Source organism: Streptomyces sp. NPDC026515 (assembly GCF_055567595.1).
The window spans coordinates 170920-395790 of the sequence record NZ_JBVHQD010000006.1; the positions used below are offsets into that span (position 1 = coordinate 170920).

Below are 224871 nucleotides of genomic sequence, written 5' to 3' on the forward strand. Positions count from 1 at the left end.
CCGGATCGGGCCACCAGAACCTAGCGGAGCGCCGGTCACTCTCCAAAGTGGCACGACTACACACAGTCGCGGCCGGGCCCGAGGTGTGCCGGGTGAGCGTTACACGCCGGTTATGATCTGCGCACCCTCAGTAGTCGAAGGCGCGAGCCGTGTTGGCGCCCAGGGCCGTCGCCAGCGCATCCTCGCCGATGCCCCGCACGGCCGCCATCGCACGCACCGTGACCGGAATGAGATACGGGGCGTTGGGCCGTCCGCGGTACGGCGCCGGGGTCAGGAAGGGGGCGTCGGTCTCCACGAGGACCAGTTCCAGCGGGGCGACGGCGAGCGCGTCCCTGAGGTTCTGGGCGTTCTTGAAGGTGACGTTGCCGGCGAAGGACATGAAGTAGCCCTCGCGGGCGCACACCTCGGCCATCGCCGCGTCCCCGGAGTAGCAGTGGAACACCGTCCGCTCGGGGGCGCCCTCCTCCTTGAGGACCCGCAGCACGTCGGCGTGGGCGTCGCGGTCGTGGATGACGAGGGCCTTGCCGTGCCGCTTGGCGATCTCGATGTGGGCGCGGAACGACCGCTCCTGGGCGCCCTTGCCCTCGGGCCCGGTACGGAAGTGGTCGAGGCCGGTCTCGCCGACGCCCTTGACCTGGGGCAGCCCGGCCAGCCGGTCGATCTCGGCGAGCGCCTCGTCGAGCGCGGCGTCCCCGCCGGCCACCCTCGCCCCCTGCCGGGACCGGCCTCCCCCAGCCCCAGGGGGCTGGGAGGTGCCCCCAGGATCCCCGTGCACGATCCGTGGGGCCTCGTTCGGGTGCAGGGCGACCGTCGCGTGGACGCGCGCGTACGTGGCCGCCGTCTCGGCCGCCCACCGGGAGCCCTTGAGGTCGCAGCCGACCTGGACGACGGTCGTCACGCCCACCGAGGCGGCCTTCGCGAGGCCCTCCTCGACCGTGCCGGACTGCATGTCCAGATGGGTGTGGGAGTCGGCGACCGGCACCCGGAGGGGTTCCGGGAGCGGCGGGGCCGCGTTCTTGTCCGCCGCGGCGGAGGCGTTCGCGGGGACGTTCGCGGAGGCGTTCGAAGGCATGCCCCGATCCTACGAAAGGGGCACGCCCCGCCGGACGCGTGACCGGCTCAGCTCGCCCGGCGCTGGAACGGATGCAGCAGATCGGACAGGTGCCAGCGGTGGGCCGCCCTGACCTGCGCGGAGGCCTCCGTCGCCGCCGTGGGACCGGCCGCGGTCGCCTCGGCCCCGTCGCCCTGCACCGGCCGCTGGGACGTCTGCTGTGCGGCGCTGCGCACGGACGAGACCTGCCCCGCGCGCATGATCCGCAGGACATGGCCGTCGCAGTTCTGGCACGAGGGCCGGCTCAGCGGCGACGGGACGACCTGGCCGTTCGCCACATACATGACGAACTCGTGGTTCTCCGCGTCCGTGTGGTGCTCTATCTCGTACGACTGCTCCCAGCCGTGCCCGCAGCGCATGCAGGCGAAGGAATACGACTCGTGGACGACGGCTGTGGCCGCACCGCGGAGGCCGGTCTGCCCTGCGATCTCACTCATGCCAGCTCCTCTTGTCCGCTGGACAAGCGCCTCCGGCTGCTGGGATTCCCCCCGGAGTCCCATGGAGGCGAGGGACGGGAACGTCCCTGCTGACCAGTGGACGCCTTCACCGGCGCGAATGCGACGGACCTGCCGAGTGTTGGATGCGATTTGGAGCCTGCTTGCCAAATCGGCCCGGTCGGGCAGGGCTGGGCTTTGCGTTTCCCGCCCTTGCTTTACCCCGCCGTGGGGCGCGCGCTCAGAAGAGCCGCGCCCCGCTCAGAGGACACATCATCGCAGGTCAGAGGTGCACGCTCAGAAGAAGAGCGACACGCTCATGGATCACGGTGCGCCCCCCTGGCCGCCTGTGGGTCCCGGAGTTTTCGTCAGGGGTGCGGGAAGCTGCGCTCGGCCCCCGGCGACCCGCACAGGACTGCACAGGAGCAACCAGCAGGGCGTGACCAGAACCGCCCTCATCCGTCCGCGCGCTTGGCCGCCACCACCGCGTCGAAGACGACCCGCTTGGGAATCCCCGCCGCGACCGCCACCGCCGCGATCGCCTCCTTGCGGCGCTCACCGGCCTCCTCCCGCACCCGGACCCGCCGCACGAGTTCCGCCGCGTCGAGTTCCTCCGGGCCGCGCTCGGGCGCGCCCTCGACGACGACGGTGATCTCGCCGCGCACCCCGTCGGCCGCCCACACCGCGAGCTCGGCCAGCGGACCGCGCCGTACCTCCTCGTACGTCTTGGTCAGCTCACGGCAGACGGCGGCCCGGCGCTCGGCGCCGAAGACCTCGGCCATCGCGGCGAGGGTGTCGTCGAGGCGGTGCGGTGCCTCGAAGTAGACAAGGGTGCGGCGTTCCTCGGCTGCCTCCTGGAGCCGGGAGCGGCGTTCGCCCGCCTTGCGCGGCAGGAACCCCTCGAAACAGAACCGGTCGACGGGCAGCCCGGACAGCGCGAGCGCCGTGAGCACGGCGGACGGACCCGGGACGGCGGTGACGCGGATGTCCTTCTCCACCGCCGCCGCGACCAGCCGGTAGCCGGGGTCGGAGACGGAGGGCATCCCGGCGTCGGTGACGAGCAGCACGCGCGCGCCGCCGACGAGTTCCTCGACCAGCTCGGGCGTGCGGGCGGCCTCGTTGCCCTCGAAGTACGACACCACGCGTCCCTTGGGCGACACACCCAGCGCCTGTGTGAGCCACCGCAGCCGCCGGGTGTCCTCGGCCGCGATCACGTCGGCGCCGGTCAGCTCGGCCGCGAGCCGGGGCGGCGCGTCCGCGACGTCGCCGATGGGGGTGCCTGCGAGGACAAGGGTTCCAGTCACCCCTCCATCCTCGCAGCCGCCACCGACAGTGCCGTCCCCGCGGGAGACTCGGCAGCCGGATCGCAAAGGAACCCACCGCTAAGCCCCATTGCACGGGACTCACACAGAACGGTTCCCTACGATGGCGCGGTGACCAGTACCGCGTCCTCCACGGACACCCGGCAGGGCCAGGCAGCGCTCGACGAGCGGCCGGCGTGGCAGCAGCGGCTGCGCCGATTCGGCTACCCGGCGAGCCCGGCGCAGGCCGGGGGTGGCCAAAGCGCCGGCGCGCCCGCCGATGTCGTTGACCGTCTGGTCCCGCCGTACGCCGAGCCCAACCCCCGGCTGTGGCTGAGCCTGGGCGTGCCCTCGGTGCTCGCCGAGCGGATCACGCGGTGGTCGGCCTGGGGCGGCCCGCTCCTGGTGACGCTGGTGGCGGGTGTGCTGCGGTTCTGGAACCTGGGCAGCCCGAAGGCGGTGATATTCGACGAGACGTACTACGCGAAGGACGCGTGGGCGCTCGTCCACCGCGGTTTCGAGGTCAACTGGGACAAGAACGCCAACGATCTGATCCTCCAGGCGAACGGCCACGTCACGGTCCCGGCGGACGCGGCGTACGTCGTGCACCCGCCGGTCGGCAAGTACGTCATCGGGCTCGGGGAGCTGGTCTTCGGCTTCGACCCCTTCGGCTGGCGCTTCATGACGGCGCTGCTCGGCACGCTGAGCGTGCTGCTGCTGTGCCGGATCGGGCGCCGGATGTTCCGTTCCACCTTCCTCGGCTGCCTGGCGGGCGGCCTGATGGCGGTGGACGGGCTGCACTTCGTGATGAGCCGCACCTCGCTGCTCGACGGCGTTCTGATGTTCTTCGTGCTGGCGGCGTTCGGCTGCCTGGTCATCGACCGGGACCGGTCGCGGGAAAAACTCGCGGCCGCGCTGCCGCCCGACGCGGACGGCCGGATCCGCCCCGACGCGCGCGTGGCCGACACCTTCCGCTTCGGCCTGCGGCCGTGGCGCTGGGCGGCGGGTGTGCTGCTGGGCCTGGCGATCGGCACCAAGTGGAACGGCCTCTACATTCTGGCCGCGTTCTGTCTGATGGCCGTGTTGTGGGATGTCGGCGCCCGCAAGGTGGCCGGCGCCCGGCACCCGTACAAGGCGGTCCTGAAGTACGACACGGGATTCACGTTCCTGGCGACGGTCCCGGTGGCGGTCGCCGTCTACCTGACGTCCTGGATCGGCTGGATCCTCTCCCCCACCGACGGCAGCGGCGGCTACTTCCGCAACTGGGCGGCCACCGACGGCAAGGGCGGCGACTGGACGTTCCTGCCGGACTGGCTGCGCAGCCTGTGGCACTACGAGCACGAGGTGTACCTCTTCCACGTCGGCCTGTCGTCGCCGCACACCTACATGTCCAACCCGTGGTCCTGGCTGGTGCTGGGCCGCCCGGTGTCGTACTTCTACGAGTCGCCCTCCCCCGGTGCGGACGGCTGCCCCTCGAACGCTGGGGGGAAGTGCGCGCGCGAGGTCCTGGCGATCGGCACGCCGCTGCTGTGGTGGGCGGCCTGCTTCGCCCTCGTCTACGTCCTGTGGCGCTGGGCATTCCGCCGCGACTGGCGGGCCGGCGCCATCGCCTGCGGCATCGCGGCAGGTTACCTGCCCTGGTTCATGTACCAGGAGCGCACGATCTTCCTCTTCTACGCCGTCGTCTTCGTGCCGTTCCTGTGCCTGGCGGTGGCGATGATGGCCGGCGCGATCATCGGCCCGCCGGGCTCCAGCGACACCCGCCGCCTGGTCGGCGCGGCGGGAGCCGGCGTCCTCGTTCTGCTGATCGCCTGGAACTTCATCTACTTCTGGCCCCTGTACACGGGGACGGCGATCCCGATCGACAGCTGGCGCTCGCGGATGTGGCTGGACACCTGGGTCTAGCCCCAGCCGGGCAGAAACGTCACGCGGGCGCGGCAGTCGGCTGCGCCCTCGTGGTCGTCTGAACCTCCTGCCCCGAAGGGGCTCGAGGAATGCTGTGGATGAGCCGCTGCAGGTGATCCGGGTGGCGGCGGGAACGGCCCGCCGCCACCCGGATCACTGGGAGTCGTACGCCTTGACGCTCACGGCCGGACCGCCGGAATACCTGGCCACGGCAGCGGCGGCGGCACCGGTGACCTTGACGACCGCGCTGCCGCCGCCCGGGACGACGACCAGCCCTCCGAGGGGAGTGACGGACACCGCCTGCTGCGTCTGGCCCTCCGCCGGCTGGTCGTAGACGAGGTAGGCCACCCGCATCGTCACCGGATAAGGGTCGATGTTCGTCAGGCGAACGGCGGTGAAGCGGGAAAACCTGCTCACGGTGTGCCCGGCACTGTCCAGCTCCTGAACCGTCACCGGGTGCGCGGCGGCCCGGCTCTTGGCGGCGACGAGACGCTTGACGGTGACGCGAACGTCGTGGACCTGGTGTTCACCGGCGCCCGAGAAGCGCAGGATGTCGAGACCCGACCCGTACGGAACCACCAGACGGCCACTGTCGCTGCCGTAGACGGTTCGGACACGCACCCTCGGCAGGGGGTCGCCGTTCTGGTCGAGCGCGGTGAACGCCAGTACGGGGACGACCGACTCCTTGTTCGCGTTCTTGATCGCCAATGTCTGGCTGATGTAGTTGTCGCCCCCCTCGCGCTGATATGCGAACGACAGCGCGCTCCTGGCCGGCTTGGACGACCAGTGGGTCACACCCGTCATGATCGCGGACAGCGACACCACGACCACCCAGCCCGCGAGCAGATTCTCTCTTCGTATCACGTTCGCCTCTTCCCAGCGTGCAACTGAGCCCCCACCCCTGGAAGCGCCGTCGGATCCTAGCCCGACCAACTGCGCAATGATCAAGCCGATCAGAGGAGCGGTGACCGCGCGCCCAGCGGCGTGAAGTGCCCATTCAGGTGCCTTGACGACCCCCAAAGCGGTGACCTCACCCCCTCCTGGCCTCTGTACACGGGCACGGCGATCCCGATCGCTCCTGGCGTTCACGGATGTGGCTCGATCCGGGGGTGTGAGTCACGTCCCTGATCTCTGTTCAGCCAACAATGGGTCAACATGTGCCACAGGGCCCTCACGACCGCCTACAGTGCGCTTCACGGCATGCTTTTGAACGCGTTCACAAAATGCGGCAAAAGCTCACGGGGAGGGGATTCGCACCATGCGCAAGGGGGTCAGGGCGGCCATCATCGGCAGCGTCTGCACCGTGATGGTGGGCGGGGCCGGATACGGCGCCTACAACGTGCTGTCGGCGTTGCACGGTGACGACACACCTGCCGTACGGACCGGGCCGCCCACCGTGGACGAGGTCAAGGACACCACGCAGAAGTTCTTCACGGCCTGGGAGAACGGGCGGTCGGCTTCGGCGGCGGCGCTCACGAACGACGCGGCCGACGCCGAACCCGTGCTGACCTCCTTCAGTGACGTCGCGCACATCAAGGACGTGCGCATCACGGCCGGCAGGGCGACCGGAGCCACCGTGCCGTTCAGCGTGAAGGGGACGGTGTCCTACGGCGGGAAGTCCAAGCCGCTCGCCTACCGGAGCACGTTGAAGATCGTGCGCGGCGAGACCACCCACCGCGCGCTCGTCGACTGGGACCCCTCCGTGGTGCACCCGGATCTGAAGCGCGGGGACACCCTGTCCACCGGTGAGGCGGCGAGCCCGCCGATCGAGGCCGTCGACCGCAACGGCACGGTCCTCAGCAAGGACAAGTACCCCTCCCTCGGCCCGATCCTGGACGAGCTGCGCAGCCGCTACGGCGACAAGGCGGGCGGCACCCCCGGCGTGGAGCTGGTCATCCAGCACGCGTCCCAGGAGTCCGCCGACACCACGCTGCTGACCCTCGCGGCGGGCCGGGCGGGCAAGCTGCGCACGACGCTCGACGCGCGCGTGCAGGCCGCCGCCGAGTCCGCGGTGACCAAGTACGCCGAGTCGTCGGTGGTGGCCGTCAAGCCCAGCACCGGCGAGGTGCTCGCGGTCGCCAACCACCGGGAGGACGGCTTCAACGCGGCCTTCCTCGGCGAGCTGGCGCCCGGCTCCACCATGAAGATCATCAGCGCCGCCACCCTCATCGACACCGGGATCACCTCGATGAACGGCCCGGCGCCCTGCCCGCCGACCGCGACCTGGCAGAGCCAGACCTTCAGCAACCTCAAGGGACTCCAGCCGGACCTGAAGGCGAGCCTCTCGGACAGCTTCGCGCGGTCCTGCAACACGGCGTTCGTGAAGTACGCGGACTCCGTCCAGGTCGACTCGCTCACCAAGGAGGCCGAGGACCGTTTCGGACTCGGGCGCAACGACTGGAAGGTCGGCATCCCGAGCTTCGACGGTCGCGTCCCCGCCTCCGGCGGCCCGGACACCGCGGCCAACCTCATCGGCCAGGGCCAGGTGCAGATGAGCCCGCTGAACATGGCGTCGGTGACGGCGACCGCGATGACGGGAACGTTCCGGCAGCCGGTGCTCGTCTCGCAGAAGCTTGACGACCGTGAGCTGGCCACCGCGAAGGGCCTGTCGGGGAACACGGTCGGCCAGCTGCGCGCCATGATGAACCGCACCGCGACCAGCGGCACCGCGGCCGGGGTGATGAGCGGGCTGCGTGGCAGCATCGGCGCCAAGACCGGCTCGGCGGAGGTCGACGGGCAGACCAAGTCGAACAGCTGGTTCGCCGGCTACCGCGACGACGTCGCGGCCGCGGCCATGACGCAGGACGGCGGTCACGGTATCGACGCGGCCGGGCCTATTGTCGCAAGCGTGCTACGGATCGGTGGCTGACGTCACTCCCCCGGTGCGGGACTCTAGGCTGTTGCAGTCGTTGGGGTGCGTGAGGGCTACGGGGCGGCGGGGACCCTGGGGAAGTGCGCGGAGGAACGGAACTGTGGGCAAGAGAAGGCGCGTCGTCGAACGCCGGACGAAGAGACCCGCCGTCATCGGCGGGGTGATCGCCGTCGTCGTCGGCGGTGTCGGCCTCGGCGGCTACGCGCTGTACGGCGGCGGGGCGGCCGACGCGGCGTCGAAGGCCGCTTCCAAGCCCGTCAAGACCGGCCCGCTGTCGGCGACCGAGGTGCAGACGACCGCGCGTACCTTCCTGACCTCCTGGCAGCAGGGCAAGGTCCCGCAGGCCGCCGCCGTCACGGACGACGCCAAGGCCTGCGTCAGGCTGCTCACCGGTTACGCCAAGGACGCCCACATCACCGGCGTCAAGCTCACCGAGGGCACGCGCACCGGCGCCAAGGTCCCGTTCTCGGTGAAGGCGACCGTGTCGTACAAGGGCGTCAGCAAGCCGCTGTCGTACGACTCCTCGTTCAGTGTCGTCCGGCGCACCGGCGACGGCGAGCCGGTGGTGAACTGGCACGCCGCGGTCGTCCACCCCGACCTCGCGGACGGCGACACCCTGGCCACCGGCGAGTCCGGCGCCCCGCCCATCAAGGCCCTGGACCGCGACGGCGGCGAGATCACCACGTCCAAGTACCCGTCGCTGGGCACGGTCCTGGACGGACTGCGGGAGAAGTTCGGCAAGAAGGCCGGCGGCAAGGCGGGCGTCGAACTGCGCGTGGTGCGCGGCGCGGCGTCCGAGAAGGCGAAGCTGTCCGACAAGACCGTCCTGGAGCTCAGCAAGGGCACGCCGGGGACGCTGAAGACGACGCTCAGCCCGACCCTGCAGGCGGCCGCCGAGAAGCAAGTGACCACGCAGAAGAACGCCTCGGTCGTCGTGATGCGCCCGTCGACCGGCGAGATCTACGCCGTGGCCAACTCCAGCCACGGCTTCAACGTGGCCTTCCAGGGTTCGCTGGCCCCCGGCTCCACGATGAAGATCGTCACCTCGACGATGCTGTTCGAGAAGGGGCTCATCACCCCGGACGCCTCCCATCCCTGCCCCAAGACGTACAAGCTGGCCGGGTGGACGTTCCACAACGACGACGACTCGGAGATCAAGAAGGGCACGTTCAAGATGGCCTTCGGGGCGTCCTGCAACAACGCCTTCATCAACTTCGCGCCCAAGCTGTCCAACAGCGACCTGACGACCGAGGCGCAGCAGGTCTACGGCCTCGGCATGAACAACTGGGCCATCGGCGTCCCGACCTTCGACGGCTCGGTCCCGGTGCAGAGCGGCGCGCAGATGGGCGCCTCGCTGATCGGGCAGGGCGGCGTGCGCATGAACCCGCTGAACATGGCGTCGGTGGCGTCCACCGTCGAGGCCGGCACCTTCCACCAGCCCTACCTGGTCTCCCCCACGGTCGACAACCGGACCCTCGCCAAGGCCTCCCGCACCATGTCCGCGAAGACGCAGTCCGAGCTGAAGGAGGTCATGCAGTACACGGCGGCGTACGGCACGGCCGCCAAGGCGATGGCCGGTCTCGGGCCTGACTACGGCGCCAAGACCGGCTCGGCGGAGGTCGACGGACAGAAGAAGCCGAACGGCTGGTTCACCGCGTACAAGGGCGACCTGGTGGGCGCGGGCGTGGTCCAGGCGGGCGGCCACGGCGGCGACACGGCCGGGCCGATCGTGGCGGCGCTGCTGAAACTGGGGTCGTCGCTGTAGGCGGCGCTAGCCGGCCACGGGCGTGGCCAAGTAGGTGCGCCTGAGGAAGCGCAGCAGCGCCTTCGACTCGAACTGCACCACCGACGTGCCGTGGTCGGAGTGGAACTCCACGACGGCCTGCACCCGCCCGAGCGGCCACACCCGTACGTCACCGCTCTCCGCCGGCGCCCTGAGCCCCTGCTCCAGCAGGGCGCGCGAGAACGTCCACTCGTCCGTCCCGGGCAGGTCCACCCGCACCGACCGGGGATCGTCCTCGGGGTCGTAGCGCAGGATGACGGGCACCGCGCCCGGGTCCTCCCGCTCGTCCTCGTCCGTGACGATGTGAACTCGCGCGTACTGCTCGACTACAGACATCGGATTGCCCTTTACGCTCCGTTACCTTCGCGAAAGCTGTGCATCCGCTCCCTCTCCAATGTCCCACATTTCACAGAATGCGCTTGCGGGGCCACTGGGCCCGGGCCGGGGACCGCCTCGATGTGCGATAAACGACTCCCTCGCTCTTGCAAAAGCTTCGCAACAACACATTAAAATCGAACGGTGCATGTACCTGACGGATTCATCGACGCCCCCACCTCGGCGGTCACCGCGGTGGTCGCCGCCGGCGCGCTCGCCATGAGCCTGCGCGGCGCCCGCCGGGAACTCGACGAGCGCACGGCACCGCTCGCCGGCCTGGTGGCGGCGTTCATCTTCGCCGTACAGATGCTCAACTTCCCCGTCGCGGCCGGAACAAGCGGCCATCTGCTGGGCGGCGCGCTGGCCGCGATACTCGTCGGCCCGTACACCGGCGTGCTGTGCGTGTCCGTGGTGCTGCTGATGCAGGGCATCCTGTTCGCGGACGGCGGCCTGACCGCACTCGGCGTGAACATCACCGACATGGCGATCGTGACGACCGTCGTCGCGTACGCCGTCTTCCGGGGCCTGCTGAAGGTCCTGCCGCGCACCCGGCGTTCGGTGACCGCCGCCTCCTTCGTCGCCGCCCTGCTCTCCGTCCCGGCCGCCTCCGTCGCGTTCACCCTCATCTACGCGATCGGCGGCACCACCGACGTGTCCATCGGCAAGGTGGCCACCGCCATGATCGGCGTGCACGTCCTCATCGGCGTCGGCGAGGCCGCGATCACCGCGCTGACGGTCGGTGCGGTCGTCGCCGTGCGTCCGGACCTGGTCCACGGGGCGCGCGAGCTGCGGCAGGGGCTGAAGCTGCGCGTGAACGGCGTGCTGGTGGACGCACCCCCGGCGCGGCCTGTGCCCGCGGCGGCGCGCACCTCGCGGCGCACGCTGTGGATCACGGGACTCGTCACCTCGCTGCTCCTCGCCGGGTTCGTCAGCTTCTACGCCTCGGCGAACCCGGACGGCCTGGAGAAGGTCGCCCATGACAAGGGCATCGACGTGAAGGCCGAGGAGCACGCCTCCGCCGGCTCGCCGCTCGCCGACTACGGCGTCAAGGACGTCTCCGACGCCCGGCTCTCCGGCGGCCTCGCGGGCGTCATCGGCGTCGGCGTGACCGTCGTCGCGGGCAGCGCGGTGTTCTGGGCGGTGCGCAGGCGCCGGGGCGCGGCGGCACAAACGCCGTCCGAGGCACTCTGACATGGGCGCGGGACACGCCCACCGGCTCTACCGGCACGCGCACTCCCCGGTGCACGCGCTTCCCCCGCACACCAAGCTCGCCGCCGCCTTCGCCTTCGTGGTCGTCGTGGTCTCGACACCGCGTACGGCGATGTGGGCGTTCGCCCTGTACGCCGTGCTCCTCGCGGGCGTCGCGGGGCACGCGCGCGTGCCCGCCGCCTTCGTCCTGCGCCGGCTGCTGATCGAGGTGCCCTTCGTCGCCTTCGCGGTGCTGATGCCGTTCGTGGCCGAGGGCGAGCGGGTCGACGTCCTCGGCCTCTCGCTCAGCGTGAACGGCCTGTGGGGCGCCTGGAACGTGCTCGCCAAGGGCACCCTCGGCGTCGCCGCCTCGGTCCTGCTCGCGGCCACCACGGAGCTGCGCGAACTGCTCCTCGGGCTCCAGCGGCTCAGGCTGCCCCCGCTGCTCGTCCAGATCGCCTCCTTCATGATCCGCTACGGCGACGTCATCACCGACGAGATGCGCCGGATGCGGATCGCGCGGGAGTCGCGCGGCTTCGAGGCCCGGGGCGTGCGCCACTGGGGCGTGCTCGCGAAGTCCGCCGGCGCCCTGTTCATCCGCTCCTACGAGCGCGGGGAGCGCGTCCACCTGGCCATGGTGAGCCGCGGGTACGCCGGCTCGATGCCGGTCATCGACGAGGTGACCGCGTCCCGGGCGCAGTGGTCCCACGCCCTCACGCTGCCCCTGTCCGCCCTTGTCGTCTGTGTGTTGGGATGGGCCCTGTGACCGACGTTCCCGCCTCCCTGGAGGTCTCCGGCCTCGCCTTCGCCTATCCCGACGGGCACCAGGCCCTGTTCGGCGTGGACTTCGCCGTCACGCGCGGCGAACGGGTCGCGCTGCTCGGGCCGAACGGTGCCGGCAAGACCACCCTCGTGCTGCACCTCAACGGCATCCTGAGCGGCGGCACGGGCACCGTGACCGTGGCCGGACTGCCGGTCGGCAAGCGGCACATGGCGGAGATCCGGCGCCGGGTCGGGATCGTCTTCCAGGACCCGGACGACCAGTTGTTCATGCCGACCGTGCGCGAGGACGTGGCGTTCGGGCCGGCCGCGGCCGGCCTCAAGGGCGCCGAACTCGAAGCACGCGTGCGTACCGCCCTGGAACGGGTCGGCATGGCCGGCTTCGCCGAACGGCCGCCGCACCACCTCTCCTTCGGCCAGCGCCGCCGGGTCGCCGTCGCCACCGTCCTCGCCATGGAACCGGAGATCCTCGTCCTCGACGAGCCCTCCTCCAACCTCGACCCGGCCTCCCGCCGCGAACTCGCCGACATCCTGCGTTCCCTGGACGTCACGGTCCTCATGGTCACCCACGACCTGCCCTACGCCCTGGAGCTGTGCCCGCGGTCCCTGATCCTGAGCGACGGCACCATCGCCGCCGACGGCCCCACCGGTGAACTCCTGTCCGACGACACCCTGATGCGGGCACACCGGCTGGAACTGCCCTTCGGCTTCGACCCGCGCGCGGCGACGGCCGGCCGCGGCGGTGCGTGACGCGTTTGCGTGACGACCGTCCGGCGCGTCCCCGTCTCCGTGACAATGGGCGGGTGACGCATCAAGAGGACACGGCACCGCCACGACTGGACGACCAGCTGTGCTTCGCGCTGTACGCCGCGCAGCGCGCCGTGACCGCCGCCTACCGTCCGCTCCTCGACGACCTCGGGCTCACCTACCCGCAGTACCTGGTGCTGCTCGTGCTGTGGGAGCGGGGCGAGACCACGGTGAAGGAGCTGGCCGGCGTGCTCCGCCTCGACTACGGCACGGTGTCGCCGCTGCTGAAGCGGCTGGAGGCGGCGGGCCTGGTGCGCCGGGCACGCTCGGAGTCCGACGAGCGCTCGGTGCTCGTCGCGTGCACCGGGCGGGCGGAGGAACTGCGGGAGCGCGCGGCGCGCGTACCCGGCACCCTGCTCGCGACGACGGGGCTCGACGGTGCGGACGTCGCACGGTTGCGTGAGGAGCTGCGGGTGCTCGCGGACCGGGCGAGCGGCACGGCCTCGCGCTCCGCCTAGCGGCGCCCCCGCCTCGCCCCCACCTGGTTAGCCGCTGTTACCCGCGGTTTCCTCCCCCCTGGCGGTCCAAAGCCTTCCTACCGGTCGGTACCTTGTGCACGATGTACTTGCACACCATCGTGTTGCCCACCATTGTCACCGCCCTGGGGGAGGTCCCGCCGTGACCGAAGGCGCCACCGTCGACACCCGTCCGACGAAGATCATGTACGTCGCGGAGGCGACCGCGCACGGTGGCCGGGACGGATATGTCACCAGCCAGGACGGCCAGATCGAGCTCAGGGTCGCGATGCCTCCGGAGCTGGGCGGCGACGGCAACGGCACCAACCCGGAGCAGCTGTTCGCGGCGGGGTACAGCTCCTGCTTCCACAACGCGCTGATCCTGGTCGGCAACCGCGAGGGCTACGACCTGACCGGCTCCGCGGTCGCCGCGAAGGTCGGCATCGGCCCCAACAAGCGGCGCGGCTACGGTCTCGCCGTCGCGCTCAGTGTCTCCCTCCCGGTGCTGGACGCGGACATCGCGGCGAAGCTGGTGGACGCCGCCCACGAGGTCTGCCCGTACTCGAACGCGACCCGCGACAACATCGACGTGACGATCGTGCTCGGCTGACCGCGCGCCCGGCCCGCTCCACTGAGGCACAGCTCACGCCCGTACGACCCCGGTGCCGAGGAATCGCGGGCCCCCCGGGGGCGTTGGTCCGAGCGGTGCAGGCGATCTGGAGGGACGTGGCGGCCGTGGCGGACGTGGACGTGAAGGGCACTGTGGCCGAGGGCTTCGAACCGGTCAGGGACGCGTTCGCGAAGAACTTCGAGCTGCTCGGGGACCGGGGCGCGGCGGTCGCCGTGTACCGGGACGGGCACCGGGTCGTCGACCTGTGGGGCGGCGCCCGGGACGTCGACGGGGACGCCGGTGAGGCGCCCTGGGAGCGCGGCACCGCCCAGATCGTGCGCTCGGCGACCAAGGGCGTCGTGGCCGCCGTCCTGCTGCTTCTGGGGCAGCGCGGGGAACTGGACCTCAACGCCCCGGTGGGCGACCACTGGCCGGAGTTCAAGGCGGCCGGCAAGGAGCGGACCCTGGTACGGCAGCTTCTCGCACACAGCGCGGGCGTACCGGTGCTGGACCGGCCGCTCACGCCCGCGGAGGCCGCCGACCCCGACCTGGGCGCCGCCGCGGTCGCGGCGCAGGCGCCGGTGTGGGAGCCGGGCACCGATCACGGCTACCACGCGCAGACGTACAGCTGGCTCACCGGTGAGCTGGTGCGGCGGGTGACCGGGCGCGGCGTCGGCGAGTGGATCGCGGACGAGATCGCCGGACCGGTCGGTGCCGAGCTGTGGCTCGGGCTGCCGCAGGCGGAACAGGCGCGCGTGGGGCGGGTCGGGCCCGTCGCGGCCCCGGAGGCCGCCGGCGCGCTGCGGACCCGGCCCAAGCGGGCCGTCTCCGAGGCGTACGCCGACCCCGGGTCACTGACCCGCCGGGCGTTCGGCGCGATCAGCCCGCTCCCGGACGAGAACGACCCCGGCTACCGCGCGGCCGCCCTGCCCGCCTCCAACGGCATCGCCACCGCCGACGGCCTGGCCCGCTTCTACGCCTCCCTCATCGGCGAGGTCGACGGCGGCCGGCGGCTGTTCACGCCGGAGACCGTGGAACTGGCGCGCGGCGAGCGGTCGGCGGGGCCGGACCGGGTACTGGTCGTCTCCACCCGCTTCGGGCTCGGCTACATGCTGCACGGCAGCGCGTCCCCCCTGCTCTCCGCCGCCTCCTTCGGCCACCCGGGACGCGGCGGCGCGCTCGGCTTCGCGGACCCCGGGTCGGGCGTCGCCTTCGGCTACGTCACCAACGGCTTCCGCAAGAGCGTGACCGCGGACACGCGGGCGCAGGCGCTGGTACGGGCGGTGCGCACGGCACTGGCGTAGGCACCGCCACCGTCACCACCGCGCCCGCCCCAGCACCCCGGGACCGCGCCCCAGTGCCCCAGGACGCGCGCGGGCACCCCCGTGCGCCCGCGCTCCTCACACGTTGATCGGATGCGAGTGCCGTCCGGAGTCCGCGTCGATCTCGCCGTGCGCCTTGCTCAGCAACTGCATGGCCAGTTCGTTCAGAGCGCGGGCTCCCGCGATCTCCTCCCCGACCCTGGGCTGGTTGCTGTCGGATTCATGACGGCTCGCATGCCCGTGCGCGCGAATCTCGGTGCCGTCGGCCAGACGCACCAGGGCCACCGCGCGCGTGTGCGTGTCGTCCTCCAGGAACTCCAGCTCGACATGCCATCCCACAGCGGTCTGCATCATGGGGACCACCTCCGCAATCGCTGCTTCCAGGGTGCTCCCTCAAGGCCGGGGCCGTCACGTCGGCACCGGCCCGCGCGGGTCACCTGTCGTCGAAGCTGGCGAAGTACGCGGCGACCATGTCCTCGTCGGCGTGGCCCTGCGCGGCGGCGCGGGCGAAGCGTTCGGCCGCCGCCTCGGCGATGTCGAGGCGCACGCCGTGGCTCGCGCCGGCGGCGACGATCAGGCGGGCGTCCTTCCCGGCGGTGTCCACCGCGAAGGACGGCGGGGTCAGCCCGCCGTCGAGGATCAGCGCGGCCTTGGCCCGCAGATAGCCCATGTCGAGCGGGCCGCCCGCGATCAGGTCGAAGAAGCTGTGCGGGTCGACGCCGAGGCCCTGGGCGAGGGCCACCACCTCGCCGGTGGCCGCGGTGGCCGCGAGGACCCAGCTGTTGGCGACCAGCTTGAGCCGGGTGGCGGCGGCCGAGGAGCCGTCGTCGCCGGTCCACAGCGTGCGGGCGCCGATGGCGTCGAAGACCGGCGCGACCGTCTCCCGGCCCTGTTCGGGACCGGCGGCCAGGACGGTCAGCTGCCCGGCCTCGGCGGGCTGGCGGGTGCCGAGGACCGGGGCGTCGTAGAAGACCAGGCCGTGCTCGCGGGCGAAGGCGGCCAGTGCGGGGATCTGGTCGAGTCCCGCGGTGGTGGACTGCACCCAGACGGCTCCGGGCCGCAGCGCGCCGGCCGCCTCGCGGACGACCTCCAGGACGGTGCCGCCGTCGTACAGCATGGTCAGCACGACGTCGGCGCCCTCGACGGCTTCCGAGGGGGTGTCGGTGACCTGCGCGCCGTCGGCGGCGAGGGGTTCGGCCTTGGCTCGGGTGCGGTTCCACGCGCGGACGGTGTGCCCGGCCTTCAGGAGGTTGCGGGCCATCGCGGCGCCCATGATCCCGGTACCCAGAAAGGCCACGGTCGGCTTGTCGGTCATGACGTCTCCCTGTGCTCGTACGTTCCGTACGCCAGCTTGGCGTACCCGAGACCGTCCGGCGCGCGGTCCGGCCCCGTTTCGGACGGTCGCGGCACCCGGTGTCTAACCGGCGTGCAGCATCAGCCCGATCCCGACGACCAGGAGCCCGGCCGCCGCGATCCTGGGTGCCCCGAACCGCTCCTTGAAGAACACCGCCCCGATGGCCGCACCCACGATGATCGACGACTCGCGCAGGGCGGCGACCGGCGCCAGCTCGGCGCGGGTCTGTGCCCACAGCACCAGGCCGTAGGCGAGGACCGACAGCAGGGCGCCCAGCAGCCCGAGGGCGGCGTAGGGGCGGGCGGCGGTGAGCAGTGCGGTGCGCCGGGTGGCCAGGGCGTACGCGGGGATCGCCAGGCCCTGGAGGGCCATCAGCCAGGCGATGTAGCCGAGGGAGGAGCCGGAGGCGCGTACCCCGAGGCCGTCCACGACCGTGTACGCGGCGATCGAGAGGCCGGTGGCGAGGGCGGCGCCGATCGCCGCCCAGTCCGGCTTGCGCCCGCGCAGCCCCCACAGGGCGACGCCGGTCAGCCCCGCACAGGACACGGCGATGCCCGCGGCGGCCGGGGCGTCGGGCACCTCGTGGGCGAACAGCGCGGCGAACAGCGTGACCAGCAGCGGTGCGGTGCCGCGTGCGATCGGGTACGCCTGCCCGAAGTCGCCGAGCCGGAAGGAGAGCATCAGCAGCGCGAAGTAGGCGACATGGACGACCGCGGAGGCGATCAGGTACGGCCGGGCGCCGGCCGCCGGGACCGCCGCGAACGGCATCAGCAGCAGTCCGATCAGCACGCCCCCGCCGGCGATCAGCGCCGCGCCGACGAGCTTGTCGCTGATCCGGTGGGCGATCGCGTTCCAGCTCGCGTGGGTCAGCGCGGCCAGCAGGACGGCGGCGGCGACCTGCAGGGTCACGCGGTGGGCTCCCGCACGTCCACGACGGTCGCGCCGGCGTGCTCGACCAGCGCGGCGGGCGGGATCGGGAAGACGGCGTGGGGGTTGCCGGCGGCCGCCCACACCACGTCGTGCCGCAGCAGGGCCCGGTCGGCGAGCACGCGGGTGCGGGTGCGGTGCCCGAACGGCGGGACGCCTCCGATGGCGTACCCGGTGGTCTCGCGGACGACGTCCGCCTTGGCCCGGGTGACCTTCTCGGCGCCGAGTTCCTTGCGGACCAGCTCCAGGTCGACCCGGGAGGCGCCGTCCATCAGCACCAGGACCGGCACCCCGTCGGCCGCGAAGATCAGCGACTTGCAGATCTCGCTCAGCTCGCAGCCGACCGCCGCGGCGGCCTCGGCGGCGGTCCGGGTCGCGTCCGGGAACCGCCGGACCCGGGCGGTCAGCTCCCCCAGCCCCAGCTCCTCCAGGGCGGCGGCGAAACGGGGATGGGCTCCGGAGCCCCCGGCATCGGCACCGTTGGCGGCTGTCGTCGTCATGGGGGCACGCTAACGAACAGGAGGCGACGGCGGCGAACGGATAAGGCGAACGGACAACCCGGGTGCCGCGCACGACGAAGCCGGTGAGGGCGCCCGTCCCCACGGCCCCTCACCGGCGGCCTGTCCCGAGCGGCGCGTCAGGCGCGTACCAGCTGCCGGTCCTCGTCGTCGTTGTCAGATTTGCCGCCCTCGTCGGCGTTCCGGCCGGACAGGGCGCGCAGGCCCTCCCCCTCGACGTCGACGTTGGGCAGCGCGCGGTCCAGCCACTTCGGCAGCCACCAGGCGCGCTTGCCGAGCAGGGCGAGCACCGCCGGGACGATCGCCATGCGGACGATGAAGGCGTCGAAGAAGACGGCGATCGCGAGGCCGAAGCCGATCATCTTGATCATGGACTCGCTGGAGCCGATGAAGCCGGAGAAGACGGCCATCATGATGACGGCGGCGGCCGTGACGACCCGCGCCCCGTGCTTGAAGCCGGTGACGACGGCCTGGCTCGGCTTCTCGCCGTGGACGTACGCCTCCCGCATACGGGTCACGAGGAACACCTCGTAGTCCATGGCGAGGCCGAAGACGACACCCACCATGAAGATCGGCATCATCGACATGACCGGGCCGGTCTCCTCGACGCCGAGCAGGCCGGACAGCCAGCCCCACTGGAAGACCGCGACCACCGCGCCCAGGGCCGCCATCACGCTGAGCAGGAAGCCGAGGGCCGCCTTCAGCGGCACCAGGACCGAGCGGAAGACCACGATCAGCAGCAGGAAGGCGAGGCCGACGACCAGGACCAGGTAGGGGATCAGCGCGTCGTTGAGCTTCTGCGAGACGTCGATGTTCATCGCCGTCGAACCGGTCACCAGGACCTTGGCGTCCGTGTCGGCGGTGATCTCGGTGCCCTGGTCGCGGATCGCGTGGACCAGGTCCTCGGTGGTGGTCGAGGACGGCTTGGAATTCGGGATGACGGTGATGGTCGCGGTGTCGCCGGCCTTGTTGGGGGCGGCCGGGGTCACCGTGACGACGTCCTTGAGGCCCTTGATCTCGTTGTCGACCTTCTTGAACGCCGACTTCGGGTGGACGCTGTCCTTGGCGTCGACGACGACCATGAGCGGGCCGTTGAAGCCCGGGCCGAAGCCGTCGGAGAGCAGGTCGTAGGCGCGGCGCTGGGTGGTCGAGGCCGGCTGGGAGCCGTCGTCGCCGAGGCCGAGCTGCAGGGAGGTCGCGGGGACCGCCGCCGCGCCGAGCCCGACGACACCGAGCAGCAGGACGGCGACCGGGCGCCGTACGACGAAGCTGGCCCAGCGGGTGCCCATGTTGGGCCGGTCGGCGTGCTTCTTCTTCGGGCGGCCGCCGCCGAGCAGCCTGCTCTTCTCGCCGGTGGGCCTGATCCTGCGGCCCGCGAAGCCGAGCAGCGCCGGGATGAGGGTGAGGGCGATCAGGACGGCCACGACGACCGTGCCCGCGGCGGCCACTCCCATCTTGGTGAGCATCGGGATGTTGACGACGGAGAGTCCGACCAGGGCGATCACGACCGTCAGACCGGCGAAGACGACCGCCGAGCCCGCCGTGCCGACCGCGCGGCCTGCGGCTTCCTCGCGTTCGCGGCCCTCGGAGAGTTCCGCGCGGTAGCGGGAGACGATGAACAGCGCGTAGTCGATGCCGACCGCGAGGCCGATCATCGTGGCCAGGGTCGAGGTGGTGGAGCCCAGGTCGAGGGCGCTGGCCAGGGCCGTGATCGTGGAGACGCCGATGCCGACGCCGATGATCGCGGTGAGCAGCGGGAACCCGGCGGCGAGCAGCGAGCCGAAGGTGACGACCAGGACGACCGCGGCGATCGCGATGCCGATGACCTCGCTGGAGCCGGTCTCGGGCGTGGCGCTGAGCGCGTCACCGCCGATCTCCACGGTCAGCCCGGCGTCCCGCGCGTCCTGCGCGGCCGCCTTCAGGGCGTCCCGTGAGGAGTCCTCCAGCTCCATGCCGGACACCTTGTAGTTGACCGAGGCGTACGCGACCTCGCCGTTCTTGCTGACGGCGTGCCCCTTGTAGGGGTCGGCGACCGAGGCGACCTCGGAGTCCTCGCCGAGTTCCTTCACGGTCTTCTTGACGGTGGCCCTGTTGAGCTTGTCGGTCATCTTCTCGCCGGCCGGCGCCTTGAAGACCACGCGCGCGGTGGCGCCGTCGGAGCTGGTGCCGGGGAAGCGCTGGTCCAGCAGGTCGAAGGCTTTCTGGGCCTCGGTTCCGGGGATGGAGAAGGAGGTGTTGCCGGCGGCGGGGGCACTGGCCGCGCCGACTCCCGCGAGGGTCAGCAGCGCCACCCACAGCAGGGCGACGTAATGCCGTCGCCTGAAGGCGAGCCGGCCCAGTTTGTACAGGAACGTGGCCACGAGGTCGTTCTCCCGGTCAGGTCGTGGGGTATGCAGGGCAGGGGTGATCGACCCCGTGGAGGACAGGGGTGATCGGCCCGACGACGTGAGCGGAGACGTCAGGTGGGCTGGGTGTGGGGAAGGGTCAGCCGGTGATGGGCGCGCGGAGTGCGGGGAGCACCACGGCGTCGATGTACGACAGGAGGAAGGCCTGGCTGGGCGGCTGCTCGTCGATCAGGGAACGGGCGGCGAACCCGCCGATCACCATGTGCATCACGAAGTCGATCGCCGGGTTGTCCGCACGGACCTCGCCCCGGTCGATGGCGCGCCGCAGCACCTGGTTGAACTCGGCCATCTCGGGCCCGATCAGATGCTCCTTGAACGCTTCCAGGAGGTCCGGGTTGCCGTGGACCGCCATGGCGAGACCTCGCATCAGCGCGGAGTTCTGCTCCATCTCGCAGTCGTCCGAGCGCAGGGTCATGGCGTGCAGATCGCCCCGGAGCGAACCGGTGTCGATCTTGCTGAAACCCGCGCCCCCCGGCTTGTTGTGCCGTACCGCCTTGGCCACCAGCTCGGCCTTGCCGCCCCACTGGCGGTAGAGGGTGGCCTTGCTGGACTTGGTGCGGGCGGCGACGGCGTCCATGGTGAGGGCGTCGTAGCCGACCTCACGGAGCAGGTCGAGCACAGCCTCGTACAGCTCGGCCTCACGCTCGGGCGTGATCCGACTGCGACGCGCCGTTGCGACCTCAGCCATGCCACTCACCCTTTCCTGTTCCGTCGGCGGCAGGGTGCGTACATCTTGCACCTCACTGCGTACATGTTGAAGATACCCCGCGATCTACAGAAACGAAACCGTTTCGTACGTGTGCTCTCTCACGTACGGCCGCCAGGCGCGCGCGTCCACGAGTTGCTGGCCTCCTGCACCCGGAAAAGCATGGGGAGGTGAGCTATCTGCGCCTGCCGCACCTCCACGGTGACCTGTTGTGCTTCGTGGCCGAGGACGACCTCTGGCTGACCTCGCTGGGAGCCCCGGGCCGCGCCTGGCGGCTCACCGTCGACCGCACCAAGGTCGGCCATCCGCGCTTCTCGCCGGACGGCCGCCGGATCGCGTACACGAGCTGGCGGAGTCTGGTGCCCGAGATCCACCTGACCGACGTGGACGGCGGGCCGGGACGGCAGCTGACGTACTGGGGCAGCGCCGACACCCGGGTGTGCGGCTGGACGATCCCGGGCCCGGCGGGTGACGCCGACATCCTCGCGGTGGCCTCGCAGGGGCAGCCGTTCTCCTACTTCTCGTGGGCCTACAAGGTGTCCCCCGACGGCGACCCGGGCCGCAAGCTGCCGTGGGGGCCGGTCTCCGATCTCCAGGTCGCCGACATCGGGGGCGACCGCAGGACCCTGCTGCTCACCGGCACCCCGCCGCACGAACCGGCCGGCTGGAAGCGCTACCGGGGCGGCGCCATGGGCCGGCTCTGGCTGCACGGGCAGCGACTGCTCGCCGGCATCGGCGGCCATCTGGACTCCCCGATGTTCGTCGCCGGCCGCATCGCCTTCCTCTCCGACCACGAGGGCGTCGGCAACCTCTACTCCTGCGCCTACGACGGCTCCGACCTGCGCCGGCACACCGATCACGACGCCTTCTACGCCCGGCACGCCGCGAGCGACGGCGACCGGGTGGTGTACCAGTGCGCGGGCGACCTGTGGCTCGTCGACGACCTGGGCCCGGGCTCGGTGCCCCGCAGGCTGGACGTGCGGCTGTCCGGACCGCGCGCCGGGCGACGCCCCTACCAGGTGCCCGCCGCCCAGCACGTCGACGGCGTCTCCGTGGACGAGACGGGACGGGCCAGCGCCGTCGTCGTACGCGGCAGCCTGTACTGGCTCACCCACCGCGACGGGCCGGCCCGCACCATCGCCGACACACCAGGGGTGCGGGTGCGGCTCCCCGAGATGCTCGGCTCGACCGGGCAGATCGCGTACGTCACCGACGCCGACGGCGCGGACGCGGTCGAGATCGCCCACCTGCCCCGGGCCAGCGGCTGCCGCCCGCCGCGCCGGCTGGCCTCCGGCCGACTGGGCCGCGTCCTCGAACTGGTGTCGGACCCGCTGGGCGAGCGGCTCGCGGTGGCGGCCCACGACGGACGGCTGCTGCTGATCGACGTGCCCGAGGAGGTCGCGGGCGCCGAGGGCGCCGAGGAATCCGCCGGTTCCGCCGACGGTGTGGTCTCCGACGCCGTGGTCACCGAGTTGGTCCAGTCGGTCAACGGTCCGGTCCGTGATCTGGCCTTCTCACCGGACGGGTCGTGGCTGACCTGGTCGCATCCTGGCATCGGCCGTTCGCTGCGGCAGATCAAGCTGGCCCGCATCAGCGACCGGCTCGTCATCGACGTCACCGACGGCCGCTTCGAGGACGAGAACCCGGTCTTCACCCGCGACGGCCGCTATCTCGCGTTCCTGTCCTGGCGCGGCTTCGACCCGGTCTACGACGTCCACACCGGCGACCTGTCGTTCCCGCTCGGCTGTCGCCCCTACCTGGTCCCGCTCTCCTCGGCGACCCCCTCCCCCTTCGCCCTCAGCCCCGACGGGCGCCCGGCGGCGGGCGGCCTGGACCCGCTCGAGGACGAGGAGTCCGGTGAGGGCGGCACGGTCACCGTCGAGGTGGAGGGGCTGGAGAGCCGGGTGACCCCGTTCCCGGTGACCGCCTCGAAGTACTCGGCGCTGTACCCGGTCGCGGGCGGCGGTCTGGTCTGGCTGCGCTGGCCGATCTCGGGCGCGCTGGGCGAGACCTTCGTCAATCCCGCCGACACCAGCGGCCGGCCGACCCTGGAGTACTTCAACATCAGCAAGGCGAAGAAGTCCGAACTCGTCGACCACCTGGACTGGTTCACGGTCAGCGGCGACGGCAGCCGCCTGGTCGTGGTCGACGAGGGCGATCTGCGTGCCGTGCCGTCGACCGAGTCCGGCGACGCCGACTCGACCGTCTGGATCGACCTGCGCCGCATCCTGCACACGGTCGACCCGCCCGCCGAGTGGCGGCAGTCCTACGCCGAGGCGGGCCGCCTGATCCGCGACTACTTCTGGGACCCCGGAATGTGCGGCATCGACTGGGACGCGGTGCTCGACCAGTACCGTCCGCTGGTCGAACGGGTCTCCTCCCCCGACGACTTCGCCGACCTGCTGCGCGAGGTCCTCGGCGAACTGGGCACCTCCCACGCCTACGTCACCCCCGCCCGCCGCAACGAGGGCCCGCCGCACTACCAGCGCTACCAGGGCCTGCTCGGCACCGACCTCGTACGCCGGGACGGCGGCTGGACGGTCAAGCGGATCCTGCCCGGCGACTCCTCCGACTCCAAGGCCCGCTCCCCGCTCGCGGGCACCGGGATCCGGGAGGGCGCGGTGCTCACGCACGTGGACGGCAGGCCGGTGGACCCGCTGACCGGCCCGTACCCGCTGCTCGCGGGCGCCGGCGGTACGACGGTGGAGCTGACCTTCGTACCCGGCGACGGCGAGCCGGGGCCCGCGCGCCGGGTCGCCGTCCTCCCGCTGATCAACGAGCGGCCGCTGCGCTACCAGGACTGGGTGGCCAAACGCCGGGCCGTGGTGCGGGAGATGAGCGACGGCAGATGCGGCTACCTGCACATCCCGGACCTGGGCGGCTCGGGCTGGGCCCAGTTCAACCGCGACCTGCGCCGGGAGGTCTCGCTCCCCGCGCTCATCGTCGACGTGCGCGGCAACGCGGGCGGCCACATCAGCGAACTCGTCGTCGAGAAACTCACCCGGACCATCCTGGGCTGGGACCTGACCAGGGACGCGCAGCCGGTGTCGTACGCCTCCAACGCCCCGCGCGGCCCGATCGTCGCGCTCGCCGACGAAGCCACCTCCTCCGACGGCGACATGATCACGGCCGCGATCAAGCTGCTGCGGCTCGGCCCGGTCGTCGGGCAGCGCACCTGGGGCGGAGTCGTCGGCATGACCGGCCGGCACCGCCTGGGCGACGGCACGGTGATCACGGTGCCGATGAACGCGGCCTGGTTCGAGGAGTACGGCTGGTCCGTCGAGAACCACGGCGTCGCCCCCGACGTGGCGGTCCTGCGCACCCCGCTGGACTGGGCGGAGGGCCGCCACGTGGAGATGGACGAAGCGATCCAACTGGCCCTGGACCTCCTGACCGACCACCCGCCGGCCCAGCCACCGGACTACAGCCAGGTCCCGGACCGCTCCCGCCCCCGCCTTCCCCCCAGGTGAGCACCCAAGAGGCGCGGGGGAACTGCGCGACAAACCCCCACCGCCCCGCACCCCTCCCCTGGACGCCACCCCAAAGCCGAACGCAGGGCGCCCTCCTGAGAGAAGGACGCCCCACGTAGGTCGCTCCAGCCAGTGCAACGACTAGGCGTCGTAGTCCTGGTCGAACCGGTCCTGCATCTCCTGCTCGGTGTCGTCCGTGTTCCGACGACCGCGCTCAGGCATCTGCCGGCCACGCTCCTGCGTCGCCTGCTGGCCACGCTGCGGAACCTGCGTCGCCTGCTGGCCGCGCTGCGGAGCCTGCTGGGCCTGCTGGCCCCGCTGCTGCGTGCGCTCCTGGCTTTCGTGCATCTTCTGCTTGGCCTGACCCTGCGTCTTGCCGGCCTTGTCCTTCATACCCATGTGGGTTCACTCCCGTGGAGGGTGAGGGGATCGGCCCTCAGTGGGGCCTCGACCAGATTCACACGGGCCGACCACGCACGCATTTCGATCAATGACGGTGCGTAGCGCGCGCCTCCTCGTCAGCCGCCCCACCTGCGCCGACGAGTCCGGTGCGCATGCCCTGCAGGCGGGGTGCGAACCGCTTCATCTCGCGCTGCCCGACCGTCCCGATCAACGCCGGCAGGTACCCGCGCACGCCCTGCATCCCCCGCAGCCACCACTGCCCGTACACATGCGCCGAGCGCCGCTCGATCCCGGCCACGATCCGGTCCACGGCGGGGCCCAGCGGGTACGTCTTGTTCGACGGCCACGGCAGCCGCTGCCGCAACTCCCGCATCACCTCGTCCTGGTCGGCGCCGCGCACCATGTCGGTGTCCGTCCAGGACAGGTACGCGACCCCGACACGCACGCCCTGGTGCCCGACCTCGGCGCGCAGACTGTGCGCGTACGCCTCCACCCCCGACTTGGACGCGCAGTACGCCGTCATCATGGGCGCCGGCGTGATCGCGGCCAGCGACGCGACCTGCAGCAGATATCCCCGGCTCTCCGTGAGCACGGGCAGGAACGCGCGGGCCGTCATCGCCGAGCCGATCAGGTTGACCTCGATCACCCGCCGCCAGGCCCCGGGATCCGACTCGGCGAACGGACCGCCGTTCGCCACTCCGGCGTTGGCCACCACGATGTCGACCTTCCCGAACCGGTCCTTGACCTCCCGCGCCACCCGGCTCATCGCCTCGTGGTCGGTGACGTCGGCGTACCAGTGGGCGCTGTCGGTGTGCAGCCGCCCGGAGACCTCCTTGAGCGCCTCCTCCTCCAGCCCGACCAGCGCGACCTTCGCCCCGCGCGCGGAGAGCTTGCGGGCGAGCAACTCGCCGACCCCGCGCGCCGCTCCGGTGACGACGGCGACCTGTCCTTCGAGACCGACCCTGCTCATGAGCCCTCCTTGATCCGCTCGGGCGCCTCGGCGCCGGCTCGGCCGGGAACGTCCGTCACGTAGGTGGTGACCAGCTCCCGGATCTTTCCGTTGACCAGTTCCGGCGCCTCGACCGGAGTCATGTGGCCCAGGCCGGGCAGCTCGGTGAGACCGAGGGAGTGCGGCAGCGTCGCGACCAGCGCGCGGGCGTGCATCGGCGGCGTGAGCCGGTCGGACGCGCCGCTGATGACCGCCGTGGGCACCCGCAACTCCCTTACTCCGGCGTCGAGGTCGAGGCCCGCGAGGACGAGCGCCCAGGCGTGGCGGACGGCGCGCGGACAGGCGTGCACGATCCGCGCGCACGCCTCCACCATCTGCGGGGCGGAACCGGGGCCCATGGTGGCGTACTTGAGGATGCTCCGGGCGACGGGCGTGACCGGCCCGAGGGGGGCGCGCGAGGCCAGGACCCGCGCCGTGAGACGGGTGCGCGCGGCCCCGGCGCGCATCGGTATGACACGTGCCTCCGCCACCAGCCGTGAACTGCCGGTGCTGCACAGCAGGACGGCGGCCGCGTGCTCACGGAAGCCCGGGCGGGCGGAGGCCGCCATGACGCTCATGCCGCCCATGGAGTGCCCGACGATCACGGCCTGCTCCCCGGGCGCGAGCGTGTGCGCGAGCACCGCTTCCAGGTCGTCGGCCAGCGCCTGGGTGGTGCACACGGGGCTCGCGGGACTGCGCCCGTGGCCGCGCTGGTCGTACGCGATGACCCGGTGGCCGGCGGCCAGTTCCCTGGTCTGCGCCGCCCAGAAGGCGGTGGAGCAGGTCCAGCCGTGGGCGAGGACGACGGCGGGCGCGTTCTCGGGGCCGTGCACCTCGACATGCAGGCGCGCGCCGTCGGCGGAGACGACGGTGAGTTCACGCGCGGGCACGGGCGGCGCGTACGGCCCGGTCGTCACGTGGGTGAGGCGGCTCACGCGCCCACCTCCGCACCGGACTTGGCGTCCTGCGCGCCGCCCGTACCGGCGGCCAGGGGGGCGCGCACCACCTCGTACTCGGCGAGATCCACCCGCTGCGTCGCACGCCGGAACTCGGTCGTCGTGCCGGGCCAGATGGTCGTGTTGCGGCCGTTCGCGTCCAGGTACCAGCTGGTGCAGCCGCCGGTGTTCCACACGGTGCGCTTCATGCGTTCCTGGACCTTGTGGTTCCAGGCGGCCACGGCGGCGGGGCGCGCGTCGAGGGCCGCACGCCCGCCGAGGACACGGAGCTGGCGCAGGTAGTCGGCCATGTAGTTCAGCTGGGACTCGATCATGAGGATCATGGACGAGTTCCCGAGGCCGGTGTTGGGCCCGATGATCGTCATCCAGTTGGGGAAGCCGGCCGCGGCGGCGCCGCGCAGCGCCGCCATGCCGTCCTTCCAGGTCTCCGCCAGGGTCCGCCCGTCCGCGCCAACGACGCGCTCGGCGATGGGCATGTCCGTGACGTGGAAGCCGGTGCCGAAGATGATCGCGTCCACCTCGGCGCTGCTGCCGTCCGCCGCCACCACCGTCGATCCGCGGATCTCGCCGAGCCCGCTCGCCACCACGTCCACGTTGGGCCGCGTCAGCGCCGGATAGTAGGTGCTGGACAGCAGGATCCGCTTGCAGCCGATGCGGTAGTCCGGGGTGAGCCTGGCGCGCAGCGCGGGGTCCTTGACCGCCCGGGCCATGTTGCGCTTGGCGAGGCTCTCGACCAGGCCGAGTTCGTCGGGGCGCTTGGTGAACGCCTGGACCTGGAGTTCCCGGATGCCCCACAGGAACCCGCGCCGGGCCTGGGTGGTGAAGGGCAGCGCCCGGTGCAGCCGGCGTTCGCCCGCGCTGATGGCGCGGTCCACGCGGGGCATCACCCACGGGGGCGTGCGCTGGAAGACGGTGAGCTGTGCGACCTCGGGCTGGATGGCGGGCACGATCTGGATCGCGGAGGCGCCGGTGCCGACCATGGCGACCCGCTTGCCGCGCAGGTCGTAGTCGTGGTCCCAGCGGGCCGAGTGGAAGACCTTGCCGGGGAAGGAGTCCAGCCCCGGGATCTCGGGGATCTTCGGGTCGGACAGCGGTCCGGTGGCGGAGACGACGACGTCGGCGGAGAGCGAACCGGAGGCGGTCTCGATGTCCCAGCGCAGCTTCTCCGGGTCCCAGGTCATGCGCTTGACCTCGGAGTCGAAACGGAGGTGGGGCCGCAGCCCGAACACGTCGGCGACGTGCTCCAGGTAGGCGCGGATGTGCTCCTGCCCGGAGAAGGTGCGCGGCCAGTCGGGATTGGGCGCGAAGGAGAAGGAGTACAGGTGGGACGGCACGTCGCAGGCGCACCCCGGGTAACTGTTGTCCCGCCAGGTGCCGCCGACGCTGCCGGCCCGTTCCAGGACGACGAAGTCGGTGATCCCCTCCCGGCGCAACCGCACGGCCGCGCCCAGTCCGCCGAACCCGGACCCGATCACCGCCACCCGTACCTGCTCGTGCTGGGCCATCCGGAGCCTCCACGCATCGACCATGATTACGCCAGTGAATACTGGCACGATTGGAGGGTAGAGCAGCTCCGTACTGATGGGTAGGGGGCGCGCACAGGAAAGTTACCGGCGGTACAACATAGGCTTCGCACGTGGCAGACGACGGTGGACAGAGCGACGAGGCGCACGAGTACCGCATGGCGGAACTGGCCGGCCTAGCCGGCATCACCGTGCGCACGCTGCGCTTCTACCGCGAGCGCAAGCTGATCCCGCCACCGCGCCGCGAGGGCCGCATCGCCTGGTACGACGACCATCACCTGGCCCGGCTGCGGACGATCTCGGCACTCCTGGAGCGCGGCCACACCCTGAACGGCATCGCGGAGCTCGCCGAGGCCCTCGACCAGGGCCGCGACGTCGCCGACCTCCTCGGCATCGAACCGACGGAGGAGGAACCGGTCCGCCTCACCCCCGAGGAACTCGCCGCCCGCTTCGAGGGCGAGGCCACCCCGGAGAACCTCGCCGCCGCCCTGGACCTCGGTTACCTCGGCACCGACGGCGGCGACATCGTGCACATCAGCCGCCGCCTGCTGGACGCCTCGGAGGCCCTGGTCCGCGAGGGCTTCCCGCTCGCCGAGGTCCTGGCGGCCGGCCGCGGCGTCCGCGAACACGCCGACGCCCTCGCCGAACTCTTCGCCGAACTCGTCCTGCGCCACGGCCCCCGGGAAGACATGGAACGCCTGCGCCCCCTGGCGCGCAGCGTGGTGGAGGCGGAGGTCTCCCTGGCCCTGGACCGCCGGATGAGCAGACGGGAACAGCCGGTCAGAGGTCGTACACGACCGTGACCGGAGCATGGTCCGACCAGCGCTCCGCATGGGTGGCCGCGCGTTCCACGAAGCCCTTGACCGCCCTGGCCGCGAGCCCCGGCGTGGCCATCTGGTAGTCGATGCGCCAGCCCGAGTCGTTGTCGAAGGCCCGCCCCCGGTACGACCACCAGGTGTACGGCCCCTCGGTCTCCGGGTGCAGCGTGCGGACGACGTCGGCATAGCCGCCGTCGGCCGGGTCCAGGACGGTGGTCAGCCAGTCCCGTTCCTCCGGCAGGAAGCCGGAGTTCTTGGTGTTGCCGCGCCAGTTCTTCAGGTCGGCCCGCTGGTGGGCGATGTTCCAGTCGCCGCAGACGACGACCTCTCGCCCGTCGGCGGCGGCCCGCTCGCGCAGGTCCTTCAGATGGAGGAGGAACTCGTCCATGAACCGGTACTTCTCGTCCTGCCGCTCGGTGCCGACCTCCCCGGAGGGCAGGTAGAGGGAGGCGACCGTGACGCCGGGCAGGTCGGCCTCGACGTAGCGCCCGCTCGCGTCGAACTCGTCCGACCCGAAGCCGACACGCACCCGGTCCGGCTCGCGCCGGGTGTACAGGGAGACACCCGCGCGCCCCTTGGCGGACGCGGGAGCGTGCACGGCATGCCACCCGGCGGGCGCGCGCACCCCCTCCGGGAGCTGCTGCGGTTCCGCGCGCACCTCCTGCAGGCAGAGCACGTCAGCGGAGGTCTCCGCGAGCCACTCCACGAAGCCCTTCTTCGCGGCGGCCCGCAGCCCGTTCACATTCACCGAGGTCACAGTCAGCACCCCGGCACGATACCGGCACACTGGACGGTGCCCCGATGTCCACCGCGCTTCCGCTTGCACGAATATACGATGTCTCACATGATTATACGTTCTGTTGCCTTCGACCACCCCGACGCCGTCAAGCTCAACGACGAGGTCCAGGCCGAGTACCACGTGCGCTACGGCGACGGGGGCGACGCCACGGCCCTCGACGCGGCCGACTTCGCACCGCCCAACGGCGTCTACCTGGTCGCCTACGACGAGTCCGACCGCCCCGTGGCCACCGGCGGCTGGCGCAGGCAGGACGAGAACGGCGAGGGCAACGAGAACGGCGACGCCGAACTCAAGCGCATGTTCGTCGTCGAGGGGATGCGCGGCCGGGGCCTGGCCCGCCGCATGCTCACCGCCCTGGAGGACGACGCCCGCGCGGCCGGCCGCCTCCGCATGGTCCTGGAGACCGGCACCAAGCAGCCGGAGGCCATCGCCCTGTACACCTCCAGCGGCTACGAGCCGTGTGTGAAGTTCGGCTACTACCGCCACTACGAGTTGAGCCGCTGCTACGCCAAGCCCCTGCGGGCGGACTTGTAGTCCGCGTCACATCCGCCCGCCCCAACTCGCCTTCCGGTACCCACCGGGCCTCGGGTCGGGGCACTCCGGAAACGACGAGATCCCGGCGATCGTAATGATCGCCGGGATCTCGTTGTGCAGTGGACCTGTGGGGATTTGAACCCCAGACCCCCTCGATGCGAACGAGGTGCGCTACCAGACTGCGCCACAGGCCCTTGCAACGAGTGAAACTCTAGCATCCCCGTCGGGGTGCTTGGAAATCCGTTCCCTGACTGGTCAGGGACGGGGTCCCGGGAGGGACCCCGCGCCGTCCCCGTGTCACTCGTTGGCCGCCCGCGGGCGCTCGCCGTCCTCGTACTGATCGAACAACGGCGTGCGTCCGCGCTCACGGGCCCGGCGCGCGGAGGCCGCGCGGCGGGCGTCCGTACGGCCGTCCGCCGGCCGGTCGTCGGCCGGCTCCGCCGCCTCCGCCTCGCTCTCCGGCGCGGCCGGCTTGGCCTCCTGCTCCGGCGCGACGGAGCTGGACCGTGCCGAGCTCCAGGCGCCCGGCGCCCCCAGGTCCACGTCGGAGGTGGCGCGGGGCGCGACCGGCGCGGTCACGTACGTCGGCAGGGGCACCGGCACCGGGTCCCAGCTGTCCCCGTGCCCGGGCCGGCGCTGCCGCTCGCGCTGCTGGTCGACCCATTCGGCGTGGTCGGTCTGTTCGACGAGGGCGCGCCGGTCGGCGGCTAGCGCGGACAGCCCGGGGTCGGTCTCGGCCCCTGGTCCCTCGGCCGGTTCGTCGGCCGCCGTGCCCGGGTCGAGGGGCGCGCGCCGCCGCGGCTGACGCTCCCGCAACCGCTGTGCGGCGACCTCGGCCTGACGCCGGTCCATCTGGTAGGCGAAGCGCCGGCGTTCCTGCGCGCGCAGGTAGGCGATGTAGGCGCTGAGCATGACGGCGGGTACGCCCGGCACCCACAGGAACGCCAGCCCCCCGACGGCTGCGACGATCGCGCCCATCGTGAACGCGGCGAAGAGCATCACGGTGGTGCGCCGACGGCGCGCCAGCGCCTTCGTGCGCCGGGCTCGCGCCGCGGCGGCCTGCGCCGAGGACGCACGCTGCGCGTCCGGAACCCGCTTGCGCGCGGGGGCGGATGCCGGGGCGGGCGTGACGCCTGCCTGACGGGCGGGTGCGGAGGGGGACTTGGCCGCCGGTGCGACCACGTGGTCGCGCGCCGGTTCGGGACGCCCGGGTGCCTCCGGCTCCGCCTCGGCCCGGACCTGACGGCGGGTCGGAGGCATGGCGAAGGCCCGGACGTCCACCGAGTCGGTGACGGCGCCCGGATCGTCGGCGCCCTGCTCGCCCTCGGGGGCGGAGCGCGCCCGCAGGTCCTTGGCGTATCGGCGCTCCATTCCCGCCCGTCCGGACAGCAGCCGGATGGCGGTGCTGAAGCGTTCCGTCGGACGGGCCTCGTTCAGCTCGTCCTGCCTACGGAGCCACATCGGCACCAAGTAGGCGGCCCAGGCCCCGACAATGACTGCGTAGATGAGGCCGCTGCTGCTCACGCCTCACACGGTAGAGGGGTTTGCGTGGGGCCATCTGCCAATTGCGTCGGTGTGTCGCACGATCTGGCTGATATTTCGAACTTTTTTTGTGACCGATGCGATCAACGGGCCACCGGAGCCGCGAATTCAATGCCCTGAGACGGTCACCAGTCGATCAATTTCGAACACGTATTCCATTTTCGGGCTAGGTGGGATTCCCTGGGGTGTTCCGCGGATTCCAGGGCACGTCCGGGGTACCCGTCGTGCCCGGTGCCTTCGGCGACCCGCTCCGGGAGCGTTCCCGCCGCCAGCGGCCGAGCAACCCCTCGGGCACCTCTTCCGCCGTGAGGGCGAAGACGAGGTGGTCGCGCCATGCTCCGTCGATGTGGAGATAACGCGGCCGCAGCCCCTCCTCACGGAATCCGAGTTTCTCCACGACCCGGCGGCTGGGCCGGTTCTCGGGGCGAATACAGACTTCGATGCGGTGCAGACCAACCGTGCGGAAACAGTGGTCCACCACGAGCGCGACGGCCGTGGGCATCACCCCGCGGCCGGCCACCGACTGGTCCACCCAGTAGCCGACGTGACCCGAGCACATCGACCCCCAGGTGATCCCGGCGACCGTCAACTGCCCGACCAGGCGCCCCTGGTACTCGATGACGAAGGGCAGCATGCGGCCCGAGTTCGCCTCCGAGCGCAGATGCCGGACCATCTGCCGGTAGGTCGGCCGGTGCGCTATCGGGCCGCTGGGCGTGGGCGGCGGGATGGTCGCCTCCCAGGGGCGCAGCCAGTCGCGGTTGCGCCGGTTGACCTCGCGCCAGGCCCGTTGGTCGCGCACCCTTATGGGCCGGAGGACGACGTCGCCGTCCACCAGCACGACGGGCCAGGATGGGCTGTTCAGCTCGCACCCCCGGTGCTGGATCTGGGGTGGTCGCCGCCCCGGATCTGGTCGACGGCGTGCGCCAGCAGCGGTTCCAGGACGGCCAGGCCGTCCCGTACCCCGCCGGTGGACCCCGGCAGGTTGACGATCAGTGTCCGGCCCGCCACCCCGGCCAGACCACGGGAGAGCGCGGCGGTGGGCACCTTCTCCCGTCCGAACGCGCGAACGGCCTCCGCGATGCCCGGCACCTCGTAGTCGAGCACCGCGCGGGTCGCCTCGGGGGTGCGGTCGGTGGGCGAGACGCCGGTGCCGCCGGTGGTGACGACGACGTCGTACCCGGCCTCGACGGCCGCGCGCAGGGCGGCCGCGACGGGATCCCCGTCGGACACCACCCGCGGCCCGTCCACGGCGAATCCGAAGCCCTCCAGGCCCGCCGCGACCAGCGGTCCACCCCTGTCCTCGTAGACACCGGCGGCGGCACGGTTGGAGGCGGTCACCACCAGCGCGCGGTACGGCGTGCGCGGCGCACCACCGGCGGACGGCCCGGCGTTCACACCCGGCTCCAGTCGCCCGACTTGCCGCCCGTCTTCTCCTCCACGCGTACGTCCGTGATGACCGCTCCCTTGTCGACCGCCTTGACCATGTCGATCACCGTGAGGGCGGCGACGGAGACCGCGGTGAGGGCCTCCATCTCGACGCCCGTACGGTCCGTCGTCTTCACGGTGGCCCGGATCTCCACGGCGTCCTCCGTGACCGACAGATCCAGTTTCACACCGGAGACCGACAACGGGTGGCACAGCGGGATCAGGTCCGGGGTGCGTTTGGCGCCCATGATGCCCGCGATCCGCGCGGTGGCGAGCGCGTCGCCCTTGGGGACGCCCTCGCCGCGCAGAAGGTCGATCACCCGGGGCGAGACGAGGACACGTCCGCTCGCACGGGCGGTGCGCGCGGTCACGTCCTTGCCGGACACGTCGACCATGCGGGCGGCGCCGGCGTCGTCGATGTGCGTCAGGCGGTCTGGCTCAGGGCGTCCGGGGGTCTCCCCCCGGGAAGGCTCAGTCATGCTGTGTGGCGCTCCCGGTCCGGGCCCGTCGCGGTGCGGCGCTCGGGCCTGCTGTGCGCGACACGGTACCGCCAAGCCGGCGCGGACGACCGGGCAGGACCGCCCGGCGGACGGGTGCACGTGGGTCAGCCGAGCAGGACGACCTCGACCTCGCTGCCGGGTTCGACGGACTCCACGTCCTCGGGTACGACGATCAGCGCGTCGGCGTGCGCCAGGGCGGCGACCAGATGCGAGCCGGCGCCGCCCACCGCGGTCACCTCGCCGTCGGCGTACGCCCCGCGCAGGAACTGCCTGCGCCCCTTGGGCGAGCCGAGCGCCCGGTCCCCCTTGAGCGTGGCCCTGGCACGGGGGCGGTGCACGTCCGGAAGGCCCATCAGGGTGCGGATGGCGGGGCGGACGAACAGCTCGAAGGAGACGTACGACGAGACGGGGTTGCCGGGCAGGGCCAGCAGGGGTGTGTGGTCGGGGCCGATGGAGCCGAAGCCCTGGGGCTTGCCGGGCTGCATGGCGAGCTTGCGGAAGTCGATCCCGCCGCCCGCCTCGTCCTCGTCGCCGACGTGCGCCAGCGCCTCCTTGACGACGTCGTACGCCCCGACGCTCACGCCGCCGGTGGTGACCATCAGGTCGGCGCGGACCAGCTGGTCCTCGATGGTGGCGCGCAGGGTGTCGGCGTCGTCTACGACCGCACCCACCCGGTAGGCGATGGCGCCCGCGTCCCGGGCCGCGGCGGTGAGGGCGAAGCTGTTGGAGTCGTAGATCTGGCCGCTGCCGAGTTCCTCGTCGGGCTGGACGAGTTCGCTGCCGGTGGAGACGACGACCACCCGCGGGCGCGGGCGCACACGTGCCGTGCCGCGGCCGATCGCGGCGAGCAGGGCGATCTGCGGCGGGCCGAGGACGGTGCCGGCCGCCAGGGCGAGGTCGCCGGCCTTCACGTCGCTGCCCCGCGCGCGTACGTGGGCGCGGGCCTCGGCCGGCCGGTGCACGCGCACATGACCCGCGGCGCCCTCGGGCGCGTGGCTGCGCGCCCGCATCCCGGCGACCGGGCCTTCGCCGAGTCCGCCGTCGGTCCACTCCACGGGGACGACGGCCTCGGCGCCGGGCGGCAGCGGGGCGCCGGTCATGATGCGGGCCGCCTGGCCGGGGCCCACGGGCGTCAGCTCGGCCGCGCCCGCCGCGACGTCCCCGACGACCTCCAGGACGGCCGGGAACTCCTCGCTCGCGCCCGCCACGTCCGCGACCCGTACCGCGTACCCGTCCATCGAGCTGTTGTCGAAGGGCGGCAGCGACAGCGGCACCATGACGTCGTCGACCAGGACACACCCCTGGGCATCGAGAAGTTGCAGCTCGATGGGTTCCAGGGGGCGGACGGTGGTGAGGACGTCCTCCAGGTGCTCGTCCACCGACCACAGGTGGTCCGGGCCGGCGGGACGGATCGCGGCGCTGCTCAACTCTGCTGCATCTCCTCGGCTACGTAACTGCGAAGCCAGGTCCGGAAGTCCGGGCCCAGGTCTTCACGTTCGCACGCGAGCCTGACAATGGCACGCAGGTAGTCACCGCGGTCGCCGGTGTCATAGCGGCGGCCCTTGAAGACGACACCGTGCACGGGGCCGCCGACCCTCTCCTCCGCGGTGGCCGCCGACGAGTACGTCTGGGCAAGCTTCTGGAGGGCGTCGGTGAGCTGGATCTCACCACCGCGGCCCGGCTCCGTGCGCCGCAGTATGTCGAAGACGTGCGGGTCGAGCACGTAGCGGCCGATGATCGCGTAGCTCGACGGGGCGTCCGCCGCGTCCGGCTTCTCCACCAGGCCGGTCACCCTGACGACGTCGCCGTCGACGGTCGTCTCCACCGCGGCGCAGCCGTAGAGATGGATCTGCTCGGGATCGACCTCCATGAGCGCGATCACGCTGCCGCCGTACTGCTCCTGGACCTCGATCATGCGCTGGAGCAGCGGGTCGCGCGGGTCGATCAGGTCGTCGCCGAGCAGGACGGCGAAGGGCTCGTGGCCCACGTGCGGGGCCGCGCAGAGCACGGCGTGGCCGAGACCCTTGGGGTCACCCTGGCGCACGTAGTGCATCGTGGCCAGGTCGCTGGACTCCTGGACCCTGGCGAGCCGGCCGGCGTCGCCCTTCTTCTGGAGCGCCGATTCCAGCTCGTAGTTGCGGTCGAAGTGGTCTTCCAGGGGACGCTTGTTGCGTCCGGTGATCATGAGGACGTCGTCGAGCCCCGCCGACACGGCCTCCTCGACCACGTACTGGATCGCCGGCTTGTCGACGACCGGCAGCATCTCCTTGGGAGTGGCCTTGGTGGCCGGCAGGAACCGGGTGCCGAGGCCTGCCGCGGGAATGACAGCCTTGCTGATCCTGGGGTGTGACTGAGTCATGTCCGCAACCTTATCCGGTGCCTTTGCGAAGAATCCGAGGCTCCGGTTAATTGGCACTCATATGACCACATTAGAGAGGATGCGGGGATGACCTGTGCAGCACGGTGAACCCGGGGGCGACACTGACAAGCGAACGTTGCGGCGAGAATTCCTGGGGGTGAGGAACAGGTTGACGACGGATGTCGTCAGGGAGTCCGCGGAGGCGCTGGCCGAGCACGCTCTGGAACTTCCCGAGCTGGCGCGTGCACGCACGGTGGCGGCGTACGTCTCCGTCGGGAGCGAGCCCGGCACCCTCACGCTGCTCGACGCGCTGCTCACGCGGGGGGTACGTGTCCTGCTCCCGGCGCTCCTGCCGGACAACGATCTGAGCTGGGGCGCGTACGCCGGGGAGGGCTCCCTCGCGCGGGTCCAACACGGCGGGCGGATGGCACTGTTCGAGCCCTCGGGTGAACTCCTCGGGCCGGACGCCGTGCTCCACGCCGACGTCGTCCTGCTGCCGGGCCTCGCGGTCGACGCGCGCGGGATGCGGCTGGGACGCGGCGGAGGGTCCTACGACCGCGTGCTGGCGCGTCTGGAGCGTGCCGGGGCGCACCCGGCACTCGTCGTGCTGCTGTACGACACGGAGGTCGTCGAGCGCGTGCCCGCGGAGGCGCACGACCGTCCGGTGCAGGCGGTGGTGACGCCTTCGGGCGGGCGCCGGTTCACGGACTCCTGAGGGAGCCGCCGCGTGAACGCGGCCCTCCACGCGCGCGTGGAGGGCCGCGTTCACCGGTGTGCGGTCGGGCACCTCAGGGCTTGAGGACGAGCGTGTCACCGGTACTCTTGTCGACCGCCTTGTCCGAGAACGACCACGGGAGCAGCTCGCCGTCCGCCCACTTGCCCGTCTGGTCGGTGTAGTGGGCGCTGAAGGCGTGGCCCGAGGCTCCGGTGAGGTTGATCCACTTGGATTTGTCGAGGTCGTCGAGGTTGACGACCATCCGCATGGACGGCACCCAGACGACGCCGTAGCCGCCGGCCGCGTTCCAGCCGGTCGCGTCGACCGTGGCCTCGCCGCCGCTGAGCTTCCAGGGGCCGCGGTTGAGGACGTACTGGACGATGGCCGGGCCCTCGGTGCCCAGGGTCTGGTTCTTCAGGAACAGCCGGTGCAGCCGGCCCCAGCTCCAGGTGTCGATGTCCTTGCCGAGCTTGGCGGTCAGCTCCCAGCGGGCGTCGACCATGGCGCGCTCGAACAGCTCGTCCATGTTGTTCGCCTTGTTGCGGTCACCCGCACCGGCCGGCGTCTTCCACCAGTCGCTGTCCGGCTTGTCCATGAGGTTGCGGACCACCTCGAACCAGCGGTCGCCGCCGTCCGGCTGGGCCTGGTCGGCCGCGCGCTCGCCGCATTCGCGGACCTTGGAGTCGTCGTCCACCGGGCCGGTGTTGTCGACCCTGTCGACCCACAGGCACTGACCCTTGACCCGCAGTTCCTTCGGCAGTTTGTTGCCGAAGGCGAGCTTGAGGATGTTGCGCCAGACCGAGTTGAAGTAGGCGGCGGCCGCGGAGTCGGCGTCCTGGGTGTAGTCCCAGCCCTCGAGGAGTTTCTGCGCCTCGCGGACGTCCTTGTCGTCGAGGTTGATCTTCAGCAGCTTGGGCACCAGCAGCTTGGCGATCTCACTGCTGTTGTCCACCTGCATCTGGCGCATGTCGTCGGTGGAGATCTTCCCGCCGTCCTTGATCTTCGACTCGATCAGGTCGGTGATGCGCTGGCTGCGGGTTCCGTAGCCCCAGTCCGTCGTGAGCGTGTAGGGGTACTTGTCGTCGACCACCGCCTGGTTGGCGGTGACGATGTAGCCGCGCTTCGGGTTGTACTCGTAGGGCAGTTCGTCCTGCTTGATGAAGCCGGTCCACTTGTACTTCGAGTCCCATCCCGGCGCCGGGACGGACCCGTCGTGTCCCGACGCGCGCGTGGGGATCTTGCCGGGCAGCGTGTAGCCGATGTTGTTCTTGGTGTCGGCGTAGATCAGGTTCTGCGAGGGCACGTCGAACTGCGCGGCCGCGTCGCGGAAGCTGCTCCAGTCGGACGCCTTGTCGAGCGCGAAGACGGCGTCCATGGTGGTGCCCGGCTGGAGGGCGGTCCACTTCAGGGCGACGCCGTACCCGTCACCCCGGTCGGGTGCGGCGGTGTCGACGGAGGCCTTCTTGCCGACCTGGACGAGTTCGTCGTTGCGGTCGGACAGCAGCGGCATCCCGTCGGCGGTCTGGCGTACGACGATCTTCTTCGAGCTGCCGCCGGCGACCTTGATGATCTCCTCGCGCGAGGTGAACGGCTTGGTCTTGCCGTCGTACAGGTAGCCGTCGCCGGAGAGCTTCTCGAGGTAGAGGTCGGTGACGTCGACACCGGAGTTGGTCATGCCCCAGGCCATGTCGGCGTTGTGGCCGATGATCACACCGGGCATACCGGCGAAGGTGTAGCCGGTGACGTCGTACTGGCACTTGCTGGAGACCGTCGTGCAGTGCAGGCCCATCTGGTACCAGACGGACGGCAGCGAGGCCGAGAGGTGCGGGTCGTTGGCGAGCAGCGGCTTGCCGGTGATGGTGTACTTGCCTCCGACGACCCAGGAGTTGGAGCCGATGCCCTGGCCGTTCACGCCGACGGCGGTGGGGACGTCGTCCAGGACGTCGTAGAGGCCCGCCAGCTGGCTTGTCAGCGCCGAACCGCCTGCCGACGAGGTGGAGGAGCCGCTCGTGCCCGTCGAGGTCCCGGAGCCGTCCGTGGAGCCGCTCTGCTGGAACGTCTTGGTGAGCTCGTCGTACTGGCCCTCCTGGACGATCGTCTTGTTGCGGCCGTACGGGTAGTCCGGGTAGAGGTCCTTGATCTGCTGCGGGCCGAGGCGGCTGGTCATCAGGGCCCGGTCGATCTCGTCGTCCATGTTGCCGCGCAGGTCCCAGGCCATCGCCTTGAGCCAGGAGACCGAGTCGACGGGCGTCCACTGCTCGGGCCTGTAGTCGTTGACGAACCCGAGGGCGGCGTACTCCAGGGAGATGTCCTTGCCGTCCTTGCCCTGGAGGTAGGCGTTGACTCCCTTGGAGTAGGCCTGGAGGTAATTCTTCGTCGAGGCCGACAGCTTGGTGTCGTACTCCTCCTTGGCGACCCGGTCCCAGCCCAGGGTGCGCAGGAACTCGTCGTCCTTCACCTGGCCCTTGCCGAACATCTCGGACAGGCGCCCGGACGTCATGTGGCGGCGCACGTCCATCTCGTAGAACCGGTCCTGCGCCTGGACGTAGCCCTGCGCCATGAACAGGTCGGCGTCGGAGGAGGCGTAGATCTGCGGGATCCCGTACCCGTCCCGCTTCACGGTCACGGGTCCGGACAGGCCCTTGAGCGTGAGCGAACCCTTGGTCTGCGGGAAGGACGCGCGGACCGTGCTGATCGACCAGTACGACCCGTAGGCGATGCCCCCGACGACGGCGAGCACGAGCACCAGAACGAGCAGGCGGGCTCGGCGCCCCTTCTTCCTGCCGGACTTGCCAGGCTTGTCACCCGATGAGGCGGTGGTGTTGGGGGGCATCGCTGTCCTTGCTGTCCTAACGCGAGCGGCAGGCGGTCCTGGAGTGCTGGAGCAACCATAGGCGCAGGGCCTGAGGCGCCTTGACGCGGAGTCGGGTACCGGCGGGCACGGGCGTTCGATCTTCCCTCGCGGAACGTCAAGAAAGCGTCAAGAGTTAGGTAAGGTAACGAAGTACCTGGGTGTGGGGTACCGCAGCCTGGGCCCTGTGTACGTGCGCTTCGCGTCTCCCGCGCGCGAGCCGAGGAAGGGAATCGCCACTGACTGTCGAGCACCTCAACCAGCTCCTGCTCGTCTGCTCCCTGGTCCTGCTGGTCGCCGTCGCGGCGGTCCGGATCTCCTCCCGCAGCGGGCTCCCCAGCCTGCTCGTGTACCTGGGGATCGGCGTCCTCATGGGCCAGGACGGCATCGCCCACATCCGTTTCGACAGCGCCGAACTGACCCAGGTCATCGGGTACGCGGCCCTGGTCGTGATCCTGGCCGAGGGCGGACTCGGCACGAAGTGGAAGGCGGTGCAACCGGTCCTGGCGTCCGCGGCCGTGCTGGCCCTGGTCGGCGTCGGGGTGAGCGTCGGGGTCACCGCCGCGGGCGCCCACTATCTGGTCGGGCTGGAGTGGCGGCAGGCGCTCATCATCGGAGCGGTGGTGTCCTCGACGGACGCGGCGGCGGTCTTCTCCGTGCTCCGGCGCATTCCCCTGCCCGCGCGCGTGACGGGCACGCTGGAGGCCGAGTCCGGCTTCAACGACGCCCCGGTCGTCATCCTGGTCGTAGCCTTCTCCACCGCGGGCCCGGTCGCGCACTGGTACGTCCTGCTGGGCGAGATAGCTCTGGAACTGGCCATCGGCGCGGCCATGGGTCTCGCGGTGGGCTGGCTCGGCTCCTGGGGCCTGCGGCACGTCGCGCTGCCGGCCTCCGGCCTCTACCCGATCGCCGTGATGGCCATCGCGGTCACGGCGTACGCGGCCGGGGCGCTGGCCCACGGCAGCGGCTTCCTCGCCGTCTACCTCGCCTCCATGGTGCTCGGCAACGCGCGGCTGCCGCACTGGCCCGCCACCCGCGGCTTCGCCGAGGGACTCGGCTGGATCGCCCAGATCGGCATGTTCGTGCTGCTCGGCCTGCTGGTCACGCCGCACGAACTCGGTGACGACATCTGGCCGGCCCTGATCATCGGACTCGCGCTCACCATGGTGGCGCGACCCCTGAGCGTGATCGTCAGCCTCGCGCCGTTCCGCGTGCCCTGGGGGGAGCAGACCCTGATGTCCTGGGCCGGCCTGCGCGGCGCCGTCCCCATCATCCTGGCGACGATCCCCATGGTGAACGGCGTCGACACCAGCCATCGGATCTTCAACATCGTCTTCGTCCTGGTCGTCGTCTACACCCTCGTCCAGGGGCCGACACTGCCCTGGCTGGCCCGCAAGTTGCGGCTCGGCGACGGCCAGGAGGCGGCCGACCTCGGCATCGAGTCCGCGCCCCTGGAACGGCTGCGCGGGCACCTGCTCTCCGTCTCGATCCCGGAGGGCTCGCGGATGCAGGGCGTCGAGGTCAACGAGCTGCGGCTGCCCGCGGGGGCGGCCGTCACCCTGGTCGTCCGCGAGGGGAAATCGTTCGTCCCGCTGCCCACGACGGCGCTGCGGCGCGGGGACGAACTCCTGGTGGTCACCACCGATCCGGTACGGGACGCCGCGGAACGCCGGCTGCGCGCCGTCGGGCAGGGCGGCAAGCTGGCGAGCTGGCTGGGCACGAACGGGACGACGGGCGCGGGCACGGGTGCCGGCACGCGTTAAGGACGTGTTTCGGGCGGTTCACACCTCGACCAATCCCAGGTGAAGGACCCCTGGGGTGCCCGCTTTCACAGGTGCACGCGGTGCCGTGCCCTGTACGATGAATGCACCTGATCGAACCAACTCTGCCTGACGCAGAGCTGGCGCGACCGTATGGCGGCCGGATCGCTCCTCGCAGTGGACACCGGTATCTACCGCAGTTCCGCGCAAGAGGACAGCTCTCGGCGACGCCCCCGTCCGAAGGGGCCGCGCTACCAGGCGGCAGAAAGGCACGGGCCGTGGAATCCACGGTCACCACCGAGCCGTCGGAGGTCTCGGTGACGCCACCGCGCCCCGGCTACGGACAGCTGCTGCGCACCCGCGGCGCCTGGACGTTCCTGCTCCCCGGTTTCGCCGCGCGCCAGCCGTTCGCGATGCTCACCATCTCGATCGTGCTCCTCGTGCAGCACACCACCGGGTCCTACGGCGCCGCGGGTGCCGCCGCCGCGGTCACCGGTGTCTCCATGGCGCTGTTCGCGCCCTGCGGCGGCCGCCTCGCCGACCGCTACGGTCAGCGCGCGGTGCTGATCCCCGGTGTGCTGGTCCACACGGTGTCGGGCCTCGCCCTGACGGCGCTCGCGCTGGCGCACGCACCCCTGTGGGCGCTGTTCGCGGCGGCCGTGCCGACCGGTGCATCGGTGCCGCAGGTCGGCCCCATGGTGCGCGCCCGCTGGGGCGTGAAGCTCCAGGACTCGCCCCTCATGGCGACCGCCGCCGCCTTCGAGTCCGTCACGGACGAGCTCACCTTCGTCTTCGGCCCGCTGCTCGCGACCGCCCTGTGCACCGCCGTGACCCCGTCCGCCGGCCTGGTCACGGAGGCCGCGCTGACCCTGGTCGGGGGTCTCCTCTTCGCCGCGCAGAACAGCACCCAGCCGCGGGTGACCGACACCGGCCACGCGCGCGTGCGGCACGTCTCCGCGCTCCGCGTCCCCGGCGTGCGGGTGCTGGTCGTCGCCTTCCTCGGCATCGGATCGGTCTTCGGCGGCATGCAGGTCTCGCTCGCCGCGTTCACCGAGTCGATCGGTGAGCCCGGCCTGAACGGCGTCCTGTACGGCACCTTCGCCGCGGGCAACATGATCTCGGGCGTCGTCTGCGGCGCGATCGCCTGGAAGGCCGCCCCGCACCGGCGCCTGGTCGTCGGTTACGCGGCGCTCGCGCTGACCGCGTCCGCGCTGTGGACGTCCCACTCCGTGCTGCTCCTGGCCGGCCTCGGTCTGCTGGTCGGCATGTGCATCGCGCCCGCGCTGATCACCGGCTACACACTGGTCGAGGGCCTGGTCCCGGCGGGTGCCCGCACGGAGGCGTTCACCTGGCTGACCGGCGCGGTCGCGCTCGGCCAGGCGGCCGCGGTCACCGTCGCCGGACAGCTGGAGGACCGCCTGTGGGGCGGCGCCGGATTCCTGGTGCCGATGGCGGGCACCGCGCTCGCCCTGGTCGCCCTTGTGGCGCTGCGCTCGCGACTCGTCACCCGGTCCCGGAACCGTACGGTCGCACGTGGCGTCGGTCACCGCGTACCGGTGACGGTGGACTGATCCTCGGGAATACGTCACTATGGACCGTCGTTAGCACTCATCGAGTGAGAGTGCCAGGAGGAAGACAGTGCCGACCTACCAGTACCAGTGCACCGAGTGCGGCGAGGGCCTCGAGGCGGTGCAGAAGTTCACCGATGACGCCCTGACCGAGTGCCCCAACTGCGGTGGCCGCCTGAAGAAGGTGTTCTCCGCCGTCGGCATTGTCTTCAAGGGCTCGGGTTTCTACCGCAACGACAGCCGCGGCTCCTCGTCGAGCAGCAGCCCCGCGTCGAAGCCGTCGGGCTCCGGCTCGTCGAGCACGTCGTCCGACTCGAAGCCGTCGTCCTCGACGTCCTCGTCGGGTACGTCCTCCTCGGGCTCGGCGGCCTCCTCGGGCTCCACCAGCAGCTCCGCCGCCTGAGGCGCCTCCCCTCGGACTCCGCTCGGACCCCGCCGTCGTGCGACGGCGGGGTCCGAGGCGTTCCCGGGGACCGGATCCTGGGGCGCTTTCGCGGCCAGCTACTGTGCTGAGCATGGTGAACGCAGAGATCGGCGTAATCGGTGGCTCCGGCTTCTACTCCTTCCTCGACGACGTGACCGAGGTGCAGGTCGACACGCCCTACGGGCCGCCCAGCGACTCCCTCTTCCTCGGCGAGATCGCCGGCCGCCGGGTCGCCTTCCTGCCCCGCCACGGACGCGGCCACCATCTGCCGCCGCACCGGATCAACTACCGGGCCAACCTCTGGGCCCTGCGCTCCGTCGGCGTGCGCCAGGTGCTCGGCCCGTGCGCGGTGGGCGGTCTGCGCCCCGAGTACGGTCCGGGCACGCTCCTCGTGCCCGACCAGATGGTGGACCGTACGAAGTCCCGTGCGCAGTCGTACTTCGACGGGCTGCCGCTGCCCGACGGCACCGTGCCCAACGTGGTGCACGTGTCCCTGGCCGACCCGTACTGCCCCACCGGGCGGGCCGCGGCCCTCAAGGCGGCGCACGGCCGGGAGTGGGAGCCGGTGGACGGGGGCACGCTGGTCGTCGTCGAGGGACCGCGCTTCTCGACCCGCGCGGAGTCGCTGTGGCACCAGGCGCAGGGGTGGTCCGTGGTGGGCATGACCGGCCATCCGGAGGCGGCGCTCGCCCGTGAACTGGAGCTCTGCTACGCGTCGTTGACGCTGGTCACCGATCTCGACGCGGGCGCCGAGAGCGGTGAGGGCGTCTCGCACGACGAGGTGCTGCGGGTCTTCGAGGCGAACGTGGACCGGCTGCGGGGCGTGCTGTTCGACGCGGTGGCGGCGCTGCCGGAGAACGCGGCCCGGGACTGCCTGTGCACGAACGCGCTCGGCGGCATGGACCCGGGGTTCCCGCTGCCGTAACACCGGCGGAACGTCCCGTTCGGGTGGCGGAGTTGTCCACAACCCGTGGATGGTCCACCGGCTCCGACGCGTTTCGGCGCGAGGCCTCATCGTGGCCTCGCAAGCCGATTCCCCGTCGCAGGTGGTGATCCATATGTCCGTTCCCCCGCCCTCCTCCCCCTCGTTCCCCTCAGCCCCCGCATTCCCCCCGCCCCTCCGGGTCCCGCGTCCGCTGGGCACGGACGCTCCCGCCACCTGCGTGGTCCCGCAGTTCGACCCGGTGCGCGTACGCGGCGCGGGCCACCGGCTGGGGCACCTGCTCCGGCATCGCAGGCGGGCCGTCGCGGCCGGCCTCGCCGTCACGGCGGCGGCGCTCGTCGCGGCCGGTCCCCGCGCCGCCACGGATCCGCCGCGCGCCGAGCGGCCCCGGAAGCATCCGGTCACCCGGCCGGCACGGCCGCATACCCCGCCCGTGGACATGGTGTCGGCGCCGGTGCGGATCGCCGACGCCGCCACGGTCCGTCTGCTGCGCCCGGGCGACCGGGTGGACGTCGTGGCCGCCGGGGACCCCGCGACGGGCGGTCAGGCCCGGGTGATCGTCCGCGGGGTCCGTGTGACGGAGCTGCCGGAGCCGGTGGAGGGGACCTCGCAGAGCGGGGCACTGGTCGTGCTCTCGGTTCCGCACGCCGCCGCGGCACGGCTGGTCGGCGCGAGCGCCACGGCCCGGCTGGCGGTGACCTTGTGCTGAACGACCTGGGGAGATTTCCTGGCCGAATTCCGTCAAGTCTCTCGTTCCGGCTACCCGGTTGGGCACGATGGCCGCATGGTGACGTAGGTTGCGGAGCGTTTTGCTCCACACCCCGTACATGCGAGGAGAGTCCCCGAGGTGAGCGAGAAGAAGGAACCTGGCATCTGGCAAGGCTTCAAGTCCTTCCTGATGCGCGGGAACGTCGTCGATCTGGCAGTCGCGGTGGTCATCGGCGCCGCCTTCACGAACATCGTCAACTCGGTGGTGAAGGGGCTCATCAACCCACTGGTCGGCGCGATCGGCACGAAGAACCTCGACAGCTACAGCACGTGTCTGAAGGACCCGTGCGCGCTGAACGCGGACGGCAGCGTGAAGAGCGGCGTCCAGATCATGTGGGGCTCCGTCCTGGGAGCCACGCTGAGCTTCGTGATCACCGCTGCGGTCGTGTACTTCCTGATGGTCCTGCCGATGGCGAAGTACCTGTCCCGGGTGGAGGCCCGCAGGAGGGCGAGGGAGGGCACGCACGAGGTCGTCGAGGTGACCGAGCTGGAGGTGCTGAAGGAGATACGCGACGCCCTGGTCGCGCAGCGCGGGAACGGACAGCACCGGACCGGGCAGAACTGGACCGGGCAGGGCGGGACGGGGCAGCACGGCACCGGACAGGGCACGACCGGGCAGGGCTGGCGTTAGCGAGGCCGCCGCAGACGGTTCAGAGGTGGTGGGGGGGCTTCTCGTCGAGGAAGCGCTTGAGGTCGGCCGCGGAGTCCCCCGCCGGCCGCTCGCCCCAGCCGCCGTCCGTGTCGTCCGAGGACTGCCGGTCCAGCGGATCGTCGAAGATCAGCGCGGCCTTCGGGTCGCGCGGCTCGGGCTCAGGGGCGGCGGTACTCATGGCTCAAGGGTACGGCTGCGGGCCCGCACCCCTCGGTGCCGCCTCTCCTCCCAGCCCGCTCGTGATCACGTCCACAAGCTTTTGGTGGCCGTTTCTGCTGTGCTGGACGCATGATGTCGAGTTCCGCTCCGGCGCCCGCCGCGCAGGGCGCCCCCCAGCACCTGCGGCCACTGCGCCGGCTCACCGCGCGCGGTCGCGACGAGGCCCACCGCGTCGCCTCCCCGCTCGAGCTCCTCTTCGACCTGTGTTTCGTGGTCGCCATCGCGCAGGCGGGTGCGGAGCTGGTGCACGCCGTCGCGGAGGGCCATCCGGGCCAGGGCATCCTGAACTACGCGATGATCTTCTTCGCCATCTGGTGGGCCTGGATGAACTTCACCTGGTTCGCCTCGGCGTACGACAACGACGACGCGCTCTACCGGGTCGTCACCCTGATCCAGATCGCGGGCGTACTGGTACTGGCGGCCGGCATCTCGCAGGGCTTCGCGGACCACGACTACATGGGGGTCTGGCTCGGCTATGTGATCATGCGCGTGGCGATGGCCGCTCAGTGGCTGAGGGCCGCGCGGTCGGCCGAGGGCCCGGAGAGAAGGATGGCGCTGCGGTACGCGGGCGGTGTGCTGCTGTGCCAGGTCGGCTGGGCGGGCCTGGTACTGCTCCCGCAGGACGCGCGCGGCTGGGTGTACCTGGTGATGGTGATCGTCGAGATGTGCGTGCCGCTGTACGCGGAGAGGGAACACACCACCTCGTGGCATCCGCACCACATCGCCGAGCGCTTCGGGCTGTTCACGATCATCGTGCTCGGGGAGACGATCGCGGCGGCGACCGTCGCCATGAAGTCGGCCCTGGCCGAGCACGACGCGCTGACCGGTCTGCTGCCGATCGCCGCGGGCGGTCTGCTGATCGTCTTCTCCGCGTGGTGGATCTACTTCGTGGTGCCCATCCACGGCCATCTGCGCTCCAACAGGCAGTCGTTCCTGTGGGGATACGGCCACTACCTGATCTTCGCGTCGGCGGCCTCGATCGGCGCGGGTCTGGAGGTGGCCGTCGAGCAGGCGGTCGGCTCCTCTCACCTGTCGACGGTGGCGGCCTCGGCGGCCGTGACCCTGCCGACGGCGCTGTACCTGCTGACCGTGTGGGCGCTGCACTCGCGGCACTTCAAGGTCGGCATCGCCCAGCAGCTGGTACTGCCGGTGGCGGCGCTGCTGGTGATCTGCTGCACCTTCCTGGGCCACTGGGCGGTGCCGGCGGCGGGCCTGGTGTGTGCGCTGGCGGTGGCGACCGGGACGACCCTGACGGCGCGCATGGCCGGCCGGGAGCGCTCGGCGAAGGCGGCCGCCGGCGCCGCCTGACCCGCCGGAAGCGGGACGGCCTGGGCCAGACTGGCCGTCATGACGGTTGACGCATTGACGGACGTGGCCGGGCTGCGAGTGGGACACGCGTCCCGCAGCGGCGGCGGCTGGCTCACCGGCACCACGGTGGTCCTCGCTCCCGAGGGCGGCGCGGTCGCCGCGGTGGACGTGCGCGGGGGCGGTCCGGGTACCAAGGAGACGGACGCGCTCGACCCGCGCAACCTGGTGCAGCGGGTGGAGGCGATCGTGCTCACGGGCGGCAGCGCCTACGGGCTCGACGCGGCGTCCGGGGTGATGGCCTGGCTGGAGGAGCGCGGCCGTGGGGTGCGGGTGGGGCCGGATCCCGCCCACGTCGTGCCGGTGGTGCCCGCGGCCTGCGTCTTCGATCTGGGGCGGGGCGGGGACTTCCGGGCCCGTCCCGACGCGGCCACGGGGCGCGCGGCGGTCGAGGAGGCCGCGGCGAGCGGGCCCGGCGCTCCGGTGCGGGAGGGGTGCGTGGGGGCCGGTACGGGCGCCGTGGCCGGGGCGCTGAAGGGCGGGGTGGGCAGCGCGAGCGTGGTGCTGGAGTCGGGGATCACGGTGGCCGCGCTGGTGGTGGCCAATGCGGCCGGCGCGGTGCTGGATCCCGAAACGGGCGTGCTGTACGGGGAGTTGTTCCAGGGGCGCGTGGAGTATCCCGAGGAGCGGGTGCACGAGGCCGCGCGCCGGCGGCTCGCCGAGGCCGCCGCCGGCAACGGGCTCCCGCCGCTCAACACCACCCTCGCGGTGGTGGCGACCGATGCCGACCTCTCCAGGGCGCAGGCACAGAAGCTGGCCGGGACGGCACACGACGGGATCGCGCGCGCCGTGCGGCCGGTGCACCTGCTGCACGACGGGGACACGGTGTTCGCGCTGGCGACGGGGGCCATCCCGCTGGACGGCGGCCCGCTCGCGCTCAACGAGATCCTCGCGGCCGGCGCGGATCTGGTCACGCGCGCCGTCGTGCGCGCCGTGCGGGCGGCCGAGTCCGTGGCCGGGCCGGGCGGCGTGTGGCCGTCGTACGAGGAGTTGTACGGGGTGTGAGGGCGGCGGCGGGCGGCGCGCCGGACGGTCGCGCGCCCTCACCGATTGTCCCGGTTCTGTCACGTGATGGCGTTCGCGACCGCGCGGGGGAACCCGAACCCGCGCCGGCGCCCTCTCTCTCCACGCACTGGAGCGGATCACGCACATCACAAGAACCTGGAGCAGCCCGTGACAAGGCCGGACATTGCAGCGCGGCGCGCACTGGGGGCCTGTGCCGCCCTGATGGTCGGCGCCCTCACCCTGACCGCCTGCGGAGGCGACGCCAACGCCACGAGCAACGACAGCAAGGGCGGGCAGGACAGCGCCGCCAAGACGTCTGCCGCGAAGATCGCGATCTCGGCGAAGGACGGCTCGACCGGCGCGTCCGTCAACACGACCGGCGTGCGGGTCAGCGGCGGCAGGCTGACGGTCGTCAAGATGACCGTGGCAGGGTCGGGACAGGCCGTGGACGGCACCCTCTCGGCGGACGGCAGCACCTGGAAGCCGAAGGAGCAGCTGGAGCGCGGCACGAAGTACGAGATATCGGCGACCGCCAAGGACCCCAAGGGGCTCACGGCGGCGGCCAACTCGATCTTCACCACCGTCAATTCGTCCAACAGCTACATCGGGACGTACACGCCGGACAACGGGACGACGGTCGGCGTGGGGATGCCGGTGTCGTTCACCTTCGACAAGGTCATCAGCGACAGGAAGGCCGTGCAGTCGCACATCACGGTCACGTCCAGCAGCGGCCAGCAGGTGGTGGGGCACTGGTTCGGCTCGCAGCGGCTGGACTTCCGGCCGCAGGACTACTGGAAGGCCGGCTCCAAGGTCACGATGAAGATCGACCTGGACGGGGTCGAGGGCGCGAACGGCGTCTACGGGGTGCAGAAGAAGACGGTGACCTTCACCGTCGGACGAGCGCAGGTCTCCACGGTCGACGTGAACACGCAGACCATGACGGTGGTCCGGGACGGCACGACGCTCAGGTCGGTGCCGGTGTCGACGGGCAGCCCCGAGCACACGACGTACAACGGGCAGATGGTGATCTCCGAGAAGTTCACCCAGACCCGGATGAACAGCCAGACGGTGGGCCTCGGCGGGGAGTACGACATCCCGGACGTGCCGCACGCGATGCGGCTGACGCAGTCGGGGACGTTCATCCACGGCAACTACTGGTACAACAAGGGCAACCCGCCGTTCGGGCGCGAGGGCACCAGCCACGGCTGCGTGGGGCTCGCGGACGCGCAGGGCGCACAGGGCGACACGACGGCCAAGTGGTTCTACGACAACTCCCTCATCGGGGACGTCGTGGTCGTGAAGAACTCCCCCGACAAGACCGTGCAGCCGGACAACGGGCTCAACGGATGGAATCTGTCGTGGAACGAGTGGACCGCCGGAAGCGCCGTCTGACCGGCCACTTTTGACGGATCATCGGGCCGCGCGGGAACTTTTCGCGCGGCCCGGGTGTTTTCCAGGCGTACGTTTTCTCGGTTCCCGGACATGATGTCCGACCGAGGGGCTACGGTATGCACCCACAAGGTGACATGCAGCAACGCCGGGAGAAACCTTGAGCGTTCCGTACGAGACTGCAGCGTACGAACCCGCCGAGTCGCCCGAGTCTCCGGAGGAGCATCTCGCGCGGCTCCTGGGCCGTGCCCTGAACTCCTTCGAACTGCCCGACGAGGCGATCAGGCAGCTGGACTGCGCGCTGGCGCACGACAGTTCGCTGCACTCCGCGCACCACAGCGCGGGGCTGCACCGGGAGACCTACCGGCACACCTGGCTGCTCGCCGACGGGTCGGCGGTCACGCTGTGGGAGCTCGTGCACAACACCGCGCCGGGCAGCGCCCCGCAGGCCGAGGTGTACGTGGACGAGGAGGAGCTGAGGGCCGCGACGGCGCGGCTGCCGTTGCCGCCGGACGCCCCGGACTTCGAGCTGCCGGTGCTGACGACGCTGGCGGCGGTCCCCGAACCCCGGCACGTGTATGCGCCGGACGACTCCGCGGACCACGCGCGCCGGCTGCTGCGCCGCGCGGAGAACGCCGACCGGCCGGGCACGGACACGGCGCACACGCTGGCTACGGCGTCCGCGCACCAGATCACCCAGGCGTTCGGGCGGCCGGGGCGGGCGGGGCGGGCGGGCCGGACCAGACTGAGTTTCTCGCTCTACGAGCACGCGTTCCTGCTGAGCGACGGCCGGGAGCTGTCCCTGTGGGAGGTCGAGCACACGGCGACGCCGGACGGCCGGCACATGTGCGAGGTGTACCCGTCGGAGAACGCGGCCCGGGAGGCCATGGAGCGACGGGCGGCGCGGCGGCCCTGAGCCGGGCCCGGCCGCCCACCGGGCCTCAGCGGCCGCCGAGTCGGCGTACCAGCCCGGCGAAGGCGTCCTGTTCGGCCGGGGTGAGTTCCACGGCCTCCCGTGACGGGCCGGACCGGAGCTGGTGCGGACGGCCGGGAAGCAGCCGGCCCGCGCGCCAGGCGGTGGCCTCGCGGCGGGTGTGACGCAGCACGCGCATCAGGACGGCCACCCAGGCGACGGTCGCCAGGGCGAGGGCGGTCACACCGATCAGCTGGAGGGGCGCGAGATGCTCGGACATGCGTCCCAGTACACATCACGGTCCGGGACTTCGGCCCCGGACCGTGACGTATCTCGCAGGTGCCGTGAACGACTCACAGCACGTCAAAGGGACAAGAGGGTGCGGGCGATCAGGCCGCGACGGGCTGCTTGGCCTCCTTCGCCGCGGCGGCCGGGCCGGCCGCGGAGCCGTCCGCCGGGGTCTGCCGGCCCGGCTTGCGCAGGCCCTTGAGGAGGACGACCAGGGCCGTGGTGACCACGACGCCGGCGGCGATGGCGATCAGGTAGAGGAACGGGTTGCCGATCAGCGGGACCACGAAGATGCCGCCGTGCGGGGCGCGCAGCGTGGCGCCGAAGGTCATCGACAGGGCGCCGGTGATCGCGCCGCCGACCATCGAGGAGGGGATGACGCGCAGCGGGTCGGCGGCGGCGAACGGGATCGCGCCCTCGGAGATGAAGGAGGCGCCGAGAACCCAGGCGGCCTTGCCGTTCTCGCGTTCGGTCTCGGTGAAGAGCTTGCCGCGCACGGTGGTGGCCAGGGCCATCGCGAGCGGCGGGACCATGCCGGCCGCCATGACCGCAGCCATGATCTTCATCGCGGAGTCACTGGGGTCGGAGACCGCGATACCGGCGGTGGCGAAGGTGTACGCGACCTTGTTGACCGGGCCGCCGAGGTCGAAGCACATCATCAGGCCGAGCAGGGCGCCCAGCAGGACGGCGTTGGTGCCGGTGAGGCCGTTCAGCCAGTCCGTCATGCCCTTCTGGGCGGACGCGATGGGCTTGCCGATCACCACGAACATCAGGAAGCCGACGATCGCCGAGGAGATCAGCGGGATCACCACCACCGGCATGATGCCGCGCAGCGCCGCCGGGATGTTGATCTTCTGGATGCCCATCACCACCGCACCGGCGATCAGACCGGCCGCCAGGCCGCCGAGGAAACCGGCGTTGATGGTGAGGGAGATGGAGCCGCCGACGAAGCCGGGGACCAGGCCCGGCCGGTCGGCCATGCCGTAGGCGATGTAGCCGGCCAGGACGGGCACGAGGAAGGCGAAGGCCACGCCGCCGATCTGGAAGAACAGCGCGCCCCAGCTGTCGGCCTGCGTCCACATGAAGTGGTCCATGACCGACGGCGCCTTGTTGATCCTGTATCCGCCGATCGCGAACCCGATGGCGATCAGCAGACCGCCGGCCGCGACGAACGGGACCATGTAGCTCACGCCGGACATGAGCCACTTGCGCAGCTTGGTGCCGTAGCCCTCGCCGGCGTCCCCGGCGCGTTCGACCGGCGTGGCCGGGGCGGAACCGGAGGTCACCTCGCCGCGGGCCGCCCGCTCGCGGACCTCGCCGATCAGCTCGGCGGGCCGGTTGATGCCCGCCTTCACGCCGACGTCGACGGTCGGCTTGCCGGCGAAGCGGTCCTTGTCGCGCACGGGCACGTCGTGGGCGAAGATCACGCCGTCCGCCGCCGCGACGACCTCGGGGTCGAGCCGGGTGAAACCCGCCGAGCCCTGCGTCTCGACGACGAGTTCCACGCCCGCCGCACGGCCCGCGTTCTCCAGGGACTCCGCCGCCATGTAGGTGTGGGCGATGCCGGTGGGGCAGGAGGTGACGGCGACGATGCGGAAGGGGCGCCCGGCCGTCGTGTCCGCGCCGGAACCGGCGGCGGGTGCCTGCGCCGTGGGTGCCGCTGCGGCGCCGGCGGAGGCCGCCGCCGGCGCCGCAGCGGTGCTCTGGGAGTCGCTCGCGTCCTTCGAGCCCGCGGAGGTCTGCGCGGGGGCCTGGGCGGGGGCCCGGTCGCCTCGGATGAGGGCCGCGGCCGCCTCCGCATCGTCCGCCGACCGCAGCGCGTCGGTGAACTCGCTGTTCATCAGCTGGCGGGCCAGTGCGGAGAGGATCGTGAGGTGGGCGTCGTCGGCACCGGCCGGGGCCGCGATCAGGAAGACGAGGTCGGCCGGGCCGTCCGGCGCGCCGAAGTCGATGCCGGCGGCGCTGCGACCGAAGGCGAGCGTCGGCTCGGTGACGTGGGCGCTGCGGCAGTGCGGGATGCCGATGCCGCCGTCGAGGCCGGTCGGCATCTGGGCCTCGCGGGCGGCCACGTCGGCGAGGAAGCCCTCCAGGTCGGTCACCCGGCCCAGGGCCACCATGCGCTCGGCGAGGGCGCGCGCCGCCGCTTCTTTGGAGTCGGCGGACAGGTCGAGATCGACCAGGTCCGCGGTGATCATGTCGCTCATCGCGGGCTCCTATGCACGCGTATCGCCCGGGGTGTGGGGTGGGCGGTTTCGGGGACGGGGGTGCCGTGGGGGGCGGGGTGGGAGGCGGGACCGGGGAAGCCCCGCCTCCCGGGGACGCCGGGGCGGCTCAGGGTGCCCCGTCGGCCTGACGCGGCGGCGAGTAAGGAGGAGGAACCTCGCCGCTCGTGGGCCGGTTGTCGGCGGGCGGCGCCGGGGAGGAGCGCGGCCGCGCGCGGGGTCGTAGAGGCGTTCATGACACCGGCTCGCTCAGTTCGCGGTCGACGGGGACACGGTCGGTGACGGTCACCGCCGTGGGGTCCAGGTCGGCGGGGGTGGGCATCACGCTGCCGGGCAGCTGGACGGCGGCGGCGCCGTGGGCGACGGCGGAGGCGAGGGCCGTCGGGCCGCTGCCGCCGGCGACGAGGAATCCGGCGAGGGAGGAGTCGCCGGCGCCGACGTTGCTGCGGACGGTGTCGACGCGGGCGCTCGCGAACCAGGCGCCGGTGTCCTCCACGAGCAGCTGGCCGTCGGCGCCCAGGCTCGCGAGGACGGCGCGTGCGCCCATGCCGCGCAACTCCTCGGCCGCCTTCAGCGCGTCGCCGACCGTCGCCAGGGGACGCCCGACGGCCTCCGCGAGCTCCTCGGCGTTCGGCTTCACCACGTCCGGGCACGCGCGCAGCGCTTCAAGGAGCGCACGCCCCGACGTGTCCAGCGCGATGCGCGAGCCCCCGGCGTGCGCCCGGGCGACCACATCGGCGTACCAGGACGGCGCGAGACCCCGGGGCAGACTCCCGCAGCACGCGATCCAGTCCGCGTCCCGGGACTGCTCGCGCACCGTCTCCAGGAGCAGTTCCTGCTCCGCCCGCGAGAGTTCCGGACCCGGCGCGTTGATCTTGGTGAGCACCCCGTCGGACTCCGCGAGCGCGATGTTCGAGCGGGTGGCACCGGCGACCGGGACCGGCGCGACCTCGATGCCCTGCGCGTCGAGCAGATCGGCGACGAGCGCGCCGGGCGCGCCACCCAGGGGCAGGACGGCGACCGTGCGCCGGCCGGCGGCCGCGACGGCGCGGGAGACGTTCACACCCTTGCCGCCGGGGTCCATCCGTTCGCCGGTGGCGCGGATGACCTCGCCGCGCTCCAGGGCGGGGACCTCGTAGGTACGGTCGAGGGAGGGGTTGGGGGTGACGGTGAGGATCATGGCGGTACCGCTCGTGCCGTTCGTCGCGTTCGCGCTGTCCGTGGTGCTCATGCTCGTACTACTTCCGTGCCGCCGCGCTCGATGGCGGCGGCGTCCTCGGGGCTCAGCCCGCTGTCCGTGATCAGCAGGTCCACGTCGCTCATGGCGCCGAAGCGGGCGAAGTGTTCCTGGCCGTGCTTGGCGGAGTCGGCGAGCAGGACCACCCGGCGGGCCGCGGCGACCGCCGCCCGCTTGACCGCCGCCTCGGCGAGGTCGGGGGTGGTGAGGCCCTGGCCGGCGGAGAAACCGTTGGCGGCGACGAACAGGACGTCGGCGCGGATCTCGCCGTACGCGCGAAGTGCCCAGGCGTCCACGGCGGCGCGCGTGCGGTGCCGTACCCGCCCTCCGACCAGGTGCAGCTGGATGCCCGGGTGGTCGGCGAGGCGGGCCGCGATCGGCAGGCTGTGCGTGACGACGGTGAGGGACGCCTCCAGCGGGATGGCCCCGGCCAGCCTGGCGACGGTCGTGCCGGCGTCGAGGATCAGGGTGCCCTCGGTGGGCAGTTCCGGCACGGCGGCCCTGGCGATGCGGTCCTTCTCGTCGGCCGACGTGGACTCGCGTTCGGCGAGGTCCGGTTCGAAGTCGAGGCGCCCGGCCGGGATGGCACCGCCGTGCACCCGGCGGACCAGGCCGGCGCGGTCGAGGGCCTTCAGATCGCGGCGGATCGTCTCCGCGGTGACCTGGAACTCCTCGGCGAGCGACACGACGTCCACCCGCCCGCCGTCACGGGCGAGCCGGAGGATCTCCTGCTGCCGCTCCGGTGCGTACATGCCCTGCGCCTCCACTTGAACGTACGTCCGACTCATGTCCGATCGTTTCCGGCTCATGCCCGGACTTGTGGTTTCGCTGGGAGGCTACGCCCGGATTTCCGGAAAGTAAACAGGTTCGGACCTCAACCGGGCACGGTCGGACTTCTCTCGCGCCATCGGACGTCCCCCGCGCACACGGAAGGGCCCGGCACCGAGTCGTGGTGCCGGGCCCCCGGCCACAGGCGCGCCCCGGGGGGCTCGCTCAGTGGACCAGCGCGGGCTCGTCCTCCGGTCGCGCCGGGAGCGGCTCCTGCGCGTCACCGCCCTCCAGGTGCTGCGCCGGGTGCTTCGGCAGCGCGGACATCAGCAGGAACATCACGGCCATGACGGCGGCCACCCAGAACAGCGCGTGCTGGAAGGCGTTCACGAAGGCCGGGCCGATCCTGTCGTCGGTGAGCGGGTCGTCGATGACGCCGAAGAAGACGACGGAGACCAGGCCGAGGCCGAGCGCGTTGCCCATCTGCTGCACGGTGTTGATCAGACCGGAGGCGGACCCGGCGTGCTCGCGCGGCACCTCCGACAGCACCGCGTCGGTCAGCGGGGCGACGATCAGGCCCATGCCCGCGCCCATCACGACCAGCGGCAGGGCCATCTGCCAGGAGGCGATGGCGAGGCCGTAGCGATCGGACTCCGCGACGTAGAGCAGCACGCCGAGCCCCATCACCAGGGCGCCCGCCTGGAGCACCTTGCGGCCGAAGCGCGGCACCAGTTTCTGCACGGACAGGCCGGCCGCGACGGAGACGGCGATCGAGAACGGCACCCCCGTCAGGCCCGCGTGCAGCGGGCTCCAGCCGAGGCCGACCTGCATGTAGAGCGTCCAGACCAGGAAGAAGATGCCGAGGGCGACACCGAAGACGGTCTGCACGGCGATGCCCGCGGCGAAGCTCTTCACCTTGAACAGGGACGGTTCGATGAGCGGGGAACCGTCACGGGCCGCCTTGCGGCGCTCGTACGCCACCAGCGCGCCGAAGACGACCACCGCCCCCGCCATCGACACGTACCCCCACAGCGGCCAGCCCAGCTCCCGGCCGCGGGTCAGCGGGTAGAGCAGCATCAGCAGGCCGAGGGTGACCAGGGCGACGCCGACGAGGTCCAGCTTCAGGGCGTGCGGAGCCTTGGATTCGCCGATGTAACGGCGGCCGAGGAGAAGAGCCGCGATGCCGACCGGGAGGTTGATGAGGAAGATCGGGCGCCATTCGAGGCCGAGGACGTTCCACTCCGTCAAAAGGGCGCCGAGCAGCGGGCCGGAGACCGCGCCCAGGCCGACGATCGCGCCGAACAGGCCGAAGACCTTGCCGCGCTCGTGCGCCGGGAAGGTGGCGTGCACGATCGACAGGACCTGCGGAACCATCAGCGCGGCCATGCCGCCCTGCAGGATGCGGGCGGCGACCAGCATCTCCGGATTGGCGGCGAAGCCGCACAGGGCCGAGGCGAGGGTGAAGCCGGCGACACCGACGAGGAAGATCCGTTTACGGCCGTGAATGTCACCGAGGCGGCCGCCGGTGATCAGACCGGCCGCGAACGCGAGGGCGTAGCCGGCGGTTATCCACTGGATCTGGCTGAAGGAGGCGTGCGCGGTCCGCTGGATGGACGGGATGGCGATGTTGACGATCGTGACGTCGACCAGGTCCATGAAGGCCGCGGTCATGACGATGGCCAGGGCGAACCAGCGGTGCCGTGCGCCGGGGGCGGCCACCGTCCGGGGCGCGGCCGGGGCCGGTGCGGTGTGGTCCGTGGCGGAGCCGCTGATCGATACGGACCCGCGCCCCTTCAGGTTGTCGTTGTCGACGTCGATGGAAGTCATGACCTCAACCTAGGGATCCATTAGGACAGACCACGTCCTACTTCTACGGCATCCTCGGACACATGACGACGGACACCCCGGCTCGGCTCCTCCATCTGCTGTCCCTGCTCCAGACGCCCCGTGAGTGGCCCGGTGGCGAACTCGCCGAACGGCTCCAGGTGTCCCGGCGCACCGTGCGGCGGGACATCGACCGGCTGCGGGAACTGGGCTATCCCGTGGAGGCCAGCAAGGGGGCCGACGGCGGGTACCGGCTGGTCGCCGGGAAGGCGATGCCGCCGCTGCTCCTGGACGACGAGGAGGCGGTGGCCATCGCGGTCGGGCTGCGCGCCGGGGCGGGACACGCCCTGGCGGGGGTGGACGAGGCGTCGGTACGGGCGCTGGCGAAGCTGGAGCAGGTGCTGCCGGCCCGGCTGCGGCACCGGGTGACCACGCTTCAGGCCGCGACCACGCCGTTGACCAGTGGGGACGGGGCGAGCATCGCTCCGGAGACGCTGACCGTGATGGCGTCGGCGGTCGCGGGGCGGGAGCGGCTGCGGTTCGCCTACCGGGCGGCGGACGGCAGCGAGACGCGGCGGCAGGCCGAGCCGTACCGCCTGGTGTCGACGGGGCTGCGGTGGTACCTGGTGGCGTACGACCTCGATCGCGACGACTGGCGGACGTTCCGGGTCGACCGGGTGAGCGAGCCGTTCGCGACCGGCGCGCGGTTCGCGCCCCGGGAGATGCCGACGGGGAGCGCGGCGGAATTCCTGCGCCGGTCGATCCAACGGCAGAAGGAGACCTACGAGTTCACGGTCGCGTTCGCCGGGACGGCGGCGGACGTGGCGGCCCGGTTGCCGGGGTGGCTGGGGACGCCGGTGGACGAGGGCGACGGGTGGTGTGTGGTGCGGGGGGCCACCGGGGATCCGATGGAGTGGCTGGCGGTGCGGCTGGTGATGGCGGGGGGCGAGTTCGTGGTGCGGAAGCCTCAGGAACTCGCGGCGTGCGTGCGGGAGTTGGGGGGACGGCTGGTGCGGGCCGGCAAGGGCGCGTGAGCGGCCGTACCCGCTACGCCCGGTCCGTCCAGGCGAACCCGCGCAGATCGGCCAGGTTCCGCAGCGCGAGCGCCGCCGGTCCCTCCGCGTCCGACGGCGACGCCGTGCCCGCCGCCCAGGACTCCACCGCCACCCGGACCGCCGCGCCGGCCACCGCTGCGGTGAAACGGAGGTGGGGGGTGGGGGCAACGTTGTCGGGCGCGACGCGCTCCGCCAGGATCCTCGCCAGCAGCTCCTCCGAGGACTGGCAGACCTCCGCCCACACCTTGCGCAGGGCCGGACTGGTGTCGGCGAGGTGGATCAGGGTGCGCACCCATTCCCAGGAGGCCGCGGAGACCCCCACGCCGGGGGTCAGCGTGTGATGGACGGCGTGTTCGAGCGCTTCGGGCACCGAGAGGACCGCCGGGGCCGCCCGTACGGCCTCCGCCCAGCACCGGGCGCCCGCCGCGTACAGCGGGGCGACCGCCTCTTCCTTCGTGGCGAAGTAGCGGTAGAAGGTGCGGGGTGCGATACCGGCGGCGTGTGCGATGTCCTCGGCGCGGGTGGCCCGCAGACCCTGCCGTACGAACAGGCCCGCGGCGGCCCGGGCGATCTCCATCCGGGTCTCCGCCTTGCGCCGCTCCGTCAGGGAGGGGCCGGGAGGATCCTGGCGGGGGTGATCCTGCCGGGGGGTGTGGCCGGCGGTGCTGGGGGTGCTCACCTCGGCAGGCTATGCCGCTGTGGCAGAATCTGCCATCCGGTGGTTCACCCCGTGGTTCAGGTACGGGGTGGGCCACCGTTCCGGCATGCCGGGAGGTTCCAGCATGCCTGGCGGGAGACGGGACCGGCGAACGCGCCGGACAAAGGCCGGGCTCCGGCACCCGGGGGGGGTTTGGGCGCCGGAGCCCGGTCTGCGAAGGTCCCGGCGCCGGGGGGATGGCGCGTCGGGACATGGCTCACCGAAGGGGTGTCACACGTCGTCGTGACACATCGTCGTCGTACGTCGTCTCAGGGGTCCGAGTCACCGGCCCCGAATGGTTGTTCCCTACACGCCGGACCTTGAAGCGGCGGTACCGCGCCATGTTTGCGCCGCCTTCCCTCACCCGGCGCACGCACTCGGCCTGAACCGTTCCACGTGCGCCCTCCGGAGCCCCCGCGGACACGGGGGCTCCATGCGCTCGGGTTTCCCACAACTCCCTTACGCCGCCGGCTCGAACCCCGTGCTGCGGGCCAGCTTCTTCAGCTCCAGCAGCGCGTGCTTCTCGATCTGGCGGATGCGCTCACGGGTCAGGCCGTGCTCCTTGCCGACCTCGGTCAGCGTGCGCTCGCGGCCGTCCTCGATGCCGTACCGCATCTTGATGATGGAGGCCGTGCGCTGGTCCAGACGGCCGATCAGGTCGTCCAGTTCCTCGCTGCGCAGCAGGGTCATGACGGACTGCTCGGGGCTGACCGCGGACGTGTCCTCCAGGAGGTCGCCGAACTGGGTGTCGCCGTCGTCGTCCACCGACATGTTCAGGGAGACCGGGTCACGGGCCCAGTCGAGGACGTCGATCACGCGCTCCGCGTTGGAGCCGAGCTCCGCGGCGATCTCGGCGGGCTCCGGGTCACGGCCGTGCTCCCGGTTGAACTCGCGCTGCACACGGCGGATCCGGCCCAGCTCCTCCACCAGGTGGACGGGGAGCCGGATGGTCCGGGACTGGTCGGCGATGGAACGGGTGATCGCCTGACGGATCCACCAGGTCGCGTACGTGGAGAACTTGAAGCCCTTGCGGTAGTCGAACTTCTCGACGGCACGCACCAGGCCGGCGTTGCCCTCCTGGATCAGGTCGAGCAGGGGCAGACCGCTCCTCGGGTACCGGCGGGCGACGGCCACGACCAGGCGGAGGTTGGAGCGGATGAAGACGTCCTTGGCCCGCTCGCCGGCGTCGACGAGCGCCTCCAGCTCCTCGCGGCTGGCGTCCGACGCGGACTCCTCCTCGCCGTCGAGGACCTGCCGCGCGAACACACCCGCCTCGATGGTCTGGGACAGTTCGACTTCCTTGGCGGCGTCGAGGAGCGGTGTGCGCGCGATCTCGTCGAGATACATGCCGACCAGATCGCGGTCGGCGATCTCGCCGCCATGGGCGCGGCGAACACTGCTTGCCGAGTCGGCCGTCTCGCCGGTGGCGGACTGACGACGGGCGACGGCACGGGTTGCCATGCGGTGCTCCCTTGCGATGGTGGGCGGGCGGGGTGGTCCTATCCGGTTTTCTCGGTCATCCGGTGGATGCCCGGCTGTCGGCCGGCTGTGCCGCGGAGCCCGCTTCCGAAGCTCCCGGCGCCCTGGTCGTGTGCCCGGCATCCGAAGGAAACAACGACTGCAATCCGGACAGAATTCCCATGCCGCCCCCCGATTTTTCTGATCATGCAGTACCCTGTGCCGCCAACCGAGGGGACACGATGTCGTCGGAACGTACAGAGGTGCAGGTCAGACCGGGAGTCGAGGCGGATCTCGAAGCCCTCACCGACCTCTACAACCACTACGTACGTGAGACGCCCATCACATTCGACACGGTGGCCTTCACAGCGGAAGAGCGTCGTGCGTGGCTGCTCTCCCACCCGGAAGACGGCCCGTACCGCCTGATGGTTGCCACGTCCGCGGACTCACAGGAGATTCTCGGGTACGCCACATCCAGCCCCTTCCGCGCGAAACCCGCCTACGGGACCTCGGTGGAGACCACGGTCTACGTCGCCCCGGACGCCGGCGGGCGCGGCATCGGCACGCTCCTCTACCAGGCCCTCTTCGAGGCGCTCGCCGACGAGGACCTGCACCGCGCCTACGCGGGCATCGCCCAGCCGAACCAGGCCTCCACCCGGCTGCACGAGCGCCTCGGTTTCCGCTACGTCGGCACCTACCGCGAGGTGGGCCGCAAGTTCGGCCGCTACTGGGACGTGGCCTGGTACGAACGCCCGCTCTAGCCGGCGGCCCGCCCCGCCGGGATTCAGCCGAACTGGACCGACCGCTTGGCCATCCCCATCCAGAACCCGTCGATCACCGATTTCTGCGCGTCCAGCTCACCGCCGGCCTCCGCCGCGCCCATGGTGACGAAGAGCGGGGCGAAGTGCTCGGTGCGCGGGTGGGCGTAGCGGCCGGCCGGCGCCTTGTCGAGGAAGTCCAGCAGGGCGTCCCAGTCACGGTCCTCCAGGGCCCGGTGCCCCCAGTCGTCGAACTCCGAGGACCAGGACGGCACGCCCGCCCCGGCGTGGCGCAGGGCCGCCAGGTTGTGGGTGAAGAAGCCGGAGCCGACGATCAGCACGCCCTCGTCGCGCAGCGGCGCGAGCCGGCGGCCGATCTCCATCAGGCGGACCGGGTCGAGGGTGGGCATGGAAATCTGGAGGACAGGGATGTCCGCGGCCGGGAACATCTCCACGAGGGGCACGTAGGCGCCGTGGTCCAGTCCGCGGTCCGGGATGTCCTGCACGGGGGTGCCGGGGGCGCGCAGCAGCTTGCGTACGGACTCGGCGAGCGCCGGCGCCCCGGGGGCCGCGTACCGCACCTGGTAGTAGTGCTCGGGGAAGCCCCAGAAGTCGTAGACGAGAGGGACGGTCTGTACGGCACCGAGGGCGAGGGGGGCCTCCTCCCAGTGGGCGGACACCATCAGGACGGCCTTGGGGCGGGGCAGGCCGGCGCTCCAGGCGGCGAGTTCGCCGGGCCAGACCGGGTCGTCGGCGAGCGGCGGCGCGCCGTGGCTCAGATAAAGGGCGGGCATGCGCTCCCGGGAAGCGGCGGATCGTTCCTGTGCGACGGCGGCCATGACGGCGGCTCCCTCCACGGACGGGAACCGCCCCGCGGTCCCCACGGTCTGGCACTTATGTTTTAACTCTCAAGCTTTCCGTGGAACACCCTACGCCCCACTTGTTTAACCTTCAAGGAGAGGCCTCGTACAGTGGGATACATGAACACGGCACCCACGTCCGCGACCGCCGCCGGCAACCGCTGGCTCAGCGACGAAGAACAGCGCGTCTGGCGCTCGTATCTGCACGCCACGACCCTCCTGGAGGACCATCTGGACCGTCAGCTCCAGCGGGACGCGGGGATGCCGCACATCTACTACGGCCTGCTGGTCGGGCTCGCCGAGGCGCCCGGACGGCGGCTGCGGATGACCGAGCTGGCCATGGGGGCGAAGATCACCCGGTCCCGGCTCTCGCACGCCGTCGCGCGTCTGGAGAAGAACGGCTGGGTACGGCGGGAGGACTGTCCCGACGACAAGCGGGGCCAGTTCGCCGTCCTGACCGAGGAGGGCTCGGAGGTACTGCGGCGCACCGCACCGGGCCATGTGGCCGCCGTGCGGCAGGCGCTGTTCGAGCGGCTGACCCCCGGACAGCAGCAGGCCCTCGGCGAGATCATGCAGATCGTCGCCGAGGGCCTGCAGCCCGACGAAGCGGGCGCGGACCTGCCCTGGCTCCGCTGAGGAGCTCAGAACAGGCCCGCGTGCGGGTACCCGGGCGGCCGGTGGCCGCTCAGAGGCTCAGTGGGCGACCACCGGGACCGGCAGGTCGTCCTCCGCGCCCTCACCGGAGGCCACCGGAGTGGCGTCCGGCGTACCGGCGTTGACGAGGGTCACCACGATCACCGCGGCCAGCACCAGCATGCCGACGGCGAACCAGATGGCGTTGGTGTAGCCGTGCACCGCGCCCTGCATCTGGACGAGCTGCGCCTGCGACTTGGAGGTCGCACCCGCGATGTGGTCCTTGATGTACGCCGTCGTCGCCGACGCGGCGATGGTGTTCAGCAGCGCGGTGCCGATGGCGCCGCCCACCTGCTGCGAGGTGTTGACCATCGCGGAGGCGACACCGGCGTCCCGGGGCTCGACGCCGAGCGTGGCCAGGGACATGGCCGGCATGAACGCCGTACCCATGCCGAGACCGAGCAGCAGCATCGCGGGCAGGATCGTCGAGGCGTACGACGAGCCGATCTCCAGCTGCGTCATCAGCAGCATGCCGACGGCCGCGACCAGGAAGCCGGGGCCCATCAGCAGCCGGGCCGGGACCCGGGTCATCAGACGGGCGCCGATCTGGGTGGAGCCGATCATCATGCCCGCGATCATCGGCAGGAAGGCGAAGCCGGTCTTGATCGGCGAGAAGCCCTGGATGACCTGGAGGTAGTAGGTCAGGAAGAGGAAGGTGCCGAACATCGCGATGATCGCGATGCCGAGGGAGAGGTAGATACCGCCGCGGTTGCGGTCGGTGACCACACGGAGCGGCAGCAGCGGCGCCTTGACCCGGGTCTCGGTGACCACGAACGCGAGCAGCAGCACCACGGAGGCGACGAACAGGCCGATGGTGGTGGCGTCGCTCCAGCCGTCGGACTCGGCGCGGGTGAAGCCGTACACCAGGGCGACCAGGCCGAGGGTGGACAGCAGCACGCCGGGGATGTCGAGCGGGTTGCGGTTGCGGCCGCCCTCCGGCTCACGGATGACGAAGTACGCGCCGAGCGCGGCGACGATGGCGAACGGGACGTTCACGAAGAACGTCCAGCGCCAGTCCAGGTACTCGGTGAGCACACCGCCGAGGATGAAGCCGACGGCGCCGCCACCACCGGCGATCGCGCCGTAGATGCCGAACGCCTTGGCGCGCTCCTTGGCGTCCGTGAACATCACGGCGAGCAGGGAGAGCGCGGCCGGGGCGAGCATGGCGCCGAAGACGCCCTGCAGGGCGCGCGCGCCGAACATCATCGCGCCGCTGGTCGCGGCGCCACCGAGCGCGGAGGCGGCGGCGAAGCCGGTCAGGCCTATGACGAAGGCCCGCTTGCGGCCCCACAGGTCGGCGATCCGGCCGCCGAAGAGGAGCAGGCCGCCGAAGGCGAGGGCGTAGGCCGTGACGACCCATTGCCGGTTGCCGTCGGAGATGCCCAGGTCGGTCTGGGCGGAGGGCAGTGCGATGTTCACGATGGTGGCGTCGAGGACGACCATCAGCTGGGCGAGCGCGATGAAGACGAGCGCTTTCCAGCGGTTGGCGTCACCGGACTGCGCCGGTGCGCCGGGAGCCTTGGCGGCTGTTTCGGACATGGGGGTACCCACTTCTTGACTTCGTGAATGCGTGACGGAAAGTCAGTACTTCGTTACGGAAGGTCGCCGGAACGGGCCGGAAGGCCGGCGCGCGTGCCGGAAAAGGGATCGGCGAGGAGATCGGACAAGGGATCGTGGAGCGCGGGACGGTGTTCGGTGTGGAGCCGGGGGCGCGCGAGAAGAAGGACCGGCGCTCGGTCCGAAACTGATCTGCCCCCCGTGGGACGGTGCGGTCGCTCTCGGTCGTTCAGGCCTGGCGGAGGTCCTCCATGGTCACGGCCGTGCCCGGCAGGGCGGAGCGGGCCGGTGCCCGCAGTCCGTCCAGGAACAGCTGCAGATGGCGGTGGACGAAGCGGTCGCCGACCAGGCAGTCGGTGCCGAACGGGGGCCGGCTGAGCTGAGCCACGGCGATCATCACGTCGCCGACCCCCACGTCCGGACGAAGCTGCCCGGCCACCTTGGCGCGGTCCATGAGCTGCCCGATGAGCTGCTCACACCGTTCGCGCGCCGCTTCCAGGTCCGGGTGGTTCTTGTCGAAGGTGCTGGAGACCATCGGGCACAGCGCGCTGACCCGCTCGTCGGCGGAGGCGTGCACGAACCGCTCCAGCGCCCCGTATGCGTCCCCGGTCTCCGCGAGCGCGAGCTCGGCCGCTTCCGACGTCCGGTCCATCACGGAGCAGACGACCTCACGGACGAGCGCGTCACGGTCGGGGAAGTTGCGGTACACCGTGGCGTTGCCGACGCCGGCCCGGCGGGCGATCTCGTCGAGCGGCACGTCGGGGCCGTACTCGGTGAACATCTCGCGGGCGGCGGTCACGATCCGCTCCCGGTTGCGCAGGGCGTCGGCGCGCGGCCTGGGCGCCTTGCGCACGGTGGGGGTGGCGGTCGCGGTCTGCACGGCGCACTCCTGGTCTGGTCGGTCTGGGTGTTGCTCTGGACTTCCACGATCCGGGGATCCGTTCCCCGTTTCGCGCGGACACAGGTCTAAACGGGGAACGGGTCCCCGGTTATTTCCACACCCCCTCCTCATTTCATGTGACCCGCATCACATCTTCTGATCCGAGGAATCCCACGATCGGCCCCTCCAACGCGCGCCCACCGCCCCGTGGACACAGGGTGATCGAAAGGGTGCAGTCGGAAACCGGCGGCTGCCGTGGCGCGAAAGGTCCGTGCATGCAGCCGCAGCAGCCCAGCCGCTCCATACCCGCGCACCGTGACACCCCCCGCGCCCCGCGCACGCCGCCCGCCGCGCACGCTCCGCACACTCCCCGCGCGCCCCACGCCACGCCCGCCAACCGCGCGATACGCACGTCACGCGCCCCGCGCACGCCCTCGAACCGCGCGATACGCCACCGCCGTGCGGCCTCCCTCGCCGCCGTGACCGTGCTGGTCCTCGCGGTCGGCACCTCGGCGGGCTCCGGAGACCTCGCGGCGGCGCCCACACCGGCCGGCGCCGGCCCGATCGCGCTGGCCCGCTCCTCGGCCTACGGCCCCTGTCTGATCAGCGGCGCCCACGAGATCCAGATGACCGAGGGCATCCCCACCCCGGGCGGCTACTCCCGCTCCACCGGCACCGTGCACGCCCTGGCCCTCATGGTCGACTTCTCCGACGCGCCCGGCGAGGGAGACCCGCTCGACCGCTACCGCGAGTTCTTCCCGCAGACCCAGGAGTGGTTCCGCACCGCCTCCTACGGCAAACTCGACTACCAGCCCGCGGCCCCCGTCGACCACTGGCTGCGGATGCCCAAGCCGTTCGCGGACTACGGCATAGAGCGCGGCGCCCCCTTCGACCCCGGCTACCGGCAGCTGGTCCAGGACATCGTGGCCGCCGCCGACCCGGACGTGGACTTCCGGTCGTACGACCTCCTGAACGTGCTGATCACCCCGAACGCCGGCCCGTCCGCCCTGGACACCGTGCTGTCGGTGACCTTCGCCGGCAACTCCGACGCCCCGGTCGCCGACGGCGTCCCGGTCGCCAACGCCTCCTTCGTCTACTCCCGCCAGGACGACGGCTCCGGCTCCTACCAGCAGACCGGCTACCGGGTCCTCCCGCACGAGAACGGCCACGTCTTCGGCCTGCCCGACCTCTACACCCAGGAGGGCGGGGGCGCGGTCGGGCACTGGGACATCATGAGCGAGGACTGGGGCGCCGACAACGACCTCCTCGCCTGGCACAAGTGGAAGCTGGGCTGGCTCGACGCCGACCAGGTCAGCTGCGCGGCCGCCCACGGCGGCACCGACTACACGCTGACCCCGCTCTCCCGGGCCGGCGGCCACAAACTGGTCTTCGTCCCCATCGACGCCCGCACCGGCTACGCCCTGGAGGTCCGCACCAAGGGCGGCAACGACGAGGAGGTCTGCCGCCCCGGCGTCCTCGTCTACAAGGTCGACGCCAACATCGACACCGGCCGCGGACCGATCAAGGTGTACGACGCCCACGGCGACACCGGCGGCTGCACCCGGAGCCCCAACGTCCAGGCGGAACTCTCCGACGCCCCGTTCGGCCCGGGCGAGTCCTTCAAGGACCCCGAGCACGGGATCGAGGTACGGGTGGCGGACGTGGACACGGACGGGAACTACCGGGTGCAGGTCACACGGCGCTGACCGGCCCGGCCGGGGTTTACGGTGGGCGTGCCCTGATCGCCGTACCGGAGATCGCGGCCGGGTCCTGAACGCCGTACCGGAGATCACGGAAGCCGCCGACCCAGCAGTCGACGTAGCAGCCGCCGTACCGGAGAGTCCGCACCGGAGAGTCGATGACCACCCCGCTGTCCCCCGCCGCGCCACCCCACGACCCGCCGGCCGAGGCGGTCGCGCCGCTCGTCCGGGGTGTGGCCGTACTGACGGCGCTGACCGAGGCGGGCGGGACACTGAGCGCGAGCGCGCTGGAACGGCGTACGGGGCTGGCCCGTTCCACGGTCGACCGGATCACCGCGACCCTCGCCCGCACGGGATACGTCCGTCAGGACGGCCGGGACGCGGTGCTCACCCCGCGCGTGATGGAACTCGGCAACGCCTACCTGGCCGCCCTCCGCCTGCCCGCCCTCCTCGGCACCCACGCCGACGCCCTCGCCGACGACCTGGACGAGTCCGTCTCGCTCGCGGTCGCCGACCGGGACGGCATCCGTTTCATCCACCAGGCGACCCGCCGCCGCGCGATGTCCGTCAGCTTCCGCATCGGCGACCTGCTGCCGGCCGAACGCACCGCCCCCGGCCCGCTGTTCGCGGTGGAGTGGACGCGCCCGGAGTGGACGCACTGGCGAGCCCGGCGCGCGACGGACCCGACCGACGCGGGTTTCCCGGCCCTCCCGCCGCGCGGCACCACCGCCGACGACGACTTCGAGGCCCGGGCGGAACGGGCCCGCCGGGACGGCTGGGCCCTGGACGACCAGCTGATCGAACCGGGCCTGGTGGCCGTGTCCGTCCCCGTACGCGACCCGCACACCGGCCGGGTGGCCTGCGTGGCCAGCATCGTCAGCCACACCAGTCGCCACACGGCGGCGGACCTGCGCGCCACGCTCCTGCCCCGCCTGCGCGAGGCGGTGACGGCGATGGAGACGGAACTGCGCGAGGCCGCGCCGCCGCGGCCCGGCCCACCGCCCTCCGGCCTGGCCGGCTGGACCACGGCTTCCAAACACGAGCTGGGCCGCGACTTCGTGGAGTCCCTGGCCCGCGGGCTGACGGTCCTCACGGCGTTCGGCGAGGGCCGCGCGGCCCTGACCCTGACGGACGTCGCGAGGGCGACGGGCCTGGCCCGGGCCACGGCCCGACGGGCCCTGATCACGTACGAGCACCTGGGCCTGGTGACCGCGCGGGACCGCACCTTCGCCCTGACCCCCCGGGTGCTGTCCCTCGGTTACCCGCCGCTGTCCCGCACCACCCTCGCCGGCCTGGCGGCCCCGCACCTGCGCGCCCTCACGGACCGGCTGCACGAGCCGACGGCCCTGGCCGCACCGGTGCCGGGGACGGACCCGGCGGAGATCCAGTACCTCGCGGTGGCGACCGCGAGCCGCGTCCTGACCGTGGACATCACGGTCGGCACCCGCCTCCCGGCCGCCCGCACGTCCCTCGGCCGTGCCCTCCTCACCCCCGACGAGCCACCCGGCTACGCCCTCGCCGACGAGGAACTGGAGTCGGGCCTGCGCTCGATCGCGGTACCGGTACGGGACCGGAACGGCCGCCCGGTCGCGGCCCTCAACGTGGCCACGCACGCGGCCCGCCGCACCCTGGCGGAGTGCGTGACGGACGTCCTCCCCCACCTGCGCACCACCGCGGACCACCTCGAGACCGACCTCCGCCTCACCTCCCGCTTCACCCGCGTCCCCCTCACCTGAACCGGCCCGAGGCGCCGCCGAACCGACGGCCAGCCCTCGCCGACTCACATCCGCTACCCTGTCCTTGGTCGGACACCGCCACACCGCGTGGTCCGCCCCGCCTTCGTAGCTCAGGGGATAGAGCACCGCTCTCCTAAAGCGGGTGTCGCAGGTTCGAATCCTGCCGGGGGCACCAGGCAAAAGGCCCCGGACCGATCATGGTCCGGGGTCTTTGACATCCAGTTTTGACATCAACGCGGGCGGTCAGCCGCGACCGGGACGCCGCTTTCGCAGTAGCCGGTCCATGTGGCTCATGGCCTCGCGCTGGGTGTCCTGGACGACGTGGGTGTACACGTCCATGGTGATGCTGATCTGGGAGTGCCCGAGGATCTCCATCACGACGCGGGGCGCGACCCCTGCCGCCGTGAGGAGGGTGGCGGTGCCGTGGCGAGCGTCGTGCAACCGGATGACGCGGAGGCCGGCGGACTCGGCGACGCGGGTGAAGGAGCGGTAGAGGTTGCGCGGCTCGACCGGGCGGCCGGTGCGGGTGGCAAAGACGTAGTCAGACTGCTGCCACCTCTCCCCCGCCTTGGTCCGGGCGGCTGCTTGCCGCATGCGGTGCCAGCGCAGGGGCGCGATGCAGAGGGCGGGCAGCGGGACGGCTCGACGACGGCGGCTCTTCGGGTCGTCGTCGTAGAGGACGCCGCGGCGGCGCTGGACCTGGTGGCGGACGTAGAGAACGCGGTTGTCGAGGTCGAGATCAGACCAGCGGAGGCCCACGATCTCTCCTCGGCGGAGGCCCATGGCGATGGCGAGGACGAAGGCAGCGTAGAGAGGGTCCTTGCGGGAGGCGGCGAGGAAGTCGAGCGTTTCGTCCAGGGTCCAGGGGTGCAGTTCGGGTGTGTCCGTGCGGGGCGGCTCGACGAGCTTGGCGACGTTGCGCGTGATGAGTTCCTCCCGGCAGGCCGAGGACAGCGCCGAGCGCAGAACTCGGTGCGATTCCTTGGCGGTTGCGGCGGTCGTCTCCTTCTCCAGGCGGACGAGGAACCGGCGTACGTCTGCGACACCGAGCGATTCGAGGCGCTTGGAACCGAGGAGCGGTACCAGGTAGAGCCGCACGTGTGCCTCGTACTTGTCGAAGGTGCTGAGCTTCCGTCGGGGCTTGATGACGTTGTCCAGCCAGTACGGCAGCCACTCGGAGAGCTTGGCGGACTTGGTGGGCACGGGGATGCCCTGATCCACCTTGTCGAGCAGCTCACGGCGCTTGGCGTCGCACTCGGCCCACGTCTTGCCGTAGGCGAACTTGCGGGCGCGGGTGCCGTCCGGCTGGAGCACGTAGACCGCGCACTGGAAGCGTCCGTCCTTGCGCTTGGTGATGGTGCCGGCGCCGTTCGGGTTGCGCTTGCGCTGCTGGGCCATCAGGCGGCCGCCTCCAATTCGTTGGTGATGTAGTCGCGGACGGCACGCGCCGGGATGCGGCGGCACCGGCCGATGGTGAGCGAGGGCAGGCGCCGGGAGCGGATCAGGTCATAGACCGTGGAGCGGCCGAGCTTGAGCCGGGCCATGACGTCCGGGACCGTGAGTAGCTCTTCGTCAGCCATGCGTTGGCTCTCCTTCCGTTCCGGGGGCGGGTTCGAGGGATGCGGCAAGCCAGGTCTCGGCGGAGCTGAGGCCGGTGCCGGCGAAGACCCAGTGGGCGAGGACGTACGTGGTGTCCGGGCGAGGGCTGTTGGCCGCTGCCGCTTGTGTTCGGCGCCATTCGGCGCGGGCGTCGCGGAGGGCGCCGAGGGTGGTGGAGTAGCGGCGGGATTTAGTGGAGAAGTGGCCGCGGAAGCCGAGCATGTGGGCCCAAGCGCGCAGGCGGAGGTGTTCGAGGTCCTTGCGGGCGCCGAGGGTCCAGGCGGTTCGGATGAGGCGGCGGGCGTGGTCGCTGATGTCGAGCTGAGCGAGTTCGGCGGCGAACTTCAGCGGCCGGTCGAGGGCGCCCGTGGCTGTCTCTGCGCCCTTGGTGGCGTACTTGGCGATGTAGGCGGCGACGGCGCGTTCGGTGAGTTCCTGGCCGTCGTTGAAGTCGGCGGACCGGATGGTGCGGACGTCGAGTTGGCGGCCGAAGGTGAAGGAGTGGGTACGGCCGTCGAGGGTCGGGCCGTCGACGCGGACCTTGGCGGCAGCAGCACGGATGGCGTCGGTGAGGAGTTCGGCGGTGGCCCAGTGCGGGGGCGGGGTGTCGCCGCCGTTTGGGCCGTCAATGCGGATGACGGCGTGGAAGTGGACGGCACCGCGCTTCTGGTATTCGGCGACCTTGGCGAAGGAGACGCGGGCATGGTCACGCAGGCGGCGCTGGGAGAGACCCGCGCGTTTTGCTACCTCCCGACGGAGATAGATCGAGAAGCGCCGCCACAAGGCGCCCGCGTGGGCGTTCCAGAGCACGGCCGCGTCGTAGTCGTAGGTGTCGGGGTCGAGCGGGGTGCCGAGGGCATCGTCGTCCTGGTCGTGGTGGGTGCCGCAGCGGCAGGGGCGGCTGTCGGTGCGGCGGTTGTGGACGGGACCGCAGCCGGGCGCAGTGAAGGTGGCGAAGACGCGGGGGTGAGCGACGACATCTTCAGGGGTGCCCTTGCCGCCGCGTAGGCCTGCGGTGATCAACTGGAAGGTGTCGCGGCGGTAGACCTCGGCACAGGCCGCGCAGCGGGTCGTACGGCGGTTGTTGCAGCGGACGAGGAGTTGGCCGGCGGGCAGGTCGGTCGAGTTGAGGTGCTGGAGAACCGGCCGATCTCGCCGGTCGTGGTGTCGACGTCGTATTCGGTGCGGTGGCCGTCGAGGCGGATGGGGTTGGTGCAGCCGCCGAGGCCGGAGAGCTGGCGGAGGATACCGGGCAGGGTGCCGCCCGAGGCCAGGTTGGTGAGTTCGCGGAGCGGGGGCGGGGTGGTGCGGGTGAAGATGGCGGGCTCCTTCTGGCTGGCTCGGTCAGGAGTGACGGGCCCCGGGGCGGCCGGATGCCTGGCGGTGTCGTGGCCGCCCCAGGGGTCGGGCAGGGTTCAGCGCCGGTTGTGTTCGCGCAGCAGGGAGCGCAGGACCACGGCGGCGATGGCCACGGAGATGGCCGACACGGCGACGGCGGTCAGGAGCGCGGTGAGGACCACGCCGCCCGTGAGAACTGCGACGACGGCGCCGGTGCTGACGGAGACGGCCGGGAGCGCGGAGCGCCGGGCGGGGTCCGGGTCGGTCGGGGTATGGGTGTGTGCGGGCGGAGGGGTGGGGCTGTCGGGGTACCTGGGCAGGAACACGGCCGATAACTCCTCATCTACTCGTCTAGGCATGTGAGCCGTTTATGACGGTCACGCCAGAACGTGTGCCGGATTCGATGGCGGGGGCCAGGAAGGTGTGGGAGAGCCAGAAGCCGAAGAGCGCGACCAGGACGACGATCCAGGTGCGGACGCCGAGGTATTTGACCGCCGCCCAGGCGAAGAAGCCGAGGACGACGACGAGCGGCAGGTTGAGGGTCACGGGGTGCGGGTCCTTTCAGCGGACGGGGCAGCGGTGGGTGCGGGCGGCGAGTTCGGCGGCGGCTCGGCTGTCGTAGTCGGCGGAGAAGCCGCAGCGCGGGGCGGTACAGGCGGCGGTGTGCTTCTCGCGGCCCCGGTTGTCGTAGGCGGTGCCGACCTGGACGGGGCCGATGCGGGTGAGGTGGCGGAAGCGGCGGTTGGCGGTCATGGGTCCTGGTTCTCCTTTCAGAGCTGGGCGGCGATGGCTTCGGCCATGGGGGCCGGGACGCCGAGGCGGGCGCGGAGAGTCGGGGTGTCGATGGGGTTGCCGGTGCGGGTGTGGTGCTCGGTGGCGACCTTGCGGGCGTGCGCGACGAGAGCGGCCGGGACCGGGACGGTTGGGAGTGCGGGTGGTCGTTCTTCGGTCAGCTGCTCGGGCGTCGGTTCGGTCTCCTGCTCCTGGTCGTCGTCGAACTCTGCGGCGCCCTGCGCGTGGGGTGTCGTGTGGGCGAGGAGGGTGCCGCCGAGGAAGGCGACGGCTGGCCATCCCGCGACAAGGATCCGGAGCCAGGCCGGGACGTTGCCGAGGTCGAGGAGGCCGGCGGTGGCGACGTTCGCGCCGAGGGATGCGACAAGGGCGATGACGAACCAGCACCAGGCGGCGGCTTTGGTGGTGCCTGTGCGGAGTCGGCGCCAGGCGGCGACGAGCAGGAGGTCGACGGAGATGGGGTAGGCCCAGGCTTTCCATCCGTCCTGGCCAGCGGCCGAGGCGACGTCGTGAAGGTGGGCGAAGGATAGTGCGGCAGCGATGAGCGCCTGGACGAGCACCGCGTCGACGCGGGCCAGCTGGGCGCGCATGATGCGGCTCCTTCCGGTTTCGGGCATGGAGGGGTAGGGGCATGGCGCGGAGGGGCCAGGGTGGGTCAGTCGGTAACAGGGTGCGGCTGTACGACCGGGTCCGCGGGTGTGGTGAGTGGTCGTGCGGGGACGTCGGGCCGGAAGGGCTTGAGGGCGGGGACGTCGGGGACCAGGTCGGCCGAGTCGTGGCAGATGGCGGCCGCGTCGGCGAGGGAGAGGTAGGGGGTGCGGATGCGGGACCAGCCGCCGGAGGTGTCGCCCGCGACGGCGAGGCCGGGGGTTTCGGGGGCGATGGAGCAGGCGGCGTTGACGGCTTCGGGGGCGATGTCGCCGAGGGCCATCTTGGCGGAGGCTTCGTCGTTGACGCGGTGGCAGACGCGGCCGGTGAGCTGGGCGCGGAGCATGGTGGCGCCCTTGCCGAGTTCGGCGCCGAAGCGCTGGCCGCAGACTTCGAGGTAGATGCCGGCGGCGCGGCCGAGCTGGGCGAGGCGGATGAGCTGGGTGACCATCTCGTCGCGTCGGTCTTCGTCCTTGCGGGTGGCGGTGAGGAAGAGTTCGGCGACCTCGTCAATGAACAGGACGACGGGGGTGGAGCGTTGGGTATCGGGCAGGCCCCAGATGTCGGAGGTGATCTCCTCGTCGGGGGTGTTCGGGGCGATGCCCTGGCGGGCCTTGATCAGGTCGTATCGGTCCTCCATTTCCTTGATCAGCACGGGCAGCAGTGCGGCGGCTTCGTCGGGGTCGGTGGCGAGGGCGGAGAGGCGGGCGGCGAAGGGTGCCAGTTCGACGCCCCGTTTGCAGTCGATTCCGACGAGTGCGACGCCGTCCTGACGGGCGAGTCCGGAGATGAGGTGGCGCAGGTACATGGACTTGCCGGACAGGGTTGCGCCGAGGGTGAGTTGGTGGGGAACGGTGCGGTAGTCGCGGACGAAGGGCATGGCGTCCTCGCGCAGCGCCACCGGCACCTTGAGGAAGCCGTCGCCGGTCTTGCGGGGCATCCGGACGCGGCGCAGTACGTCGTATCCGACGAGGCGCAGTTCCACGACGCCCGGTTTGACGGTGGTGACGTAGACGGCGTGGACGCCCCAGGCGTGCCGCAGGCGTTCGGCCGAGGCGGCGACGTCGGCGGGTTCCTGCCCGGGAGCGAGCCGCAACCGGAGTCGTAACCCGGTCGAGGTGGGACGGAGGATGCCCCGGCGGGGCGGGACCGGCCGGATCTCCCGCCGGGTGGTGGCCTTGACGGCGAGAACCCGGAGTCGGGGGGGCGCCACGGTCAGGCCGCAGGCTTCCATGACGGATCCGTACGAGCTGAGCAGGCGGACCGTGGATATCGGGCCGCCGACTGCGGACCAGTAGACCGCCGGGTGCTTGGCCCGGGTGTAGGCGGCCCCACCGCCGAGCGCGGCGAGGGGGCCACCCACCTCCAGGAGCGTTGTCAGGTCGGACATCAGGCGGCAGCCCCGGCGCTGGCCGGGAAGGCGGCCGGGGTGACGGCGGCGGCGCGGTAGGCGATGCCGTGGCGCTGCTGGCCGTTGAACACGGACTCCCACGGCCGGGCGATGAGCCCCGGCAGCGAGACGGGCGAGCCCAGGACGAGCCCCTCGGAGACACCGCCCTCGGGAACGGTGACCTTGATGAGGGCGGATTCCCCGTCCTCGATGTAGACGACGCCGATGGTCATCAGCGCCTCCCCGCTCACCGCGTCCTTGGCGATCTCGCCGGTCTGGCGGTCGCGGACCTTCGGCTCGGGGGCCTCGGTCAGCAGGATCGTGGCGGCGGTGGTCTCCACACGGATGGTGCGCACAGCACACTTTCTATCTACTCGTCTATACATGTAGCGATCCGCGAACCCGATCTCCCGGGCTCACGACGATCACCCTGCCACACAACTTGCCCACTCGTCTATACGAGTATGTGTGTTGGGGTGTACGAGTCCGGGAAGCGTGCCCGCGCACCGCCGCAAACCCTGACGATCAGGTCGCAGGAAGCTGGTACGACAGGACGTAGGCGTCCGCTGCCATGACCGTGTCGCACACCTCCACAGCCCGCCCCTCTGTGTCGAAGGCGGTCCGGACCAGATGGATCACGGGCACGCCGGCCGCGAGGTGGAGCGTCTTGACCTCGGAGGGCGAGGGCATCCGGGCACGGATCTCTTCCTCGAAGTGGTCGAGGCGGTGGCCCAGCTCTTCGAGGCGGGCGTAGATGCCGCCGGGGCCGGGGTTGGGTTCGGCGATCTGGGTGCCGCGGGCGATGTCGAGGGGGAGGTAGGAGGTGGCGAACTCCACGGGTCGCCCGTCCAGCAGGTACCGGCGGCGCCGGGCGAGCACGCGCCGTACGGAGCCGAGCCGGGTGGAGACGTCCTGAGTGGCCTTCTCTTCCTTGACCTCAAGGCTGTCGACCTGCGGGTGACTGCCGGCGGCGTCGGCTTCCACGATGAACGCGGACTTGCCCTGCTCGCGGTGGCGCCGGGCGAACCGGTCGGAGGCGAGGCGGCGCACGGGCGGCCGGGGCCGGACGAAGACGCCCTTGCCGTGCTCGGCGTGGACCAGGCCCTCGCCGGTGAGGATTGAGAAGGAGTTGCGGACGGTCATCCGGGAGACCCCGTAGTGCTCGACCAGCTCCGCTTCGGAGGGCAGTTTCTCGCCCTCGCGGAATCGCCCACGGTCGATCGCCTCGCGCAACTGGTCGGCGATCTGCCGGAAGACCGCACGATCGCTCGTGGGGTCGAGATCGCCGAGGAGGCCCGAAGAAAGAGGACTCACTGTGTGTACTCCTTTAGGTATCTAGACGAGTGGGCGAGTGAAGTTGCTACGGTGGAGAGCCTAGCCATCCGGGAGGGCCGAGGAACGTGAGCACAGAACGCCCGCACTCCGTGAGCGTCGCCGGGGTCGTCGTCGACGCCCAGGGCTGTGCCCTCCTGATCCAGCGCCGTGACAACGGCAAGTGGGAGCCGCCGGGCGGTGTCCTCGAACGCGAGGAGACCATCCCCGAGGCCCTGCAACGCGAAGTCCTCGAAGAGACCGGCATCAAGATCGCCCTTCCGGCGACCTTGACCGGCGTCTACAAGAACATGACGGGCCTGATCGTCTCCCTGGTCTTCCGCTGCGAGGCCGCCGACGGCACGCCCACGACCGGCGACGAGACCCGCGCCCTGCGCTGGGCCACCCGCGAAGAAGTCTCTGAGCTTGCCGACGAGGCCTACGCGATTCGCGTCCTGGATGCGCTCGACGCCATGACCCCGCCGGCAATCCGCGCCCACGACGGCGTGAAACTCGTCTAGCCCGAACCCGCTGCACATGGCGGCCTACCAGCACGAAGGAACTTGTATGCACGAGTATACGAGTCGAGTCCGAGTCTGGGGACTGACTTGCCCAGGATTTCCGGAAGAGGTCAGCCGGGCCCGCCGCTGGACGAGAGACATCCTGCGCGGATCGCCCCTGGCGGACGACGCGGCCCTGATCGTGAGCGAACTGAGCACGAACGCGCTCCTGCACACGAGCAGCGGCGGGGAACGCGGGAGTTTCCACCTGGCCTTAGCGGTGGCACCACAGGTCATCGCACTGTCGGTCACCGACAACGGAGGAGGCGGCAGCGCCCCGAAGGCCGAGCACCAGGACCAGGACGCCGAGCACGGCCGAGGCCTGGGCATGGTCAGCGCCCTCGCGCACAGGGTCGTCGTCCAAGGGGCCGACGGCGGCTACACGGTCACCGCGGAACTCTTCGTGCAACCTCGGAGGGGAGGCCACCCGTGCTGACGGACAAGCCCCGACGAGGCTTCTGGTGCGAGTGCTGGACCGAAGACCTCACCGACGGGATGCAGTGGCCAGCACTCCGGGCATCCTTCGACGCCTACTCCGCACCCCAGGCAGACAGATGGGTCGCCATCGCACTCCGTACCATCTCACCGGCACTCGACCCGGACGCCTCGGACGAGGTATGGGCATGGCTCCACGACGGCCGCGCAGAAACCCGGCGAGCCCTGCTGCGCTTAGAGCCCCGCACCGTGTCAGTCACCCAGGCCAGCACACGCATCACCTGGACGATCCGCCCGGTCATCTTCCTATCGCTGGCCCACCGCCAGGACGTCGAACTCCCAGCCTGCGCATACGCCTTCAAGCCCCACAGGCCCGAGTGAGTTACAACTTTCTCTACTAGTTCAAGGCGGCTCGCTCCGCTCACCGCGCGCGGCCCGGCCCCCGGCCGGGCCTGCGCTCCAGTCTCCGCCCCGCTCCAGCCCGGCCGGCGCCCGTGCCGCGCTCAAAGCAATCAGCCGCTTGACGTGAGAGAAGGAGTACGTCGTGGCTGGGGCGGTCGGCTCCACGGCTTTAGGCAGCCACTTTGGCACGCGAGCCTCGAAGATCATGGCCCAAAATCGGGCACTAACGGGCAGGCTCACAAACCTGCCCGAACCGCGGGCTAGCGTAATTGGCCATGATCACTCGCGCCAAATCAGCTCCAGCCCAAAGCCGCTGCACCGACCTCTCAATCAAGGCTAGCGCACCTCGCCACTAGGGTGGGACATTTGCATAAGACGATAGGTCGTTTTCCTTTCGCCGACCGTCTCATCGATAACAGTAGTGCCAAGAATGAGGACGTCATAATTCTCTTGAGCTGTTGCATGCGAAGCCTGGGGCCAGGCCGCATCATCAATAGCACCCTCATAGTCGACATCAGTAGATTCATTCCTGAAGCCGAAAGTCCTACGATCAGTGTCAATCTTGAAGAGCCGCATCCGCCCACGCACGTCTTCGACTTGCTCTTCAGGAACAAGTCGTTTCAACGTCTTCGCAAACTCCTCCAACTTTTCAGCAGGAAGTTCGCGAGCGGTATAAGTCAACCGAGTCCCGGCAGCAGCAACCGTCACATCACCGCCAGTCTCAGCGAATCTCTCAACGAGTGACCGGAAGCTCTTGGCAGCCCGGGGCTTGATCTCTGCCAGCTTCTCAGAAAGCGCTGGGTATTCTAGGCTCAAGTCCAAGAGTTCAAGCAACTTCAATGTTGTCCGAGTAAATAGAGAATCCCCAAGCAGATCATCTAGCTCATTTGAGGCGAGCTCAAGAACAAAGCTCGATGCTGCCGCTCCAACCATCGCTATGGCTGTCTGACCTGTAATTTCGGCAGGAATCTTTCCCTTTGGTGAAGGATTTTCTTCCGTAAGAGCATAGCCGAAGTTGTCATAGACGGACTGCGTTTGCAGCAACAGGCCACCGATCGCGCGAGCCGGCGCCTCACTGCGAGCGAATCTGGGCAAAGCTACACGCAGTCGAAGTCGCGTGCGGCTTTCTTGGTGCGCCTTGTTCTCAATGACCTCTTCCGGTTCAGCCACCGGAAGTGTGTGAGTCGGCAGATCTAAAGAGAAATCAGTCTCGGGAAGCCATTCTTCCGGGATATCAACCACGCGGATCGGCTTGACCGCGTCTTGCTCTTCCACGTCATGCGGCAAGGACACTTGGAAGACGAAGCCTTCTGGCGACCCAATGGCAGATCGAAGCGCAATTCCTCCAGATCGAACCATATTGAGACGCGCCTGAGAAACAGGAACGTAGAGCCACTCATCACCTTCATCGCCTTCCTCCGCCCAAACAGCTAGATACGTCTGGTCGGTAAGCGACGTGCAACTGAACACGCGGGGACCGTCGTAATAGACATACGGTTCCTGCATCTTCAGCTCACCAAGAATCGTGTTTCTTGGCATCCAATTCACGGCACTACCTCAAATCCCTCCCACGCCGTATCATCCGCAGTGCGCCACCACGTATGGTGAGTGCACTTCGAATGCCTTGGCGTGTGCTTCATCCTTCCTGCCCCTGTTATGTCCCCTACCGCTATCTTCTTCTTTCTAAGTGGTCCGACAGCAGCCCGAGTCTTCTGAGCATCTGCCACATCACCGAACACGCTCAGCCCTGCTGCGATGCAGTCATCCGGCCAGAACCTCGACCTGAGTCGTCCCGCCGCGAGCAGCTCATGATGGTTCATGAAGTCTCTCTGCGTCGGCGGATCCGAGTCCACCAACCGGTAGAAGCTACCGGAAGCCTCCTCTGTATCGCTTGGAGGACATGCGTCCGGGAAGCTGTCAGGCCACGTCTCCAAGGTCCCCCCTGGCACCTCGTATGTGATTGTTACCTACCCCACTGACAGTGGATCAACAAATGATCTTGACTCTCAGTGAACCCCTGAGTTCATTGTGTCGAACAACTACCCATCGCGCCTAGTCAACGAACAACTCCTTATCCAACAGGGCTGCAGCAGGACGAACGAGAGCGCCAGGGTCTATCACTCCAACCACCGCACCGTGAAGTACCCCGTCGTCCGCCGATAGGACGACGAGTGAGTGTCTAACTACGTGACAACGCCGACGAACAGCAGCGGACGAGCGCGAACACGTCCACGGACCATCAGCGCAGGCGAGAGACCTACCAGCCCAAGGCAGCACACCCACCCAAGTTGCTTCGGGACGATGGTCATCACGCAAGGTGGCCAGCCGCGCGCTTCCCCAGTCGGGGCTTGCTCTGGTCGACGGCCGACAGCGTGGCTCAGGCTGGTGGGTGTACAGGGAGGCACACGCGCGCCTGCACGGTCGGCTGGCCCGCCATCGTGGCTAACTGTCGTCGGCTGAGGCTCAGACACCCAGGTGGCCAGCTCGGCGGAGACGCGTTGACGCGGGGGGACCGTGCCATTCGCGTGCCAGATCCCACGGGGAACAGCGGGGAATCACGGGTACTTGCCCCGGTTGCGGTCCAGGCTCCAATACGGCTCCGCCGCAGGTCAGCGCGACAACGACCGACAAGAAACCCGAGCTTCCCAAGCTCAGGGCTTCGGCCACCGGATACGCGGTGGCCACCGGACGCGTGATTCTGTAGCTTGCCCCCATGACCGACAACCGAAGGGGCAATGCCGCGTAGGCGCCCGTCAGCCCTGCGGGGTGATCTCCCTATCCGCCACTGGAGGCGGCGACGGTACCCGTTCATTGATCGCCTGTCCGGCGGCTGCACAGCTGACCTGCGTCGGCTGGAGCGAACTCGCTTCTGGCCCGAAGCCACGGAAGAAGCGTTCTGGCACTGGCAGGCCTATGCTCATGGCCCCCTCAGGCACCTTGTAGACCCCCTCACGGGTCCCGATTGCGGAATCCCTGAGTGCGGGTGTTACGGCGCCGGCTTCCGTGAGCACCTCGAAGCCGTGCTTCACGCGCTGCCCAGGAAGAGCGCGCGTGAGTTGCGTGCCCTTGTGTGGGCCCTCGACGGGAAGATTCTGGCAAGGGCCAGGGTCATCCCGGCTGACAGCCTGGACGTGCCATGGTGGCGAGGTCAGCTCTAGGACCGTGGGCGGCCGTCTCAGTTTCCGTCTCATTCAGCCCCGTTCACGGCCGTTCAGGCGAGACCCGAAGCCGTCTCCGCACCGGCAGCCAGCCGTCCATGAACGCAGGTGAACGCCCCTGCACTCGCGCCAGCACTCCGCCACCACAGTTGAACAGCGTGTTGGCGGAGGTGCAGGCACGCAGGACACGACGACCGGCAAGCACGTCGTGTGAGGCTCTGAAGGGTTGCTGCCAATGTCCGCGAAGAGGCGCACCACAGCCCCTTGCTGCGCTAAAAGTCTTCCGTGCGTAGTCTCCTGCAAAGGCTCGTCGAGAGCCGCGCTTGGCGGGTCGCTCGGGTGGTGGCCTACTCCCTGGCAGGCCTTATCGGCGTGGGGATCTTCGTTGTCCTCCCGGTTACAGCACAACTCAGTGGGTGGAACGATGATGACGAGGATCCGCCCGTCAGTTCTGGAACACCATCCGCCACGTACACGCCAGTTCACTGGACGTATCAGGGCTACGAGTGCGAAGACGGGTGGCTGTCAGACTCCATCGGCCGCCAAGGAGCCTGTAGCCATCACGGAGGCGTTGTCTCCGTATTTGAAGGAGACGACGGAACATTCCTCAGGTGTGGAGACGACGAGCACGCACCTCGCCCAGACGAACAACAGCAGCAGATCGAAGACTATGGGCACGTCGTCTGCGTGTTCAGGTGACGTCGGGTCTAGCGCGGGTGATCACGGCCGCACCACAAGCACACCAGATCGAGCGGGGAACAACGGGGAACCACGGTGAAAGCCGCCGAGGCCGAGAGGACAGCGCGCAGGGCGTTCGCCCAGGTCAGCGGATGAGCGGGCCGCAAATGCCTGCAGCTTCCCAAGCTGATGGCGCCGTCGTCTGAGGACGACAAGGCGCGTTGTCAGGTGTCCTCGGGGCTGTCGCCGACACTGCCGGAGTTCGCTTCGGTGGTGGTGCCGGTGACGCGGTCGTGTGCCTTCCCTGCGGCGACCATCACGAGCGCCACCAATCCGCTTAGCTCCAGGATTTTGCCGAGGATGCCGTCCGCGGTCTCGCTGGAAAAGGTCACCGTCATCAAGGACGTCATGACGACGGCGCCGATGAACAGAGAAAAATGCTGACGGCTCACCTCGACCGGGAGGTACTCGACGGCTTCCGAGGCGGTGAAGCTACGGACGCTGTCCTCCAGTTCGGTCAGCAGTTCCTCGGGGACGTCGTCCTCGGGCGTGGCCCGGTAGGCCTCTTCCACTGCGGATGCGGCCGTCGTGAGCTGAGCCTGACTGAGGATACGGAACCCCTCCACCGTACTCATCAGCTGGGGCAGGCCGCTCATGTCGAGGTTGGCCAGCATCTGCCGCTGGGCCTCAGCAACAGAGACCAAGGTCCTGGACAGGTTGGCCATGTCGAGGTTGGCCAGCATCTGCCGCTGGGCCTCAGCAACAGAGACCAAGGTCCTGGACAGGCCGCTCATGTCAAGGTTGGCCAGCATCTGCCGCTGGGCCTCAGCGACAGAGACCAAGGTCCTGGACAGGTTGGCCAGGGCCGGGGAGTCGGCCCGAAGGAGTTGCAGCGACGCCTCGGGCATCTCAGGTGTGGTCACCATGACCGCCACCTTGCCACAGTGCGGGCGGGCCGGGATGTGGGGTCTGCAATTCGCGAGCGGCGAGACGGCAGAGTGTGCTCGCTCAATGATCGATCTCCCCAGAGCTACGCGTTCTAAAGGTTCTGACATCCACTGCTGACATCAATGACGCCGGACGGGGGCGTACACCAGCGGCTCTGTCCGGCCGCCGCACCAGCCGCCGACCACAGTCGAAGCGGGCCCGGATCGAACTCCTAAAGCGGGTGTCGCAGGTTCGAATCCTGCCGGGGGCACAACGCATTACCGCTCTGACCTGGGGTTTATCCCCCAGGGAGGGCTCCTACTCGGCCTCGGACTCCTCGTCCGGGGCCGTTTGCGTGAGCGGACCGATCGCCGGGCTCCGGTATTTCTGCTTAAAGATCAGCACCATCCGGCACACACTTCGGCCGAGATCCTCTGCATCGTCGGGCTCGGGCTCCGCTTCGGGTACGGCGTTCTCGGAGAGGCCTTCCCTGAGAGGCCTTCTCCAAGACTCGGATGCGGTCAGGAACCGCAGCACCCGGCCGGACACCTATCAGGCTGACGCGGAGTCGACGCGGGCTCCCGCGGCTGTTCCCGGCCGACGTCATACCGGGCCGAGTTGACAGTCGATGCGGCTGATCAGCTCGGTTCGGCGGGCGCGCAGCTCGGTCGGGGCGCAGGTGACGGCGATTCGGTGGGCTTCGACCAAGGGGCCGAGCTCGGGTGGGGGCTCGACCACGCCGGAGAAGAGCGGCGCCACCCACGCGGCTGTCGGCGCCTGCGCCTCCACTCCGCCCGGCGAGGCGGCCGGGGCGGGCGGGAGGTGGCCGGCCTGTCCGTGGAACATGCGGGCGGTGAGGATGGCCGCCTCCCAGACGCGCAAGCAGCTTGGTGCGGACGGGTTCCGACAGGCCACCGAGGAAGCTGCGGGCGGGCCACCCCTCCAGGCCCTGGGATGGGGACTGCGGCGTCAAGGGCGCTCCTCTCCTTCTCCGCACCACTTTGATCTGTTTCTGATCCGTGCGAATCAGCTGTTCCAGAGAAGCAGTTGTCAGGGGACCAGGGCAGAGTGCGCGGAGGGTCCACTTGATGCGCTGGGCGCGCGCCAGGGGCGCACACCAGATCGATGAGCGCCCATGCAGCGGCCTCGGCTACTACGCGGATGCCGGCCGACGGGGAAAGGCGTGAGCGAGATCAGCGTTCCGGGCGGATGGCAGACAGTACGCTGAATCGAGCGGGATCGGGCCCGCAGCACAGTGTCCGGGAGGTGCTTCATGACGGCCGAGATGGTGGCCCCGGCGTGGATGCATGAGCAGATCACGGCGGAAGAGTACGAGTCCTGGTCCGACGAGCAGTGCGCCGGCATCGAGATCGTGGACGGGATGGTCGTCGTGAGTCCGAGCGCGTCCAAGCGGCACAACCGGCTGGCCCGTATTCTGGCGAACGCCCTGGATGCCGCCGCGGGCCCGGAGTGGAACGCCGACACGGACTTCGACGTCCGGCTCCAAGACGTCCCGCTCACCAATCGGCGACCGGACGTTGTCGTGTACCGCGCAGACACTATCGACATCACCCCCACCCGGCCTGAGCACGTGCTACTGGTCGCGGAAGTAGTGTCGCCGGGTTCGGAGACCACCGACCGGATTGTGAAGGTCGACCAGTACGCCAAGGCGGGCATCGGCTTCTACTGGAGGATCGAGCAGGCCGCGACAGGCGTCCCTCTCGTGTACACCTACGTTCTCGACCCCGCGACGAAGAGCTACCGGGACGGAGACGTGTTCACCGGCGTCCTCAAGGTAGTGGCCCCGTTCCCGGTGGAGATCGACCTCGGGCAGGTCTGACCTGGCGCTGCTCAGCAGCCGGCAGCGTGTGAGCGATGCGTGAGCGGACGGTCCGACACAGGGCGGCATGAGCCGGATCAAGTGACTCGCCGTGCCGTTCCGACCAGGGGAAACAGCACCGCGCGGCAGCGCCAGGCACCCCCCGGCAGGGATTCGATCCCACTCCTAAAGCGGGTGTCGCAGGTTCGAATCCTGCCGGGGGCACACGATGAAGGGCCGGCTCAGGAAGGGTTTCCCCCTCAGGCTGGCCCTTTATTCTGCGTGCACGCGTGCTACCAATGGCACGTGGATCGTGTGCTGATAGATCAGCGCGCCAGCGAGCTCTTGTGTCCCGGGCGTGTCATCAGCTCCAGACCTGTTGCCTGCGCCTCGAAGGTTGTGGAGGTCCCGCCTGTGGCGCCCACGGGCCTCAGGAACGGCCTGACACAGTCGTCCCGCAAGTTGCTCGTCAAGCCGCCCGGCTGCCACCCGAGCAGACACGTGACCGGTTACGGTCAGGCGCAGCGAACCGCTTCAGGTGGCACGTGTTGCACGCGAGGCGCGGTCGGTCAACTTCCGGTCCCGGACGCCGAGCGCCCCCTTGGCGGGGACCGGGCTCCTTGTGTGTCACTGCCTGACGGTGAAGTACTGCCATGCACCCCAAGTGCTGAGGTTGCCGGTGTCCGCGCTGCTGTGGACGTACTCGGCCCGCATACGGAACTTGCCGGTGACCGCATTGGTCAGGCTCAGCGTCGCATAGCCGGCGCTCGTCGTGCTGAGCGTGTGACAGGAGGATGTGCTCTGCGTGTGCCAGGCACCGCCGTAGTACCGCTGGGTCTGGAATCGCACGCACTGGCCGGCCTTGTCGGGCGTGACCGTGGCGTTCAGCTTGGCCTTGGCGGTGTGGTGGTAGACCCGGTAGAGGAGGCTGCCGTAGTGGGTGCTCCCGTAGTAGCCGCTCAGCGACTCGGACACCTTGGCGTAGGCCGACGCGGTGCTGAAAGCCGTGTTGGGGGCGTAGCGGTAGTCACCGGCGAAAGCTGCGGTGAAGGTGGTCTTGCGGGTGAGCTTGTAGGTCGCGGCCAGGTTGCCGTGGCTGTCCACCGTGCCAGTCGTGACCAGCGCCTTCTTGCCACCGTAAGGCTGGGCGTAGACCGCGAGAGTGCGGCCGTTGTAGGTCGTGCCGAGGTGGGCGGTGACCTTTGCGGTCGCGCCGTAGGCGTACGACGGAGCGTTGGTGGTGACGGACACCGCGGTGGCACTGCGGGAGACCTGGACGGTGGCGGACGCGTTGACGGTCTGGTGGGTGGAGTCACCCGGGTAGGTCACGGTGTAGGTGTTGGCTCCCCCGACCTGCGGGACGTCGGTGATGCTGAAGGTGCCGTCGGAGGACAACGACGCATCGGGCAGCGCCATACCAGCGGGATGGGCCAGGTCGCTCTTGACCACGTGAACGACCTCACCGGATGGGTACGGAGCCGCCGACAGCTGCCCCGAGACGGCCAGTTGGGCCGCCCGGCCGACTGTCGCCGGGGCGGTGAGGTCGAGGGCGGGCAGAACCGGGGGCGGGAGCTGCCACGGAACCGTGAACGTGTACGCGGCCGGCGACTGCGACCGGTTCCCGGCCGCGTCGGCCCCAACGACGTAGAGGGTGTGGACACCCCAGGACAGGGCGACCGTCACACTGCCCTTGCCCTCCGCGTCGACGGGAACCCGGGCCGCGCCGATGCCGGGCTGCTGGTCGAAGGCGTACTCGAAATGGTCCAAGCCGCTGGCCTGGCAGTCCGGAGTCCCCGCCTCGGTGCACCCGGCGGGCAGGGGGTCGCCGGTGGAGCTGAAGCTGAACGTGGTGGGCTGCCCGGCGGCCTTCGTGGGCGTTCCCGGGCTGCCCGCCGGGGGGAAGTCCGGGTTGGTGACGACCGGGGTGGGGGGCGGGCTGCCGTCCAGCCTGAAGTAGCAGGGTGCGGTCGGATTCGAGTACGCCGTCCCGTCGTACGTCGACGCGTGCCAGCCGTAGGTGTGCCCGTCCGCCAATGGCAGCGGGACGTACACGGATTGGGAGAGCACCGGCAGCCCGGCGGCGGACCCGTCCGCCGCCTGCGAACCGTCCACGTCCCACGCGTGGACGACCCCCTGGTACGTCACTCCGTTCACCGTCGGCCGCGGTACGCCGATGGAGACGGTCATGCCCGCGGGCGGCGGACTGGACACGGTGGCCCAGGCCGGGCTGCTGTCGCTGGCGCAGTTCGCACCTACCGGCACCGTGGGCGTCGGCAGTGCCGGGTCGATCGGGGTCTCGTCGGCGACTGCTGCCGCCGGTAGCGCTACCATCACCGCGCCGGCCAGCAGAAGCGCGAGCCAGCCGCGTTGGTGCACGGTTCGATTCACAGGTGTCTTCATTTCAGGCTGGGCCGGGACGGTCGGTGTCGAGTGCCTGTGCTCGCGGCGGGGTCAACGCGCATGGATCCGGTCGTGCACACGGCGGTTGCCCGTCTTTCCGGCACACCCGGCCGTCCGTCCCCCGTTGCTGCGGCACAGAACCGCAGAGCACGCGGAGCGTAACACCGCCTCGGACGACCTCGGCGTTCCTTGATCAACCATTTACTGGACGGGGTACTTGGCTGTCCACACGTCTTCCGCGGCGACCCTGCCGATCGTCTGGCCGGCCAGGCGGTCTCCCTGGCGCTCCGCCATGCAGCAGCCCACGGCGTTCCGCTACGGCGGGTCCGTGTCCGTCGTGGCGGTGGACGGCACGGCAGGGCTCGGGAAGACCGCGCTCGTCGTATGCGCCGCTCATGAGATCCGCCCCCACTACCCGGACGGCTGCCTGTTCGTGGATCTGCGACACAGCATGCGAGGGCAGAAGTTCTCGCCACCGTCGTCGGCCATGCGGTGGAACTCGGCGAGACAAACCATGCCTGCTGGACCGCCGAGATGCCGACTCGGCCGCGCCTACCTCAAGGCAGGCCGCGTCGCCGAGGAACACGAGCAGTGCCGGGCCGCGCAGGCGATCGAGAGGCGCGAGGACCGCGCATAACTCGTCACTGAGTCGGCTCATGTGGTGTCCCCGCGGAACGGATTCAGCACACATGGGGACGGGAAACCCCGTGAACACGCGAGAACTACGGAGGGGTGTTTTCCCAGGCCAGACACCCCGCAGCCGACGTTTCCGCAGGTCACAGCCCTGTCCAGGGAAAACTCCTAAAGCGGGTGTCGCAGGTTCGAATCCTGCCGGGGGCACAACGCATTACCGCTCTGAACCGGGGCTCCTCCTCCGAGGAGGCTCCCCGTTCGGCCCCGGACTCCTCGTCCGGGGCCGTTTGCGTGAGCGGATGGGGAGTTGATCTCCCGAACATCACCCGCCGGATCGGCGTCATCCGGCACGGACTCCTCCGCGCTGTGGGGTTCGGGCTCGGCTTCGGGCTGGGTTCTGGGAGGCGGCGCGGGCGCGCAGTACGAGCCGGGCTACGGCCTCGGCGACCGCCGGGTCCGCCTCGGGGAGCAGGCGAGGACCCGCTGCCACCAACGGCTGAGCCTCGTGGCTCACAACAGAAGTGTCGGTATCCACGGGGTCACCTCACATGGGTGACGACACCCCGCGGACGCCCGCCGGGCCGCGAACTCACGGCGACCCGGCAAACCGTCAACCACGCGATGCCTGCGGCACGGGCACCGGTCGAGCGTGGCGTCACCCGCCTGAAGTCCTGGCGCTTCTTCCGCCGGTCCCGGAGCAGCCCGAATCGAATGACGTCAAATCGCCACTGCCGTCCTCACGCTCCAGCAGTAACGCCGAACGGGCTCGATGCCGTGGGCACGGGCCGCGGTCATTGAATGCCGGAGCGGATTTCCTCAGCGCGGGGAATCCGTCAGAGTCGCACGGCGACCAGAGCGATGTCGTCGGGGGCTCCGCCGGACAGGCCGAGGCGAGCCAGCAGTGAATCGGCCAGAGCCTCCGGAGCGAGGGTGGCGCAGCGACCGAGGGCGTCGGTGAGGCGTTTCAGGCCCGCGTCGATGTCCTCGCCGCGGCGTTCGATCAGTCCGTCGGTGTACAGCACGAGGGTGTCGCCGGGGGTGTAGGACAAGTCCGCCTGGGGGCGGGGGACGGGCTGGAGGCGGGCGCCCAGGGGGGGATCGGTGGCCTGGTCCAGCAGTTCGCAGGCCCCGTCCGGGTGCACCAGGATCGCCGGGGGATGACCCGCATTGCTGTAGATGATCAGGCGGCTGCGGGGATCCACCACCGCCTTGATCACGGTCGTGTTCAGCGCGCCCTCGACCGACCGGGCGTACAGCCCCAGCGCCTCCACCACCAGGGCCGGCCGCTCCAGCGCCCGGGTGGCGGCGCTCAGTGCGCTGCGCAGCATGCCCATGACGGCTGCGGCCTCCAGGCCGTGCCCGACCACGTCACCGACCGCCACCGCGAAGCGACTGTCGGGAAGGTCAACCACGTCATACCAGTCGCCACAGACGTTCAGCGATCCCGTCGCGGGCAGATAGCGCACCGCGATGTCCTGGTGGTGGGCCAGGTCCGGCGATTGGAGCATCGCCTCCTGGAGGGTGACGGCCACCTGACGCTCGCGGTCGTGGGACTGGCGCAGCTCCTCGTTGAGGCGCTGCAGCTCGCGGGCCCGCGCGTACAGCTCGGCCTCCAGCGCCTCCCGCTCGGTCAGCCGCTCCGCCGGCGGCCGCTTCCCGGCGGCGCGGGCCTTGATGAACGCGGTCACGTCCTCCACCCGGTGGATGATCCACTCCACCGTGCCGTCCGGAGCAAGGATCGGTGTGTTGATCGGCGACCACCACCGCTCCTCGAACGCCCCTGGTCGCCCCGCGACAGGGATGTCGTACTTCTGCAGGGCCATCGTGTCCGGTTTCCGCGAGACCAGGACCCGGTGCAGGGAGGCGTTCAGGTTGCGGACCCCGTCAGCGTCGGGATCGGTCGGATTGTCCGGGAAGGCGTCGAAGATGTGCCGCCCGAGCAGGTCCTCCCTGGTGCGGCCGGTCGCCTCCAGATAGGCCCGGTTGACCTCCACGATCACCAGGTCCGCACCCAGCACCAGATACGGACTCGGCGTGGCCGCGAACAGCGCCGCGTAATCCATCCCCGCCATCGCCCTCCGCCTCTACGACCTGCTCCTCCTCCCCTCTCACGCTACGGCTCGCCCCAGCCGGATGCCTGCGCGTCGAGGCCGGCATCCGCGCCTCCGGCCTTCTGCCACGGCAGCGCCCGATGCCTCTCGGAGGACCCCAGTCGGCACGGACTCAGCACATACGAGGCCGGGAAGCCCCGTGAATATATGAGAACCACGGAGGGATGTTCGCCCAAGCCGAACACCCTGCAGCGGGCCTTTCCGCAGGTCACAGCCACGCCCAAGAAGAACTCCTAAAGCGGGTGTCACAGGTTCGAATCCCGCCGGGGGCACCAGGCGAAACGGCCCGGACCGATCATGGTTCGGGCCGTTTTGACGGCAGGCTTTGACGGCAGTCGCCTCTACGTCGCAGTGGCCGATCAACGCCCGGGCTTCATAACGTGTCCCAAAGCGACGAACCCGACGCCGACCGCGCGAAGCGACGGGGAGCGGACACTCCAGCTCACCAGCATGAGCAGGGCCCCGGTGCCCCACAGCCGGGGTTGTCGCACCAGCCGGGAAAGGCGTCGGCCAGGCATCCGTCCGAGCAGCAACGCGTGCACCCCCAGCACAGCCCAACTGATGGCCAGCCCACCCGCTTGGTCAGCTGCTGCAGCAGGCCACCCTCCCCGGTGAGCTTCACCCCACCAGCCTGGGCCCGGGCAACCAGCTCGGCCACCAGCCCGTCATCCACCGCGTTCGTCCCACTCACAGCGGCCTCCACGGCCTCGGAGCCACTCGTCACGTCAGTCATCAACTGTCGCTTCCAGGCCGGGAGTTACACCGCTCCTCGTACAGACCCGCCGCGCACCTTCGCCGTCCTGGAAGAGCAGATGACGACGTGCGTCGGCGCGTCGGAGGTCGAAGAGAAGTCGCCGGACTTGCTCGACTCGTGCGTGTGGGCGTTGACGGACCTCTTCCTCGACGGCTCCGTACCGGGTGCGCCGTCACGCCCGTCCGACAATCGCCTGACCGGTCGTCGCTGACCCGCAGCGACCGTTTGTGGAGCGTCTATGAAATGCGACCAAGCTGCCGTAGTGCCGTTAGCCAGGAATCATCGGGATCGTCGCCGGCGATGTTCTGATATCCGCTGCCGAAGGCTTTGTCGAGCAGGAAGTCGTTGAGTTCGTCGGCGAATTTCTCGAAGACTTCGCTCTGCCACCAGATCACGCCGGTGTCAGGGAATCCCCAGATTTCTCCGGTCGACCGGCGGAGAAACACGGGGTCCTCGTTGATCTTGCCGATGCAGAACCATTCTTCCCGGTTCAGCTGGACCGGTGTCCCTTCCCTGGGATCCGCGTAGAACTGCGAGTCCACGACGACCTTCGCCTCGAAGAGCACCACCGAGCCGAAGATTCCCCCGTCCGCTCTGCTCAGGAAGTCCGCGTAGGCGGCAGGCACGTCAGAGGGGAGGGGGCGCCCGGAGTACCCGGCAGGGACATCGTTCATCATGCCCAGCTCGAAATCATCGGCGAGCAGGGTGCGTGCTGCCGCCAAGAGTTCTTCCAGTTCCGGGGAGATCATTCGGGGCCCTCGATTCTGATCTTCAGAGGAGTGCGGTCAGGAAGGTTCCTGATTTGTTGCCAAATCTGGTTTCCTATGCGCTGGTTGGTGAACGCATCCAGGATATGCAGGTTGGTTGCGGCATCGGTCCCTCCCAATTGCAGCTCCCACACGTGATCCGGGTTCATCCTCTGGAGGGGTCGGTCACGTCCCGGTGGAGGAATACCGGCGGACCGGCCGGGCCCGGGCGGGCAAGTGATCCCGCCCCGGAAGGCGCTGTGCGATCCACGAGCTGGCAATTCGCGTACGCCTCCCGTTGCCACCGCTGTGCGGTGTGCCGGTACCGCCGCCGAGTTCCTCGGTGACACTCGGCGGGTGCACCACGTGGCTCGCGTCGAAGCGCGAGGAGCGTGCGATGCTGGAACCCCGGAGCCCGCCGGGTCTGTGGACCCCGCGTTCTCACCGGCCGGGACGGCATGACACCCAGGACGGCGATGCGCATGACCAAGCAGCAGTGCCGGGATCGTGAGACCAGCCGGCGCCCCACGTCGAGGAACGTGCCACCCGCCTCCGAAGGCTGGGCAGGGTGAGCGTCTCCGCTCCGGCGCAGCCGTCCGTGCTCGCGGGCGGGGTGGTGTCGGCGGCGGCCGTGTCGGGGGACGAAGTCCTTCGTGCGCTCGGTGTCGTCGCCGGGGAGGGCCTGGGCAGTGAGGAGGCCGCGCGACGGCATGCGCAGTTCGGCCCCAATGCGGTCGCCACGCACCGTGCCCGGGTACTCCCGGTGCTGTGGCATCAGCTCCGCTCGCCGTTGCTCGGGCTGCTGGTGGCGGCCGCTGTGGCGTCCTTCCTGGTGGGCGAGCGAGGCGATGCGGTGATCATCGGGCTGATCGTGAGCGCGTCCGTGGGTCTGGGCTTCGTCAACGAGTATCGCGCCGAGAAAGCCGCCGAGGCGCTGCACTCCCAGATCCGCCATCAGACCGTGGCGCTGCGCGACGGCCGGACGACCCTGGTGGATGTCACGGCGCTGGTCCCCGGTGACGTGGTGGACCTGCGTCTGGGTGACATCGTCCCGGCGGACCTGCGGCTGCTGGAGGTCATCGGTCTGGAGTGCGACGAGTCGGTCCTGACCGGCGAGTCGCTCCCGGTGGACAAGACCACTGCCGCGGTCCCGGCCGGGACCCCGCTGGCCGAATTGTCCGGGTGCGCTCTCATGGGCGCGGTCGTTCGGACAGGCGCTGCCCGCGGCGTAGTGGTGGCCATCGGAGCACACACCGAGTTCGGCAAGATCGCCGCCGGGCTCGACACCCACCCTCTCGACACCGAGTTCCAGGTCGGACTGCGGCGCTTCTCCCTGCTGCTGGTCTACGTGGCGGGCGCGTTGACCAGCTCGATCTTCGTGATCAACGTAGTGCTTCACAAGCCGATCATCGACGCCTTGCTGTTCTCGCTGGCCATCGCGGTCGGTATCACCCCGCAGCTGCTGCCCGCCGTCGTGTCGACCAGTCTGGCCGCCGGGTCGCGCCGGATGAGCCGGCGCAAGGTGCTGGTCAAGCGGCTGGTCTGCATCGAGGACCTGGGCGATGTCGATGTCCTGTTCACCGACAAGACAGGCACGCTCACCCTGGGCCGTATCGAGTACATGCGCGCCGTTCCCGCCAGTGACCTCGATTCCGGGACGGTGGTGAAGTGGGGGCTGCTCAGTACCGACAACGCGGCGCGGGATGCGCGGGATGTCGGCGGGAACCCGTTGGACCAGGCCCTGTGGCGGTCTCCGGCCGCCGCGGGCGAGCGGGCCGCGCTGGACGGGTACACCCAGGTCGCGGTGCTGCCCTTCGATCACGAACGGCGCATGATCTCGGTCCTCGTGCGGGACAGGGACGGCCGTTCGAGCCTGGTCACCAAAGGCGCTCCGGAAACTGTCCTGGACCGCTGCGTCGACGTCCCGCCCGAAGCCCGCGACGCGCTGGCGGCCGAGTTCGCGGCAGGAAACCGCGTGATCGCCGTCGCCACCCGGCCCGTCGCCCCCGGAACGCAGGCCGTCGAGCCCGGGGACGAGAGGGAGCTGAGCCTGGCCGGGCTGCTGGTGTTCCTCGACCCGCCCAAACCGGGCGCCGCCACAGCGCTGCGCAGACTCGCCGACCTGGGCATCGCGGTGAAGGTCGTCACCGGCGACAACGCCGCGGTCGCCGCCAAGGTCTGCCATGACCTCGGCCTCACCGACGCGGGCGCGATGACCGGCAGCGAGGTCGATGCCCTGGACGACGCGCATCTGGCCGAAGCGATCACCGGGACCACCGTCTTCGCACGCGTGAGCCCCGAGGCCAAGGCCCGTATCGTGCACGCGCAACGGCGCAGCCGCGGCGGCGTGGCGTTCCTGGGCGACGGAGTCAACGACGCACTGGCACTGCACGCGGCCGACGTGGGCATCTCCGTCGACTCGGCAACCGATGTCGCCAAGGACGCGGCCGACGTCATCCTGCTGGAGAAGGATCTCGACGTCCTCGCGGACGGTGTGGCCGAGGGCCGCAGGATCTTCGCCAACACCATCAAGTACGTGCTGATGGGCACTTCCAGCAACTTCGGCAACATGGCCTCCGCCGCGGGCGCCTCGCTGTTCCTGTCCTTCCTGCCGATGCTCCCCTCACAGATCCTCCTGAACAACCTTCTCTACGACAGCAGTCAGCTGGCCATCCCGACCGACAACGTGGACGAGGACCAGCTGCGCAAGCCCTCGCACTGGGACATCGCCTTCATCCGCCGGTTCATGATCTCCTTCGGGCCGCTCAGCTCGGTGTTCGACTTCGTCACCTTCGGCGTCATGCTCTGGGTCTTCCACTCCGGCCCGGCCCAGTTCCGCTCCGGCTGGTTCGTCGAGTCGCTGGCCACCCAGACCCTGGTGATCTTCGCCATCCGCACCCGGCGCATCCCGTTCTTCCGCAGCCACCCCAGCCTGCCGCTGACCCTCGCCGCGCTCGGCGTCGTCACCATCGGCGCGGTGCTGCCGGCCACCCCGCTCGCCCACACCCTGGGCTTCCAACCGCTTCCGGGAGGGTTCTTCGCCACGCTGGTCGGCATGATCCTCGCCTACCTGGCCCTCATCGAAATCGGCAAACGGCTCTTCTACGGGGCCGCAGGCGCGCCACCTCCGGTTCCCAGGCACTATGCGCGCCATCGCCACCTGCGGCGCCGTGCCGGCCGCTTCAGCACTGCCGCCCCCCACCGCACGCCGGTCGACGGCCCGCCGTGATGCGGACCGTCAGCCGTGCGGCGAGCGGCGCACAGGGACGCCGGATCACCACGCGGTGGACCGCCGGGCGCACGTCCGCCTGGCGGTCCACCGCGGGCTTGCCCCCACAGGAGCGCTCACGTGGTTTCGGTCCCTCCGTTCGGTGCCGGCACGCGAGCAGAACCGGCCAGGTCGAGGGGCGGTGCGAGCGTGGGGGACGGCGGCGCCGTTGCGCCGGCCGCGTTCGCTTCGCGGGCGAGGAAGGAGCCGAGTTCGCCTATGGTGCTCATCAGCGGTGCCGGGAAGACGACGGTGGTGTTCTTGTCCACACCGATCTCGACCAGACTCTGCAGATTGCGCAGTTGCAGGGCGAGCGGATGGGCCATCATCGTGTCGGAGGCGTCCCCCAGGGCGGCAGCGGCCAGCGACTCACCCTCGGCGTTGATGATCTTGGATCGCTTCTCCCGCTCGGCCTCGGCCTGCCTGGCCATCGCGCGCTTCATGGATTCGGGCAGCTGGATGTCCTTGAGCTCGACCAGGGTGACCTCCACGCCCCATTCGGCGGTGGTGATGTCGAGGATCTGACGGATGTCCAGGTTGATGCGGTCGGTCTCGGACAGGGTCTCGTCCAGGGTGTGCTGACCGACGACCTTGCGCAGGGTGGTCTGGGCGATCTGGTCGATCGCGGAGTTCACGTTCTCGATCGCGATGACCGACTTGACCGCGTCGACCACGCGGAAGTAGGCCACGGCGGAGACGTCGACGCTGACGTTGTCCTTGGTGATGATGCCCTGGGACTGGATCGGCATGGTGACGACCCGCAGCGACACCCGGTGCAGGGCGTCGACGAACGGGATGATGAACCGCAGCCCGGGGGAGCGTGTTCCGACGAGGCGGCCGAAGCGGAACAGCACTCCGTTCTCGTACTGCTTGACGACCTTCACGGCCATGGCGAGCACCACGAGGGCCACGAGGCCGACCACGACGATGAGAACGATCAGGAGTTGCATGCTGGGCTCCTCGGGACGAGGACCGGGGCGTTCGCGCGAGGTCCTGGCAATGGGTCGGCGGAGCACGTGACGCCAAGGGGAGCGAGCACACCGTGATGTGCTCGTGGCCGTCGCGAGGGCGCGATTCACCGGGACCGGCGCCTGAGGCGTGAGAACCCGATGAGGACCGGCCGTGTGTCCAGCATCGCTCGTCGCGGACCACACCGCATGGGCCGAACGGTCCCCACCGTGCCGGCCCCCGTAACGGGCGCAGGGGTCAGCCCTGTTCCGCGGGGAGGGGGGCGGCCCAGTCAAGGGTGGTGCCGGTGGGCCGGTGCGGGGCGATGGTGAGGGTTCCGCCGAGTTCCGTGGCACGGGTGCGGAGGTTGGCCAGTCCGCTGCGACGCGTGCGAGCCGGGTCGATGCCGCGGCCGTTGTCGGAGACCCGCAGCATCAGATGCGTGGCGGTGGCCTCGACCATGACGTCCACGGTGGTGGCGTGGGCGTGCCGGGCGGCGTTGGCGAGGGCTTCGCGGAGCACGGCGAGCAACTGGTCGGCGATGTCGTCGGCTACGCGGGTGTCCAGCAGGCCGGTCATGCGCAGGGCGGGAGTGAAACCCAGGGTCGCGGCGGCCTCGCCCGTCTCGGCGACCAGGCGCGACCTCAGGCGCGTGTGCCCGGTGCTGTCGCGCTGCCCCAGAGCGTAGATCGTCGACCGGATGATCTTGATGGTGTCGTCGAGGCTGTCCACGACCTGTTGGATTCGCTCCGCGGCCTGCGGGTGGTCGGAGACCTGCGCGAGGACCGATTGCAGGGTCATTCCTCCGGCGAACAGGCGCTGGATGGCCAGGTCGTGCAGGTCGCGGGCGATGCGGTCACGGTCGCCGAGGAGCAGGAGCTGTTCGGCGGCGCGGCGGTGCTCGGCGATCTCCAGGGCGAGTGCGGCGTGGTTGGCGAATCCGGCGATCATGGCGACGGTCGCGGCGGTGAAGGCGGGACGGCCGGGGAGACCGGCGACCTGCAGGACGCCCCGCACGTGCTCGGGGGTGCCGAGCGGGACCAGGAAGACCGGCCCCAGGGCCACGGGGAGGGTGTCGTGTTCGGTTCGAGGGTCGGAGTTCCAGTCGTCGGTCGTGATCGTCTCACCTGAGGTATAGACCTTCGCGGCCAGCGCGGTGGCCGGCAGAACCAGCCCGCGTACGCGCTCGGCGTCCGGACCGGAGGTGGCTTCGACGACCAGGCCGCCAGTGCGGGGGATGGGCACCGCGAGAGCGACCAGATGGGCGTCGGCCATCTCGCAGATGGTGGCGGTGAACGTGTCCAGGGCCTCGGCCGGGGAGGTGCCGGACAGCAGGCTGCGGGTCAGTTCGCTGCTGGCCGTCAGCCAGCGTTCGCGGCGCTGTACCGCCTCGTACAGCCGGGCGTTGTCGACCGCCACCCCGGCGGCCGCGGCCAGCGTCGCCAGCACCGCCTCGTCATCGGTGCCGAACTCGGCACCACCGCGTTTGTCGGCCAGGTACAGATTTCCGAACACCGCATCACGCACCCGGACGGGAACACCGAGGAAGGTTCGCATCGGCGGATGCCCGGCCGGGAAACCAGCGGCGTCCGGGTGCTCGTTGAGATCGGCCAACCGCAGCGAGTGCGGCTCGCGGATCAACAGCCCGAGGATTCCCCGGCCCTCCGGACGGTGCCCGATCGCGGCGCGGGTCTCCTCGTCCATCCCGTACGTGATGAACTCTTCGAGACCGCCTTCATCGCCCCGTACGCCCAGCGCCCCGTACTCGGCGTCGACCAGGGTGACCGCGGACCGCACGATCTGCCGCAGCACCGCACCCAGGTCCAGCTCGGTCCCGACAGCCAGAACCGCCTCCAGCAGTCCGACCACCCGCTCCCGGGCGGAACGCACTCGCGTGATCTGGGCCTGTACCTCCTCCAGTTGCTCGTCCAACCGGATGCGGGGCGCCACCCGATCTCCGGTACGCCGCGTAGCGCCCGTGTCCTCGTCCACGCCGACTCCCCTCGGGAGGCCCCCGATCCCTCCAGCATGCACCCGAGAAGCCTCCATCGACCCGCCACGGAGGAGCACGGCGCTTGCACGTTCGAATCGAGCAGGTAGCCGACAACCGACTCGGCCGACGCCCCACTGCCGGCCCCGACAGCGAGCCGCGGGCCTTCCTGTGACCGAACGTGTGCGCCTCCTGCGGCGGGGACAGCCAACGTGCGGAGGGCAGGTCAGGAGCACAAGAGCGGTGGGGAGGAGTCCGGGGAGGGCCGCCTGACCGACTGCGTGAACCAGCCGGAAAGGACCGGCCGCGGCATCCGGGCGGTGACGCGATCCCTGTCCCAAACGCTCAAGCGGGCGCGGGGCGGACAGACCAGCGATGACGTGACGCTGCTCACGGTGGAGTGGCGCCGCTGACCTCTCGCCCCCGCCGTCCCACAGTGCGGTCACTGCTCCTCGCCGCCGGGAAACGCGGAGTAGCGTGGACGGTACCGAGGGCATATCGCACACGGCTTTCACGCCGGGTCGTCCCCGGCGAAGGATGAAACCCGGGTCGCCGCAGGTGGCCCGGAGACGGGTCCGCACGATGTCGGCGACCTTGTACCCCACCCTGCCGCACCCCGAGCCCGTCGCAGCCCGTTCGCACGTCTCGCGTTGAAGACCGACGGCACCTCCCGCGGCCTGCTGGACGGAGCCTGCTGGCCCCGGTCCCGGGATCCGAGGGAACTGCCGGCGCTCACGGACGTGTTGGACCGTCCCGCCCGTCCTGTCCTTCCGGACCGCCCCCTTTTCACGCCACTGTCGAAGCGGTTGTGGACGGTCGGCCAGGTACCGAACTCCTGCGGCATCTCCCGCCACCGCCCCGCCGTTCTGACCGCCAGATCACGCCCTCGAACTGCTGCCGCAGCCGCGCGGGATACGGGCCGTACTCGCCGATCGTCGGCAACGGGCCCTCCCGCTCGACATGGCGCCCGAATAGCCCTGAACAGGCTAAACCAACCGATCTTGACCACGCCGCCGTAAACAAATCCCGCGACGATCACCATGATCCGAAACGATCACTGCAGTCACAGGTCAGAACACCGCCAACTCAGTGGTCAACAGCGTATTTGTCAGAGCGAGCGGGGCTTCACGGTCCGTGCCGGTCCCGACTGCCCTGCGATGGGTGGCAGGCGTTGACGTCTCGGCCTGTCAGCGGGTCGACGGCCGCGGCGGGCTGCTGCCCGCCGGTGGGGGCGAGGGAGGTCAGCAGTTGGAGCTTCTCGGCTGCGTCGCTGTCCTGGTCCGGGTAGTAGAGCACGAGCAGCAGGTCTCCGACGGCGAGCTTCTCGCGGTTGAGGTGCAGTTCGCCTACGACCGGATGATTGACGGTGCTGGTGTAGCCGAGCGCTTTGATGTCGTGCCGTGCCCACAGGGTGCGGAAGCGGTTGCTGGCCAGGGACAGCTCGCCGACGAGTTCGACTGAGCGCTGGTCGGTGACGCTGTCGTCCACCGAACGGCGAAACGCCGCGACGGAGTCGACGACCGCCGCCTCCCAGTCGTGCTGGAAGTGGCGTTCCTCGGGGTCGAGCAGCAGGGAGCGCAGCCGGTTCCCGCCAGGCCGCAGCCGCGGCGACAGCGCCATCGCGAGCCGGTTGGAGGCCAGGACGTCGAAGTGCCGGTCCTCGACGAACGCCGGCACGTCCACGGCCGCCAGCAGATGGTGCAACCGGGCGGGCAGGCGCGGTGTGCGCTGCTTGCGGCGGGCCGGCGGGCGGGCCACGTTGAGTCCGAGCAGGTACTCGGTTTCCAGGTCGTCGAGGCGCAGGACACGGGCGATGGCCTGGAGCACCTGCGGGGAGGGGTTGTGATCCCTGCCGCGCTCCAGCCGCAGGTAGTAGTCCGCACTGATACCTGCAAGCATCGCGACCTCCTCGCGGCGAAGCCCTGGGACGCGCCGGTTGGCGCCACCGGGGATGCCGGCCTGCTGGGGCGTGACCAGGTCGCGGCGGGCGTGCAGGTACTCGCCCAGCCGGTTCGCGTCGTCTTGAGGCATACCTCCCACGGTAGCCGCGGCCGACGGGCGCAGAGGGGGTCCTGGCACACCCCGGATCGGCAGGGCCTCTCCAGTTCCCAAGCATGTGACCGAGCCTGCTTGTGGAAGATCCGGTAGTCGCTGGACGGCTACGAACGTCACAGGGAGATTCTGGTGAAGCTCACCAATCGCACAGTGTTCATCGTCGGTGGCACCTCTGGCATCGGGCTCGAACTCGCGCACCGGTTCGCGAAGGACGGCAACACGGTCGTCGTCGGCGGGCGCCAGCCCGAGCCACGGGACGGCCTGCAGTCCGTTCGGATCGACGTCACCGACCCCGCCTCGGTCCTGCGGGCCCGCGACGAGGTGCTCGCGGCGCACCCCGGCCTCGACGTCGTTGTCACGATGTCCGGAGTCCTGCTCACCGAAGACCTGCGCGACCCCGCGCACATCACCGACGCCGAGAACATGGTCGCCACGAACCTGCTCGGTACCATCCGGGTGATCGACGCCTTCACGCCGCACCTGATCGGCCGCGGCGCCGGAACGATCATCACGGTGAGCTCGGGAATCGCGTTCCTGCCCTTCCCGCTCATGGCCACCTACGGCGCCACGAAGGCCGCGGTCCACTCCTACACCGAGTCGCTGCGGGCGCACCTGGCCGGGACCGGCGTGGAGGTGGCCGAGCTCGTGCCGCCGGCCGTCGCCACCCCGGCGATGGCGCAGCTCAACCCGGCGGCCGTGCCGGTCGACGATTACCTCGACGAGGTGATGGAGCTGCTGGCCGTGGAGCCTACGACCCGCGAGATCATTGCCGAGGCCGCGCTGCCGCTGCGCTGGGCCGAGCGGGACGGCACCTACGCCGAGCTCCTGGAGCGCCGCTCCGCGCCGCTGGACCACCTGCCCGGCCGCTGATCGGCCCGGTTCCCGGCCCGGCTGCTGACTCCGCTGTCGTGGCTGTCGAGACGAGCTACGGAGATCGACATGACAGAGTTCCTGAACGTGGAAGGCGGCACCGTCGCCTACGAGGTGACCGGCTCCGGGCCGCTGATGGTGCTTGCGCACGGGATCGGCCAGAGCCGCGACGCCTATCGGTTCATGGTCCCAGAGCTGGTGGCCACCGGTTACCGGGTCGCGGCCGTGGACCTGCGAGGCAGCGGCGAGTCGACCGCGACGTGGCCCTCCTACACCCGCACCGACATCGCCGGCGACCTGATCGCACTGATCGAGCATCTCGGCGGTCCCGCGGTGCTGGTCGGCCACTCCCTCTCCGGCGGTGCGGCGACGATCGCCGCTGCCAAGGCGCCGGCGCTCGTGAGCGCCGTCGTCGAACTGGCGCCGTTCACCCGCAAGGTGGAGTATTCGCTGAGCGCCCTGGGCGTGTCCCGCTACCGCAAGGCCGCGAAGGCGATCTCCGCCGTCGCGATGTTCGGCAGCCACAAGCAGTGGCGGAAATACCTGGAGCTCGCGACCCCGGAGCCGCGCCCGGCGGACTGGGCCGCGAGCCTCGAGCGCACCGACGCGATGCTGCACGAGCCGGGCCGGATGAAGGCCCTGCAGAAGCAGATGAACAGCGCCGCCGACGCCGGTGCCCAACTCGGCAGCGTGCACTGCCCGGTCCTGGTCGTCATGGGCACCCTCGATCCCGACTGGAGTGACCCGAAGGCCGAGGGCGAGGCCATCGTGGCCGCGCTGCCGGAGGGCGTCGGCCGGCTCGAGATGCTCCCGGGGGCGGGCCACTACCCGCAGGTCCAGTTCCCGTCGGCAGTGGTCGGCCTGGTGCGCTCATTCCTGGAGACGGCCCGTGCCTAGGGCCGGACTCGACCGGGCCACGGTCATTGCGGCCGCGTCGCAACTCGCCGACGAGGTCGGCTTCGCCGGCCTGACGATGGGCCTGCTGGCCGAGCGGGTCGGCGTGCGGACACCGTCGCTGTACAAGCACGTCGATGCGCCGGACGCCCTCCAGCGGGGCGTCGGCCTCCAGGCCGTCGGCGACACCGACGCGGTCCTGACCCGGGCCAACGGCATCCGTGCCCCGCGCCCCGAAGACGAGGAGTACCAGGCCGTGGCCTCCGAAGCGGTGCGGATCCTGTTCGACGCGGTCCGAGCGCCGCACACCGTCATCCACGGCTTCGTCGGCCTCGAAAGCAACGATGCCTTCCAGATGGAGCGCGACCCCGCCGACAGCCACCGGTTCGTCGTCGACACGCCCATCAACGGCATGCGGGCCGCGGCCGCCGGCGGCGGGCCCGACACGGCGCCGCTCCATGCCGGGGAGGGACCATGACCCAGGCCGCCGACTCCCCGAACCGCACCAACACCGCCTCCGGGCTGCGGTTCCTGACCGAACTGATCGGCTGGACGGCCACCCCGTGGGCGCTGCACCGGATCGACTGGGCGGTCGCGACCACCGTGCTGGTCCTGCTGATCGGACTTCCGGCCGTCGTCGGAACACCCGGCGACCGCCCCTTCGACCCGCCGGTGGCGGTCCCCGGCGCAGCGATGCTCCTGCTCGTGCTCCTCGAACTGGCCGCCGCATCGGTGGCGCCGTGGTTCGCGTGGCCCACGTGGGCGGCGGTCGTCGCGACCGCGCTGGCTGCGACGTCGGTCGTGCTCGAACAGCCGCGCTGGCGTTGGCTGTTGCGCCACTAGATCATGACTCGGTACGCATCCTGGGGCGCTGGCCCAGAGTGCACCCCTTCGCATTCCAGGAAGCGGGCTTCATGCGTGCGCGATGCGTGAGCGGACTGTCCGGCACGAGGTGTCACGAGTGGGACCGCGCGCGAAGTCGCATGGGCACTGACCAGGCGAAATAGCACCTCCCAGCACCGCCGGACACTCCCCGGCAAGGATTCGATCCCACTCCGGTGCTGCCCGTGTGCCGAAGGTCGTGGAAGTGAGCGTCGGCCGTGACCCCGGCGTCCTTCCGGGTCTTGTTCCAGTCGTCCCGGAGGTCGCCGCGCCGTAACTGGCCGCCCTGGGGCCCGAGGAAGACGTGTCCGTCACGGTCACGGCCGGAAGCCGAACCCAACCGAGTCGAACCACCGTACATACCGCGTTGCTGCTTCGGTCTGTAGCGTCTGACCATGCGGAAGCGAGTGATCGTCGTTCTCATGGCCTCTCTGGTCGGCGCGGCGGCGACGTACGAGATCTACGACGTATCCGCATTCGGACGTCACGATCGAGAAGCCGCAGCCTATGAGCGGTCAATGCGTAGCCATGCGTTGCAGGTCGAAGGGACCAGAGTCATCGATGGGTCGGCTCATGTGACATCCAGTCCGGGCAACGGCGGGTACTGCTGGCTGATGTCCACACTGGAGGTGAGCACTCCCCTCACGGTAGGAACATTTGAGCAGCGCCTGAAAGCCGTTGACGGAGACTACGTGGACGGGAAGATCACCCAGTTCGGAGAGCGGGACGGCCACCGCCTGCTGAGGATCGAGACGGGCACGTTGGGGGAGGGCGGGACGCTCGACCTACGGTGCGGTTGAGTGAGCTGAAGCAGCCCCCTGCGGTACAGCAACGAAGTACAACAACGAAGGCGACCGCACCAGACCGAGCGAGGAACAGCGGCGAACGAGCGCGAACGTCAGCGGACCGTCAGCACGGGTGAGCGTGCATGCTGCTCGCTTCACGAGTCCGACGCTCCCACGGTCAGGCCAGTGCAGGCATGAACCCGCCGCGGACAGTTCCCGAGGACGGCAGGGCCGACCAGTCGAGTGCCTCAGGCAGGCGGTCCAACGACAGAACGACCACTCCGCCGGCCTGCTCGGCGTCCGCGCACCAGTCGCCCATGCCGCTCGACGCCGGGCCGTCGTCGGCGCCGCCCACCACCGGCGCAGCGAGAGCGAGGACGACGAGCCCGTGGTCCCCAGGTCCGTCCACGACACACAGGGTGAGCCGGGGAACGATGTTCCAGCCCTCGCACGAGGGCATCGCTCCGTCCTGCGCGGTCAGGAGGGGCAGGGCATCGTGGACAGGCGCGTCAGCCAGCAGGAGCACGGGCGTGGCACCACGGACGAACAGGGAGTTCTCAGGATCCAGAAGCACGGGGCCACTGTCGCAGGCCGGGGTGCAAGGGCGGCAAGAGGCGGGGCTCCGGGGCCGTTGCCCCATCATGATGCGTGATCAGATTACGGCGCGGGAGTACGGGTTCTCCGGTTCGGGGACGGGACGGCCGGGGATCTGTGGCCGCTCTCACCGCCAGCCGCCGGTGAAGTCGCTGGTGAGCTGGGCGTCGCAGATGTTGTAGCCGCCCGACGCGTGCCCGGACTTGGTTTGCCCGTCCACGGTCACGCTGCAGTTGATGTCCCCCGAGCCCTGCAGTTGTGCGTTGAGCGTGTAGTACATCGCCCCCTTGGCGAGGGGCAGAGTGGCCTCGAAGGTGCCGTTCTTGAACGTGCCCTTGCGGGTGTCGCTGTCGGAGCCGTAGTTGATGTCGAGGCCGCCGAGCGCTCCCGCCGGGGCGGTCCCCCAGACCTTGAAGACGACGGCCTTCGAGGTGCCGGCCTTCTTGCCGTCGTCCTTTGCTACGGCGTCCGCCTCGCCACCCGGCGTGGTGGTGGACGCCGGCTTCGAGGCGCCGTTGCCGGAGCCGTCCGAGCCGCTGCCGCCGACAGCCGCGACGGCGATGCCGAGGACGACGGCCACGCCGGCGAGACCGAGACAGCCCAGGCCGATGACCTTGCCCGCGCCGGGTCCCCCTTTCGGCGGCTGGGGCGGGAACGGCTGCCGTCCGTAGGGGTCCGGACCGTGGGGCTGCTGCGAGCCGGCCCATTCGGGACGCTGTGACGGCTGGTTGTTGTTCATGGGTCCCCCTGAAGTGTCGGCTACCGAAGACACGATGGGGGACATGTGAAGATGGCGTGCGGTTGCCGCTTACCTGCCGGATTCACCCGATCGTGGTAGATCGATCCCCGGTCAGGTGGTGCTTGCAGAGCGTGCCGGAGGAGCCGGCAGCGAGGGACAGCGCGTGTGATCAGCCGCTCCCCCGGTCAGTGGAGTTGTTCGGCCAGGCCGACGATGATGCCCTCCGGGCCGCGGACGTAGCAGAGCAGATAGCTGTCCTCGAACCGGGCGATCTGGCCGACGAGTTCGGCTCCGTGCGGGCGGAGGCGGGTGACGGTGTCCTCGATGTCGTCGACGGCGAACATGACGCGGTGGGTACCCAGAATGTTGTGCGGCCGGTTGCGCGGTCCGGCGCTGACCGCCGCGGGGCTGCGGTACTTCGCCAGTTCGAGCCGGCTGCGGCCGTCCGGGGTCCGGACCATCGCGATGTCGCAGCGGACGCCGTCGAGTCCGGTGCACTGGTCGGCGACGAGGCCTCCGACCTCCGCCCTGCCCTCCAGTTCCATACCGAGTTCCACGAAGAACGCGACGGCGGCGTCCAGGTCCTCGACGACGATGCCGACGTTGTCCATCCGCTGAATCGCCATGCCGGTCTCTCCTTCTCCTCGGGTACGGCCGCTGGTGGCCGCTTTCGCGCCTGGGACGGAGCCGGTGGCGCGTTCTCGACATCGGCAGGCTGCCGGACTCCGAAGAGTCGTGGATCGCGGCTCACGTGAGATTCAGCCGGATGCGCCAACCCCGGCCCGTCTCGCGTCAGTTCGTGTTCGTCCATGCGTCCGGGCTCGGTGTCAGCACGGCCGAGACCACCGTGCGGGACGAGGTCATGACATCGCCCGCGAAGCGGAGGCCTCCGAGGCCGAGCCGGCGCAGTGCCGGGCCGTGGTCGGCGACGACGACGAGAGTGGCCGCGAGCAGAAGAAGCCGCCACAGGGCCATGACCGGGCGACGCGTCGCGCGGGGCAGTTCCGCCAGGGAGGCGTGCAGCCGTTCGCAGTGGAACGGCACGTGCCGCTCCTCGTCGCGGAGGATCCGCCCTGCCACGTCCGTGGTGAGCGGGTCGTCGGTGCCGTCGCGCAGGGCGCGGTAGTAGCGCAGCGCCACCACCTCCGCGACCATCAGCACCAGCAGCTCCATGCGCAGGCCCATGAGACGCCGTAGCCGTACGAAGACCGTGTCGCTCCAGTGCCCGGGCAACGTCGGCAGGCCTCCCGCGGCCAGCAGCCGGGCGAGCAGCCGGGCATGGTTCTGTTCCTCGGCGATGAAGAGCCGGACCGCCTGCCCGTAGTCGGTGTCGCCGGCCTGGTCCGCCTTGCCGACGAGGTTGGCGCCGTCGCCGTCCTCGCCGACCTGGAAGCGCTGGACGCTGGTCCACACCGCGGCGGGCAGTGCCGCGCCCCGGTCCCAGTCCGGGTCCCCCTGGGCGCGTCTGCGCTCGCGCTCGTCCTCGAACCGACGTGTCCACTTGACGAAGCCGTCCGCCCGCATCCGGTCTCCCCTCTCCGGAACACGGCCGCCGTGCCCCCGCAGAGGGACGACGCAGGCGTACGGCGAACCGTTCCCCGGCCACCGCAGGCCCGCAGTTCACCGATTGCAGGGGCCCGCCGTCGCGCATAGCGTGATTGCGGGAGCTTCGGGGCTGTGGAGGCCGGAGGCCGGAGCCCGGGCGTCATCGAGGGTGCCGGCGCCGGTGTCGTTCCGGTGCCGTTCCCGTCCGGGCCGGCCGCCGGGTCCGCCGGGCGCTGAGAGACGAGGTCACCCATGGCGCACACCATGCGCGCGCTCGTAGCCGCGACACCAGGTGAGCCGGCCGACGTTCTGCGGCTGGAGTCCCGGCCGGTTCCCACGCCCGGGCCCGGTCAGGCGTTGATCCGGGTGAGGGCGACTCCGATCCACGCCAGTGATCTGCATGTGCTGCGGGGCCGCTACGGTTTCTCGCCCGTCTTTCCCACGGTGGGCGGGCACATGGAATGCGTGGGCCGTGTCGAGGCCCTGGGTCCGGACACCGAGGGACTGAGGATCGGCGAGCGCGTGGTCGCCGTCGCCGTTCCGGCGGTGCCCGGGCCGCCGGTGGCCGGTACCTGGCAGGAGTACCTCGTCGCCGACGCCCACCGGCTTCTGCCCGTCCCCGACCGGCTCAGCGACGCCAGCGCTTGTCAGCTCGCCGTCAATCCGTTGACCGCGTTGCTCCTGGTGACCCGCGAACTCACCGTGCAGCCGGGCGAGTGGCTGTTGCAGACGGCCGCGGGCTCCACCGTCGGCAAGCTGGTCATCCAGCTGGCCCGGCATCTGGCCATCCCCACGATCAACGTGGTCCGGCGGCGCGCGGCCGTCGGCGAGATCAAGGCCCTCGGCGGTGACGAGGTCATCTGCACGGAGGACGAGGATCTGTCCCAGCGGGTGGCCGAGATCGCCGGACCGGCCGGTGTGCGCAAGGCCACCGACTGTGTCGCGGGTCCCGTGGGCGCCCAGGTGTCCCAGGCGCTGGCGCCGGGCGGCGAGGTGGTGGTCTACGGTGCGCTCTCCACCCACCGGCAGACCGACCCGGCGGCGCTGACGATCCCGCTGCAGGCACGCTCGGTCATCTACGAGGCCAAGGCGGTCCGCGGCTTCTGGCTGAACCGCTGGTTCGGCGCCGCCTCTCCTGAGGACGTGCTGGTCGCGCTGTCCGAGGTACGCAGTCTCGTCACCAAGGCGGTGCTGACCATCCCCGAGGGCCGGCCCTTCCCGCTCGACGGTTTCGCCGAGGCCGTCGCGTTCGCCGAAGCACCCGCGCACGGGGCGAAACCGCTCTTCGTCTTCGACGGGTAGCGCCGCCGTTCCAGGACCTGGTCCCTGGCCATTGGGTGCTGGGCCAGGTGGGTCTATCGTCGGAATCATGGGCCAGGACGAGGAGGACGGCCGGTGATGCCGCAGGACGAGGCCGTGATCGGCTGCACGGGGGAGGTTCTCATCGGGACGCGCGGTTCGGCGGGTCCCGGCGAGGTCCTCGTGCGGGTCAGGGGCGGCTCCGAGACCTTCCTCGCCTGGTCGGAGGATCCCCTTCCGGTGGGCGCCACGGTGCTCGTGATCGAATCACGTGGATGCCGCGAGGTCGGCGTCATCGAGTGGGTGGATCCATTGGACGCGCTCGGCGACCGTGCCGAGGCCGGCTGAGGAGTAAAAGGAATGTTCGGATACCGCGTACCCGCTCCCGACGAGGCGATGTTGATCTCGGGGGGCAGGCGGGGACTGGGGGGCGCGCCGTTCCGAGTGGTGACGGGGCACGGCAAGTTCGTGCTGCCGGTCCTACGGAAGGTCCGATTCCTGACCCTGTCCATGTGTGAGGCCGAGGTCACCGAGACCTGCGTGACCAGACAGGGCATCGCATTGCACGTCCGCGCGGTCATCGCCTTCAAGGTCGGCAACGACCACGAGAGCATCATCAACGCGGGTCAGCGTTTCCTCTCCGACCAGGAGCAGATGTCCGTGCTCACCGGCCGGATCTTCGCCGGCCACCTGCGGGCCATCATCGGCTCGATGACCGTCGAGGAGATCGTCACCGAGCGGCAGAAGCTCGCCGCGGAGGTCCTGGACACCTCCAAGACGGAGATGGCGAAGATCGGCCTGATCGTCGACTCGCTGCAGATCCAGTCCATCGACGACGGCGACACCGGCTACATCGACGCGATGTCCGCGCCGCACAAGGCGGCCATCCAGCGGCAGGCGCAGATCGCCCAGGCGCAGGCCACCCAGGCCTCGGTCGAGGCGGAGCAGGTCGCGGCCCGCAACCAGGCCGAGTACGCCCGGCAGACCGCGATCGTCAAGGCCGAGTACTCGGCCGAGGTGGACCGCGCCCAGGCGCAGGCCGCGCAGGCCGGGCCGCTGGCCCAGGCACACGCCCAGCAGGAGGTGCTCGCCGCCCAGACGGAGCTGGCGCTGCGCCAGGCCAAGCTGCGCCAGCAGCAGCTGGTCGCCGAGGTCGTGAGGCCCGCCGAGGCCGAGGCCGAGCGGGTCAGGATCCTCGCGGCCGCCGAGGCGCAGCGGATGAAGATCCAGGCGGAGGCGGCGGCGTCGTACGACCGGGTCGCGCTCGACCGGATGCTGATCGACCAGCTCCCGCAGATCGTCAAGGAGGCCGCCGGCGGCCTCGCCGGCGCCAACGTGAACGTCCTCAACGGCGCGGACGGTCTCGGCGAGATCGCCGCCGGCCTGGTGTCCCAGGGTCTGACGATCCTCGATTCGGTCCGGCAGAACCTGGGCAACCAGGACTCCGACGGCCAGCGGCCCGCCAAGAGCGAGGGCAGTGGCGGCGCCGGCTCCCTGCTCCAGCTGCCCTCCAGCAAGGGGAAGAAGTCGGACGACGGTCCGGTGGACGTCGACTAGGTGCGTGGAGCCACACCGTCGCTGCACGTGAGCAGGCGCCCGGCCGGGGTTTCCCGGCCGGGCGTTCTCGCGTCGTCGTCCGCGGCGGAGTCCTAGCGGATCGGGGCCGTTGGCGGTTCGGGGTGCGGCCGGTCCCGGCGGCCGGCGACCAGGGACCGGGCGGCGAGGGCGGTCAGGGCCACGGCCACGGGGGGAACGGCCTGCCAGGGGATGTGGAGCCAGAGGGCCACGTAGGCCCAGACGAGACCGGCGGCCAGGACGGTCCCCAGGAGCCATCGGCCCATGGGGCGCCAGGTGTACGGCTCCGGGTCCCGTGGCCGGAGGAGTCGTACGACCCCGAACCACAGGCTCAGCACCGCCAGCAGCCCGACGGTCACGGCGAGGCCGGCGTACATCTGGGGTTCGTCACGGGGTTCGTCGGCGGTGCCCTGCTCCTGTCCGTGCGCGGCGAGCCGCGTCACGTGACCGCGCCAGACCGTGCCGCTGACCCGGTCCCCGGGCCGGAGCTTCCGCAGCACCGGCCCCGGGTCGCCGAAGTCGACCACGTCGGCCCGGCCGGACGGGCCGAACAGGGTCGCCTGGTAGTGGGTGGCCCTGCCGCCGTCGTCGATCACCGTGTTCCACACGGTGAAGGTGACGGTGAAGACGCAGTTCCGCGCCCCGGCCGGCGGGCTGTCGGGGCAGGCCTCGGCCGCCTGGTACTCCCGGTACTGGTCCAGGGTGGTCGGCAGCATCACCGCCGCCAGGTAGCAGCAGGCGACCGCCGCGACCAGGGAGCCGGTCAGCAGCAGAACGCCGATGATCCGTGCCCCGCGGGTACCCGCCCGGATTCCCATCTCCCCCGCCATGACCCCGTCCGCCCCCTCCGCCGTCCCGTGGCCGGCCCATCCTGACGACACCGTCAAGGTCCCCTCGGAGCGCGGGCGTTACGCGGATCCCGGCCGTTTTCTTTACGCACTCCTGACGCCCGTCCCCGCATCCCGGGGAGCCGGGCCGGTGTCATCCTCCCTGCCGGATCCTTGTCCGGATCACGTCGGAGAATGGAGTGAGTGCCGATGGACGGCGCCGTCATAGGGGTCGTAATCGCCTTCGTCCTGGGCCTGTTCGTGCTGCGCAGCGGTATGCGGGTGGTCAACCAGGTCGAGCGCGGGGTCGTGTTCCGGTGGGGCAAGGCGCTGCCGACCTACCGGCACCCGGGGATCACCTTCCTCGTGCCCTTCGCCGACCGGATGCGCAAGGTGAACGTGCAGGTGGTCACCATGCCGGTGCCCACCCAGGAGGGCATCACCAAGGACAACGTGTCCGTGAAGGTGGACGCCGTCGTCTACTTCCGGGTCACCGACCCGATCCGCGCCGCGATCGAGGTGCAGGACTACGTCTTCGCCGTCGGGCAGGTCGCCCAGTCCTCGCTGCGGTCCATCATCGGCAAGAGCGACCTCGACGACCTGCTCACCGACCGGGAGCGGCTGCACGAGGGTCTCGCCCTGATGATCGACAGCCCGGCCGCCGAGTGGGGCATCCACATCGACCGCGTCGAGATCAAGGACGTACAGCTGCCGGAGTCGCTGAAGCGGTCCATGTCCCGGCAGGCTGAGGCCGAGCGGGAGCGGCGGGCCCGCGTCATCACCGCCGACGGTGAGTTCCAGGCCGCGCAGCAGCTCGCCAACGCCTCCCGGATCATGTCCGACTCGCCCGAGGCGATGCAGCTGCGGCTGCTGCAGACGGTCGTCGAGGTCGCGGCCGAGAAGAACTCCACGCTGGTGATGCCCTTCCCGGTCGAGTTGCTGCGTTACTTCGAGCGTGCGACCAAGCGGCTCGACCAGGAGGTCGAGAAGAACGAGCGGGAACTGGAGGCTCCGGAGGGACAGGCCGCCCTCAAGGCCGGTATCGAGCAGATCGCCGCCGTCGCGGACGGGTTCGGGCCCGCTGCCGAGGTCACCGCTCCGCGGGATCCGCGGCAGCCGGCGCCGGGATCCTCCGCTCCTGCCGACCGGCAGTAGCCAGCGTCAGCGTCACGGCAAGTGACGCGAGTGCCATCAGGGTCATCGCGCCGGCGGGCGAGGTGAGTTGGGCCACCGAGCCCGCCAGTGCCGCACCCACGCCCTGCATGGTCAGCATCCCCGCCGAGTGCAACCCCAGTGCGTGGCCGCTGAGTTCGTCGGGCGTCAGGCTCATCAGCCGCTCCTGCTGGACCAGGCTCGCGCCGAAGCCGACGGAGGCGACGGTGGCGCACACCGCGGCGAGTGCCAGCGGTGGGTGGAGGACGAAGAGCAGGTAGGGCGTGGCCAGGAGCAGGAGCAGGGGGGTGGCCGTGCGGGTGCGGACGGCGGGCGGGAGCAGGCGGCCGACGGTCACGTCACCGGCCAGCATGCCGAGGGCGGCGCAGGCGAAGAGGGTGCCGGCCGCGCCCGGGGTGTACGACACGTACAACGACTCGCAGCCGACGACCAGACCGTTGGGCAGCCACAGGCCGAGATAGGTGAGGCGGCGCGGGCGGGACGCCCACAGCAGGGCGTTGGTGCGGCGGGTCTCCGCGACGGAGGGGCGGCCGGCGGCACGGGGCGGGCGGGCGGTGAGGCCGGCGCGGGTCACGACGGCGGACGTCAGGTAGAGGGCCGCCGCGAGCAGCAGGCAGACGCGGGGGGAGACGGCGGCGAGCAGGGCGCCACCGGTGGCGTAACCGGTGATCTGCACCACCCCGCTCATCATGTTGAACAGCGAACGCCCGGGCAGATAGCCGTCCTTGGCGAGGATCTCGTTCAGCAGCCCCCAGCGGACCCCGCCGCCGAGCGAGGCGACGAGGCCGAGCAGCAGGACGGCGGTGAGCAGGACGCCGGGCGGGAGGCCGGGCAGCGCCATGGCCGCGGTGCCGGCGGCGAAGGTGGCCGAGATCGCGGCGAGGGTGGTGCGCGGGGGCAGCCGGTCGGCGCCGGAGAGCAGGAAGGTCGCGCCGAGCACCTGGGCGAGGGAGGGGCCGAACATGCTGAGCGCGGAGAGGAGGGGGGAGCCGGTGCTGCGGTAGACGAGCGTGCCTAGGGCGAGCCCGCCGACGGTACCGCCGGCGTTCTGGGCGGCGGAGCCGAGGAAGAGGGGGGTGAACTCGGGTGTGCGGAAAAGGGACCGGTAGCTGGTGGGCATGGTCGGGAGTCTCGGGGGCGCTGCGGGCGGCCGTTATTGTTTCGCACGGACGCGAAAGGTCCTCACGAGTGGTGAGCCTCCCGCGGAAGCAAGAGGCTCTCACTCGCGCCGGACCCTCCGCGGATGCGAGAGGCTCTAACAGACGCCAGAGCCTCCGCGACAGTGACAGGCCCTGACAGGCGCCAGACCCTCCGCAGAAGCGAGAGGGTCCAAGGACAGGGAGACCCCCTTGGGTTGGTGGCAGCTCAACGCGGACACGCTTGCCCGTAGCCGCTTTCTGCTCTCTCCCTTCGCCGAGACCTTCGCGAGTCTCCGGCTGTTGCACGGCGGCACCGCAGCCCATCCCGGCGAGCGGCACTGGCTGGACGCGCATCTGCCCGCCTACCGGGCACGGCTCGCCGCCGACCCCGTGACCGCGCTGCTGATCCGTGCCGGGCTCGGCCGCGTCTGGACCGCCGACTTCCTCACCCCCACTCCCCGGGACGGCGAGAGCGTCGAGGCCGGTATCGCGCGGGTGCGGTCGGCCCGCCCCGACGAGGCCCGGGCGCACCTCCGGGTCGCCCTCGCCGGTCCGCTGCCCGCCGCCCTGGAGCGCGACGACCTGCCCGGGCGGGCGGCCGAGCTGCTGACGTACGTGTGGGAGGTGACCGTACGGCCGTCCTGGGAGCGGCGGCGGCGGATTCTGGAGGCGGATGTGTTCGCCCGGACCGCGCAGGTCAGCCGGGGCGGCTGGGCCGAGGTGCTGGACTCGGTGCGGCCGGGGCGGACCCGCTGGCTCGGCGCCAACCGGCTCCAGGTCAACCTGCACGAGTACCCGCCCCGCGAGATCTCCGGTGCGGATCTGCTGCTCGTCCCGGTGACGCCCAGGACCGGCTGGGTCTCCTGGGAGGAGCCGGACCGTTACGCGCTGGTCTACCCGTGCGCCGGCGCGCTCTCCGACCCCGCGGCGCAGGCGGTCCCGGCTGCCCTCACGGCGCTGCTGGGCGGCGCGCGCGCCGGTGTGCTGGTGCTGCTGGACGCCCCGCTGAGCACGACCCATCTGACGGCGGTGACCGGGCAGGGGCTGGGCTCCGTCGGGCGGCATCTGCGCGTCCTGCTGGATGCCGGGCTGGTGGAACGGCGGCGGGCCGGTCGGTCGGTGCTGTACTCGCGGACGGCGGCGGGGGACGTGCTGGTGGAGGCCGGCACCCGCGCGGTCACTGTGCGGAGTTAGCATCCGCTCATGACGACTACCGAGAACAACGGGTCCGTGCTCGACATCGAGATCGGTGCTCTCCAGGGCGGTTCCGCCGACCTGCCGGGCTATGCCGGCCAGGCCGTGCTCATTGTCAACGTGGCCTCCAAGTGCGGTCTGACCCCGCAGTACGGCGGCCTGGAGCGGCTGCAGGAGCGGTACGCGGCGCAGGGCTTCACCGTGCTCGGGGTGCCCTGCAACCAGTTCATGGGGCAGGAGCCCGGCAGCGCCGAGGAGATCGCCGAGTTCTGCTCGGCGACGTACGGCGTGACCTTCCCGCTGACCGAGAAGGTCGAGGTCAACGGGGCCGGCCGGCACCCGCTGTACGACCGTCTCACCTCCTTCGCCGACGGCGAGGGGCACACCGGTGACATCCGCTGGAACTTCGAGAAGTTCCTGATCGGGCGGGACGGCCAGGTCGTCGCCCGGTTCGCACCGCAGACCGAGCCGGAGTCGGCGGAGGTCGTGGCCGCGGTGGAGAAGGCCATCGGCTGACGTACGGGGTCTTGCGACGGCGGTCACGGGAGACGCTCCCGTGACCGCCGTCGGCGTTTCCCGTTCCCGCCGCTTGACCTTGCCCCTGGGGCAGGGACGAGCGTCGGTTCAGCCGGGCCACGGGTGCCCGGTGACGGAGGATGTGGCCGTGGAGGACGCTGACGCTGTGGACGAGGGACTGCTCACGATCGGCGCGTTCGCGGCGCGGTCCCGGCTCTCGGCGAAGGCGCTGCGCCTGTACGACCGGCTGGGGCTGCTGGCGCCGGCGCACGTCGACGAGGCGACCGGCTACCGCTACTACCGGGCCGGGCAGGTGGAGCGCGCCCGGCTGGTGGCGCTGCTGCGCCGGCTGGACATGCCGCTGGCGCGCGTCGCCGAGGTGGTCGAGGCGGAGCATGGCGACACGGCCGCTCGGCTGCTGGCCGCCTACTGGGCGGATGTCGAGCAGCGGGTCGCCGGGCAGCGGACCCTGGCCGCGTATCTCCGTGGACGGCTGTCGGGAAGGAGTTCGGAGATGCACGAGACGTTCGCGGTGGAGACGGTGGAGGTGCCGGCGCAGGTGGTGATCACCGAGACGCGGCACACCCTGGCGGACGAGCTGCCCGCCTGGATCGGCGCCGCGCTGGGCAGGCTGGAGGCGGCGGCCCGCGAGTGCGGGGGTGTGACCGGGGCGCCGTTCGTCGTGTACTACGCGGAGGTGTCCATGGAGAGCGACGGGCCGGCCGAGGCCTGTGTCCCGGTGGCGGACGAGGCGGCGGCCAGGGCCTGGGCGGAGCGGCACGGGCGGGCCTGGGAGACGAAGGTGCGCGTCGAGCCGGCGCGCACGCTGGCGTACACGCGGATCAGCAAGGCGCAGGTGGCCCATCCGCAGATCCTGGCGGCCTTCGAGGCGGTGGAGGGGTGGGTGGCCCGGCGGGGCGGCCCGGGGAAGGGTTCGGCGGCCGTCCTGGAGTACGACGGTCCGTGCCGGGAGGTCTACTTCGCGGACTGGGACGCGGCGGGCCCGTTGGACCCGGTGTGCGATGTGGCCTTCCCCGTCCGCCAGGTTGCGCGGTGACCGGACCGGCGACCGATCCGACGGGCGGACCGGAGGGCACAAGCCGAGCCCCCTCGGCAAGGACGGCGAGCTAGTCGAGAGGGCTCTTGAGGTGACGCTTGTGCAGTTGTGGTTGTCGTCGTCTGGAGCGTGGCCGGATGGGTCAGCGAGTGCCCCTACGCCTTGACCGAAGCCACGAACGCGTTCCATGCGCCGGTCGGGAACGCGAGGACCGGGCCCTCCTCGACCTTGGAGTCGCGTACGGCGAGTCCAGCGGTCGTCGGTGACTTGACCTCGACGCACGCCCCGTTCCCTGCGGAATAGGAGGACTTCGTCCACGTCTCCGTGGCGCCCTGAAGCAGTGCCATGTCCACTCCTGTAGCGAGTTGCTGCGGTGCTTGCTGTAGTGCGAATCACGCCAACCTTCTGACCGGTTGGCGTGATCGACGCTACTAGCCAACTCCCTCGCCTGGAGCACTCGTTCACTCGACCGGATGGCATATTCCAGGGGAGACTTCCGCCGGAGCGTGGCACCGGTGTAAGATCCGGCGCCCGCTGCCCGGGAGGGCTCATCGGCGGCTCAGCGGGCGTACTCCTTGGCCGCGTCGGCGATGAACTGCCGGGACTGCTCGACGTTGAGCGACTGGGCCCGCAGGTGCTCGTACATCACCGCGTACTTCTGCACGTCGTGGGCCTTCTCCAGGTACAGGTCGCTGGTCACGCCCTCCAGGTAGACGACGCTGGAGTCGGCCGCGTCGGCGAACTCCAGGATCGCGTACTGGCCGTTGAGGCCGGGATGCGCGCCCACCTCGAAGGGCAGCACCTGGACGGTGATGTGCGGCTGCTGGGACATCTCGATCAGGTACTCCAGCTGCTCGCGCATCACGAGCCGGTTGCCGACGAGCCGGCGCAGCGCGGCCTCGTCGAGTACCACCCAGAGCCGAAGGGGGTTGAGCTCGGCGGTGATACGTTCCTGTCGCCGCATGCGGACCTGGACCCGCTTCTCGATGTCGGCGGCCGACGTCTCCGGCAAGGCCCCCTGCACCAGGGCCTCGGCGTACGCCCGGGTCTGCAACAGCCCGGTGACCAGCTGGGGTTCGTACACCCGCAGCGACTCGGCGTCGGTCTCCAGGCCGATGTAGACGCTGTACGGGATGTCTCCGAACGCATGCCACCAGCCCTGCTGCCGGGAATCCCTGGCCATCTCCATCAGGGACTCGACGACCCGCTGGTCCTCGACCTCGTAGACCCCGCACAGGTCGCGGACATCGCGCTGGCTGATGCTCCGGCGCCCGTTCTCCAGCCGGCTGATCTTCGACTGCGAAACGAGCAGCCGCTCCGCCACTTCCTCCGCCGTCATGCCCTTGAGCTCGCGGAGCCTGCGCAGCTCCTGGCCGAGCCGGCGTCGCCTGACGGTTGGATTGACATTGGACGCCACGGGACGTGCACCTCCGGCTGCCTGCCTGCTGCTACCACCTTTGCGTATCTGCTGTTGAGCAGACTGCCACCAAGGTGGTTCCTACCGCTGGGAAACCGTGTTTATGCGGCGCGTACGCGTCGGTTCGGGCACGTTCCGGAAAAGCCGGGCGGGGCGGTGGGGCGCGTACCGCGTGCGCCTCACCGCCCCGCTCGGACCAGCGGCTCCCGAACCGGGTCTCAGGGATGCTGTGTTGCCGGCTGTCGCTGCCGTGGGACTGCGGCTCAGTGCACCACGGCTCGTGCCATCGCGCCCGCACCTCGGCGCGGTTGCATCGGAACTCCGCGGGCGGGTTCCGGCGCACCGGGCCTGTTGCCAGGTCCGGCCTGACGCCCGGCCGGGGCGGCCGGGCCGCGGCGCGGCTGGGCACCCGCGCCGTTCTGCACGTCCATGACGGCGTGGGCCACGAGCCCGCCCATCGGGTCGTGCCGGATCAGGTCCCGCAGCCGGGAACGCGAGGAGCGTCCCTCGTTCCCCGGATACAGGTGCTTGCCGAGACCGACCGCGTGGGCCAGGGCGGCGAGCGCCGCGGTCCGCGGGTCCGGTGGTACGCCGGTACGGATCGCCGAATCCAGCCGGGCACGGATGTCCCGGCAGATCTCGTTGTCCGTCGCCTGGTACCGGGTCGTCGGCAGCACCCCGCACATCTGGCCCGCCACGGCATGCACCATGCCGCACCGCTCCAGATGCGAGAGGTACGTCTGGCGAAGTCCCAGACGTGGCCCACCGATCCAGTGCACAGCCCGCACGGGAGCGCCGCGCCTTCGCAGCAACTCCAACGCGCAGTCCAAAGTCGGATCTCCAGTCGGCCGTGGTTGCACCACGGCGATACGATCCCCGTCTGGGGCTATCCGTCCGGCCAGCGCCAGCTCCACTAGCTGTGCTCCGGCCAGACCGAGGTCGAGCGACTGCGGCTGCGCAGTGGTACCCGTGGTCGGGTCCAGTGCGAGCAGCAGAAGCTCCTCCGGAAGTGTTCTGCGGCTCCTGCCCATCCATGCCTCCCCGCGTGGATGAATGACAGGGTGACCCCTCTCACATTGGTCTGTCGAGGGTGCGTGACCGGTTTGTAAGGGAACCGGAAGGTATGTCGTTCTCGTCTACCACAGGGGCTAAGCCCGCACACAGGACACTGGTACATGGTTCGGACAGCGCACGGAGACGTGCGGAGCGTGGAGGAGGCATCGGTGGCGGGCGAGTCCCCCGACAGGTCGAAGCAGCGCGAGTCGTCGGCAGAACCGACGTCGGGGGGTGCGGGAACGGTTCCCGAACCACGCGACCCACGGCTGGCGGCGACCGCCGAGGACGAGACGGATACGTCCGGTGGCGTGGACACCGCGACCCGGATCTTCTCGGTACGGGACCTGAAGACGGACGGCGAAGACGACACGAAGCTCCGTCAGGCGGTGGCCGCGTGGGTACGCACGGGTACGCCGGCGGAGAAGGCCGGGGAATCCGGCGAGGACGCGGAGGACGCGGAGGAACACGACTCCCCGCAGGAGCCCGAGCGGCCCGAGGCGGCCACGGAGCCCGTGGGGGGCCCCGAGGACGCCGAGGAGCCCCAGGGAACCCCCGGGCCATCGGAGAACGCCGACAAGGCCGTTACGAAGCCTGAGGCGACGGCGGACGCGAAGGCGGCCCCCCAGCCCGCCGACCCGCGGACCCCCGCCGAGCCGGAGGACGCCGCCGAACCCGAGGACGCGGCACCGGAGGACGAGCCCGAGGAACCCGACGACACCGCACCCGAGGACGCGGCGCCCGAGGACGACCCCGAGGACGGGGCCGAACCCGAGGACGCGGCGCCGGAAGACGCGGCACCCGAGGACGCGGCGCCGGAAGACGCCGACCGCGAGGACGACCCGCAGGGAGCACCCGCACCCGACGACGATGCCCGCACGGATGGTGCGGGCGGGAAGACGACGGCCGGCGAAGGCGATGCCGAGGACGCCGTCGACCAGCCCACCACCATGCTCAAGGCACCCCGCCCGGTGCAGGTCGACCAGCCCACCACCACGCTCAAGCTCGGCCCCAGGCCCAAGACCCCCGAGTCCGAACCCGAGCGCACCAGCAAGTTCGTCGCCCTCAGGTCGGACCTCAAGCCGGGGACCAAACCGGGCGCCGAGCCGGACGCCAAGCCCGGCACCGCCTCCACCACCCGCACCACCGTCATCCCCCAGGTCGGCCCGGAGCGCACCACCCAGGTGCCGCTGCCCCCGAAGCCCCCGCTGGACCTGCTCGCCGAGCTGACCAACACGCCTCCGCCGCCGCAGACTCCGGTCAGAACGGCTGTCCGGCGGGTCAAGATCTGGACGCCCCTGGTCATACTCCTGCTGATCGTCTTTGCGGTCGTACAGACCTTCCGTCCGCTCCCCCAGCCCGCCCTCGACCTCACCGCGAAGGACAGTTACACCTTCGGCGGCGGCAAGGCCGACATCCCGTGGCCGGCCGACGGCCAGGCCGCTCTCGACGTCCAGGGCATCGGCTCGTTCGGTTCCTCCGGCGAGCAGAAGGCCGTGCCGATCGCCAGCGTCGCCAAGGTGATGACCGCGTACATCGTGCTGCGCGACCACCCCCTGAAGAGCGGCGCCGCCGGCCCCAAGATCAAGATCGACCAGGCGGCCCAGGACCAGTCGAACGCCGGGCAGGAGTCCACCGTCGACGTGACGGCCGGCGACTCGATCACCCAGCGCGAGGCCCTGGAGAGCATCCTCATCGCCTCCGCCAACAACGTGGCCCGGCTGCTGGCCCGCTGGGACGCCGGTTCCGAGAAGGCGTTCGTGGCGAAGATGAACACCACCGCGAAGAAGCTCGGCATGACCGACACGACGTACACCGACCCCTCCGGCCTCACCGACTCGACCGTCTCCACGGCCGTGGACCAGGTGAAGCTGGCGAAGGCGGCCATGTCGAGCGAGCCGTCGTTCCGTGAGGTCGCCGCGATGATGTCGTACGACGACTACAAGGGCGCCAACCACGGCAACTGGAACCAGCTGGTCGGCCACAACGACGTCGTCGGCATCAAGACCGGCACCACCACCTCCGCCCTCGGCAACCTGGTCTTCGCCGCGAAGAAGGACGTGAACGGCGAGACGCGCACGATCATCGGCGCGGTGCTCCGGCAGCCGGCCAGCGCCGCCTCGGACAACAGCATCCTCACCGCCGCGCTCAACGGCGGCGACAAGCTGATCCGGGCCGCCCAGGGCGCGCTGAAGTCGGCGACGATCTACAAGAAGGGTGCCGTCGTCGGGTATGTCGACGACGGCCTCGGCGGCCGTACCCCGGTCGTGGCGACCGAGGACGTCACCGCGGTCGGCTGGTCGGGGCTGAAGGTGAAGCTGACCTTCCAGGCCGACGACGTGCCGCACACCGCGAAGGCCGGCACCAAGGTCGGCGCGCTCACCGTGGGTGACGGCTCCGGGTCCGCGGTCCAGGTCCCGGTGGCCCTGCAGAAGGATCTGGCCGAGCCCGGGTTCACGAGCAAGCTGACCCGCCTCGGCTGACACAAGACACACATTCCGTACCCGCACCCCGCTGATGGCGGCCCATCCCAGGGCCCCGCGGCGGGGTGCGTGCTAGCGTCACGAAACGGGGCAGGTCGCAGGCCGCCGGGACACGGCCGCGAACTGGACGAGAAGCGGCCGGTAACACTGTGGGACGCGGCCGAGAACAGAAGACGGGACACGGGGAGTGCCTTCAGGTGGCCACAGCGGAGCCGACACGTGCCGACGACGCCGATCCGGGCCCGGTAGCCGGCCCGCGAATAGCCCTGCCCAAGACGGGGCCGCACGGCACGCACGACAGACCCGGCACACAGCGTAACGGCGGTCTCCGTCGCCTTCTGGATCTGGACGAACCGCTGCGCGAGTGGCCGTCGCGGCACCCGGTGCTGGCGGTCACGGCCCTCGCCGGCGTGCTGCACGTCATCTGGCTGTTCACGTTCGCGAACAGTGGTGGCGATCTCGCGGCGCAGGACGCCTGGGCCGAGTTCGTCGGGCGGCACCCGGACTCGGCGTACAACCTCGCCTGGTACGGCGGTATGCACCCGGTGTCGTACAGCGTGGTCTCGCCGTACCTGATGTCGGTGCTCGGGGTCCGTACCACGATGATGATCGCCGGCACGGTCTCGGCCGGACTGCTGACCCTGCTCCTCATCCGCAGCCGCGCGGTGAAGAACCCCCTGTGGGCCTCGCTCGCCGGCGTGCTGGCGCTGATCTGCAACGCGGTCTCCGGGCGGGTCACCTTCGGCCTCGGCACGGTGTTCGCGCTGGCCTCGGTGGGGGCGGTGTTCTGCTGGCCGCACCGCTGGCGCCACAAGAGGTGGGCGAAGGCACTGGTCGCCGCCCCGTTCGCCGCCCTGGCCACGATGTCGTCGCCGGTGGCCGGGCTCTTCGTCGGCCTGGTCGCGGTCGCGCTGTTCCTGCAGAAGCGGCGGCCGGGCGCCTGGGCGCTCGGCCTCGCCCCCGCGGTCGTGGTCGCCGTCTCCGCCTTGCTGTTCCCGTTCTCCGGCACCCAGCCGATGGGTTTCGGCTCGGTGATCATGCCCTTGCTGTACGGCCTGCTCTGCCTCTTCCTCGTCCCCGAGGAGTGGAAGACGGTCCGGCTGACGGCGGCCGTGTACAGCCTCGGGGTCGTGCTGGTGTGGCTGGTCAGTTCGCAGATCGGGTCGAACATCTCGCGGCTGCCGATGCTGTTCGCGGGTGCGGCCCTGATCGCGGCCCTTCCCTACACCGTGCCGCGCTCGCGCAAGTACTACGTCACCGTGCTCGCCTTCCTCGGCTTCGTCGGCTGGATCGGCTTCAAGGCGGTCGACGACATCGTCCATACGACGCCGGCCGCGTCCTGGGCCCGCGAGCTGGCTCCGCTCGTCCACCAGCTCCAGCAGGTCGGCGCCGAGAAGGGCCGCGTCGAGGTGGTCCCGGCCCGCTCGCACCGGGAGGCGTCCGCGCTCGCGCCGTACGTCAACCTGGCCCGCGGCTGGAACCGTCAGGCCGACATGGAGCGCAACCCGCTCTTCTACGACGACACCCTCAACTCCGCCAACTACCACGAGTGGCTGCAGCGCTGGGCCGTGCACTTCGTGGTGCTGCCGAAGGACGACCCCGACGGGGACGGCGGCGAACGCGAGCGGGCGCTGGTGCGGCGCGGGATGCCGTATCTGAAGCAGGTCTGGGGCGACGCCAACTGGCAGCTGTTCCGGGTGACCGATCCGACGCCGCTCGCCGAGCCCGACGCGGTGGTCGACAGCGCGGAGCAGGGCGAGCTGACCATCGAGGTGCGCACGGCCGGGCGGATCCTGATCCGGATCCCGTACTCGCCGTGGCTGAGCATCGTCGACGCGGACGGCAAGAGCCTGAAGCCGCCGCAGGAGACCCCGGCGTCCAAGCACCGGGCCGAGGGCTCGCCGAAGACGTACGTCAACGTCAGCGGCTGCCTGCTGGAGACGCCGGAGGACGCCAAGGGCGACCGGTGGACGATGCTGCTGGCACCGAAGGCGGGGACCTACCGGCTGGCGGCCCCGTACCAGCTGCCCCGGGGCACGCCGTGTCCCGACGAACTGAAGTGAGCTACCTGGTCTCCCGCAGCTCCGCCACGTAACGGTCCGTGCCCGGCACGGTCGGTACGAACGGTGCCACCAGTTCCACCCTGCCCAGACCGGATCCGGCGACGTCCTCGTCCAGGCCGGTGAAGCGGGCGTCCCAGCACTGCCTCGGGTCCGTCTCCAGGAACCACAGCAGGGTCAGCCGGGTGTCGACGCCCTCCACCTGCTTCACGTAGGCCATCCGGTCGCCGGGCAGGGGCGTGGGACGGAAGACCGTGACCATGGCCGCCGGGGAGCCGGCGAGCCGCCTGGGCAGGTGGCGGCCGCGCAGCCACTCCAGCAGTTCCGTCCGCTGCTCGGGCGACTCGCTGTCGACGACCTCCATCACGAGCCCGGCGTACGGGTGGTCCAGGGCGTGGAAGTCGCGGGGTCCGGCGGCCCCGTCCCGGTACACCGTGGTCTCGTGGTCCTGGAACGACGTGAAGACGTGGGTGCGGTCCTGGTAGACGCGCGCGTCCCGGTTCAGCCGCCGGTTGACGGCGACCGTCCACTTCATGTGGTCGGCGTAGCGGCCGTCGGTGATCCAGTAGACGGAGAGGTAGCAGCCGGCGGTGACGGGCTGGGCGATCGCCGACTTCTCGGGGTGGCGCAGGAGTTGCAGGTCGCGGGTGGCGACCCAGCGGCGGCCCGCGTACATCCAGGGCATGGCCATGGCGCCGGCGTAGTAGTGGTCGTCCTCGTACCAGCGGTTGTACGCGTACTCGTGGCCGGGATGCGGTTCGACCATGGTGATGAGGGCGTGACCGGGGCGGACGCCGTACGGGCCGACCGCCGCCAGTTCGGCGTACACCTCGCTGTGCGTGTCCTCGCTCATGCGCCTTCCCTTCCTTCCGCTCGCGCTCGCCCATACTCTGACGCTCCGTCAGATAAAGCGCCAGAGCCCGGAGGTCATCGATGTCACTGCTCGCAGGCAAGACGGTCGTCGTCTCGGGGGTCGGCGCCGGGCTGGGGCATCAGGTCGCGGCGGCCGTCGTACGGGACGGCGGGAACGCCGTGCTCGGTGCGCGGACCGGGGCGAACCTCGTCAAGAGCGCGGCCGGGATCGATCCCGAGGGCGGCCGGACCGCGTACCGTCCCACCGACATCACCGACGAGGGCCAGTGCGAGGCGCTGGCGGCGCTGGCCCGGGAGCGGTTCGGGGGCATCGACGCGGTGGTGCACGTGGCCGCTTGGGACTCCTACTTCGGCGGGGTCGAGGACGCGGACTTCGCGACCTGGGCGTCGGTCGTCGACGTCAACCTGCTGGGGACGCTGCGGATGACCCGGGCGTGCCTGCCGGCGATGAAGGAGAGGGGCGGCTCGGTGGTCTTCGTCGGGACGCAGTCGGCGGTGGCCGCGCCCTCGCGGGTGCGGCAGGCCGCGTACGCCGCCTCGAAGGGGGCGCTGACCAGCGCGATGTACTCGCTGGCGCGGGAGCTGGGGCCGTACCGGATCCGGGTCAACACGGTACTGCCCGGCTGGATGTGGGGGCCGCCGGTGCAGGCCTACGTGCAGTTCACGGCGCACAGCGAGGGGGTGCCGGAGGAGGAGGTGCTGGGACGGCTGACGGAGCGGATGGCGCTGCCGGAGCTGGCGACGGACGGGGACGTGGCGGACGCGGCGGTGTTCCTGGCGTCGGACCGGGCGCGGGCCATCACGGGCCAGTCGCTGCTGGTCAACGCGGGGGAGCTGATGCGCTGAGGCGCCGGTTCCGGCTTATCCGGGACCACTCTCAGAAGTTCATGGATATGAATCAAGGTCAGCAAGGCGAACGATTTTACTTTCCCTTGACCTTACGCCCGCTTGTCGCGCCCTCGCGACCGAACCCACGATGAGCGGGCACTTCGCGGCCTTCCCCGTCCCCACTCCGCTTATGCGAAGTGCCAGCCAGCTGAGCGGAGTTCAGAAGGCGGACCCTAGAAGGGGGGCACATGAACGGGCTCGACTGGGCCGTGCTCATCGGCTACTTCGGCGTGATGGTCGCGATCGGCATCTGGTCGCACAAGCGCGTGGACAACGTGAGCGACTTCTTCACGGCCGGCGGAAAGATGCCCTGGTGGCTCTCCGGCATCTCGCACCACATGTCCGGCTACAGCGCGGTGATGTTCACCGGGTACGCGGGCATCGCCTACACCTACGGCGTGACGTCTTTCGTCACCTGGTCCTTCCCGATCGCGCTCGGCATCGCGATCGGTTCGAAACTCTTCGCCCCGCGCATCAACCGGCTCCGGTCCCGCCTCCACGTGGCCTCCCCGCTGGAGTACCTGAAGAACCGGTACAACCTGACCACGCAGCAGGCGCTGGCCTGGTCCGGCATGCTGCTGAAGATCGTCGACGTGGCCGCCAAGTGGGCGGCGATCGCCACCCTGTTGTCGGTGTTCACGGGTGTCTCGCTCAACCAGGGCATCCTCATCACCGGCGCGATCACCGCGATCTACTGCACGATCGGCGGCCTGTGGGCGGACGCGCTGACCGAACTGGGCCAGTTCGTCATCCAGTTGCTGGCCGGCGTCTCGATGTTCGTCGCCGTCGTGCTGAAGCTGAACGACAAGGGCATCGGCATCTTCGACGCCTTCGACCAGCCGGCCCTGCACGGTCACGGCAAGCCGCTGGTCGGCCCCTACGGCACGGTCTTCCTGCTCGCCTTCCTCTTCATCAAGCTCTTCGAGTACAACGGCGGCATGCTCAACCAGGCCCAGCGCTACATGGCGACGGCCGGCCCCAAGGAGGCCGAGCGCAGCGCCCGCCTCTCCGCGGCGCTCTGGCTGATCTGGCCGGTGGTCCTGTTCTTCCCCATGTGGATGTCGCCCCTGCTCGTCCACGCGCAGAAGCCGGACGGTTCCGACTCCTACGGCCTGATGACCGAACAGCTCCTCCCCCACGGTCTGCTGGGCCTGGTCGTCGTCGGCTTCTTCTCCCACACGATGGCGATGTGCTCCTCCGACGCCAACGCGATCGCCGCCGTCTTCACCCGTGACGTGGCGCCGGTGCTGTCGTCGCGGGCCCGGACCTGGGGCGAGCGTTCCGGGCTGATCGCGGCCCGGGTGACGACGGTGGTCTTCCTCGGCCTGTCCATGGCGGTGGCCACCCAGGTCAACTCGCCCACGTTCAAGGACATCATCACGGTGGTCATCAAGTGGGTGGCCGGTCTGATGGGCCCGATCGCGATCCCGATGATGCTGGGTCTGCTGCGCCCGTTCCGCCGCTCCGGCCCGACGGCCGCGCTCACCAGCTGGGCGGCGGGCCTGCTGGCCTTCTGGCTGGTCAACTACCCGATCAACTGGAACGTCGACGGCGGCGTACCGCTCCAGTACCAGGTGTCGGTCCCGCTGGCCGTCTCCCTGGTCCTCTACATCCTCATCGGCTACCTGAAGCCGGAGGACACCCCGGAGCGTCTGGCGATCATCGAGACGGTGAACACGGACGGGGACGGCGCGGCCGCGAGGGTCCCGGCACAGGCACAGCCGCAGGCGCAGGCTCAGGCGGGAAGGCCGGTCCAGGACTGACGGGCGCCGGCCGACCGTAGGCGACGGGGGCGCGATGACACCGCGCCCCCGTCGCGTGCGCGAAGAGGCCGGTGGGGCCCGAACCCCCGACGGGCGCGAAGACCGGACCGTGGCGTGCGCTGGGCAGGGCCGGCTCCCGTGCCCGCCCCTGCTCGGTACCCGGCCTCGGGCAGGTCGGTTTCCGGGTGTTCCGGACCGGCGAGAAGGTCTCCCACGGCGGCGGCCCCGGGAACCTGCCGGACATCCAGTCCGAGACCAACCCGAGGCTCGCCTCGGACCCCGGCGTCATCCACACCTCGACAGGGTGGCTCCCGCCCAGTGTCCCGGTGGTGGGCCAGCGGAGTCCTGCCTGGACGCGACCACGGACCGTCGGTGACTTCGAGCCCGACGGGGTCAGGCCGCTCCGCGTCGGCTGAGCACGTCACTCCGCCTCCGCCCACGGACGCCTAACGCGGGTAGCGGGCCAGCCAGCCGGGGGCCGCGCCCGCCGGACCGTGCAGGGCCGGGCCCTGGGTCATCTCCATCGCGAAGTCGTCGGCGAGTTCGAGGATCGTGGGACGGCCCTCCAGTTCGGCCAGCCAGGCCGGTGGGAGGGCCGTCTCGCCGTGCAGGGCGCCGAGCAGGCCGCCGGTGAGGGTCCCGGCGACGGCGGAGGGTCCGGCCTGGTTGACGGCGAGGCACAGTCCGTGCCGTACGTCCTCACCCACGAGCGCGCAGTACACGGCGGCCGCGAGCGTCCCGTCCGCCGCCCCGTCGCCGGTCAGTTCCTCGACCCGCGCCGGGGAGGGCATCCCCTGCCGTACGGCGCCGAGCGCGTGCTGCAACGCGTCCGAGACGGGCTGGTGCCCCGGTCGGGCGGCGAGCAGGGCCAGCGCCCGCTGGACGGCCCCGTCCAGCGAGTCCCCCCGGGCCAGCGCGTGCACGATCACCGCGTACCCGCCCGCCGAGAGACAGGCGGTCGGGTGCCCGTGGGTCTGCGCCGCGCACTCCACGGCCAGCTGGACGACCAGCTGCGGCTCCCAGCCGACCAGCAGCCCGAACGGCGCGGACCGGGCGACTGCCTCCGGCCCCATGTCGTCGGGGTTCTTCGGCGACTCCAGGGTCCCCATGGTCTCGTCCCCGAGCCCCATCAGCAGCGAGCGCGTCGGGTCCCGCCGGGCGTACAGCCACTCCTCCCGGGCCAGCCACCCGTCCTCCTTGCGCCGCTCGTCCGGCCCCCAGTCCCGCTGGGTGGCCGCCCACCGCAGATACGCCCGGTGCAGGTCGGTCGGCGGGTGCCAGGCTCCGGTGTCCCGCCTCACCTGGGCTCTTATCAGGCCGTCCACGGTGAAGAGGGTCAGCTGGGTGTGATGGGTCACCGTCCCGCGCCGCCCGGACCCGAACCCGAGATCCACCAGCCCCTCGGGCCCGTAGGCCGCCCTGATCTCCTCCAGCGTCAGGCCGTCCACGGGGCCGCCGAGCGCGTCCCCGAGGGCGGACCCGAGCAACGCGCCCCGCACCCGGCTCCGGAAGTCCTGCTGCTCGGCACGGCCCCAGACGGCACCCGGCGTCGCACTCACCACCATGACCTCCTCACGGGCACCGCCCGTACATACGAGCGCACAGCACTGTAATCGACCGGGAACGGTCCGTTCAGGGGGCAGCCAGGTATGCGAAGTGTGGGTCATGTGGTCCCGCGTGGCCGGATTTCGGTCAGGTCGGGCGGGTGGGGAGGCACCGGCGCAGGACAGCGGCCCGTTGTTCCAGGGCCCAGGGATACTCCGGATTCAGCGCGAGGGCGCGGTCCAGGTCGGTGAGGGCTTCCTCGTGGCGGTTCAGGTTGGCCAGGCAGACGCCCCGGCTCGCGTACGCGGACGCGTAGCCGGGGTCGAGTTCGAGGGCACGGTCGTAGTCGGCCAGCGCCTCCTCGTCACGGCCGTTGACGCGCAGCGCGTCGCCGCGTTCGCAGCGGCCCCAGGCCCAGTCCGGTTGCAGGGCGAGAGCACGGTCCAGGTCCGCGAGGCGGCGGCTCTGGTCGCCGAGGCCCCGCCAGACACGGGCGCGGCGGGCGAGGGCCCACGCGTAGTCGGGCTTGAGCCGCAGTGCCTGGTCGAGGTCGGCCAGGGCCGCGTCGAGGTCGCCCCGGCGCTCGTGGGCGGCCCCGCGCGAGGCCCAGGCGAACTCGCTGGTGGGGTCGCGCCCGATCCCCTCGCTCAGGTCGGCGACCGCTTCGTCGTGGTGCCGGGCCAGCCGGTGGTGCTCGCCGCGCAGGATGACGTTCCACGGGTTGTCCGGCTCCAGTTCGAGCACCCGGTCCAGGCCCGCGAGCGCGCCTTCGTAGTCGCCCGTCCCGCCGCGGGTCACGGCCCGCCCGCGGTGGGCCCGGACCAGGGCCGGATCCAGGGCGAGGGCGTGGTCGTACTCCGCCAGGGCCCGCTCGGGCGCGCCGTCCCGGGCGAGCGCGTCGGCGCGCAGTGCCCAGGCCGTCGCCCGCCACGGCTCGTCGCCCCGGGCGCGGCCGAGCAGCAGCCGGAGCACCTCGGCGAGCCCGGCACCGGCGAGCGCCTCGGAGAGGTCGCCGCCCCAGGTCCGTACGGCCTCGGCGTCGGCGGCCTCGCCCGCCTCGGCCAGCAGCCGCACCCAGGGCCGTACGACGTCGTCGCCGTGGGCGCAGGCGGTGACGACGTCGGCGAGGGCGGCCGGGAGCGCGGCGCGGGGTCTCGCGCACAGCAGGTGGTACGACTCGCCGAGCCGCAGCTCCCGCCATCCCTCGTCCGCCCACAACTCGTCCGGTTCCAGGTCGGCTTCGGCCTCCGTGCGCCGCCTGCCGTACGTCTCGGCGAGCCGGGCGTGCCGCTCCGCCCAGCCCTCGGGTGAGCGCAGCCGCTGGAGGCGGAGCATGGGCGCCCGTACGACGTCGTGGTACTGCAACCGCCCCCCGCGCTCGCTGACGAACGGCATGCCCCGCAGCCACGCGAAGAGCGCGTCCGCCCGGTCCTCGGGGCCGTCCACGGCGGACCGGAAGACGTCCACGTCCAGCCGTCTGGGCAGCGCGCCCGCCAGCGCGGCCGCTCTGCGCACCGGGTCCCTTTCCCATTTCAGGAACCGGTCGACCGCCGTGGCGCTCGGATCCCCGACCTCCCCGGGGCCGACGGGCCCGGACTCGGCCAGCGTGGAGACGAGTACCGGAAGCCCGCCCGTCAGGCGCAGTACCTCGGCGACCACGGGCTCGTCCCGCACTCCCTTGTCCGCGAGCAGTCCTCTGGCCTCCGCCTCCGTGAACGGGCCGAGCGGCAGGTCCGTCCTGAAGTCGGCGAAGCTGCCCCAGCGGGCCGTGTCGAAAGGGTGCTGGCCGGAGGTGACCACGACGACGTTGGCGGGGAGGGCGCCGTAGCGGTCGGTGGTCATCACGTCGTGCAGCCAGGGGTCGAGGAACGGGCCGGTGCGCTCGTAGGTGTCGAGGAGGAGGACGATCCAGGGGGCGTTGCCGGCCGCGCCGGCCAGCTCGCTCAGCAGCACCGGGGTCAGCACCCGCTCCGGGGACAGCACCAGTTGGGCGTCCTCCTGGCTGCGGAAGCGGGCCCGGAGCCGGTCGGCGCCCTGCGCGAGGCGGTCCGTGTCGAGGGCGGCGGCGAAGGCGCCGGCCACCGGGACCATCCCCAGCCCCGCCTGAGCCGCCCGCGCCACCGCCAGGCTCCCCGCCGACGGGCCCTCCCGGTCCTGCGGTCCGCCCATCGCCAGGGCGGCCTCCGCCTCGTGCCGCCGCTCCCGGTGCACGGCCAGCAGCCGCTCCAGTTCCCTGAACCGCGCACCCTGGGACGCGAGCTGATGGCACATCACCGCCATGGCCTCGGGCACGCCGGCCACGCTCTCGTCGACGTACACGGTCAACGCCCCGGCCTCCCGGGCGATCTGCTCCAGCTCCCGCACCAGCCGGGTCTTCCCGACACCCGCGTCGCCGTGCACGTGGAACAGGAACCGGTGGCGCTCGTCCTCCGGCGGCAGGTCGAGGTTGTGCCGGAACGCGGCCCGCTCCTCGGCCCGTCCGACGAACCCGGCCCTCCGGCGCCGCCCGATCAGCTCCTGCATCGACGGCCGTGTCGACCCCATCCCCACCACCCCCGCAGCCGGTCCGCACCAAGTCTGGCAGAGGGCCCGCGTCCGGAGGGAGATCACGTCGCCGGGTGGCCGCTCTCCCGCGCACCCAGGACCCCGGCGATCAGGTCGTGGATCAGGAACTGCCCCGGCGGACAGTTCTCCTTGAGCAGGTGAAGGTCGGCGGGACCGAACCAGTCGTACGCGGAGTGCTTCGTCCACTCCAGCGCGGGACGGCCGAGGTCGCCTTCGACCTCCACCAGGTAGTCGGCTTCGTGGCGCAGGCCGCCGCCGTCGTCGCCGGTCCAGGTGGTGACGCCCAGCAGCCGGCGCACGCGGCGCAGGCGCCATCCGGTCTCCTCCGCGACCTCGCGGGCGAGAGCCGCCGGCAGTGACTCGCCCGGCTCGACGTGTCCGCCCACGATGTCCCAGGTGCCGGGAAACAGACGGCGGTCCGGGCCGCGTCTCTGGGCGAACGCCTCTCCCCGGCCGTTCAGGATCACCGCACCCACGGTCCAGAGCTCCCCCGGTGCGGGCACGGGCATCCCGGCCCCCGCGTCCACCACCACCCGCGGATCGTCCTCTGCCATGGGCGTCAGCCTAGGCGGCGTCGTGGCAGAGCGGGAGCCTCCTTGAGAGCCGCCCCACGGGAGGGCCCAGCTGACATGCTGCCCTCATGCCCAAGGTACCCGCGTGCGAACGGCCCGCCGCGGCGGCGCGGCGGGGGGCGCGGGCGGCTGGGGGGCGGTCCGGGGGTGTGAACGGCGGAGAGCGGGAAGGACGGTGACATGTCCACCTCCCGTGCGCCTCGTGCGCTCTCCCTCGCCGCCGCCCTGCTCACCGGCACGGTCGCGCTCTACATCACCCTCGTCGCCTTCGGGAACATCACCGATTTCGGCACCAACCAGGCTTTCGTCCAGCACGTGTTGGCCATGGACACGACGTTCAAGGACGACGACCTGATGTGGCGGGCCGTCACCGGCAGAGGGCTGCAGAACACCGCCTATGTCGCCATCATCGTGTGGGAGACCGTCGCCGCGCTCGTGCTCGTCGCCGGGACCGCGCTGTGGTTCCGGCGGGACGACGACCGTGCGCGCCGTCTGTCCACCTACGGCCTGCTGATGCTGGTCCTGCTCTTCGGGGCCGGGTTCATCGGGATCGGCGGGGAGTGGTTCTCGATGTGGCAGTCCAAGACCTGGAACGGGCTGGACGCGGCGACCCGGGTGCTGGTGCTCACCGGGATCGCCCTCGTCGTCGTACGGCTGCCGGAGCGGTCGCCGGCTACTTGACCACCGTCACCTTGGTGTCCGGTTCCGTGCCGAACGTCCACAGGGCCGCGCCGTCCGCCTTGTGCATGCGGATGCCGCTGGTCTGCTTGCCTGCGGCGGGCGGCGGCGACGAGCCGTCGACCGCGTTGGAGAAGGCGATCGACAGCCCGGACTTCGAGGCGAAGTAGAGGATGTGCTCGATCTGGACGCCGTCCGAGCCGGTCGTGCCGGACAGGGTCTTGGAGATCGCGTAGGTACCGGGGTCGGGGGTCACCGTCCCCGGCCACACCGTGAAGGTACGGGTCGCCTTGTCGCTCGCGTCGACCGTCCACACCCGCTTGGCGCCGAGCGAGTAGACGATCCGGCGGCCCGTGCCGGAGGCCGCCGGCACGTCGGGGGCCTTCGTGGGCTTCGGGGACACGGAGGGGTGGGCGCCCGCCGACGCGCCCGCCGACGCGCTCGCCGACGGGCGGACCGCCGCGGCCGTCGGGTGCGGCCCCTTGTCGGCCTGCAGGGCGAGGAAGACGACGGCCACCGTCGCCCCGGCCGTCAGACCGGTGACCCAGACCCAGGAGGGCAGCAGTCGGGCAGCCACGGGTACGCATCTCCTCCGTTATGAGGGCCCCCTACCTAATCGCACAGGGGTCGGATCATCGTACTGCGCGCTGCCCGCCCGCTCGCTCCGGTCCCGGCCCCGGCCCGCCCGGTCCGGCCCGCCCGGTCCGTTCAGTCCAGTACCGGCAGCAGCTCCGGCAGGTGCCCGTCGGACGCCTCCGCCGCGCGCCGGCGCTCCTCGGACACCTCGCCGTACAGCGTCGTGCGCGGCCTCGCCGGGCGGCCCGCGGCCTCGGCCACCGCGATCAGGTCCCGCACCGACTTGTACGAGCCGTACGACGAGCCCGCCATCCGCGAGATCGTCTCCTCCATCAGCGTGCCGCCCAGGTCGTTCGCGCCCGAGCGGAGCATCTCGGCCGCACCCTCGGCGCCCAGTTTCACCCAGCTCGTCTGGATGTTCGGGATGTGGGGGTGCAGGAGGAGGCGAGCCATGGCCGTCACCGCGCGGTTGTCGCGCATGGTCGGGCCCGGCCGCGAGATGCCCGCCAGGTAGACGGGGGCGTTGGTGTGGATGAAGGGGAGCGTCACGAACTCCGTGAAGCCGCCGGTCCGCTGCTGGATGCCGGCCAGCGTGCGCAGGTGGCCCAGCCAGTGCCGGGGCTGGTCGACGTGGCCGTACATCATCGTGGACGAGGAGCGGATGCCGACCTCGTGGGCGGTCGTGACGACCTCGATCCAGGTGGCGGTGGGAAGCTTGCCCTTGGTGAGGACCCAGCGGACCTCGTCGTCCAGGATCTCGGCGGCCGTGCCGGGGATGGTGTCGAGCCCCGCCTCCTTCGCCGCGGTCAGCCACTCCCGGATCGACATGCCGGTGCGGGTCGCGCCGTTCACCACCTCCATCGGCGAGAACGCGTGCACGTGCATGCCGGGCACCCGCTCCTTGACCGCCTTGGCGATGTCGAAGTACGCCGTGCCGGGCAGGTCGGGGTGGATGCCGCCCTGCATGCAGACCTCGACCGCGCCCACGTCCCACGCCTGCTGCGCCCGGTCGGCGACCTGGTCCAGGGAGAGGGTGTACGCGTCGGCGTCGGTGCGGCGCTGGGCGAAGGCGCAGAACCGGCAGCCGGTGTAACAGACGTTGGTGAAGTTGATGTTGCGGGTGACGATGTAGGTGACGTCGTCGCCGACCGCCGACTTCCTCACGTCGTCGGCGATCCGGGTCAGCGCGTCAAGGGCCGGGCCGTCCGCGTGGAACAGGGCGAGGGCCTCGGCGTCCGTGAGTCTCGTCGGATCGTCGGCCGCGGTCGCCAGGGCCTGGCGGACGTCGGTGTCGATGCGCTCGGGCGCCATGCCGGGGGCGGCCGCCTCCCGCAGGGCGCCCCAGTCGCCGTACACCTCGTCGAAGTCGTCGCGGCGGTCGCCGGTACGGCCCTCGGTGTCGATGGCGGTGTGCAGGTCGGTACGGCCAGTCGCGACGAAGACCTCCTCGGGCTCCTGCCAGGGGTGCCCCTCGACCACCGCGTCCGGGACGGCCAGGCCCGTCTCCGGGTCCGCCAGCGCGGCCACGTGCGGACGCAGCCGCGGGTCCAGCCAGGGCTCGCCGCGGCGCACGAACTCCGGGTACACGCAGAGCCGTTCCCGCAGCTCGAAGCCGGCGGCCCGGGAGCGCTCGGTGAGTTCCTCGATCTGCGGCCAGGGGCGTTCGGGGTTGACGTGGTCGATGGTGAGCGGGGAGACCCCGCCCCAGTCGTCGATGCCGGCCGCGATCAGTCGCTCGTACTCGCTGTCCACGAGGTTGGGCGGCGCCTGGATGTTGCCCGCCGGTCCCATCACGAGACGGGCCACCGCGACCGCCGCGACCAGTTCGTCCAGCTCGGCGTCCGGCATCCCGCGCATCGCCGTGTCCGGCTTGGCGCGGAAGTTCTGGATGATCAGTTCCTGGACGCCGTGGTACGAGCGGGCGACCCTGCGCAGCGCGAAGAGGGACTCGGCCCGCTCCTCGTACGTCTCGCCGATGCCGATCAGGATGCCCGACGTGAAGGGGACCGAGGAACGGCCCGCGTCCTCCAGGACCCGCAGCCGGACGGCGGGTTCCTTGTCCGGGGAACCGTGGTGCGGGCCGCCGGGCTCGGACCACAGGCGGGTCGCCGTGGTCTCCAGCATCATGCCCATGGAGGGCGCGACGGGCTTCAGGCGCTGGAAGTCCGTCCACGACAGCACGCCCGGGTTGAGGTGCGGCAGCAGGCCGGTCTCCTCCAGGATGCGGACGGAGATGGCCCGGACATAGGCGATCGTGTCGTCGTAACCGTGCGCGTCGAGCCACTCGCGCGCCTCCGGCCAGCGATCCTCCGGCTTGTCACCGAGGGTGATCAGGACTTCCTTGCAGCCGAGGGCCGCGCCCTTGCGGGCGACGTCGAGGACCTCGTCCGGGGACATGAACATCCCGTGCCCGGCCCGGCGGAGCTTTCCGGGGACGGTGACGAAGGTGCAGTAGTGGCACTTGTCGCGGCACAGACGGGTGAGGGGGATGAAGACGCTCTTCGAGTACGTGATGACACCCGGGCGGCCCGCCTGCTCCAGACCCGCGTCGCGCACCCGGGCGGCGGACGCGGCGAGGTCGTCGAGCGCCTCGCCGCGGGCCTGGAGGAGCACGGCGGCCTCGGAGACGTCGAGGGCGACGCCGTCCCGGGCGCGTTTGAGGGCGCGACGCATGGAGTTCTCGGTCGGGCCGGTTCCGGAGGTCGCGGAAGTCGTCATTCTTTGAGCATACGTTCGGGTTCGGTGGGGTCGGTGGGGCGGCGGTGCGTCGTCGGCTGCGGATATGTGGGGGGGCGCGCAGTTCCCCGCACCCCTCAAAGCAGGGCGCTGCAGCAGGCGCCCTGAAGGGGTGCGGGGAACTGCGCGACCGGCCACAGCGCGCCCGCGGCCGACGACGCACGCGCTCAGAGGTGCTGCGCGTACCCGTCCAACGCCGCCAGTACCTCCGCCTCCCCTGCCGGAGGCAGCTGTACCACGACCTCCTCGACGCCCAGTTCGGCATAGTGCGCGAGTTTGCCGGGGGTCGGGAAGACCGCGTACGGGACGACCTGCAGCCCCGCCGGATCCCGCCCCGCGTCGGTCCACACGCCCCGCAGGACCGGCAGCGACTCGGTGAGCCCGCGTCCTCCGATCGGCATCCAGCCGTCCGCGTACTCCGCGATGTGGGCGAACAGCTTCGGCCCCGCCGCCCCGCCGACCAGCGTGCGCGGACCGACGACCGGCCCGCGCGGCTTCTGGACGGGCTTGGGATACGCGGACGACGCCCGTACGCTCCCGAACTCCCCTTCGTAGGCGGTCGGTTCCTCCGTCCACAGCGCCCGCATCAGCGCCATCCGGTCCCGGCTCAGCTCCCGTCGCGTCCGCCAGGTCACGCCGTGGTCCGCGGCCTCCTCGACGTTCCAGCCGAAGCCGACGCCGAGCGTGAAGCGGCCGCCGGACAGGTGGTCGAGGGTGGCGATCTGCTTGGCGAGGTCGATCGGATCGTGCTGGGCGACCAGGGTGATGCCGGTGCCGAGGCCGAGACGCTCGGTGACGGCGGCGGCCTGGCCGAGTCCGACGAAGGGGTCGAGGGTGCGGCCGTACTCGCGGGGCAGGTCGCCGCCGGCCGGGTACGGGGTGGTCCGTTCGACGGGGATGTGCGTGTGCTCGGGCAGGTAGAGGCCGGCGAAACCGCGCGCTTCCAGCTCACGGGCGAGCCGGACGGGGGCGATGGTCTCGTCGGTGAGGAAGATCGTGACGGCTATGCGCATGGGCCATCTGTACCGGCGATGGCGCGATCTGTCCATACCGACTGGTCGGCATCATCCGTCCCGTCTTTCACACGGCTATGCACATGCCATACGGATGCCTGTGGATTCCCCGGCCTTCCAGGGGAGTTCACGTCGAGAGGGGAGAGTCACCGGCATGTGTGAGGACACGCACGGCATCGGCAGACGCGCACTGTTCGTGACGGGCGCGGCGGCAGCCCTTACGTTGGGGACCGTGAGCTTCGCAGCGGCGGACGGTCAGGACCCGGGGACCCAGGAGACGCGGACGGTACGCGGCACGCTGCCGCCCGGCTGCCCGGACTTCGTGTACGTCCCGGTCGAGGTCCCCGCCGGCGTCCGGGAGATCAAGGTCTCCTACACCTACGACCGGCCGGGCGTCCCGGCCGGCACCACGGGCAACGCGCTCGACATCGGCGTCTTCGACCAGCACGGCACCGAGCTGGGCGGCAAGGGCTTCCGGGGCTGGTCGGGCGGGGCCCGCACGGAGTTCTTCATCCGCGCCGACGACGCCACCCCGGGGTACCTGCCCGGCCCGGTCCACGCCGGCACCTGGCAGGTCGCCCTCGGCCCCTACACGGTCGCCCCGCAGGGCCTGAACTACGAGCTGACGATCACGCTGACGTACGGCGAGCCCGGCACCCCCGTCCGCCCGGTGTACCCGCCGGAGCGGGCCAAGGGCCGGGGCCGGGACTGGTACCGGGGCGACTGCCACCTGCACTCCTGGTACTCCGACGGCCGCCGCACCCCCGCCGAGATCGCTGCCCTCGCCCGTGCCGCCGGCCTGGACTTCATCAACTCCTCCGACCACAACACGCACTCCTCGCACGCGCACTGGGCGGACCAGGCCGGCGACGACCTGCTGATCCTGCTCGGCGAGGAGGTCACCACCCGCAACGGCCACGTCGTCGCCCTCGGCATGGACCCCGGGACCTTCGTCGACTGGCGCTACCGGGCCCGCGACAACCGCTTCGGCCGCTTCGCCCACCAGATCCGCAAAGCCGGCGGTCTGGTCGTACCGGCGCATCCGCACGCCACGTGTGTGGGCTGCGCCTGGAAGTTCGGGTTCGGGGACGCGGACGCGGTCGAGGTGTGGAACGGCCCCTACACCCCCGACGACGAGGTGGCCCTGTCCGCCTGGGACGCCACGCTGGTCGCGTCGGTGCGCGCGGGCGGACGATGGCTGCCGGCGATGGGCAACAGCGACGCGCACCGCGACCCGGACGCCGTCGGGACGCCCCAGACCGTCGTCCTCGCCGACGACCTGACCCGCGAGGCCGTCCAGGAGGGCCTGCGCGCGGGCCGGTCCTACATCGCCGAGTCGAAGAACGTGAAGGTGAGCCTCACGGCGACGGGCGGCCGCGGCCGGCGGGCCGGGATCGGCGAGCGGCTGGAGGTGGCCGACGACACTCCGGTGACGGTCCGTCTGGAGGCCTCCGGGGTGCCGCGCTGCACGGTCCGCCTCGTCACCGACGAGGGGGTCCTGCTGACCAGCGACCCGCTCCCGGTGTCCGGCTCGGGCGTGGTCGAATGGCGGACCACCCCGCAGTACGCGGCGTACGTACGCGCGGAACTGCGCCACGAGACGGCGGCGGGCCCGCTGCCCGGCGCCCTGGCGGCACTGACGAACCCGGTCTTCCTGGGCCGGTGAGAGAGCCGCCCGGGCCGAAGACCGCAGCAGCGAAGGAGTCGCACGGACCATGCCCCGCCCCACTGATGCCCGTTTCCGCGCCACCACCGCCTTCCAGCGTCATGTCGCCAACCCGCTCACGCGGCTGATGCCCTTCCAGACCCTCCTGGAGACCACCGGGCGCACCTCCGGGCTGCCCCGCCGCACACCGCTGGGCGGCCGGCGGGTCGGCGGGTCCTTCTGGCTGGTGTCGGAGTTCGGCGAGCGGTCGCAGTACGTCCGCAACATCAAGGCCGACCCCCGGGTGCGGGTCCGCGTCGGGGGGAAGTGGCACACGGGGACGGCCCGTCTCATGCCCGACGACGACCCGGTGGCCCGGCTGCGCACGCTGCCCCGGGGCAACAGCACGGCCGTCAGGCTGCTCGGGACCGAACTGCTGACGGTGCGGGTGGATCTGGACGGCTGAGCCTGGGTCACTCCGGGGCGGCGGCTTCGAGCAGGCTGTCGAAGCCCGCGGGCGGGCGGCCCAGGAGCCGCGTCACGTCGTCGGTCGCCCGGTCGTAGCGGTTCTCCCGGTGCAGCCGGGCCATCGTGGCGATGTGGTCGAAGAGATGCGGCGTCAGGGACAGCGGCCCGAGGTCGTGCTCGACCCATTCGTCGTAGGGCACGTCGACGTACGTCACGGTGCGTCCCAGCGCGGCGGAGAACTCGGCGGCGATCGCGGACATGTCGCGGGAGGCGGCGCCGGTCAGTTCGTAGACCCGGCCGGCCTGCGGCGAAGGGTCCAGCAGCAGCCGGGCGACCACCGCGGCCACGTCGCGGGCGGCCACCGGCGAGGTGCGCGCGGTGCCGAAGGGAAGGCGGATCGTGCCGTCACGCCGGGCGGAGGCCACGGCGAGCACGCCGAAGAGCGGGTTCTCCATGAACACCGTCGGCCGGACGTGGACGACCGGCAGACCGGACCAGTTGAGGACGTGTTCGGAGAGCCGGTGCAGCCGCTGCTGGTGCGACTCCGTGCTGCTGGTGAGGGTCATCTGGGAGACGGTCATCTGCGACATGTGCACCAGCAGTTCGAGCCGGCCGCCCGCGAGCCCCGCCGCCGCCACGGTCGCGGTGGCCTCCAGGTAGTCGGCCGACGGGCTCATCCCGTAGTACGCCCTGCGGCAGCCGTCCAGGGCCGCGACCACGTCCGCGCCGCGCGTGAGGTCGCCGACGACCACCTCCACGCCGTCGAGGGCCCGCAGCGCGGTGGCACGGTCGTCGTCGTGGTGCACCAGCGCCCGCACCGGCACCCCGTGCCGGCGCAGCTCCCGGAGGACCCTCGCGCCCACCCCTCCGACGCCACCGCCGGCGCCGGTGACCAGGACCGGATCAGTACTCGGCAAGACGTCCTCCCGAAAGTCGGCGATCCGCCCCCGCCTTTCTACGGCACCCGGATCGCCTCCCGGCACGCCTCGCCGTGCGGGCCACACGTCAGGAGCAGCCGCCGTCCGCCCTCACCCCGGCCAGACGATCGCCTGCGTCTCGCTGTAGGCGTGCAGGGCGTAGGAGCCGACGTCCCGGCCCACCCCGCTCTTCTTGAACCCGCCGAAGGGTGCCTCCATGTTCCGCCCGACGGTGTTGATCCCGACGCCTCCCGCCCGCAGCCGCCGCGCCACCCGGAAGGCGCGGGCCACGTCCCCCGACCAGACGTAGTCGATGAGGCCGTAGTCGGAGTCGTTGGCGAGGGCGATGCCCTCGTCCTCCTCGTCGAAGGGGACGACCGCGACGACCGGACCGAAGATCTCCTCGCGGACCGCGCGCATCTCGTTGGTGCAGTCGGCGAGGAGGGTGGGCGCGAGGTAGAAACCCCGCTCCGGCAGGGGGCCGCGGGAGTGCTCGCCGCCCGTCACCACCGTCGCGCCCTCCTTCCCTGCGAGTTCGACGTAGGACTCGACCCGCGCCCGGTGCGCGGCCGTGATCAGCGGCCCCACCACCGTGTCCGGTGCCGCCGGGTCTCCGACCTTCAGCCGGCCCGCGTAGGCGGCCAGTTGCTCCACCAGCCGGTCGTACAGCGGCCGCTGCACCAGCACCCGGGTGGGTGCCGTACAGATCTGCCCGCTGTAGAAGGAGAAGGTGGTGCCGATGCCCGCCACCGCGGAACCGACGTCCGCGTCGGCGAGGACGACGGCCGCGCCCTTCCCGCCCAGCTCCATCAGCTGCCGTTTCATGTCCCGCCCGCACACCTCGGCGATGCGCTGCCCGACGGCCGTGGACCCGGTGAAGCTCACCATGTCGACGTCGGACGAGGCCACCGCGGCCTCGCCGACGCCGGCCGACCGGCCGGAGACGACGTTCAGCACGCCCGGCGGGGCGCCGGCCGCCTCCAGCGCCTCGGCCATGCGGTAGACGGAGAGCGGGTCCTGCGGTGCAGGTTTCACCACCACCGTGTTGCCCATGGCCAGCGCGGGCGCGACCTTGCCCGCCGGGTTGGCCCAGGGGTTGTTGTACGACGTGATGCAGCTGACCACGCCCACCGGCTGACGCACCGCCAGCGCGCCCATCACCCCCGCCCTGCCCATCGGCCCGGCCTCGTTGATCTGCGGCGGGATCGCCCACTCGGCGGGCTCGACGGTGGCGTACCGGCGGAACCGGGCCGCGGCCACCCCCACCTGCATCGCCCGGGCGGTCCCGGTCGTCGCGCCGGTCTCCGCCCGGGCCAGGTCGGCGAACTCCGCCAGTCTGCCGCGGATGATGTCGGCGGCCCGGCCGAGGACCGCCGCCCGTTCCGCCGCCGGGGTCCGTGACCAGCCGTCGAACGCCTCCCGGGCGGCCGCGCAGGCGGCCAGTACCTGCTCCTCGGAGGCCTCTGGAGCCCAGCCGACGGTCTCTTCGGTGGCCGGGTCGACGACCGCGTAGTGGCCGCCGTCGGGGTCCACCCAGCGTCCCCCGACGAACAGCCGCTGCCCGCCGGCCGCGTCCCTCACCGGGTGCTCACCGTGCTGGTGTCGCGGCCGGACCGCAGCACCTTCCCGGGCACGGCGCCGCTGACCGCGTCGTCACGGATGGCCTCGACCCCGTTCACCCAGACCGCCCGCACCCCGATCGCCTTCGCGTCCAGGCGGGGGCTGTCGCCCGGCAGGTCGTGCACCAGGGTGGCCGGGCCGGCGGCGATCCGCTCCGGGTCGAAGAGCACGAGGTCCGCATGCCAGCCCTCCGTGATCCGGCCCCGTTCCCGCAGCCCGAAGAGCCGGGCGGGATCGTCGGTCAGCATCTTCACCGCCTGTTCGAGGCCGAGCAGTCTGCGGCCGCGCAGACAGTCGCCGAGGAACCGGGTGGTGTACGGCGCTCCGCACATCCGGTCCAGATGCGCCCCCGCGTCGGACCCGCCGAGCAGTACGTCCTCGTGCTGCCAGGTCTCGGCGCGCAGCGCCCAGGAGGCGGGGTCGTTGTCGGTGGGCATGGGCCACAGGACGGTGCGGAGTCCGTCGGCCGCGCAGATCTCGACCAGGCAGTGGAACGGGTCCAGGCCCCGCTCCGCCGCGATGTCCTCGACCACCCGGCCCGACAGCCCGGCGTTGGCCTCGCTGTAGGTGTCGCCGATGACGTACCGACCGAAGTTCGCGAGCCGCCGGAAGACACCGGCCTCCTTCGAGTGGGCGCGCTCCAGCATCCGGGCGCGTACCTCGGGGTCGCGGAGCCTCTCGATCCGCTCCGGCACGGGCAGCCCGAGGACCGGCCCCCACCCGGGTATCAGGTTCAGCGCGCAGAAGGTGCCCAGGGACATGTTCATCGGCGTGAGGATCGGCATGGTCAGCGCCACGACCCGGCCGCCCGCCTTGCGGGCCCGCTCGCTCGCCTGGAGCTGGCGGGGCACCCGCTCCGGCACGGCGGCGTCCACGGTGAGCACGTTCCAGTTCAGCGGCCGGCCGGCCGCCGCGCTCATCTCGGCGAACAGGTCGATCTCGGCGTCGCTGAACTGGTCGAGGCAGCCGGCGACGATCGCCTCGATCTGCGTGCCCTCGTGTTCCCCGACGGCCCGCGAGAGGGCCAGCAGTTCCGCCGGGCGGGCGTGCCGGGAGGCGACCGGCTGTCCGTCGCCGTCCGAGTGGGTGGACGACTGGGTGGTGGAGAAGCCCCAGGCGCCCGCGTCCATGGCCTCGTGCAGCAGGGCGACGATGGCGGCGAGTTGGTCCTCGCTGGGCTGTCCGCCGACCGCGTCCGGCCCCATCACGTACCGGCGCAGGGCACAGTGCCCGACCATGAACCCGGCGTTGACGGCGATCCGGCCTTCGAGCGCGTCCAGGTACTCCCCGAAGGAGGTCCAGCTCCAGGGCGCCCCTTCCTCCAGGGCGACCAGTGACATGCCCTCGACCTTGGACATCATGCGGCGCGTGTAGTCGGCGTCCCCCGGCTTCAGGGGCGCGAGGGTGAAGCCGCAGTTGCCGGCCGCGACCGTCGTGACCCCGTGGTTGAGGGAGGGGGTGGCGTACGGATCCCAGAAGAGCTGGGCGTCGTAGTGGGTGTGGGGGTCGACGAAACCGGGGGCGAGCACGAGCCCGGTGGCGTCCTCGGTGGTACGGGCTTCCTCGGTGACGGTACCGACGACGGCGATCCGGCCGTCGCGGATACCGACGTCGGCGGTGTGGGCGGGCGCACCGGTTCCGTCGACGACGGTCGCGCCCTTGATGAGGTGGTCAAGCATGGGGCTCCCTTTTCAACTCCGTTACCGAAAAGGGGCGCGGGGAACTGCGCAACCGGCCACAACGCACCCGCACCCCGCGACGGCGCCTACGCGGCACCCCGGAACCGGGTGGTCCGGTGCACCGGATCCGTGTCGATCTTCGGAATCACGTGCTCCCCGATCAGCCGGATCGTCTGCAGCGTCTCCTCCTTCGGCACCCCCACCGGCAGCCCGAAGCTCAGCTGGTCCGCCCCGGCCTGTTCCCACCGCTTGCACTGCCGCAGCACCTCGTCCGGATCACCGCAGATCAGCAGTTCCTCCTCGACGAGCAGCTCGACGAACTCCGGCGTGTACTCGGGCAGCGTCTCCGGCCACACCGGGAAGCCCTCGGGCCGCGGGAACGTGTCGTGGTAGCGGAACACCAGCGACGGCAGGTAGTGCAGCCCGCCGGACGCGGCGATCCGGATCGCCTCGTCGTGGGTCGGCGCGCAGATCGCCGTCGTGGTCACCATCACGTTGTCGTTGACGAAGTCGCCCACCGGCTCCGCGTTCACGATCGCCGTCTTGTACTGCTCCAGCACCCACTCCATGTCGGATACCTTCTGGATGCTGAACCCGAGGACGCCGAGCCCCTTCTTCGCGGCCATGGCGTACGACGGCGGCGACCCGGCCGCGTACCACATCGCGGGGTGGGACCTGCCGTACGGCTTCGGCAGCACCTTTCGCGGCGGCAGCTGCCAGTGCTTGCCCTGGAACCCGGCGTACTCGTCCTGGAGCCACATCTTGGGGAACTCGGCGATGGTCTCCTCCCAGATCTCCTTCGTGTAGTTCATGTCGGTGATGCCCGGCAGGAACCCGAGGATCTCGTGGGAGCCGGCGCCGCGTCCGCTGCCGAACTCGAAGCGGTTGCCGGTGAGGTGGTCGAGCATGGCGACCTTCTCGGCGACCTTCACCGGGTGGTTGACCTGGGCGAGCGGGTTGAAGATCCCGGAGCCGAGGTGGATGCGCTCGGTCGCGTGCGCGAGGTACCCCAGGAAGACGTCGTTCGCCGACAGGTGCGAGTACTCGTCGAGGAAGTGGTGCTCGGAGGCCCAGGCGTACTTGAAACCGGACTTGTCCGCCTGGATGACGTACTCGGTCTCCTCCATCAGTGCCTTGTGCTCGGCCAGCGGGTCGGTCTCGGCGCGCTTGCCCACGTATCCCTGTACAAAGAGCCCGAATTCCAAGGCGGTTCACCGTCCCAAATTGTCTGACGTTCCGTCAGATACCGTTGGCCGACTGTCGCACCGGCCGCTGCCACCGTCAATAGCTGATGGACCGTCAGATTACCGAGACCCCGGCCAGCCAGCCCCCGTCGATCACGAACGGCTGCCCGGTGATGTACGAGGAGTCGTCCGAGGTCAGGAACAGCGCCAGCCTGGCCACCTCCTCCGCCCGCCCGATCCGGCCCAGCGGCACCAGCTTGCGGTACAGCTCGTCCAGGGCCCGGCTCATCTCCTCCGGGTCGGCGGTGGGGTCGAGCCGCGCCGGGTTGGACATCGCCGTGTCGATGGCACCCGGGCAGATCGCGTTGACGCGTATGCGCCGGCCGGCCAGTTCCAGCGCGGCGACCCGGGTGAGCCCGAGCACCGCGTGTTTGGTGGCGGCGTACGTCCCCACCGCGGCCATCCCCGTCAGCGCGGTGTAGGACGCCGTGTTGACGATGGTCCCGCCGTCGGCCAGCTCGGGCGCCACCGTCTTCATACCCAGGAAGCAACCGACCTGGTTGACCTGGACGACCTGCATGAACTCGTCGAGGGGCGTGTCCACGAGCGCGTTGAACCGCAGGATGCCCGCGTTGTTCACCAGCCCGTCGAGCCGGCCGTACGCCTGCTTGACGGCGGCGACGGCGGCCTGCCACTCGGCCTCCACGCCCACGTCCAGGTGGACGTAGCGGGCCCCGATCTCCTTGGCGAGGGCCTCCCCCTGGTCGTCCAGCACGTCCGCCACGACCACGCTCGCGCCCTCCTCGGCGAAGAGCCGCGCCTCCTGCTCACCCTGTCCGCGCGCCGCCCCGGTGACGATGACGACCCGCCCGTCCAGCTTGCCCATGGCCACCCGCTCCTCAGCTCAGCCGGGGCGCGACGTCCGCCCCGAACGCGCTTATCTGGTCGATGAGTTCGGCCCGGTTCCGGCTGCGGAACCGCACCTGTACCTGGTGCACGCCCATCTCGCCGTAGGCCCGCAGCGACTCGGCGACGGCCTCCGGGGTACCGCTGACGGTGCGCCGGCCGACCTCCCACCGGGGGGTGCCGAGGTACAGCGGCTCGGCTATCGCACCGACCACGAGGGGCTCCGTCACCCCCGCCTCCTCGCGCAGCCGCCGCAGCCGGGCGATCTGGGCGGGCAGCCGGTCCCTCGGGTCGCCCTGCGGCAGCCAGCCGTCGCCCTTGAGCGCGGCCCGCCGCACCGCGGCCGGGGACGAGCCGCCGACCCAGATCGGCACCCGGCGCTGCGCGGGCCGGGGCCGCTGCCCGAGCCCCTCGAAGTCGTAGAACTTGCCGTGGTGGACGGGGAACTCGTCCGGCCCGAGAGCGGCCCGCAACGCGTCGACCGCCTCGTCCAGGACCGCGCCCCGCTGCCCGAAGTCCACCCCGAGCACCTCGAACTCCTCCCGCACGTGCCCCGCCCCGACCCCGAGGACCAGCCGGCCGCCGGAGAGGTGGTCGAGGGTCGCGTACTGCTTGGCGGAGAGCAGGGGGTGCCGCAGGCCGACGACCGCGACGTGGCTGAGCAGGCGTATCCGCTCGGTGACGGCGGCCAGGTGGGCGAGGGTGGCGACCGGGTCGTACCAGACCGTGCTCATCGCGTCGGCGAGCCGGTGCGGGATCGCCACGTGGTCGCAGACCGCGAGGTAGGCGAAGCCGGCCCGCTCCACGGCCCGGGCGATCTCCACCAGGTCCGCGGCGCCGGCCTCCGCCTCCCATTTCTCGGCGTAGATCGTGGACTGGGACTGGACGGGGAGCTGGATGCCGAAGTCGGTCACCTCGTACCGCCCCACAGACCCTCCGGGGTCAGCCCCAGCAGGTCGATCGCGTTGCCGCGGACAATGCGTTCGATCACGTCCGGGGCCAGGTGGCCCATCTGGGCCTCGCCGACCTCGCGGGACTTCGGCCAGGTGGAGTCGGAGTGCGGGTAGTCGGTCTCGTAGAGGACGTTGCCGAGGCCGATGGCGTCGAGGTTCTTCAGGCCGAACGCGTCGTCGAAGAAGCACCCGTGGACGTGCTCGGCGAAGAGTTCGGAGGGCGGGCGGGTGACCTTGTCGGCGACGCCGCCCCAGGCGCGGTTCTCCTCCCAGACCACGTCCGCGCGTTCCAGGATGTAGGGGATCCAGCCGATCTGGCCCTCCGCGTACATCACCTTCAGGTTCGGGAAGCGCTCGAACTTGCCGCTCATCAGCCAGTCCACCATCGAGAAGCAGCAGTTGGCGAAGGTGATCGTGGAGCCGACGGCCGGCGGCGCGTCGGCGGAGGTGGACGGCATCCGGCTGCTGGAGCCGATGTGCATGGCGACGACCGTGCCGGTCTCGTCGCAGGCGGCGAGGAAGGGGTCCCAGTCGTCGGTGTGGACGGAGGGCAGCCCGAGGTGCGGGGGGATCTCGGAGAAGGCGACGGCGCGGACCCCGCGGGCCGCGTTGCGGCGGACCTCGGCGGCGGCCAGGCCGGCGTCCCAGAGGGGGATGAGGGTCAGGGGTATCAGCCGGCCCTGCGCCAGCGGGCCGCACCACTCCTCCACCATCCAGTCGTTGTAGGCCTGGACGCAGAGCAGGGCCAGTTCGCGGTCCTGGGCCTCGGTGAAGGTCTGCCCGCAGAAGCGGGGGAAGGTCGGGAAGCAGAGGGCGGACTGGACGTGGTTGACGTCCATGTCGGCGAGCCGCCGCGGGACGTCGTACGAACCGGCCCGCATCTGCTCGTACGTGATCACCTCCAGCTTGATCTCGTCCCGGCTGTAGCCCACCGCGGTGTCGAGGCGGGTGAGGGGGCGGTGCAGGTCCTCGTAGATCCACCAGTCCCCGATCGGGCCGTCCTCGCCGGGGCTGCCCATGACCGGCTTGAAGCGGCCGCCGAGGAAGCTCATCTCGCGCAGCGGGGCACGGACGATGCGCGGCCCGGTGTCCAGGTACTTCTTCGGGAGGCGGGACTGCCAGACGTCCGGCGGCTCCACGGTGTGGTCGTCGACGGAGATGATCAGCGGAAAGGTGCCGTCCTGGGTGTCCATGGCGCTCACGGTAGCGCTGATCTGACGAACCGTCAGCTATCGTGATGACGGTTCGTCAGCCGGACGGTGACAACCCGCCCGGCGCACCGGCGGCGGCTTCCGGGCCACCGGGGGCCGGCCTCCGGGCCTTACCGTCCGCGTGGTCCGGAGCCACCGGCGGAAACGTTCCGTCGCGAACCGGACCCGTTCGCGGGGACACTTCGATGTGAAGGCTGTGTGGACTACCCCACGTCGGCCTGTGATCGGGGTCTCGCCAGGCTGACGCGGCTCCCGTGGACAAGGCAGACTGACGGGGTGGATCGGGATGTCTAGGGGGACGGGCATGGACGGTGGACCGCGGGTACCGGAGCAGCGGCGCCCCTCCTCCTCGTCGGAGGCGGCGTTGCGCTTCAGTGTGCTCGGTCCGGTGCGCGCCTGGCGCGAGGGGCAGCCGCTCAACACCGGCTCACCTCAGCAACGCGCGCTGCTCGCGGCCCTGTTGCTGCGCGAGGGCCGCACGGCGACCGCGGCCGAGCTGATCGACGCGCTGTGGGGCCCCGAGCCGCCGTCGCAGGCGCTGGCGGCGGTCCGGACGTACGCGTCCCGGCTGCGGAAGATCCTGGATCCGGGCGTCCTGGTCAGCGAGTCCGGCGGCTACGCCGTCCGCGGTCTCGGCGAGGGCGCCCTGGACCTGGCGGCGGTGCAGGACCTGGCGGCGGAGGCGGAGAAGGCGCGGAGCGCCGGTGATCTGGGCCACTCCCGGGACCTGCTGAACCGGGCCCTGGCCCGGTGGGACGGCGAGGCGCTGGCCGGTGTCCCCGGCCCGTACGCCGACGCCCACCGGGTCCGGCTGGACGAGTGGCGGCTGCAACTCCTCGAGACCCGCCTGGACATGGACCTGGAGCAGGGCAGCCACGCCGAGGCGGTGTCGGAGCTGACGGCGCTGACCGCGGCCCACCCGCTGCGCGAGCGGCTGCGCGAGCTGCTGATGCTGGCCCTGTACCGCAGCGGCCGGCAGGCCGAGGCCCTCGCGGTGTACGCGGACACCCGCCGCCTGCTGGCCGAGGAGCTGGGCGTCGACCCGCGCCCGGGCCTGCGCGACCTCCAGCAGCGCATCCTCCGGGCCGACCCGGCCCTGGCGGAACCCTCCTCGCCCGCCGCGGACCCTCCGGCCGTCCTCGTCCGCCCCGCCCAGCTGCCCGCCACCGTGCCCGACTTCACCGGCCGGTCCGCCTGTGTCACCGAGCTGGGCGAGGTGCTGGCCTCGGCGGACGGCCGGGTGATGGCCGTTTCGGCGCTGGCCGGCATCGGCGGCGTGGGCAAGACCACGCTGGCCGTCCATGTGGCCCACCAGGCCCGTTCGGCCTTCCCGGACGGCCAGTTGTACGTCGACCTGCAAGGAGCGGGGCCCCGGGCCGCGGAACCGGAGACGGTCCTGGGCTCCTTCCTGCGCGCCCTGGGCACCGCCGACTCCGCCATCCCGGACACCCTGGACGACCGGGCGGCCCTGTACCGCTCGGTCCTGGACGGCCGCCGGGTGCTGGTGCTGCTGGACAACGCGAAGGACGCGGCCCAGGTCCGTCCACTGCTGCCGGGCACCGAGGGATGTGCGGCGCTGGTCACCTCCCGGGTGCGGATGGTCGACCTGGCGGGGGCGCACCTGGTGGACCTGGACGTGATGTCCCCCGACGAGGCGCTCCAGCTCTTCACGAGGATCGTGGGCGCGGAGCGGGTGGCCGCGGAGCGGAAGGCGGCCCTCGACGTGGTGGCCGCGTGCGGCTTCCTCCCCCTCGCGATCCGCATCGCGGCGTCCCGGCTCGCGGCCCGCCGCACCTGGACGGTCTCGGTGCTTGCCGCGAAGCTCGCGGACGAGCGCCGCCGCCTGGACGAGCTCCAGGCCGGCGACCTGGCGGTGAAGGCGACCTTCGAACTCGGCTACGGCCAGCTGGAACCGGCCCAGGCCCGCGCCTTCCGGCTGCTGGGCCTGGCCGACGGCCCGGACATCTCGCTGGCGGCGGCCGCGGCGGTCCTGGACCTCCCGGCGGAGGACACCGAGGACCTCCTGGAGGCCCTGGTCGACACGTCCCTCGTGGAGTCGGCGGCCCCCGGCCGCTACCGCTTCCACGACCTGGTCCGCCTCTACGCGCGTGCGTGCGCGGAACGTGACGAGAGGCCGCCGAGCGAAAGAGAGGCGGCGATGTCCCGCCTCCTGGACTTCTACCTGGCCACGGCGGCGGGGGTGTACGCGATCGAGCGGCCCGGGGAACGCGTCCTGGACCACCTGATCCGCAGCACCTACCCGGGTCTCTCCTTCACCGACCGGGACAGGGCGCTGGACTGGCTGTTCACCGAGGCGAGCGGTCTGCTGGCAGCCGTGCAGCAGGCCGGCGGCACCACGGGCCGGCTGCGCCGGGCGGCCGATCTCCTCGTCGCGGCCGTGGATCTCGGGGAGTCCGGTATCGGCGCCCGCCAGTACGTCCAGGCCGCCACCGCGGTGATCTCCGCGGCCCAGCAGTACGGCGACGCCTACGCCGAGGGCCGCGCCCGCCTCATGCACAGCCATCTCCTCGGCGTATCGGGCCAGTTCGCGGAGTCGGACCGGGAGGCGGGCGAAGCGCTCCGGCTCGGCCTGGCCGCCGGGGATCCCGTGGTGTGTGCCCAGGCACCCAACCAGCAGGGCATCATCGCCCTCTACAACGTGCGGCACGCCGAGGCAGAGCAGCACCTCACCCAGGCCCTGGCCGCATTCCGGGCGGACGGCAACACGCCCGGTGAGGCCAGCGCCCTGTGCAATCTGTCCCGGGTCCATCTGGCGACCGGCCGAACCGAGAGCGCGGTCTCCCTGGCCCGCCAGGGGATCGCCATCTACGAACGCGACGACAGCGGCATGGCCCTGCGTCTGGCCAACGGCAAGTACGCGCTGGGGCTCGCCCTGACCAGCGCGGGAGAGACTCGGCTGGCCCTGGAGACCCTCACCGGCGCCCTGGGCATGTTCCAGGACGCCCGACAGCAGCTGTGGCACGGCATGACGCTCTTCCGGATCGCCGAACTCCATCTGTCCGACCACAGCCCCGCACAGGCCGCGGCGTGCGCGGAACAGGCGCTGGCCGTGCTGCACGGCATCGGCGGGGAGTGGCGCCGCGCCAACATCCTCACGGCCCTGGGCCGCGCTCTGCACGGCATCGGCCAGACCGACCGCGCGAAGGTCTGCTGGCAGGAGGCGCTCTCGGTGTTCGAGGCGTCAAAGTCACCGGAGGCGGCGGACGTACGTCGGCTCCTGGAATCCGCCCCGGTCCGCCAGGGGTCCCCCTAGGACCGTTCCAGGGCCCGTGCCCGCGTTCATCATTCGTTTATCGAAACCCGGCACTCTCAGTGGTGCCGGACCGTCGCGTCGGGGGGCAGACGGCTCGGTGCGATGGCCGCACCACTAGGGTGAACGGCCGTGCGATGCCCGCCCGGTGACACTCGGGGGAGTGACCGGGCGGGCATCCCCAAACCGAACCTTCCTGTGCTCTAGGAGTCACCCATGGCCGACAACACCGGGACCGTCAAGCCCGACGACTTCCACGCCACGAGCGAGCCGGCCGACGCCGCCTCCGCTCTCATCGTCGACCCGAAGCCGGACTTCGACCCGGCGGCCGCCCCGGCCGCCGCCACGAAGCCGGTCACGGACACCGCGACCGCCCCGGCCGCCGGCGAGGGTGACATCGCCAGCAAGGACTTCCACGCCACGTCGGAGCCCCTGAACTCGCCCGACGACTTCCACGCGACGGACGAGAAGGCCTGATCAGACCACACCCGGACGGGACGGGCCGCGGCGGCGCGGAGGGGAGCCGCCGCGGCCCGCGCGTGTCCGTCGCCGCCGGGGCCCGTCCGGCGGATCAGGTCGCGGGACACCGACGGCGCATCACGCTGACGACCGACGAGAACGCCGCGGGGGTCTCCCCTGGGGAGGTCGTGGCAGACCCCGTGTCCGCCGCATGATGCGCCGGACACGGCCTAGGACGGCCGGTGGCCGCGCAGGCCGCCCTTCAGGACCTTGCCGCTCGCGTTGCGTGGGAGTTCGCTCACGAACTCCACCGAGCGGGGCACCTTGTAGTTGGCCATCTCGCGGCGCGCCCAGGCGATCAGGTCGTCCCCGGTGAGCACCGAGCCCCGGCGGCGCACCACGAACGCGCGGCCGACCTCGCCCAGCCGTCCGTCCGGTACGCCGATCACCGCCACGTCCGCCACATCCGGGTGCAGGCCCAGCAGTTGCTCTATCTCCGCCGGGTAGGCGTTGAAGCCGCCAACGATGAACATGTCCTTCAGCCGGTCGGTGATCCGCAGGTTCCCCGCCGGGTCCAGGACGCCGATGTCGCCCGTGCGCAGCCAGCCGTCCGCCGTCAGGGTCCCGGCGGTCGCGGTCGCGTCCTCGTAGTAACCGCGCATCACGTTGAAGCCCCGCACCAGCACCTCGCCCGGTTCGCCCGGCGCCGCGTCCACCCGTACCTCCGTGCCGGGGATCGCCCGCCCGGACGTGGACGCGATCACCGAGGGCGCGTCCGCACGACGGCACATGGTCACGATGCCGCTCGCCTCGGAGAGGCCGTACGCCGTCAGGACCGTCTCGACGCCCAGCTCGCCGCGCAGGCGCTCGACGAGGAGCAGCGGTACGACCGCCGCTCCGGTCACCACCAGCCGCAGCGCCGAGAGGTCATGGGCGTCGCGCGCCGGGTGGTCGAGGAGCGACTGGTGGAGGGTCGGGGGGCCGGGCAGTACCGAGACCCGTTCCGCCGCGACGTTCGCCAGCACCGTCTCCACGTCGAACACCGGCTGCGGGATCATCGTCGCGCCCCGCATCAGGCAGGCGATCACCCCGGCCTTGTAGCCGAACGTGTGGAAGAAGGGGTTCACGATCAGGTACCGGTCGTCCGCCCGCAGACCGGCCAGGTCGGCCCACACCTCGTACGCCCGCAGGGTCTGCGCGTGCGTGATCATCGCGCCCCTGGGGCGGCCCGTGGTGCCGGAGGTGAAGACGATGTCGGAGAGCGAGCCGCCGTCCAGCCCGGCTGCCCGGGCCGCCGTCTCCTGCGCCGTCACGCCGTCCCCGGCCGCCAGGAACTCCTTCCAGGTGCGGAAGCCGGCCGGCGCGTCCTCCCCCAGTACCACCACGTCCCGCAGCAGCGGCAGCCCCGGCAGCGGGCCCGGGGAGTCGCCCTGCCCGGCCGCCCTGCGGAGCGACGCCACGTACGACGTCCCGAGGAACGTCCCCGTCACGAACAGCAGGCGCGCCCCGCTGCGGCGCAGCACGTCCGCGGCCTCGGTGCCCTTGAAGCGGGTGTTCAGCGGCACCAGCACCCCGCCCGCGGAGACCGCGCCCAGTGCCGCGACGATCCAGTCCAGGGAGTTGGGCGCCCAGACGGCCACCCGGTCGCCGGCCCCGACGCCGGCCGCCAGGCACGCGGCCGCCGCCCGTTCCACCCGGGCGCCCAGCTCGGCATAGGTGACCCGGGTACGGCCGTCCACCACCGCCTCGGTGTCCGCGTACCGCCGGGCCGCCGACCGCACCAGTCCCGGAACGGTCCCCCACTCCATGTCACCGCGCACAACGGCCTCCCCAGGCGAGAGCACAGAACGCATAGCTGACGGTACGTCAGATTAGCTGTAGCCTGACGGACTGTCAGCAGCCCTTCAGCAGCTAGCGGAGGTGTGCACATGGCCGGGATCCGGGACGCCACCGCCATCGTCGGGATCGGACAGACTCCCTTCGCCAGACGGCTCGACGAGGACGAGAAGACCCTCGCCTGCCGTGCCGTCCTCGCCGCCCTCGACGACGCCGGCATCGCCCCCGGCGAGGTCGACGCCCTCGCCTCCTTCACCATGGAGGAGACCGACGAGGTGGAACTGGCCAAGGCGGCCGGGTTCGGGGACCTGACCTTCTTCAGCAGGGTGGGGTACGGGGGCGGGGGCTCCTGTGCGACCGTCGCCCACCTCGCATCCGCCATCGCCTCCGGGCAGGCCTCGGTCGGGGTGGCCTGGCGGTCGCGGAAACGGGGCAGCGGGCCCCGGCCCTGGACCAACACCACCGTCCAGCTGCCCACCCCGGCCCAGTGGACCCGGCCCTTCGGCCTGCTCCGGCCCGCCGACGAGATAGCCATGCTCACCCGCCGCTACATGCACGAGTACGGCGCCACCCGCGACCACCTCTTCAACGTCGCCCTCGCCTGCCGCAACCGCGCCAACCAGAACCCCGCCGCCGTCATGTACGACCGCCCCCTGACCCGCGAGATGTACATGACCTCCCGGTGGATCAGCGAACCTCTCTGCCTCTTCGACAACTGCCTGGAGACCGACGGCGCGCTGGCCTGCGTGGTGGTCAGCCGGGAGCGCGCCCGCGACTGCGCCCGCACACCCGTCTACGTCCACTCCGCCGCCCAGGGCCTGCCCGCCCAGCACCACGGCATGGTCAACTACTGGAACGACGACCCGCTCACCGGCCCCGCCTGGACCGCCGCCCGGCACCTGTGGAAGCACGCGGACTTCACCCCCGAGGACGTCGACGTCGCCCAGATCTACGACGCCTTCAGCGCCCTGATCCCGCTCTCCCTGGAGGGGTACGGCTTCTGCGGCAGAGGGGAAGGCGGCGCCTTCACCGAGCAGGGGGCGCTGGAGATCGGCGGGCGGCTGCCCGTCAACACCGGGGGCGGCGGGCTGAGCGAGGCCTACGTCCACGGGTTCAACCTGATCACCGAAGGCGTCAAACAGCTGCGCGGCACCAGTACCGCCCAGGTCCCCGGCGCCGCCACCTGCCTGGTCACCGCGGGCGAGGGCGTGCCGACCTCCGCCCTCCTCCTCACCAACAGGAGCTGAGATGCTGCGACCGGCCATCGATGCCGACGGCGCCCCCTTCTGGGAGTACGCGGCGCTCGGCGAACTCCGCGTCCAGACCTGCGCCGACTGCCACGAACCCCGCTTCCCGCCCCGCCCGTGCTGCCCGCACTGCCAGTCCTTCGCGAGCCGGTGGCTGCCGACGAGCGGCCGGGGCCGGATCTGGTCGTTCGTCGTCCCGCACCCGCCGCTGCTCCCGGACTACGCGGCCCAGGCCCCGTACAACGTCGTGGTCGTGGAGCTGGCGGACGCACCGCGGATCCGGCTGGTGGGGAACCTGGTCAGCGCGGCGGGGGCACCCCTCGGCTCCTTCCCGCCGGACCGGATCCGGATCGGCGCCCGGGTACAGGCGGTCTTCGCGGACGGTGTTCCGCAGTGGGTCCTGGAGCGGCCGTGAGCCTGCGCCTGGACACGGACAAGGAGACCGGGGTCGCCGTCGTCACCCTCGACCGTCCCGAGCGGCTCAACGCCATCGACCTCGCCACCGCCGCCCACCTCACGTCCACCTGGCGGGCGCTGCGCTTCGACGACGCCGTACGGGCCGTCGTCCTCACCGGCGCCGGCGGACGCGCCTTCAGCACGGGGCTCGACCGGGACGCGGTCGTGCCGCAGCCGTCCTCGCCGTACATGCAGGACGATCCGCTGATCGCCGTCGGCCCGAAGTCGAACGACCTGTGGAAGCCGGTGATCGCCGCCGTGGCCGGGATGGCCTGCGGGGGCGCGTTCTACCTGCTCGGCGAGTCGGACTTCGTCGTCGCCGACGAGACGGCCGTCTTCTTCGACCCGCACACCTCCTACGGCATGGTCAGCGCCTACGAGTCGGTGCTGATGGCGCAGCGGATGCCGTACGGGGAGGTGGCCCGGCTGGTCCTCATGGGCAACGCCGAACGGGTCTCCGCACGGCGGGCCCACGAGGTGGGACTGGTGTCCGAAGTGACCGAACCGGGGCGGGCCTTGGCGGCGGCCGTACGGTGCGCGACCGTCATCGCCGGGTATCCGGCCGAGGGGGTGCAGGGGAGCGTGCGGGCGCTGTGGGCGGCGAAGGAGGCGGCACGGGAGCGGGGGTACGGGCTGGCACCGCATCTCATCGCGCTGGGGAACCTGCCGGCCGCCGGCCAGTCCGAACTGTTCGCGAACCGGTCCCGGGCCACGCCCCGAATCCGCTGAGACTCCACCGCGGCCCCCACGCACCCGCACCCGCACTCACGCCGTGCGTGCCGTCCCCGTTCCCTTCTCCGCGTCCAGCGCGTACACGCACCGGTCCTTGCTGCACGCGTACACCACCCCGTCCCGCACCACCGGCGACCCGGTGATCTCACCGCCGGTCGCCAGCTTCCAGCGCAGCCGGCCGTCGTCGGCCTTCAGGGTGTAGAGGAGGTGGTCGGTGGAGCCGAAGTGGATCCGGCCCTCCGCCACCGCCGGCGCGCCCACCACGTCGCCGCCCGCCTGGAAGCGCCACTTGGGCGTTCCGGTCACCGCGTCCAGGGTGTACAGCCCCTTGCCGCTGCCGACGTGCACGTGCCCGGCGGCCACCAGCACCGGCTCGATCGAGGAGCGGGCCTCCGTCGCGATGCGCCAGCGGTCGCGGCCGTCGGTGGCGTCGAGGGCGTACACCGTGCCGAGGTAGTCGGCGAGGTAGACGCCGCCGCCGGTGACCGCGGGGCCGGGCACGAAGGCCGGCGGGGCGAGGAAGACGGCCGGTGCCTCGAAGTGCCAGCGGACGCGCCCCGTCGCGGCGTCCAGGGCGATGACGCGGCTGCCCGCCGAGGCGTACACGAAGCCGTCGGGGGCATGGGTGAGGCGGACCGGGACGCCGCCGCAGGAGGCCGCGTCGCCGATGGGGTAGGACCAGCGCTCCTCGCCGGTACGGGCGTCCAGCGCGCGCAGGCGGGCGTCCTGCCAGACGAACACCGTGCCCTCGTGCAGGGACGGCCCGGACTCGGGGGCCTCGAAGTCGGTCTGCGCGCCGGACAGCTCCCAGAGTTTCTGCCCGGTGGAGGCCTCCCAGGCCTGGACGCCGCCGCCCCGGGTGCCGGTGACGAGGGTGCCGCGGTCGGCTCTGAGGGCGTACACCCAGGCGTCGGTGGACAGCCGCCACAGGTCGCCGCCCTCGCGGGCCTCCAGCGCGAACAGGGTGGGGCCGTCGGAGGCGTGGATACGGCCCTCGGCCACCGCCATGGACCAGGCGACGTCCCTCGTCTTGAAGCGGCGCCGGCCGGTGGCCACGTCGAGGGCGTGCACCTCGAAGGAGGTGACGTAGACGAGGTCGCCGTCGACGGCCGGGGTGCCCCAGACGTCGTTCGACATCCGGAACCGCCAGGGGCGCCAGCCGGACGCCGTCTCCGGGGGCAGGGCGGGTACCGCCGGTACGACGGGGTCGACGCCGTTGACGCCGGGGCGCGGCCGGGACCAGTTGGCCACCAGGCCGGCCTCCGGCGGGGGCGCCTTGACGGCGGCGGCGCGGGCGTCGGCGACCCGCGGGCCGGGACCGATCGGCACCTGGCCGCCGGCCAGCCGGACCGGGCCGGCGTCGGGGGCGCCGACCGGGACCGGGGCCGGGACGACCGGGTCGTAGGAGGGCGGCGGGGGGACGGCGAGCCGGCCACCGCTGCGGGCGCCGGACGGGGTGGCGGAAGGTTTCACGGCCGGGCGGCCGCCGCGGCGGGACTCGATCAGCGCGACCGCCTTCTCGGGCAGCCACGCGGACGCCGTACCGCTGTCGTCGGAGCCGGAGCCGAAGAGGTGGGGGGCCAGCTGCGCCTGGAGGTCGGCCGGGTTGGGGCGGCCGGTGGCCTCCATCTGCATGCAGGACTCGATGAGGGGGCGCAGTTCCTCGGGAAGGCCTTCCAGGTCCGGGCCCTCACGCAGCAGCATGAAGACGGTCTCGACCGGGTTGGCGCCGTGGAAGGGCGGGTGGCCGGTGGCGGCGAAGACGAGCATGGAGCCGAGGGAGAAGACGTCGCTCGCGCCGGTCACGGACCGGGAGTCCTTCGCCTGCTCCGGGGACATGTACGCGGGCGTGCCCACCGCGACGTTCGTCATCGTCAAACGGGTGTTCGAGACACCGGAGGCGATACCGAAGTCGATGACCCGGGGGCCGTCCTCGACGACGAGGACGTTGGAGGGCTTGAGGTCCCGGTGGACCAGGCCCGCGCCGTGGATGGACTGGAGCGCCTCCGCGACGCCCGCCGCGAGCCAGCGGACCGCCTGGGCCGGGAGCGGCCCGCAGTCGTTCACTATCTCTTCGAGGGACGGCGCGGGGACGTACGCGGTCGCCAGCCACGGGACCGCGGCACGCGGGTCGGCGTCGACCACGGCCGCCGTGTAGAAACCGGAGACCGCGCGGGCCGCCTCGACCTCACGGGTGAAGCGGACCCGGAACAGCTGGTCCTCGGCGAGTTCGGTCCGGACCGTCTTGATCGCCACGCGCCGCCCGGACGCCGAACGCGCGAGATAGACCAGCCCCATGCCGCCGGCCCCCAGCCGTCCCAGCACCTCGAACGGCCCGATCCGCCGCGGATCGTGCTGCGTCAGCTGATCCACCACTTGCCTGCCACCTCCCCGTACGGGCCACGTCCACCCACATATGTACGCGACCCCGTGCAGCGTCTCACCACCGCACCGCCGTGGCGGCACGCACCCCGATTCTTCCTGGCCCGGGCACAGGTTGCGAACCCGGCGACCAATCGGGGTGTCACGTGACAAAGTGAGACATATTTCCACCGAGAGCCGTCCGTTTCCGGCCTCAGCGTTGCAGCAGCGCGAACGTCGCCCCCTGATTGTCGGTCACGACGGCCACTTTTCCGTACGACGTCTCAAAGGGCGGCGCCTGGACCCGGCCGCCCAGCTCCAGAACGGCCCCGACGGCGGCCGCCACGTCCCCGGTGCGGAAGTGGACGACGAACTGCGAGGGCATCCCCGCCGCGAACACCTCGGTGACGGGGGCGCGGCCGACGTCCGGTTCGGCGCCGGCGCCGAACAGCGCGGCGGTGAAGAGGTGGCCGTAGAAGGCGTCGGCCGTGTCGGGGTCGCTGGTGTAGAGCTGCGCCCAGGCGAAGCCGCCGGGGGCGTGCCGGACGCCGAAGCCCGGGTGGCCCGCCGCCTGCCAGAGGCCGAAGACGGCGCCCGTGGGGTCGGCGGCCAGGGCGGCGGTGCCGAGGTCACCGACGGGGACCGGATCGTTCACGATCTGGCCCCCGACGGCCAGGATCCGGCGGGCGAGGTCCCGGACGTCCGGGGTCGCGAAGTACACCGTCCAGACGGTGGGCATCCGGCCGTCCCGCTTCCGCGCCAGCCGGGCGACGGCCACGCCGTCGAGGCGGGCCCACACGGCGCCTCCCCCGGCGTCGTCGAAGGTCCACCCGAAGAGCCCGCCGTAGAACCGCTTGCCCGCCTCGACGTCGGGGAGCTGCACGTCCACCCAGCACGGGACGCCCTCTGTGTATTCGGATGTCCTGTTTTCGGCCATGTCGTCAAAGTAACCGCCCGGCTCGCACCCCGCAGACCAGCCGCACCACCTGGGGCGGCGCCCCTCACCCACCCCCCATACACCCGCGCACCCCATTTGCAGTCGGCCGAATCGCGCTCCGATCACCCCTCGGTAAGCTGACGGCATGACAGGACAAGTGCGTACCGTCGACGGCCGCGTGGCCGGACGGCGTGGGCAGGCGACCCGGCAGAAGCTGCTCGACTGCCTCAGCGAGATGCTCAGCTCCTCCCCTTACCGGGACGTCAAGGTCATCGATGTCGCCCGGAAGGCGGGCACTTCGCCCGCGACCTTCTACCAGTACTTCCCGGACGTCGAAGGCGCCGTCCTGGAGATCGCCGAGGAAATGGCCGCCGAGGGCGGTCAGTTGACCGAGCTGCTGGCCGGGCGCTCCTGGGTCGGCAAGGCCGGCTGGACGACCGCGCAGGAACTCGTCGACGGTTTCCTGGAGTTCTGGCGCAGGAACGACGCGATTCTGCGCGTGGTCGACCTCGGCGCGGCCGAAGGGGACAAACGGTTCTACAAGATCCGTATGAAGATCCTCAACTCGGTGAACAACTCCCTGACCGACTCCATCACGGAGTTGCAGTCCAAGGGCAAGGTCGACAAGGACGTGAACCCGGCGGCCGTGGCCGGTTCACTGGTCGCGATGCTCGCGGCGGTCGCCTCGCACCAGAAGGGCTTCCAGTCCTGGGGCGTGAAGCAGGCCGAACTCAAGCCCAACCTGGCACTGTTGGTACACCTGGGCGTGACCGGGAAGAAGCCCACGAAGTAACCCGCACTCCGGGTCCTGTCTGGCAGGCGGCGGTTCACCGGGGGTGGACCACCGCCTGTTGCGCTACCCGCCCCGTCACGCCGGCAGCGGGCGGTCCCGGACCACGTGCTTCATCACCAGGGTCGAGGTGAGGCGCTGCACGCCCGGCAAGGTCGCGAGCCGTTCGTCGTAGAGCCGCTGGAAGGCGGCGAGGTCGGCGGTGGCCACCCGCAGCAGGTAGTCGGGTTCGCCGAACAGCCGCTGCGCGTCCAGCACATGGGGGATCTCCGCGAGCGCCCGCTCGAAGTCGGCGACCGTGTCCCGGTCCTCCTGCCGCATGGAGACGAAGACCAGCGCCTCGAAGAGCAGCCCCACGGACGCCGGGTCCACCATCGCCCGGTACCCGCTGATCGCCCCCGACCGCTCCAGTTCGCGCAGCCGCCGGTGGCACGGCGAGACGCTCAGCCGCACCCGTCCGGCCAGCTCGGTCACGGTCAGCCGCCCGTCCTGCTGAAGCTCGGCAAGAATTTTCCGGTCCACGTCGTCCATGGGGCGGATTCTCCCCCGGAACGGCCGGTACTGAGCACATCACGACAACACTTTCGGGCTGTTCGCGCCTAATGTCCCTGGCATGGACACCGGACCCCTGATCTCCTTCCTCGCCGTGGACCTGTTGCTGGTGTGCGTGCCGGGCGCCGACTGGGCGTTCGTGATCGCCGCCGGGACGCGCGGGCGCTCGGCGGGACGGGCGGTGGCCGGCCTGATGGCGGGGTACGCGCTGCACACGGCGCTGGCGGTGGCCGGCCTCGCGGTGCTGGTGGCGGGCTCGCCCGCGCTGCTCACGGCCCTGACGGCGGCCGGCGCCGGCTGTCTGATCCTGCTGGGCTGGGGCGTACTGCGCCACCCGGCGGTGCCGCAGGAAGCCGACCCGGGGGCGGACGCCGGAGCGGGCGGCTTCCGGCGGGGCGCGGCGATCAGCGGCCTCAACCCCAAGGCGCTGCTGCTGTATCTCTCCGTACTCCCCCAGTTCCTGGTCACCCGGAAAGACCACCCGCCCGTGGCCCTCCAGACCGCCGTGCTCGGCGGCGTCCACATGGCCTGCTGCACCGCCGTCTACCTGACCGTCGGCGTCCTCGCCCGCCGCCTGCTCTCGGCCCGCCCGACGGCCGCCAGGGCGGTCACCCGCACCTCGGGGGCGGCGATGCTGGGCGTCGGGGCGCTCCTGCTCGCCCGGCACGCCCTGTGACCACCGCCCGGCAGGCGCTGTGACCACGGCCCGGCAGGCCCCTTGACCACGCCCGGGGACTACGACCTCGTGAGCCGGAAGATCCGGATCTCCCGGTCCACCCGCTCCTGGTAGGCGGCGTACGGCGGCCAGAACACCAGCAGCAGCCGCCAGGCCTCCGCCCGTTCCGCCCCTTCGAGCAGCCGGGCGGTGACCGGGATGTCCCGCCCCTTCCAGCTGATCCCGGCGGCGGGATGCCCGAGGAGGTTGTACGTCCAGGCGGGATGGCCGGTGCGCCCGAAGTTGGACCCGACGAGGAACCAGCCGTCCCCCTCGGGCATGCACGCCAGCGGCGTACGGCGGGGCTGCCCGCTGCGCGCGCCGGTGGAGGTGAGGATCACCCCGGGCAGCATCCGGGCGCTGAGCAGCACCCGGCCCCCGGTGAGCCGGTGCACGGCCCGGTCCAGGGCGGGAACCACGTGCGGGGCCACCTTGGCGAACCCGCGGGTGGCGGAGACCTTCTGCACCAGCCCTTCGCCGATCACACCGCCACCCCCCGTCCCTCGAACAGCCCCGCCGCGTCGGCGGCCCGCGCGCGCAGCCGGTGGACGGGCCCGAAGAGCAGCTCGTCCCCGGCGGCCCGCTTGAAGAACAGGTGCGCCTCGTGCTCCCAGGTGAACCCGATCCCGCCATGCAGCTGGATCCCCTCCGCGGCGGCCGTCCGCAGCGCCTGGAGCGCCTGGGCGAGGGCCAGTCCGCCGGCCGGTTCACCCTGGGCGGTCGCCCAGGCCGCGTAGTAGGCGGCCGACCGGGCCGCGCGTACCGCCACGTGCACGTCGGCCAGCCGGTGCTTGACGGCCTGGAACGACCCGATCGCCCGCCCGAACTGCTCCCGCTGCCTGACGTACTCCACGGTCCGCTCCAGTGCCCGGTCCGCGGCCCCCACGGCCTCGCCCGCGAGCACCGCGGCCACGGAGTCGCCGAGGGCGGCGAGGGCCGGCCGGACGTCGGTGTCCGCGTCGCCCAGCGGTTCCGCGGTCACGTGGCGCAGCTGGACCCGGGCCTGGGGGCGGGTCGGGTCGAGGGCGGTGCGCCGGGTCCGTACGACGCCGTCGGCGTCCCCCGCCACCAGGAAGAGCAGGACGCGCGAGCGGGCGTACCCGCCGGCGTGCGCGGGGACGAGGAGCAGCCCGGCGCTGTGCCCGTCCAGCACCTGGTCGGCCTCTCCGTACAGCTGCCACCGGTCCCCCCGGTGCCGCGCCTGGACGCCGCCGGCCCGTCCGCCGCCGGCCCAGTCGCCGCTGCCCGTCCCGGTGAGCGCGAGGGCGGTGCCGAGCCGGGTGCCGGGGACGGCCAGGGCGGCGGTGAGACGGCCGTCGGCGATCCTCGGGAGCAGTTCGGCGCGCTGGGTGTCGGTGCCGAGGGCGAGCAGCAGCGGGGCGGCGAGGACGGCGGTGGCGAGGAAGGGGGAAGGGGCCAGAACGCGCCCCAACTCCTCTGCGGCGAGTGCGACTTCCGTGCCGGAGCAGCCCGCTCCGCCGTAGGCGGCGGGCAACGCGAGTCCGGGCAGGCCGAGTTGTTCGCCGAGGGCGGTCCACAGGGCGGGGTCGTGTCCCTCCGGCCGGTCGACGGCGGCCCGTACGTCCTCCGTCCCGCAGCGCTTGTGGAGCAGTTCACGCAGGGCGCGCCGGATCTCGTCCTGCTCGTCGGTGAAGCGGGCGTCCATGACCGGACCTCCTGACGATCTGACGGCCCGTCATGCTAGGGGCAGTGGATGCAGATGCACAGGGGTGAAGGAATGCCGATCTGATGTACCGTCAGATTCATGACCGGACCCCGCAAGGTCGCCGTGGTCGGCGTGGCCCTGTCCGACTGCGGCCGCGTGGACGACGCCACCGCCTACGCCCTGCACGCCCAGGCGGCCCGCCGCGCGCTCGCCGACGCGGGACTCGGCCGGGAGGTGGTCGACGGCTTCGCGTCGGCGGGCCTGGGCACGCTGGCCCCGGTGGAGGTGGCCGAGTACCTGGGCCTGCGGCCCACCTGGGCCGACTCCACCTCGGTCGGCGGCTCGACCTGGGAGGTCATGGCGGCCCACGCGGCGGACGCGATCGCGGCCGGCCATGCCAACGCCGTCCTGCTCGTGTACGGCTCGACGGCCCGCGCCGACATCAAGGCGGGCCGCAGGACCGGCAACCTGTCCTTCGGCGGCGGGGGCCCCCTCCAGTTCGAGGTCCCCTACGGCCACACGCTCATCGCCAAGTACGCGATGGCGGCCCGCCGTCACATGATCGAACACGGCACCACGATCGAGCAGCTGGCGGAGGTGGCCGTCCAGGCACGGGCGAACGCGGCCCTCAACCCGGAGGCGATGTTCCGCACCCCCGTCACCGTCGACGAGGTCCTGTCCGGCCCGATGATCGCCGCCCCCTTCACCAAGCTGCACTGCTGCATCCGCTCCGACGGCGGCGCGGCGGTGCTGCTGGCGGCCGAGGAGTACGTACGGGACTGCCGTACCGCGCCGGTCTGGGTGCTCGGCACGGGCGAGTGCGTCTCGCACGCCGCCATGTCGGAGTGGGCCGACTTCACGGTGTCCCCGGCGGCGGTGAGCGGCCGACTGGCCTTCCGGCGGGCGGGCGTCCGGCCGGCGGAGGTGGACTTCGCGGAGATCTACGACGCCTTCACCTACATGACGCTGGTCACGCTGGAGGACCTCGGCTTCTGTGCCAAGGGCGAGGGCGGGGCGTTCGTGGAGAAGGGGCGGCTGCGGGTGGCGGGCGGCGGGCTTCCGGTGAACACGGACGGGGGCGGCCTTTCCGCCCAACACCCCGGGATGCGCGGGCTGTTCCTGCTGGTGGAAGCGGTACGGCAACTGCGCGGCGAGGCCGGTGACCGGCAGGTGCGCCGGGCGGACGGGGGGCTGCCGGAGCTGGGGGTGGCGTCGGGGACGGGCGGCTGGTTCTGCTCCTCGGGGACGGTGGTGCTGGGACGGGGGTGACACCGGGGGCGGGGAAGGACGGCGGCAACCTTTCGGGCCGTGGCGGCGACCGGGTGCCGGAAGCTTCGACGTTCGCAGGCATCGGAAGCGGACGTTCGAAGGACGTGCACCGCCGAACCGCGTAAGGACCGCTCCGTGGCCTCCTCCTCACATCGCCGACGCCCGCGTACGGAGCGGACGTCCGCCCGGCACCCGGTCCGCGGTCCGCTGCTCGCGGTGGCCGCCGTCGCCGCCGTCGCCCTGGTGGCCACCCTGGTCGTGGCCTTCCGCCCCGGCGGCGCGGCCGGCACCGGGCGGGGCGCCGCGGACCGGGCGGTGTCCGCGGCCTCGGCCTCGCCGTCCTCCTCGCCGGAGGCCGCGGGAAGCGCGACGGCGACGGCACCGCCGGCGCCCTCGAAGGGGGCCTCGGCGAAGCCCGCGGCAGGCGCACGGGCCACGCCGACGAGATCCGCTGCCGCCGCCCCGGCCCGGCGCACGGCGACCGGCACCGCCCGCACGCCCGCCACCACCACCGTCCCCGCGGCCGGCCGGATCCGCCCCGGTGCCTCCCACCAGGGGGTCGCCACCTCCTACGACGTGCGACGGCGACGGCGCCTGCTCGTTCGGCCCGACCGACGACGTGCTGACCGCGGCGACGAACACCGCGGACTACGAGACGGCGTAGGCGTGCGGCGCGTACGTCTCGGTCCGTGCGGCGGGCGGCACATCCGTCACCGTACGCATCACCAACGAATGCCCCGCGCCCTGCGCGGCCGGCCAACTCGACCTGAGCCGACAGGCGTTCGCCTAACTGGCGCCGCTCTCGGCGGGCCGGGTCGCGATCACCTGGAGGCTGCTGAGCCCGGCCGCCTCCGACACGGTCGGGATCCGCTGCAAGACGGGCTCCACCCGCTACTGGTGCGGGATCCAGGCGATCGGTCACCGCAACCCGCCGGCCCGCCTGGAGGTCCGCAGCGGGCGGCGGCTGGCTGGCGCTGAGCCGCACCGAGTACAACTACTTCCTCTCCGAACAGGGCGTCGGCTGCGGCGGCGAACTCCGGCTCACCGGCATCTACGGCGAACCGCTCACCGTGCCCGCCCTCCCGGTGCGCCCGGACACGGTCCAGCGGACCGGGGTCCAGTTCGCCCGGCGCTGAGGAGCGCCTCAGCCGCGCACCGGCACGATCCGGTGGCCGCGGCGCGGGCCGGGGGTGTCGACGAGGCTGACGCCGACGTGGTTGCGGGCGATCACCCAGGCCACGGGGGCGGCGATCAGGGTGAGGACGGCCGCGGCCACGCTGACCGGGAGGAGCAGGGGCGGCGACTGCCCGGCCGGGAGGGCCCTGGCGCCCTCGTGGAGGGCGTAGGCCAGCGAGGCGGCGCACAGCGCCAGCGCGAGCACGAAGACCGCGGCCCAGGTCAGGCGGACCCGCCGGGTACGGACGTGGTCGCGGACCTCGGCGAGCAGCGCGGCCGAGCAGACCGGGCACTCCAGCTCGACCCGGTCCCGGCCCACCGCCGGCCGGACCAGCCGGAAGTCACGCGCGGCCCAGGTGACGGTCCGCGCCGTGGGCCGCCCGCCGTCGCCGAGCACATGACGTACGCCCACTCTCACGGTCCTGGGTCCCCTCATGCCGGACAGTGTGGGGCCGGGGCACAGGTATGCGCAGGGATTCGCTCGGTTGTGCCCGGGAGTCCGGGCTGCGGGTACCTCCGGGCACGCCGGGCCGTCCCCCGGCGTGCTGCCGGGGCGGCAGGGCGCGGCCCCGAGTGATACTCGGCACATGGCAGCAACGGATCTCCACGCGCTCCTGAAGTCGCTCCGGGTCTGGTCCCCCGAGACCACGGAGCTACGGCCGTTCGACCCCGCGTCGGCACCCGACGCTCCGCTCCCCCTGTTCACCACGTGGTTCGCGGAGGCGGTGGCGGCCGGGCAGCCGGAGCCGCACACCGTGTCGCTGGCGACGGCGGACGAAGAGGGCCGGCCCGACGTACGGATCGTGATGCTGCACGGCGCGGACCCGGACGGCTGGTCCTTCGCGTCGCACCTGACCAGCCGCAAGGGGCATCAGCTAAGCGACCGCCCGTACGCGGCGCTGGCCTTCTACTGGCCGGTGCTGGGCCGCCAGGTCCGGCTGCGCGGGCCGGTCACCGCGGCCCCGTGGGAGGAGGGCCAGGCGGACCTGCACGCCCGCTCGACGGGCGCGCTCGCGGCGGCGCTCACCGGCCGGCAGAGCGGGGTCCTGTCCTCGCTGGAGGAGTTGCGCGAGGAGTCGGAGGCGGCCTGGGAGCGCGCCCGCGCCGACCCGGCCGCCCCCTCGCCCACCTGGACCCTCTACCGGCTGCGTCCACAGGAGGCCGAGTTCTTCCAGGGCGACCCGGAACGCCGGCACGTCCGGCTCCGGTACACCGGCCAGGGCGACGGAACGTGGCGGCGGCAACTGCTGTGGCCGTGAGCGCCTCCCCGCTACGCCCGCCCCTCGACGTCGTACACCGCCCAGTCGGCCACCCGCCGGTAGCCGATGCGCTGGTAGAGCGCGTTGCTCGTCGGGTTCGCCAGGTCCGTGAAGAGGAGGACCTCGCCGACGCCCCGCGCCAGGGCCGCCCGGCTGACCTCCGCCGTCACCGCGCCTGCGTAGCCGCGGCCGCGCAGCTCGCGCGGGGTGTAGACGGGCGCGACCCGGGCCTGGCCTGCGACCGTCGGGGTCACGCCGGCCATGGACACCGGGGTGCCGTCGGGGGTCTCCCAGAGCGTGACGCCGTCGTAGGAGAGCCGGAAGTCGGCCCAGTCCCCGGCGTCCCGGCCGCCCGGCACACCCGCGTCGGTGACGAAGCCGCCGTACCAGCGGATCAGCAGGTCCCGGTCCGCGGGACCTGCCACCCTCGCCCGGCCCTCGGGCACTGGGACGGGGACCGTCAACTCCTCGAGCCGGTACAGCCGTTCGAGGTCGCGGAGCTTCCCGGGCGTCCCGGTCCGCCGCTCCCAGGCCGCCACGAACGCCTCCGCCGTGGCGCGTTCGGCGGCGAATCCGGACACCGGGTGGCCGAGGGCGAGCAGCCGGGAGGCCAGCGCCCCGGCCTGCCGGGCCGTGAGGCGGGTGGTGCGCAGGGCGTAGGGCGGGGTGTGCAGCAGCGCCGCGCCCACACTGCCGTCCTCCCTGGTCAGGTAGCCGAGGAACGGCGGCGGGTCGCCGTACGCCGACGGGCCGCTGTGCCGCAGCTGCCGGGTCACCGTCAGGTGGACGGTGTGCAGGTCCGGGCGGGAGGCGAGGAAGTCCCCCGCGTGGGCGAGTAGTTCGCCCACGTCGGAGGTGAAGTGCCACTCGGACGTGTCGGAGAGGCCGAAGGGGTCGGATGCGTCGGAGGGGTGGGGCGCGTCGGCAGCTCCGGCCAGTCCGGCCGCGGGTGCCTCGGGGGCTGTCTCGGGGTCCATGGTCGATGGTCGCGCCGGGCCGCCGTACCCCGCACGTGAATTATCCGAGGGCCGGCTCCGGGTCCGAGGCGAGGCGGGCGTGCAGGTGGGCGTCGCGGAACGCGTTCGGCCGGCCCGCCTCGAACATCGAGTCCCGCAGTGTCCCCTCGTACGGGAACCCGCATGTCTGCGCTATCCGGCAGGACGCCTCGTGGCCGAGGGCGTGCCCCAGCTCCAGGCGGTGCAGGCCCAGTTCGGCGAAGGTCCAGCGGGCGGCCAGGGTCAGGGCGTGGGTGGCGACCCGGCGGCCGCGCGCCTCCGGGAGCACCCAGTAGCCGACCCGGGCCGAGCGGGACACCCGGTCGATCATGTTGACGCCGATGTGCCCGAGGGTCGTGCCGCTCTCCGCGTCCGCGATCCGGAACGGCGCGCAGCCGCCGCCGGCCGCCTGCTCCCGTTGCCTCAGCAGGGCGGCACGGGCCCCGGTGAGGTCGATGTCCGGCTGGAGGGGGGTGTTCCAGCGCAGGAAGTCCAGGTCGGTACGGCCGCGCAGCCAGGCCTCGACGTGGTCCCGCGAGTCCGGGTCCCAGTGGTCGAGGCGCAGGCCGTGACCGTGCGGGGTGATGTCGGGGCGGTGGGCGGCGGGCTGTTCGTCGATCTGGGCCATGAGGTCATTGAAGCCGCTGTGCCGGGTGTGGCCCAGCCCGTACCGGCGCCCCCTGTTCTCACCGGCTCCCGTCCCGGCGGGTCGCGGGGCGGAACACCGGCACACCCGCCCGGAAGACCACCTCCAGTTCGAGTCCGGCGCTCGGCTCGGGCGTGTCCACCAGTTCGGTCATCATGCGCGGACCCTCCGCCAGGTCGACCACGGCGGCGACGTAGGGGACACGGTCACCGAAGGGCGGGAGATCGTTGCGGTGCACGACGGACCAGGTGTACAGGGCCGCGCGGCCGGTCGCGGGCTCCCAGGTGACGTCCTCGCTCCAGCAGTGCGGGCAGAACTCCCGGGGGTAGTGGTGGGCCCGGCCGCAGGCGCGGCAGCGGCGGAGCAGGAGCCGGCCCTCGGCCGCCGCCTCCCAGTACGGGCGGGTGAAGGCGTCCGGCTCGGGAAGGTCGTACCGCCGTACGGTCGGTGCACTCGTCGCATCCATGCATCTGACGGTATGTCAGACGGCGGCCGCGGCCCAGAGCATCGCGGAAGCGGGAACCTCTCACCATCGAGACAGGCGCCTCACCCCCGCGACAGCTTCCCCGGACGCGGTGTCCCTTTCCGTTCAGATTCCGTTCGGACCAAGTGGGCTACGCCACAAGTCCCACCCACATCTCCTACGGATGTGATCAATCCGCAACCAATTCCGGTCTTGACCGAGACCCATCAACGTGACGCGTGATTACGCTCGCGCCCATGGTCGTGTTCCCCCCCACCGTCTCGCCCGTCTACGTCATCGGCGCCGGCCCCGGAGGTCTCGCCGCCGCGTACGCGCTGCGGGCCCGGGGCGTCCGCGCCGTCGTCCTGGAGAAGTCCGAGGACGTAGGCGCGTCCTGGCGCGGGCACTACGACCGCCTCCGGCTGCACACCACCCGGCGCCTCTCCGCACTGCCCGGCCTGCCCATGCCGCGCCGCTTCGGCCGCTGGGTCGCCCGCGACGACGTCGTGCGCTATCTGGAGAAGTACGCCGAGCACCACGAGCTGGAGATCGTCACCGGTGTCGAGGTCTCCCGGGTGGAGCGTTCGCCCGAGGGCGACGGCTGGCTGCTGCACGCCTCCGGCGGCCGGGAGCTGACCGGCTCCGCGGTGGTGGTCGCCACCGGCTTCAACCACACCCCGCGCGTCCCCGGCTGGCCCGGTCTGGACGGCTACACCGGCCGGTTCCTGCACGCGGGCGAGTACCGCAACGCCGACCCGTTCGCCGGCCAGGACGTCCTGGTCGTCGGCGCCGGCAACACCGGTGCCGAGATCGCCGTCGACCTGGTGGAGGGCGGTGCCTCCCGGGTACGGCTCGCCGTCCGCACGGTCCCGCACATCGTGCGCCGGTCCACCGCCGGCTGGGCCGCCCAGTACAACGCGATCCTGGTACGGCGCCTGCCGGTGCCCCTCGTGGACCGGCTGGCCCGCACGATGGCCAGGGCGAGCGTGCCCGACCTGGCCGCCCAGGGCCTGCCCCGCCCCGACTCCGGCCTCTTCAGCCGGGTCGGACAGGGCGCCATCCCGGTGCTGGACGTCGGTCTCCTCGACGCGGTACGGGAGGGCAGGGTCGAGATCGTGGCCGCCGTCGACCGCTTCGAGGACGGCAAGGTCGCCCTCGCGGACGGCACCCTCGCCTCCCCCGACGCGGTGATCGCCGCGACCGGATACGAGCGGGCGCTGGAGGGCCTGGTCGGCCACCTCGACGTCCTCGACGAAGGCGGCCGGCCGGTCGCCCACGGGCCCCGCACCCCGAAGAACGCCCCCGGCCTCCACTTCATCGGCTACACCAACCCCATCAGCGGCATGTTCCGGGAGATGGCGATCGACGCGGAGAAGATCGCGAGGGCCGTGGCCGGGCGACAGCGGACGAAGTAGGGGGCAAGAAGCACTTTCCGTCTCAACTTTGCGTGCAGACCAGTTCCTGACGCTGCGTCAGTTCAGTAATCTGACACAGCGTCAGTTAATTGTGCTGTCACACAGGAGCGGGCGGAACGATGCTTGGATCAACCCACGGCACCCTCACCACCGACTCCCGCCGGGCCCGGGTCATCGCCTGCGGTGAGCCGCGACCCGGACCCGCCGTCCACGGCCGGACGGCCGACACGGACGAGCAGGACGTCAGCGGACGGCCGCTGTACGCGGACGTACCGGATCTCGACAGGTTCTTCCGGCCCGAGTCCGTCGCCGTGATCGGCGCCTCGGACGCCGAGGGGCGGCCCAACACCGGTATCACCCGGCAGATCCTCGACTGGGCGGAGCGGGTCGGGGCCCGGGTGCACCCGGTGCATCCGGCCCGCGAGGCGGTCTTCGGCATCGCCTGCGTCCCCTCCGTCGCCGACCTGCCCGAACAGGTCGACCTCGCCGTGCTCCTGGTCGCCGACCCCCTTCCGGTGATCGAGCAACTGACCGAGGCCAAGGTGCGGTTCGCCGTGGCCTTCGCCTCCGGGTTCGCCGAGACCGGCGAGGAGGGCGCGGCGGCCCAGGTCCGGCTCGCCGCCGCCGTGCGCCGCTCCGGGCTGCGGCTGCTCGGCCCGAACACCAACCTGAACGCCTTCGAGCGGTTCCGGGACGACCTGGACGGACCTGCGATCGCGCTGATCACCCAGTCCGGGCACCAGGGCCGGCCCGTCTTCGCCGCCCAGGAACTCGGCATCCGCCTCTCGCACTGGGCACCCACCGGCAACGAGGCCGACCTGGAGACCGCCGACTTCATCTCCTACTTCGCCGAACGCCCCGAGGTCGGCGCCATCGCCTGCTACGTCGAGGGCCTCAAGGACGGCCGCGCCTTCCTGCTGGCCGCCGACCGCGCGGCCCGCCGCAAGGTGCCGGTGGTCGCCGTGAAGGTCGGCCGCACCGAGGCCGGCGCCCGCACCGCCGCCTCCCACACCGGCAAGCTGACCGGCGCGGACGACGTGATCGACGCGGCGCTGCGGCAGTACGGGGTGATCCGCGTCGACGGCCTGGACGAACTCCAGGACACCGCCGCCCTGCTCGCCCGGGCGCGGGCGCCGCGCGCCGACGGGGTGGTCGTCTACTCGATCTCGGGCGGCACCGGGGCCCACGTCGCCGACCTGGCCGCCGGCCTGGGGCTGAGGCTGCCGGTGCTGTCCGGGGCGCGGCAGGCCGAGCTGCACCAGTGGATACCGGAGTACCTGAGCGTGGCCAACCCGGTCGACAACGGCGGTCACCCGGTGGGCGACTGGCGCGGCCGGAAGATCATCGACTCGATCCTCGCCGACCCGGAGGTCGGAGTGCTGATCTGCCCGATCACCGGTCCCTTCCCCCCGCTCAGCGACCGGCTCGTGCGGGACCTGGTCGACGCGGCCGAGGCGAGCGACAAGCTGGTGTGCGTGGTGTGGGGTTCGCCGGTCGGCACCGAGCCCGCCTACCGCGAGGTCCTGCTGGGCTCCTCCCGGGTGGCCACCTTCCGTACGGCCGGCAACTGCCTCACCGCCGTCCGCGCCTACCTCGACCACCACCGCTTCGTCCGCGCCTACCGCTCCCCCTTCGACGAGGCCCCGCGCACGCCGTCGCCCTCGTCCCGCAAGGCGCTCGCGCTGATGCGGCCGGGGCAGCAGCTGAGCGAGCACGCGGCGAAGCAGCTGCTGCGCGCGTACGGCATACGGGTGCCGCGTGAGCAGCTGGTGACCAGCGCGGCCGCCGCCGTGCGCGCGGCGGGGCTGGTCGGCTACCCGGTGGTGATGAAGGCGTCCGGCGCGCAGATCGCCCACAAGACCGAGCTGGGCCTGGTGAAGGTCGGGCTGACCTCCGCCAGCCAGGTCCGGGACGCCTACCGGGAACTGACCGACATCGCCCGCTACGAGGGCGTCGCCCTCGACGGTGTGCTGGTCTGCCAGATGGTCGAGCGGGGCGTCGAGATGGTCGTCGGGGTCACGCACGACGCCCTGTTCGGGCCGACGGTGACCGTCGGGCTCGGCGGGGTGCTGGTCGAGGTCCTGCACGACGCCGCCGTACGGGTGCCGCCGTTCGGTGAGGAGCAGGCCCGGGACATGCTCGCCGAGCTGCGCGGGCGGGCCCTGCTGGACGGGGTCCGGGGTCGGCCGCCGGCCGACGTGGAAGCGCTCGTCGAGGTGATCCTCCGGGTCCAGCGGATGGCGCTGGAGCTCGGCGACCAGCTCGCCGAACTCGACATCAACCCGCTGATGGTGCTGCCCGAGGGCCAGGGCGCGGTGGCGCTGGACGCGCTGGCGGTGTGCCGCTGATGGACACCGTCCGGTACGTGACGCAGGGGCGGGTGGCCCACCTCACCCTCGACCGCCCCGACGCGCTCAACGCCCTCACCCCCGACCAGCGGGACCACGTCATCCGGCTCCTCGACGAGGCCTCCGCGGACCCGGGGATCGGGGCGGTGGTCGTCACGGGCACCGGCCGCGGGTTCTGCGCGGGTGCCGACCTGCGCGGTGGCGCCACCACGGCCGAGCGCCTCCCCGGCGACGTGGCCCGCACCATCCGGCTGGGCGCCCAGCGTCTGATCGCCGCCGTCCTGGACTGCGAGAAGCCGGTGATCGCGGCGGTCAACGGCACCGCCGCCGGCCTCGGCGCCCATCTCGCGCTCGCCTGCGACCTGGTCCTGGCCGCGGAGTCCGCCCGTTTCATCGAGGTCTTCGTCCGCCGTGCCCTGGTCCCCGACGGGGGCGGCGCCCATCTCCTGCCCCGTCTGGTCGGCCCGCACCGCGCCAAGGAGCTGATGTTCTTCGGCGACGCCCTCTCCGCCCCGGAGGCGGAACGCCTCGGCCTGGTCAACCGGGTCGTGCCGGACGAGGACCTGGCCAGGACGGCACGGGACTGGGCCACCCGCCTGGCGGCCGGCCCGACCCGCACCCTCGCCCTCACCAAGCAGCTGGTCAACGCGTCCCTGGACGGCGACCGCGCGGCGGCCTTCGCGGCCGAGTCCGCCGCCCAGGAGATCAACATGACGACCCGGGACGCCCAGGAGGGCCTCCATGCCTTCGTGGAGCGCAGAACCCCACGGTTCCTCGGCAGGTGAGACCGGCGACGGCGACCGCCGAGCCGTCAGGCCCTTTCGAGGATCCGCAGGGTGCCCGCGTCGGGGTCGCCGAAGAGCACGAACAGCTGGGGCGCGTCCTCGCTGCCGCCGACCGACCACTGGGTGTCCTCGCCGCAGTCGCCGTCCAGCTTGAGCAGCACACCGTCGCGCCAGGTCCTCCGGGGCGTCCAGGTGCCCTGGCCCGCGCACACGACGTAGTCACCGGAGAAGTGGTCCGTGAAGGGAGCCGGTTCGGTGGGCAGCCCGACGGCCTCGGCGCTGCCGTCGGCACGCAGCCGCAGCTCGGCGCCGCTTCCGTCCCGCCAGACACCGGTCAGCTGGGCGGCGGTCAGCCGGGGTGGCTCGTACTGCGGGAACAGGCCCGCCTCGGACGCCAGCACCCCGCCGACGAGGGTGAGAACGGCCAGCCCGAACGAGCCGGCGGCGGCCCGCCACCACACGCCCCAAGGCCGCAGGGCGCGATGCCGGACCCAGCCGACGCCGAGTGTGGGCAGCACGCCCAGCCCGGCCAGGACCGCGAACGTCGTGGTGAACGGCCAGGACCCGAGCGACGCGACGAGGGCGCTCCAGAAGGCGGCCGGCACCACCGGCGCCGCCAGGTACCAGGGCCAGGAAGGGCCGCCCAGGCGCCGGCGGGTGAGCCGGGCCGCCACCACGGACGGCAGGGTCAGCAGGTACGCCTGCGCGACGCCCAGCAGCGGCAGCAGGAACGGCGCCAGGAACACCAGGAACACCGCGCCCAGCGCACCGCCGTTCCCCGCGCCGTGGTCGTCACGGCCGGAGAGGTCGATGAACGTCAGCAGTGCGGCCACCGGCAGCTGGGCGAGGGCCAGCGCGACCGCCGCGCCCAGATCGCCGCCGGACCAGACCGGCCGCCGCTCACCGGCCCGTTCTGGTGTCCCGCCCCGTCCCGGCGCTTTTTCCCACCCCATGTGCGCAGGGTACGAAGCGTTGGCAGGACGTCCCGCACCACCCTTCCCATCTGATGCCCCGTCAGCTTCAATGAGTCCGTGATGGGACACGCAGGGGCGGCCGCCGCCGCCGTTCGCTACCTCAGGTCGGCTCCCGCGCCGGGACCCGCTCCGCGGCCCGTGGACGCCCTGCCGCGCCCGGAGTTGCGGTGTGTGCGCCCGGACGAGCGGGCACCGGTCGACCCGGCGGAGTTCCGGCGCGTGCTGGGGAACTTCGCTACCGGGGTGACCGTCGTCACCGCACCGGCCGCCGAGGGCGAACCGGCCCCCGCCGGTTTCGCCTGCCAGTCCTTCTCCTCCCTCTCCCTGGACCCGCCCCTGGTCTGTTTCATGGTCGGCCGTACGTCGGCCACCTGGCCGCGCATCGCCCGCGCGGGTGTCTTCTGCGTCAACGTCCTCGGCGCGGGCCAGGGCGCGCTGTGCCGCGCCTTCGCGGTGAGCGGCGCGGACAAGTTCGCGGGTGTCGCCCACACCCCGTCCCCGGTGTCGGGCGCGCCCCGCCTGACCGGCGCCGCCGCCTGGATCGACTGCTCGATCCACGCCGTCCACACGGGCGGCGACCACCTGATCGTGGTGGGCCGGGTGAACGCGCTGGGCGCGGGCGAATCCCCCGACGGACCGCTGCTGTTCCACCGGGGGCGGTTCACGGGGCTGGGACCGGTCGGCTAGCGGTCTCCTCCCCCCTACACGCCCAGGGCGGGCGCCAGGGCCGCCGGGCGGCGCCGGATCACGAGGGCCATCAGGGCCGCCGCGGCGCACAGGGCTCCGGAGGCGTACCAGACCATGTCGTAGGTGCCGAAGACGTCGCGGGCGACGCCGCCGAGGAAGGCGACCAGGGCCGCGCCGATCTGGTGGGAGGCGAGGACCCAGCCGAAGACGATGGCGCTGTCCTCGCCGTAGTGCTCCCGGCACAGGGCCAGCGTGGGCGGGACGGTGGCCACCCAGTCGAGGCCGTAGAAGACGATGAAGAAGATCATCGGGGGATGTATGGCGGGGCCCAGCAGCATCGGCAGGAAGAGGAGGGAGATGCCGCGCAGGGCGTAGTAGACGGCGAGCAGCCGGCGGGCCTCGAAGCGGTCGGTGAACCAGCCGGAGGCGATCGTGCCGACGACGTCGAAGACACCGATGACCGCGAGCAGCGAGGCCGCCGTGGTGACCGGCAGGCCGTGGTCGTGGGCGGCGGGCACGAAGTGGGTCTGGACGAGGCCGTTGGTGGAGGCGCCGCAGATCGCGAAGGTGCCGGCCAGCAGCCAGAAGGGGCCGGTGCGGACGGCGGCGAGCAGCACCCCGATCGTGCGGCGGGCGGCTCCGGTGACCGGCGCCGGCTTCGGTACGAAGTCCGCTGCGCCGTACGGCTTCAGGCCCACGTCGGCCGGGTGGTCGCGCAGCAGCAGCCAGACGAAGGGGACGACCGCGAGGGCGGCGAGGGCGACCGTGACGGCGGCCGGGCGCCAGTCGTACCGCTCGACCATCCAGGACAGCAGCGGCAGGAAGATCAGCTGGCCGGAGGCGGAGCCGGCGGTGAGGATGCCGCTGACCAGGCCGCGCCGCGTGGTGAACCAGCGGTTGGTGACCGTGGCGGCGAAGGCGAGGGCCATGGAGCCGGAGCCGAGGCCCACCAGCAGGCCCCAGCACAGCATCAGCTGCCAGGCGGCCGTCATCCACACGGTCAGCCCCGAGCCGACCGCGATCACGGTCAGGGCCACGGCCACCACCCGACGGATGCCGAAACGGTCCATCAGGGCGGCCGCGAACGGCGCGGTGAGCCCGTACAGCGCGAGGTTGACGGAGACGGCCGCGCCGATCGTGCCGCGCGACCAGCCGAACTCCTGGTGCAGGGGGTCGATGAGCAGGCCGGGCAGGGAGCGGAAGGCGGCCGCGCCGACGATCGTGACGAAGGTGACGGCGGCGACGAACCAGGCACGGTTGATGCGCGGCGAGCGGGACGGCTTCGCGTCCTCGACGGGTGCTGCGGCTTCGCTTGTCTGGGTCACGCCATAAAGCTTCGGCCACCGGCTTCACTCCATCGAGTGGCCCGGAGGACAGTATTCGCTAGGATCGGGCCATGAGCAGTGACCGCGGGTTCCGCCCGCACCGAGTCGTCGTCCTCGCCCTGGACGGTCTGCTCCCCTTCGAACTGGGCATCCCGCACCGCATCTTCGGCCGGCCCAAGGACGCCCGGGGACGACACCTGTACGAGGTCGTGACCTGCTCGGTCCGGCCGCCGGGGCCGGTCGGGACCGACGCCGACTTCGCGGTCCACGTGCCGAACGGCCCGGAGGCGCTGGCCACCGCCGACACGGTGGTCATCCCGGCGTCGTACGAGCTGGGCCCGGTCTTCGAGCAGGGCGTCCTCACCCCCGAACTGGCCGCCGCTCTCGCCCGTATCCGCCCCGGCACCCGGCTCGCCTCCATCTGCACCGGTGTCTACGTGCTGGCCGCCGCCGGGTACCTCGACGGCCGCCCGGCGACCACGCACTGGGCCGAGGCGGACCATCTCCAGCGGCTGTTCCCGCGGGTCGCGGTGGACGCGGACGTCCTGTTCATCGACGACGGGGACGTGCTGACCTCCGCCGGGGTGGCGGCCGGGATCGACCTGTGCCTGCACATGGTCCGCCGCGACCACGGCACCGCCGTCGCCAACGAGGTGGCCCGCCGCACCGTCGTACCCCCGCACCGGGACGGCGGACAGGCCCAGTACGTCCACCGGCCGGTCCCCGACCCGCAGGTCGCCGGCACCACGTCCGCCCGCGCCTGGGCCCTGGGCCGCCTGCACGAGCCGATCCAGCTGCGGGACATGGCCGAGCAGGAGGCCATGTCGGTACGCACCTTCACGCGCCGCTTCCGCGAGGAGACCGGCATCAGCCCCGGCCAGTGGCTCACCCAGCAGCGCGTCGAACGCGCCCGGCACCTCCTGGAGTCCACCGAGCTCTCGATGGACCAAGTGGCCCGCGACGCCGGCTTCGGCACGGCCCAGTCGATGCGGCAGCACCTGCAGACGGCGCTCGGCGTCACCCCGACCGCCTACCGCCGGACCTTCCGGACCGGCGCGGTCCGCTAGGGCGTGGCGCTAGAAAGTGAGCACCCCCCGGGCCAACCGCCCCGCCTCCGCGTCGGCGCGGGCCTTCTCGAAGTCCTCCACCGGGTAGGCCGCGGTGACCAGTTCGTCGAGCATCAGGCGCCCCTGGCGGTACAGCTCGGCGTACAGGGCGATGTCCCGCTGGGGGCGGGAGGAGCCGTAACGGCAGCCGAGGATGGACTTGTCGAGGAACATCGAGGCGACGACGAAGGACGCCTCGGCGGTGGCGGCGGGGGTGCCGAGGAGGACGGCCTGGCCGTGCCGGTCCAGGAGGTCGACGGCCTGCCGGACCAGTTCGGTGCGGCCGACGCACTCGAACGCGTGGTCCACCCCCGTCGGCAGCAGGTCCCTGACGCCGTCCGTCGAGGTCAGGAAGTCGGTCGCGCCGAACTGCCGGGCCGCCTCCTCCTTGGCCGGGTTGGCGTCCACGGCCACGATCCGCAGCGCGCCCGCGATCCGGGCGCCCTGGATGACGTTGAGCCCGATCCCTCCGGTGCCGATGACCAGCACGGTGTCGCCGCGGTCGACGCGGGCGCGGTTCAGCACGGCGCCCACCCCGGTCAGGACGCCGCAGCCGATCAGGGCGGCCGAGGTCAGCGGGATGTCCTTCGGAATCCGTACCGCCTGCACGGCCTTGACGACCGTGCGCTCCGCGAAGGCCGAGTTGGAGGCGAACTGGTAGACGGCCCGGCCGCCGCGCGTGAACGGCTTCTGCGGCCGCCCTATGGCCTTGCGGCACATGGTGGGCCGCCCGCGGTCGCAGTCGGCGCAGGCACCGCAGTTGGCGAGCGTGGACAGCGCGACATGGTCGCCGGGCGCCACATGGGTGACTCCCACACCGATCGCCTCCACCACCCCGGCACCCTCATGTCCGAGCACCACAGGAACGGGGAAGGGTATGGTCCCGTCCACCACGGACAGATCGCTGTGGCACAGCCCGGCCGCCGCCACGGCGACCAGCACCTCCCCGGCGCCCGGCTCCCGTACGTCCAGATCGTCGACGACCTGCACCTGTCTCCCGTCGAACAGCACTGCGCGCATCACGACTCGACCCCCTTCGGTTCCCTCGGCAGACCGAGCACGCGCTCGGCGATGATCGTGCGCTGCACCTGGTCCGAGCCGCCGTAGACGGTGTCGGCCCGGGAGAAGAGGAACAGGTGCTGGGCGGCGTCCAGTTCGTACGGCGCCGCGGCCGACCAGTCGGCCGGGCCGACGCTCGCGCCGGCGCCCCGCACCAGCACGGCCAGCTCCCCGAGCCGCTGGTGCCAGCCGGCCCACAGCAGCTTGGCCACGCTGGGCGCGCCGGGTTCGGCGGCCGGACCGCCCAGCGTGCGCAGCGCGTTCCAGCGCATGACCCGCAGCTCGGCCCACTGCCGCACGAGCCGCGCCCGTACGAGGGGATCGTCGGCCGCGCCGGTGGCCACGGCGTCCCGCACCACCCGTCCCAGTTCCTCGGCGAACCCGATCTGCTGGGCGAGGGTCGACACCCCGCGCTCGAAGCCGAGCAGGCTCATGGCCACCCGCCAGCCGTTGCCCTCGCCGCCGACGACGTGCTCCGCGCGCGCGTGCGCCCCGTCGAAGAAGACCTCGTTGAAGTCGCTGGTGCCGGTCATCTGGCGGATGGGGCGGACCTCTACGCGGCCCGGCTGGTCCATGGGGACGAGCAGGAAGCTCAGTCCGTGGTGGCGCCGGGAGCCGGGCTCGGTCCGGGCGAGCACGAAACACCAGTCGGCCTCGTGCGCGAGCGAGGTCCAGATCTTCTGCCCGGTGACGCGGTAGCCGTCCGGCTCGCGTACGGCGGCGGTCCGCACGCCGGCGAGGTCGGACCCGGCGCCGGGCTCGCTGTACCCCTGACACCACAGCTCCTCGCCGGCGGCGACGGCGGGCAGGAAGCGTGCCTTCTGCTCGGCGCTGCCGTGGGCGAGGAGCGTCGGGGCGAGCAGGTTCTCCCCGATGTGCCCGGAACGCGGCGGCGCGGCCGACCGGGCGTACTCCTCGGCCCAGGCGACCTGCTGGGTGAGCGTGGCGGTCCGGTTCCCGTACCCGCCCTCCGCCCACCCGAGCCCGATCCATCCGGCGGCCCCGAGGGCACGCTCCCAGCCGCGCCGGTCCGCGTCGGCGCCGACGTGCGCGTCGAGCCAGGCGCGGACCTCGCCGCGAAACGCCTCGTCCTCCGGCGCGAAGCCGAACTCCACGGTGACCTCCAGATGATGCCTCGGAGCTACGGTCGTACAAAGGAACGCGGGCGCGGACAACCGCCCGGGGGGGGCGCTGGGGGCACCCCCGGCCGAAGGCTGGGGGAGGAACTGCGCGAACGGCCACGGCGGCGCCGCACCCGCGCACCCACCGCACCCTCAACGGGGAGCCGACGCACGGCCCGCTCCCCTCACGCGTTCGGCCGCTCGCCCGCCCGCGCCGCGGACTCCATCGCCGTCAGCCGCGCGAGCAACGGCATCGGATCCGTCCCCACGCTCCCCGGCAGCACCCGCGCGATCCGCTCCGGCGTCCAGGAACCTTCCGACGCGTACGCGGCGCGCAGCTCCCTCGGCTGGGCCCAGACGGCGATCTTCGGCCCGGCCACCGTGTACACCTGCCCGGTGACGTCCGCGTCCCGCGCGGCGTCCGACAGCAGGTAGACCACGAACGCCGCCACGTCCTCCGGTTCGCCGATCTCCGCGAGTTCCGTCGGCACCCCCGCCGACATCCGGGTCCGGGCCACCGGCGCCACCGCGTTCGCGGTCACCCCGTACTTGTGCAGGCCCAGCGCGGCACTGCGCACCAGCGAGATGATCCCGCCCTTGGCCGCGCTGTAGTTGGCCTGCGAGACGGAGCCCTGGTGGTTGCCGCTGGTGAAGCCGATCAGCGTGCCGGCGCGCTGGGCACGCATCACCGCCGAGGCCGCCCGGAACACCGTGAACGTGCCCTTGAGGTGGGTGGCGACCACCGGGTCCCACTCCTCCTCGGTCATGTTGAACAGCATCCGCTCGCGCAGGATCCCGGCCACGCACACGACCCCGTCGAGGCGGCCGTACGACGACACCGCCGTGTCCACGACCCGCCGGCCGCCCGCCATCGTGGAGATGTCGTCGGCGACCGCGACCGCGTCCCCGCCCGCCGCCTCGATCTCCTTGACGACGGCCTCGGCGACCTCGCTGGTGGGCGATCCGCCGTCGACCGAGACGCCGTGGTCGTTGACGACGACCTTGGCCCCCTCGGCCGCCGCCCCCAGCGCGACGGCCCGCCCGATGCCGCGTCCCGCACCCGTCACGGCGACGACCTTGCCTGCCAAGAAGTTCCCCACGCCCGGCCCCTTCCCGCGGTTTCTGACGGACCGTTAGATTTTATGGCGCGTCGGATGCGCGGACACAAGCCCCGGGGAGGAACCGATGTCACTGCCTGCCGAGTTCCACGACATCGCCAAGCGCGTCAGCAACTGGGGCCGCTGGGGCGCCGACGACGAGATCGGCACACTGAACCTGATCACCGACGAGGTGGTGCGGGCGGCGGCTACGACCGTCCGGACCGGCCGCCGCGTCCCGCTCGCCCTCCCCCTGCGGCAGGACGGCGTGCAGACCGGCATGATCCCGGGGCGGGTCAACCCGCTTCACGTCATGGTGCAGATCAACCAGGAGCTCTTCGGCCCGGGGACGGTCGCGTGCAGCGACGACGCGGTGACCATGGGCCTGCAGGCCGGCACCCACTGGGACGCGCTCACCCACGTCTCGCACTCGGGGAAGGTGTACAACGGCCGCCCGGCGCACACCGTGACCGCGCACGGCGGTGCCGAGTTCGGCGGGATCGACAAGGCGCGGCACATCGTCTCGCGCGGGGTCCTGCTGGACGTGGCACGCGCGCGGGGCGTGGACCGGCTGGCGGGGGGCCACGCGGTCACACCCGAAGACCTGGAGGCGGCGCAGGAACTGGCCGGGACGCGGGTCCGCAGCGGTGACATCGTGCTGGTGCGGACCGGGCAGGTGCAGGTGTATCTCGCCGGTGACCAGCACGGGTACGGCTATCCGTCCCCGGGCCTCTCGGTGCGCACCCCGGAGTGGTTCCACGCGCGCGACGTGGCCGCCGTCGCCAACGACACGCTGACGTTCGAGATCTTCCCGCCCGAGATCGAGGACCTGTGGCTGCCCGTGCACGCCCTGGACCTGGTGGAGATGGGGATGCTGCAGGGCCAGAACTGGAATCTCGAAGAGTTGTCCACAGCCTGTGGAGAAACAGGCCGGTACGCGTTCCTGCTGTCCGCGATGCCGGAGCCGTTCGTCGGGGCGACGGGCACCCCGGTCGCCCCGGTCGCCGTGCTCTGATCGGTCCGCGCGCCCGTCGCCGCCCGAGGCCGGTGCCACGCCGGGGCCGGCGTGACACCGCCCTTCCCCCGTCCCCCCTGGAATCCGGACGGCGGCGCGCACCGGCCCGCCCCGAGCCCGGTCCCGCACGCCTCCGTCCGGCTCGACCCACGCTCGACGAGGGCGTCCGCCGGACCCCTCGCCGTCCCCTCGCGGCGAATCGCAGACCTCAAGGGTGAGCACATGGTCACGGGGCGTCAACACCCGTTCGCGACTTTAGGGCCTATGCCCCGGTTCGTCATGGGCGCGCACGGATGCACCGCCCGGCGCATCACCGCACACCGGGATCACACCGCCTCGAACGCCAGCCCCTCGAACGAGGCCAGGCCGCCTCCGTACGCCACCGCCGCGCCCTGCCGGGGCTCCGAACACCGGTCGAGCTCACACCAGATGCGCTTGCCGCCGCCTTCGGGGCTCCAGCCCCAGCGGTCGGCGAGCCCGTCGACGAGAGCGAGACCCCGGCCGCCGGTCGCGTCGCCGCCGACACACCGCGGCACCGGCGCACGGTCGCTGCTGTCGGCGACCTCCAGCCGTACGGTGACCGAGCCCTCGGCGCCCTCGCGGTCCGCGCCCGGCAGCGACAGCCGCAGCACGGCCGGACAGCCCGTGTGCACCACGGCGTTGGTGACCAGCTCGGAGACGAGCAGGATCAGCGTCTCGGCCAGCGGCTCGTCCGGCGCTATACCGGACCCGGCCAAGCGCGAGCGCGCCCACCTCCTGGCCCGTCCCACCTCCGCCGGGTCGGGCCGGATCTCCAGCTGCACTTGAAGCACCTGCACCGCTCACACCATCCGAACCGGCGGACACATGAACCCGCGCCGAGCGAGCGCCACGACCAGGACCGCGACGGCAAGGACGACCAGGGCCACGATCGTAGCCATTTTCTGCATGGCCAGAACAACGGCCAGAGCAAGGGTCACGGAACGTGATTCCCTTACGAGACAGCATGGTTGACGTACAGTCACCCCAACAAGCGCTTCGGGCATATTCCAACGCGAAGGAGTACGGGTACGCCATACTGTGCGACGCTCGCTGCGGGGAGTCGAACAGGCGGGGGCGCAAGCCCTTACCGCCCTGTGAGCGGCGGTACGCACCACGAGCCGCGGGGCCGCTTCGACGGCACCGCCGGCATGGCTCGTCCTCGGAACCACTCGCATCCCACAGAAGGTACCCGAGGGGACCCCCGACTCCAGGCTGTGACGAGTCACGCGTTGGACACAACCCGATATCAACGCTCCGTGACTCCGGTGTGCCACGATCCGCGACACTCGACCACCTGTGCCCCTGATTCCGCAGATGAGCAGCGTTTCGAACACTCACCCGACCAGGTCGGCGGCGAGCCTCTCCTCACTCTCCGTGCCTCCCCCGCCACGCTGGGCCCGCACCCACGCCCGCTTCACGTGCAGGTGCACCTCCGCCTCCCAGGTGAAGCCCGTCCCGCCGTGCACCTGGAGACAGTCCCCGGCACCGCGCACGGCGGCCTCGTCGGCGAGCAGCCGTGCCGCCGCGATGTCCACCGGGTCGGCGGTCACCGCGGCCGCGTAGACGGCCGCACGCGCGGTCTCGGCACGCACCAGCATCTCGGCGCACAGATGCTTGACCGCCTGGAAGGCCCCGATCGGCCGCCCGAACTGTTCGCGGATCCGCGCGTGTTGCACGGCGAGCTCGCATGCGCGCGTTGCGGTGCCGAGCTGCTCGGCGGCGGTGAGCAGCACGGCGACCGGGTCGGGCGCCGCGCGCTCGGCCCCAGGCACCCGGTGCAGCGGCGTCAACGGGTCCACGGAGCGCAGCGGGACGGCGCCGGACACGTCCCCCCGTACGGCGTCGGCCTCGGCCAGCCACTCCACCAGGCCGCCGTCCGTACGGGCCACCACGGCCTCCCCGGTGGCCGCGCCGGGGACGTCGGCGGCGGCCAGATGGGTGGCCACCAGCGGGCCGGTCAGCAGGGCCCGCCCCGCCTCCTCGAAGACCAACACCGCCTCGGGCAGCCCGAGTCCGACCCCGCCGTCCGCCTCCGGCAGCCGCAGCGCGAAGAACCCGGCCGTCCCCAGCTCCCGCCACAGGCCCCGGTCTGGGCCGGGTGCGCCGACCGCCGCCCGCAGCGCCTCGCCGTCGAACCGGCGTGCGAGCAGCTCTCGCATCCCGTCCCGCAACGCCCGCTGATCGTCGCTCAGCTGGAAGCGCACGCCCGCTCACCGTCCCTTCGGCAGCCCGAGGATCCGCTCGGCCACGATGTTCCGCTGGATCTGGGAGGTCCCGGCCGCGATGGTGTACGAGAGGGCGGAGAGCCGGTCGAGGACCCATGGCCGGTCCAGGTCGAGGGAGTCCGGGCCGAGCACGGCGGCGGCCGCGTCGTAGAGCTCCTGCCGCGCGTGCGAGTAGCGCAGTTTGAAGACCGAGCCGCCGACGCCGGGCACACCCCTGTCCTCGGCCTCGCTGACATTCCACTGGGTGAGCCGCCACAGTGCCCGGAACTCGGCGTTCAGCCGGCCGAGCCGGCGGCGCAGCGCCGGGTCGTCCCAGATGCCGTTCGCACGCGCCACGCGCGCGAGGTCGCCGAGCACGCGGCGGCAGGCGACGACCTCGCCGACGAAGGCGGTGCCGCGTTCGAAGGAGAGCGTCACCATGGTGACGCGCCACCCGTCGTTCTCGGCGCCCACCCGGTTCGCCACCGGCACCCGCACCTCGTCGAGGAACACCTCGGCGAACTCGGCCGACCCGGCGAGCGTGCGCAGCGGCCGTACGGTGATGCCCGGCGCGGTCATGGGCATGGCCAGCCAGCTGATGCCCCGGTGCCGGGGCGCCTTTGGGTCCGTGCGCACCAGCAGCTCGCACCAGTCGGCGACCTCCGCGTGCGAGGTCCAGATCTTGGAGCCGCTCACCACGTAGTCGTCCCCGTCGCGCCACGCGCGCGTGCGCAGCGCCGCCAGGTCGGAGCCGGCGCCCGGTTCGCTGAAGCCCTGGCACCAGGCCTCGTCCCCGCGCAGGATCGGCGCCAGCCAGCGGGCCCGCTGCTCCTCGGTACCCTCGGCGGCGATGGTGGGGCCCGCGTGCAGCAGGCCCACGAAGTTGGCGCCCACGTAGGGCGCGCCGGCCCGCTCGGTCTCCTCCAGGAAGATCAGCCGCACGGTGGGCGACGCGTCCCAGTGCACGTCGGCGTACCCGGCGTCGTACAGCGTCCGCTGCCAGCCGAGGTCGTAGGCGCGGCGGCCCGGCCAGTCCTCGGGCCGCGGCTTCGGCGGCAGGCCCGGGAGCACCTTGGCGAGCCACTCCCGCAGCCGGGCCCGGAAGTCCTCCTCCTCGGGCGTGTACGACAGGTCCACCGGCAGACACCCCCACGCGACTGATGGTTCGTCAGATCTCGCAGGCTAGCCCCGCACCCCTGGACCGACAAGGCGCCAGGACCTACGATCTGACGACTCGTCAGATACGGTGGGCAGGGGGTACGGCCATGAACGAAGCGAACGCCGTGGCGCGTGACCTGGGCGGCTCCCGCACCCTCTGGGACCTGGTCGCCCGCCGCGCCGAACTCACCCCTCAGCGCCCGGTGTTCCTCCAGGGCGAGCGCACCCTGTCCTTCGGCGGCCTGCGCGCGCGTGCCGAGCGCGCGGCGGCCGGGCTCTACGCCATGGGGGTACGCCCCGGCACGGTCGTCGCCTGGCAGCTGCCCACCCGCATCGAGACGGCCGTGCTGTCCTTCGCGCTGGCCCGCCTGGGCGCCGTACAGAGCCCCGTCATCCCCTTCTACCGGGACCGCGAGGTCGGCTTCGCGCTGCGCGAGTCGCGGGCCGAGTTCTTCGCCGTACCGGGCGTGTGGCGCGGCTTCGACCACACGGAGCTGGCCCGGCGGCTGGGCGCGAAGGGGATCTTCGAGGCGTACGACGAGCTTCCCGACGGCGATCCGGCGGTGCTGCCCGCCCCGCCCGCCGAGGGCACCTCCGTCCGGTGGATCTACTGGACGTCGGGAACCACCTCGGATCCCAAGGGCGTTCTCCACACGGACCGTTCACTGATCGCGGGCGGTTCGTGCCTGGCGCACGCCCTGCGGCTGACGGCGGACGACGTGGGTTCGATGGCCTTCCCGTACGCGCACATCGCGGGCCCCGACTACACGGTGATGCTGCTGCTGTACGGCTTCCCGGCCGTCATGTTCGAGCAGTTCGCGCTGCCTGACGCACTCCCGGAGTACCGCAGGCACGGGGTGACGGTGGCGGGCGGTTCGACGGCGTTCTACTCGATGTTCCTGGCGGAGCAGCGCAAGCAGCCGGACGTTCCGGTGATCCCCTCGCTGCGCCTGCTGGCCGGCGGCGGGGCGCCCAAGCCGCCGGAGGTCTACCACGCGGTGGTGCGCGAGATGGGGGTGCAGCTGACCCACGGGTACGGCATGACCGAAGTGCCGATGATCACGATGGGGGCACCGGACGACACGACGGAGAACCTGGCGACGACCGAGGGCAGGCCTCCGGAGGGGATGGAGCTTCGGGTCGCCGGCAGTGGTGAGGTGCGGTTGCGCGGGGAGGCGGTGTGCCAGGGATATCTGGATCCGGCGCAGACCGCCGAGGCCTTCGACGAGGACGGGTTCCTGCGGACCGGTGACCTCGGGCGGCTGACCGCGAGCGGTCACCTCGTGCTCACCGGCCGCCTCAAGGACGTGATCATCCGCAAGGGCGAGAACATCTCGGCGAAGGAGATCGAGGACCTGCTCGCCGCGCATCCGGCGGTGGGTGACGCGGCGGTGGTCGGCCTGCCGGACGCGGAGCGCGGGGAACTGGTCTGCGCGGTGGTCGAACAGCCGCCGGGAAGCGCCGTGCTGACGCTCGCGGAGGTGGTGGCGTACCTGCGCGCGGAAGGGCTCTCGGTGCACAAGCTGCCGGAACGGCTGGAGGTGGTGGACGCCCTTCCGCGCAACGAGACCCTGCGCAAGGTGCTCAAGTACCGGCTGCGCGAGCGGTTCTCGGCCCCGTTGGCACCGGGCGGCGCTACTCCGGGATCGTGAAGTAGCGGGCGAACGCGGGGACGATCTCCGTCTCCGCGACCTTGCCGTCGCCGTCGATGTCGAGACCGGACGCCACCGCCCGGGCGAGCTCCGGGGGGACCCCGAGGACGCGCAGCACGCGCACGGTGTCCGGGACCGTCGCCGTGCCGTCGCCGGCGGTGTCCGCGAGGGCGAGGGCCGCGTGCAGGAAGGGGCGGGCGATCTCGCCGAACCGGTCGGGGTTGTCGTGCAGCCGCTTGACCGCGCCGCTCACGAACTCCTCGCGGGTGATCCGCTGGTCGCCGTCCCGGTCCGCCATGCCGGCCATGCCCTGCCAGAAGGCCTCCGCCCCGGCGTACAGGGCCTGACCCTTGTCGGAGCGGGCCGGGAGGCCGAACTCGGCGAGCAGTGCCTTGGCCGCCGAGTTGAAGTCCTCGCGGTCGATCCAGCCGTTGCCGTCCTGGTCGAAGGTTGCGAACCGGGCGGCGATCCGTCGCTCGTACTCGGTGCTGACCATGTGTGTTCGGGCCGCCTTACGTGACGTGGGGGTTCCTCTCGCAGGGAGCGTACGACGCGGGCGGCGGCCGGGGAGCGGGAAAACAACCCTTGTGCCAAGACCGGGGGAATTCTGCGACAACAACGTGGCACCGCCGTGATCGTCGGTCATGGCGGGCACACCACCGCCGCCGGCCGTCCGGCCTCGGTGGATGCGCGGTCCGCTACGCCGAGAGCGGGCCCTCCTCGTCGCCGACCGCGCTGTCCACGTCGGGATACACGTCGAACAGCCGTCGCACGCCGAGGGCGCCGAGCACCCGGTTGACGTGAGAACCGTCACTCGCGCCCTGGGCGGGCAGTATCAGCCGCAGCCGGCCCCGGCAGGAGCGGATCAGGCGGCGGGCCGCGATGAGGACGCCGACCCCGCTGGAGTCGCAGAAGAAGACGTCGGAGAGGTCGAGGACCACGCTGTGGTGACCCTCGGCGACCGCGTCGTGCACCCGCTGGCGCAGCACCGGCGAGGTCACCAGGTCCAGTTCGCCCGACACCCCGAGCACGGCCCACTCACCCAGTTCGACGTCGGTCACCTTGAAAGCCACGGCTCAGCCCTTCGCTTGCCGGATCTCCGGAACCGCCCGGAAACGGAGCCAGTTCCTTCGCTTCTTTTCGCGCGGCTGCCCAGCGGCCGTTCCCCGAAACCCCGGATGACAAACGAGCGACGATCGGCAAGGGTCTTGTTTCGGTCACTGACGATCCTGTTCGATCAGAAGCGGAGGGTTCGCCCGGGACCTGACTGTGACACCGCGCGGGCGCCCGGAGGGGCGCACCGGCGGGCGTGCGGAGAAGCGCACCGAGGAACACCCGGGAAGACCAGGGGTCCCTACCAGTCACGGGCCCGCAGGGGGCGCGCATTGCCACAAAGGGGCGTGCGTCGTCCGACGTGCCGACTACATTCGAGGAGACGGTGGAGACAGGCTGGACGCAGGCACGGGGAGGGGGCCGCATGGTGAAGAGGGACGTACCGCCTCGCTGGGACCGCACGATGCAGCAGCGGCTGGCGCGCGGCGAGGCCGCCGCCCTCGGCGAGCTCTACGACCGCTTCGCCTCGCTCGTGCACGGCCTGGCCCACCGCGTCCTCGGGGACGAGCGGGCCGCCGACTCCATAACCCGCGAGGTCTTCGCCCATGTCTGGGAGCACCCGGACGCCTACGACCCCCGGCAGGGTCAGCTGCGCTCCTGGGTCGCCGCGCTGACCCACCGGCTCGCCGTGCAGCGCCTCAGGGCCACCGAGACCGCCGCGCTCACCCCGGGCGACACCGGCGCGGAGGCCGCCGAGGAGCTGGAGCGCAAGGTGCGGCGCGCCTCCGTCGCGGCCCGCGCGGACTACATCGTGCACTCCATGCCGACCCCGCTGCGCGCCGCCCTGGACCTCGCCTACTTCCAGCGCCGTGACTACCGCCAGACCGCGGTGGACCTCGACGTCACCGAGGACGAGGCCCGCCGCCGGCTGCGTCTCGGCCTGCAACTGCTCGCCACCGCACATGATGCCGGGAGACCGCCCGGGTACGGAGGTGCGGTGTGACCGGCGCCGACCCGTTCGACGCGCACGACGGCACGGGCTCCGGCCACGGAGCCGGTGACGTGCCCGGGGACGGCCGCGGCGAGCCGGGCGGCCCGCCGCGCATCCCGCTGCCCAGGTCCTCCGTCGAGGACGGCGGCAGGTCGCTGCCCGGACTCGACGACCCGGAGCCGGTGCCGCTGGAGCTGCCGCACGACGTCCTGAAGTCGCTGCTGGGTGCCTGGGCGTTGGCCGCCTGCTCGACGGCGGAGGCCCTCACCGTCGAGATCCACCTCGGCGACTGCGGGGCCTGTGCGGACGAGGCACGGCGGCTGCGCGAGGCGGTCGGGCTGCTGCACCAGCCGGAGAGCCTGGACCTCGACCCCGGTCTGCGCACCCGCGTCCTGGAGGCCTGCCTGGACCGCCGGCCGCCGCGCGTCCCGATCCCCGCGTGGGCGGCACCGTACGACGCCGAGACGGCCCGTCTGGACGCCCTGCTCCAGGACATCGGCGACGCGGAGTGGCACGCCCCGGTACGGCTGCGCTGGTTCGACGGCGCGGCGCCCACGAGCCGTCGTACGACGGTCGCCGGGGTCATCGCGCACCTGCTGTCCGTCGACGGCCTGGTGGCGGCCGCGCTCGGTCTGGCCGACCCCCTGGGGGAGGCGACGGGTCAGGGCCCCGCGGCGCGCACCGAGACCTTCTGGCAGGCCTCCCACTTCCCGCCGACCCGTGCGGTGCGGAAACCCTGGCGCGAGCAGAGCCACCGGCTCGTGCAGACCGTCTCCTTCACCGGCGGCGGCGCCGGACGGCTCGGGGTCTCGTACGGCGACTTCGCGCTGCCGCTGCACGACGCGATGCTGGACCGCGCCTTCGAGTGCTGGGTGCACGCGGAGGACATCGCGGTGGCCGTGGACTACCCCTACGAGCCGCCGGCCCCGAGGTTTCTGCACCGGATGATCGACCTCGCGGCGCGGATGCTGCCCGTCGCGCTGGCGGCGCGGCGGCAGGCGGGGCTGGCGACGCCCGGACCGACCCCGCACCTGGTCCCCGCGGGACGGCCCGGCCGCAGCCTGCGGCTGGAGATCGAGGGCAACGGGGGCGGCGAGTGGCTGATCCCGCTGGACTCGCCGGGGGCGGTGGGCTCGGAGGAGTTCGAGGTGGCGCACGTGGCGCTGGACGACGTGGAGTTCTGCAGGCTGGCCGCGGGCCACGTTCCTCCGGAGGACGCGGCGGCGGGGCAGTTGGGGGACCGGACGGCGATCAGGGACGTACTGTTCGCGGCGGCGAGCCTGAGCCGGATGTAGGGGGCGGTCCCGACGTCAGGCGAAGACGACCGTCCGCCGCCCGTTGAGCAGGATGCGGCGCTCCGCGTGCCACTTCACCGCCCGCGCCAGCGCCTGGCACTCCACGTCCCGTCCGATCGCGACCAGTTGGTCCGGGGTGACACCGTGACCCACCCGCTCGACCTCCTGCTCGATGATCGGCCCCTCGTCGAGGTCCGCCGTGACGTAGTGCGCCGTCGCCCCGATCAGCTTGACGCCCCGGGCATGCGCCTGGTGGTACGGCTTCGCGCCCTTGAAGCTCGGCAGGAACGAGTGGTGGATGTTGATGATCCGCCCGCTGAGCTGCTTGCACAGGTCGTCCGAGAGGACCTGCATGTACCGGGCCAGGACCACCAGTTCGACGTTCTCCTCGCGGACCAGCGCGAGGAGCTGGGCCTCCGCGTCGGCCTTCGTCTCCTTCGTCACCGGAATGTGGCGGAAGGGGATGTGATACGACTCCACCAGCTCCGCGAACTCGGTGTGGTTGGAGACCACCGCGGCGATGTCCACGGGCAGCGCGCCGATCCGCGCGCGGAAGAGCAGGTCGTTCAGGCAGTGCCCGAACTTGCTGACCATGAGGACGACGCGCATCCGCTGGTCGGCCCGGTTGATCTGCCAGTCCATGTGGAAGGAGTCACCGACCGCCGCGAAACTGGCCCGCAGCTTGTCGACCGTCACCGGCGCCTCGGCCGAGAAGTGCACGCGCATGAAGAACAGACCCGTGTCGTGGTCCCCGAACTGCTGGCTGTCCTCGATGTTGCAGCCGGTCATGAACAGGTAGCTCGACACGGCGTGCACGATGCCCTGCTTGTCCGGGCAGGAGAGGGTGAGGACGTACTGGTCGGCCAGGGTGGCCTGGGCTCGGGTGGGCTGGTCTGTCATGCACCACAGAATCTCATGCCCGGCCGTCCCCGGCCGTCAGCGTCCGTTCCGCGGACTCACGCCGCCCGTGTCATGATCCGCAGCACTTCGAGGCTCCGCGGCGGGATGTCCGGGTCGTCGCCGTCGCTCGCCGCCAGCCGCATGTGCGCGTCCCGGGCCGCCCGGACGGCGTCCGGCCACGCCTGGTGGTCGAGGTACGCGGAGACCGGGGCGTCCGGCCCGACCTGGTGCATGATCCGCAGGACCCGCAGCACGGCGGTGTCGACGAGCGCCGCCTCCTGCGAGTCGCGGAATATCGTCCCGACGTATTTCTCCGCGGACCAGTTGTCCAGCCAGGTGTCCTCGACCAGCCGGTAGACGGCGTCGGTCACGTCGCCGAACCCGTCCTGACCGGCCAGCCAGACGTTCCGCTGGAAGTCCGGGTCCGAGAGCATGTGCAGCGCGGAGCGCACATTGCTGCGCCAGCGCCACCACGGCATGTCATTGAGTGGCATGCCGCCCATGGTGGAGGAGCGACGGCCACGACGGGAAGAGTTCTCCGAACCTTGCACGGTCGTCGATCGTACGTTCCTCGTCACACGCCCGTCACAGGCCCCCGTAATTCACCTGCGCGTCACCTTTGGTTGACCATGGGTCACTCGCGGGTTATTGATGTGGGGGAATCGTGCGTGTCCATGACCGGCAGGCGTCCCACATCCAGCACCGTCCTTCCCGCCACCCACCGGCGCGTCAGAGCGACCGCGCTGTCCGCGGTGGCCATGACCGCCTGTGCGTCCCTCGCCGCCGGCTGCGGGGTCATCCCGGGACTGTCGGGCTCAGGGGACGACGAGATCAAGGTGATGACCTGGGCGCCGCAGAAGACGGGCGCCACCAACAAGGCCGGCATGCCCGCCATGGCGTCGGCCATCGTCCGCTGGGTCAACTCCCAGGGCGGCATCGACGGCCGCAAACTCAAGCTGCTGACCTGCAACGACCACAACAGCACCGTGGGCGCCGCGAACTGCGCCCAGAAGGCGGTCAACGAGAACGTCGTCGCCGTCGTCGGCTCCTACAGCCAGTTCGGCGACTCCTACTTCGCCGCGCTGGAAGGCGCCGCCATCCCCTACATAGGCGGCTACGGGGCGTCGAACGAGGAGTTCACCAGCCCCGTCTCGTACCCGGTCAACGGCGGTCAGCTCACCCTGCTGGCCGGTCTCGGGGAGGCGCTGGCCGGGTCCTGCGGCCCGGTCACCCTGGTCCGCCCGGACAGCATCGCCGGCGACCAGCTGCCCCAGCTGCTCGACTCGGGCCTGCAGGCCGGCGGCCACGCCAAGTCGATCGACCAGCTGGCGGCCGAGGACCTCACCGAGTACGACAAGCAGTCGCAGCAGGCCCTGGAGAACTCCACCTCGAACCCGCAGAAGACGGGCTGTGTGGTGCCTGAGCTCGGTGACCACACGGCCACCTTCATGGACAACTTCCAGCGCGCCCGCCAGGACTACCCGAAGGTGAAGACGGCCGCCGAGGTCGGCAGCGTCGACCAGACGGTGATCAACTCCACCGGCGGCGCTTCCGGCCCGTACGAGGGGTCGTACATCACCGGCTGGTACCCGGTGGCCTCGGACGCCCGCTGGAACCAGATGAAGAAGGTCATCAGCAAGGAAGCCTTCGGCGACAACCGGATCGACCCCGCCGACGCCGGGGTGCAGACGACCTGGGTCGCCTACCAGGTGCTGATGGCGACCCTGAAGAAGATCGGCGCGGGCGAGGTCAGCGCCGACAGTGTGCGCCGCACCCTCAACGACGGGCTGACGGTCACCACCGGCGGCCTCACCCCGTCGCTGTCCTGGCCCTACCAGGGCAAGCTGGCCTCGGCCGGCTTCTCCCGGCTGGTCAACACCGACGTGAACGTCCAGACGGTCAAGGCCGGCCTGCTCCGGTCGGCGAACAAGAACGCGCTGGACATGACCAAGATCCTGGAGAGCGCGAACCTCACCTGACCGGCCGGGCCGGCCGCCCACGGCCGGCCCGCGCTCACAGCTGGGTCGGCTGCCGCTGGGTCAGCCCGTACTTGCTCGCGATCGAGTTCCACAGCGCGGCCGCCTTCACCTTCTGGGAGCTGGCGGTACCGCTCTCCGCGTTGCCGGCCGCGGTCTGGCCGGTGCCGCGGGCCTGGCCCTTGTGGCAGCCGTGCTTGCCCTTGACCTGGTCGGCCCAGGCCGCGTAGTGGTTGTCGGCGTTCGCGGAGGCCTGCCAGGCCTTGGTGAGGGCCGTGGTCAGCGCGGCGTTGTCCGGCAGCTTGTCGACGGACAGCTTGGACAGGCGGGTGACCAGCGCGGCCCGCTGCGTGGCGGCATTGCGCAGGTCGGAGGCGGAGCCGTCCAGGTTCTTGCACTGCTTCACGTTGGCCACGGCACTGATCACCGAGGCCCGGCTGCTGCCGCTGTCGGCGAGCAGCTTGTCCAGGGCGGCGGCCTGCGCCTTCCCCTGGTCGGCCGCGGCCGAGGAGGACCCGCCGGTGGCGGGCGCGGACGCGGCGACCGTCTGGCCGGGGTCGTCCGAGTCCCCGCCGCCTCCGCTGAACAGGGCACCGGCCCCGATCCCGAGGACGGCGATCCCGATCCCGACAGCCGCGATCAGCGGCACCTTCGACCTGCCGCCGCGACCGCCACGGCCACCGCCGTCATCGTCGTGGCCCTGGTCGTAGGAGGACGGGGGCGGCGTGTACGCCGGCTGCTGCTGGAAACCCTGCGGCTGCTGCGGGAAGCGCGGCAGCTGGGCCGTGGACGCGGCCGGGTGCCCGCCACCGGGCGTGCTGCGGAAGAGGTTGTCGAACTCGGCGGGCGGCTGCCGGTCCCCGCCCTGCTCGGCGCCGGCCTGATAGGGCGGGATGAACTGCGTGGCGTCGGCGTCGGAGTGCGCGCCTGGGGCGGACTGTCCGCCCCCGAAACCGGTCTGCTCGGGCGGCAGGGCGCCCGGACCTATCGGCGGTATCAGCTGGGTGGCGCCTTCGGGAGCGGCCGCCACGGGCGGGATGTACTGCGTGGCGCCCTCGTCCACCGGCGCGACGGGCACCGGCGGGATGTACTGGGTCGCGCCGTCGTCGGCGGAGGGCAGGGCCCCGGGGTACCCGCCGTGGCCGCCGTGCGGGACGGCGGGCGGCAGCGCCGCACCCTGGGCGCCGTAGGGGTCCTGGCCGCCGTAAGGCTGCTGGGGCTGGCCGCCGTAGCCGTAGGGCTGCTCGTAGCCGCCGCCGTACGACGGGGTGGACGCCCCCTCCGGGGGCAGCGGGCCGGCGCCGGGCGACCGGTACTGGCCGGCGTGGGACTGCGCGGCCTGGGCCTGCGCGGCGTGCGACTGGGCGTTCCAGGCGGGCGGCAGCTCGGGCGGCGGCTCCTGGGCGGTCCACTCCTGGGCGGCCGCCTGCGGCCAGCTCTGCTCGGGCTGCGGCGCGCCCTGCTGATGGCCGGGCCCCCACGGCTGTCCCCAGGCCTGGCCCTCGGTGGGCGCGGTGGCCGGGGCGGGCGCGGTCGGCTGTGCGGGAGGGGCGGGAACGCCCGTCATGCCCGGCAGCAGCGGCTCGCCGCCGTCGGAGGGCAGCACGATGCCTTCGCGCGCGGGCTCGCCCTGTCCACTCTGCGTCACCGGGACTCCTACTAATGGGGGACCTTGTGAATCGTCGGCTCACGCTACCGGGTCCCCCGATCCGGGTGCCACGCACCCGGTGGCGCAACCTCCTTCCCTGTGACAGCAGTAACAAAACCGCCCCGCGGTGCGCTGTATATGCCGCCTGTCGCACGGCAAGGTGGGGTTTCCCACACGTTCACGCAACCGCGGAGCATGAATTCATGCGGCTGCCTGCAGATCCAGCCGGGCGCCGAACTCCCTGACGACCGGTTCGTCCCGGAACGGCTCCAGGCGCTGCTGGAAGTCCTCCAGGTACTCGGCACCCCGGTTGGAACGGACCGTCCCAAGGAGTTCCACCGCCTTGAGCCCCGTGGCACAGGCCTGTTCGATCTCACGCTGCTGCACCTGCGCCGTGGCGAGGAGCACATAGCCGATCGCGCGGCGCCGCGCCCGCGTCGCCGGGTGCCCGGCCAGCGACTGCTCCGCGCTCCGCGCGGCCGCCTCGGCCTGGCCCAGGTCACGGTGGCAGTGCGCCAACTCGTCGGCGAGATAGGCCTCGTCGAAGTGCGCGATCCACGCCGGGTCGTCCCCGGACGACGGATCGGCCGCCTCCATCGCCGACATCGCGCGCCCCGACGCCAGTTGCGCGGAGCGCGCGTCACCCAGCAGCGCGTGCCCGCGGGCCTCGGCCGCGTAGAACATGGCCTCCGCGCGTGGCGTCACGCGTCCACGCGCCCCCTCCTGCGCCGCTCGCGCCAACTGGGCGATCTCCCGCGGGTTTCCGAGCTGGGCGGCGAGGTGGCTCATGGAGGCGGCCAGCACGTAGCCGCCGTAGCCGCGGTCGCCGGCCGCCTGCGCGAGACGCAGCGACTGGATGTAGTACCGCTGGGCGAGACCGGGCTGCCCGGTGTCGACGGCCATGTATCCGGCGAGCTCGGTGAGCCGCGCGACGGCCGCGAACAGCTCCCGCCCCACGGACTCCCGGTAGGACCCGGCGAGCAGCCCGGAGACCACGCTGTTGAGGTAGTGCACGACGACCGGGCGCACGTGCCCGCTGCCGAACTGGTGGTCCAGGTCGGTGAGCGCCTGGGTCATCGCCTTCACCGCCGCCACGTCCGACGGCCCGACCCGTGGCCCTGCCTGCCGCGCCACCTGCGCGTCGGGCGCCGAGATCAGCCAGTCCCGGCTGGGCTCGACCAGCGCGGACGCGGCGACGGAGGAGCCGGACAGGAAGTCCCGGCGGCCCACGTCACTGCGCCACAGCTCGCAGACCTGCTCGATGGCGCCCGGCACCGTCGGCGAGAACTGGAGGCCGACACCCGAGGCGAGGTTCTTGCCGTTGGCCATGCCGATCTCGTCGATCGTGACCGTACGGCCCAGCTTGCGTCCCAGCGCCTCGGCGATGATCGCGGGCGCGCGGCCCCGCGGCTGCTGTCCGCGCAGCCAGCGGGCCACGGACGTCTTGTCGTACCGGAGGTCGAGACCGTGCTCGGCGCCGCACATGTTGACCCGGCGGGCCAGCCCGGCGTTCGAGCACCCCGCCTCCTGGATGAGCGCCTGCAACCGTTCGTTCGGCTGCCGCGCGACAAGCGGCCTTGCGGCCATGGCGTACCCCCTGCGAACTCCCTGTAGGGAAAAGATCCGGCCTTGACGATCACTGCCCAGCGGACATACCGAAAATGCGGGACATGCGAGGATTGCCGGGTAAAAGCAGCGGCATCGCGGACAGGACCGCCGCCAACCCCCCACATGTGACTACCCGCTCACGCCCCGGTTCCTCCTGCGCGCCCCCACACGTGCATCCATGCGCCCCAGTTGCGGAAAAGATGCTCCTCCCCCGCGCGCGCTACGCCCGTAACTCCAGGTGGACGCGGGAGTTGTGATGAACGTGGAAGAGACGATCGTCGGCACCGAAGCCGCTCAGATTCCGAAGCAGCGCGGGGAATCGCTGCTGGAGACCGCCGTACGCTACGCCGAGGAGCGCCACTGGGACGTCTTCCCCGGCACCTGGCTGGAAGCGGTCCAGGGGGTGCAGTGCTGTTCCTGCGGGGAGGCCGCGTGCGCGGCGCCCGGCGCACACGCGGCGCGCCCGGACTGGGCGTCGCACGCGACCGGCAGCGCGACGGTGGCGCGCCGGATGTGGCAGAAGCAGCCGACCGCGTCGATCCTGCTGCCGACGGGGCGGACCTTCGACGCGTTGTCCGTCACGGAGACGGCCGGTTTCCTGGCGCTGGCCCGGATGGAACGGATGGAGCTGACGCTCGGTCCGGTGACGCTCACGCCGGACGGGCGGATGCAGTTCTTCGTGCTGCCGGGCGGCGCGGTGAAGGTGGCCGACCTGGTGCGGAGGCTGGGCTGGGCACCGGCGTCACTGGACCTCACGGCACTGGGCGAGGGCGCGTACGTGCCGGCGCCGCCGACGCGGCTGGGTTCTCGGGGTGCGGTGCAGTGGGCCTGCCGGCCGACACCGGCGAACCGGTGGCTGCCGGACGCGGAGGAGCTGATCTCGGCGCTGGCCTATGCGTGCGGGCGGGACAGGTAGCGCCCACGGGGTGCCGGGGTGCCGTGGTCGAGGCGGTGCGGCCGCGGGTGCGGCTGCGGGGTGGCCGGCCGCGCGGTTCCCCGCGCCCCTGAAGGGGGCGTCCACGCACCGTAGGGTGCTGGCATGACCGATGCCGTTCGTGTTCGTGGGCTCTGGAAGCGGTTTGGGCAGCAGGTGGCCGTCGGCGGGATCGATCTGTCGCTGCCCGCCGGGAAGTTCGTCGGGCTGGTCGGGCCCAACGGGGCCGGGAAGACCACCACCCTCTCCATGGCGACCGGGCTGCTCCGGCCGGACCAGGGGAGCGTCGAGGTGGTCGGCCACGACGTGTGGCGGGACCCGGTGGCGGTGAAGGCCCGGATCGGCGTACTGCCCGAGGGGCTGCGGCTGTTCGAGCGGCTCTCCGGACGTGAACTGCTCGGCTACAGCGGCCGGCTGCGCGGGCTGCCCGGCGCCGAGGTCGACAAGCGGGCCACCCAGCTCCTGGACGTGCTCGACCTCTCCGGCTCCCAGCACAAGCTCGTCGTGGACTACTCGACCGGCATGCGCAAGAAGATCGGGCTCGCGGCGGCTCTCCTCCACAACCCCGAGGTCCTCTTCCTGGACGAGCCGTTCGAGGGGGTCGACCCGGTGTCCGCGCAGACCATCCGGAGCGTCCTGGAGCGCTACACGGCCTCCGGCGCGACCGTCGTCTTCTCCTCCCACGTCATGGAACTCGTCGAGTCGCTGTGCGACTGGGTGGCGGTGATGGCGGCCGGGCGGATCCGCGCGACGGGCCCCCTGGAGGACGTGCGCGGGGCGCACGGCACCCTCCAGGCCGCCTTCCTCGAACTGGTCGGGGCCGGCGGCCGGGACGCCGGGTCGGACCTGGACTGGCTGGGCGGCGGTGCGGTCCGATGACGGACGTGACCGCCACCGTCGTACGGCTGAAGCTGTCGCTGCTGCGCAACGGACTGCGGCAGTCCGGCGGACGGCGGGCCGCGTTCGTCGTGTCGACGGTGCTCGCGCTGCTGTTCGGGGCGGTGCAGCTGCTGGGCCTGATCCTGCTGCGCGGCCATCCGCACGCGGAGGCCGTTGCCGTGCCGGCGACGGCCGTGCTGGCACTGGGGTGGACGGTGATGCCGCTGTTCTTCCCGAGCGGCGACGAGACCCTGGACCCGACCCGCCTGGTGATGCTCCCGCTGCGGCCCGGGCCGCTGGTGCGGGCCCTGCTGACCGCCTCGCTGGTCGGCGTCGGCCCGCTGTTCTCGCTGATGCTGCTGGCGGGCTGCGCGGTGTCCGTGGCGTACGGGCCGGCGGGCTACGGCGTCGCGGTCGTCGCCGTGGCCCTCGCCCTGCTGGTCTGCGTGGCCCTCGCACGTGCCGTGGCCGCCGCGAACGTACGCCTGCTCAGCAGCCGCAAGGGCCGTGACCTGGCGGTGCTGAGCGGGCTGGTCATCGCGATCGGCGCGCAGCTGGTCAACTTCGGCGCCCGCAGCCTCGGTTCGGCCGGGCTCGAAGAGCTCGCGCCGGTGGCCGGCGTGGTGCGCTGGCTGCCGCCGGCCGCGGCGATCGGCGCGGTGCACTCGGCGAGCGAGGGGTCGTACGGCACGGCCGCCGCGCAACTGGGCCTGACCGCGGTCGCGTCGGCGTTGCTGATCGGTGCCTGGGCGCGGACGCTGACCCGGCTGATGACCACACCGGACGGCTCGACGCTCCAGGCACCCGACCCGGCCGGCCGGACCCGTGCCTCCGACGGCGCGGTCCTGGGGCGCCTGCTGCCGGCCGGCCGCACCGGGACGGTCATGGCGCGCAGCCTGCGCTACGTCTGGCGCGACCCCAAGACCAAGGCCGCGTGGGTGACCTCGCTGGCCATCGGCCTGATCGTGCCCGTCTTCAACGCCCTCCAGGGCACCGGGTCGATCTACTTCGCGTGCTTCGCCGCCGGGATGCTCGGCATCCAGATGTACAACCAGTTCGGACAGGACACCTCCGCCTTCTGGATGGTCGCGCTGACCATCTCGTCCCCGCGGGACGCCTATGCCGAACTGCGCGGGCGGGCGCTGGCGCTGCTGGTGATCACCCTGCCGTACGCGACGCTGGTGACCGTCCTGACCACGGCCATGCTGGGCGACTGGCCCCGGCTGCCCGAGGTGCTCGGTCTGTCCCTCGCCCTGCTCGGTGCGATGCTGGCGACCGGCGCCTGGACCTCGGCGCGCTTCCCGTACTCCATCCCCCAGGAGGGCCACAAGAACGTCGCCGCGGGGCAGGCCGGCCTGGCCTGGATCGCGATCTTCGGCGGCATGGTCTCGGCGGCCCTGCTGTGCGCCCCGGTGATCACCCTGACGATCGCGCTGAACGTGAGCGCGGGGGGCCGGGAGTGGACCTGGGTGCTGCTGCCGGTGGGAGCGGCCTACGGGGCGGCGGTCACCTGGGCGGGGCTACGTGCGGCGGCACCGCGGACGGCGGCCAGTCTCCCGGAGATCCTGACCGCTGTCAGCAAGGGCTAGGGCCGCCCCTCACTCCCCCACCCGGTCGAGAAACGGCTCCACAGCCGCCCGCCAGGCCTCCGGCCGGTCGTACGGCAGCAGATGCCCCGCCTCGGCCACCTCGGCGTACTCTCCCCTGGAGAGGACCCGCACCATCTCCTGTGCCTCCGCCCGCCCCAGTTCCCCGTCCACCCCGCGCACGACCAGCGTGGGACACGGCACCTGGGCCAGTTCCTCCCAGTGGGCGTCGTACACCCAGGTCTCCCGGGACTTCAGCATCTGGTCGGGGTCGAACACGGGCCGCCAGCCGTCGGTGTGCTCGTGCATCACCTCGGCGTAGAACTCCCCGCGTGCCGGGTTCGGCCGCTCCACCCAGGGATCGTCCTCGCCGAACCACTTGCGCACGTCGGCGAGCGTGGCGAAGGGGAGGGGCCAGGACCTGAACCAGTCGGCCCACTCGCGCTGCGAGGCCGCGCCCAGCGCGGAGGCCCGCATGTCGCAGATGACCAGGCCCCGGACCAGTTCGGGGCGCTTCGCGGCGAGCTGCCAGGCGGTCAGTGCGCCCATGGCATGGCCGACGAGCACGGCCGGGCCGAGGTCCAGCTGCTCGATGGCGGCCGCGGCGTCCTCGACGTACGCCTCACGGGTGTACGCCGCCTGCGGGGGCTTGTCGCTCTGGCCGTGGCCGCGCTGGTCGAGTGCGACGGCGCGGTGCCGCTCGGAGAGCCAGCGGGCGGTGGAGGCCCAGTGCGAGGCACGGCCCATCAGGCCGTGCAGTAACAGCACGCCGGGGAACGACCGGTCCGGGGCGGAACGGTCACCGTGCGGCCGCGCCGAATCCTCCGTCTTGGGCGGGTCCGCGAACTCCCAGGCGGCGAGGTGTACGCCGCCGGCTCCTGTCACGTCGATGCGTCGTGCCATGAGCCTGGCACCCCCCTAGCTCCGCGTGCCTGCTGTCGCCTCGTAGCGCCTTGCGGCGCTTCGTGATGCTTCGGTACCGCCAGACTATCGAATACCTATTCGAAAATTGGGCCGCAGTGGGCAACACCCCTCGTTCGAGTGACCCCTCCCCAGGCATGATCGGCGCCACCAGGGGGATTTCTTCTGCGGGGGGCGGACCGCTCGGGGAAGACGGTCCGAGGGGATGACCCTGGGAGCTCGGGGCTCCGGGTCAGCTCTGGGGAGGACAGGCCCCGGCACCGAAAGGTGCCGGGGCCACCCCCAGGCCCGCTTCGACGCCTTCGGCACATCCTCCCCGCCCCCCTCAGGTCATATGCCTCTCGCGACAGCCTCGCACGCGAAACGTCTCTGCGCTGCGATTCGGAGCACTGAATCTTGGATTCGACACGTTCGACGGACCCCGCGGGCCCACCAGAAGGAGCCGTCAACTCCCTTCTGAACAGCCGGAGTTGAAAACCCCTCCGGTCCGCCCGCGGTCAGCGCTTGGCGACGAACACGTGGGAGGCGACGTCCGCCTCCAGCTCGGCAGCCTCGCCGCCGCTGCCCACCAGCACCCCGCCGGCCGCCTCCGTCACGCTCACCACCGAACCGGGCTGCACACCCGCCCGCCGCAGGGTGTACATCAACTGCGCGTCGGTCTGGATGGGCTCACCGATCCGGCGTACGACCACGGTCTTGCCGTCCGCACCCGGGTCCAGGTCGGCCAGCGACACCATGCCCTCGTCGAGGAACGGGTCCGCGCCGTCCTTCTCGCCCAGCTCCTCCAGGCCCGGGATCGGGTTGCCGTACGGCGACTCGGTCGGGTGCCGCAGCAGCTCCAGCACCCGCCGCTCCACCGCCTCGCTCATCACGTGCTCCCAGCGGCACGCCTCGGCGTGCACCTGCTCCCACTCCAGGCCGATCACGTCGACCAGCAGGCACTCGGCGAGCCGGTGCTTGCGCATCACGCGCGTCGCCAGCCGACGGCCCTCGTCGGTCAGCTCCAGATGGCGGTCGCTGGCGACGGACACCAGGCCGTCCCGCTCCATCCGCGCCACCGTCTGGCTCACCGTCGGCCCGCTCTGGTCGAGCCGCTCCGCGATGCGAGCGCGCATGGGGACCACGCCTTCCTCTTCGAGCTCGAGGATGGTGCGGAGATACATCTCCGTGGTGTCGATCAGTCCGGACATACGTGCCCCTCGATTACCTCTGCCGGAAGCCCGGCCGCGTGCGTGCGCTGGCCCTGTCACCAATTCTGCCGGATCCCACTGACAAGCGGGGGACGCGGGGAAAACAGGAGCCGGGCATATCGGCCCGCCGCTGCCGCCCCGGCCGTATTGACACCGAGATGGTCCAGACCGGAGGGTGATCCGCGACACAGACTTCCGTGACACGGACCATGGCGTCGACCGCGCAAAGGGGCACCGCATGAGCGACGGCACACCCGCCGACCTGTTCTTCGACGCCGCGATCGGACTCCTGCAACGCGTCCGCGACGAGGAGGCCGAGGCCATCACCGCCGCCGGCACCCTGCTCGCCGACACCGTCGCGGCCGGCGGCCGGCTGTTCGCCTTCGGCGCCGGGCACTCCTCGCTCGCCGCCCAGGACGTCGTCTACCGCGCGGGCGGCCTCGCCCTCATGAACCTGCTGGCCGCCCCCGGCCTGGTCGGCGTCGACGTGATGCCCGCGACCCTCGGCTCCCGCCTGGAACGTGTCGACGGACTCGCCACCGCCGTCCTCGACACCTCGCCCCTGCGCGCCGGCGACGCCCTCGTGATCATCTCCCTGTCCGGCCGCAACGCCCTGCCCGTCGAGATGGCCGTCAGCGCCCGCACCCGCGGCGCCAAGGTCGTCGGCGTGACCTCCGTGGCGTACGCGACGCAGACCGCCTCCCGGCACTCCTCCGGCACGTACCTCAAGGACCACTGCGACGTCGTACTCGACTCGAAGATCGCCATCGGGGACGCCGAGCTCACCCTCGACACCATCCCGGCCCCCTTCGCGCCCGCCTCCACGGTCGTCACCAGCGCCCTGCTCCAGGCGGTCCTGGCCACCACCGCGGCCACCCTGGCCGACCGCGGCATCGAACCCCCGCTGCTGCGCTCCGGCAACGTCGACGGGGGCCACGAGTGGAACGCCCGCGTCTTCGAGGAGTACCGCGACCGGATCTTCTACCAGCACTGAGGCGCCGCTAGCGCTCCTTCGCCAGCTGGGCCAGATCCAGCGCCGTGGCGATCCGCACCGCCACGTCCTCGGCGTACGTCGCGTCCACGCGCTCGAAGCGGCTGCGCCCCGACGCGCGCAGGAAGGTCAGCACACCCAGCGTCCGGCCCCGGCTGCGCAGCACCGCGCACAACGCGTGCACCGCGTCCCCCGGCCACTGCCGCTCCAGCGCCCACTCCCGCGCGCGGTCCGCCGGCACGTTCCCGGCGTCCGCCCGCACGCTTCCGGCGCGCGCCACGCACTGCAGCGCCGGATGCCCGTCCTCGTAGCGCACCGGCAGCCCCGCCGCGCCCGTGAGCAGGCTCGGCCCCGGCGCCCCGGAGGGTGTGGCCGCGATCCGCACCAGCCGTACCGGTCCGATCTCCCCGTCCGCCCGGGCGCCGCCCACCACGCGGTCGACCACCGCGTGATCGGCGAACCCGGCCAGCGCGAAGTCCAGATGGAGGGCGGCCGCCTCCACCGGGTCCTCGCACTCACAGGCCGCGCGGCCCGCACGATGCAGCTGGTTGGCGCGGAAGCGCAGCATGGCCGCCTCCTGCTCGGCCTGCTTGGCCTCCGTGACGTCCTGGAAGAGCCAGCCGACCCCGAGCGGCACCGGCTCCTCCGCGAGCGGCGACGCCAGCCGCAGGAACCCGGACCGCCAGCAGCGCCGCTGCTCGCCCTCCGCCGTCCGGACACTCACCCACATCTCGGCGGGCGCGGGCGGCGCGCCCTCGGCCAGCACATGCGTGAGCGCACCCTCCAGGTCCTCCACGCCCTGCGCGAGCAGTTCCCCGAGCGGGCGCCCCAGTGCCGGCGTACGCCCGGTCCCGAGCGCGCGCGCGGCGTACGCGTTGACGACGGCGGGCCGCAGATCCGCGTCCACGAGCACGACGCCCCAGGCCGCGTCCTCGAAGAGCGCCTCGCTCAGCGCGATCGACCGCTCCAGGTCGATCTGCGTGTGCACCTCGCTGAACGCGCAGTACACGCCCGCCGGCTTCCCGTCCGGGCCGCGCACGGCCGCCGACTGCGTCCGCACCAGCACCCGCCCGCCGTCCTTGGTGAGCAGCGCGAACTCGTGCACCTGGCGCCCCGGGGCGTGCATGGCCGACAGCAGCCGCCCCTCGACCTCGTCGGCGTCGGCCTCGCGCACCGCCCACCCGGCGAACCCGTGCCGGCCCACCGCCTCGGCCGCTGTCCACCCGAGGATCCGCTCGGCCTCGCGGTTCCAGTGCGTGACGAAGCCGTCCACGTCGAACGCGCACAAGGCCGCGTCCATGCCGTCGAGGAGCGCGGCGAGCAGATCGGACCCGCCCGAGTCCTCCGGACCTTCCCGCTCCGGCTCCGGCTCGGGCTCGTCGGGCCCCAGCTCGTCGGTGGTCCCACTACGCCGAGAAGCACTCACCTGGACCCCCATCAGGCTGCGTCCGCACGCACGGCGCGCCGGTTTCCCGCTGCCCTTCATTCAACTCGAACGTGACGCAGCCCACACCGTGTTCCCGCAAGATTGAAGGAATCGTTGCGAGCCGGCGCTCACAACCCGAGCCGAAGATCCACCCACTCATCGTCCCCTCCGTCGAGCACATACCGCTCCACCTCGACGAACCCGTGTCGTCCGGCGAACCGCAGCCCGTCCTCGTTGACCGCGAGCACACACGTCTCGACGGCCTCGGCGCCCTGCCCACGCGCGTGCGCGAGCCCACGCTCGTACAACGCCTTGCCGAACCCCCGCCGACGAAACCCCGGCAGCACCCGCGCGATCACCGTCACCGCCCCGTCGGCCGCCGGCCGCACGGTCGAACACCCCACGAGCACGTCCCCCAGGTACGCGTTCTCCAGGCGATACCCCCGCACCAGCCGCTCCCGCGCCTCCTCGGCCGACATCGCGGCCGGCGGCACGACGAGGTTGTGCGCATACCGCCACTCCTCCAACGCCGCCGCGTCGTCCGCGCCCACCACGACGAGCCTCAGGTCCCCACCCATGCGTCCCCGCCTCTCCTGGCGTCCGGCCGGGCGGAAACGCTAGCTGGGCCGGTGGCACGGCATCCACCGAAAATCCCTTGAGCACCGCCGGTCCGCTTCGTAAGGTGTGGGGTACCGAGGAAAGGAGGTGGTTCGGAGCATGTATGCACACCGGACGTCGGAGGTGGCTGCGGGCTAGCGCCCGTCACCACACCAGTGCGGTGCCGGACCCGCGTGCACGAGATGTACGCAGCCGGCCAATCCAACGCAGTCACCCGACCCGCGAGCTCGCCGGTACGTCCGGCCGGCTTCTCCGTCTGCAGGCGGAGGGACCAGAGCTCGCGGGTCGTCTGCGTTCCCGGGTCAGGGGCTGAGGCGTTCCACGTGCCAGGTGCCGTCGGGGGCGGCCACGTAGCGCAGGCGGTCGTGGAGCCGGTTGTGGCGGCCCTGCCAGAACTCGATCGTGCGGGGTTCGACGCGGAAGCCGCCCCAGTGCGGCGGGACCGGGACCTGTTCGCCCTCGGGGTAGCGGGCGCTCAGGTCTGCGTAGGCGGTCTCGAGTTCGGTGCGGGACCGGATGACCGAGGACTGGGCGCTGGCCCAGGCGCCGAGCTGGGAGCCGTGCGGGCGGGTGCGGAAGTAGGCGGTCGTCTCGTCGCGGCCGGTGCGGCGGGCGGTGCCGGTGACGATGACCTGGCGGGCCATGGCGTGCCAGGGGAAGAGCACCGAGACATGCGGGTTCGCGGCGAGGTCCCGGGCCTTACGGGAGTCGTAGTTGGTGTAGAAGACGAAGCCCTGGGCGTCGTACCGCTTCATCAGGACCGTGCGTGAGCTCGGGCGGCCGTCGGCGTCGGCGGTGGAGACGACCATCGCGTTGGGTTCGTAGATCACGCCGTCGTCGGCGGCCCGCGCGGCCTGTTCGAACCAGTGGGTGAACTGGTCCATGGGGTGTGCGGGCAGGTCGTTCTCGTCGAGGCCCTCGGCCCGGTAGTGCTGGCGCATCGCAGCGGGGTCACGGTCGGTCACGCGGTCATCCTGCCGCATGCGCACAGGGGGGGCGGGCCCCAGGTGGCGCAGACCCCACGGTGGCACTGAGTGCCGCTGGGCTCCCCAAGTCTGGCACTCGGAGTTATGGTGCAGATGCCTCCGCCGTACACCTCACCGAGGAGCCGCCCCATGTCCGACTTCGTACCTGGGCTCGAAGGAGTCGTCGCGTTCGAGACGGAGATCGCCGAACCGGACAAGGAGGGGGGCGCTCTGCGGTACCGGGGCGTCGACATCGAGGATCTGGTCGGGCACGTCTCGTTCGGGAACGTCTGGGGGCTGCTGGTCGACGGCGCCTTCAATCCCGGTCTGCCGCCCGCCGAGCCCTTCCCGATCCCGGTCCATTCGGGTGACATCCGGGTGGACGTCCAGTCCGCGCTCGCCATGCTCGCCCCCGTGTGGGGGCTGAAGCCGCTCCTCGACATCGACGCGGAGCAGGCCCGGGACGACCTGGCGCGGGCCGCGGTCATGGCGCTGTCGTACGTCGCCCAGTCCGCCCGCGGGCAGGGTCTTGCGATGGTGCCGCAGCGGGAGATCGACAAGGCGAACTCGGTGGTGGAGCGGTTCATGATCCGCTGGCGGGGGGAGCCGGATCCCAAGCATGTGGCGGCCGTGGACGCGTACTGGACGTCGGCCGCCGAGCACGGGATGAACGCGTCGACCTTCACCGCGCGGGTCATCGCCTCCACGGGCGCGGACGTCGCCGCCGCGCTGTCGGGTGCGGTGGGGGCCATGTCAGGGCCGTTGCACGGGGGCGCGCCGTCCCGGGTGCTCGGGATGATCGAGGAGATCGAGCGGACCGGGGACGCCGAGGCCTACGTCAAGGGTGCGCTGGACCGCGGCGAGCGGCTGATGGGGTTCGGGCACCGGGTGTACCGGGCGGAGGATCCGCGGGCGCGGGTGCTGCGGCGGACGGCGCGGGAGCTGGGGGCGCCGCGGTTCGAGATCGCGGAGGCGTTGGAGAAGGCGGCGCTGGAGGAACTCCACAACCGTCGGCCGGATCGTGTGCTCGCCACCAATGTGGAGTTCTGGGCGGCGATCATGCTGGACTTCGCGGAGGTGCCGGCGCACATGTTCACGTCGATGTTCACGTGTGCGCGCACCGCCGGGTGGTCGGCGCACATTCTTGAGCAGAAGCGGACGGGGCGGCTGGTGCGGCCGTCGGCGGAGTACGTGGGGCCGGGGGTCAGGAAGCCGGAGGACATCGAGGGGTTCGCGGACATCGCCCACTGAGCCGTGGGGGCCGGTCGCGCGGTTCCTCCCCCGGCCTTCGGCCGGGCGTGCCCCCAGCGCCCCTGAAGAGCGGCCCTTCGGGCCCTGCTCTTCAGTCCAGCGCCTCGTCCAGGAGGCGCGCCCACTGCGCCACCACCCGCTCCCGTCTCGCCTTGTCGTCCGTCAGGAGGTTGGCGAGGCCGAGGCCTCTCGCCATGTCCAGGAGTCCCTGGACCGTCTCCCGGGTGCCGGGGCGGGATTCGTCGGCGCCCAGCAGGTCCACGGCGATGCGGTGGGTCTCGCGGCCGACACGGGCTTCCAGTTCGGTGACGCGGGGGCGGAGCTGGTCCTCGTCGGAGGCGGCGACCCACAGGTGGAGGGCGGCGCGGAAGAGCGGGCCGGTGAAGAGGTCGACCAGGGCCGAGACGACGGCTGTGCGGTCGGCCGAGGCGCCATCGGGAAAGAGGCCCCGGATCGCGGTGGAGCGTTCCTCGGCGACGTATTCGACGGCCGCCGTGAAGAGGTCCTCGCGGGTGGGGAAGTGGTGCTGGGCGGCGCCCCGGGAGACGCCCGCGCGTTCGGCGACGACGGCGACCGTGGAGCCCGCCCAGCCGTGTTCGGCGAGGCAGGCCACCGCGGCTTCCAGGAGCCGTTGCCGGGTGGCCCGGCTGCGGTCCTGCTTCGGCGCGCGTTCCGCCGTACTCACACCACCCACGCCGCGTCCCGTCGTTCGAGGAAGGCAGTCATCCCCTCGCGGGCCTGCTCGGAGGAGAACAGCCGGGCCGAGAGTGCGGTCAGGGTGGCCGCGTCCCGGTCGAATGTCTCCAGCACCCTAGCCGTGAGCAGCTGTTTCGTCTCGGCCAGGGCCCCGGGGGCGGAGCGGCGCAGTCCGTCGAGGACGGGTTGGAGGGCCGTGTCCACGTCGTCGGCCGCGGCGGTGAGGAGGCCCAGTCGGACGGCCTCGGGCGGGCCGAAGCGTTCCCCGGTGAGGTAGTAGCGGGCCAGGACGCGGGGGTCGGCGCGCGGCAGGAGGGTCAGGGAGATCACCGCGGGGGCGACGCCGATGCGCACCTCGGTGAAGGCGAAGGTGGACGCGGCGGACGCGGCGGCGATGTCGCAGGCGGCGAGGAGACCGAGGCCGCCCGCGCGTACGTGGCCGGAGATCCGGGCGACGACCGGTTTCGGCAGCTCGACGATCTGGCGCAGGAGCTGGACGAGGGCGTCGGGGTGGGGCGGGTCGCGCAGGTCGGCGCCGGCGCAGAAGGTCGTCCCGGTGTGGGTGAGGACCACCGCGCGGACGTCGGGGTCCTTGGCACAGTCCGTGAGGGCCTCGGCGAGTTCGGCGACGAGGGCGGCGGACAGGGCGTTGCGGGTGGGCACGGAGTCGAGGCTGAGGGTGGCGACGGCACGCTCGCGTGTCTGTCCGATCAGTGTCATGAGCCCTCCTCGGGTTCCGCGGCCTTCGCGAGCGCGCGCAGTTCGCGGCGGAGTATTTTCCCGGAGGCCGCGCGGGGCACGCCGGCGACGAAGCTGACCTTGCGGACGCGTTTGTAGGGTGCGACGCGTTCGGCGACGTACAGCATGGCCTCGTTCTCGGTGAGGTCGGTGGCGGTGGGCTGGCGGACGACGAAGGCGTGCGGGATCTCGTTGCCGTCCTCGTTGTAGGCGCCGATGACGGCGGCGTCGGCGATGCCGGGGTGGGTGAGCAGGAGTGCCTCCAGTTCGGCGGGGGCCACCTGGAAGCCCTTGTACTTGATGAGTTCCTTGACCCGGTCGACGACGAACAGCCAGCCGTCCGCGTCGGCGTGACCGACGTCCCCGGTGTGCAGCCAGCCGTCGCTGTCGATCATCGCGGCGGTGGCGTCGGGGCGGCCGAGGTAGCCCTTCATGACCTGGGGGCCGCGGATGAGGATCTCGCCGGGTTCGTCGGTGCCGAGGTCCTTGTGCGGGTCGTCGAGGGAGACGATCCGCATCTCGGTGCCGGCGATGAGCCTGCCGACGGTGCCGGGCGGTGCGTGGTGCATGGCGTCGAGCGGGACGACGTGGGTGCCGGGTGAGAGCTCCGTCATGCCGTAGGCCTGTCCGACGGGCGGCAGGCCGAGTCGCTCGGAGCAGGCGGCGGCCAGGCGGGCGTCCAGGGGCGCCGCGGCGCTCATGACGTACTTCAGGGAGGACAGGTCGTACTGCTCGACCAGCGGGTGCTTGGCGAGGGCGAGGACGATCGGCGGGGCGACGTACAGGCCGGTGATGCGGTGGTTCTGGATGGCGGCGAGGAAGGTCTCCAGGTCGAAGCGGGGCAGTACGACGACGGTGGCGCCCATGCGCAGGGGCGCGTTCATGAGCGCGGTGAGGCCGTAGATGTGGAAGAGCGGGAGGACGGCGAGGATGCGGTCGCCGGGGCCGGTGGGGACGGCGGGTTCCAGCTGGGCGAGGTTGGTGGCGATCTGCCGGTGGGTGAGCATCACGCCCTTGGGGACGCCGGTGGTGCCGGAGGAGTACGGCAGTGCGGCGACGTCCTCGGCGGGGTCGATGTCGACCTGTGGTTCGGGGGCGTCGCCGGCGAGCATGTCGATCAGCGAGCGGTGTCCGGGTGCGCTGTCGCAGACGAATATCTCCGCCACGCCGCCGGCGAGTTCGGCGGCCCGGCGGGCGGCCTCCAGCAGGGGTGAGACGGTGACGATCCAACGGGCCGCGGAGTCCCGGAGCTGTTTTGCGAACTCCTCGGGGGTGGCGAGGGGGTGCACGGTGGTGACGGCGGCACCCGCGCGCGTGGCCGCGTAGAACGCGGTCGGGTAGGCGACCGTGTTGGGGCTGTGCAGGGCGAGTACGTCGCCCCTGCGGACGCCTGCGTCGGCGAGTCCGGCGGCGATCCTGCGGTGGAACCGGTCCAGTTGTTCGTAGCTGAGGGTGGTGCCGTCGGTGCCGTCGATCAGGGCGGGCGTGTTCCCGAACGCGGCGGCCCGGCCCAGCACGGCCTCGTGGATGGGGAGTTCTACGGGTGGAACGTCTGCGTACGCGCTGCGGAACACGGTTCCTCCAAGGCGGCCTAGTACGACTTGGGCAGGCCCAGGGTCTGGTGGGAGACGTAGTTGAGAATCATCTCCCTGCTCACCGGAGCAATACGAGCCACGCGCGCGGCTGTTATCAACGAGGCGAGCCCGAATTCCCGGGTGAGTCCGTTGCCGCCGAGGGTGTGCACGGACTGGTCGACCGCGCGTACGCACGCCTCGCCCGCCGCGTACTTGGCCATGTTGGCGGCCTCGCCCGCGCCGATGTCGTCCCCGGCGTCGTAGAGGTGGGCCGCTTTCTGCATCATCAGGTGCGCCAGTTCGAGGTCGATGTGCGCCTGGGCGAGGGGGTGCGCGATGGCCTGGTGGGCGCCGATGGGGGTCTTCCAGACGGTGCGGTCGCGCGCGTACTCGATGGCTTTGGACAGCGCGTAGCGTCCCATGCCGATCGCGAAGGCGGCTGTCATGATCCGCTCCGGGTTGAGTCCGGCGAAGAGTTGCAGGAGGCCGGCGTCCTCGTCGCCGACGAGCGCGTCGGCGGGCAGCCGTACGTCGTCGAGGACGAGTTCGAACTGTTTCTCGGCGGCGCTCAGTTCCATGTCGATGGGCTGCTTGTGGAAGCCCCCGGCGTCGGTGGGGACGATGAACAGGCAGGGCTTGAGCCGTCCCGTGCGGGCGTCCTCGGTGCGGCCGACGATCAGGACCGCGTCGGCGATGTCGACGCCGGAGATGAAGACCTTGCGGCCGGTGAGCAGCCAGTCGCCGGTGTCGGGGTCGCGGCGGGCGGTGGTGGTGATGCGGTGGGAGTTGGAGCCGGCGTCGGGTTCGGTGATGCCGAAGGCCATCAGGCGGGAGCCGTCGGAGAGTCCCGGGAGCCAGGCCCGCTTCTGCTCCTCGGTGCCGAAGCGTGAGATGACGGTTCCGCAGATGGCGGGCGAGACCACGAGCATGAGGAGCGGGGAGCCTGCGGCGCCGAGCTCTTCGAGGACGATGGAGAGATCCGTGATGCCGCCGCCTCCGCCGCCGTACTCCTCGGGGAGGTTGACACCGAGGTAGCCGAGTTTTCCGGCCTCCTGCCAGAGCTCGGTGGGGGCGCGGCCCTCCGCGACGGTCCGGGTGATGTAGTCGCGGCCGTACTTCTTGCCGAGGGTGGCCACCGCTTCGCGGAGTGCCTTGTGCTCGTCTGTTTCGATCTGGCTGGTCAACGTGGCTCCTTCGCGTGCGGGTCGTATGTGGTTGCTCGCGCAGTTCCTCCCCCGGCCCTCGGCCGGGGGTGCCCCCAGCGCCCTAGGGCGCTTGGACCACCGCCAGCAGGGCGCCGGGCTCCACCTGTCGCCCGACCGCCACGCGCAGCTCGCTCAGCGTGCCGGTGACCGGGGCGGTGATCTGGTGCTGCATCTTCATCGCCTCCAGCCACATCAGCGGCTGTCCGGACTCCACCGAGGCGCCTTCCGCCAGCCCCTCCGCGATCCGTACGACCGTCCCCGGCATCGGGGCCAGCAGCGAACCCGGTGCCAGCTGGGCCTTCGGGTCGGGGAAGCGCGGGAGGGCGGTGAGGGCGGTGCTGTTGACGTGGACCTGGCCTCCGTAGGCCGACACCTCGAACTTGCGGTGCACGCCGTCGATGTCGAGTACGACCAGACGCGCGCCGGCGTGCACGACCCGCACACCGTCCGCCGTGAGGCCCTCGCGGGTGTGCCGGTAGTGGACCTCGTGCTCCTCGCCGGCCATCAGGTAGCGCTTGGTCTGCGGATGGGCGTGGACGTTGCGCCAGCCGCCGAAGCGGGAGCGGCCGTGGGCGTCCGCCAGGGCGGCGGCGAGGGGGGCGTACGGGTCGGCGGCGGGCGCTGTGAGGGTGGTGAGGGCGCGGTCGTAGAAGCCCGTGTCCATGCGGGCCGCGGTGAACTCCTCGTGGCGCAGGGAGCGGACCAGGAGGTCGCGGTTGGTGGTGGGCCCGTGCAGGGTGGCCTGTTCCAGGGCGTGGGCCAGTTTGCGCAGGGCCTCCGCACGGGTGGGGGCGTGCGCGACCGCCTTCGCGAGCATGGCGTCGTAGTGCACGCCGATCTCGTCGCCGTCGGTGTAGCCGGTGTCCAGGCGGACGCTGCCGGGGACGGCGAGGCGGTGCAGGGTGCCGGTCTGCGGGGCCCAGTCGCGGGCGGGGTCCTCGGCGTACAGGCGCGCCTCGACGGCGTGGCCGTGCGGGTGCGGGGCTTCGGGCGCAAGGGCGTGGCCCTCGGCGACGCGGATCTGTTCGGCGACCAGGTCGAGGCCGAAGACGGCCTCGGTCACGGGGTGTTCCACCTGGAGGCGGGTGTTCATCTCCAGGAAGTACGCCTCGGTTCCGGCGACGAGGAACTCGACGGTGCCGGCGCCCACGTAGGAGACGGCGCGGGCGGCGCGTACGGCCAGCGCGTACAGCTCCTTCGTGAGCCCTTCGGGGAGACCGGGCGCGGGCGCCTCCTCGATCACCTTCTGGTGTCTGCGCTGGAGTGAGCAGTCGCGGGTGCCCAGCGGCCAGACGGTGCCGTGCGCGTCGGCGAGGATCTGCACCTCGACGTGGCGGCCGCGTTCGATGTAGGGCTCGACGAAGACCTCGCCGTCGCCGAAGGCGCTGGCGGCCTCGGCGCTGGCGCCCTCCAGCGCGGCGCTCAGCTCGTCGAGGCGCCGCACGACGCGCATCCCGCGCCCGCCGCCGCCCGCCGCCGCCTTCACCAGCACCGGCAGGTCGGACTCGGTGACCTCGCCGAGCGGCGCGATCCCCATCAACTCCTTGGCGCGCGTCTTGGACGCCATCGCCTCGATCGCCTCCGGCGGCGGCCCGATCCAGACCAGGCCGGCGTCGAGGACGGCACGGGCGAAGTCGGCGTTCTCGGACAGGAAGCCGTAGCCGGGGTGCACGGCGTCCGCGCCGGCGCTCACGGCGGCCTTCACCACCAGCTCGCCGCGGAGATAGGTGTCCGCGGGCGTGGCGCCCGGCAGCCGTACCGCGGTGTCGGCCACGCGCGCGTGCAACGCGTTCTCGTCGGCGTCCGAGTGCACGGCGACGGTCTTGATGCCGAGTTCGGCGCAGGTCCGGAAGATCCGGCAGGCGATCTCGCCCCGGTTGGCGACCAGCAGAGTCGAAATCATGTGATGCCTCACATCCGGAAGACGCCGAAGCCGCCCCGCGCGCCCTCGTAGGGAGCGGTGTGGAGGGCGGACAGGCACAGGCCGAGGACGGTACGGGTGTCGCGCGGGTCGATGACGCCGTCGTCGTACAGCCGCCCGGACAGGAACATCGGCAGCGACTCGGACTCGATCTGCTGCTCGACCATGGCCCGCAGGGCGGCGTCGCCGTCCTCGTCGTAGGGCTGTCCCTTCGCGGCGGCCGACTGGCGGGCGACGATCGAGAGGACGCCGGCGAGCTGCTGCGGGCCCATGACGGCCGACTTGGCGCTGGGCCAGGCGAACAGGAAACGGGGGTCGTAGGCGCGGCCGCACATGCCGTAGTGCCCGGCACCGTAGGAGGCGCCCATGAGGACGGACAGGTGCGGTACGCGGCTGTTGCTGACCGCGTTGATCATCATCGCGCCGTGCTTGATGATCCCGCCCTGCTCGTACTCCTTGCCGACCATGTAGCCGGTGGTGTTGTGCAGGAACAGGAGCGGGATGTCGCGCTGGTTGGCGAGCTGGATGAACTGGGCGGCCTTCTGCGACTCCGCGGAGAACAGGACGCCCTGGGCGTTGGCCAGCACGCCGACGGGATAGCCGTGCAGGGTGGCCCAGCCGGTCGTCAGGCTGGTGCCGTACAGCGGCTTGAACTCGTCGAAGTCGGAGGCGTCGACGATCCGGGCGATCACCTCGCGCGGGTCGAAGGGGATCTTGAGGTCGCCGGGGACGACGCCGAGGAGTTCGTCGGCGGAGTACTTGGGGGGCTCGGCCGGACCCGGATCCCGGTGTGCCTTGCGGTGGTTGAGGCGGGCGACCACGCGGCGTGCCTGCCGCAGCGCGTCCGGTTCGTCGACGGCGAAGTAGTCGGCGAGACCCGACACGCGCGCGTGCATCTCGGCGCCGCCCAGGGACTCGTCGTCGCTCTCCTCGCCGGTGGCCATCTTCACGAGCGGCGGTCCGCCGAGGAAGACCTTCGCGCGCTCCTTGACCATGATCACGTGGTCGGACATGCCGGGGATGTAGGCGCCGCCCGCGGTGGAGTTGCCGAAGACGACGGCGACGGTCGGGATCCCGGCGGCCGAGAGCCGGGTCAGGTCGCGGAAGATGGCCCCGCCCGGGATGAAGATCTCCTTCTGCGAGGGCAGGTCGGCGCCGCCGGACTCGACCAGGCTGATGCAGGGCAGCCGGTTGGCGAGGGCGATGTCGTTGGCGCGCAGGGCCTTCTTCAGCGACCAGGGGTTGCTGGCCCCCCCGCGCACGGTCGGGTCGTTGGCGGTGATCAGGCACTCCACGCCCTCGACGACGCCGATCCCGGTGACGAGCGAGGCGCCGACCGCGTACTCGCTGCCCCAGGCGGCCAGCGGCGACAGTTCCAGGAAGGGGGTGTCGGGGTCGAGGAGGAGTTCGATGCGCTCGCGGGCGAGGAGTTTGCCGCGCGCCCGGTGCCGGGCGATGTACTTCTCGCCGCCGCCCGCGAGGGCCTTGGCGTGCTCGGCCTCCAGGTCGGCGAGCTTGGCGAGCATGGTGTCGCGGTTCGCCCGGTAGTCGGGGTGGTGGGTGTCGAGCGTGGTCTCGATGACCGTCACAGCAGGGCCTCCGGGATGTCCAGGTGGCGGGAGCGAAGCCATTCGCCGAGGGCCTTGGCCTGGGGATCGAAACGGTGTCGGGCGGCCACACCCCGGCCGAGGATGCCCGCGACGGTGAAGTTGACGGCGCGCAGGTTGGGCAGGAGGTGCCGGGTGACGGCCAGCTCACGGCTCTCGGGCAGCAGGTGCCGGAAGGCGTCGACGGTCAGGGTGTGCGCGAGCCAGCGCCATGCCTCGTCCGAGCGCGCCCACACGCCGACGTTGGCGTTACCGCCCTTGTCGCCGCTGCGTGCCCCGGCGACGAGCCCGAGGGGCGCCCGCCGGACGGGTCCGGCCGGCAGCGGCTCGGGCAGCGCCGGCTCCGGCGGATCCTGGAGTACGAGGGTGTCCCGGGCCGGCGGCACGGGAATCCGTCGCCCGTCGTGGAGGACGGCCACATGGGGCACGTCGCCCTGTGGGACGTACACATCCTCGAAGACCCCATAGGGCGCGCCCTTCCCGGGTGGCGCGAGCACGTGAAAGCCGGGGTAGCTGGCGAGCGCCAGTTCCACGGCGGCTCCGCTCAGCGCCCGGCCGACGGCCTCCTGGTCCCGGTCCCGTACGACGAGCCGCAGCAGCGCGCTGGCCGTCTCCTCGGTGTCCGCGTCGGGCCGGTCGGTGCGCACCAGCTCCCACCGCGTCTCCTGCGGGGGCGACTTGGCGAGGGCCTCGGCCATCTGCTCGCGCACCAGGGCCGCCTTGGCCTCGATGTCGAGGCCGGTGAGGACGAAGACGACCTCGTTGCGGAAGCCGCCCAGCCGGTTGCGGCCGACCTTGAGGGCCGGGGGCGGCGCCTCGCCCCGCACGCCCTCGATCCGCACCCGGTCCGGGCCGTCCTCGCTCAGCCGTACGGTGTCGAGGCGGGCGGTGACGTCGGGGCCCGCGTACCGGGCGCCGCCGGTCTCGTACAGGAGCTGGGCGGTCACCGTGCCCACGTCGACGAGGCCGCCGGTGCCGGGGTGCTTGGTGATGACGCAGCTGCCGTCCTCGTGGAGTTCGGCCAGCGGGAAGCCGGGCCGCCGCAGGTCCCGGCCGGCCGCTCCGGCTTCCGCGAAGAAGGCGTAGTTGCCGCCGGTGGCCTGGGTTCCGCACTCCAGGACGTGTCCGGCGACGACGGCGCCCGCGAGCCGGTCGTACTCCCCGGGCCCCCAGCCGAAGTGGGCGGCGGCGGGGCCGGTGACGAGGGCGGCGTCGGTGACCCGGCCGGTGACCACGATGTCGGCGCCGGCCCGCAGGCACTCGGCGATCCCGAAGCCGCCGAGGTAGGCGTGGGCGGCGAGACTGCCGGGGTGGGCGGCGGTGAGGTCGTCGCCCTCCACGTGGGCGACGCGTACCGGGATGCCGAGCCGGTCGGCCAGTTGCCGCACCGCGTCGGCGAGTCCGGCCGGATTGAGGCCGCCGGCGTTGGTGACGATCCTTACGCCGCTCTCCCGGGCGAGGCCCAGGCAGTCCTCCAGCTGGCGTAGGAAGGTGCGGGCGTATCCGGCGCCGGGGTCCTTCAGCCGGTCGCGGCCCAGGATGAGCATGGTCAGCTCGGCGAGGTAGTCGCCGGTGAGGACGTCGAGTTCGCCGCCGGTGAGCATCTCGCGCAGGGCGTCGAAGCGGTCGCCGTAGAAGCCGGAGGCGTTGCCTATGCGCAGGGTCACTCGCTGCCCTCCTTCGGGGTGCGGCCGGCGCCGGGCGGGCCCGCGAAGGCCTGGGCGATGTCGAGCCAGCGGTCGGCGTCGGCGCCGACGGCGGTCACGGCGAGGTCGGCCCGGTGGGCGCGCTGGGTGACCAGGAGGCAGAAGTCGACCGCGGGACCGGTGACGCGCTGCGGGGCGTCCTCGGGGCCGTAGGCCCACAGCGTGCCGTCCGGGCCGGTGATCTCCACCCGGAACTCCTCGGCGGGCGGAGTGAGGCCGTGGACCAGGTGGGCGAAGTCCCTTGCCCGTACCCCGATGCGGACCACATGTGCGAGCCGGGCGGTGGGGGTGCGGACCACACCCAGGGTGTCGGCGATGTCCTGGCCGTGGGCCCAGGTCTCCATGAGCCGGCCGGTGGCCATGGAGGCGGCGGACATGGGTGGCCCGAACCAGGGGAAGCGGGTGCCGGGCGGGGCTTCCCGCAGGGCCCGGTCCAGCGCCGTGCGGCCCTCGCGCCAGCGGGAGAGCAGTTCGGCGGGCGGGAGCCGGGCGCCGTCCTCGGCACCCTCGTCGACGAAGGTGTCGGGGGCGCCGAGTGCCTTCTCGGCCTCCGCGCGGAAACCGTCCTCGTCCGTCACGGCGAGCAGGGCCGCGCGGTCGGTCCAGTACAGGTGGGCGATCTGGTGGGCGATGGTCCAGCGGGGCGCGGGGGTGGCGAGAGTCCACTGCTCGGTTCCCAACCCGGCTACCAGCCGGTCGAGTTCCGTGCTCTCCTCACGCAGGTCGTCGATGACGGGCGTCGGCTCGGACATGGGGAGGAGCATGGCAGCGACCCAGGAAACAATCAAGCACGCTTGCATGAATTTGCCGTCCGCGGCCGGACGGGGCTTCCCCGTGGAGCGTTCGTGGCGGTTCCTGGGGCATTCCTTGGGACGTCTCGTCGCGGTGGCGGTGCGCGCATGGCCTATCTTCGATGCGGACATCCGGCGATGAAGTGACGTGTGGGGCGAGCGGGGCATGCGGAGGACAGAGGAACTCGTCGTCGGGGCGAAGGCGACAGCCGTCGTGGAGCCCACGGCAGACGGCCGCGGCGGTACGGCCGCCGGGGCGGCCGCGGAGCCGCCCTCACGTGAACTCCCCCGCCACTGGCCGCTCCTGCTCGTGGCCGCCGCCGTCCTGCCCGGCACCGCCCTCTTCCTGCTCGGACAGGGCGTCAGCAAGGCCGCGCTGCAGGCCTGGCAGACGGTGTGCCTCGCGGTCGTGGTGCAGGCGACGCCGTTCCTGCTGCTCGGTACGGCGCTCTCGGGGGCGATCAACGCGTTCGTGCCGGAGCGGGTGTTCACCCGGCTGCTGCCGAGGCGGCCCGCGCTGGCCGTGCCGGTCGCCGGGCTGGCCGGGGTGGTGCTGCCGGGTTGCGAGTGCGCGTCGGTGCCGGTGGCGAACAGTCTGATCGGGCGCGGGGTCACGCCGGCCGCCGCCTTCGCGTTCCTGCTCTCCGCGCCCGCCATCAACCCGGTCGTGCTCACGGCCACCGCCATCGCCTTCCCCGGCACCCCCCTCATGGTGCTGGCCCGGCTGCTCGCCTCGCTGGTGACCGCCGCCGTGATGGGCTGGCTGTGGCTCTGGCTGGGCCGCGAGGAGTGGCTGCGGCCCGCCGTGCGGCACAGCGGGCACCAGGGGGGGCACAGCCGCTGGACGGAGTTCCGGCGCGCCTTCCAGCACGACTTCCTGCAGGCGGGCGGCTTCCTGGTGGTCGGCGCCATGGCCGCGGCCACCTTCAATGTGGCGGTACCGCGCTCGGTGCTCGACACCTTCTCCGGTTCGCCCTGGCTGTCGGTGCTGTTCCTGGCCGCGCTGGCGGTCATCCTCGCGGTGTGTTCGGAGGCGGACGCGTTCGTGGCGTCCTCGCTCACAGGCTTCTCGCCCACTGCCCGGCTGGCGTTCATGGTGGTCGGGCCCATGGTCGACCTCAAGCTGATCGCGTTGCAGACGGGCACCTTCGGCCGGGCCTTCGCGGCCCGGTTCTCGGCCGCCACGACGGTCGTCGCGATCCTGTGCAGTGTGCTGGTCGCAGGGGTGCTGCTGTGAGACGTCCGCTTCAGGTGACCCTGCTGGTGCTCAGCGGCCTCGGCCTGCTGCACGCCTCCCTCTTCACCGACGTGTGCCTGCGCTACGTCAGGCCCGGGATGCGCCCGCTGCTGATCGTGTCCGGATTCGTGCTGCTGGTACTGGGCATCGCGGAGGCGGCGACGCGGGACACCCACGCACACGTCGACGAACCGCATGGCACCGGACACCACGGCCACGACCACTCCGCCGTGCCCCGGGTCGCCTGGCTGCTCCTGCTGCCCGCGCTGAGCCTGCTCTTCTACGCCCCGCCGGCGCTCGGCGCGTACACGGCTTCCCGGCAGCCCGCCAAGGCCGTCGCGGAGCAGGACGACTTCGCCGCGCTGCCCAGGACCTCACCGCTGCCCATCACCCTCACGGACTTCACCACGAGGGTGCAGCAGGACCGCTCGCTGGCCATCAAGGGGCGGACCGTGCAGATGAGCGGGCTGGTCACGCCCGTCGCGGGCGGCGGCAGCTGGGATCTGACCCGGATCGTCATCTCGTGCTGCGCCGCCGACGCGCAGTCGGTGAAGGTACGGATCTACGGCAGCGGCGTCCCGCCCGCCGACACCTGGGTGTCGGTCACCGGGAACTGGCATCCCGGCGGAAAGCTGGGCACGGCGTCCGCGCCGGTCGCCGTGGACGCCCAGACCGTGAAGAAGATCCAGCGGCCGTCCAACGGCTATCAGGACGCGCTGCCGTTCCCCTCCGGCTGAGCGCCGACGGCCGGCTCCGGCCGGACCACGACCACCGGCTCCGGCTGGATCACGACCGCCGGCCCCGGCTGGGTGCCGCCCTCCGGTTTCCGGTCGCGGCCCACCTGGGTGCGGACCGCGCCGATGCTGGCCGCGATGACGAGGGCGACGGCGGCCGCCTGGGCGGCCGACAGGGCCTGGTCCAGGATGAGGAAGCCGGCCGTCGCCGCGATCGCCGGTTCCAGGCTCATGAGGACGGCGAAGGTGTGGGCGGGCAGCCGGCGCAGGGCGAGGAGTTCGAGGGTGTAGGGCAGCACCGAGGAGAGGACCGCGACCGACGAGCCGAGCGCGACGGTGGTCGGGTCCAGAAGCCTTCCGCCTGCCTCGGCGATGCCCAGCGGGAGGAAGAGCAGGGCGGCGACCGCCATGGCGAGGGCGAGACCGTCGGCCTGCGGGAAGCGGCGGCCGGTACGGGCACTGAAGATGATGTAGGTGGCCCACATGGCTCCGGCGCCCAGGGCCAGGCCCACACCCACGGGGTCGAGGCCGCTGAAGTTGCCGCCGCCGAGCAGGAAGACACCGGCCAGCGCCAGGGCCGCCCACAGGGCGTTGATCAGCCGCCGGGAGGCCAGCACGGACAGGGCGAGCGGTCCGAGCACCTCGAGAGTGACGGCGAGGCCCAGCGGGATGCGGGCGACGGCCTCGTAGAACAGGCCGTTCATCGCGCCCATGGTGACGCCGAAGACGATCACCGTGCCCCAGTCGGTGCGGGAGTGACCGCGCAGCCGGGGCCGGCAGACGACGAGCAGGATCACGGCGGCGGCGAACAGCCGCAGGCAGACCACGCCGAGCGCGCCCGCCCTGGGCATCAGGGTGACCGCGACGGCGGCGCCGAACTGCACGGAGATCCCGCCGGCCAGCACCAGACCGACGGGACCGAGCGAGCCGAGGCGGCCCGCCGGTGAACCACCGGCGGCGGGCGCGGACACGGGTGCGGGCGTCGGCTGTGAGGTGCTGGGGGTGGTCACGGGCGGTCCAGGAAGCTCGTTGTTCATTGCGGTGCACTGTCCAGTCCAGGGTAATGGACTCAGACAGGCGCGTGAAGCCCCCATGGAACTGTCCGGGCCACCGGTCGTCCCGGCGCCCCCTCCGAACGGGTCGCTCGCGGACCGCGGGGAGGTGAAGCCCGGCGGCCGACCGCCGCGCCGCCGGACCGTGAGCCGCGGAGGCTACTTCACGTCGACGTAGTCGCCGGCCGCCGTCGAGGCGCCGGTGGTGGTGTTGGTCGCGAAGGAGAAGCGGTAGTACCCGTCGACCGTGGCCTTGGTCGTGGTCTTGAGCGCGCCGCCGGCGCCGGCGGTGATGCCCTTCACGTTGGTGTACGTGCTGCTGGTCTTCTTGCGGAACTGCAACACCACCTTCTGGCCCGCGTAGCCGCCGTACGTGCCGGTGTCCCAGTTGGCGCGCGTCAGCTTGCCGGTGACGGTGACGGTCTTGCCCTTCTTCACCGGCTCCGGCGCGGCGTTGACGGTCAGCTTGGACGCCTTCTTGATCTTGGCGGTGGTCACGTTGTCGTCGAAGCTGGCGTTCACGGAGAGGTCGTAACCGCCCAGGGCGAGCTTCCAGGTGCCGGCGGCGCCGTTGTACTTCATGTCGGTGGCCGCGCTGATGTGGAAGACGGCCTTGCAGCTGTAGACGCCGGTCCGGGTCGTCGACTCCGTGCAGACGGGGTCGTCGTCGGTGCCCAGGGCACCGGTGATGGTGTCCACGCTGGAGGGGTCGGTGCCCTGCCAGAGGAAGGCCTCCGTGAGCGCGACACCGTTCGCACTGGTCGCGGTGTAGGTGGCGGTCACGGACTGCCTGGTGGTGGTGGAGAGGACGATGTCCTTGCCGCCGTTGACGACGCCCTTCGAGAAGGAGATGTCGCCCACCGCGTCCATCGGACGGACGGTCTTCGCGGTGCTCGCCGCGTTCGCGGACTTCGCGGTGCCGGCGGAGTGCGCGGAGAGCGAGCTGAGCCGCGCCCGCGCGTCCGGACCCTGCGCCGCCTGGGCGGCCGCCGGAACGACGAGCGCGGACAGCACGGCCGCGCCGGAGATGACGGTGGCCGCGACGCGTATACGCATGTGTATCCCCCTGGGATCGCGAGAGGCCCGCCGGGATGACTCCCGGCCGGGCCCGTTGGCGTACGAAGCGTACGGATCAAGTGGAGAACTCTTGAAGATTTTCTGTGCAATAGGCCTGTAACAGAATCGAATTGACGGTCACTCACGCACGGAGCCACGCCATGCGTGGACGGCGGTCCGTAGCCGCCGGATCGTCGGGGGATGCCCGAGAAGCCGCCTCTTTCAAGGATCTCCGCAGCGGCGGCTCCCGGATCCTCACCCGTAACAGGTGCTGTGAACACCTGGGTGACAGCTGTACAACGACCCCGAACCTGAGAGTTCTCCTGTGAACCCGAGAGCCGGCTCATGAAACCGGCCCTCCCGCGCCGCCGCGAGGGACTCAGCGGCGGGCCATGTACACGTCGAACGCCTTGTGGAGCAGTCTGTTGAGCGGGAAGTCCCACTCCCCCAGGTACTCGACGGCCTCCCCGCCCGCGCCGACCTTGAAGCGGAGCAGCCCCAGCAGGTGGTTGGACTCCTCCAGGGTGTCGGTGATGCCCCTGAAGTCGTACACGGCGGCGCCGAGTTCGTGTGCGTCGCACATCATCCGCCACTGGACGGCGTTGTTGGGCTGGACCTCGCGCCTGCGGCTGGTGGAGGCGCCGTAGGAGTACCAGACGTGTCCGCCGACGGTCAGCATGGTCGCGGCGGCGAGGATCTCACCCTCGTGGTGGGCGAGATACAGGCGCATGCGGTCGGGGTGTTCGGCGGTGAGGGCGGTCCACATGCGCTGGAAGTAGGGGAGGGGACGCGGGATGAAGCGGTCGCGCTCGGCGGTCTCGGAGTACAGCGTGTAGAAGGCCGGCAGGTCCTCGTAACCGCCGCGGACGACCTTGACCCCGGCCTTCTCCGCCTTCTTCACGTTGCGCCGCCACTGCTGGTTGAGCCCGCGCTGGATGTCGTCCAACGAACGCCCCTCAAAGGGAACTTGGAACACATACCGGGGCTGCCCGGCCGCGAACCCGTCCTCCCCGCCGGCCTCCGCCTGCCGCCACCCCAGCCGGCGCAGCCGCTCGCCGAGTTCGAGGGCACGAGGCTCCTGCGAGGTCGCCTCGGCGTCCCGCAGCCGCCGGGCGGCGGGATCGGCGATCGCCTCCTTGACCGCCTCCGCGCTCCACCGCCGTACGACGACGGGCGGCCCCATCTTCACCGCGAACGCCCCGAGCCCCTTCAGGTACGCCAGCAGCGGATCGAGCCAGCGGTCCAGGTCCGGATCGTGCCAGTCGATGACCGGCCCCTCCGGCAGATAGGCGAGATACCGCTTCACCTTGGGCAGCGCCCGCAACAGCACCAGCCCGGCCCCGACCATCCGCCCCTCCGAGTCGAACCACCCCAGGCTCTCCGCCCGCCAGTCCGGCTTCACGTCCCCCCAGGACGGCAGCTGCATATGGCTCGGGGAGGGGCGGCGCGAGCCGGCGAAGGCGAGGTGTTCGGCACGGGAGACGGGCCGGAGACAGAGGACTGCGGAGGCTGATGTCATGGGCGAGGCTCCTCGGATTCTTCCTGGACGGGCGGCCGGCGCATCGGTGGCGACGGCATCAAGCAGAACAGACGCACCCCTGGTCAGAATCGTTTCCACGCAGGTCGGTGCGGGCGTGTCGGGCCCTGCCGTCGCCGGGGCCGAACGTTGCCAGTGCCTCCGTGTCGGTCACCCGTGCGTTGAGGTAGCAGTCCGCCCACCGCGCGATGTCCGGGTACGCGCACTCGGCACGCAGCCGGGCGACCGCCGCCGGGATGTCGTACGACGTCACCCGCAGGTCGGTCCCGGGGCCCAGGAGGCACCAGTGGGCGCCCGGGCGGCCGTAGGGCATGCCCACGCTGCCGGGGTTGACGACCAGACGGCCGTGGGTGAGGCGGATGTACGGCATGTGGGTGTGACCGCAGACGACGGTCGCGACGTCGGGGCCGACGCCGCTGAGCACCTCCGCCCAGCGCTCCGGTGCGGAGTCGGCCAGGACGATCTCCTCGTCGTCGCGGGGCGTCGCGTGACAGAACAGCACCCGGCCCAGGCCGCGCACCGTCAGGGTGGCGGTCCTGGGGAGCGCGGCGAGGAAGTCGACCTGTGCGTCGGTGAGCGCGTCAGCCGCGAACGGGCCGATCGGGTCCGGGATCCCGGTGCGCGCGCCCCTGCGGTACTCCACCAGTTCCCGGTCCGCGTTGCCCGACAGCCACAGCACCCGCTCGCCCAGCTCGCGCAACGCCTCCATGACCGGGCCCGGTTGCGGACCCGCCGTGATGTCACCGGTGAGCACGACGCGGTCGGCCGCGGACACGTCCGGTTCGGCGAGGACCGCCTCCAGCGCGGGCAGCACCCCGTGGATGTCGGAGAGGACCGCCACCCGGTTCCATTCGGTCTCCGGCCCGGTCACTTCCCGTCCTCCCCCGCCTCCAGCGCCTCGGCGAGCACCTCCGCCAGGTGCCTCCCCCGCACCCCCGCCAGCTGTTCCAGCTGTGTCCGGCAGGAGAAGCCGTCCGCCAGGACCACCGTGCCCTGCGGCGCCCCGGCCACCGCCGGCAGCAACTGCTCCTCCGCACAGGCCTTCGACACCTCGAAGTGCCCCTGCTCGAAACCGAAGTTGCCGGCCAGCCCGCAGCAGCCGCCGACCAGGTCTCCGGTGAGGGCGGCGGCCTCGCGGAGACGGCGGTCGGCGGTGTCGCCGAGGACCGCGTGCTGGTGACAGTGGGTCTGCCCGGTGACCCGGCGGTCCAGGCGGGGCGGGGCCCACTCGGGGGCCAGCCGTTGCAGGGCCTCCGCGAAGGTGACCACCGACGCCGCCAGGCGGGCCGCCCGCGGGTCGTCCGGGAGGAGTTCCGGCAGGTCCGTGCGCAGGGCGGCGGCACAGCTGGGCTCCAGGACCACGAACACGGGCGCGTCCTCCCCGTCGGCCGGCTCCGGATCGGCCGGTTCCGGCAGCACGAGAGGGCTCAGGAGGTCGAGCGTGCCCCGCAACACCGCCCGCGCCTGGTCCAGTTGCCCCGTCGAGAGGTAGGTCAGCCCGCAGCACACGCGGGAGGCCCGGAACGGCCACGGCCGCGTCGGGAGCTCCGCCACCCCCACTCCCGCCGCCTCCAGGACGCGTACCGCCGCCCGGCCCACGGACGGTGACAGGTGCTCGGTGAACGTGTCGGGCCACAGGAAGGCCGTCCGCGCCGGAACCTTCGGCCGGCGGCCCGCCCGCGGCTGCGCCACCCGGTCCCGCAGGCGTCCGCGCCGCCGTCGCCGCAGCCAGCGGCTGAACGGCTCCCTCGCCAGGCGCGGGAAGGCCCGCTCCGGAGCGATGCCGCCCACGCGTGCGGCCAGCGCCGCGAACGGGCGTACGGCGGTGAGCGCGTTGACCAGCCCCGCGGTACGCGTGCCGGCCACCAGGCGCAGCCAGCGCGGCAGCCGGCCCATGCTGTAGTGCGACCGAGGACGGCGCCGCCCCGCGTAGTGGTGGTGCAGGAACTCCGCCTTGTACGTCGCCATGTCCACCCCCACCGGGCAGTCCGACCGGCAGCCCTTGCAGGACAGGCACAGGTCCAGCGCGTCCCGTACCTCGGCCGACCGCCAGCCGTCCGTCACCAGTTCGCCCGCCAGCATCTCGTGCAGCAGCCGGGCCCGGCCGCGGGTCGAGTGCTCCTCCTCACCCGTGGCCCGGAAGGACGGGCACATCACGGAGGTACCGGACACCTCGGTCGTACGGCACTTCGCCACACCGACGCAGCGGCGGACGGCCGCCGAGAAGTCGCCGTTGTCGGCCGGGTAGGCGAAGGCCACCGGGAGCGGTTCGCGGGGGAGGACGGCGAAGCGGAGGTTCGAGTCCAGCGGGGCCGGCCGGACCAGCATCCCCGGGTTCAGGAGGTCGTCCGGGTCCCAGATCCCCTTGGCGCGCTCGAACAGCGCCACCATCTCCGTGCCGTACATCCTCGGCAGCAGTTCCGCCCTCGCCTGGCCGTCCCCGTGCTCCCCGGACAGCGAGCCGCCGTGGGCGACGACGAGGTCGGCCAGCTCCTGCGAGAAACGGCGGAAGCGGGCCACACCGGCCGCGCCGAGCAGGTCGAAGTCGATACGGACGTGGATGCAGCCGTCCCCGAAGTGGCCGTACGGGGTGCCGCGCAGCGCGTGCTCGGCCAGCAGGCGCCTGAAGTCCCGCAGATACGCGCCCAGCCGGGCCGGCGGTACCGCGCAGTCCTCCCAGCCGGGCCAGGCCTCGCTGCCGTCCGGCATCCGGGTCGCCGTACCGGAGGCGTCCTCACGGATGCGCCAGAGCGCGCGCTGCCCGGCCGGGTCGGTGACGACCAGCCCGTCGAGGGCGTCCGCCGCGCGGACCACCGACTCCGCACGCGCGCGGGCCTGCGCGGCCGACTCGCCGCCCGTCTCCACGAACAGCCAGGCGCCGCCACGCGGCAGCCCGGCCGGGGAGCGCACCAGGTCGGCGGCCATGCCCTCCACCGTCAGCGGGGCGGCGGCGAGCAGCCCGGCCGCCGCCTCCGCGGCCGCGCTCTCGTCGGCGTACCCGAGGACCGCGAGGGCACGCGCGCGGGGTGCCGCGACGAGGCCGACGGTCGCCTCCGTGAGGATCCCCAGCGTGCCCTCGCTGCCGCAGAAGGCGCGGGCCACGTCGGCGCCCCGCTCGGGGAGCAGCGCGTCCAGGGCGTACCCGGAGATCCGGCGGGGCAGGTCGGGGAAGCCGGTGCGCAGGCGGGCCAGCTCCCCGGCCGCCAGCTCGCGCAGGCCCCGCGGGGCCCCGGCCCAGTCCTGGCCCAGCCGCAGCCTGCCGCCCCGCGCCGTGATCACGTCCAGTTCCCGGACGCTGTCCGCGGTGGTGCCCCAGGCCACACTGTGCGAGCCGCACGAGTTGTTGCCGATCATCCCGCCGAGCGTGCAGCGGCTGTGCGTGGAGGGGTCGGGGCCGAAGCGCAGGCCGTGCGGGGCGGCGGCCTCCTGGAGACGGTCCAGCACCAGACCCGGCTGGACGACGGCCGTACGGGTGGCCGGGTCCAGGCCGATCAGGCGGTTCATGTGGCGGGTGAAGTCCAGCACCACGCCCGTGCCGGTGGCCTGCCCGGCGATCGAGGTGCCGCCGCCCCGGGCGACCACCGGCACCCCGTGGGCGCGGCACACCTCGAGGACGGCCGCCACGTCGTCCGCGTCCCTGGGGGCCACCACCCCCGCCGGAACCCGCCGGTAGTTGGACGCGTCCATGGTGACCAGCGCCCGGGACGTGACGTCGAACCCCACCTCGCCCCGGACGGCCCTGCGCAGCTCAGCCTCCAGATCGACCATGCCTCCCAGTCTGCCCGCCGGCACCGGCGGTGACGCGGGACGCGGGCCCGGGAACCACGGCGACGGCGCACACCCGCCCGTCTCACCCGACGGACTACGTTTCGACCGCGTTTCCTCCAGCCACTACGCTCGCCCCGTGGCTGACATCCAGATCCCCGCTGACATCAAGCCCGCCGACGGACGCTTCGGCGCGGGCCCCTCCAAGGTGCGGACGGAGGCGCTGGACGCGCTCGCCGCCACCGGCACCTCCCTCATGGGCACCTCCCACCGCCAGGCCCCGGTGAAGAACCTGGTCGGCCAGGTCCGCGAAGGCATCAGCGCCCTGTTCTCCCTCCCTGACGGCTACGAGGTGGTCCTCGGCAACGGCGGGTCCACCGCCTTCTGGGACGTCGCCACCCACGGTCTGATCGACGCCAAGTCGCAGCACCTGAACTTCGGTGAGTTCTCGTCCAAGTTCGCCAAGGCCGCGCGGCTCGCCCCGTGGCTGGCCGACCCCACCGTCATCGCCGCCGACCCGGGCACCCACCCGGCACCGCGGGCCGAGGCGGGCGTGGACGTGTACGCGTTCACCCACAACGAGACCTCGACCGGTGTCGCGATGCCGATCGAGCGGGTCGCCGGGGCCGACCCGGGCGCGCTGGTGCTCGTGGACGCCACCTCCGGCGCGGGCGGCCTGCCCGTCGACGTCAGCGAGACCGACGTCTACTACTTCGCGCCGCAGAAGTCCTTCGCCTCCGACGGCGGCCTGTGGATCGGCATCTTCTCCCCGGCGGCGATCGAGCGCGCCGAGCGCGTCCACGCGTCCGGCCGCCACGTGCCGGAGTTCTTCAGCCTGCCCACGGCGATCGACAACTCCCGCAAGAACCAGACGTACAACACCCCCGCCCTCGCCACCCTGTTCCTGCTCGACCAGCAGCTGAAGTGGCTGAACGGCCAGGGCGGCCTGGCCTGGTCGACGGCCCGTACCAAGGACTCCTCGACCCGCCTGTACACCTGGGCCGAGGAGAGCAAGTACGCCACCCCGTTCGTCGCCGACCCGGCCCAGCGCTCCCAGGTCATCGGCACGATCGACTTCGCCGACGAGATCGACGCGGCGGCCGTCGCGAAGGTGCTGCGCGCCAACGGGATCGTCGACACCGAGCCGTACCGCAAGCTCGGCCGCAACCAGCTCCGCGTCGCGATGTTCCCGGCGATCGACCCGGCCGACGTCGAGGCGCTGACGAAGTGCGTCGACTACGTCATCGAGAAGCTGTGACGGCGTAGCGACTCCCGCGACAAGCCGAACGAGCCGGCCGGGCCGGGCCGCGCCGCACAAGCTGCTGGTTTACCCGGGAGGCGTCATCAAGGCAAAGCCTTCCGGGGGCCGTTGAGTCCCCTTCGTCGCACACCGGACACTGTGTGCCCCTTGCGCCCTTGTCGGGCGGTGCGACGAAGGAGATCCACGCGTACATGAACAGACCGACACCGGGCACCGTCGAGGTGGCGGTGCGCCACATCCTCGGCGACAAGGTCACGGGCATCCTCGTCCGTACCCGCCGCATCACCTGGAAGGACAGCCTCTTCCGGGTCCGGCAGGCAGACCGTGGAGCTCACCTGCCCCGTCTGTGACGCGTCCCTGCCCGCCGCTGGTGTGCCAGTAGCCGGCCCCGGGGGTGGTCGCCGCGTGCGCGGGATGCACGGCGGCGAGGGGGAGGAGAAGTGCGGCGGCGGCAGCACACCGTGCTCGTCGCAGGGTGCGCAGGCGGAACCTGCGGCTGTTCCTCTCGGAGTTCCACCGGGAGGCGCGGCCCCGGAACATGGGAGCGCTCCCGTGCACCGCGCACCTCCCAGGAAACTGACACACCGTCATCACGTCAAGACGTACGACGTCTCCCCCGCGTCCTCCCCGGT

General features: G+C 71.7%; 200 protein-coding genes, 2 tRNA genes and 5 pseudogenes. 86 read left to right on the forward strand and 121 right to left on the reverse strand.

Going from position 1 to position 224871, the window contains the following annotated elements; genetic code table 11:
* Positions 1 to 127 precede the first annotated feature (127 nt).
* From ACZ4O3_RS13885 to rsmI, 3 genes are all read right to left on the reverse strand, one after another.
* Positions 128 to 1072 (reverse strand): TatD family hydrolase, encoded by a 945-nt coding sequence (locus tag ACZ4O3_RS13885; RefSeq protein ID WP_467722248.1) that lies wholly within the window; start codon positions 1070 to 1072, stop codon positions 128 to 130.
* Between the two features lie 47 nt (positions 1073 to 1119).
* A complete protein-coding gene (locus tag ACZ4O3_RS13890) occupies positions 1120 to 1548 on the reverse strand; it encodes a hypothetical protein (RefSeq protein WP_362714618.1) in 429 nt (142 codons plus the stop codon).
* Positions 1549 to 2000: 452 nt separating this feature from the next.
* On the reverse strand, positions 2001 to 2849 hold the full coding sequence (gene rsmI / locus ACZ4O3_RS13895) for a 16S rRNA (cytidine(1402)-2'-O)-methyltransferase (protein WP_362714620.1): 849 nt from the start codon (positions 2847 to 2849) through the stop codon (positions 2001 to 2003).
* Positions 2850 to 2978: 129 nt separating this feature from the next.
* On the opposite strand from rsmI, the gene ACZ4O3_RS13900 reads away from it, so the two are divergent.
* Positions 2979 to 4751, forward strand: a complete 1773-nt coding sequence (locus tag ACZ4O3_RS13900) for a dolichyl-phosphate-mannose--protein mannosyltransferase (RefSeq protein WP_467722249.1) — start codon at positions 2979 to 2981, stop codon at positions 4749 to 4751.
* Between the two features lie 153 nt (positions 4752 to 4904).
* Here ACZ4O3_RS13900 and ACZ4O3_RS13905 read toward each other — a convergent pair whose 3' ends face one another.
* Positions 4905 to 5615: a hypothetical protein gene (locus ACZ4O3_RS13905; RefSeq protein WP_467722250.1), complete on the reverse strand. Its 711-nt coding sequence runs from the start codon at positions 5613 to 5615 to the stop codon at positions 4905 to 4907.
* A gap of 394 nt (positions 5616 to 6009) precedes the next feature.
* On the opposite strand from ACZ4O3_RS13905, the gene ACZ4O3_RS13910 reads away from it, so the two are divergent.
* Positions 6010 to 7620 carry a penicillin-binding transpeptidase domain-containing protein gene (locus ACZ4O3_RS13910; RefSeq protein ID WP_362714625.1) on the forward strand — a complete coding sequence of 537 codons (1611 nt, stop codon included), beginning with the start codon at positions 6010 to 6012 and terminating at the stop codon, positions 7618 to 7620.
* A 103-nt stretch (positions 7621 to 7723) separates the two neighbouring features.
* A complete protein-coding gene (locus ACZ4O3_RS13915) occupies positions 7724 to 9388 on the forward strand; it encodes a penicillin-binding transpeptidase domain-containing protein (RefSeq protein WP_467722251.1) in 1665 nt (554 codons plus the stop codon).
* 6 nt (positions 9389 to 9394) lie between these two features.
* Here the strand turns inward: ACZ4O3_RS13915 and ACZ4O3_RS13920 are convergent, their stop codons facing one another.
* Positions 9395 to 9742: an SsgA family sporulation/cell division regulator gene (locus ACZ4O3_RS13920; protein ID WP_362714629.1), complete on the reverse strand. Its 348-nt coding sequence runs from the start codon at positions 9740 to 9742 to the stop codon at positions 9395 to 9397.
* Between the two features lie 183 nt (positions 9743 to 9925).
* Here ACZ4O3_RS13920 and ACZ4O3_RS13925 point away from each other — a divergent pair, with 183 nt between their 5' ends.
* The 6 genes from ACZ4O3_RS13925 (at position 9926) to ACZ4O3_RS13950 (ending at position 14925) form a co-directional block, all read left to right on the forward strand.
* Positions 9926 to 10972: an energy-coupling factor ABC transporter permease gene (locus ACZ4O3_RS13925; RefSeq protein WP_467722252.1), complete on the forward strand. Its 1047-nt coding sequence runs from the start codon at positions 9926 to 9928 to the stop codon at positions 10970 to 10972.
* 1 nt (position 10973) lies between these two features.
* Complete coding sequence (cbiQ, locus tag ACZ4O3_RS13930) at positions 10974 to 11735, forward strand: cobalt ECF transporter T component CbiQ (RefSeq protein WP_362714633.1); 762 nt, start codon at positions 10974 to 10976, stop codon at positions 11733 to 11735.
* Positions 11723 to 12499: an energy-coupling factor ABC transporter ATP-binding protein gene (locus ACZ4O3_RS13935; protein WP_467722253.1), complete on the forward strand. Its 777-nt coding sequence runs from the start codon at positions 11723 to 11725 to the stop codon at positions 12497 to 12499. Before cbiQ ends, ACZ4O3_RS13935 begins: the two co-directional genes overlap by 13 nt.
* A 53-nt stretch (positions 12500 to 12552) precedes the next feature.
* Positions 12553 to 13014 carry a MarR family winged helix-turn-helix transcriptional regulator gene (locus ACZ4O3_RS13940; RefSeq protein WP_362714637.1) on the forward strand — a complete coding sequence of 154 codons (462 nt, stop codon included), beginning with the start codon at positions 12553 to 12555 and terminating at the stop codon, positions 13012 to 13014.
* A gap of 202 nt (positions 13015 to 13216) precedes the next feature.
* Positions 13217 to 13621 (forward strand): organic hydroperoxide resistance protein, encoded by a 405-nt coding sequence (locus ACZ4O3_RS13945; protein ID WP_467722438.1) that lies wholly within the window; start codon positions 13217 to 13219, stop codon positions 13619 to 13621.
* A gap of 134 nt (positions 13622 to 13755) precedes the next feature.
* The gene (locus ACZ4O3_RS13950) at positions 13756 to 14925 is read left to right on the forward strand and encodes a serine hydrolase domain-containing protein (protein ID WP_467722439.1); all 1170 of its coding nucleotides are present in this window, start codon (positions 13756 to 13758) and stop codon (positions 14923 to 14925) included.
* A gap of 96 nt (positions 14926 to 15021) precedes the next feature.
* On the opposite strand, the gene ACZ4O3_RS13955 is transcribed toward ACZ4O3_RS13950, so the two are convergent.
* The 6 genes from ACZ4O3_RS13955 to ACZ4O3_RS13980 all read right to left on the reverse strand — a co-directional run bounded on the left by ACZ4O3_RS13955 (position 15022) and on the right by ACZ4O3_RS13980 (position 20835).
* Positions 15022 to 15297, reverse strand: coding sequence for a DUF1876 domain-containing protein (locus ACZ4O3_RS13955; RefSeq protein ID WP_362729749.1), 276 nt, complete (start codon positions 15295 to 15297; stop codon positions 15022 to 15024).
* A gap of 79 nt (positions 15298 to 15376) precedes the next feature.
* Positions 15377 to 16258 carry an NAD(P)-dependent oxidoreductase gene (locus ACZ4O3_RS13960; RefSeq protein WP_362729751.1) on the reverse strand — a complete coding sequence of 294 codons (882 nt, stop codon included), beginning with the start codon at positions 16256 to 16258 and terminating at the stop codon, positions 15377 to 15379.
* Positions 16259 to 16360: 102 nt separating this feature from the next.
* Positions 16361 to 17206 (reverse strand): EamA family transporter, encoded by an 846-nt coding sequence (locus ACZ4O3_RS13965; protein ID WP_467722254.1) that lies wholly within the window; start codon positions 17204 to 17206, stop codon positions 16361 to 16363.
* On the reverse strand, positions 17203 to 17724 hold the full coding sequence (locus ACZ4O3_RS13970; protein ID WP_467722255.1) for a YbaK/EbsC family protein: 522 nt from the start codon (positions 17722 to 17724) through the stop codon (positions 17203 to 17205). Before ACZ4O3_RS13970 ends, ACZ4O3_RS13965 begins: the two co-directional genes overlap by 4 nt.
* A gap of 137 nt (positions 17725 to 17861) precedes the next feature.
* Entirely contained in the window at positions 17862 to 20102 is a 2241-nt protein-coding gene (locus ACZ4O3_RS13975; RefSeq protein ID WP_362716582.1) for an MMPL family transporter, read from the reverse strand.
* Positions 20103 to 20226: 124 nt separating this feature from the next.
* Complete coding sequence (locus ACZ4O3_RS13980) at positions 20227 to 20835, reverse strand: TetR/AcrR family transcriptional regulator (RefSeq protein WP_362716585.1); 609 nt, start codon at positions 20833 to 20835, stop codon at positions 20227 to 20229.
* 188 nt (positions 20836 to 21023) lie between these two features.
* Here ACZ4O3_RS13980 and ACZ4O3_RS13985 point away from each other — a divergent pair, with 188 nt between their 5' ends.
* Positions 21024 to 24323 (forward strand): S41 family peptidase, encoded by a 3300-nt coding sequence (locus ACZ4O3_RS13985; protein WP_467722256.1) that lies wholly within the window; start codon positions 21024 to 21026, stop codon positions 24321 to 24323.
* A 141-nt stretch (positions 24324 to 24464) separates the two neighbouring features.
* On the opposite strand, the gene ACZ4O3_RS13990 is transcribed toward ACZ4O3_RS13985, so the two are convergent.
* From ACZ4O3_RS13990 to ACZ4O3_RS14005, 4 genes are all read right to left on the reverse strand, one after another.
* Positions 24465 to 24716 (reverse strand): hypothetical protein, encoded by a 252-nt coding sequence (locus ACZ4O3_RS13990; protein WP_467722257.1) that lies wholly within the window; start codon positions 24714 to 24716, stop codon positions 24465 to 24467.
* Between the two features lie 94 nt (positions 24717 to 24810).
* Positions 24811 to 25695, reverse strand: a complete 885-nt coding sequence (locus tag ACZ4O3_RS13995) for an SDR family oxidoreductase (RefSeq protein ID WP_362716594.1) — start codon at positions 25693 to 25695, stop codon at positions 24811 to 24813.
* Positions 25692 to 26648: an alpha/beta fold hydrolase gene (locus tag ACZ4O3_RS14000; protein ID WP_467722258.1), complete on the reverse strand. Its 957-nt coding sequence runs from the start codon at positions 26646 to 26648 to the stop codon at positions 25692 to 25694. Before ACZ4O3_RS14000 ends, ACZ4O3_RS13995 begins: the two co-directional genes overlap by 4 nt.
* Entirely contained in the window at positions 26645 to 28174 is a 1530-nt protein-coding gene (locus ACZ4O3_RS14005; protein ID WP_384986786.1) for a flavin-containing monooxygenase, read from the reverse strand. Before ACZ4O3_RS14005 ends, ACZ4O3_RS14000 begins: the two co-directional genes overlap by 4 nt.
* Before the next feature lie 176 nt (positions 28175 to 28350).
* On the opposite strand from ACZ4O3_RS14005, the gene ACZ4O3_RS14010 reads away from it, so the two are divergent.
* Positions 28351 to 28995 carry a MerR family transcriptional regulator gene (locus tag ACZ4O3_RS14010; RefSeq protein ID WP_362716609.1) on the forward strand — a complete coding sequence of 215 codons (645 nt, stop codon included), beginning with the start codon at positions 28351 to 28353 and terminating at the stop codon, positions 28993 to 28995.
* Here ACZ4O3_RS14010 and ACZ4O3_RS14015 read toward each other — a convergent pair.
* Entirely contained in the window at positions 28973 to 29776 is an 804-nt protein-coding gene (locus ACZ4O3_RS14015; protein ID WP_467722259.1) for an exodeoxyribonuclease III, read from the reverse strand. The genes ACZ4O3_RS14010 and ACZ4O3_RS14015 overlap by 23 nt on opposite strands.
* Before the next feature lie 78 nt (positions 29777 to 29854).
* On the opposite strand from ACZ4O3_RS14015, the gene ACZ4O3_RS14020 reads away from it, so the two are divergent.
* Positions 29855 to 30343 carry a GNAT family N-acetyltransferase gene (locus tag ACZ4O3_RS14020; protein WP_362716607.1) on the forward strand — a complete coding sequence of 163 codons (489 nt, stop codon included), beginning with the start codon at positions 29855 to 29857 and terminating at the stop codon, positions 30341 to 30343.
* A gap of 120 nt (positions 30344 to 30463) precedes the next feature.
* On the opposite strand, the gene ACZ4O3_RS14025 is transcribed toward ACZ4O3_RS14020, so the two are convergent.
* From ACZ4O3_RS14025 to galU, 7 genes are all read right to left on the reverse strand, one after another.
* Positions 30464 to 30537 (reverse strand) — tRNA-Ala (locus ACZ4O3_RS14025).
* A 103-nt stretch (positions 30538 to 30640) separates the two neighbouring features.
* Positions 30641 to 31867 (reverse strand): divisome protein SepX/GlpR, encoded by a 1227-nt coding sequence (sepX, locus tag ACZ4O3_RS14030; RefSeq protein ID WP_467722260.1) that lies wholly within the window; start codon positions 31865 to 31867, stop codon positions 30641 to 30643.
* Positions 31868 to 32051: 184 nt separating this feature from the next.
* On the reverse strand, positions 32052 to 32723 hold the full coding sequence (locus tag ACZ4O3_RS14035) for a GNAT family N-acetyltransferase (protein ID WP_362726447.1): 672 nt from the start codon (positions 32721 to 32723) through the stop codon (positions 32052 to 32054).
* Between the two features lie 20 nt (positions 32724 to 32743).
* Positions 32744 to 33280, reverse strand: coding sequence for a MogA/MoaB family molybdenum cofactor biosynthesis protein (locus ACZ4O3_RS14040; RefSeq protein ID WP_362726445.1), 537 nt, complete (start codon positions 33278 to 33280; stop codon positions 32744 to 32746).
* Positions 33277 to 33789, reverse strand: a complete 513-nt coding sequence (gene moaC / locus ACZ4O3_RS14045; protein WP_362726442.1) for a cyclic pyranopterin monophosphate synthase MoaC — start codon at positions 33787 to 33789, stop codon at positions 33277 to 33279. The genes ACZ4O3_RS14040 and moaC overlap by 4 nt, the downstream gene beginning before the upstream one ends.
* A 125-nt stretch (positions 33790 to 33914) precedes the next feature.
* On the reverse strand, positions 33915 to 35237 hold the full coding sequence (gene glp, locus ACZ4O3_RS14050; RefSeq protein WP_384986798.1) for a molybdotransferase-like divisome protein Glp: 1323 nt from the start codon (positions 35235 to 35237) through the stop codon (positions 33915 to 33917).
* Positions 35234 to 36169 (reverse strand): UTP--glucose-1-phosphate uridylyltransferase GalU, encoded by a 936-nt coding sequence (gene galU, locus ACZ4O3_RS14055; protein WP_362726437.1) that lies wholly within the window; start codon positions 36167 to 36169, stop codon positions 35234 to 35236. The genes glp and galU overlap by 4 nt, the downstream gene beginning before the upstream one ends.
* Before the next feature lie 94 nt (positions 36170 to 36263).
* Here galU and ACZ4O3_RS14060 point away from each other — a divergent pair, with 94 nt between their 5' ends.
* Positions 36264 to 36884: a 5-formyltetrahydrofolate cyclo-ligase gene (locus tag ACZ4O3_RS14060; protein WP_467722261.1), complete on the forward strand. Its 621-nt coding sequence runs from the start codon at positions 36264 to 36266 to the stop codon at positions 36882 to 36884.
* Between the two features lie 73 nt (positions 36885 to 36957).
* Here ACZ4O3_RS14060 and ACZ4O3_RS14065 read toward each other — a convergent pair whose 3' ends face one another.
* The gene (locus ACZ4O3_RS14065; RefSeq protein WP_467722262.1) at positions 36958 to 39717 is read right to left on the reverse strand and encodes a penicillin acylase family protein; all 2760 of its coding nucleotides are present in this window, start codon (positions 39715 to 39717) and stop codon (positions 36958 to 36960) included.
* Between the two features lie 203 nt (positions 39718 to 39920).
* On the opposite strand from ACZ4O3_RS14065, the gene ACZ4O3_RS14070 reads away from it, so the two are divergent.
* From ACZ4O3_RS14070 to mscL, 6 genes are all read left to right on the forward strand, one after another.
* Positions 39921 to 41498 (forward strand): potassium/proton antiporter, encoded by a 1578-nt coding sequence (locus tag ACZ4O3_RS14070; RefSeq protein WP_362727820.1) that lies wholly within the window; start codon positions 39921 to 39923, stop codon positions 41496 to 41498.
* A 275-nt stretch (positions 41499 to 41773) separates the two neighbouring features.
* Complete coding sequence (locus tag ACZ4O3_RS14075) at positions 41774 to 43066, forward strand: MFS transporter (protein ID WP_467722263.1); 1293 nt, start codon at positions 41774 to 41776, stop codon at positions 43064 to 43066.
* 67 nt (positions 43067 to 43133) lie between these two features.
* The gene (locus tag ACZ4O3_RS14080; protein WP_362716247.1) at positions 43134 to 43466 is read left to right on the forward strand and encodes an FmdB family zinc ribbon protein; all 333 of its coding nucleotides are present in this window, start codon (positions 43134 to 43136) and stop codon (positions 43464 to 43466) included.
* A 112-nt stretch (positions 43467 to 43578) separates the two neighbouring features.
* On the forward strand, positions 43579 to 44412 hold the full coding sequence (locus ACZ4O3_RS14085) for an S-methyl-5'-thioadenosine phosphorylase (RefSeq protein ID WP_362732721.1): 834 nt from the start codon (positions 43579 to 43581) through the stop codon (positions 44410 to 44412).
* A 133-nt stretch (positions 44413 to 44545) separates the two neighbouring features.
* On the forward strand, positions 44546 to 45139 hold the full coding sequence (locus tag ACZ4O3_RS14090) for a hypothetical protein (RefSeq protein ID WP_467722264.1): 594 nt from the start codon (positions 44546 to 44548) through the stop codon (positions 45137 to 45139).
* 138 nt (positions 45140 to 45277) lie between these two features.
* Positions 45278 to 45829: a large conductance mechanosensitive channel protein MscL gene (gene mscL, locus ACZ4O3_RS14095; RefSeq protein ID WP_362730110.1), complete on the forward strand. Its 552-nt coding sequence runs from the start codon at positions 45278 to 45280 to the stop codon at positions 45827 to 45829.
* Between the two features lie 19 nt (positions 45830 to 45848).
* On the opposite strand, the gene ACZ4O3_RS14100 is transcribed toward mscL, so the two are convergent.
* Entirely contained in the window at positions 45849 to 46028 is a 180-nt protein-coding gene (locus ACZ4O3_RS14100) for a hypothetical protein (RefSeq protein WP_351712247.1), read from the reverse strand.
* Positions 46029 to 46138: 110 nt separating this feature from the next.
* Here ACZ4O3_RS14100 and ACZ4O3_RS14105 point away from each other — a divergent pair, with 110 nt between their 5' ends.
* From ACZ4O3_RS14105 to ACZ4O3_RS14120, 4 genes are all read left to right on the forward strand, one after another.
* Positions 46139 to 47377 (forward strand): low temperature requirement protein A, encoded by a 1239-nt coding sequence (locus ACZ4O3_RS14105; RefSeq protein ID WP_467722265.1) that lies wholly within the window; start codon positions 46139 to 46141, stop codon positions 47375 to 47377.
* Between the two features lie 39 nt (positions 47378 to 47416).
* Positions 47417 to 48439 (forward strand): P1 family peptidase, encoded by a 1023-nt coding sequence (locus ACZ4O3_RS14110; protein WP_467722266.1) that lies wholly within the window; start codon positions 47417 to 47419, stop codon positions 48437 to 48439.
* 168 nt (positions 48440 to 48607) lie between these two features.
* Positions 48608 to 49831 (forward strand): L,D-transpeptidase, encoded by a 1224-nt coding sequence (locus ACZ4O3_RS14115; RefSeq protein WP_362731994.1) that lies wholly within the window; start codon positions 48608 to 48610, stop codon positions 49829 to 49831.
* A 157-nt stretch (positions 49832 to 49988) separates the two neighbouring features.
* Positions 49989 to 50744 (forward strand): DUF6227 family protein, encoded by a 756-nt coding sequence (locus ACZ4O3_RS14120; RefSeq protein ID WP_384986820.1) that lies wholly within the window; start codon positions 49989 to 49991, stop codon positions 50742 to 50744.
* Positions 50745 to 50769: 25 nt separating this feature from the next.
* Here the strand turns inward: ACZ4O3_RS14120 and ACZ4O3_RS14125 are convergent, their stop codons facing one another.
* From ACZ4O3_RS14125 to ACZ4O3_RS14145, 5 genes are all read right to left on the reverse strand, one after another.
* Positions 50770 to 51021 carry a hypothetical protein gene (locus ACZ4O3_RS14125; RefSeq protein ID WP_384986822.1) on the reverse strand — a complete coding sequence of 84 codons (252 nt, stop codon included), beginning with the start codon at positions 51019 to 51021 and terminating at the stop codon, positions 50770 to 50772.
* Between the two features lie 109 nt (positions 51022 to 51130).
* Positions 51131 to 53233 carry a PTS fructose transporter subunit IIABC gene (locus ACZ4O3_RS14130; protein WP_467722267.1) on the reverse strand — a complete coding sequence of 701 codons (2103 nt, stop codon included), beginning with the start codon at positions 53231 to 53233 and terminating at the stop codon, positions 51131 to 51133.
* 250 nt (positions 53234 to 53483) lie between these two features.
* Positions 53484 to 54431, reverse strand: coding sequence for a 1-phosphofructokinase (pfkB, locus tag ACZ4O3_RS14135; protein WP_467722441.1), 948 nt, complete (start codon positions 54429 to 54431; stop codon positions 53484 to 53486).
* Positions 54432 to 54478: 47 nt separating this feature from the next.
* On the reverse strand, positions 54479 to 55240 hold the full coding sequence (locus ACZ4O3_RS14140) for a DeoR/GlpR family DNA-binding transcription regulator (RefSeq protein ID WP_362718482.1): 762 nt from the start codon (positions 55238 to 55240) through the stop codon (positions 54479 to 54481).
* Positions 55241 to 55481: 241 nt separating this feature from the next.
* Positions 55482 to 56927 carry an MFS transporter gene (locus ACZ4O3_RS14145; protein WP_467722442.1) on the reverse strand — a complete coding sequence of 482 codons (1446 nt, stop codon included), beginning with the start codon at positions 56925 to 56927 and terminating at the stop codon, positions 55482 to 55484.
* Between the two features lie 218 nt (positions 56928 to 57145).
* On the opposite strand from ACZ4O3_RS14145, the gene ACZ4O3_RS14150 reads away from it, so the two are divergent.
* A complete protein-coding gene (locus tag ACZ4O3_RS14150; protein ID WP_362718473.1) occupies positions 57146 to 58114 on the forward strand; it encodes a helix-turn-helix transcriptional regulator in 969 nt (322 codons plus the stop codon).
* A gap of 13 nt (positions 58115 to 58127) precedes the next feature.
* Here the strand turns inward: ACZ4O3_RS14150 and ACZ4O3_RS14155 are convergent, their stop codons facing one another.
* Together ACZ4O3_RS14155 and ACZ4O3_RS14160 are read right to left on the reverse strand one after the other, a co-directional pair.
* Positions 58128 to 58712, reverse strand: a complete 585-nt coding sequence (locus ACZ4O3_RS14155; RefSeq protein ID WP_362718476.1) for a TetR/AcrR family transcriptional regulator — start codon at positions 58710 to 58712, stop codon at positions 58128 to 58130.
* A gap of 579 nt (positions 58713 to 59291) precedes the next feature.
* Positions 59292 to 60293, reverse strand: coding sequence for a sigma-70 family RNA polymerase sigma factor (locus tag ACZ4O3_RS14160; protein WP_362718471.1), 1002 nt, complete (start codon positions 60291 to 60293; stop codon positions 59292 to 59294).
* A gap of 239 nt (positions 60294 to 60532) precedes the next feature.
* Between ACZ4O3_RS14160 and ACZ4O3_RS14165 the strand changes: the two genes are divergently transcribed.
* The gene (locus ACZ4O3_RS14165) at positions 60533 to 61051 is read left to right on the forward strand and encodes a GNAT family N-acetyltransferase (RefSeq protein ID WP_362718468.1); all 519 of its coding nucleotides are present in this window, start codon (positions 60533 to 60535) and stop codon (positions 61049 to 61051) included.
* 23 nt (positions 61052 to 61074) lie between these two features.
* Here the strand turns inward: ACZ4O3_RS14165 and ACZ4O3_RS14170 are convergent, their stop codons facing one another.
* A complete protein-coding gene (locus ACZ4O3_RS14170; RefSeq protein ID WP_362718466.1) occupies positions 61075 to 61887 on the reverse strand; it encodes a dioxygenase family protein in 813 nt (270 codons plus the stop codon).
* 141 nt (positions 61888 to 62028) lie between these two features.
* Here ACZ4O3_RS14170 and ACZ4O3_RS14175 point away from each other — a divergent pair, with 141 nt between their 5' ends.
* A complete protein-coding gene (locus ACZ4O3_RS14175) occupies positions 62029 to 62544 on the forward strand; it encodes a MarR family winged helix-turn-helix transcriptional regulator (protein WP_362718463.1) in 516 nt (171 codons plus the stop codon).
* A gap of 57 nt (positions 62545 to 62601) precedes the next feature.
* Here the strand turns inward: ACZ4O3_RS14175 and ACZ4O3_RS14180 are convergent, their stop codons facing one another.
* A complete protein-coding gene (locus ACZ4O3_RS14180) occupies positions 62602 to 64140 on the reverse strand; it encodes an MFS transporter (protein WP_362718460.1) in 1539 nt (512 codons plus the stop codon).
* A gap of 247 nt (positions 64141 to 64387) precedes the next feature.
* Complete coding sequence (locus ACZ4O3_RS14185; protein ID WP_362718457.1) at positions 64388 to 65038, reverse strand: TetR/AcrR family transcriptional regulator; 651 nt, start codon at positions 65036 to 65038, stop codon at positions 64388 to 64390.
* A 275-nt stretch (positions 65039 to 65313) separates the two neighbouring features.
* Between ACZ4O3_RS14185 and ACZ4O3_RS14190 the strand changes: the two genes are divergently transcribed.
* The 3 genes from ACZ4O3_RS14190 (at position 65314) to ACZ4O3_RS14200 (ending at position 68649) form a co-directional block, all read left to right on the forward strand.
* Positions 65314 to 66744: a M6 family metalloprotease domain-containing protein gene (locus tag ACZ4O3_RS14190; RefSeq protein ID WP_467722268.1), complete on the forward strand. Its 1431-nt coding sequence runs from the start codon at positions 65314 to 65316 to the stop codon at positions 66742 to 66744.
* Positions 66745 to 66896: 152 nt separating this feature from the next.
* The gene (locus ACZ4O3_RS14195; RefSeq protein ID WP_467722269.1) at positions 66897 to 68474 is read left to right on the forward strand and encodes an IclR family transcriptional regulator domain-containing protein; all 1578 of its coding nucleotides are present in this window, start codon (positions 66897 to 66899) and stop codon (positions 68472 to 68474) included.
* A 99-nt stretch (positions 68475 to 68573) separates the two neighbouring features.
* A tRNA-Arg gene (locus ACZ4O3_RS14200) sits at positions 68574 to 68649 on the forward strand.
* Positions 68650 to 68717: 68 nt separating this feature from the next.
* On the opposite strand, the gene ACZ4O3_RS14205 is transcribed toward ACZ4O3_RS14200, so the two are convergent.
* The 10 genes and pseudogenes from ACZ4O3_RS14205 to ACZ4O3_RS14250 form a co-directional block, all read right to left on the reverse strand.
* The gene (locus tag ACZ4O3_RS14205; protein ID WP_467722270.1) at positions 68718 to 69872 is read right to left on the reverse strand and encodes a tyrosine-type recombinase/integrase; all 1155 of its coding nucleotides are present in this window, start codon (positions 69870 to 69872) and stop codon (positions 68718 to 68720) included.
* The gene (locus ACZ4O3_RS14210) at positions 69872 to 70054 is read right to left on the reverse strand and encodes a helix-turn-helix domain-containing protein (protein ID WP_289933434.1); all 183 of its coding nucleotides are present in this window, start codon (positions 70052 to 70054) and stop codon (positions 69872 to 69874) included. The genes ACZ4O3_RS14205 and ACZ4O3_RS14210 overlap by 1 nt, the downstream gene beginning before the upstream one ends.
* Positions 70047 to 71347, reverse strand: a pseudogene (locus ACZ4O3_RS14215) (replication initiator). The gene ACZ4O3_RS14210 and the pseudogene ACZ4O3_RS14215 overlap by 8 nt, the downstream one beginning before the upstream one ends.
* Before the next feature lie 141 nt (positions 71348 to 71488).
* Positions 71489 to 71737 (reverse strand): SpdD protein, encoded by a 249-nt coding sequence (locus ACZ4O3_RS14220; protein ID WP_467722271.1) that lies wholly within the window; start codon positions 71735 to 71737, stop codon positions 71489 to 71491.
* Between the two features lie 25 nt (positions 71738 to 71762).
* Positions 71763 to 71957 (reverse strand): hypothetical protein, encoded by a 195-nt coding sequence (locus ACZ4O3_RS14225; RefSeq protein ID WP_132888888.1) that lies wholly within the window; start codon positions 71955 to 71957, stop codon positions 71763 to 71765.
* Between the two features lie 15 nt (positions 71958 to 71972).
* A complete protein-coding gene (locus ACZ4O3_RS14230) occupies positions 71973 to 72164 on the reverse strand; it encodes a mobile element transfer protein (RefSeq protein ID WP_467722272.1) in 192 nt (63 codons plus the stop codon).
* A gap of 17 nt (positions 72165 to 72181) precedes the next feature.
* Complete coding sequence (locus tag ACZ4O3_RS14235) at positions 72182 to 72793, reverse strand: DUF2637 domain-containing protein (RefSeq protein ID WP_467722273.1); 612 nt, start codon at positions 72791 to 72793, stop codon at positions 72182 to 72184.
* A gap of 65 nt (positions 72794 to 72858) precedes the next feature.
* Entirely contained in the window at positions 72859 to 74241 is a 1383-nt protein-coding gene (locus tag ACZ4O3_RS14240) for an FtsK/SpoIIIE domain-containing protein (protein ID WP_467722274.1), read from the reverse strand.
* A complete protein-coding gene (locus ACZ4O3_RS14245; RefSeq protein ID WP_351317015.1) occupies positions 74241 to 74597 on the reverse strand; it encodes an SCO3933 family regulatory protein in 357 nt (118 codons plus the stop codon). The genes ACZ4O3_RS14240 and ACZ4O3_RS14245 overlap by 1 nt, the downstream gene beginning before the upstream one ends.
* A gap of 169 nt (positions 74598 to 74766) precedes the next feature.
* Positions 74767 to 75555, reverse strand: coding sequence for a GntR family transcriptional regulator (locus ACZ4O3_RS14250; protein WP_467722275.1), 789 nt, complete (start codon positions 75553 to 75555; stop codon positions 74767 to 74769).
* A 110-nt stretch (positions 75556 to 75665) separates the two neighbouring features.
* Between ACZ4O3_RS14250 and ACZ4O3_RS14255 the strand changes: the two genes are divergently transcribed.
* The 3 genes from ACZ4O3_RS14255 to ACZ4O3_RS14265 are packed head-to-tail and all read left to right on the forward strand — an operon-like array spanning position 75666 to position 76928.
* Positions 75666 to 76073 (forward strand): NUDIX hydrolase, encoded by a 408-nt coding sequence (locus ACZ4O3_RS14255; RefSeq protein ID WP_467722444.1) that lies wholly within the window; start codon positions 75666 to 75668, stop codon positions 76071 to 76073.
* Between the two features lie 46 nt (positions 76074 to 76119).
* Positions 76120 to 76548, forward strand: a complete 429-nt coding sequence (locus ACZ4O3_RS14260; protein ID WP_467722276.1) for an ATP-binding protein — start codon at positions 76120 to 76122, stop codon at positions 76546 to 76548.
* Positions 76542 to 76928, forward strand: a complete 387-nt coding sequence (locus tag ACZ4O3_RS14265; protein WP_467722277.1) for a hypothetical protein — start codon at positions 76542 to 76544, stop codon at positions 76926 to 76928. The genes ACZ4O3_RS14260 and ACZ4O3_RS14265 overlap by 7 nt, the downstream gene beginning before the upstream one ends.
* Before the next feature lie 357 nt (positions 76929 to 77285).
* On the opposite strand, the gene ACZ4O3_RS14270 is transcribed toward ACZ4O3_RS14265, so the two are convergent.
* The 3 genes from ACZ4O3_RS14270 to ACZ4O3_RS14280 form a co-directional block, all read right to left on the reverse strand.
* A complete protein-coding gene (locus ACZ4O3_RS14270; protein ID WP_467722278.1) occupies positions 77286 to 78488 on the reverse strand; it encodes a DUF6575 domain-containing protein in 1203 nt (400 codons plus the stop codon).
* A gap of 2521 nt (positions 78489 to 81009) precedes the next feature.
* Positions 81010 to 81711: a hypothetical protein gene (locus tag ACZ4O3_RS14275; protein ID WP_467722279.1), complete on the reverse strand. Its 702-nt coding sequence runs from the start codon at positions 81709 to 81711 to the stop codon at positions 81010 to 81012.
* Positions 81712 to 82315: 604 nt separating this feature from the next.
* Positions 82316 to 82594 (reverse strand): hypothetical protein, encoded by a 279-nt coding sequence (locus ACZ4O3_RS14280; RefSeq protein WP_467722280.1) that lies wholly within the window; start codon positions 82592 to 82594, stop codon positions 82316 to 82318.
* Between the two features lie 391 nt (positions 82595 to 82985).
* Here ACZ4O3_RS14280 and ACZ4O3_RS14285 point away from each other — a divergent pair, with 391 nt between their 5' ends.
* Positions 82986 to 83552, forward strand: coding sequence for a Uma2 family endonuclease (locus ACZ4O3_RS14285; RefSeq protein WP_362719138.1), 567 nt, complete (start codon positions 82986 to 82988; stop codon positions 83550 to 83552).
* Between the two features lie 606 nt (positions 83553 to 84158).
* Here ACZ4O3_RS14285 and ACZ4O3_RS14290 read toward each other — a convergent pair.
* Positions 84159 to 85919: a hypothetical protein gene (locus ACZ4O3_RS14290; RefSeq protein ID WP_467722281.1), complete on the reverse strand. Its 1761-nt coding sequence runs from the start codon at positions 85917 to 85919 to the stop codon at positions 84159 to 84161.
* Positions 85920 to 86223: 304 nt separating this feature from the next.
* On the opposite strand from ACZ4O3_RS14290, the gene ACZ4O3_RS14295 reads away from it, so the two are divergent.
* Together ACZ4O3_RS14295 and ACZ4O3_RS14300 are read left to right on the forward strand one after the other, a co-directional pair.
* A complete protein-coding gene (locus tag ACZ4O3_RS14295; RefSeq protein WP_467722282.1) occupies positions 86224 to 86568 on the forward strand; it encodes a hypothetical protein in 345 nt (114 codons plus the stop codon).
* 545 nt (positions 86569 to 87113) lie between these two features.
* Positions 87114 to 87318, forward strand: a pseudogene (locus tag ACZ4O3_RS14300) (transposase family protein); the annotation flags it as partial.
* Positions 87319 to 87397: 79 nt separating this feature from the next.
* On the opposite strand, the gene ACZ4O3_RS14305 reads toward ACZ4O3_RS14300, so the two are convergent.
* The 3 genes and pseudogenes from ACZ4O3_RS14305 to ACZ4O3_RS14315 form a co-directional block, all read right to left on the reverse strand.
* Complete coding sequence (locus ACZ4O3_RS14305) at positions 87398 to 88636, reverse strand: PP2C family protein-serine/threonine phosphatase (protein ID WP_467722283.1); 1239 nt, start codon at positions 88634 to 88636, stop codon at positions 87398 to 87400.
* Between the two features lie 610 nt (positions 88637 to 89246).
* Positions 89247 to 89408, reverse strand: a pseudogene (locus tag ACZ4O3_RS14310) (IS256 family transposase); the annotation flags it as partial.
* A 257-nt stretch (positions 89409 to 89665) separates the two neighbouring features.
* Positions 89666 to 90178 (reverse strand): hypothetical protein, encoded by a 513-nt coding sequence (locus ACZ4O3_RS14315; protein ID WP_362717236.1) that lies wholly within the window; start codon positions 90176 to 90178, stop codon positions 89666 to 89668.
* 565 nt (positions 90179 to 90743) lie between these two features.
* Between ACZ4O3_RS14315 and mgtA the strand changes: the two genes are divergently transcribed.
* Positions 90744 to 93404, forward strand: coding sequence for a magnesium-translocating P-type ATPase (mgtA, locus tag ACZ4O3_RS14320; protein WP_467722284.1), 2661 nt, complete (start codon positions 90744 to 90746; stop codon positions 93402 to 93404).
* 116 nt (positions 93405 to 93520) lie between these two features.
* Here the strand turns inward: mgtA and ACZ4O3_RS14325 are convergent, their stop codons facing one another.
* The gene (locus ACZ4O3_RS14325; protein ID WP_362717889.1) at positions 93521 to 94393 is read right to left on the reverse strand and encodes a slipin family protein; all 873 of its coding nucleotides are present in this window, start codon (positions 94391 to 94393) and stop codon (positions 93521 to 93523) included.
* Between the two features lie 256 nt (positions 94394 to 94649).
* Complete coding sequence (locus tag ACZ4O3_RS14330; RefSeq protein ID WP_467722285.1) at positions 94650 to 96383, reverse strand: sensor histidine kinase; 1734 nt, start codon at positions 96381 to 96383, stop codon at positions 94650 to 94652.
* Between the two features lie 648 nt (positions 96384 to 97031).
* Here ACZ4O3_RS14330 and ACZ4O3_RS14335 point away from each other — a divergent pair.
* Positions 97032 to 97400, forward strand: coding sequence for a DUF5994 family protein (locus ACZ4O3_RS14335; RefSeq protein WP_467722286.1), 369 nt, complete (start codon positions 97032 to 97034; stop codon positions 97398 to 97400).
* A gap of 106 nt (positions 97401 to 97506) precedes the next feature.
* On the opposite strand, the gene ACZ4O3_RS14340 is transcribed toward ACZ4O3_RS14335, so the two are convergent.
* On the reverse strand, positions 97507 to 98412 hold the full coding sequence (locus ACZ4O3_RS14340) for a helix-turn-helix domain-containing protein (RefSeq protein ID WP_467722287.1): 906 nt from the start codon (positions 98410 to 98412) through the stop codon (positions 97507 to 97509).
* 153 nt (positions 98413 to 98565) lie between these two features.
* Here ACZ4O3_RS14340 and ACZ4O3_RS14345 point away from each other — a divergent pair, with 153 nt between their 5' ends.
* From ACZ4O3_RS14345 to ACZ4O3_RS14360, 4 genes are all read left to right on the forward strand, one after another.
* Complete coding sequence (locus tag ACZ4O3_RS14345) at positions 98566 to 99306, forward strand: SDR family oxidoreductase (RefSeq protein WP_467722288.1); 741 nt, start codon at positions 98566 to 98568, stop codon at positions 99304 to 99306.
* A gap of 69 nt (positions 99307 to 99375) precedes the next feature.
* Complete coding sequence (locus ACZ4O3_RS14350) at positions 99376 to 100203, forward strand: alpha/beta fold hydrolase (protein WP_467722289.1); 828 nt, start codon at positions 99376 to 99378, stop codon at positions 100201 to 100203.
* Positions 100196 to 100678, forward strand: coding sequence for a TetR family transcriptional regulator (locus ACZ4O3_RS14355; RefSeq protein WP_467722290.1), 483 nt, complete (start codon positions 100196 to 100198; stop codon positions 100676 to 100678). The genes ACZ4O3_RS14350 and ACZ4O3_RS14355 overlap by 8 nt, the downstream gene beginning before the upstream one ends.
* A complete protein-coding gene (locus ACZ4O3_RS14360) occupies positions 100675 to 101043 on the forward strand; it encodes a hypothetical protein (RefSeq protein ID WP_467722291.1) in 369 nt (122 codons plus the stop codon). The genes ACZ4O3_RS14355 and ACZ4O3_RS14360 overlap by 4 nt, the downstream gene beginning before the upstream one ends.
* Positions 101044 to 101257: 214 nt before the next feature.
* On the opposite strand, the pseudogene ACZ4O3_RS14365 reads toward ACZ4O3_RS14360, so the two are convergent.
* Positions 101258 to 101398: pseudogene (locus tag ACZ4O3_RS14365) on the reverse strand (tyrosine-type recombinase/integrase); the annotation flags it as partial.
* 79 nt (positions 101399 to 101477) lie between these two features.
* On the opposite strand from ACZ4O3_RS14365, the gene ACZ4O3_RS14370 reads away from it, so the two are divergent.
* The gene (locus tag ACZ4O3_RS14370; protein WP_467722292.1) at positions 101478 to 101882 is read left to right on the forward strand and encodes a hypothetical protein; all 405 of its coding nucleotides are present in this window, start codon (positions 101478 to 101480) and stop codon (positions 101880 to 101882) included.
* Between the two features lie 163 nt (positions 101883 to 102045).
* On the opposite strand, the gene ACZ4O3_RS14375 is transcribed toward ACZ4O3_RS14370, so the two are convergent.
* The 4 genes from ACZ4O3_RS14375 to ACZ4O3_RS14390 all read right to left on the reverse strand — a co-directional run bounded on the left by ACZ4O3_RS14375 (position 102046) and on the right by ACZ4O3_RS14390 (position 104724).
* Positions 102046 to 102441 carry a hypothetical protein gene (locus tag ACZ4O3_RS14375; protein ID WP_467722293.1) on the reverse strand — a complete coding sequence of 132 codons (396 nt, stop codon included), beginning with the start codon at positions 102439 to 102441 and terminating at the stop codon, positions 102046 to 102048.
* Positions 102442 to 102588: 147 nt separating this feature from the next.
* Positions 102589 to 103200: a hypothetical protein gene (locus ACZ4O3_RS14380; protein WP_467722294.1), complete on the reverse strand. Its 612-nt coding sequence runs from the start codon at positions 103198 to 103200 to the stop codon at positions 102589 to 102591.
* 185 nt (positions 103201 to 103385) lie between these two features.
* The gene (locus ACZ4O3_RS14385; RefSeq protein ID WP_362717865.1) at positions 103386 to 103826 is read right to left on the reverse strand and encodes a VOC family protein; all 441 of its coding nucleotides are present in this window, start codon (positions 103824 to 103826) and stop codon (positions 103386 to 103388) included.
* Between the two features lie 166 nt (positions 103827 to 103992).
* Complete coding sequence (locus ACZ4O3_RS14390; RefSeq protein WP_467722295.1) at positions 103993 to 104724, reverse strand: ferritin-like domain-containing protein; 732 nt, start codon at positions 104722 to 104724, stop codon at positions 103993 to 103995.
* A 273-nt stretch (positions 104725 to 104997) separates the two neighbouring features.
* Here ACZ4O3_RS14390 and ACZ4O3_RS14395 point away from each other — a divergent pair, with 273 nt between their 5' ends.
* The 3 genes from ACZ4O3_RS14395 (at position 104998) to ACZ4O3_RS14405 (ending at position 107601) form a co-directional block, all read left to right on the forward strand.
* Positions 104998 to 106047: a zinc-dependent alcohol dehydrogenase family protein gene (locus ACZ4O3_RS14395; protein ID WP_467722296.1), complete on the forward strand. Its 1050-nt coding sequence runs from the start codon at positions 104998 to 105000 to the stop codon at positions 106045 to 106047.
* A gap of 96 nt (positions 106048 to 106143) precedes the next feature.
* Positions 106144 to 106392, forward strand: coding sequence for a hypothetical protein (locus ACZ4O3_RS14400; protein ID WP_362717857.1), 249 nt, complete (start codon positions 106144 to 106146; stop codon positions 106390 to 106392).
* Between the two features lie 12 nt (positions 106393 to 106404).
* Complete coding sequence (locus ACZ4O3_RS14405; RefSeq protein ID WP_362717854.1) at positions 106405 to 107601, forward strand: SPFH domain-containing protein; 1197 nt, start codon at positions 106405 to 106407, stop codon at positions 107599 to 107601.
* Positions 107602 to 107693: 92 nt separating this feature from the next.
* Here ACZ4O3_RS14405 and ACZ4O3_RS14410 read toward each other — a convergent pair whose 3' ends face one another.
* Positions 107694 to 108449, reverse strand: coding sequence for a hypothetical protein (locus ACZ4O3_RS14410; RefSeq protein WP_362722630.1), 756 nt, complete (start codon positions 108447 to 108449; stop codon positions 107694 to 107696).
* A gap of 207 nt (positions 108450 to 108656) precedes the next feature.
* Here ACZ4O3_RS14410 and ACZ4O3_RS14415 point away from each other — a divergent pair, with 207 nt between their 5' ends.
* Complete coding sequence (locus ACZ4O3_RS14415) at positions 108657 to 109601, forward strand: slipin family protein (protein WP_467722297.1); 945 nt, start codon at positions 108657 to 108659, stop codon at positions 109599 to 109601.
* Here the strand turns inward: ACZ4O3_RS14415 and ACZ4O3_RS14420 are convergent.
* Positions 109537 to 110739, reverse strand: coding sequence for an MFS transporter (locus ACZ4O3_RS14420; protein WP_467722298.1), 1203 nt, complete (start codon positions 110737 to 110739; stop codon positions 109537 to 109539). The two genes, ACZ4O3_RS14415 and ACZ4O3_RS14420, sit on opposite strands and share 65 nt — an antisense overlap.
* Positions 110740 to 110968: 229 nt before the next feature.
* Between ACZ4O3_RS14420 and ACZ4O3_RS14425 the strand changes: the two genes are divergently transcribed.
* The 3 genes from ACZ4O3_RS14425 (at position 110969) to ACZ4O3_RS14435 (ending at position 113525) form a co-directional block, all read left to right on the forward strand.
* Positions 110969 to 111952, forward strand: coding sequence for an ArsR/SmtB family transcription factor (locus ACZ4O3_RS14425; protein WP_467722299.1), 984 nt, complete (start codon positions 110969 to 110971; stop codon positions 111950 to 111952).
* A gap of 9 nt (positions 111953 to 111961) precedes the next feature.
* The gene (locus ACZ4O3_RS14430) at positions 111962 to 112468 is read left to right on the forward strand and encodes a glutathione peroxidase (protein WP_362722641.1); all 507 of its coding nucleotides are present in this window, start codon (positions 111962 to 111964) and stop codon (positions 112466 to 112468) included.
* Between the two features lie 130 nt (positions 112469 to 112598).
* Positions 112599 to 113525, forward strand: a complete 927-nt coding sequence (locus ACZ4O3_RS14435; protein ID WP_467722300.1) for a MerR family transcriptional regulator — start codon at positions 112599 to 112601, stop codon at positions 113523 to 113525.
* A 155-nt stretch (positions 113526 to 113680) separates the two neighbouring features.
* On the opposite strand, the gene ACZ4O3_RS14440 is transcribed toward ACZ4O3_RS14435, so the two are convergent.
* From ACZ4O3_RS14440 to ACZ4O3_RS14450, 3 genes are all read right to left on the reverse strand, one after another.
* Positions 113681 to 113872 carry a DUF397 domain-containing protein gene (locus ACZ4O3_RS14440; protein WP_358916720.1) on the reverse strand — a complete coding sequence of 64 codons (192 nt, stop codon included), beginning with the start codon at positions 113870 to 113872 and terminating at the stop codon, positions 113681 to 113683.
* 212 nt (positions 113873 to 114084) lie between these two features.
* On the reverse strand, positions 114085 to 114942 hold the full coding sequence (locus tag ACZ4O3_RS14445; protein WP_362722648.1) for a helix-turn-helix domain-containing protein: 858 nt from the start codon (positions 114940 to 114942) through the stop codon (positions 114085 to 114087).
* Positions 114943 to 115205: 263 nt separating this feature from the next.
* Positions 115206 to 115973, reverse strand: a complete 768-nt coding sequence (locus tag ACZ4O3_RS14450; RefSeq protein WP_362720374.1) for a GOLPH3/VPS74 family protein — start codon at positions 115971 to 115973, stop codon at positions 115206 to 115208.
* A 144-nt stretch (positions 115974 to 116117) separates the two neighbouring features.
* Here ACZ4O3_RS14450 and ACZ4O3_RS14455 point away from each other — a divergent pair, with 144 nt between their 5' ends.
* On the forward strand, positions 116118 to 118478 hold the full coding sequence (locus ACZ4O3_RS14455) for a serine hydrolase (RefSeq protein WP_467722301.1): 2361 nt from the start codon (positions 116118 to 116120) through the stop codon (positions 118476 to 118478).
* A 197-nt stretch (positions 118479 to 118675) separates the two neighbouring features.
* Entirely contained in the window at positions 118676 to 120541 is a 1866-nt protein-coding gene (locus ACZ4O3_RS14460) for an MFS transporter (RefSeq protein ID WP_362720377.1), read from the forward strand.
* Between the two features lies 1 nt (position 120542).
* Here ACZ4O3_RS14460 and ACZ4O3_RS14465 read toward each other — a convergent pair whose 3' ends face one another.
* The gene (locus tag ACZ4O3_RS14465) at positions 120543 to 121391 is read right to left on the reverse strand and encodes a hypothetical protein (protein ID WP_467722302.1); all 849 of its coding nucleotides are present in this window, start codon (positions 121389 to 121391) and stop codon (positions 120543 to 120545) included.
* Positions 121392 to 121471: 80 nt separating this feature from the next.
* Between ACZ4O3_RS14465 and ACZ4O3_RS14470 the strand changes: the two genes are divergently transcribed.
* The 3 genes from ACZ4O3_RS14470 to ACZ4O3_RS14480 all read left to right on the forward strand — a co-directional run bounded on the left by ACZ4O3_RS14470 (position 121472) and on the right by ACZ4O3_RS14480 (position 124478).
* Positions 121472 to 122257 (forward strand): SDR family oxidoreductase, encoded by a 786-nt coding sequence (locus ACZ4O3_RS14470; protein WP_467722303.1) that lies wholly within the window; start codon positions 121472 to 121474, stop codon positions 122255 to 122257.
* A 230-nt stretch (positions 122258 to 122487) separates the two neighbouring features.
* A complete protein-coding gene (locus ACZ4O3_RS14475) occupies positions 122488 to 124062 on the forward strand; it encodes a sodium:solute symporter family protein (protein WP_362720385.1) in 1575 nt (524 codons plus the stop codon).
* A 71-nt stretch (positions 124063 to 124133) separates the two neighbouring features.
* Positions 124134 to 124478, forward strand: coding sequence for a hypothetical protein (locus tag ACZ4O3_RS14480; protein WP_467722304.1), 345 nt, complete (start codon positions 124134 to 124136; stop codon positions 124476 to 124478).
* Between the two features lie 30 nt (positions 124479 to 124508).
* On the opposite strand, the gene ACZ4O3_RS14485 is transcribed toward ACZ4O3_RS14480, so the two are convergent.
* The 3 genes from ACZ4O3_RS14485 to ACZ4O3_RS14495 form a co-directional block, all read right to left on the reverse strand.
* Positions 124509 to 125621, reverse strand: coding sequence for an ADP-ribosylglycohydrolase family protein (locus tag ACZ4O3_RS14485; protein WP_467722305.1), 1113 nt, complete (start codon positions 125619 to 125621; stop codon positions 124509 to 124511).
* A gap of 133 nt (positions 125622 to 125754) precedes the next feature.
* Positions 125755 to 128151 (reverse strand): tetratricopeptide repeat protein, encoded by a 2397-nt coding sequence (locus ACZ4O3_RS14490; protein WP_467722306.1) that lies wholly within the window; start codon positions 128149 to 128151, stop codon positions 125755 to 125757.
* A 62-nt stretch (positions 128152 to 128213) separates the two neighbouring features.
* A complete protein-coding gene (locus ACZ4O3_RS14495; RefSeq protein WP_362729305.1) occupies positions 128214 to 128726 on the reverse strand; it encodes an NUDIX hydrolase in 513 nt (170 codons plus the stop codon).
* A gap of 198 nt (positions 128727 to 128924) precedes the next feature.
* Here ACZ4O3_RS14495 and ACZ4O3_RS14500 point away from each other — a divergent pair, with 198 nt between their 5' ends.
* Positions 128925 to 129425 (forward strand): DUF2165 domain-containing protein, encoded by a 501-nt coding sequence (locus tag ACZ4O3_RS14500; protein WP_467722307.1) that lies wholly within the window; start codon positions 128925 to 128927, stop codon positions 129423 to 129425.
* On the opposite strand, the gene ACZ4O3_RS14505 is transcribed toward ACZ4O3_RS14500, so the two are convergent.
* From ACZ4O3_RS14505 to ACZ4O3_RS14515, 3 genes are all read right to left on the reverse strand, one after another.
* Positions 129418 to 129999 (reverse strand): hypothetical protein, encoded by a 582-nt coding sequence (locus ACZ4O3_RS14505; protein ID WP_467722308.1) that lies wholly within the window; start codon positions 129997 to 129999, stop codon positions 129418 to 129420. The genes ACZ4O3_RS14500 and ACZ4O3_RS14505 overlap by 8 nt on opposite strands.
* 131 nt (positions 130000 to 130130) lie before the next feature.
* Positions 130131 to 132716, reverse strand: a complete 2586-nt coding sequence (locus tag ACZ4O3_RS14510; RefSeq protein ID WP_467722309.1) for a bifunctional FO biosynthesis protein CofGH — start codon at positions 132714 to 132716, stop codon at positions 130131 to 130133.
* 185 nt (positions 132717 to 132901) lie between these two features.
* On the reverse strand, positions 132902 to 133747 hold the full coding sequence (locus ACZ4O3_RS14515) for an LLM class F420-dependent oxidoreductase (RefSeq protein WP_467722310.1): 846 nt from the start codon (positions 133745 to 133747) through the stop codon (positions 132902 to 132904).
* Positions 133748 to 133901: 154 nt separating this feature from the next.
* Here ACZ4O3_RS14515 and ACZ4O3_RS14520 point away from each other — a divergent pair, with 154 nt between their 5' ends.
* Positions 133902 to 135413 (forward strand): CehA/McbA family metallohydrolase, encoded by a 1512-nt coding sequence (locus ACZ4O3_RS14520; RefSeq protein ID WP_362715825.1) that lies wholly within the window; start codon positions 133902 to 133904, stop codon positions 135411 to 135413.
* A 49-nt stretch (positions 135414 to 135462) separates the two neighbouring features.
* Positions 135463 to 135858, forward strand: coding sequence for a nitroreductase/quinone reductase family protein (locus tag ACZ4O3_RS14525; protein ID WP_362715822.1), 396 nt, complete (start codon positions 135463 to 135465; stop codon positions 135856 to 135858).
* A gap of 7 nt (positions 135859 to 135865) precedes the next feature.
* Here ACZ4O3_RS14525 and ACZ4O3_RS14530 read toward each other — a convergent pair whose 3' ends face one another.
* The 7 genes from ACZ4O3_RS14530 to ACZ4O3_RS14560 form a co-directional block, all read right to left on the reverse strand.
* A complete protein-coding gene (locus ACZ4O3_RS14530; RefSeq protein ID WP_467722311.1) occupies positions 135866 to 136777 on the reverse strand; it encodes an NmrA family NAD(P)-binding protein in 912 nt (303 codons plus the stop codon).
* 111 nt (positions 136778 to 136888) lie between these two features.
* Positions 136889 to 138358, reverse strand: a complete 1470-nt coding sequence (locus tag ACZ4O3_RS14535) for an aldehyde dehydrogenase family protein (RefSeq protein WP_467722312.1) — start codon at positions 138356 to 138358, stop codon at positions 136889 to 136891.
* Complete coding sequence (locus tag ACZ4O3_RS14540; RefSeq protein WP_467722313.1) at positions 138355 to 140076, reverse strand: N-acyl-D-amino-acid deacylase family protein; 1722 nt, start codon at positions 140074 to 140076, stop codon at positions 138355 to 138357. Before ACZ4O3_RS14540 ends, ACZ4O3_RS14535 begins: the two co-directional genes overlap by 4 nt.
* Before the next feature lie 86 nt (positions 140077 to 140162).
* Positions 140163 to 141281: an LLM class flavin-dependent oxidoreductase gene (locus tag ACZ4O3_RS14545; protein ID WP_352220443.1), complete on the reverse strand. Its 1119-nt coding sequence runs from the start codon at positions 141279 to 141281 to the stop codon at positions 140163 to 140165.
* 94 nt (positions 141282 to 141375) lie between these two features.
* On the reverse strand, positions 141376 to 142146 hold the full coding sequence (locus ACZ4O3_RS14550) for an SDR family NAD(P)-dependent oxidoreductase (RefSeq protein ID WP_362715809.1): 771 nt from the start codon (positions 142144 to 142146) through the stop codon (positions 141376 to 141378).
* 13 nt (positions 142147 to 142159) lie between these two features.
* Complete coding sequence (locus ACZ4O3_RS14555) at positions 142160 to 143095, reverse strand: LLM class F420-dependent oxidoreductase (RefSeq protein WP_362715807.1); 936 nt, start codon at positions 143093 to 143095, stop codon at positions 142160 to 142162.
* Complete coding sequence (locus ACZ4O3_RS14560; protein ID WP_467722314.1) at positions 143077 to 144312, reverse strand: amidohydrolase family protein; 1236 nt, start codon at positions 144310 to 144312, stop codon at positions 143077 to 143079. Before ACZ4O3_RS14560 ends, ACZ4O3_RS14555 begins: the two co-directional genes overlap by 19 nt.
* Before the next feature lie 322 nt (positions 144313 to 144634).
* Here ACZ4O3_RS14560 and afsR point away from each other — a divergent pair, with 322 nt between their 5' ends.
* Entirely contained in the window at positions 144635 to 147604 is a 2970-nt protein-coding gene (gene afsR / locus ACZ4O3_RS14565) for an SARP-family global regulator AfsR (protein ID WP_467722315.1), read from the forward strand.
* 213 nt (positions 147605 to 147817) lie between these two features.
* A complete protein-coding gene (locus ACZ4O3_RS14570; protein ID WP_362715798.1) occupies positions 147818 to 148078 on the forward strand; it encodes a hypothetical protein in 261 nt (86 codons plus the stop codon).
* A 212-nt stretch (positions 148079 to 148290) separates the two neighbouring features.
* Here ACZ4O3_RS14570 and ACZ4O3_RS14575 read toward each other — a convergent pair whose 3' ends face one another.
* Positions 148291 to 149868: a FadD3 family acyl-CoA ligase gene (locus ACZ4O3_RS14575; protein WP_362726484.1), complete on the reverse strand. Its 1578-nt coding sequence runs from the start codon at positions 149866 to 149868 to the stop codon at positions 148291 to 148293.
* A 120-nt stretch (positions 149869 to 149988) separates the two neighbouring features.
* On the opposite strand from ACZ4O3_RS14575, the gene ACZ4O3_RS14580 reads away from it, so the two are divergent.
* From ACZ4O3_RS14580 to ACZ4O3_RS14590, 3 genes are read left to right on the forward strand one after another with little or no spacing between them, the layout of a single operon-like run.
* A complete protein-coding gene (locus ACZ4O3_RS14580; RefSeq protein ID WP_362726482.1) occupies positions 149989 to 151143 on the forward strand; it encodes a lipid-transfer protein in 1155 nt (384 codons plus the stop codon).
* A 1-nt stretch (position 151144) separates the two neighbouring features.
* A complete protein-coding gene (locus ACZ4O3_RS14585) occupies positions 151145 to 151558 on the forward strand; it encodes a Zn-ribbon domain-containing OB-fold protein (protein ID WP_467722316.1) in 414 nt (137 codons plus the stop codon).
* Positions 151555 to 152328, forward strand: coding sequence for an enoyl-CoA hydratase/isomerase family protein (locus ACZ4O3_RS14590; RefSeq protein WP_362726476.1), 774 nt, complete (start codon positions 151555 to 151557; stop codon positions 152326 to 152328). The genes ACZ4O3_RS14585 and ACZ4O3_RS14590 overlap by 4 nt, the downstream gene beginning before the upstream one ends.
* 36 nt (positions 152329 to 152364) lie before the next feature.
* Here the strand turns inward: ACZ4O3_RS14590 and ACZ4O3_RS14595 are convergent, their stop codons facing one another.
* Complete coding sequence (locus ACZ4O3_RS14595) at positions 152365 to 154707, reverse strand: outer membrane protein assembly factor BamB family protein (RefSeq protein ID WP_467722317.1); 2343 nt, start codon at positions 154705 to 154707, stop codon at positions 152365 to 152367.
* Positions 154708 to 154906: 199 nt separating this feature from the next.
* The gene (gene kbpA / locus ACZ4O3_RS14600) at positions 154907 to 155629 is read right to left on the reverse strand and encodes an AfsK-binding protein KbpA (protein ID WP_362729497.1); all 723 of its coding nucleotides are present in this window, start codon (positions 155627 to 155629) and stop codon (positions 154907 to 154909) included.
* A gap of 145 nt (positions 155630 to 155774) precedes the next feature.
* On the opposite strand from kbpA, the gene ACZ4O3_RS14605 reads away from it, so the two are divergent.
* The gene (locus tag ACZ4O3_RS14605) at positions 155775 to 156422 is read left to right on the forward strand and encodes a TetR family transcriptional regulator (RefSeq protein WP_362729495.1); all 648 of its coding nucleotides are present in this window, start codon (positions 155775 to 155777) and stop codon (positions 156420 to 156422) included.
* 75 nt (positions 156423 to 156497) lie between these two features.
* Here ACZ4O3_RS14605 and ACZ4O3_RS14610 read toward each other — a convergent pair whose 3' ends face one another.
* Positions 156498 to 156950: an Lrp/AsnC family transcriptional regulator gene (locus ACZ4O3_RS14610; protein WP_362729493.1), complete on the reverse strand. Its 453-nt coding sequence runs from the start codon at positions 156948 to 156950 to the stop codon at positions 156498 to 156500.
* Positions 156951 to 157032: 82 nt separating this feature from the next.
* Here ACZ4O3_RS14610 and ACZ4O3_RS14615 point away from each other — a divergent pair, with 82 nt between their 5' ends.
* Positions 157033 to 157647 (forward strand): LysE family translocator, encoded by a 615-nt coding sequence (locus tag ACZ4O3_RS14615; protein ID WP_467722318.1) that lies wholly within the window; start codon positions 157033 to 157035, stop codon positions 157645 to 157647.
* 59 nt (positions 157648 to 157706) lie between these two features.
* Here the strand turns inward: ACZ4O3_RS14615 and ACZ4O3_RS14620 are convergent, their stop codons facing one another.
* Together ACZ4O3_RS14620 and ACZ4O3_RS14625 are read right to left on the reverse strand one after the other, a co-directional pair.
* Positions 157707 to 158171 (reverse strand): nitroreductase/quinone reductase family protein, encoded by a 465-nt coding sequence (locus ACZ4O3_RS14620; RefSeq protein WP_362732819.1) that lies wholly within the window; start codon positions 158169 to 158171, stop codon positions 157707 to 157709.
* A complete protein-coding gene (locus tag ACZ4O3_RS14625) occupies positions 158168 to 159352 on the reverse strand; it encodes an acyl-CoA dehydrogenase family protein (protein WP_467722319.1) in 1185 nt (394 codons plus the stop codon). Before ACZ4O3_RS14625 ends, ACZ4O3_RS14620 begins: the two co-directional genes overlap by 4 nt.
* 99 nt (positions 159353 to 159451) lie before the next feature.
* Here ACZ4O3_RS14625 and ACZ4O3_RS14630 point away from each other — a divergent pair, with 99 nt between their 5' ends.
* Both ACZ4O3_RS14630 and ACZ4O3_RS14635 read left to right on the forward strand, forming a co-directional pair.
* Positions 159452 to 160621: a thiolase C-terminal domain-containing protein gene (locus tag ACZ4O3_RS14630; RefSeq protein ID WP_467722320.1), complete on the forward strand. Its 1170-nt coding sequence runs from the start codon at positions 159452 to 159454 to the stop codon at positions 160619 to 160621.
* Positions 160622 to 161339: 718 nt separating this feature from the next.
* Positions 161340 to 161411, forward strand: a pseudogene (locus ACZ4O3_RS14635) (hypothetical protein); the annotation flags it as partial.
* A 354-nt stretch (positions 161412 to 161765) separates the two neighbouring features.
* Here ACZ4O3_RS14635 and ACZ4O3_RS14640 read toward each other — a convergent pair.
* On the reverse strand, positions 161766 to 162233 hold the full coding sequence (locus ACZ4O3_RS14640) for a hypothetical protein (RefSeq protein ID WP_467722321.1): 468 nt from the start codon (positions 162231 to 162233) through the stop codon (positions 161766 to 161768).
* 151 nt (positions 162234 to 162384) lie between these two features.
* Here ACZ4O3_RS14640 and ACZ4O3_RS14645 point away from each other — a divergent pair, with 151 nt between their 5' ends.
* Positions 162385 to 163056, forward strand: coding sequence for a pyridoxine/pyridoxamine 5'-phosphate oxidase (locus ACZ4O3_RS14645; protein ID WP_362720665.1), 672 nt, complete (start codon positions 162385 to 162387; stop codon positions 163054 to 163056).
* An 11-nt stretch (positions 163057 to 163067) separates the two neighbouring features.
* On the opposite strand, the gene ACZ4O3_RS14650 is transcribed toward ACZ4O3_RS14645, so the two are convergent.
* From ACZ4O3_RS14650 to ACZ4O3_RS14660, 3 genes are read right to left on the reverse strand one after another with little or no spacing between them, the layout of a single operon-like run.
* Positions 163068 to 164033: a GNAT family N-acetyltransferase gene (locus ACZ4O3_RS14650; protein ID WP_362720667.1), complete on the reverse strand. Its 966-nt coding sequence runs from the start codon at positions 164031 to 164033 to the stop codon at positions 163068 to 163070.
* Between the two features lie 40 nt (positions 164034 to 164073).
* Entirely contained in the window at positions 164074 to 164679 is a 606-nt protein-coding gene (locus tag ACZ4O3_RS14655) for a GNAT family N-acetyltransferase (RefSeq protein WP_362720670.1), read from the reverse strand.
* A 58-nt stretch (positions 164680 to 164737) separates the two neighbouring features.
* Positions 164738 to 165163 (reverse strand): Zn-ribbon domain-containing OB-fold protein, encoded by a 426-nt coding sequence (locus ACZ4O3_RS14660; protein ID WP_384986998.1) that lies wholly within the window; start codon positions 165161 to 165163, stop codon positions 164738 to 164740.
* 254 nt (positions 165164 to 165417) lie between these two features.
* On the opposite strand from ACZ4O3_RS14660, the gene ACZ4O3_RS14665 reads away from it, so the two are divergent.
* From ACZ4O3_RS14665 to ACZ4O3_RS14675, 3 genes are all read left to right on the forward strand, one after another.
* Positions 165418 to 166575 carry a flavin-containing monooxygenase gene (locus ACZ4O3_RS14665; protein WP_467722322.1) on the forward strand — a complete coding sequence of 386 codons (1158 nt, stop codon included), beginning with the start codon at positions 165418 to 165420 and terminating at the stop codon, positions 166573 to 166575.
* A 119-nt stretch (positions 166576 to 166694) separates the two neighbouring features.
* Positions 166695 to 168923: an acetate--CoA ligase family protein gene (locus ACZ4O3_RS14670; protein WP_467722323.1), complete on the forward strand. Its 2229-nt coding sequence runs from the start codon at positions 166695 to 166697 to the stop codon at positions 168921 to 168923.
* Positions 168923 to 169708 carry an enoyl-CoA hydratase/isomerase family protein gene (locus ACZ4O3_RS14675; RefSeq protein ID WP_467722324.1) on the forward strand — a complete coding sequence of 262 codons (786 nt, stop codon included), beginning with the start codon at positions 168923 to 168925 and terminating at the stop codon, positions 169706 to 169708. The genes ACZ4O3_RS14670 and ACZ4O3_RS14675 overlap by 1 nt, the downstream gene beginning before the upstream one ends.
* A gap of 26 nt (positions 169709 to 169734) precedes the next feature.
* Here ACZ4O3_RS14675 and ACZ4O3_RS14680 read toward each other — a convergent pair whose 3' ends face one another.
* Entirely contained in the window at positions 169735 to 170661 is a 927-nt protein-coding gene (locus ACZ4O3_RS14680) for a hypothetical protein (protein ID WP_467722325.1), read from the reverse strand.
* 81 nt (positions 170662 to 170742) lie between these two features.
* Between ACZ4O3_RS14680 and ACZ4O3_RS14685 the strand changes: the two genes are divergently transcribed.
* Positions 170743 to 171369, forward strand: a complete 627-nt coding sequence (locus ACZ4O3_RS14685) for a flavin reductase family protein (protein ID WP_467722326.1) — start codon at positions 170743 to 170745, stop codon at positions 171367 to 171369.
* A gap of 14 nt (positions 171370 to 171383) precedes the next feature.
* On the opposite strand, the gene ACZ4O3_RS14690 is transcribed toward ACZ4O3_RS14685, so the two are convergent.
* Positions 171384 to 172694 carry an MFS transporter gene (locus tag ACZ4O3_RS14690; RefSeq protein ID WP_362725987.1) on the reverse strand — a complete coding sequence of 437 codons (1311 nt, stop codon included), beginning with the start codon at positions 172692 to 172694 and terminating at the stop codon, positions 171384 to 171386.
* Between the two features lie 71 nt (positions 172695 to 172765).
* On the opposite strand from ACZ4O3_RS14690, the gene ACZ4O3_RS14695 reads away from it, so the two are divergent.
* The gene (locus ACZ4O3_RS14695; RefSeq protein WP_467722327.1) at positions 172766 to 173761 is read left to right on the forward strand and encodes a GlxA family transcriptional regulator; all 996 of its coding nucleotides are present in this window, start codon (positions 172766 to 172768) and stop codon (positions 173759 to 173761) included.
* A gap of 9 nt (positions 173762 to 173770) precedes the next feature.
* On the opposite strand, the gene ACZ4O3_RS14700 is transcribed toward ACZ4O3_RS14695, so the two are convergent.
* From ACZ4O3_RS14700 to ACZ4O3_RS14710, 3 genes are all read right to left on the reverse strand, one after another.
* On the reverse strand, positions 173771 to 174820 hold the full coding sequence (locus tag ACZ4O3_RS14700) for a Zn-dependent alcohol dehydrogenase (protein ID WP_467722328.1): 1050 nt from the start codon (positions 174818 to 174820) through the stop codon (positions 173771 to 173773).
* The gene (locus ACZ4O3_RS14705; RefSeq protein ID WP_467722329.1) at positions 174820 to 175974 is read right to left on the reverse strand and encodes an acyl-CoA dehydrogenase family protein; all 1155 of its coding nucleotides are present in this window, start codon (positions 175972 to 175974) and stop codon (positions 174820 to 174822) included. Before ACZ4O3_RS14705 ends, ACZ4O3_RS14700 begins: the two co-directional genes overlap by 1 nt.
* 191 nt (positions 175975 to 176165) lie before the next feature.
* On the reverse strand, positions 176166 to 177080 hold the full coding sequence (locus ACZ4O3_RS14710) for an SDR family NAD(P)-dependent oxidoreductase (RefSeq protein ID WP_467722330.1): 915 nt from the start codon (positions 177078 to 177080) through the stop codon (positions 176166 to 176168).
* An 85-nt stretch (positions 177081 to 177165) separates the two neighbouring features.
* On the opposite strand from ACZ4O3_RS14710, the gene ACZ4O3_RS14715 reads away from it, so the two are divergent.
* The gene (locus ACZ4O3_RS14715; protein WP_467722331.1) at positions 177166 to 178092 is read left to right on the forward strand and encodes a cyclase family protein; all 927 of its coding nucleotides are present in this window, start codon (positions 177166 to 177168) and stop codon (positions 178090 to 178092) included.
* Between the two features lie 326 nt (positions 178093 to 178418).
* Here ACZ4O3_RS14715 and ACZ4O3_RS14720 read toward each other — a convergent pair whose 3' ends face one another.
* From ACZ4O3_RS14720 to ACZ4O3_RS14730, 3 genes are all read right to left on the reverse strand, one after another.
* Complete coding sequence (locus tag ACZ4O3_RS14720) at positions 178419 to 178895, reverse strand: ATP-binding protein (RefSeq protein ID WP_467722446.1); 477 nt, start codon at positions 178893 to 178895, stop codon at positions 178419 to 178421.
* A gap of 552 nt (positions 178896 to 179447) precedes the next feature.
* The gene (locus tag ACZ4O3_RS14725; RefSeq protein WP_467722332.1) at positions 179448 to 180317 is read right to left on the reverse strand and encodes an acyl-CoA dehydrogenase family protein; all 870 of its coding nucleotides are present in this window, start codon (positions 180315 to 180317) and stop codon (positions 179448 to 179450) included.
* Between the two features lie 6 nt (positions 180318 to 180323).
* Positions 180324 to 181454 carry an acyl-CoA dehydrogenase family protein gene (locus ACZ4O3_RS14730; protein ID WP_362724482.1) on the reverse strand — a complete coding sequence of 377 codons (1131 nt, stop codon included), beginning with the start codon at positions 181452 to 181454 and terminating at the stop codon, positions 180324 to 180326.
* A 128-nt stretch (positions 181455 to 181582) separates the two neighbouring features.
* Between ACZ4O3_RS14730 and ACZ4O3_RS14735 the strand changes: the two genes are divergently transcribed.
* Positions 181583 to 183127 carry a class I adenylate-forming enzyme family protein gene (locus ACZ4O3_RS14735; protein WP_467722333.1) on the forward strand — a complete coding sequence of 515 codons (1545 nt, stop codon included), beginning with the start codon at positions 181583 to 181585 and terminating at the stop codon, positions 183125 to 183127.
* Here the strand turns inward: ACZ4O3_RS14735 and ACZ4O3_RS14740 are convergent.
* Entirely contained in the window at positions 183111 to 183623 is a 513-nt protein-coding gene (locus ACZ4O3_RS14740) for an EF-hand domain-containing protein (protein ID WP_362724488.1), read from the reverse strand. The genes ACZ4O3_RS14735 and ACZ4O3_RS14740 overlap by 17 nt on opposite strands.
* Positions 183624 to 183825: 202 nt before the next feature.
* The gene (locus ACZ4O3_RS14745) at positions 183826 to 184200 is read right to left on the reverse strand and encodes an STAS domain-containing protein (RefSeq protein ID WP_362724491.1); all 375 of its coding nucleotides are present in this window, start codon (positions 184198 to 184200) and stop codon (positions 183826 to 183828) included.
* 404 nt (positions 184201 to 184604) lie between these two features.
* On the opposite strand from ACZ4O3_RS14745, the gene ACZ4O3_RS14750 reads away from it, so the two are divergent.
* Together ACZ4O3_RS14750 and ACZ4O3_RS14755 are read left to right on the forward strand one after the other, a co-directional pair.
* Positions 184605 to 185183, forward strand: coding sequence for a sigma-70 family RNA polymerase sigma factor (locus ACZ4O3_RS14750; RefSeq protein ID WP_467722334.1), 579 nt, complete (start codon positions 184605 to 184607; stop codon positions 185181 to 185183).
* Positions 185180 to 186466: a maleylpyruvate isomerase N-terminal domain-containing protein gene (locus ACZ4O3_RS14755; protein ID WP_467722335.1), complete on the forward strand. Its 1287-nt coding sequence runs from the start codon at positions 185180 to 185182 to the stop codon at positions 186464 to 186466. The genes ACZ4O3_RS14750 and ACZ4O3_RS14755 overlap by 4 nt, the downstream gene beginning before the upstream one ends.
* Before the next feature lie 15 nt (positions 186467 to 186481).
* Here the strand turns inward: ACZ4O3_RS14755 and purU are convergent, their stop codons facing one another.
* Together purU and ACZ4O3_RS14765 are read right to left on the reverse strand one after the other, a co-directional pair.
* A complete protein-coding gene (gene purU, locus ACZ4O3_RS14760; RefSeq protein ID WP_362726858.1) occupies positions 186482 to 187366 on the reverse strand; it encodes a formyltetrahydrofolate deformylase in 885 nt (294 codons plus the stop codon).
* A gap of 56 nt (positions 187367 to 187422) precedes the next feature.
* Entirely contained in the window at positions 187423 to 187869 is a 447-nt protein-coding gene (locus ACZ4O3_RS14765) for an SCO4402 family protein (protein ID WP_362726855.1), read from the reverse strand.
* 171 nt (positions 187870 to 188040) lie between these two features.
* Between ACZ4O3_RS14765 and ACZ4O3_RS14770 the strand changes: the two genes are divergently transcribed.
* Positions 188041 to 189345, forward strand: coding sequence for an ABC transporter substrate-binding protein (locus ACZ4O3_RS14770; protein ID WP_384987036.1), 1305 nt, complete (start codon positions 188041 to 188043; stop codon positions 189343 to 189345).
* A 34-nt stretch (positions 189346 to 189379) separates the two neighbouring features.
* Here ACZ4O3_RS14770 and ACZ4O3_RS14775 read toward each other — a convergent pair whose 3' ends face one another.
* Both ACZ4O3_RS14775 and ACZ4O3_RS14780 read right to left on the reverse strand, forming a co-directional pair.
* Complete coding sequence (locus ACZ4O3_RS14775; protein WP_467722336.1) at positions 189380 to 190990, reverse strand: hypothetical protein; 1611 nt, start codon at positions 190988 to 190990, stop codon at positions 189380 to 189382.
* 201 nt (positions 190991 to 191191) lie between these two features.
* Positions 191192 to 192577, reverse strand: a complete 1386-nt coding sequence (locus tag ACZ4O3_RS14780; RefSeq protein WP_467722337.1) for a transcriptional regulator — start codon at positions 192575 to 192577, stop codon at positions 191192 to 191194.
* Positions 192578 to 192851: 274 nt separating this feature from the next.
* Between ACZ4O3_RS14780 and ACZ4O3_RS14785 the strand changes: the two genes are divergently transcribed.
* From ACZ4O3_RS14785 to ACZ4O3_RS14795, 3 genes are all read left to right on the forward strand, one after another.
* Entirely contained in the window at positions 192852 to 193514 is a 663-nt protein-coding gene (locus tag ACZ4O3_RS14785) for a bifunctional DNA primase/polymerase (protein ID WP_467722338.1), read from the forward strand.
* A 123-nt stretch (positions 193515 to 193637) separates the two neighbouring features.
* Complete coding sequence (locus ACZ4O3_RS14790; protein WP_467722339.1) at positions 193638 to 194411, forward strand: ABC transporter ATP-binding protein; 774 nt, start codon at positions 193638 to 193640, stop codon at positions 194409 to 194411.
* The gene (locus tag ACZ4O3_RS14795; protein WP_467722340.1) at positions 194408 to 196000 is read left to right on the forward strand and encodes a transporter; all 1593 of its coding nucleotides are present in this window, start codon (positions 194408 to 194410) and stop codon (positions 195998 to 196000) included. Before ACZ4O3_RS14790 ends, ACZ4O3_RS14795 begins: the two co-directional genes overlap by 4 nt.
* A gap of 9 nt (positions 196001 to 196009) precedes the next feature.
* Here the strand turns inward: ACZ4O3_RS14795 and ACZ4O3_RS14800 are convergent, their stop codons facing one another.
* Together ACZ4O3_RS14800 and ACZ4O3_RS14805 are read right to left on the reverse strand one after the other, a co-directional pair.
* Positions 196010 to 196900 carry an alpha/beta fold hydrolase gene (locus tag ACZ4O3_RS14800; protein ID WP_362729502.1) on the reverse strand — a complete coding sequence of 297 codons (891 nt, stop codon included), beginning with the start codon at positions 196898 to 196900 and terminating at the stop codon, positions 196010 to 196012.
* Positions 196901 to 197415: 515 nt separating this feature from the next.
* Positions 197416 to 198108, reverse strand: coding sequence for a metal-dependent transcriptional regulator (locus ACZ4O3_RS14805; protein WP_351321325.1), 693 nt, complete (start codon positions 198106 to 198108; stop codon positions 197416 to 197418).
* 238 nt (positions 198109 to 198346) lie between these two features.
* Between ACZ4O3_RS14805 and ACZ4O3_RS14810 the strand changes: the two genes are divergently transcribed.
* Positions 198347 to 199102 carry an SIS domain-containing protein gene (locus tag ACZ4O3_RS14810; protein ID WP_384987049.1) on the forward strand — a complete coding sequence of 252 codons (756 nt, stop codon included), beginning with the start codon at positions 198347 to 198349 and terminating at the stop codon, positions 199100 to 199102.
* Positions 199103 to 199109: 7 nt separating this feature from the next.
* On the opposite strand, the gene ACZ4O3_RS14815 is transcribed toward ACZ4O3_RS14810, so the two are convergent.
* The 3 genes from ACZ4O3_RS14815 to pdxH all read right to left on the reverse strand — a co-directional run bounded on the left by ACZ4O3_RS14815 (position 199110) and on the right by pdxH (position 202126).
* On the reverse strand, positions 199110 to 200525 hold the full coding sequence (locus ACZ4O3_RS14815) for a PAS domain S-box protein (RefSeq protein WP_467722341.1): 1416 nt from the start codon (positions 200523 to 200525) through the stop codon (positions 199110 to 199112).
* 128 nt (positions 200526 to 200653) lie between these two features.
* A complete protein-coding gene (locus ACZ4O3_RS14820; RefSeq protein WP_467722342.1) occupies positions 200654 to 201103 on the reverse strand; it encodes a GNAT family N-acetyltransferase in 450 nt (149 codons plus the stop codon).
* Positions 201104 to 201445: 342 nt separating this feature from the next.
* Positions 201446 to 202126: a pyridoxamine 5'-phosphate oxidase gene (pdxH, locus tag ACZ4O3_RS14825; RefSeq protein ID WP_467722343.1), complete on the reverse strand. Its 681-nt coding sequence runs from the start codon at positions 202124 to 202126 to the stop codon at positions 201446 to 201448.
* Positions 202127 to 202258: 132 nt separating this feature from the next.
* Between pdxH and ACZ4O3_RS14830 the strand changes: the two genes are divergently transcribed.
* Positions 202259 to 203359, forward strand: coding sequence for a citrate synthase 2 (locus tag ACZ4O3_RS14830; RefSeq protein WP_362720720.1), 1101 nt, complete (start codon positions 202259 to 202261; stop codon positions 203357 to 203359).
* 91 nt (positions 203360 to 203450) lie between these two features.
* Here the strand turns inward: ACZ4O3_RS14830 and ACZ4O3_RS14835 are convergent, their stop codons facing one another.
* The 8 genes from ACZ4O3_RS14835 to ACZ4O3_RS14870 all read right to left on the reverse strand — a co-directional run bounded on the left by ACZ4O3_RS14835 (position 203451) and on the right by ACZ4O3_RS14870 (position 213558).
* Entirely contained in the window at positions 203451 to 204053 is a 603-nt protein-coding gene (locus ACZ4O3_RS14835) for a TetR/AcrR family transcriptional regulator (RefSeq protein ID WP_362720717.1), read from the reverse strand.
* On the reverse strand, positions 204041 to 204775 hold the full coding sequence (locus ACZ4O3_RS14840; protein WP_362720714.1) for an enoyl-CoA hydratase family protein: 735 nt from the start codon (positions 204773 to 204775) through the stop codon (positions 204041 to 204043). Before ACZ4O3_RS14840 ends, ACZ4O3_RS14835 begins: the two co-directional genes overlap by 13 nt.
* Positions 204772 to 206367 carry a 4-coumarate--CoA ligase family protein gene (locus ACZ4O3_RS14845; protein ID WP_467722344.1) on the reverse strand — a complete coding sequence of 532 codons (1596 nt, stop codon included), beginning with the start codon at positions 206365 to 206367 and terminating at the stop codon, positions 204772 to 204774. The genes ACZ4O3_RS14840 and ACZ4O3_RS14845 overlap by 4 nt, the downstream gene beginning before the upstream one ends.
* A 17-nt stretch (positions 206368 to 206384) precedes the next feature.
* A complete protein-coding gene (locus tag ACZ4O3_RS14850) occupies positions 206385 to 207551 on the reverse strand; it encodes an acyl-CoA dehydrogenase family protein (protein ID WP_467722345.1) in 1167 nt (388 codons plus the stop codon).
* Positions 207552 to 207633: 82 nt separating this feature from the next.
* Positions 207634 to 209475 carry an acetyl/propionyl/methylcrotonyl-CoA carboxylase subunit alpha gene (locus ACZ4O3_RS14855; protein ID WP_467722346.1) on the reverse strand — a complete coding sequence of 614 codons (1842 nt, stop codon included), beginning with the start codon at positions 209473 to 209475 and terminating at the stop codon, positions 207634 to 207636.
* 8 nt (positions 209476 to 209483) lie between these two features.
* Entirely contained in the window at positions 209484 to 211082 is a 1599-nt protein-coding gene (locus ACZ4O3_RS14860; protein WP_467722347.1) for an acyl-CoA carboxylase subunit beta, read from the reverse strand.
* The gene (locus tag ACZ4O3_RS14865) at positions 211079 to 212767 is read right to left on the reverse strand and encodes an acyclic terpene utilization AtuA family protein (RefSeq protein ID WP_467722348.1); all 1689 of its coding nucleotides are present in this window, start codon (positions 212765 to 212767) and stop codon (positions 211079 to 211081) included. Before ACZ4O3_RS14865 ends, ACZ4O3_RS14860 begins: the two co-directional genes overlap by 4 nt.
* Positions 212764 to 213558 carry a TIGR03084 family metal-binding protein gene (locus ACZ4O3_RS14870; RefSeq protein WP_467722349.1) on the reverse strand — a complete coding sequence of 265 codons (795 nt, stop codon included), beginning with the start codon at positions 213556 to 213558 and terminating at the stop codon, positions 212764 to 212766. The genes ACZ4O3_RS14865 and ACZ4O3_RS14870 overlap by 4 nt, the downstream gene beginning before the upstream one ends.
* Before the next feature lie 205 nt (positions 213559 to 213763).
* On the opposite strand from ACZ4O3_RS14870, the gene ACZ4O3_RS14875 reads away from it, so the two are divergent.
* Complete coding sequence (locus ACZ4O3_RS14875; protein ID WP_467722350.1) at positions 213764 to 214834, forward strand: permease; 1071 nt, start codon at positions 213764 to 213766, stop codon at positions 214832 to 214834.
* Entirely contained in the window at positions 214831 to 215571 is a 741-nt protein-coding gene (locus ACZ4O3_RS14880) for a TIGR03943 family putative permease subunit (protein WP_467722351.1), read from the forward strand. Before ACZ4O3_RS14875 ends, ACZ4O3_RS14880 begins: the two co-directional genes overlap by 4 nt.
* Here the strand turns inward: ACZ4O3_RS14880 and ACZ4O3_RS14885 are convergent.
* The 5 genes from ACZ4O3_RS14885 to ACZ4O3_RS14905 all read right to left on the reverse strand — a co-directional run bounded on the left by ACZ4O3_RS14885 (position 215541) and on the right by ACZ4O3_RS14905 (position 222981).
* Positions 215541 to 216578 (reverse strand): EamA family transporter, encoded by a 1038-nt coding sequence (locus tag ACZ4O3_RS14885; RefSeq protein ID WP_467722352.1) that lies wholly within the window; start codon positions 216576 to 216578, stop codon positions 215541 to 215543. The genes ACZ4O3_RS14880 and ACZ4O3_RS14885 overlap by 31 nt on opposite strands.
* Before the next feature lie 201 nt (positions 216579 to 216779).
* Positions 216780 to 217676, reverse strand: coding sequence for a hypothetical protein (locus ACZ4O3_RS14890; protein ID WP_467722353.1), 897 nt, complete (start codon positions 217674 to 217676; stop codon positions 216780 to 216782).
* Positions 217677 to 218055: 379 nt separating this feature from the next.
* Positions 218056 to 219195: a lipid II:glycine glycyltransferase FemX gene (locus ACZ4O3_RS14895; protein WP_362721905.1), complete on the reverse strand. Its 1140-nt coding sequence runs from the start codon at positions 219193 to 219195 to the stop codon at positions 218056 to 218058.
* 58 nt (positions 219196 to 219253) lie between these two features.
* Complete coding sequence (locus ACZ4O3_RS14900; RefSeq protein WP_467722354.1) at positions 219254 to 220084, reverse strand: metallophosphoesterase family protein; 831 nt, start codon at positions 220082 to 220084, stop codon at positions 219254 to 219256.
* A complete protein-coding gene (locus ACZ4O3_RS14905) occupies positions 220081 to 222981 on the reverse strand; it encodes an FAD-binding and (Fe-S)-binding domain-containing protein (protein WP_467722355.1) in 2901 nt (966 codons plus the stop codon). The genes ACZ4O3_RS14900 and ACZ4O3_RS14905 overlap by 4 nt, the downstream gene beginning before the upstream one ends.
* 136 nt (positions 222982 to 223117) lie before the next feature.
* Between ACZ4O3_RS14905 and serC the strand changes: the two genes are divergently transcribed.
* Both serC and ACZ4O3_RS14915 read left to right on the forward strand, forming a co-directional pair.
* A complete protein-coding gene (gene serC / locus ACZ4O3_RS14910; protein WP_362730065.1) occupies positions 223118 to 224236 on the forward strand; it encodes a phosphoserine transaminase in 1119 nt (372 codons plus the stop codon).
* A gap of 194 nt (positions 224237 to 224430) precedes the next feature.
* Complete coding sequence (locus tag ACZ4O3_RS14915; RefSeq protein WP_467722356.1) at positions 224431 to 224589, forward strand: hypothetical protein; 159 nt, start codon at positions 224431 to 224433, stop codon at positions 224587 to 224589.
* Positions 224590 to 224871 lie beyond the last annotated feature (282 nt).

Bases quoted from the DNA above. Each gene is read 5' to 3' on its own strand.
- ACZ4O3_RS13885 (WP_467722248.1), bottom strand. From the start codon at position 1,072: ATGCCTTCGAACGCCTCCGCGAACGTCCCCGCGAACGCCTCCGCCGCG.
- ACZ4O3_RS13890 (WP_362714618.1), bottom strand. From the start codon at position 1,548: ATGAGTGAGATCGCAGGGCAGACCGGCCTCCGCGGTGCGGCCACAGCC.
- ACZ4O3_RS13910 (WP_362714625.1), top strand. From the start codon at position 6,010: ATGCGCAAGGGGGTCAGGGCGGCCATCATCGGCAGCGTCTGCACCGTG.
- ACZ4O3_RS13920 (WP_362714629.1), bottom strand. From the start codon at position 9,742: ATGTCTGTAGTCGAGCAGTACGCGCGAGTTCACATCGTCACGGACGAG.
- cbiQ (WP_362714633.1), top strand. From the start codon at position 10,974: ATGGGCGCGGGACACGCCCACCGGCTCTACCGGCACGCGCACTCCCCG.
- ACZ4O3_RS13935 (WP_467722253.1), top strand. From the start codon at position 11,723: ATGGGCCCTGTGACCGACGTTCCCGCCTCCCTGGAGGTCTCCGGCCTC.
- ACZ4O3_RS13945 (WP_467722438.1), top strand. From the start codon at position 13,217: ATGTACGTCGCGGAGGCGACCGCGCACGGTGGCCGGGACGGATATGTC.
- ACZ4O3_RS13955 (WP_362729749.1), bottom strand. From the start codon at position 15,297: ATGATGCAGACCGCTGTGGGATGGCATGTCGAGCTGGAGTTCCTGGAG.
- ACZ4O3_RS13960 (WP_362729751.1), bottom strand. From the start codon at position 16,258: ATGACCGACAAGCCGACCGTGGCCTTTCTGGGTACCGGGATCATGGGC.
- ACZ4O3_RS13970 (WP_467722255.1), bottom strand. From the start codon at position 17,724: ATGACGACGACAGCCGCCAACGGTGCCGATGCCGGGGGCTCCGGAGCC.
- ACZ4O3_RS13980 (WP_362716585.1), bottom strand. From the start codon at position 20,835: ATGGCTGAGGTCGCAACGGCGCGTCGCAGTCGGATCACGCCCGAGCGT.
- ACZ4O3_RS13990 (WP_467722257.1), bottom strand. From the start codon at position 24,716: ATGAAGGACAAGGCCGGCAAGACGCAGGGTCAGGCCAAGCAGAAGATG.
- ACZ4O3_RS13995 (WP_362716594.1), bottom strand. From the start codon at position 25,695: ATGAGCAGGGTCGGTCTCGAAGGACAGGTCGCCGTCGTCACCGGAGCG.
- ACZ4O3_RS14005 (WP_384986786.1), bottom strand. From the start codon at position 28,174: ATGGCCCAGCACGAGCAGGTACGGGTGGCGGTGATCGGGTCCGGGTTC.
- ACZ4O3_RS14010 (WP_362716609.1), top strand. From the start codon at position 28,351: ATGGCGGAACTGGCCGGCCTAGCCGGCATCACCGTGCGCACGCTGCGC.
- ACZ4O3_RS14020 (WP_362716607.1), top strand. From the start codon at position 29,855: ATGATTATACGTTCTGTTGCCTTCGACCACCCCGACGCCGTCAAGCTC.
- moaC (WP_362726442.1), bottom strand. From the start codon at position 33,789: ATGACTGAGCCTTCCCGGGGGGAGACCCCCGGACGCCCTGAGCCAGAC.
- galU (WP_362726437.1), bottom strand. From the start codon at position 36,169: ATGACTCAGTCACACCCCAGGATCAGCAAGGCTGTCATTCCCGCGGCA.
- ACZ4O3_RS14065 (WP_467722262.1), bottom strand. From the start codon at position 39,717: ATGCCCCCCAACACCACCGCCTCATCGGGTGACAAGCCTGGCAAGTCC.
- ACZ4O3_RS14085 (WP_362732721.1), top strand. From the start codon at position 43,579: ATGGTGAACGCAGAGATCGGCGTAATCGGTGGCTCCGGCTTCTACTCC.
- ACZ4O3_RS14090 (WP_467722264.1), top strand. From the start codon at position 44,546: ATGTCCGTTCCCCCGCCCTCCTCCCCCTCGTTCCCCTCAGCCCCCGCA.
- ACZ4O3_RS14100 (WP_351712247.1), bottom strand. From the start codon at position 46,028: ATGAGTACCGCCGCCCCTGAGCCCGAGCCGCGCGACCCGAAGGCCGCG.
- ACZ4O3_RS14105 (WP_467722265.1), top strand. From the start codon at position 46,139: ATGATGTCGAGTTCCGCTCCGGCGCCCGCCGCGCAGGGCGCCCCCCAG.
- ACZ4O3_RS14110 (WP_467722266.1), top strand. From the start codon at position 47,417: ATGACGGTTGACGCATTGACGGACGTGGCCGGGCTGCGAGTGGGACAC.
- ACZ4O3_RS14125 (WP_384986822.1), bottom strand. From the start codon at position 51,021: ATGTCCGAGCATCTCGCGCCCCTCCAGCTGATCGGTGTGACCGCCCTC.
- ACZ4O3_RS14130 (WP_467722267.1), bottom strand. From the start codon at position 53,233: ATGAGCGACATGATCACCGCGGACCTGGTCGATCTCGACCTGTCCGCC.
- pfkB (WP_467722441.1), bottom strand. From the start codon at position 54,431: ATGATCCTCACCGTCACCCCCAACCCCTCCCTCGACCGTACCTACGAG.
- ACZ4O3_RS14140 (WP_362718482.1), bottom strand. From the start codon at position 55,240: ATGTACGCACCGGAGCGGCAGCAGGAGATCCTCCGGCTCGCCCGTGAC.
- ACZ4O3_RS14145 (WP_467722442.1), bottom strand. From the start codon at position 56,927: ATGACCGCGGCCTTCATGGACCTGGTCGACGTCACGATCGTCAACATC.
- ACZ4O3_RS14150 (WP_362718473.1), top strand. From the start codon at position 57,146: ATGACGACGGACACCCCGGCTCGGCTCCTCCATCTGCTGTCCCTGCTC.
- ACZ4O3_RS14155 (WP_362718476.1), bottom strand. From the start codon at position 58,712: ATGGAGATCGCCCGGGCCGCCGCGGGCCTGTTCGTACGGCAGGGTCTG.
- ACZ4O3_RS14160 (WP_362718471.1), bottom strand. From the start codon at position 60,293: ATGGCAACCCGTGCCGTCGCCCGTCGTCAGTCCGCCACCGGCGAGACG.
- ACZ4O3_RS14165 (WP_362718468.1), top strand. From the start codon at position 60,533: ATGTCGTCGGAACGTACAGAGGTGCAGGTCAGACCGGGAGTCGAGGCG.
- ACZ4O3_RS14170 (WP_362718466.1), bottom strand. From the start codon at position 61,887: ATGGCCGCCGTCGCACAGGAACGATCCGCCGCTTCCCGGGAGCGCATG.
- ACZ4O3_RS14175 (WP_362718463.1), top strand. From the start codon at position 62,029: ATGAACACGGCACCCACGTCCGCGACCGCCGCCGGCAACCGCTGGCTC.
- ACZ4O3_RS14180 (WP_362718460.1), bottom strand. From the start codon at position 64,140: ATGTCCGAAACAGCCGCCAAGGCTCCCGGCGCACCGGCGCAGTCCGGT.
- ACZ4O3_RS14190 (WP_467722268.1), top strand. From the start codon at position 65,314: ATGCAGCCGCAGCAGCCCAGCCGCTCCATACCCGCGCACCGTGACACC.
- ACZ4O3_RS14195 (WP_467722269.1), top strand. From the start codon at position 66,897: ATGACCACCCCGCTGTCCCCCGCCGCGCCACCCCACGACCCGCCGGCC.
- ACZ4O3_RS14205 (WP_467722270.1), bottom strand. From the start codon at position 69,872: ATGGCCCAGCAGCGCAAGCGCAACCCGAACGGCGCCGGCACCATCACC.
- ACZ4O3_RS14210 (WP_289933434.1), bottom strand. From the start codon at position 70,054: ATGGCTGACGAAGAGCTACTCACGGTCCCGGACGTCATGGCCCGGCTC.
- ACZ4O3_RS14230 (WP_467722272.1), bottom strand. From the start codon at position 72,164: ATGACCGCCAACCGCCGCTTCCGCCACCTCACCCGCATCGGCCCCGTC.
- ACZ4O3_RS14235 (WP_467722273.1), bottom strand. From the start codon at position 72,793: ATGCGCGCCCAGCTGGCCCGCGTCGACGCGGTGCTCGTCCAGGCGCTC.
- ACZ4O3_RS14240 (WP_467722274.1), bottom strand. From the start codon at position 74,241: ATGTCCGACCTGACAACGCTCCTGGAGGTGGGTGGCCCCCTCGCCGCG.
- ACZ4O3_RS14260 (WP_467722276.1), top strand. From the start codon at position 76,120: ATGCACGAGTATACGAGTCGAGTCCGAGTCTGGGGACTGACTTGCCCA.
- ACZ4O3_RS14270 (WP_467722278.1), bottom strand. From the start codon at position 78,488: ATGCCAAGAAACACGATTCTTGGTGAGCTGAAGATGCAGGAACCGTAT.
- ACZ4O3_RS14275 (WP_467722279.1), bottom strand. From the start codon at position 81,711: ATGGTGACCACACCTGAGATGCCCGAGGCGTCGCTGCAACTCCTTCGG.
- ACZ4O3_RS14285 (WP_362719138.1), top strand. From the start codon at position 82,986: ATGACGGCCGAGATGGTGGCCCCGGCGTGGATGCATGAGCAGATCACG.
- ACZ4O3_RS14295 (WP_467722282.1), top strand. From the start codon at position 86,224: ATGCAGCAGCCCACGGCGTTCCGCTACGGCGGGTCCGTGTCCGTCGTG.
- ACZ4O3_RS14305 (WP_467722283.1), bottom strand. From the start codon at position 88,636: ATGGCGGGGATGGATTACGCGGCGCTGTTCGCGGCCACGCCGAGTCCG.
- ACZ4O3_RS14315 (WP_362717236.1), bottom strand. From the start codon at position 90,178: ATGATCTCCCCGGAACTGGAAGAACTCTTGGCGGCAGCACGCACCCTG.
- ACZ4O3_RS14325 (WP_362717889.1), bottom strand. From the start codon at position 94,393: ATGCAACTCCTGATCGTTCTCATCGTCGTGGTCGGCCTCGTGGCCCTC.
- ACZ4O3_RS14340 (WP_467722287.1), bottom strand. From the start codon at position 98,412: ATGCCTCAAGACGACGCGAACCGGCTGGGCGAGTACCTGCACGCCCGC.
- ACZ4O3_RS14350 (WP_467722289.1), top strand. From the start codon at position 99,376: ATGACAGAGTTCCTGAACGTGGAAGGCGGCACCGTCGCCTACGAGGTG.
- ACZ4O3_RS14360 (WP_467722291.1), top strand. From the start codon at position 100,675: ATGACCCAGGCCGCCGACTCCCCGAACCGCACCAACACCGCCTCCGGG.
- ACZ4O3_RS14370 (WP_467722292.1), top strand. From the start codon at position 101,478: ATGCGGAAGCGAGTGATCGTCGTTCTCATGGCCTCTCTGGTCGGCGCG.
- ACZ4O3_RS14380 (WP_467722294.1), bottom strand. From the start codon at position 103,200: ATGAACAACAACCAGCCGTCACAGCGTCCCGAATGGGCCGGCTCGCAG.
- ACZ4O3_RS14385 (WP_362717865.1), bottom strand. From the start codon at position 103,826: ATGGCGATTCAGCGGATGGACAACGTCGGCATCGTCGTCGAGGACCTG.
- ACZ4O3_RS14390 (WP_467722295.1), bottom strand. From the start codon at position 104,724: ATGCGGGCGGACGGCTTCGTCAAGTGGACACGTCGGTTCGAGGACGAG.
- ACZ4O3_RS14395 (WP_467722296.1), top strand. From the start codon at position 104,998: ATGGCGCACACCATGCGCGCGCTCGTAGCCGCGACACCAGGTGAGCCG.
- ACZ4O3_RS14400 (WP_362717857.1), top strand. From the start codon at position 106,144: ATGCCGCAGGACGAGGCCGTGATCGGCTGCACGGGGGAGGTTCTCATC.
- ACZ4O3_RS14405 (WP_362717854.1), top strand. From the start codon at position 106,405: ATGTTCGGATACCGCGTACCCGCTCCCGACGAGGCGATGTTGATCTCG.
- ACZ4O3_RS14410 (WP_362722630.1), bottom strand. From the start codon at position 108,449: ATGGCGGGGGAGATGGGAATCCGGGCGGGTACCCGCGGGGCACGGATC.
- ACZ4O3_RS14415 (WP_467722297.1), top strand. From the start codon at position 108,657: ATGGACGGCGCCGTCATAGGGGTCGTAATCGCCTTCGTCCTGGGCCTG.
- ACZ4O3_RS14420 (WP_467722298.1), bottom strand. From the start codon at position 110,739: ATGCCCACCAGCTACCGGTCCCTTTTCCGCACACCCGAGTTCACCCCC.
- ACZ4O3_RS14430 (WP_362722641.1), top strand. From the start codon at position 111,962: ATGACGACTACCGAGAACAACGGGTCCGTGCTCGACATCGAGATCGGT.
- ACZ4O3_RS14440 (WP_358916720.1), bottom strand. From the start codon at position 113,872: ATGGCACTGCTTCAGGGCGCCACGGAGACGTGGACGAAGTCCTCCTAT.
- ACZ4O3_RS14450 (WP_362720374.1), bottom strand. From the start codon at position 115,973: ATGGGCAGGAGCCGCAGAACACTTCCGGAGGAGCTTCTGCTGCTCGCA.
- ACZ4O3_RS14455 (WP_467722301.1), top strand. From the start codon at position 116,118: ATGGTTCGGACAGCGCACGGAGACGTGCGGAGCGTGGAGGAGGCATCG.
- ACZ4O3_RS14465 (WP_467722302.1), bottom strand. From the start codon at position 121,391: ATGAGCGAGGACACGCACAGCGAGGTGTACGCCGAACTGGCGGCGGTC.
- ACZ4O3_RS14470 (WP_467722303.1), top strand. From the start codon at position 121,472: ATGTCACTGCTCGCAGGCAAGACGGTCGTCGTCTCGGGGGTCGGCGCC.
- ACZ4O3_RS14475 (WP_362720385.1), top strand. From the start codon at position 122,488: ATGAACGGGCTCGACTGGGCCGTGCTCATCGGCTACTTCGGCGTGATG.
- ACZ4O3_RS14490 (WP_467722306.1), bottom strand. From the start codon at position 128,151: ATGGGGTCGACACGGCCGTCGATGCAGGAGCTGATCGGGCGGCGCCGG.
- ACZ4O3_RS14495 (WP_362729305.1), bottom strand. From the start codon at position 128,726: ATGGCAGAGGACGATCCGCGGGTGGTGGTGGACGCGGGGGCCGGGATG.
- ACZ4O3_RS14500 (WP_467722307.1), top strand. From the start codon at position 128,925: ATGTCCACCTCCCGTGCGCCTCGTGCGCTCTCCCTCGCCGCCGCCCTG.
- ACZ4O3_RS14510 (WP_467722309.1), bottom strand. From the start codon at position 132,716: ATGACGACTTCCGCGACCTCCGGAACCGGCCCGACCGAGAACTCCATG.
- ACZ4O3_RS14515 (WP_467722310.1), bottom strand. From the start codon at position 133,747: ATGCGCATAGCCGTCACGATCTTCCTCACCGACGAGACCATCGCCCCC.
- ACZ4O3_RS14520 (WP_362715825.1), top strand. From the start codon at position 133,902: ATGTGTGAGGACACGCACGGCATCGGCAGACGCGCACTGTTCGTGACG.
- ACZ4O3_RS14525 (WP_362715822.1), top strand. From the start codon at position 135,463: ATGCCCCGCCCCACTGATGCCCGTTTCCGCGCCACCACCGCCTTCCAG.
- ACZ4O3_RS14540 (WP_467722313.1), bottom strand. From the start codon at position 140,076: ATGCTTGACCACCTCATCAAGGGCGCGACCGTCGTCGACGGAACCGGT.
- ACZ4O3_RS14550 (WP_362715809.1), bottom strand. From the start codon at position 142,146: ATGGGCAAGCTGGACGGGCGGGTCGTCATCGTCACCGGGGCGGCGCGC.
- ACZ4O3_RS14560 (WP_467722314.1), bottom strand. From the start codon at position 144,312: ATGGACACCCAGGACGGCACCTTTCCGCTGATCATCTCCGTCGACGAC.
- afsR (WP_467722315.1), top strand. From the start codon at position 144,635: ATGGACGGTGGACCGCGGGTACCGGAGCAGCGGCGCCCCTCCTCCTCG.
- ACZ4O3_RS14570 (WP_362715798.1), top strand. From the start codon at position 147,818: ATGGCCGACAACACCGGGACCGTCAAGCCCGACGACTTCCACGCCACG.
- ACZ4O3_RS14575 (WP_362726484.1), bottom strand. From the start codon at position 149,868: ATGGAGTGGGGGACCGTTCCGGGACTGGTGCGGTCGGCGGCCCGGCGG.
- ACZ4O3_RS14580 (WP_362726482.1), top strand. From the start codon at position 149,989: ATGGCCGGGATCCGGGACGCCACCGCCATCGTCGGGATCGGACAGACT.
- ACZ4O3_RS14585 (WP_467722316.1), top strand. From the start codon at position 151,145: ATGCTGCGACCGGCCATCGATGCCGACGGCGCCCCCTTCTGGGAGTAC.
- kbpA (WP_362729497.1), bottom strand. From the start codon at position 155,629: ATGGCCGAAAACAGGACATCCGAATACACAGAGGGCGTCCCGTGCTGG.
- ACZ4O3_RS14605 (WP_362729495.1), top strand. From the start codon at position 155,775: ATGACAGGACAAGTGCGTACCGTCGACGGCCGCGTGGCCGGACGGCGT.
- ACZ4O3_RS14610 (WP_362729493.1), bottom strand. From the start codon at position 156,950: ATGGACGACGTGGACCGGAAAATTCTTGCCGAGCTTCAGCAGGACGGG.
- ACZ4O3_RS14615 (WP_467722318.1), top strand. From the start codon at position 157,033: ATGGACACCGGACCCCTGATCTCCTTCCTCGCCGTGGACCTGTTGCTG.
- ACZ4O3_RS14625 (WP_467722319.1), bottom strand. From the start codon at position 159,352: ATGGACGCCCGCTTCACCGACGAGCAGGACGAGATCCGGCGCGCCCTG.
- ACZ4O3_RS14630 (WP_467722320.1), top strand. From the start codon at position 159,452: ATGACCGGACCCCGCAAGGTCGCCGTGGTCGGCGTGGCCCTGTCCGAC.
- ACZ4O3_RS14640 (WP_467722321.1), bottom strand. From the start codon at position 162,233: ATGAGGGGACCCAGGACCGTGAGAGTGGGCGTACGTCATGTGCTCGGC.
- ACZ4O3_RS14645 (WP_362720665.1), top strand. From the start codon at position 162,385: ATGGCAGCAACGGATCTCCACGCGCTCCTGAAGTCGCTCCGGGTCTGG.
- ACZ4O3_RS14650 (WP_362720667.1), bottom strand. From the start codon at position 164,033: ATGGACCCCGAGACAGCCCCCGAGGCACCCGCGGCCGGACTGGCCGGA.
- ACZ4O3_RS14655 (WP_362720670.1), bottom strand. From the start codon at position 164,679: ATGGCCCAGATCGACGAACAGCCCGCCGCCCACCGCCCCGACATCACC.
- ACZ4O3_RS14660 (WP_384986998.1), bottom strand. From the start codon at position 165,163: ATGGATGCGACGAGTGCACCGACCGTACGGCGGTACGACCTTCCCGAG.
- ACZ4O3_RS14665 (WP_467722322.1), top strand. From the start codon at position 165,418: ATGGTCGTGTTCCCCCCCACCGTCTCGCCCGTCTACGTCATCGGCGCC.
- ACZ4O3_RS14670 (WP_467722323.1), top strand. From the start codon at position 166,695: ATGCTTGGATCAACCCACGGCACCCTCACCACCGACTCCCGCCGGGCC.
- ACZ4O3_RS14675 (WP_467722324.1), top strand. From the start codon at position 168,923: ATGGACACCGTCCGGTACGTGACGCAGGGGCGGGTGGCCCACCTCACC.
- ACZ4O3_RS14680 (WP_467722325.1), bottom strand. From the start codon at position 170,661: ATGGGGTGGGAAAAAGCGCCGGGACGGGGCGGGACACCAGAACGGGCC.
- ACZ4O3_RS14685 (WP_467722326.1), top strand. From the start codon at position 170,743: ATGGGACACGCAGGGGCGGCCGCCGCCGCCGTTCGCTACCTCAGGTCG.
- ACZ4O3_RS14695 (WP_467722327.1), top strand. From the start codon at position 172,766: ATGAGCAGTGACCGCGGGTTCCGCCCGCACCGAGTCGTCGTCCTCGCC.
- ACZ4O3_RS14700 (WP_467722328.1), bottom strand. From the start codon at position 174,820: ATGCGCGCAGTGCTGTTCGACGGGAGACAGGTGCAGGTCGTCGACGAT.
- ACZ4O3_RS14715 (WP_467722331.1), top strand. From the start codon at position 177,166: ATGTCACTGCCTGCCGAGTTCCACGACATCGCCAAGCGCGTCAGCAAC.
- ACZ4O3_RS14735 (WP_467722333.1), top strand. From the start codon at position 181,583: ATGAACGAAGCGAACGCCGTGGCGCGTGACCTGGGCGGCTCCCGCACC.
- ACZ4O3_RS14740 (WP_362724488.1), bottom strand. From the start codon at position 183,623: ATGGTCAGCACCGAGTACGAGCGACGGATCGCCGCCCGGTTCGCAACC.
- ACZ4O3_RS14750 (WP_467722334.1), top strand. From the start codon at position 184,605: ATGGTGAAGAGGGACGTACCGCCTCGCTGGGACCGCACGATGCAGCAG.
- purU (WP_362726858.1), bottom strand. From the start codon at position 187,366: ATGACAGACCAGCCCACCCGAGCCCAGGCCACCCTGGCCGACCAGTAC.
- ACZ4O3_RS14765 (WP_362726855.1), bottom strand. From the start codon at position 187,869: ATGGGCGGCATGCCACTCAATGACATGCCGTGGTGGCGCTGGCGCAGC.
- ACZ4O3_RS14770 (WP_384987036.1), top strand. From the start codon at position 188,041: ATGACCGGCAGGCGTCCCACATCCAGCACCGTCCTTCCCGCCACCCAC.
- ACZ4O3_RS14780 (WP_467722337.1), bottom strand. From the start codon at position 192,577: ATGGCCGCAAGGCCGCTTGTCGCGCGGCAGCCGAACGAACGGTTGCAG.
- ACZ4O3_RS14790 (WP_467722339.1), top strand. From the start codon at position 193,638: ATGACCGATGCCGTTCGTGTTCGTGGGCTCTGGAAGCGGTTTGGGCAG.
- ACZ4O3_RS14795 (WP_467722340.1), top strand. From the start codon at position 194,408: ATGACGGACGTGACCGCCACCGTCGTACGGCTGAAGCTGTCGCTGCTG.
- ACZ4O3_RS14800 (WP_362729502.1), bottom strand. From the start codon at position 196,900: ATGGCACGACGCATCGACGTGACAGGAGCCGGCGGCGTACACCTCGCC.
- ACZ4O3_RS14805 (WP_351321325.1), bottom strand. From the start codon at position 198,108: ATGTCCGGACTGATCGACACCACGGAGATGTATCTCCGCACCATCCTC.
- ACZ4O3_RS14810 (WP_384987049.1), top strand. From the start codon at position 198,347: ATGAGCGACGGCACACCCGCCGACCTGTTCTTCGACGCCGCGATCGGA.
- ACZ4O3_RS14820 (WP_467722342.1), bottom strand. From the start codon at position 201,103: ATGGGTGGGGACCTGAGGCTCGTCGTGGTGGGCGCGGACGACGCGGCG.
- pdxH (WP_467722343.1), bottom strand. From the start codon at position 202,126: ATGCGGCAGGATGACCGCGTGACCGACCGTGACCCCGCTGCGATGCGC.
- ACZ4O3_RS14830 (WP_362720720.1), top strand. From the start codon at position 202,259: ATGTCCGACTTCGTACCTGGGCTCGAAGGAGTCGTCGCGTTCGAGACG.
- ACZ4O3_RS14840 (WP_362720714.1), bottom strand. From the start codon at position 204,775: ATGACACTGATCGGACAGACACGCGAGCGTGCCGTCGCCACCCTCAGC.
- ACZ4O3_RS14855 (WP_467722346.1), bottom strand. From the start codon at position 209,475: ATGATTTCGACTCTGCTGGTCGCCAACCGGGGCGAGATCGCCTGCCGG.
- ACZ4O3_RS14870 (WP_467722349.1), bottom strand. From the start codon at position 213,558: ATGTCCGAGCCGACGCCCGTCATCGACGACCTGCGTGAGGAGAGCACG.
- ACZ4O3_RS14875 (WP_467722350.1), top strand. From the start codon at position 213,764: ATGCGGAGGACAGAGGAACTCGTCGTCGGGGCGAAGGCGACAGCCGTC.
- ACZ4O3_RS14890 (WP_467722353.1), bottom strand. From the start codon at position 217,676: ATGCGTATACGCGTCGCGGCCACCGTCATCTCCGGCGCGGCCGTGCTG.
- ACZ4O3_RS14895 (WP_362721905.1), bottom strand. From the start codon at position 219,195: ATGACATCAGCCTCCGCAGTCCTCTGTCTCCGGCCCGTCTCCCGTGCC.
- ACZ4O3_RS14905 (WP_467722355.1), bottom strand. From the start codon at position 222,981: ATGGTCGATCTGGAGGCTGAGCTGCGCAGGGCCGTCCGGGGCGAGGTG.
- ACZ4O3_RS14915 (WP_467722356.1), top strand. From the start codon at position 224,431: ATGAACAGACCGACACCGGGCACCGTCGAGGTGGCGGTGCGCCACATC.